This window comes from Bradyrhizobium erythrophlei (assembly GCF_900142985.1).
In the GTDB taxonomy this organism is placed as follows: domain Bacteria; phylum Pseudomonadota; class Alphaproteobacteria; order Rhizobiales; family Xanthobacteraceae; genus Bradyrhizobium; species Bradyrhizobium erythrophlei_B.
The window spans coordinates 5,440,482-5,664,261 of the sequence record NZ_LT670849.1; the positions used below are offsets into that span (position 1 = coordinate 5,440,482).

Here is a 223,780-nt window from a genome sequence, read left to right on the forward strand (position 1 = left end):
CGGCTCGTCAAACCTGACGCTTGCCGACTCCAATGAGGAAGCGGCCAACAGCCAGGCGCTGTCGACCCGCCAGTCGATCGCGGTCTCGGCGCTGGCGCTGGCCAACCAGTCGCAGCAGAGCGTGCTCCAGCTGCTCCGTTGATCGAAGCGCAGTCGGCGGAATAAAAAGGGCGGGGGCAAACTCCGCCGTTTTTGCTTGAATGCGCACGACTGCCGATCGGCTAGGCAATTGCCTATTCCGTAGTTTTGCGGTGCATTCTGCTGCCACCGCTAACCTTATTTTAAAGGCACTAACCTTATAAGACTTGGGCAGTTTTGCGTCCGCTTACTGTGTATCCCCGGTTCGGAGTGATGAATGTCCAACGCCGCCCAAGCCTATGCGCGTACCTCACAGACGACCGGGACGGTAAGGGAAATAGAGGCGCAGGCGTTGCTGATGGCTGCCAAGAAGCTGCGGGACGTGCAGGCGAACTGGACCGGTCCTGACGCCAAGCTGCACAAGGCGTTGCTGTTCAACCGCCGGCTCTGGACGATCTTCATGAGCGCGGTCGATTCGAACGACAATCCGAATTCCGTCGAGGTTCGTCAGAACATTGCCAACCTCTCGATCTTCGTCATGAATCAAACGGTCGAGATGCAATTGGCGCCGGATCCCCAAAAGCTGAAGCCGCTGATCGACATCAACTGCCAGATCGCGGCAGGCCTTGCGGGCAGGGTTTGAAGTGAACTCCAGGCGCTTCGTGGCGCCAGCTTGCTCAGGCTGACAAAGACGGCCTGTTCACACCCTCACGTCAGTGGCGAGCGGTCGCGGCGCCGAATCCTTGACATCCAGCGAGTGGAAATAGGTGCGGCGGCGCAGCGTCGCGTCATCCGGAAATTGCTGGACCACCTGGCCGGTCAGTGAATCGATGGACTGGAAAACGACCGATGCCGCGGCGGTGTCGAAGAACGCCTGGCGTGACAGATCATTCGAGCTCGGCAGATTGTTGCTGCTCGTCGTGCTCGCATCCGGCGCGGTGACGGTTTGACTTGGCGGCAGTTGCGTAGGCACGCCGCCGATCGCCGCGTTGCTGGCGACGGGCGGAAACGACGCTGGGACCGGTGCCCCCACCGGTCTGATGCTGAAATCCGTACTCATGGCAGCCTCCTGGCTCTCCTCGAGTCAAATCCCAACCCCTTATCTTCGGCAATTATGATCTCAACGTCTCAATGCATTGTTAGAGAACACGCTGAATGATGCGCTGACGCCGGCGCGGCAATTTGATGAAAAATGTTCGTATCGCAACAAGCTATTAGCGCTGCCGGGATAGCTCTGCAAATACCGTCAGCGCCCGCTGCATCTCGTCAACGACTGAATGCCATTCGCGTGCCTGGCTCTGTCTGAAAAGGCGAGCCGTCGGGTACCAAGGAGAATCTTCGCGATCGAGCAGCCAGCGCCAATCGGGAACGTATGGCAGAAAAATCCAGACCGGACGACCAAGGGCCCCGGTGAGGTGGGCGACGCTGGTGTCGACAGAGATCACGAGGTCAAGCTGTTCAATCAGCGCCGCGGTGTCGGCAAAGCTTTGAAGTTCGGCTCCGAGGTGAAGAATATCGTTTCTCTCGCGAAGAACCGCTTCATCGCTGGAACGGATATCCTTTTGAAGACTGACGAATTGCGCTTTAACGTCAAGCAGTGGCAACAGGGATACCAGTGGCATAGACCGGTTACGATCGTTGTTGTGGATTGGATTTCCTGACCAAACCAGGCCAATCCGCGGCAAATTTTGTGAATGAAGCCGCGTTCCCCAGTCGGTGGCGCGCGCGCCGACCGAAATGTACGGCACCTTCGACGGAATCGTGTCGAGAGTCGTGTCAAAGGCGAGTGGCAGACTGGTCAGGGGACAATGGAAATCGAAATCGGGTAGCGCCTCGCCTTTGGCGATACAGTGCGAGACGCCGCTTAGCCCGGAAAGAAGTTTTTTCAGCGGTCCGTCGACTTCCAGGACGATGCGGGCGCCACGCGCTGCCAGCAGGGGAACGTATCGGACAAACTGAAGTGCGTCGCCGAGACCTTGCTCATTATGCAGCAGCAGAACCTTGCCATCGATTGGCTCGGCACCAATCCACAGCGGCTGCCCGAAGGATCGATGTTTGACCTGAAGCGATTTGATCTTCCATCGCCACTCGTTTTCGACCCAGCCGGTTCTCAGGTCGCCGGCGCGAAGGCGATTAACGGCAATGTTCCAGTGTGTGTCGGCATGGTCGGGTTGCAACGCGAGGGCGTCCTCGTAGCACGATAGTGCTTCACCATACCGGCCCATTTCATCCAGGCAATTTCCGCGATTGCTGCGGGCTTCAGCGTAATCCGGTTTGAGCTCAATCGCACGGTCATAGTTCAAGAGCGCTTCATCAAAGCGCCCGAGATATTTCAATGCGTTGCCCTTGTTGTTGAATAGCTCCGCCAGATCGGGCGAAATCGAAAGGGCGCGATCAAGCGTTTCCAGGGCCTCTTCACATCGCCTTAGAAGAATGAGAGTAATGCCGCAGTTGTTGAGCGGCGCGGCGGAATTGGGGTCGATCCGGATTGCTTTGCGAAAATCCATCAAGGCCTCGTCGGCCCGCCACAGATCAAGCAGCGTCCGGCCCCGGTCGTTCAAGGCGTCGAAGTGGTCGGGATAAATCGCGAGCGCCTGGTCGAAGCTGATGCGAGCCTCCTCGAGCCTCATCAGGTGCCGCAAACAGACGCCCTTTTTGTAAAGGGCACTTGCCTGGGTTCGATTCGTTCCTGCCTCTGGGCGAGGGGGATCGATCTCCAGCGCACGATCGTAGGCAGGAATCGCTTCCTCGAATCGCCCCTGCCTCTGCAAGACATTCCCCAGCTTGATCCATGTGTCGGCGGATTCCGGCTTTAGCGACAGCGTCAGATCGAAACTCTTGAGCGCTTCGTCAAATCTGGACTGACGCTGCAGCATCGTTCCAAGATTTGAATGGTAGACTGCGTTATTCGGGTTTTTCCTGATCGCCTGGGTGATGAACTCTATTGCCTGGTCATGTTTGTTTGCCTTGGCAGAGATCAGGCCGAGCAAATGAAACGAATCCGCATGGTCGGGATCGCCTGCCAAAATTTCGTGGCAACATTTTTCGGCTTCGGAAAATTGGCCCGACTGCAGATACTGCAGTCCGGATCCGATGAGGGCCGCGGGCGATCGGTTCGATAATTTGTCGGTCTTTGCGGCAGCGCGGCGCTGTTGACGATTCATCGTGACACGGTTGCTCCAGAATCACGGCCGGATGTCCGACCACGCTCACGCCCTGTCAGAGCGAACGGCTGACCGCGAGCGGCCGCAGGTGCCGCGCGCCCGGATTCACGCGCTGGCCGCTAGCGCCATAAGTGCTCGGAATATTGCGGCGCTGAGCCTCGGCATTGACGCCGCGCACGATGCTCTCCGACACCGCATGCGCGGTGGCAAGCACCGTGAGATTGACCTGCAGCATGGCGCGAAAGGTGTCGTGATGACGGCGCAGCGTCGCCAGCAGATCCGGCGAATTTTTGGCAAGATATGGATGGCTTGATTTCAGACGGCTCACGACGCCGACATAGTGGCGGGAGAGCTCCGCCTTCTTCGGCTCGAAAACCATCGCCTCGCGAATTTTTCCGGCGCGCACCAGCTCGGTTTCGCGCTCGATGACGCCGAGCAGGGCGCTCATGGAATCCATCAGATCTTCGGCGAGCTTGCGCGCCTCACCCGGTGTCGAAACGGACGGGATCGCAGACGCCTGCTGCCGTGAAGAAGGCTGGGTCATGCCTGTTTTCCCTGGGTCTGGCCGGCGGTTTTGGCCTGCTGCATAATCAGCGTGCGGTAGACTTCCTTGGCGATGCCGACGCCGCCGGCCTGCGCGAAGGATTTCGAATATTGTTCGATCTGCATCGAGCGCCAGATGCCGGTGCCGACGGTGTTGCCGAACGGGCCTTCGCCCTTCAGTCCGCTGGTCATCTGCGAGAACATCGAGTTGAGAAACATTCCCTCGAAGTTCTGCGCCTGGGTCTGGGCCCTGGTTTTCACCTGCGGCGACACCTTGTCGAGCGCGGCCGCGAAGTCGTAATCGGGGCGGCCGTTATAGGTGGGCATCGCTGCCTTGCTGGAGGGGTTGTGGCTGCTCGTGATCGCGTTCGTCTGCATCACATCACCTCGATGTCGGCCTGAATGGCGCCGGCTGCCTTGATCGCCTGAAGAATGCCGATCAGGTCGCGCGGGCCGATGCCGAGGCCATTAAGGCCGTCGACGAGTTGCTGGAGCGAGACGCCGTCCTTCACCACGGCGAACTTCTTGCCGTCCTCCGACACCGTGACGTTCGAGCGCGGCGTCACCACCGTTCGGCCGCGCGAGAATGGAGCGGGCTGGCTGACTTGCGGGCTTTCCGAGATCGAGACGGTGAGGTTGCCTTGCGCCACCGCAACGGTCGCGACGCGGACATCGCGCCCCATCACGATGATGCCGCTGCGTTCGTCTATGATGATCTTGGCTCCGAGATCCGGTTCGACCTGCAACTGCTCGATCTCAGTCAGGAAGGCGACGACGTTGCCCTTGAATTCCGGCGGGATCTGCAATTGAACCGTCGAGGGATCGATCGGCTCGGCGGACTTGACGCCGAGGAAGTCGTTGACCGCGGCCGCGATGCGCTTGGCGGTGGTGAAATCGGCGTTGCGCAGCGCGAGCCGCACATTGGGCAGGCGGTTGAGAGCGAATTCGATCTCGCGTTCGATGATGGCGCCGTTGGCGATGCGGCCGACGGTCGGCACGCCGCGGGTGATGCTGGCGGCGGCGCCTTCGGCCTGGAAGCCATTGATGGTGACCGAGCCCTGCGCGACCGCATAGACGTTGCCGTCGGCGCCGAGCAGCGGGGTGACGAGGAGGGTGCCGCCTTGCAGGTTCTTGGAGTCGCCAAGCGCGGAAACCGTGACGTCCATCCGCGTTCCCTGGGTACCGAACGGCGGCAGGTTGCCGGTGACCATGACGGCGGCGACGTTACCGGTGCGGATGGTGGCGCCGCGGATGTTGACGCCCATGCGTTCCAGCATCGCTTGCAGCGACTGCTTGGTGAAGGGGATGTTGTTCAGCGTATCGCCAGTGCCGTTCAGGCCGACGACGAGGCCGTAACCGACGAGCTGGTTCTGCCGCACGCCCTCGATATTGGCGAGGTCCTTGATGCGCGAGGTGGCGCCGGCTGTCGTCGGCCATAGCTGAAGCGCAACCAGCGCTCCGCAGGCCACCCGCAGTACTTTTCCCCAATGCACGCCAGGCATCCTCTGCTCCCCGAGGGTCTCGAACTCCGGAAAGCGCCCGACACTCCCATGAAGAGCGTTTCCGAGATCAGCTATGCGAGCGCCGTGCCACGCCCTTCGCGACAACTAAGAATCTGATTTTGCTAGACGAAATTTTGATGGGGCCAGCGCGCGGCACGCCGCGGCCAAGGCGAAACTGCCGGTAGCGGCAGATTTTGCCGGGTGATTTACGTCGCGTTAACCATCGAGAGGCAATGCTGCGCGCTGCAATGGCGAGGACCATTCATGCGCATCATCGGACCGAACGGCACCACTCTGGGGTCCCAGACCAGTAACGTTCGGCGAACGAGCTCGGGCGAGTTTTCGTTGCCCGATACGGCCTCCGCCACCGAGACGCGTCCCGCGGTGACGCCCAAGGCCGCCGCTGGAATCGATACGCTCCTTGCCTTGCAGGGGATCGAGGAAGACCCGGTCGAGCGGCGCAAACGTTCGGTGCAGCGCGGCAGGCGCGCGCTCGATGTGCTGGACGATCTCAAGATCAGCCTGCTGTCGGGCAAGTTCGATACCGCAACTATCGGCCGCTTGCGTGACGCGGCCTCCAACCTGAAGTCTTCCTCGGGCGATCCCGGGCTCGATGCCGTGCTCTCCGAGATCGAGCTGCGCGTCGAGGTCGAACTCGCCAAGGCCGGACAGCACTAGCGTCCGGACAGCACTGGTTCACTGGCCTAGGCGGCCTTTGCGTGTCGCTGCGCGTCATAGCGGCGCTGCGCCGCCAGCACATCCTTCAGATTTCGCTCGGCCCAGTCGCGCAAGGGATCGACCGCGGTCGCGAGCGTCTTGCCGAGCGGCGTGATCGAATATTCCACCGTCACCGGCACGGTTGCGATCGCATGGCGCTTCACCAGGCCGTCGCGTTCCAGGCTCTTGAGAACCTGCGGGAGCATCTTCTGCGAAATGCCTTCAATGTCGCGGCGTAACTGATTGAAGCGCAGCGGTTCGTGGCGCAGCAGCAGCAGGATCAGCACCGCCCATTTGTCGCCGACCCGGTCGAGAATCTGGCGGGTCGGGCAATCGGCCGAATACGCATTTGCTTTCATCTCGCTTGAACTCCGCAGATCCGTTGGACGAGTTACTTCGGCGTGACCAGGTGATCTCAAAGTGCGTTCTTAACACCAGCGCTCCAAACGCTATCTAGTCACCGTTGGATACTACCGCATCCATCGGAAATCGAAAAATCGTAAGGAGACAAGCATGAAGATCGCCGTCACCGGCGCCTCCGGGCGCGCAGGGTCCGCCATAACCGCCGAATTGGCCCGTCGCGGCCACAGCGTCACCGCCATCGCGCGGAACCCGGACCGGATCGCCAAGCTCGCCAATGTCACGGCGGTCGCGGGCGACGCCAACGACCGGGCGGCGCTTGCAAAGCTCTGGTCCGGCCACGATGCCGCGGTAAGTTCCATTCATTTCACGGCCAGCGACGTCGAGACCCTGATCGGCGCGGCCAGCGATTCCGCCGTGCCCCGTTACCTCGTGGTCGGGGGAGCCGGTTCGCTCGAGGTCGCGCCCGGGGTGCGGCTGGTGACGACGCCCAACTTTCCGGCGCAATACAAGGCCGAAGCCGAGAAGGGGGCGGCCTTTCTGGACCGGTTGCAGCGCGAAAAGGAACTAAACTGGACCTTCCTGTCGCCGTCGGCGCTGTTCGAGCCCGGCAGCCGGACCGGCAAGTTCCGCCTGGGGGAGGACCAGCTTCTGGTCGATTCGGCCGGCAAAAGCTGGATCTCGTTCGAGGACTTTGCGGTCGCCATGGCCGACGAGATCGAGCGTCCGGCCCATGCCCGCAAGCGCTTTACCGTCGGTTATTAAGGAAGCGGATAAATTTGCCTGTGCAAGGGCTTGGCCGGGCCCCACGGCCGGCCAAGCAAATATTGTCTGTCGCAATAGGCCGCTATATAAGCGCCGCGCGAGGGGAACTATCCCCTCGCGCGGGGCCGCAAGGGAGCGGCGCCTTCAGGCGAAAGATGGGCTGGCCTTGGAAAAGTTGAAGAACTATCGACCGACTGAAAAAGAGCCTTTCATGAACGAGCGGCAGCGCGAGTATTTCCGCGTCAAGCTCCTGACCTGGAAGGACGAGATCCTGCGTGAATCGAAGATCACGTTGCAGACGCTCCAGGAGGAGAACGTCAATCATCCTGATCTCGCCGACCGCGCGTCATCTGAAACCGATCGCGCGATCGAACTGCGCGCCCGCGACCGCCAACGCAAGCTGATCTCCAAGATCGACGCCGCGTTGCAGCGCATCGAGGACAACACCTACGGCTATTGCGAAGAGACCGGCGAGCCGATCTCGCTGAAGCGGCTGGAAGCAAGGCCCATCGCGACGCTGTCGGTGGAAGCGCAGGAGCGCCACGAGAAGCGCGAGAAGGTCTATCGCGACGAGTAGGTCGCGTTTTTAATGAGCGAGCGCCGGCCGGCCTTGAGCACGGCCGCCACTGTGCCATCGAACCATGAGCGCCGATGCGGCGGTCGTGACGCCGGGGCGCGTCTGACGGTGGTCCAGCGCTGCGTCACGCTGAAAATCCCGTTGAGATAATCCCCTTGAAAAGCAATTGCCTCGCCGCATGTCTGAATGCGGCGAGGCAATGCGGTCACGTTGAAATCAGCTTGCAGGCGTTCTGCAAGCTGATCGCATTAGTCGGCCAGCGGGTCCGGACGCAGCTGGACGTGGAATACCCGCGGCTTGTCGTCCTTGCCATGTTCACTGTGGAAGTAGGCGCGCGTGCCAGTCGTGGTCCAGAGACCGCGGCCCTTCCAGCCGGCTTTCGGATCGTCGATCCGTCCGTCGGCGTTCTTGGCGAAGAAGCCGAGCGGGTAGGGGATGCGGATGTCGACGAACTTGCCGTCGACCAGGGCGAGCAGGGATTCGCTGCCGTTGGCCATCGCGATCGGCACGTCGTTGCCGAGGCCGAGCGTGTTGTGGACGTCAACCCAGATGTAATAGGCGTGGTTGGCGCTGCCCTTGGGATCGTCGACCGTCTTGAACTGCGGTCCGGGCATCCGGTAGAGGGTCCAGCCCTCATAGCACTGGGCACCGGTCGCAGCGTTTTCTCCCTTGAGCGGCTCCTTGCACTTCGCGCGGTCGAAGCTCGCCATCTGACCGCTGGAAAGCACGGTCCAGGCCACGCCCTTGGAGTCGAGGTCCACGCCGCGCGAGCCGTAGGTGCCGGGAGGCGACTGGAAGATCTCCGAGACGGCCGTGTGGGTCGGATCGCTGCCCGGAACCAGCCGCACCAGATAGGCCGGCTGGTCGATGCGCGAGAAGCCCGGGCCCATGGTCTGACCCCAGATCACGTCGCCCTTGACGCTCGGCATGACGCCGTAGAACGCGGCCTTCACGGCCTTGTCCTTGCCGGGTTCGATCGGCTTGTCGACGGCAACGAAAGGTTCGCGCTTGCCGGTGCCGGAGACGTTCGCCACGACCGGGGTCCAGCCCTGCGACTTCATCGCGTCGTGGGTTTCCTCGAACTTCTTGACGTCGAGCCAGCCCACGGCGCCGCTATAGGGCTGTCCCCAGCTGAACCAGAGCTTGTTGTCGGGCGTGAACACCAGGTGATGCGTGCCGAAACACGTATCGATCGTCGTCCACTTTTCGGTCTTGGGGTCGTACATCGAGACCTGACGGGGCGACTCGTTGAGCGGCGCGACCTGCGCCGAGGGCAGGTCGGAGCCTGCCTTGCAGCTTGCGGGGTTCGGCGCCTTGCGAATTCGCGCCGTGAACCACGGCCGTCCCTTCTCGTCCATCATCGGATTGTGGATCGAGGTGTGACCATCCCAGATCGCCTCGTCGCCCCAGAATACCGACGGGCCCATCGGATCGTCCGAGGCGCTCGGCGTCTGCGGATCGACGAAGGGTTCCTTGATGAAGGAGGTGGTGTGCTTGATCGGATCGAGCACCGGGATGTCGTCGGAGCTTTCTTCCGGCGAGCCGTAGATCTTGCCGTAGGCGTTCACGGTCGGATTGCGCTTGTCGGTCGAGACTTCGTCATGCAGGTACTCGGCCCGATGGGCCCACTCCCACGACGTGACGACGATGTTGCGCTCGACACCCTTCGGACGTTCGGGCTTCTCGAACGGAAGCTCGCCCGCCGCAATGCGGTCGGTCCAGTCGGCGAACATCTTGTAGGCGCGGGGCGGTCCAAGCCGGCCGAGCGTCAGGGCCATGTTGTTCATGGCCTGGCCCGACTGCACGCGGCGCTCCCACATCTCTTCGGAGTTCTTGAACTGGCCGAGTTCTTTCACATGGGGCGAACGAATGTTCTGGCTGCCGAGCGCGTGGCAGGACTGGCAGGAGTTCTTGATGCTGTCGATCCAGACATCCTGCGACTTCATGCTGGCCGGCATCCCGGTCGGTGACTTGTCCGAGCCCGGAAATTCGCTCGCCGGCGGAATCTTGAGCATCGAGTACCAGTACATGCCTGGATAGTACTCGGCGGCGGCGGCCTCATTCGGCGCAGCCTTGGCTTTCAGGTCGAGGGTCTTGCCGGGCGAGGCGTCCTGCTTGTCGGAATCGACGAGGCCATATCCGCGTACCCAGACTTTATATTTGGCAGAGGGAAGCTGCGGGATGAGGTATTGGCCGGCGTCGTTGGTGACGACCGACTTGGCGTATTTGGTCGGAAGATCGGTCGTCTCGGCGATCACCCAGACGCCGGCTTCCGGACCGTTGGGGCCGGTCACCTGGCCGCCGATCGCGTCGGCCTTGACCGACAATGCCTTCTTTTGCTGTGCATTGGCTGGGCCGCACCATGCCGTCACGAGTGCGGCGGTCGCGACCGCGGCAAGACAGGCATTAGAATGGCGACGAAAAGTCATTATTCGCTCCCGGTTAACAGCTGAACTTCAACGTCCAGCTTTTTCGACAATGTGAAATTTTGTCTTGTATTATAATAGCATCGGCTGAATGCAGATGGCTGTCAACGTGGCCGATATGCTTACGCGCTCACATCTTGGTTGAACGTGCGTTCGTTGGCGCGGCTTGCCAGTTGAATCTAGTTCGATCATACGAGCTTGGGATTCGGGGCGTGCTTGTCTTGTTAATCATCGGATTGGTAAATGGGAAATCGCCGCTTCTTTGATCGTCCGTCGGGATTGACGATCGCCGACATCGCCGCGCTGACGGGCACTGAGGCGAGCGGCGCTGCGATGTCGCATCGGATCACGGGCGTGGCGCCGGTCGATCTCGCGGGCCCATCCGATATTGCCTTTATCGACGCCAACAAATTCATCGACGGGCTGACGAAGACCCGCGCCGGCGCCTGCCTGATGCCGAAGCGCTTCGTCGAACACGCGCCAAAGGGGCTCATCGTTCTTGAGACGGAAAAGCCCTATCGCGCCTTCATCGCCGTGCACCGGAAGCTCTTTCCGCAATCGCTGCAACCGTCCTCGCTGTTTGAGGCCGACGGCATTTCTGAAGGCGCGATCGTCCATCCCACCGCGCGGCTCGAAAGCGATGTCACGGTCGACCCCGGTGCCGTCATCGGACCGCGCGCCGAAATCGGTGCGGGAAGCATCATCGCCGCCAATGCCGTCATCGGTCCCGATGTCACGATCGGCCGCGACTGCCGCATCGGCGCCGGCTGCTCGATTACGCATACGCTGATGGGCGACCGCGTCATCATCCATCCCGGCAGCCGCATCGGGCAGGACGGGTTCGGCTACACCGAGGATGCCGAGCAGCAGAAGATTCCGCAGACCGGCCGCGTCATCATCCAGAACGACGTCGAGATCGGCGCCAGTGTGACGATCGACCGTGGCGGTATTCGCGACACCGTGATCGGCGAGGCGAGCAAGATCGATAACCTTTGCCAGATCGGACACAACTGCCAGATCGGCAGGCATTGCGTGGTGGTGGCGCTGTCCGGCTTGAGCGGCAGCGTGACGCTCGAAGACTATGCGCTGCTCGGCGGGGCGGTGGGTCTCGCGCCGCACCTCACGGTTGGAAAGGGCGCTCGCCTAGCCGCGCGTTCCGGCGTCATCAGCGACATTCCGGCCGGCGAGACGTGGGGCGGCTATCCCGCCCGTCCGCGGCTTCAATGGATGCGCAAGGAGGCGGCGCTCGCGCGTCTCGCCGGTGCGGGCGACAAGAACCGCAAACACACGAAGGGCTCCGACTAGAGCTCGGATTCCGAGTGACTTCTAGCGCGGTACTTCGACGGCGCCGCAATTGTAGCGGTGCGCCAGCGCGCAATCTTCTTCCCGCGAAATGTCGATCAGCTTGTTGAGCAGGAGATAGCCGAGCACGAGCGCGAGCGTGAGTCCGGCAAAGACGATCACGAGCCCCCGGGTCGAAAGATACTGATTGGCATCAGTGGCGGGCTTCCCGGGCTCGGCCGGCAGAGCCGGCCGGGGACCTTCCTGTGTCATTATATTTCAAGCCTTTGCACGGCGAAGCCAACGTCGGGTGGACCGGATTCACATCCGCGTCCATCCCGCTATTATAGCAAAAATGATTCTCCGCCGCTCCCGCTTCGTTCATCTCTTGCCGGTCGGTCCGGGCCGGACGCTGCTCGTGCATGCGATCAGCCAGATGCGCCTGCCCGCCGACCGCGAAATCACGGCGCTTCTTGAATATTTTTCGCAAACGCGCCGCATGCCTGAGGATTGCGAGGCGCTGGTGGCGCTGCTCGCAAAACCCACCGACCAGCCGGCCGTGCTGCGCGAAGTGATCGAGCGCACCGTCCTTGAACTGAAGTCGCGCCAGATCCTCACCGAAATGACGGCCGAGGAGGAGCTCGCCGCGATCGGTGCCGAGCTTTCCGAAAAGCACGGGCGGGACCCCGCGGAAATGCTGGAGAGCTACCGGCGCAAATCGAAGGAAGGCGGCAGCGCCTATTGGGCGGTCGGTGCGTCCTATGGCGTGCAGGATTTCGGCGGCAAACGAAAACGCATCGATGCGCTGCTGTTCGGCGATTGCGATATCCAGATGGAAGCCGATTTTCTGCGCCAGGAGGCCGGACGCCGCGGCATCGACCTGCATGTGGCGGCGACGTTCCCCGACGACATCCGTCTTGCGGCCGAACACAGGCACGACCTGATTTTCGTCGGCGCCTTGCGCGCACGGCATCTGATCGTCGAAGATCTCGACAACGGGCTCAACCCGCATGCCGCCTACGTGGCGCACGCGACCGAGCTTCTGGCAAAGCTTCGCGAGGCGACGTCAGCGCCGATCCTGATCGACAATCTGCCCGAACCGACCGTCCAGCCGTTGGGCCTGGCGGAGCGTGGCGTGAAAGGTCACCGCACACGCTTCCGCCTGACCAATGTGGCGCTGGCCGAGCTCGCGCTCGGCTTTCCCGACGTCTACGTCGTCGATATCGCGGCGGCACTTGGCGCGGCCGGGTCCGAACGGCTGCTCGACGACGGCCAGGTCGGCTTCACCCATTTCGGTTCGCCCGGCTGGATGCTGCAACGCGCCGAAGGCGAAAAGGCCGCCGTTCACGGCATTTTCCCCGACACCGCACCGCTCGCACGTGCGCTCGGTGGCGACGCCTACGGCCGTGAGGCGGTGATTGCCGAAAAGCATGTCGATGCGCTCGTCACGGTGACGGGGATCGGCCGCAAGAAATGCGTGATCCTCGATCTCGACGGTACGCTGTGGCCGGGCGTGCTGGCGGAGACCGGCAGTCCGTTTGCGTGGACGCCGGAAATTTCCGGCCCGTTTTCCTTCATCGGGCTTTATTTCGGCCTGCATGAAGCACTCAAATCGCTCAAGAGGCGTGGTGTCGTGCTGGCTTGCGTTAGCAAGAATGACGAATCGACGGTGCGCGAACTCTGGAAATATCCGGACCACTACCCGAGGGATCGGCTGCTGACGCCGGATGATTTCGTCACCTGGCGCGTCAACTGGGACGACAAGGTCGGCAATATCCGTTCGATCGCGGAAGAACTCGGCTTTGCGCTCGATGCCTTTCTCTTCATCGACGACAATCCGGTCGAGCGCGATCGCGTCCGCCAGCGCCTGGCCGACGTCGAGGTCTGGGGCGAAGATCCCTTCAGCCTGCGCCGCCGTCTGCTGAATGATCCGCGCTTGCAGATTCCGGTGGTCACCGCGGAAGCCGCTACCCGGAGCGAACTCGTCAAGGCGCAGATCGTGCGGCAGCAATTGCGCAGCGAGGCGATGGGCGAGGCGGAGTATATCGCGCAGTTGCAGATCCGATGCGTCATCGAGCGCCTCGCGGCCTCATCGCCGAAGCTGCAACGCGTCGAAGAGTTGTTTCAACGCACCACGCAGTTCAACACAACGGGGCGAAAATTTTCCGTCAGCGAATTGGCCGCGCTGACCGCCGGTCCTGCCGCGCGGCTGTTTGCGATCGAGGTGGCGGACCGGCTCGGCGACTATGGCCTTGTGGGTGCGGCCGTTATTGTCGAAGGAGAGATCGCGGGTTTCGCCATCAGTTGCCGCGCGCTCGGTATGGGCATCGAGCATCGCTTCCTGCACCACATCCTCGATGAGATGCAGGGCAGCGACCGGTCATTGTCGGCGCGCATCATCGCAACGCCGCGTAACATGCCGGCGCGCAACATCTACCGCGATAACGGTTTTGCAGAGGTCGAGCCCGGGTTGTGGCGGTTCGAACAGAAGACGACGGCCGGCGCGGGACATGCGTCGGAGGCGGCGGAATAGACTTTTTTGTTTCGGAATATTGTTCGAAGCGGCGTGCGTAACACTGGGCAACATCGAGGAAGGTTTCATTAAGTCGGCTCAACTATCGCGAAAGATGGGTCGATTTCCAGCCGGGCACACCACATGAGCAACACCAAAGCAGAGCGTCGCAACATCATTCTCGGTGATCCCGTTCCGTGGTTCGGCCTGCCGGTCCTGACCGGCGGATCGTTCGACTTGCAAGCCAGCGCCGGCCGTTGGGTGGTGTTGAGCTTCGTCGGTTCGCTGGCCGATCCGCGCGCGATTGCGGAAGTCGGCGAGCTCATGCATCTGAGCACCTCGTTCAGCGAGGATCATCTGGTCGTCGCATGCGTCTACACCGGGCAGCCGAGCCAGACCGATCATCTCGCCGCGATCTCGAGCGCAACTTTGTCGTTTCTCGCCGATCCCGACGGCGCCGTCAGCCGGTCCTTCGGCGCCGAGGGAATGCCGCGCACCGTCATTCTTGATTCGATGCTGCGATCGATCGCCGATATCGCCTGGGATCACCCGCAGGGCCACGCGAACATGGTCCGCAATATCCTGCAAAGCCTGCCGGCGGTCGATGATTCCGCCGGCGTTCCGCTGTTCGCGCCGGCGCTGATGGTGCCGCGGGTTTTCAGCTTCGACATCTGCGATTTCCTGATCCGGTTCTATGAAACTCAAGGCGCCGTCGACTCCGGATTTCAGTTCGACATCGACGGCAAGAGTGTGACGCTGTCCAACTGGCGGCTGAAGCGGCGGAGCGACGCCGCGGTCGGCGTCCCCGAAGTGCGCGAACTGATCCGTGACCACATCGTGCGGCGGCTGATCGGTCCGATCGAGCAGTATTTCCAGTTCAAGGCGACGCGGATGGATCGCTATGTCGTCGCCTGCTACGACAGCGAGGTCGGCGCCCACTTCCACCGCCATCGCGACAACATCAACGCCGGCGCCCAGCACCGGCGCTTCGCGCTTTCGATCAACCTCAACAAGGATTTCGAAGGCGGCGATCTCCTGTTCCCGGAATTCGGCCGCAGGACCTATCGGCCGTCCGAAGGCGGCGCGCTGGTATTTTCCTGCGGCGCACTGCATCAGGTGACGCCGGTGACGAAAGGCAAGCGTTACGCCTTCCTGGCGTTCATGTACGGCGAGGAAGACGTCGCCAAACGTGAGGCCAACAACACCAGGCTGCATGCCGGCGAGCTGCAATATACCAGCGGGCGCGACCGTTTGTTCCCCGAGGAAGAACAGCCCGACGACCTGTCGTCGGTCGCCTAGAACTTCACACGCTTCAAGCATCAGAAAGCGGATCGCCCTGGCGCGGTCCGCTTTTTCCTTGTCCGCTTTAGGGCCTAAAACAGCTGCGGCCTTCGCCAGGGGAGCTGACGAAGGCCGCATTGAACATCTCACCGCGCCTAGGTTCGCGGTGCGATGTGGGAGCTCGCTAGTGGAGTGGATTTAACATTCGCTATTCGCTCTCCGCGAAATCGTAAGGCGAATGTCAAATCCTGAACTCCACCAGAAACTTCATATTTGCCAGTGGTCCTTTGATTCCAACATTCGCCAAAGTGACTGCTGCGATGGGATGCGAATGTTGGAATCGGACCACTAGTTAGAACGGCAACAGCACGTCCATGACCTGGCTGCCGTAGCGCGGCTGCTGGAGGTCGCTGATCTCGCCGTGACCGCCATAGGCGATGCGGGCCTGCGCGATCTTCGAGGAGTCGATGGTGTTGTCGCTCTGGATATCTTCGGGCCGCACGATGCCGGCCACGATCAGTTCGCGCTTTTCGTAGTTGACGCGGATTTCCTGCCTGCCTTCGACCACGAGGTTGCCGTTCGGCAGCACCTGCGTGACGATCGCCGCGACGTTGGTCTGCAAGGTCTCCTGGCGGACGATCGAACCCTTGCCGTCGGTGCCCGACTTTTCGTCCGCCGTCAGGAAGCGGCCAGGCAGCACCTTCTGAGCGGTCTGGCCGAGCAGGGCGGAGCCGAGGAAGGCGGTGATGCCGGAATCTTCCGTCGCGGTGCGGCTGCGCTGGGTCTCGTTGGCGAAGTTTGCCTGGTCGGTGATGTTGACGGTGACGGTCAGGAGGTCACCGATCTGATGGGCGCGCTGATCCTTGAAGAAGGAGCGCGAGCCGTTTCGCCACAGCGAATTGGGATTGTAGGACACGATTTCCGGCTTCGGCATCGGCATCTGCACCGGCTTGTAGCCCGGCTGGGTCGTCGGGTTCTCGATCGCCGAAAGCTTCGGCTCTTCGCCGATCTGGGAGAGGCGGTCGATGCCGGAGCAGCCGCCCGCGAAGCTGACGATCGTCAGCATGGTCCCGGTCAGCGCAATACGTCTGAACTTGTAAGCCAACATCTACTTTACTCTGCGTTTGAATTCGTCTGCGCGTTATTGCGGCGGGCGATGGATACAGGGGCGTCGGGTTCGGCGACCGAGGAAGTGGTGTCGGCGCTGGCAGTCCGCGGCATGGGAACGGAAATGGCGACCTGCCCGCGGCCGATCACCGTGCCGGCGACGGTACGCTTGGATTGCAGGTTGAGCACGGTGACCGTGTCGCCTTCGGTGCCGCCATCGACCGCCTTGCCGCGTACGGTGAGGTAAAGGCCGGCCGCTTCGTAGATCAGCGTCACGTTGTCGTCGCGTTGCACCAGGTCCGGCTTGCCGAGATCGGCAATTTTCAACGGCTGACCGGCGCGCAGGCCTTTGCGCATCTGCATGCCGACCGTGTGGCTGCGGGTTGCGGCGTCGCTGCCGACTTCGGCCTTCGGACGCCGCTCGATGACGACGTCGGAGGCTTTCAGCACGTCGCCGCGATCGACATTGCGGGTCAGCACGGCGGCTTCCAGCATTTCGATGGCGACGCCGGTGAAACGCAGCTTGGTGCGGGAGCCGGTGTTGTCGTTGGCGATCTCGAAGGAGACGTCGAAGCGTCCGCTGCGCGCCTCGTAGCGCACCGAGACCGGCTGCAACGCGCCGGTGTTCGAGGCGTCCAACCGGACGTCCTGCACGTCGCGGTCGAAGGTCAGATTGAGGTTGGCGGCGTCGCCAAGGCCGCTGCGGTGTTCGAGCGCGTGCGCGACCTGGGATTCGATGTCCTTGCCGTCGAGGATGCGCGCCAGCCGCGTGACGGAGACCGACTTGATGCCTTTGGTGTCGACGCCGATCACCTGATGCGCCTGGAGCACGTTGATGACCTGTGCGGTCGGCAGCGATCCGGTGGTGCCGAGATCGGGCGAACGGTAGATGGCGATCTGCGCCGCCGTTCCGGCGTTCTCGATCACGTCGCCGACCCGCACGATGTCGCTTTCCACCGTAACCTGCGCGCGCAGCACCGGCGTCGCGACGGTGTCGTCCTTGTCTTCGGCAATCGCGGCCGAAGACGCTGCGACGAGCAGGGCGGTAACGAGCAGCGGGCGGAACATCATCCTCTACTCCCTTAGCGGAACAGCGCCGTGGTCGACTGCATCATCTGGTCGGCGGCAGAGATCACCTTGGCGTTCATCTCGTAGGCGCGCTGGGCGGCGATCAGGTCGGACATTTCCGACACCACGTCGACATTGGCCTGTTCGAGGCTGCCCTGGTTGATGGTGCCGTAGCCTTCAAGGGTCGCGATGCCGTCCTGCGGCGTGCCGGAAGACGGCGTGTCGGTGAAGTTGTTGTTGCCGACCGGCATGAGGCCGGCCTTGTTGACGAAGCGGGTGAGCCCGATCTGTCCGATGATGGTGGAAGTCGTCGATCCCGGCTGGGTCACCGAGACCTGGCCCTGCGTGTTGATGGCGAGGCCCTGGGAATTCTGCGGGATCGTGATCGTCGGCTGCACCGGATTGCCTTGCGCGTTGACGATGCGGCCGGTGTTGTCCATCTGGAACGTGCCGTCGCGGGTGTACTGGAAGGTGCCATCGGGCATCAGGATCTTGAAGAAGCCTTCGCCGGTGATGGCGAGGTCGAGATCGTTGCCGGTCTGCGACAGCGTGCCTTGCGTCATCGAGCGCGGCGTGCCGACGGTCTTGACGCCGCCGCCGATGTCGATGCCGACCGGCAGGATGGTGCCCTGGGTCGAGGCCTGGGCGCCGACCCGGGCGACGTGCTGATAGATCAGGTCCTGGAACTCGGCGGTTTGCTTCTTGAAACCGGTGGTGCGCAGGTTGGCGATGTTGTTGGAGATGACCTGGACGCTCAGTTCCTGGGCCGCCATCCCGGTCGCGGCAGTATGAAGGGCTTGCATCGGTCGTCTCCTTAGGTCGGTACGTCAGCAAGTTGCTGGATGGCGGTTTTCTGCAAATCGCTCTGTTGCTGCATCAGAGTTGCGATCGAGGTGTAGGCGCGGGTGACTTCCATCATGCGGCTCATCTCGCCGACCGCATTGACGTTCGATTTCTCGAGGAAGCCCTGACGCACGGTCGACTTGGTGTCGGCTTGCGGCGCGCCGGCGGTGCCAGCGGCATAAAGATTGAGGCCTTCCTTCAGCATTTTCTGCGCGTCGGCAAAGCTGACGAGGCGCAGCGTGCCGCGGACGGAATCCGTGCGGCCGCTGCCTTCGACCACCGTGATGGTGCCGTCCGGCGTGATGTTGATGTCGTGGTCGGTCTGCTGGAAGACGATCGGGCCGCTGGCGCCGATCACCGGGTTGCCGGCGACCGTCACCAGCTGGCCCTGGGCGTTGATGTGCAGGTTGCCGTCGCGGGTGTAGCGCTCGCCGCCAGGGGTCTGTACGGTCAGGAAAGCCGAGCCGTCGATGGCGACGTCGAGCGGATTCTTGGTCGCGTCGAGCGGCCCCGTGCTCATGTCGCGGAAGGTGCCGCGGTCCTGGACAAAGCTGACGCGGCGGTCGCTGCCGACGAAGTTGTCTTCGTGGGCGGGCGTGTTGAGATATTCCTCAAACAGCGAACTGTCGGCCTTGAAACCGGACGTGTTGACGTTCGCGATATTGTTCGCAATCACATCGAGCTGACGCTCGAGCGCGGATTGCCGCGACAAGTTGATGAGAAGCGCATTCTCCATCGCCCAAATTCTCCCCTTAAACGATCCACAAGCTGCTCTCCCAAGCCGCGTGCCGATCTTTCAAACCGCTTTCCAGCTCTCCCAAGCCGTGGGCGGTTCGAGGAAGGTCAGAGCGAAAGCCGTGCCAATCTGAAAATTTGAATAAATTCAGACTGTTGGGTAATCGAGAGGATGTTTTGAGGGCGGCAATAAGGTCTTGTTGACCATGTTTGCCCGGCAACTTTTTCCCAGTAGCTGCGCAAAAGAAAGCTTCCGTTAACCATTATTACCTTAGCGTTCAAACAGAGCGCAGGACGTGCCGCGTGTATCGCGTCAGAGGTTCGCCTGTCGGCGTTGAATCCATTTTCGGGTCGGAGCGGGGCGGGCGATGGCGGACGACGAGAAGGACGGCGCAGCGGAAGCTGCAACGCCCGCGCCCAAGGGCAAACTCAAGCTGATCATTGCTGTCGTTGCCGTGCTCGCGATCGTGGGCGGCGGCTCGACCTGGTTCTTCTTCCTGCGAGGCCATGGCGAGGAAGGGCACGGCCACGGGCACGCGGAAGCGGCGCCGCCGGTGAAGCCGCCGGCTTACGTCGAAGTGCCGGACATGCTGGTGAACCTGATCGGGCTGCCCGGTGAGCGGGTGCAATACCTCAAGGCCAAGATCGTGCTCGAGGTCAAGGAAGAGAAGCAGGCCGAGGCGATCAAGCCGGCGCTGCCGCGGGTGACCGATATCTTCCAGACCTACCTGCGCGAATTGCGTCCCTCCGACCTCAGCGGTTCGGCGGGTCTGTTTCGCCTGAAGGAAGATCTGACGCGACGCGTCAACGCCGCGGTGGCCCCCAACCAGGTCAGCGCGGTGCTGTTCAAGGAAGTCGTCATTCAGTGACGGTGCGGGTCTAGACAGATGGCGGGCAACGATCCAGTCGACCAGGATGCAATAGCGGCGCAATGGGAAGCGTCGCTTGACTCCGCGGACCCGGCCAAAGACGCCGCTGAAGCGGCGTCCAACGAGCTCTCCGAAACCATGGCCCTGCAATGGGCGGCCATGGTCGAAGACGGCAGCCGCGACTTCGGAGGCGGCAAGAACGGCGGCGAACGGGTTCTGTCGCAGGAGGAAATCGACAACCTGCTCGGCTTCAATGTCGGGGAGGTCAATCTCGACGACAATTCCGGCATTCGCGCCATCATCGATTCGGCGATGGTGTCCTACGAGCGCCTGCCGATGCTGGAAATCGTCTTCGACCGCTTGGTGCGGCTGATGACGACCTCGTTGCGCAACTTCACCTCCGACAACGTCGAAGTCTCGCTCGACCGCATCACCTCGGTCCGCTTCGGCGATTACATGAATTCGATTCCCTTGCCGGCCGTGCTCTGCGTGTTCAAGGCCGAGGAGTGGGAGAATTTCGGCCTCGTCACCGTCGACTCCAGCCTGATCTACTCGATGATCGACGTCCTGCTCGGCGGCCGCCGCGGACAGACCTCGATGCGCATCGAGGGCCGTCCCTACACCACGATCGAGACCAACCTCGTCAAGCGGCTGGTTGAGGTGGTGATGGCCGATGCCGAACAGGCGTTCCGGCCGCTGTCGCCGGTCAAATTCACCATCGATCGTCTCGAGACCAATCCGCGTTTTGCCGCGATCAGCCGCCCCGCAAACGCCGCGATCCTGGTTCGGCTGCGCATCGACATGGAAGACCGCGGCGGCAACGTCGAATTGCTGCTGCCCTATGCGACCATCGAACCGATCCGCAACGTGCTGTTGCAGATGTTCATGGGCGAAAAATTCGGCCGCGACCCGATCTGGGAAGGCCATTTCGCCACCGAAGTGGCGCAGGCGCAGATTGCGGTCGATGCCGTGCTCTATGAGGCCGACATTCCGCTCAAGCAACTCATGAAGCTGAAGGTCGGCGACACCCTGCCTCTGGAAATGCGGGCCGATGCGCTGGTGGCCGTGCGCTGCGGCAACGTGACCCTCACCGAAGGACGGATGGGGCGGGTCGGCGACCGCGTCGCCATTCGCGTCGCCAAGCAATTGCGCAAGCCGAATACGACCTTTGCAATGTTCGAGAAAGCCGACGAGCAGACCAAGCTGATGGAGGCTCCATGAGTCATTTCCTGGGTGTAGTGATCGAGAGCCTGGTCGCGATTTTGCTTATGCTCACGATCGGCTACTGCATGTTGTTGAACAAGCGGCTCAAGCGGCTGAAGGCCGACGAGAGCTCGCTCAAGGCAACTATCGCCGAACTCATTACCGCAACCGAAATCGCCGAACGGGCGATCGGCGGCCTCAAGCACACCGTGCGCGACGTCAACGAAAACCTCGGCTCGCAACTGACGGCGGCAACCGAGATGTCGGCGCAACTGAAGCTGCAGCTCAGTGAATGCGACGGCGTCGTCCGCCGCCTGTCGAAGATCACGCTCGCCGCACGTCCCTCAACGAGCGCGGTGGCGCCGGAACCGGCGCCGGTTTCCACACCGGCTGCTGCGCCCGCGCCGGTATCGAACGCCAAAGCCGTTGCGGCAGCGGCCCAGGCATTTTCCGAACGTAGAAGGTCCAACGGGCTGGCTGCATGAAACCGTTTCGTAACATTCGCGTCCTTCCCGTTGTTCTGGTTGCGATCTTTGGCCTGGCGGTGTTGAAGATTGCGGGCCTCGTGCTCGACGGCGGATATGTGTTCGACTATCGGCCCGGCGCGACCAAGCCATCCTGGGCGCAGGAAACGATCAACTTTCCCGGCCGCCGCTACGTCGATGCGTCCGACATCACCGGTTCGGTCGAGAAGGAAAAAGAGAAACCCAAAGAGGAAGCCAAGCCTGAAGTTGCGAAGGCCGAGACGACCGCCGCGCCCGAACAGGTCCAGGGGGTGTCCGCTTCCGAACGCGCGATCCTCGAGCGGTTGCAGGCGCGCCGTCAGGAGCTCGAGGCGAGGGCGCGCGAGATCGATATTCGCGAGAGCCTGTTGAAGGCCGCCGAAAAGCGCGCCGAAGGCCGCGTCGAGGAGATGAAGGCGATCGAATCCCGCATCACCGGCGCCGCCGCGCAGAAGGCCGACGAGGATGCCGCGCGCTTCAAGGGCATCATCACGATGTATGAAGGCATGAAGCCAAAGGACGCCGCCAAGGTGTTCGACCGGCTGGAAATGCCGGTGCTGTTCGAGATCGCATCCCACATCGCCCCACGCAAGATGTCCGACATCATGGGCCAAATGCAGCCCGAAGTGGCCGAGCGGCTCACGGTCGAGATGGCGCGCCGGGCCGGTGGCGACAAGTCAGGTTCCGATGCCGAGCTGCCGAAGATCGAAGGCAAGATCGTTCCGCCGCAGAAGCCCAATTAGCCGGGATATTTAACAGAGCCTTAAATTGCCAATTCTAGACTCGAACCTGGGTTAGCAAGCCGTCTCGCTGCCCGTGGATGAACTGAAAGACGTATATCGGAATGGCGCGAATGGCTGCCGCTGGATTTGGGTCGCGACTGCGCGCCGCCGCGCAAGCCATTGCGCATGGTTTAGCGCGGTCCTCGCGTGCTGCCGCAGCTGTGATCCTTGGCGTGTTGGCGTGCCTTGCTTTTTCGTCGCCGGGCTATGCCGCGGAGCCGGTAAAGGCGGAAGCCGCGTTCTCGTCGGAAGGCGGTTATGCCCGGTTGGTCATCAAATTCGCCGAAGACGTCACCTCGGAAGTGGTGACAGCCGGTTCGATCATCGTCATCCGGTTCGAGCGTCCGGTCGACGTCGCTGTCGACGGGATGAGCGCCGGCGCTCCCGACTACGTCGGCTCGGCGCGACGCGATCCGGACGGTTCGGCCATTCGTCTTTCGTTGTCACGCAGGGTGACGGTCAATACGATGACCGCCGGCGAGCGGCTGTTCGTCGACCTGTTGCCCGACTCCTGGAAAGGCCCGCCGCCAAGCCTGCCTCAGGAGGTGGTTCGCGAGCTCTCCGAGCGCGCCCGCGCCGCCGAGCGCGAGCTGCGCCAGCAGCGCGCGATGTCGGAGGCGAAGAAGCGTCCGCCGGTGCGGGTTCGTACCTCGGTCCAGCCGACATTCGTGCGCTTTGTATTCGAAATGCCTGACGGGGTCGGCGTCTCTTCGGTGCTGAACGAGCAGAAGCTCAAGCTGTTATTCACCAAGGCGCTGACCTTCGATCTCGCGGACGCCAAGATCTCGCTGCCGCCCAATGTTTCCTCGATCACGCAGAAGATCGAAGGCGAAACGGCGACGGTAGAACTCGTCATGCTGGGTGACGTCGACGTTCACTCGTTCCGCGAGGACAAGAACTACGTCATCGACGTCGCCTACCAGCAGGCCGACAAGGCTGCGCAGGTATTGCCCCAGGGCGGGGATGCGTCGCACGCGGCGCCCTCGCGCGCTGAAAAGCCCGTGCTGCCTGCCGTCGCCAAAAACGCCGCACCCGAGAAGACTCCCGCACCCGAGAAGGCTGCGGCAGCAGAGACGGCCCCTGCGTCTGAGGCGCCGGTGCAGCCGCTTGCCGCGGCGCCGGCAGAGCCCATCGCCAAGATGCCCGCCGCGGCTGAAAACCCGCCGGCCTCCGAAAAGCCCATTGTGATGGAAAAACCGCCGGCCGCGCCGCCGGCGCAGCCTGTTGCCGAGATGCCGGCCGCGCCCGCGATTAAGGAAGCCGTTGCCGAGCCGAAGATGGCGGCCGTGCCGGAAGCGCCGATGCCCGCGCCGAAGCCGACTGAGGCGCCGGCGGCCGAAGCTCCGGTCAAAAAGCCGGCGCCGGCTGCGATGGCTGCGCCCACCGAAATGAAAGCGGAAGGCGCGCACGGCGACACGAGCGTCGTTCGCGACGGCACCGGGCTCCATCTGACGTTTTCACTGCCGCCGGGGACGCCGGCAGCGTTGTTCCGGCGCGCCGACACGCTGTGGCTGATGCTGGACTCGAAAAAGCCGATCGACGTCGAGCCGATCCGCGGGCAGGGCGGTGCGGCGGTCGCCGACATCAGCGTCGTGCCGCAGGAGCGGGGCCAGGCGATACGCTTCCGCCTCAACCGTCCGCAATTGCCCTCGCTTAGCGGCGAAGACCTCGCCACCGGCACCAACTGGACCGTCACCTTTGCCGATGCCGTGCAGTCGCCGTCGCAGGCGCTCTCGGCGATCCGGAACATTGCCGACCCCGCGCTTGCCAACGTCACGGTGCCGATGCCGGGCGCGGGCATGCTTCACCGCTTCACCGATCCGGACGCCGGCGACACGCTGTTCGTGGTGACGGCAAGGCCACCGGCGCGCGGTTTCATCAAGCGGCAGGATTTCGTCGAGCTATCGCTTCTGGAATCGATTCACGGCGTTGCGATCCGTCCGAACTCCGACGACGTGACGGCCGATGTCGGTCCCGACAAGGTCATCCTCGGCAAGCCCGGTGGCCTGACGCTGTCGCCGGCCGATAGCGGGGCCGAGCGCGCGCCGACCGCCGTGCGACCGATCTTCGATCTCGGCGAATGGCGCAAGAACCAGGACGCCAACTTCAATATGCGCGCCGATGCCTTGATCGAGGCGGCGGGCAACGCGGCTAGCGGCAATCTCGAACAGCGCACGGCGGCGCAGCTTGACCTCGCCCGCTTCTACATGGCGCGCGCGATGTATCCGGAAACCGTCGGCGTGCTCAATCTGGCCTTGGCCGACGCCAAGGTTGGCGCGGAAGATCCGGCCGTCCTGATCGTTCATGCGCTGGCGAATATCCTGATGGGGCGCCCGGAGCGGGGCTTGAAGGATCTCGCAAGCCCGGCGATCGGAACCAACTACGATTCCCAGCTCTGGAAGGCGATGATCAGCGCGCGTCAGGGCAAATGGGCGGACGCGCGCGAGAAATTCAAGAGTGCCGAATTCGCCATCACCTCGCTGCCGATCGACGTGCAGCGCATCGTGATCGCGGATGCGATGCGTGCATCCCTCGAGGTCAAGGACTATCCGGGCGCGGCCAAGCGCGCCAGCGAACTGGACGTGATCGGGGTTGCGCCGGAGCAGGCCGCTTCCGTCGGCGTGTTGCGCGGGCGGCTCGCCGAAGGTCTCGGCCACGAGAAGGATGCGCTGGACGAATTCAAGCGCGCGGCGCTTTCGCCGGATCGTCCGTCGGCGGCTGAAGCCAAGCTCTTGCAGATCGCGTTGCAGCAGAAGCGTAACGAAATCAGCCAGGACGATGCGCTGCGCGAGCTTGAGACGTTGTCGGTGATCTGGCGCGGCGACGCCATCGAGGTGCACACGCTCGAAATGCTGGCCAAGATCTATTCGGATATCGGGCGCTTTTCCGAATCCTTTGCCGCGGTGCGGGTCGCCAATCTGATGGCGCCCAATCTGGAAGTGGCCCGCCAGGGCCAGGATGCCGCGTCTGCGCTGTTTGCCCAGCTGTTTCTCGGTCCGAAAGGCGACGACCTTCCGCCGATCGATGCGCTCGCCATGTTCTATGAATATCGCGACCTGACGCCGATCGGCCGTCGCGGCGACGAGATGATCCGCCGTCTTGCCGACCGGCTGGTTGCCGTCGATCTGCTCGATCAGGCCGCCGAGCTTCTGCAATATCAGGTCGACAAGCGGCTCGAAGGCGCGGCCCGCGCGCAGGTCGCTGCCCGCCTCGCCATGGTCTATCTGACCGCCCGCAAGCCCGAGCGCGCCATCATCGCGCTGCGCTCGACCCGGATCGCCGATCTCTCCGGCGAATTGCGACAGCAGCGCCTGCTGCTGGAGGCGCGCGCGCAAAGCGACGTCGGGCGTCATGATCTTGCGCTCGACATCATTTCCAATGTCGGCGGCCGCGAGGCGATCCGGCTGCGTTCCGACATCTATTGGGCGGCGCGCAAATGGCGCGAGTCGGCCGAGCAGATCGAGCTTTATTATGCCGACCGCTGGCGCGACTTCAAACCGCTGACCGCCGCCGAGAAGAGCGACATCATCCGCGCGGTGGTCGGCTATGCGCTCGCCGAAGATACGATCGGGATTGCGCGCTTCCGTGAAAAATATCTGCCGCTGATGAGCGGGGGCGTGGACCGCACCGCCTTCGAGATCGCGAGCAAGCCGGTCGGCTCGACCGGGGCCGACTTCGCCGCGATCGCCAAGATGGCCGCGAGCGTCGATACGCTCGACGGGTTCCTGCGCGAGATGAAGACGCGTTACCCCGATGCGACCGCGCGCGCGATCATGCCGCCGGGCATGGCGAAAGCCGATCCGACGCCAACGGGATCGTTGCCGGCCATCGTCGGAACCAAGCAAGCGCAGGCCACGAAATAGCGCCTTCCAGCGGCCTCGATTTCCCTCGACAGATATTGGCGGAGGCGTCAGTTTCGCCTTTGCCGAGTGGGGAAGTCCGATGAGCAAGCTTGTTAAATCCGCAGCCGAACTGATTGCAATGGCGCGCGCCGAACTCAAGGCGCATGATTCCGATTGCCCGGACGGCATCGAAATCACGATCCTTCGCAATGAAGGCAGCTGGGAGTTTCGCACCTCGGCGGATCAGGCGACCATTGCGCGACCGGGTTATCCGGAATGCGTCGCGATGATCGTCCAGATCGGCGATCACCTCAGCAAGCAGTACGACGTCAAGGACTGAGCCGGCCGCCGCGATAGTAGGCCTAGCCGCCGCCGTAGCTCTGCACCAGGCTGCCCGCGACCAGCGACCAGCCGTCGACCAGCACGAAAAAGATCAGCTTGAAAGGCAGCGACACCACGACCGGCGGCAGCATCATCATGCCCATCGACATCAGCACCGAAGCCACCACGAGATCGATGATCAGGAAGGGCAGGAACAGAAGAAAGCCGATTTCGAACGCACGCTTCAATTCCGAGATCATGAAGGCCGGCACCAGAATGCGCAGCGACATTGCGTCCGGCGTTGCCGGCGGCGGTTCGCCCGACATGTCCATGAACAGCTTGACGTCCTTTTCGCGGACGTTCTTCAGCATGAAGCCGCGCAGCGGCACGGAAGCGCGCTGAAGCGCGTCCTCGACACTAATCTGGTTGGCGACCAGCGGTTTGATGCCGTCGTCGTAGGATTTTTGCAGGATCGGCCCCATCACGAAGGCGGTGAGGAACATCGCCAGTGCGAGGATGACGGAGTTCGGCGGCGCGGTCGCGGTGCCGAGCGCGGTGCGCAACAGCGACAGCACGACCACGATACGCGTGAACGACGTCATCATGATCAGGATCGACGGCGCGATCGACAGCACGGTGAGCAGTGCGATCAGCTGGATCGCGCGCTCGGTCACGCCGCCGCCGTTCTGGCCGCCGAGATTGATGCTGATGTCCTGCGCCCATGCGGGCACGGCCAGCAAGCCGGCGGTGAGAAGAGTACTTAAAAATAAAACTCTACGCGGACGGCCCGCCGGCCTCACGAAGGATTCTTCGGGCGGCCGAGCAGCGACGCCATCTCGTCTTCGAGATTGTCGAAGCCACTCTTGGGCGCGGGGCCTGCGGGTGCGGCCGGTGGTTGCTCGCTGCGGGGTATCGGGCGGGCGGCCGGCGGTTCCGGCGCAACCGGCGGCGCAACGGCGTCACCGCCCGGCCGTCGAAGCGCGGCCTCCAACCGTTGCGCCATCTCGGCAAGATTCTGGTCCGCAGAAGCCATCGGTGGCGGCATCGGCGGCGGTGAGGGCGGGGTTGCGGGACGCACTTCGCGCGGCGGCGCCTTCGGTGGCTCGACAGGCGGCGGCCGCACCGGGCGCGGCATCATCGGTTCGCTGCGCGGCATCGGCTCGCCGCGTGGCATCGGTTCGCCGCGCGGCATGCGAGGCGGGGCCGGCGGTACCACGGGTTCGGGACGGCCACCCATCGGTTCGGGCGAGAATCCGGCGAGCGGATCGGCGGGGCGTTCGGCGCGCTGCGGCCGGCGCGCTTCGTCGGCGAAGGCCGGGCGCTGGGGGCGCGGCGGCGGCTCGGGCATTTGCGGCTCGTGATCGAAAGGTTCGACGCGTGCGGCCTCACCATCGCCCCAGCCGGCGGCGTCCGGCAACGGCGCGATCCGGGTCTGCATGTCGGGGCTGGCAACGGCCGGCCGTGGCGGCAACTGATCGCGGCTGGGCGCAGCGCGCACGATATTGGGTTCGACGACGATGTCGGTCGGGCCGCCGATCATCAGCAGATGCTCGACATTGTCGCGCCGGACCAGCACAAGCCTGCGCCGTCCATCGACCGCAGCGGCATCGATCACGGCCAGGCGAGGCATCCTTCCGCGTTGGGTGTTGGCGCCAAGGCGATTCGAGGCGAATCGGCGGATCAGCCAGGCCACGACGCCGATCAGCGCCAGGACCACCACAAACGCGAAGAAAAAAGTAAGTGCCTGCATGCTTTGTCCCCGGCGAACCGTTATTGCCCCTCAAGGCCTGGCTGGCCAGAGGCAAACGGTCGAAGCAACCCACAACGCCCCGATTGAGCCCTCAAGTCCGGCTCAAGTTAATGTCCCACGGCAAAAGCTGCCGTCCCCCGCCAGCCTTAATAACCCATGAATCGGCTGGGCCAAAACGACTTCTCAGAATGCGGATGCGGATGATCCCCTTGGTTAACGCAGCATTCGTGGCGAAATTGCGCTCGAATCGATTTGGCACGCGCTGCATCCCGGCTCAAATGCGAAAGCGCGGCGCCGGTGCGATTTTAACCAGCCGTTAACCATACGCGCGGCAAATTCTGCCTACCTTCAGCGGCATCGGGCCGCGAGCCAAGGTGGAGCGCGGCGATGCCCATCAACGACCTTCCGGCGCTGTCGATGCTGCGTACCAAGATGCAGTGGCACCAGGAACGCCAGCGGGTGCTCGCCGAAAACGTTTCCAATTCCAATACGCCCAATTTCAAGCCACGCGACCTGGTCGAGCCCAAATTCGAAGCAGCCAGCGGCAAGGTCGACGGCGCCGCAGCCTCGCTGCCGATGGCGCGGACCGCCTCGAGCCACATCACCGCAGGCGACGCCGACCCGACCTTTGGCCAGAACCGCCGCGCCGGATTTCTGACCCGCCCGGCCGGCAACGCGGTCAACCTCGAAGACGAAATGCTCAAGACCTCCGCCAACCAGATGGATTACGCGGCGGTGACCTCGCTCTACTCCAAGAGCCTGCATCTTCTGAAAACAGCGATCGGCAAGGGCTAGCCGATGGTCGGGTCCGTATAACTACGGGGGAAGCGCATTATGGCAAGCGATGCAAACGACTTCGTCCGCTCGATGGGGATTGCGACCTCGGGCCTGCGCGCCCAGGCCGGCCGCATGCGGGTGATCTCGGAAAATATCGCCAACGCCGATTCGACGGCGCCGACCGCGGGCGGCGATCCCTACCGGCGCAAGGTGCCAACGTTTTCGTCGGCGCTCGACCGCGCGCTCGACGCCCAGGTGGTGACGCTCGGCAAGATCAGGCCGGATCGATCGGACTTTCACGTCAAATACGAGCCGAACAATCCGGCCGCGGACGCCGCCGGCAACGTCAAATATCCGAACGTCAATCCGATGGTCGAAATGACCGACATGCGGGAGGCGCAGCGATCCTACGAGGCCAATTTGAACATCATCAGCGCCACGCGCCGGATGATCCAACGCACGCTCGATATCTTGAAGACCTGACAGGAAGGCTTGACCGATGGCTTCACCCACGATTGCCGCCAATGCCTATGCTTCCGCCGCCCGCATGCTCGACAACGCATCGGCTGCCAAGCCGACGGATACCGGCGGGCTCTCTTTCGGCGACATGCTCAAGGAAGCCGTCGGCGGCGTGCTCGATGCCGGCCGCAAGTCCGATGCGCAGACGGTTGCGATGGCGTCAGGCAAGTCCAACGTGATGGACGTGGTGACGGCCGTGGCGGAGACCGATGTCGCGGTCTCGACGCTGGTGTCGGTGCGCGACAAGGTGATCGCAGCCTACGAAGACATCATGAAGATGGCGATTTGACGGGGGAGTGGCTAGTAGCGAATGGCGGCCAAGGGGAGCCATTCGCTGCTCGTTATTCGCTGACCATGTGGTTCGAGCAGTGAGAGCGTGAAATGACCGGTGCAGAAACTCTCGACGTGGCGCGCGATGCGATCTGGACGATCGTGGTGGTGTCCTCGCCGCTGATGGTGGTCGGGCTTGTGGTTGGCGTCGTGGTGTCGCTGTTCCAGGCGCTGACCCAGATTCAGGAACAGACGCTGATCTTCGTGCCGAAGATCCTGGCGATCTTTGTGACATTATTATTGGCGCTGCCATTCATGGCCGACTCGCTGCACAGCCACATGATGCGGATCTCGTCGCGAATCATAGGCGGCTGATGGCACTATGAGTTTAGATGCGCATCGATATCTCTCTTTTGCCGGTCCTGGCGGCATCCTTCATGCTGGTGTTCGCCCGCGTCGGCGCCATGGTGATGCTGCTGCCGGGACTGGGCGAATCCAATATTCCGGTGCGCATCAAGCTTGCGATCGCGCTTCTGCTCGCGCTGATCATCCTGCCGCTGCACCGTGCGGACTATCACGTCAATCTGGACGCGCTTCCGGCGCTTTTGGTTTTGATGATGTACGAGATCCTGATCGGGATCGTGCTCGGGGCCACCGCGCGGGTGACGCTGGCAGCCCTTCAGGTCGCGGGCTCCGTGATCGCCCAGCAACTCGGTCTTGGCTTTGTCACCTCGGTCGACCCGACGCAGGGCCAGCAAGGGGTGGTGATCGGCAACTTCCTCACGCTGCTCGGCGTGACCATGCTGTTTGCGACCGACAGCCATCATCTGGTGATCGCCGCCCTCAACGACAGCTATTCGATCTTTTCGCCGGGCGAAATAGTGCCGAGTGGCGATGTCGCAGCACTTGCCACCCGCGCGTTCGCTGCGGCGTTCAAGATCGGCATGCAACTGTCTGCGCCGTTTCTGGTTTTCGGCCTCGTCTTCAATATCGGCCTTGGCGTGCTCGCCCGGCTGATGCCGCAGATGCAGGTCTATTTCGTGGGCGTCCCACTATCGATCCTCGCGGGCTTTCTGATCTTTTCCGTCGTGCTGGCGGCGATGATGGGAAGCTTCCTCGACTACTTCGTCGCCGTCATGCACGACCTCATTCCGATCAGGTGAGCTGACGATGGCTGATGAGGATGATGGCGGCGAACGCTCAGAAGACCCCACGCAAAAACGTCTGGACGATGCATTAGAACGCGGCGACGTCGCCAAGAGCCAGGAGGTCAACACCTGGTTCATGATTGCCGGCGCCACCCTTGTTCTTTCGACCTTTGCCGGCTCGATCGGCGGCATCCAGACGCCGCTGAAGAACGTCATCGCCAATTCCTGGATGCTCCGCACCGATGGTCCAGCTCTTTTGCAACTGGCGCAACATCTCGAATATGCGGTGTTTGCCGCCATCGGCGTGCCGCTGTTGATGCTCGTGATCGCGGCGATCGCCGGCAACATGCTGCAACACCGCCTCGTATGGTCGGGCGAATCGCTCAAACCCAAACTCTCCAAGATTTCGCCGATGGAAGGCGCCAAGCGCGTCTTCGGCAAACAGGCGGTGGCCAATTTCGCCAAGGGCCTGTTCAAGGTCATCGCGTTAGGGGCGGTCATGACCGCGGTCCTGTGGCCGGAGCGGCACCGCCTCGAATCGATGCTGCGGTCCGATCCGATGTCGCTGTTCGGCGTGATCGTCGGTCTGACGGTGCACCTGATGGGCGCGGTGGTCGCCTTGCTCGCGGTGGTCGCGATCGCCGACTATTTCTTCCAGTACCGGCAATGGTACGAGCGGCAGAAGATGTCGCTGCGGGAGATGAAGGAGGAATTCAAGCAGTCCGAAGGCGATCCGCACATCAAGGGCCGCATCCGCCAGTTGCGGCAGGCGCGCATGAAGAAGCGCATGATGGCAGCAGTCCCCAAGGCCTCGGTCATCATCACCAACCCGACCCACTATTCGATCGCCCTGTCCTACGAGCGCGGCATGCAGGCGCCGGTATGCGTCGCCAAGGGTGTCGACCTGATCGCGCTCAAGATCAGGGAGATCGCGGGCAAGCACAGCATTCCGATCGTCGAGAACGTGCCGCTGGCGCGCGCACTCTACGCCACGGTCGAAATCGACGAGGAAATTCCGGTCGAGCACTATCACGCGGTCGCCGAGATCATCGGCTACGTCATGGGCCTCAAGCGGGGAGCGTCCGCCCGGCGGACGTGATGCGGTCCAGGGGGTTCCCGGTTGCCCCGGGCCAGGATCAACAGTCCGCTTAATAACTTGCGGATGGACTTGCGCTCATGGGTGCAATTCAGGCACTTCTGTGGCCAGCAAGCTAACGGTTCTCGTGCGGTTTCGGATTTGACATTCGCTGTGGAAGACTCGCGGAGCCACTGGAGCGAATGTCAAATCGACCGCACGAACGAATCTAGTGAATCTAGCGTAAAAATAAGCGCGTCCCACCCGTGTCGACAGGCTACTCTCCTTAACTGATGACCGCCGAACCTGACCACCATCCGCCGCTACCTCCGGCCGCCGCCCATGAGCCGGTACGCCGCGGCGGCAGCATCCTGCTGGTGCTCCTGGTGGCGGGCGCCATCGTGGCTTGCGCGGTCGCGCTGACCACGATCGGCCGCGCGCAGGCCCAGCCTTATATTCTCGGCCTGCTGGCGCTGCTCGCCATGGTCGGCCTGTTCAACCTGTTTGCCTTTGCCGCCGGCATCGTCCGATTTACCGACCGTTCGATCGATGACCCCGTCGTTCGCCGCATCGCCGATCTCGCCTATGACGGAATTGCCGTCACCGATCCCTCCGGCCACGTCGTTTATTCCAATGCCGCCTACCTGGCGTTGACCGGGGCGGCGACGCCGCAGGACGTTCGGCCGGTCGAGCGGGTATTCATCGGCAATCCCGATGTGTCGGAGGCGGTGTTTCGCCTGCTCAAGGCCGCGCGCGAGGGCAAGCGCCAGCAGGAAGAAGTCCGTCTCGCCGGCACCGACAGCGTCCACGGCCGGTGGCTTCGGATGCGGGTGCGTCCGCTCGGCCAGAGCAAGCGCGAGGCCAAATACGCGGTGTGGTCGATCGCCGACATCACCCGCGACCGCGAGCGGCAGGAGGACGTGTTCCAGGAATTGCAGCACGCGATCGAATATCTCGATCACGCGCCATGCGGCTTCTTCTCGGTCAACCCCGCCGGCGAGATCGCCTATGTCAATGCGACGCTCGCCAACTGGCTCGATTACGATCTCGCCGAGATCGGCTCGGGCGGGCTGAAGCTGACCGACATCGTGTCCGGCGATGGCGCCGCACTTCTGACCTCGATTGCGCCCGTACCTGGCGAGGTCACGACCGAAGTCTTCGACATCGACCTGCGCATGCGCACCGGCAAGACCATGCCGGCCCGGCTCTATCACAAGCTTGCCTTCGGCGCCGACGGTGCGCCCGGCGCCTCGCGCACGCTGGTGATCAGCCGCGCGCGCGACGAACGCGCCGACCCGCAGCGCGCCGCTGAAGTGCGCTTCATGCGCTTCTTCGACCATACGCCGATGGCGATCGCGACGGTCGATCGCTCCGGCGCCGTCGTCCGCGCCAATGCGCGCTTTGCCAAGCTGGCGCAGGGGCTGGCTCCCGACGGCTCCGCGGCCAAATCGATTTTCAGCGCGGTCAATGCGCGCGACCGCAACCTGCTGGTCGCGGCCATCACGCAAGCCTCGCAGGGGCAGGGCGACATCGCGCCGGTGGAAGTGATGCTCGGCGGCGCCAAGGAGCGCTGGGGACAGTTCTTCGTCACGTCTGTCGAGGAGGAAGAGCGCGAGGCGGAAGCCGCCATCGTCTACATGCTGGAGACCACCGAGCGCCGCGCGCTGGAGAACCAGATCAACCAGTCGCAGAAGATGGACATGGTCGGCCAGCTCGCCGGCGGCATCGCGCACGACTTCAACAACGTGCTCTCTGCGATCATGATGGCGAACGACTTCCTGCTGAACGCGCACAAGCCGACCGATCCGTCGTTCCAGGACATCATGCAGATCAAGCAGAACGCGACGCGGGCGGCGACGCTGGTGCGCCAGTTGCTCGCGTTCTCGCGCAAGCAGACGCTGCGGCCGCAGGTGCTCGATCTCGGCGATGCGCTGTCGGACCTCACCATGCTGCTGCGGCGGCTGATCGGCGAGAAGGTCAAGTTCGATCCGGTGCACGGCCGCGACCTGTGGCCGGTGAAGGTCGACGTCTCGCAATTCGAGCAGGTGATCGTCAACCTGGCGGTCAATGCGCGCGACGCCATGCCCGACGGCGGCAAGCTGACGATCCGGACCGCCAACGTCTCGGCGCAGGAGGCCGAAAGGCTCTCTTATAAAGGCATGCCGCCGGCGGAGTATGTCCGCATCGACGTCAGTGACACCGGCACCGGCATTCCCCCCGAGATCATCGACAAGATATTCGAGCCGTTTTTCTCGACCAAGGAGGTCGGCAAGGGCACGGGTCTCGGCTTGTCGACGGTGTATGGCATCGTCAAGCAGACCGGCGGCTTCGTCTATGTGGATTCGGAAGCGGGCAAGGGAACCTCGTTCCGCATCTTCCTGCCTCGGCATCACCCCGAGCAGGAAGCGGCGGTGGTGGAACCGGCCGCTGCCAACGGCGCGGCGAAGGATGCGCCCAGTGAGGCAAAACCGCGCACCGACCTGACCGGGCAGGGCACCATCCTGCTCGTCGAGGACGAAGAGGGCCTGCGTTCGCTCAACGCGCGGGGCTTGCGTTCGCGCGGCTACAGCGTGATCGAGGCCTCGAACGGTGTCGAGGCGCTCGAAGCGCTGGAGGAAAAAGACGGCGCGGTCGATCTCGTGGTATCGGACGTCGTGATGCCGGAAATGGACGGTCCGACGCTGCTGCGGGCGATGCGCGTGCACAATCCGGACCTGAAGATCATTTTCGTTTCGGGCTATGCGGAAGATGCGTTCGCCAAGAGTCTCGACGAGGACGAGAAATTCGAATTCCTGCCAAAACCCTTCACGCTGAGTCAGCTGGTGGGCAAGGTGAAGGAAACCATGACGCCGCAGTAAGGTTGCATGACGCCGCAGTAAGGTTGACAGTGAGTTGCAAGTATCGATCCCCGCGACGCCGCGCCGCAGCCTGTCCCCCTCGCTGCGGCTTCCCTTTTGAGCGACCTTGCACATCTAAAGGGCGCTTCCCCGAACGTGCGGCAAGATCCACGGGGAACAGAGGTTTTTGAGGAATATCGCCATGAATTTCAGGCATCGGGCTTTCGGTTTGGTACAGGCGCTCGCCGTCGTCTTGTCGCTGGCAATGCCGCTGGTCATCGTGGCCTCGTCGGCCGATGCGCGCGTCGGCGGCGGCTCGAGCTCGGGCTCGCGCGGTTCGCGGACGTTTTCGGCGCCGCCCTCGACCTCGACCGCGCCAAATACCGCCCAGCCCTTCAATCGCACCATCACCCAGCCGGGTAGCCCCGGTTTGAACACGCCTGCCGGTGGCGGCTTCTTCAACCGTCCGGGCATGGGCCTGTTCGGCGGGCTGGCTGCGGGCTTCCTCGGCGCCGGCCTGCTCGGCATGCTGTTTGGCGGCGGACTGTTCGGCGGCCTCGGCGGGTTTTCGTCGATCATCGGGCTGCTGTTGCAGATCGCGGTGATCGTGTTCCTGGTGCGCATGGCGATGGCGTGGTGGCAGCGCCGCCACGAGACGCAGGCGGCCTATGCCGGCAACGGACCGTCACCGCTCGGCGCGCAGGCGACGTACGGGTCGGGCATGAGCGGCTTTGGCTTGGGGTCAGGCAGCACGCCGGTTCAGATCCTGCCCGCGGACTATGAAACCTTCGAACGACTGCTCGGCGAAGTCCAGCAAGCCTGGTCGGACGAGGATGTCGCCCGCTATAGCTCGCTGGCGACGCCGGAAATGGTGTCGTACTTCGCCCACGATCTCCAGGAGAACAAGCAGCGCAACGTCGTCAACAAGGTCACCGGCACAAAGCTGCTTCAGGGTGATCTTGCCGAAGCCTGGCGCGAGGGTGAAACCGATTACGCCAGCGTTGCGATGCGCTATTCGGTGATCGACACCTACGTCGACCGCACCACCGGCCGCGTCGTCGAAGGCAACGGCCAGCCGGAGGAGGTCACGGAAGTGTGGACCTTCCTGCGCCCGCGCGGCGGCAACTGGGAACTATCGGCGATCCAGCAGAGCTCCTGATCGGCGGAAATCAGCGCGAGACGTCAAGACGCCGCAGGTCAAGACCTGCGGCGTCTTTTCATGTCTGGGTCGCTAGTGTGGCGACTCTGACGTTCCTTTCAGCTTTGCAGCGACCTCTTCAAAGGAACGTCAGAGTCTAAGCCACACTAGAAGCTTTTGATTTGCTAGTGTCCCTTTGGTTCTGACATTCGTAAAAGTGCCTGCCGCGAAATAATACGAATGTCAGAACCGGGACACTAGATAAGGAATAAAGTCGGCCTCGACGGGTTGTTGCGAGCAGGCTCAAGGCAATGGGCTGTCCGAAGCAGAGCTAAGCGAAACAAAAAGCCAAGTGAATCAAATGGGAGGATTTTGAATGTCGGGTTTTGCCAAAACCATTTCGCGTCTCGCGCTGGTCTCGTCGGTCGCACTGCTGGCGGGCGTTGCCGCGCAGCCGGCGCAGGCCCAATCGGCCAACACCACCTTCTTCGTCACCTCGGCCGGTCCCGGCAAGGGCGGGGACCTCGGCGGAATCGAGGGCGCTGACAAGCATTGTCAGATGTTGGCAACGGCCGCCGGCGCCACCGCCAAGACCTGGCACGCTTATCTCTCGACGCAGGCCGCCGACGGCAAGCCCGCCGTCAATGCGCGCGACCGCATCGGCAAGGGACCGTGGCAGAATTCAAAGGGCACCGTGATCGCCAAGGACGTTGCCGACCTGCACAGCGCGGCCAACAACCTCACCAAGCAGACCGCGCTCAGCGAAAAGGGCGAGGTGATCAACGGCCGCGGCGATACGCCGAACCGTCACGACGCCCTGACCGGATCGCAACCCGACGGCACCGCGTTCGCGGCCGGCGAAGACAAGACGTGCAAGAACTGGACGAGCTCGACCCAAGGTGCGGCGGTGGTCGGCCATACCGACCGCATCGGCCTGCGCGACGACGACGCCTCGAAGTCGTGGAACTCTTCGCATCCCTCGCGCGGTCCGGATGGCGGCTGTTCGCAAGCCGACTTCAAGAGCACCGGCGGCGACGGCCTGCTGTATTGTTTCGCGGCAAACTAAGCCGTTCGCTGAAATTGACGTTCGACCTCTCCCTGATGGGGAGAGGTCGATTTGTTTCCGGCGACGCGCCGGCGCAACTGGTACAGGTCGGCGAGGGAATTACTTCAGCGCCGAAGGCTGACATCGGATCGAACGTGATTATCCCTTGTTCGGACCAGAGATAGCGAAGGCTGCGCCCTGCGGATCGCGCGCCTGTACGATCCAGCTGCCACCCGGCACCTCCATCGGGCCGTTCAGGATGATGGCGCCGCTGTCTGTGATCCGCTTGGCGGCCGCCTTGATGTCGTCGACGGTGATGTAAAACAGCCATGCGGGCGGCTCGCCCGGTAGGTTCATCATGCCGCCGGCATGGACGCCGTTGATGTTGAACGTCTGGTAGGTTCCGCCGCCGCCCATGTCGACGGCAATCGCCTTCTCCCAGCCAAATAGGCCGGAGTAGAACGACCAGCCTGCTTGCCAGTCGCTCGTATAGAGTTCGTGCCAGCCGACCGCGCCCGGCGTTTCGGGCGAAAGATCCGCGGGCGGTTCGCCGGAGCCCTTGAAGATCATGAACATCGCGCCTTGCGGATCGGCGCACACCGCGAAGCGGCCAACCTCGGGGATGTCGTCCGGGCCATAATGCACCGCTCCACCGGCACCTTTCACGCGCACGGCCATGGCATCGACGTCGTTGACGTTGATGTAGCCGCGCCAGCTCGGACTCTGACCCTGCATTTCGGGCAATATCGGCATGAGCCCGCCGACACCGCGCCCGCCGACGTTGGCGATGCGGTAGTCCATGCCGGGCATGTCCATCGGCACGATCGACCAGGCTGCGGTGGCATGCTCGTAGAAGCGCTGCGCGGCGTCCAGCTCGGTGGTAGCCAGTTCATACCAAACGAAATCACCCTGCTTCATAGGCTTCTCCTTATGAGGGCATCGGCATTTTCATGTCATCAGTGTTTTGATGAGCGTCGTAGCGAGCCAGCTTTCGTATTCGTCGGATGACCAGCCACGCTCCAGCACGAGCATCCGATAGACGTCACGGCCCGTATACATCCACAAAATGTCGCGGACGCGACCAAGGCCGAGACGGCGGGCAGCCGGCACAAACTTGACCAATCGCCTGGCACGCGCCTCCTGGATCTTAAAGCGCACCGCCTCCAGCTCTGCTTCGATTGCCTTCAGATCAGACGACAACACCGAGACGCCGCGCATGAGACCGATCTCATCGCGCTCCCCATCCAGAATGACCCGCGAGATCGAGGCTGTAATTCGCAGAACCTCCCCGGGTTCCGTGGCTTTCTCCGCCCGCTGGGCAATTTCGGCATAGCGCGGATTGAAGAAGGCGCGCTCGACGACGGCTTTCAGAATGCCGGTTTTTGACTGGAACAGCGCATAGAGGGTCGGCGTTGAAACGCCCGCATCGGATGCAATTTCGCCGAGCGTGACCTGGTCCACGCCACGCGCGGTGAAAAGCTCCTTTGCGACGTCAAGGATACGCTGACGCGTGACCAAGGCGCGCTCGGCGCGAAGGCTCGTGTCGTAGCGCCTTCGGGAAGCCGGCTTGCCAGTCATATTGATTATAGTATGCTATATTTAATTTAGTGGCAAGGCTCCGCGCTTGGCGCGGGAAGACGGGGATGGAGATGAAAATTCATTGGATACGTTATCTGGGCGCCGGATTAAGCGCTCTCGTCATACTTTTCCTGGCGCTGGACGCCGGCATGAAGATTATCGGTGCGGCCGCTTCGGTCACGGCGACCGGCCAGTTGGGTTTCCGGCCTGATCTGGTCCCGATCCTCGGCTGGATACTGGCCATCGCGACAGTCTTGTACGCGGTACCCAAGACGAGTTCGTTGGGTGCGGTATTGCTGACCGGATATCTCGGTGGTGCAGTTGCCGTGCAGTTCCAGCACGGCGCGCCCCTTGCTACACACGTGCTGTTCGGAGTGTATCTCGGCACTCTCGCCTGGAGCGGACTATGGCTACGCTCCGAAGGTCTGCAAGCGGTCTTGCCTGTGAGTAGATGAGCGAAGCAACTTCGCTTCGGGACTATTTCGGCTCGATGCGCGTGACCCCGGAAGGTCCGTTGCCGCCGACGACCTGGAAGACGACCTCACCGTCTTTGGCAAAAACAAAATGGGGTTGCCTGACCGGTTCGGTCCAGATGCTTCCCGTCGGAAGCGCCTTCATGGCGCTCTCGTCGAACACTTCGCCGAAGCCGACATACAGCGTGCCGGACAGCACGGTGACGATACGCTCATCGGGATGAAAATGGGGCTGAACCTTGTGGTTGGCCGGAAAGCGGACGCGGTAGGCGTACATGCCGGGCTTTTTTTCGTCGCCGACGAGGTACGCCCGTCGAACTCCCGCCGGATCGCCTTCCCATTTGACGTCGTCCACCGCCAGGCGTGTGGCCGCAAGCGGCTCGGCTCGCGCGGGCGAGCCGCAAACGGCCAGCGCGAGCAAGATACATCCCGCCACGGGTACGATATTTGCCTTCATGTTTAGCCCCTAACCCTATTCAGTGAAGGATCAGCTTCTGCACCCGCCAATTGGCCGTTTCAGCGGCATAGATCAGATTTTCCGACGGGCAGGCGAGCGCATGCGCGCCTGAGAATTCCTTCAGCTCGCGTCCGGATTTGCCGATCACGCCCAGCACCTTGCCGTCGAGCGCGACCTTGAAGATGCGGCCCGGATAGGTCGATTCACCGACGAACATCACCTGCTTCGGTCCTGGCGTGATGCAGATCGAATTGGGCTGTCCGATCACTTGCGCCAGGCGCTCGCCGGTCGGCGTGTTGCCGTAGACGGCGCGCGTGGCCGCATCCGGCGGCACCGTGATCGAGAACATCCTCAAGAACTTGCCTTCGGTGTCGAACACCTGGATGCGGTGGTTGGAGCGGTCGCCGACATAAACATTGTCGTCGTTGTCGATGGCGATCGCGTGCGGCAGATGAAACTGGCCCGGCCCGGTGCCCGGCTCACCCCATGATTTCACCCATTGGCCGTGCGCGTCGAATTTGGCGACCCGCGAATTGATATAGCCGTCGCTGATGTAGATGTTGCCTTTGGAGTCCCAGGCGACGTCGGTCGGCTCGCGGAACATGCCGTCGATCGGCGGCAGCGGCGGATTGACGTGCTCCCAAGGCTGGGCGTTGTCGGCGGATTCCTTGCGGCGGCCGAACACCCACTGCACGCGGCCGGCCGGATTGAACTTCACGACCATGTCCGAGCCCTTGTCGATGGCCCAGATATTGTCGTCCTTGTCGATGCGCACGCTGTGGGCAAAGGCCCAGGCGTAGAGGCCCTTGCCGATCTCGCGGATGAATTCGCCCTCGGCGGTGAATTCGAGAAGCTGCGCCGCGGTCGGCCCATAGGCCGGACCACTGGCGCTGTTCGAACGCGTGAACACGAAGACGTGGCCCTTGGAGTTCACCGCCACGCCTGGCACCTCGCCGAAATTCATGCCGTCCAGCAGCTTCGGGAAATCCGCCACCGACTCGAAGGCAATCTGCGGGACGCCTTCCTGCGCCAGACCCGGTTGGAGAAGAAACGGCGTTGCCAGCAGCACCAAACCTGCGGTCAGTACCGAGCCAGCTGATATCAGCGCTTTCACGGAAAACTCCTCCCTGTTTATTTTTCGTTTTTCGATCGGCTTGGATTTTAGCCTAACACGATAGCCGCCCGCGAAAACGACGGTCGCTCTGCGTCCGTTGCAGACCTCACCACCTGATGCAGGCGAGCCTGTTTTCCTGTCGCGCGCGTAGAAAGCCGGTGATGCCGATTGCCGAGTCTTCCCGAAGAATAGCCACCGGTAACGGGTTATCCGGTCGTGCGAAATCGGATTGCGAGATGTCAAATTGCGCAATTTTGAAAGGCGCATCTGGCGAAATTCGACGGACGTCGCGCTATTCGATCGATCCCTCGATTGCCGCTTTACCCCATGAATGGTCATTGAAGTCGCAAGAAAGCGTCATCGCAGCGTCAACCGGCCGCGAATAGATTGCCGCAGCCTCAGTGAAGGCAATTCTCATCTTTGAATCAAGGAGAGGGGCGGACTCATGCGTGGTTTTCGTAATTGTTTCCTGTCAACGGCCGCGATCGCGGCGGCAATGCTCGCCGTCGGTGTTGCGGTTGCGCGTGCCGATGACGACGATGGGCGTTCTCACCGGCATGGTCACAAGCATGTGCTGCTAATCAGCGTCGACGGCATGCACGCGATCGATTTGCAGCGCTGGATCGAAAGCCACCCCGGCGGCAACTTCGCCAAGCTTGCCGACCACGGCGTCGTCTATCCCAACGCCCTGACCACCGCACCGTCGGACAGCTATCCCGGCATGCTGGCGCTGGTTACCGGCGGCACGGCGAAGACCGGCGGCCTGTTCTATGACGACAGCTACGACCGCACCGCCTATCCCTCCAAGTCCTTCTACACCAGCCAGAATCTTCCCGATCCGGGTTGCGTGGGTCCGGCCGGAACCGAGATCACCAACTTTGAGGCGCTCGACAAGAGCCTAGCCGACTTCCACGGCGGCGGCATCGTCGGTCAGGTCTATACGCAGCTCGATCCCGACAACATGCAGCGCAGGCTGGTCAACGGCGTATGCAAGCCGACCTTTCCTCACGAGTACGTCCGCACCAACACGGTCTTCGAAGTCATCAAGGCGGCAGGAAAACACACCGTCTGGTCCGACAAGCACCCGGCCTACGAAGACCTCGCGGGTCCGTCGGGCACCGGTCTCGACGAACTCTTTGCGCCGGAGATCAATGCGCAGGATACGCTCGACGCTGGCGCCAAGCCCGGCGACGACTACACCACGAGCTTCATTGGCGTGCGCACCTACGACACGCTGAAAGTGAACGCGGTGCTGAACTGGATCGATGGCAATAACGGCGCGGGAACCCAGCAGCAGACCGTGCCTGCGATCTTCGGCATGAACTTCCAGGCGGTCAGCGTCGGCCAGAAGCTCGCCAAGGCGGGCAACGCCGATAGCGACAAGTCGCTTGTTGGCGGCTATGCCGACGCCGTGGGGACACCCGGTAATGCGCTTACGCTGCAACTCCAGTTCGTGGATGACTCGCTCGGCAAATTCATCAACGAACTCAAGAAGCAGAATATCTACGACGAAACGCTGATCATCGTCAGCGCCAAGCATGGCCAGTCGCCGATCAACGTCAAGGATCGTGTCGCGATCTCCGACGCGCTCTACGCCAACACGCCCGGCTTCGGCACGCACGGCTTCGAGATCTGCGACGACACGGCGTATGTCTGGCTGTCACCGGAATTGCAACAGGCGACCAACCCCGCGACCGGCCATCCCTACTATGCCGACGCCAAGGCCTACATCGAGGCCCACGCGGCTCAGCTGCATATTACCAAGCTGCTCGACCGCGACGAACTGGCCCGGATCTACGAGGATCCGTTCCACAACAGCCGCGTGCCGGACTTCGTCGCGCTCACCGAGCATGGCGTCATCTGCACCGGCGGAAGCAAGCTCTCCGAACACGGCGGCTGGTCCAAGGACGATCGCAACGTGGCGCTGGTGATGTCCTCGCCGCGCATCAAGCACGCCAGGATCGTCGACGACGTCACCTTCACCACTCAGGTCGCGCCGACGATCCTCGACGCGCTCGGCCTCGACCCGCGCAGCCTTCAGTCGGTTCGCGAAGAAGGCACTCAGTCCCTGATGCGCGACTAAGGCCGCGGGGTCATCGCAGCGTCGACCCTTACAACCGAGAAAAACTGTCCCGCCGTGCGGCTCGCGCGGCGGGACAGTCGTTTTCAGCCGGCTCAACTTAGTTCATGCACACCCACTGCGTGCCGTGCATGCCGATCGCGCGGGCCGCGCCGTGAGCCAGATCGAGCGTAACCCCGTGCGTAAACGGTCCGCGGTCGTTGATGACCACCGTCACGGACCTCCCGTTATCGGGATTGGTAACCGTTACCTGCGATCCGAAAGGCAGCGTTCGGTGCGCGGCCGTATATCCTCCGCTATTGAAGGCCTGACCGCTCGCGGTTCGCCGTCCCGAGAAATAGTAAGTCGCGACCACATGCTGCCCGGAACAGGCGCCATGAGGTTTGGAGTGGGCGAAGAACCAGGCGAAACCTCGACTATGGGCCTGCGCTGACGATGCGATGAACAGCACTGCCGCCAAGCCAACGATGCGAAACGACGAACGCATGGTCGCCTCCTTATTCATGAACTAATCACGTCCGATGCAAACGCGAACACGCAAAGGACGACGATGGGATAAAGCCGGCAAACATTCCGGCGTTTTGAAGCGGCTGCAAAACCCGGACAACCCAAAACCGAGATTATGGCTACCAGTGCGGCGAGTTCCAGTTGTTCCAGATTTAACCTTTGGCGGCGGTATCAATCTTAACGCGAACATTGCGTTGCTACTCCCGGGCGCATGCTTACGATTGGCTTAGCCGGAAATTGCGGCCGGCAAACGTGGCATTGCGAGGTCGCTACGCGAACATATTCCGCGCGGCGGCCTCCGTTTTTGTTGGCATGATTTTGAATTATGCGGCCTTCTTCTTTGGACGAATTCAGAGGCTTCGATAACGAGCCCCGGCCTTCCTGGTCGGCGGTCTGGCACATCTGGACGATTACGATCCCGCGCCGCTCGATCAACGGATCGCTGGTCTGGGGCAGGGTATGGCGACGGCACGACGGCCGGTCCTGGATCTACAAGACCATTAGCGAAGCCGAGCAGCACTGATCGCTCTGATCGGCGCTCCGGCGAAAATTGCCCGGATTCTCTGCCCAGATAAATTCCCGAGGTTGCCGGATTGGGGTCGCATTGCGACCTAGGTCGAGTTTGAAGGTCACCGCTGGGTGGGGGCGCAACACCGGAGTTTCCATGTCCGGCCATTGGCGCTTTTTCGTAACGACTTCTCTCCTCTTCGCAGGTCTTTCGACCTTGCCTGCGTTTTCGAACCCCTTGACCGACTTGTTCAACGTCGCCCCGAAAGAGGCCGCCGCGCCAGCTCCTGTCCAAGAGGCGTGTGTGCCGCAACCGGGCAAACCAGTGGCCGGCAAGCACTGGGTCTATCGCGTCGATGGCCACCGGAAATGCTGGTTTCAGGCCGATGAAGCGACCGTTTCCGTGAGAAGGCAGATCCAACTTCACGCCGCGAAGCGGTCTGCCATCGTCGCCGGAGAAAATGAGGCCGCACCGCGGAAAAGGGAAGTTCTGGATGCAAGGGCTCAACTGCTGAGCGCGGCCCCGACAGGCGGGCCGCAGGCGACAGCGCCCGCGCCGCAAACGATAGATACAGCTTCCGTGCCTGCCAGTGAGGCGACGCCGCCGGTGCGCGAAGCGCCTACCGCCGCTTGGCCCACAACCGATCAGGTCACGCCAGACCGCGCGACGCGACCCTCGGTCGATGTGGAGACGCTTTTAGCCGCATCGACGCTTGACCAGGACACGCCTGCCTCCTCGATGCCTCCGCCAACACCGGACGCGCCTTCCGTCGCGAGCCTGGACGACTGGGGATTGATGGCAGCTCGCGTGGGGATGTTGCTCATCGTGCTGGGTTTCGCCTTCTTGTTTGGATCGCTGTTGGTCAGTCGATTCTTGGAGACGCCGATTCGTCCAGGGCTGCCGGATCTGTAATCGGTCATCCGGCGAACTTCATGTCCGTTGCGGGCTGCGTCCGTTGCATCCCCGAAGGCGGACATTGAATCGGACATGGCCTATGTCCAGTTTGGGCCCATAAGCGGACTTTTGCATGGCCCTTGTCGATTCTCTCGTTTGAGTTGTATTCTGGCAAGCACAGACGTCAATTGTGGGAAAGCAATGACCACCCGCGCAAGTCGGTCTCTGTTAATTTGCGCGATCCGCGCCATGGCACTGGTCAGTGTCGTACTGTTCCTCATCCTACCCGCAAGGGCTCAGCAATCCCAAAACTGGGACTGGTGTAACGATCGCGGTGGTAGCGCGTTGTCGTTGGATCGGCGGATTAGTGCGTGCTCCGCCATCATCGAATCAATTAGTGAGACACCCGAAGAGTTGGCTCGTGCTTATGGTAACCGCGGCGTTGCCTACCAAAACAAAGAAGACAACGACCGCGCAGCGCACGACTAGGAAGAATCGGTCCGCCTCGACCCAAGCAGCGCCTCGGGTCACCGCATTCGCGGCAACGCATACAGGCTCAAAAAAGACTATGATCATGCAATCGCCGAATTCAATGAAGCTATCAGCCTCGCCCCCAACGATGCACGTCCTCTCAGCAATCTCGGCGTAGTTTACCTTGAGAAGAAGGACTATAAGCGAGCAGAGGCCTACTTTTCGGAGGTTATACGGCTTGATCCGGCCTTCGCCGTGGCTTTGTATGGTCGGGGGCGCGCGTATCTCGCCGAACAGGACTCGCCAAATGCCATCGCCGATTTTAACGAAGCGGTCCGTTTGGAACCGAATTTCGTACAAGCGTACGCTGACCGGGGCTTGGCCTACGCTAAAAGAAAGCAATATGAAAGCGCGATAGACAACTACACCGAAGCGCTGTCGATGGAGCCGCCCGAGCGGCTCGCAGCATCAACCTTCAGCAATCGCTGTTGGGCGCGCTTCGTAGTTGGCCGCGATCCACAAGACACACTCGGCGATTGTACGAAAGCGATAAGTCTGAGGCCGGGCGACGCTTGGGCGCTCAATACCCGCGGGTTCACTTATCTCAAGCTTGGCGAGACCAGCCGCTCGATTGCGGACTTCGACGCTGCGGTGGCCCTTGACTCCAAGATGGCCATTTCCTGGTATGGACGCGGCCTGGCAAAACGTAAAGCCGGCGACGAACAGGCTGGCGACAAGGATATCGATATGGCGAAGATGATGCAGCCCGACATCGTAGAGGGAGCCGCTATCTACGACGTGCACTGATGCGAGAGTGGCGATCACAAGCGGGTATCAGCTGGATTTATTGCGTGTCGGCTTCGGGTCATTCGCCGAACTTGATCTTGAACACGGCGATGTCCGCTGCACCCCTGAAAGATGGGGTTATCGGCCGGCCCAGCTTGTGGATAGCTGAAGATTTTGGGTGCTGCGCTTCAGGCTGATGGTGAAACGAGGTCCGTGGTAACGGCCTCAAGCATCAGAAGGAGAAGCGCAGCATGGACCATTTTGCTGGATTGGACGTATCGGTCAAGGAGACAAGTGTCTGCATTGTGGATGACACGGGCAGGATCGCGAAGGAATTAAGGGTAGCAAGCGAGCCAGACGCTCTGCTGCGGGTTCTGGGGAACCCGGCCTACCGTTTCAAGCGGATCGGATTGGAGGCTGGGCCGCTGTCGCAATGGCTTTTCGGTGCGCTTGCCGAAGCAGGCTTGCCTGTCATCTGTGTCGAGACGCGGCACATGCGGGCGGTTCTGAAGGCGCAGATCAACAAGACGGATCGCAACGATGCGCGCGGTATGGCCCAGATGATGCGGGCGGGGCTTTATCGCCCGGTGCATGTGAAGACGCTACGCAGTCAGAAACTGCGAGTGCTGCTGACCCATCGCAAACTGCTGCAGTCCAAGGCCATCGCCGTCGATAACGACCTGCGAGGGACTTTGCGCAACTTCGGCCTCAAGGTGGGCGTGGTAGGAACGGTGAAGTTCGAGGCGCGCATCAAGGAGCTTGTCGAAAGCTTCCCGGATCTTGCTGAGTTAGTCGAACCGCTGCTGATTGTCCGGCGGACGCTTCGTGAGCAGATCGGCATTCTTCATCGTCGCTTGCTGGCTATCGTTCGGAATGATGATGTGTGCCGGCGCCTGATGACCATCCCGGGTGTTGGTCCCGTTGTGGCGCTGACCTATCGCGCGACTGTCGACGTGCCCGCCCGCTTCCGAAACTCCAAGGCGGTCGGGGCGGTGTTTGGGCTCACGCCTTCCAGGTATCAATCTGGCGAGATTGACCGACCCGGCGCCATATCAAGGTGCGGTGACGAGATGATGCGGGCAATGCTCTACGAAGCGGCTCATATCATGCTGGTGCGTTTGGCAAAGTGGTCCTGGCTCAAGGCCTGGGCCATGAAGATCGCCAGGCACCGCGGGATGAAGAAGGCGATCGTGGCGCTGGCGCGCCGGTTGGCGGTGATCATGCACCGCATCTGGGTTGACGGTACCGAGTTCCGATGGAGCCGGGAAGTTACAGCGGCGTGAGGACTAGCAGGATTAAACGCGATAGGAGGACACTCGAGCTCCACCGAGCGGTGGAATGATGTCCCTCACGGGACGATGGATGAGGTGAGTTCGTATGTCCGCTTGGACCCACTGTCTGTAAGACGGCAAGGCCGCCCCAAAGATTGTTCCGCCTCGTCTTCGAATCCCATACTGGAAGGGCCTTGGTGCCGATTCCGAAGAGAAGCACGAGCCCGTGGGCGACACCAACACCGCAAACATGGATAGTCTGAAAGTGCTTGACCCCTAACGGCCGATTAGAGAAGCAGACATCGCTAAATGATGAGCCCAGAGTAAGTGTCACTCGAACCCATCGCCGAGCACGCCTTGCTCGATATAGGCGCGGCGCTGTTCCTCGTCGTGGCTGATCACGATCGACAGGTTGTTCTCGCTGCGGGACAGGCCGTTGAGCCAGTCGAGTTCGGCCGTCATCAGCTCGGCGGGCTCCTTGATCCACGGCGCATCCTTCGGCCGGTTCAGGCGCACCGCGTCCATGTGCCAGGCGACATCGCCGGCCAGCAACAACTCCTTGCCCGATTGCAGCGTCACATAGACCATCTGCGAGCCCGGCGTGTGACCGGGCGCCTTGATCAGCACGGTGCCCGGCGCGAACGCCATATATCTGTTGTAGTCGATGATCTGAAGCCGTGACGTCACATCTGTCGTCGGCTTCAGTTCGGGAATCTGCGGCGCGTTGAGCAGCGTGTCGAGCTGCGCGCGCGTCAGGACGGCTTTTGGCGCCAGCTCGGCGAAGTGGCCGCTGCGGATGAGGCCGCCGACATGGTCGCCATGCTCATGGGTGACGATGATCGCCTTCGCCTTTTGTAAGGCTTTCTCGACGCGCGCCTGCGCTTCCGGGAAATAAGGCTCTTCGACGCCGCGGCCGAAGAAGCGATGGGTATCAAGGTCCATGCCGGTATCGACCATGACCGTGCCGTCGGCATAGACGATCTGGTATGCGGTGCGCGCCTGCACGCTGGGTTCGGCCGGCAGTCCCTTGACCGCGAAATTCTTCGTGCGCCGGCTTTCGGCGACCTTGATCACGTTGACGCGTAAGGGTCGCGGGCCCGGAATCATGCCGGCCATCTGGCGGACCTCGGTGAGGTCGGCGTGCCACGCTGGCGTGGCATCGGCAGCGAACGCCGTCTGCATGGCAAATACCGCGCATACTGCAAAAAGCCACGACGACGCGTTCAACAGTTTGCGCATGTTCGAAAGGTTTCCTGATGGCGGTCATGCTGGGGGGACCAGCAAGTCCCACCAAAGCATATCGTGCCGCCCGGAATCCAGATCGATTACGCCGCGACCGTCGCGGCTTCGTGCCCGGCGTCAGGGGCGTCGTCGCGTTCGAAATGCGCGGCCGCCGCAATCGCGCCGGGCAATGCCGTCACCGCCACGGGCCTCGCGAACAGAAAGCCCTGGCCCTTGGCGCAGCCTTCGCGCGCCAGGAAGTCCCATTGCGCTTCGGTCTCGATGCCTTCGGCCAGAACCGGCATGCGCAGGCTTTCGCCGAGCGCAAGCACGGTGCGGACGATCGCCGCCGCCGCCGCGTCGTTGGGCAGGCGTTTGACGAAGGTCTGGTCGAGCTTGATCTTGTCGAACGGGAAGGCGTGCAGCGTCGCCAGTGACGAGTAGCCGGTGCCGAAGTCGTCCATCGCCACCGAAATGCCCATGGCCTTCAGCTTGCGCAGGATGTGCAGCCCGCGGCTCTGGTCCGACATGATGGTCGATTCCGTGACCTCGACCTCAAGACGTTCCGGCGAAAGACCGGTCTCGATCAGGATGCCGTGGATCATCTCGGCGAGGTCGTCGCGGCCGAACTGGATCGGCGAGAGGTTGACGGCGATGTTGCCGGGAATCTTGCCTTCGGCGGCATCGCGACAGGCGGCGCGCAGCGCCCATTCGCCCATGTCGATGATCGCCTCGGTCTCTTCGGCGAGCGGAATGAATTCCGCCGGCGAAACCATGCCGAGTTTCGGGTGCTTCCATCGCATCAAGGCTTCGGCGCCGCAGATCCTGCCGTTGTTGAGCGACATCTGAAGCTGATAGTTCAGGAAGAGCTCCTGACGCTGCGCGGCATGCTCGAGATCGCGGGCGAGCGCGCGGCGCTTGCGGGCGCTGTCGTCCATTTCGCGGCTGTAGGCACAGATCGAGCCGCCCTGGCCGGTCTTGCCACGATACATCGCGAGCTTGGCATTGCTCAGGAGCTGGTCGCGCTCGGGCGTATCCGTCGGGAAAATCGAGTAGCCGATCGAGGCGGTCAGATTGACCGGATAGCCCTGGACCGTGAACGGGCTCGCGAAGGCCTTCGAGATGCGCATCGCAAAGGCATGGGCGTCCTGCGGGTGATTGGGCGATGTCTTGAGCGCCAGGAATTCATCGCCGCTCTGGCGCGCCAGGAATTCGCTGGATGAGAGCTGCTTGCGCATGCGCTCTGCAACGTCGATCAGCAGCAGATCGCCGGCACCGTGGCCATAGAGGTCGTTGATGTCCTTGAAGCCGTCGAGGTCGATCGAGAAGGCGGCAAGCTTTTGCGCCTTTTCGTGGGCCTCGGCGCTGTCGAACGCGAGACGTTCGTTGAAGGCGATGCGGTTCGGCAATCCCGTCATGGTGTCGTTGAACGACAATTGGTGAATGCGGTCGGCCGATTCCGTCCGCACGCGCTGATCGATGATGTAGGTCGAAAATCCGTTGCCCATGACCAGAAGCACCGCACCGACCACGGCGACGCTAAGGAAATGCGCAGGCAACAGGCCGGGGGGCAAGGTGATGGACGCATCCGGCACGACGGTGGCGGCGGCCACCAGCGAGTAATGCATCGCGCAGATCATGACGGCGAACGAGATCGCGGCGCCATGGCGGCACCAGCGGGTCACCGGGCGATTGGCGCGGTTGACGGCAACGATGCTTAAGCCCAGGCCAAGCACGACCGTCAGCGCCGCGCCCGAGAGGTTGAGGTCGAAACTGCCTTCGATATTCCAGCCCGCCAGCGCGACGGCATGCATGGCAAGAACGCCGACGCCCATGACGAGGCCGCCAATTTCCGGCGCGAGGGGAAAATGCCGGCTGCCGATCTCAAAAGCGATGAGGCAGGCTGTGATCGCAATCGCAAGAACCAGGCCGGTTGCGACCGGTTCGAAGGCGCTGACCATCAAAGGGTCGAGCGCCAGAATTGAAATAAAGGTCGAGGCCCACAACGCAACTCCGGTGCCGACGGAGGCCATGAACAGCCAGCCATGGCGGGTCGGGCCTTCGGTGGCGCGGGCGCGCGCGAAGTGGCGCATGCCGATCCAGGTGCCGAACAGGCATACGGCGCCTGCGATCAGGACCAGGACTTGATGATAGGCAAAGGCGTGAGCAGTGGTGTGGAGCATGACGGTTTTCCCTGGCCGGTACCCTAGGGCGGCTGGGTTAACTGGCGAAGGGTTTGCGTAGGGAATGGCGCGCACTTTGCGAAATAGCGTTGAAACTTTGTAAGAAACACCGACGGAACTCCGGTGTTGTTTCTGATAATCGCTTCAGGTGCGGGTCACTCTCGTTAACGACTCGCTAAGACAAACAGAAAGGCACGGTGATGCGGTATGATTTGTACTACTGGCCATCCATCCAGGGCCGCGGCGAATATGTCCGCCTGGCGCTGGAGGAAGCCGGCGCCGCCTACGTCGACGTGGCGCGCGAACGCGGCACGGCTGCGATGATGCGGATGATGGAGGAGGGGGCGACACCGCCATTCGCCCCGCCGTTCCTGAAAGCCGGCAAGCTCGTGATCGGGCAGACCGCCAGTATCCTGTTCTATCTTGGGCCACGCCATGGTCTGGCGCCAAAGACCGAGGCGGGCCGGCTGTGGGTGCATCAGCTTCAACTGACGGTGACGGATTTCGTGCTTGAGGTTCACGACACCCATCATCCGCTCGGCCCCTCGCTCTATTACGAGAACCAGAAGGTGGAGGCGAAAAAGCGCACCAGGGAATTCTGGAGCGAACGCGTGCCGAAATTTCTCGGCTATTTCGAGGGGCTCAAGGAAAAGAGCGGCGGCGCCTATGTGACCGGCCGCAAGCTCGCCTATATCGATCTGTCGCTGTTTCAAATCGTCGAGGGGCTGCGTTACGCTTTTCCGAAGCGGATGAAGGCCTTCGAGAAGGAAATTCCAGAACTTTGCGAACTCCATGATCGGATCGCCGCGCGGCCGAAGATCGCGGCCTATCTTGCGAGCGAGCGGCGGATTGCCTTCAACGAAGATGGCATCTTCCGCCGCTACAAGGAGCTGGATGACTGATCTTGGCTGCACTGACGGGGCGGTCGAATATCAGGAACAGCTCGTTTCCCACGACAGCGCCTGATTTTGAAAGTGAGCGATTTTGAACAGACGATCGCAGTGCGCATATGCTGTTTTGCTAATCACCGGAGGATTGCGTTATCCGGACCTAAGCCAACGCCATCGGGCATTATTGTGCTTGGTGGCGTTGTGCTTCCGCGGGAATCCTAATTGGTTCATTTTTCGAACGTGAGCAGAATTGAACAGCGTTGCGGTGGCGGCGGTTCCATCGGTGAGCCGATATGGACCTTTGATCGATCACGCGCGTTGAAGCCATGAGACCGGGGCGTCGAACGCGGAGCTTTGGTTATGAGCGTTATTCCACTTCACCTGCAAAGAAAGTTTGAGCAGCGCTCGGCCGCCAGATTTCTCGCGGCGGCCGCATCGGCCGTACCCAAAGGCAGTCAGCCGAGAGGTGCCCTCAACACCTTGCCGCGCCCCGTAAAAGCAAAGGAAAAACCCGCTGAGTTGAGCAAGCGGGCCCGAGAAGGCCTGTGAGTCAATGCGGAGTTTTGAAATGAAGCAAATACTCGGACTGAGTCTCGCTCTCCTGCTTTTTGGAAGCGGTATATGGGCGAATCTCGGCGGCGGCTCACTCTCCCAAAACAAAGGCGCGTGGGTGTCTTACGCCTTCCGATAGCGATTCCACTGTCTATCAGCCCTTTTGGATCAGCTTCGCTCATCGCAGGCGTGACCATGGCGGTCATCGCGGCAGTATGTCGACCCGGCGCTACAACCCGCTGGTCAATATTGCTCGTGTCCAGATTTTGAAATGATGCCCGCGCCAGTTGCTATCCTGCCTTCCCGGAACATTCGGCGTTGCAACGGATTGGCCCAGAGTTGCACATTTATAGGAGCACGCGATGATCAAGTACGCAGTAGCATTAGTGGCCGTGGTGAGCGTTTGCAGCGCAATTCCTGTTCGAGCGGAAGAAGTCGGAATCGGTGTAGGTCCTCGCGGCGTGACCGTGGGCGAGAGTCGTGGTGACCGTGATCGCGATCGTGACCACTTTCGGGATCGGGACCACCGAGGTCGCGACGAAACAGTGATTATCCGGAAGGACCGCGACCACGATCGAGACCGCGACCGTCGTCCGGTTGTTATCGACCGCGATTAATCAATGAATGCGAAACAGAAGCGGCCTTCCTTTGGGAGGCCGCTTCTGTTTGTCGTCGCAAAAAAGCCTTCGGCATCATCGGACCGGCCTGGTTGCACCCGGCCATCAACTTCACCACCAGCGTCTCCGCCCTGCGCCGCCCCAGCTTCCTCCCCATCGGCTCCTTCCTTGAAGCAGCCTGATGAGCATGAGAAGCAACACTGCGCCAATCGCGGCTGCAACGATTTCCGAGACGATGCCCGAACCGAGGTGGATCCCAAGTTGCGGAAATATCCAGCTCGCAATGAAGGCCCCTGCGATTCCCACGACGAGATCGCCGACCAGGCCCAGCCCTGTACCCTGGACGATCTGGCCCGCGAGCCAGCCAGCAGCGATGCCGACAACCAATATGACGAGAAGAGTTTCGCCTGATATGTTCATGTTTTGCGTCCTCATGATCGGACAACCCGGCGGCGGCGCCACCGCATGGGTCGATGGTAGGCCCTGAGCCCGGCGGAGGCTGTGCAAAATTGCTCAGAGGTTACTGGTTTGTGCGGCGTACCGTTCACTGGTACGTGTGCCGCTCATTCGTAAGTATCGATGGCTCTATGGAAGGCCTGTGCAATTTTGCTCAGCGCGGGCCGGCTGCGCCGGATAGGCTCTCATATCGGCCCCGCGAAGGACATTGATGACCCTGCAATTTCCGAATCACAGTCGAAGCTATGACCGGACCCGCCGGGCCGTACGTTTTTGGGGATATGACACCTCGATTGAATATTCGTTCTTTGTCACCGTCGACGCTCTTGAGCGGGTAGAACCGCATCTCACGCGTGACGAAGAAGGCTTTCTCGGTGCGTTCGATGCGCATCGGGATCTGATTTTTCAGACGGCCGCCAAGGTGCATTCGCGAGATCGAAAGAGCCGCTACGATTTGGTCGGCGCCGACTTCGGATAACCTTAAGGTGGAGTGGATTTGACATTCGCTACGCGCCCCGCCGCGAGTCCGTCAAGCTGAGGCGGCTGGCGCAAGGATCGAAAGGTTTTTTGAGCTTTTAACCGCGGTTATCTGGTTGCGACCGGGATTCTCGCCTCTTCCTCAGCTAGCAACCTCAAGAGCAATTGCCGTCGGGCGTCGTCCTTGGCCAGAGTGAGCTGCCGTCTGAGGATTTTCAGATTTTCGCGGTGCGTAAAGTCTTCCATGGCGTCCTCGCTTCAGGGGTCACTCGCTCAGGTTGGTGAATTCCGGCCGTGGCGAGCGAACCAGATCGATGCATGTACGGGATTGTATGCGATGCACGCCTACAAATCAGGCGGGAGCGTTACGGCACTCTCAGGCACCCGGATGGATACACATGGATATGGGATCAAATGTTCGAATAACGAGCCCCAGCGTACAAATAAGATATGACGCGGCGCGCCCGCGGCGGACGAAGATGCGTACTGCTGTTTCGCCGTGGCGCGATGATGGTGTCTACGCGCCTGCGTTACTCCCATCGGCGGGCGATCGACCTGCCGGCGAGATCGACCGCCGCAATCGGTCCGAAAGTACTACTTCGGGACGCCGTGCTTCCACTTGTCCCAGCGGGCAACGACGTCCTTGATGAACAGCGCGGACGCGACCCATAGATTGCTGATGGCAGGCACGAAACCGCCGGAGCCACCTTCGGGACCACACCCGCACAGCGAGTGCCAGGCCGACTCGCCGGGGTAGGGGCGGTCAAAGTTCGATGCGGTCCGCAGCACCGCAACGCGGTTGAGATCCACCAGTCCCGAGATCGCCCCGCGGGTCAGCGCCATGTACGTGGCGTTGTCCTCCTGTTGCGTGGTGCAATAGGTGCCCTTGCCGGCGGTCCACAGCGCGGTCCATGCCGTGGCCCGTTCGCCGAGCTGGATGCCGTGAAACCAGGTATCGCCAGCCATCGTGTCGCACTGAATGACGGTTGGCGGGGCCTTGGCCTTCGCCTCGGCATAGTGGCCTCGATAGGCTTGGGCCGTCGCGTTGTCGTTGACCGTGAGATCCACCTTGCTGGTCAGCGAGAGGATCTTCTGCAGCAAGGTCTCGTTCAACTGATACATCTCGCTGTGATATGGGGTCGGGATAGTGGGCAACGAGTTCCAGGGCTGTGTGGTCGTATCGGTCGGAAAGATCGCGAGATATCCATAGGGCCATGCCGGGGTGGTCGGATCGGCCTGGGTTCCTGGAATCTCGCGCGCGTCGATCTCCCATGAGATGCCGTAGTCGATGAGATAGCGCGCCCAGGCCGCCGAGCCCGTTGTCCCCTGGTGAGGATCGATCCCCGCGATGCCTGCGATCAGAAAGTATGTGCGGCGCAGGTCGAACTTGTTGCTGAGGATCAACGCCATGGTCGATGCGGCCACGTTGGCGTGACCCTCGCCGGCGACCATCTGGCACACATCGTCGGAGTTGCACATGACGTTGGGATAATCGGGCGAAAGGCCTCGAACCGGTATCGCTTCATTCAGTCCGAGATTCGCCGTGAAGGCCGATGCCTCGGAGCCCGGGAAGGGCGTGCCCCCGAACATATTGATGATCATGATCTTCACGGGTCGCCCGTCATCGTCGGCGAAGGCGGGACCGGTGAAGAGGGCGCCGACGAAGATGCCCGCGCCGGCGAGCAGGCATCGGGTTGTCGACAGGGCCGTTTCGATCATCCTGTGGCCATGCATGGAAGGTCCTCCCTCTGGTTACTGGTTGCCGATATTTGCGTGGCGATTGCGACGCCGCTCGCAAAGCATTTTTCATGCCGATGACATCAAGCGAGCGCGCCACGCAGCGGCGGATGCTGCCTGGCGAACAAGACAACGATCAGCGCAAGTAACTCGCGGTCTATGGTGGAAGATTCTCGCCAACCCGTGGCGGCGTGTTGCGCGCCATTTCGAGAATGACAGGCTACGAGGCCTGCGCGAAATCGCACAGCGATGCGCCACGGTCGATGAAGAAGGCGGCAAACTTGCGTCGTCGTCGCATCATGACGTGACGAATTCTTGAAGGCGCTTGCGCTGCCTTTGTTGGCGCGCCGGATTACCGGTTGCGGCCGTCGACCGGCGTCATCTTGAGTTTTGCGAGCTCGATGCCGTCGATGCAGGCGACGTTGAGCGCGACCACGGCGGTGCCGTCGGGCTTGCTGCCGCGCGCGAACACCTCGACGCCGCAATCGTTGCAGGACTGGTGACGGATCGCATGCTTGTTGAAGAGATATTCCGTCAGGTTGTCCTCACCGGCGCGCAACTGAAAGCGCTCGGGCGCGACAAAGGCGAAATGCAGGCCGCGCTTGGTGCAGATCGAGCAATTGCACGCGGTGACCATCGCAAGGTCGGTCGTGCATTCGAAGCGCACCAGGCCGCAATGGCAGCCGCCGGTCAGGGTTTTGTTTGCGGGCATCGTGCTCACCACACTCCAGGCACGAGACGATAGCGCACCCGTGCCGCATAGTCAGCATAGCCGGGCAGTCCCGTCGTCAGCGTATTTTCCTCGATCCCGGTGCGAATGGCGAAGATCACGGCGAAAACCGGCGACATCACGAGGCCCCACCACGATCCCAACAGAAGCGCAATGCCAATGAGGAACAGCACCGCACCGCTATACATCGGATGGCGGACAAAGGCGTAGGGCCCGGATGAAATGACGTGATGGCCACGTTCCGACTGCACCTTCACGACCGCCGCGGCAAACGCGTTTTCGCGGAACACCCACATGATGAAGAAGGAGGAGGCGATCAGCAGCGCGAGCCCCAGCACCTGCAAGGCCAGCGGCATCCCGCCGGGATGGAAGCGCTCGTCGAGCCCCATTGCAATCAGCCAGATCAGGATGGACGCGCCGAAAGCCCAGATGATTTTCTTGTCGGCGGCCGGCTGATCCTTCTGGATCGGCGCGCGCATGCGCTCGGCCAGCAGTTCCGGGCTGCTCTTGGCCAGCCATCCTCCGAACAGGAGGCCGGAGGCCAGCATAAATCCAAGAAAAACCCACGCGCCCGGCCAATGCAGTGTACCGGCGGGGACGAACAACAATACGGCAAAGACGATAAGCCAGACGAAGGTCTGGATCAGCCATTTTGCGATCATGCGGCGTCCTCCCTTTCAGGGGACAGCTAATGATCGCGCGGTGTTTCGGCAAATTTTCGCGCGCCGTAACCGGCGCGTGGAACCCGGCTCAGAGTTTCCTGACGCGCCTTCTAAAAGCCTTAGACGAGCTGGTCGACCCGCGTTCCCTGGCCCGGCGGGAGTGGGGCGGGAGCCGGCGGCAGGGTTTGGGTGGGATCGTTGTTTGAGCTGGTGTCGTTGTTTGAACCGGTGTCGGGCGTCACAACGGCCGCAGCGATCGCAGCGGGCTGCGTGTTGCTGTTCGTGTCGAGATAGTTGTAGGGCGGCGGCGCCGGGGTCGACGAAATGCTGGAAACGCTCATGGGATCTCAAATCCTGCTACACGCGGAATTAGCGCCCACTGTGAGGCCACAAAGCCCAAGGGCTGCTGAACCCAATCGCTAAAATGCAATCTATCTGGCGCGCACCAGCCCTATGGTGAACGCGTTGCTAGTGGCTGCCTATTGGTCCACCGAGCGCGAGATCGCGATCGCGGAGTCGGCCTTGGTGCGCGTGCAGTTCATGTCGAGACGTCGGAAGCGGATCGAGACGTCGTCGCCGCGGAAAATGCCCATCCGCGACAGGCAGCCTGAGACGCCCTTGTTCAACTCGTCCTTGGGCAGCGTGAAGACGATCGCGGCCGCGCCGGCGACGAAGGCGATGAATTCCAGTTTCGGCTTGCGGGTGAATCCCTTGATGTAGAGCTCGTTCGAGTATTTGCGGTTGGCGCAGCCGAGCGACATTTCCTTGGCCATCGGATGCGACAGATAGATCATGTTGGCGGCCGTGATGCCGACCTTCAGCCCGTCGATCTGCCCCTTGAGCTGGTTGGCGATGTCCTCGCAGCGGTCGGCCCGTGCTGGCGAAGCAGCGAAAGTGGACAATACCGCCATCATGGCGGCAAGCAGGATCGGTCGGCGCAAGTGTCGTCGTGATGTCATCGTGGCAGCCCCTTCTTCCCGGCATAGAAGCCTCAAGCCGGAGAAGAGTGCAAGATGGTCTGTCCCCTTCTTCATGCCCGCGCTTGTCGCGGGCATCCACGTCTTTCTTTGACCCTCAACCAAAAGACGTAGATGGCCGGGCATAGCCGTCCAAAGGACGGCGTCGCTTCCGCTCGCCTATGCCCGGCCATGACGGGTACCCGCCGTTCACCTTCAACCTTCACTTTGGCGCAAAAAGGCTTAGAACGGCTTTGACGATTGCCGGTTTAAGCACCGGCCCAACCACGCGAGCCCTCCCATGAACGCCCCTTCCGCCTTTCCCGACCCGCAAAAGCCCGTTCCGCCCTACAAGCACACGCCGCTGTTTCCGTTAGGCGCGGACACCACACCCTACAAGAAGGTCACGGCCGAGGGCGTCCGGGTCGAGAAAGTGCTCGGCAAGGACATGCTGGTGGTCTCGCGCGAGGCGCTGCGGGCGCTGTCGGAGGCAGCCTTCGGCGAGATCAATCACTATCTGCGCCCCGGCCATCTGAAGCAATTGCGCTCGATCCTCGACGACAAGGAAGCGAGCTCCAACGACAAGTTCGTGGCGCTGGACTTTTTGAAGAACGCCAACATCGCCGCCGGCGGCGTCTTGCCGATGTGCCAGGACACCGGCACCGCGATCATCATGGGCAAGAAGGGCTGCAACGTCATAACCGATGGCGAGGACGAGGCGGCGCTTTCGGAAGGCGCGCGCGATGCGTATTTGCGGCGAAACCTGCGCTACTCGCAGGTCGCGCCGCTGTCGATGTATGAGGAAAAGAACACCGCCAACAACATGCCGGCGCAGTGCGAGATCTACGCCGAAGGCGATGACGCCTACAAGTTCATGTTCATGGCCAAGGGCGGCGGTTCGGCCAACAAGAGCTTCCTGTTTCAGGCGACGCCTTCGGTGCTGACCAGAGACCGCCTGCTGGCATTCATGAAAGAAAAGATACTCACGCTGGGCACCGCGGCGTGCCCGCCTTATCACCTGGCGATCGTGATCGGCGGCACTTCGGCCGAACTCTGCATGAAGACGGTGAAGCTCGCATCCGCGCGCTATCTCGACGCGCTGCCCACGCAGGGTTCGCCGGACGGCAATGCCTTCCGCGATCTCGAGATGGAGCAGGAAATTCACAAGATGACGCAGAGCCTCGGAGTGGGTGCGCAGTTCGGCGGCAAGTACTTCTGCCATGATGTGCGCGTCATCCGCATGCCGCGTCATGGCGCCTCGTTGCCGATCGGGCTTGGCGTGTCGTGCTCGGCCGACCGCCAGGTGCTCGGCAAGATCACCAAGGACGGCGTGTATCTGGAGGAACTCGAGCACAACCCGGCGCAATATCTGCCGCAGGTCGAGCAGGCGCTCGGCGGCGAGGTGGTCAAGATCGACCTCGGCAAGCCGATGAAGGAAATTTTGGCGACGCTGTCGCAATACCCGGTCAAGACGCGGCTGTCGCTCAGCGGCACCATGATCGTGGCGCGCGACTCCGCGCACGCGAAATTGCGTGAGCGCCTGGAGAGGGGCGAGCCGCTGCCGGATTACTTCAAGAACCATCCGATCTATTACGCCGGTCCCGCCAAGACGCCGGAAGGCTATGCCTCCGGTGCGTTCGGGCCGACCACGGCGGGGCGGATGGATTCCTTTGTCGATCAGTTCCAGGCCGCCGGCGGCTCGATGGTGATGCTGGCCAAGGGCAACCGCGCGGTCGCGGTGCGCGAGGCCTGCAAGAAGCACGGCGGCTTCTATCTCGGCTCGATCGGTGGGGCTGCGGCAAACCTCGCCGAGCACTGCATCAAGAAGGTCGAGGTCGTCGAATATCCCGAGCTCGGCATGGAAGCGATCTGGCGCATCGAGGTCGTGGATTTCCCGGCCTTCATCATCATCGACGACAAAGGCAACGACTTCTTCAAGGAATTGAACCTGGGGTGAGGGGAACGGCTCCTGTCGCGGGCTCTGTCGATTCCTGCTCTCGTGCCAAGCGGCTCAAGGCGTATGCGGCGAGGCTCGCGCACAGCGCCGGCACTGCGGCTGCGACGAACACCGATTGACTGCTCATTTGCGCCGCCAGCATCATCCCGCCGACCAGCGGCCCGATGATCGATCCGACCCGGCCAATGCCGAGCGCCCAGCCGACGCCGGTCGAACGGATCGCCGTCGGATAGAGTGTCGCCGACAGCGCGTTGGACCCGCCCTGTCCGCCCACGACGCAGAAGCCGGCGCAGAAGATTGCGATGGTCGTAAGCGCGATCGAATGACCGGAAAAGCCGATCGCCGCCACCGCGACGGCTGCGACGCCATAGGTGAGCGCGAGCGCGCGGAACGAGAAACGATCGATAAACTTTCCGAGCGCGAAGGTCCCGACGATGCCGCCGACCTGCAACATCGATCCGATGATCGCGGCTACTGATACGGAAGCGCCGAGTTCGTTCAGCACGGTAGGAAGCCAGTTCGACAGCAGATGCAGGTCGAGCAGGCTCATGAAGAACAAGGCCCACAAGAACAGGGACGCCCATGCGCGACCGCCACCGAACAGATGCACGACCGGAATTCCGGGCAGCTTGATCTCTTGCACCACGAAGCGGGTGCCCGTGGGATGGCGAACGGATGGGGCGATCCGTGCCAGCAGCGCGGCGACGCCGTCGCTTGCCCGCCCGCTCAGCGCGAGAAAGCGGACGGACTCAGGGAGCCACACCGCCAGAAACAGAACAAGCAGCAGCGGCATCACGCCGCCGACGACGAAGACCGCGCGCCAGCCGAAGGCGGGGATCAAGGCGGCCGCGAGCAACCCGCCGGTTGCCGCGCCAACGACAAACCCGCAGAACATCGTCATCACCATGGTGGCTCTGCGGCGATGCGGGCTGAATTCCGATGTGAGAGCGACTGCGTTCGGCATCGCGCCGCCGAGACCAAGGCCGGTGAGGAACCGAATCGTCATGAGGCCTGGAACGTCGCTGGCGAAGATTGTCGCGAGCGTGCCGACGCCGAAGGCGGCGGTGCAAAGAATGATGATCCGTCTTCGTCCGATGCGGTCGGCGATGGGTCCGAACACCAGCGCCCCGATCATCAGTCCAAACAGGCCTGCGCCGAACACCGGCCCAAGCGCGCCGCGCGCCAGTTTCCAATCCTGCGCCACCGCCGGCGCGACGTAGCCGATCGCCTGGGTGTCGAACCCGTCGATAAAGAGCACGGCGGCGCAGGTGAGTAGCATCTGGATCTGGAAACGACCGACCGGCTGGCCGTCGATGAAGCTGGCGATGTCGATCGCGTCACGCGCGTCCGGCGTGGTGGCTGGATTCTCGGCCATCTTGTCCCCCCGGACGCTTTTATTTTTGTCAGGTTATGTCTGTGACTTAAAATCCAAAATCTTGTATTTGAGATTTAGGCCACTTTTCCGCACCCCGCAATCGCGGTCTGGCGGCAGTGGCGGGTGCGGCGCTCAGCCTTCACCGAAACAAGAACAACCGGAGGAACCGCCGATGATGAGGATTGACGCCTACACCCATTTCATTCCGAAACGTTTCTTCGACAAGATGATGGACGTCGCCGGCGACTACAGGGACATCGGCAAGCGCGTTCGTTCAATGAGGGCGCTCCACGACCTTGATTACCGCAAGAACATTATCGACGGTCACAAGGACTACGCGCAGATACTTTCCTACCCGCAGCCCACGATCGAGAGCTTCGCGAAGAGCCCGGCGCAGATCGACGAACTCATCCGGTTGATCAACGACGGATTCGCCGAGTTGTGCGCGAAGGAAAGCGATCATTTTCCCGGCTGGGTCGCGCAGATATGTCTCGATGCCGCCGACGCTGGTGTCGCTGAGGCCGAACGCGCCATCAAACAGCTCGGCGCGCTCGGCGTACAGATCTACACCAACGTCGCCGGCAAGCCGATCGATCTGCCGCAATACCGGCCGTTCTGGAAGAAGATGGAAGAGCTCGGCAAACCCATCTGGATTCACCCCGCGCGCGGCGCCAACATGCCTGACTATCTGTCCGAGAAGAAATCGCTCTACGAGATCTGGTGGACGTTCGGCTGGTCCTACGAGACCGCAGTCGCCATGTCGCGCCTGGTGTTTTCCAAGATTCTTGACGAGCATCCCGATCTCAAGATCATCACCCACCATTTCGGCGGTATCGTTCCGATGCTCGAGGGGCGTATCGGTCCGGGCTGGGATGTGCTCGGCGAGCGCACGTCGGATGAGGACTACGTTTCGCTGCGCAAGAGCCTCAAGAAACGCCCGCTCGATTATTTCAAGCAGAATTTCTACACGGACACTGCCGTGTTCGGCGGCGTTGCGGCCACGAAATGCGGCCTCGAATTCTATCCGCGTAACAAGGTCCTGTTCGCCTCCGACTGTCCGTTCGATCCCGAGGGGGGATCGATGTATCCGCGCGTGACGCTGGACATCTTTGAATCGCTGGACCTTTCGAAGACCGATCGCGAGATGATCTACTACAAGAATCTCGAAGCGATCACCGGTCGCAAACTGGTCAAGTCGTAGAGCGTGCCACTCGACTAGTCGCCGGAGGAGCCCGAAATGACCCGATCAGGATCTTCCTCGATCGGAGGTGGCCACCTTCCACACTCGAAGCTTCGGGCTATGCCGCCTGGACAGGCTCCGTTAGCCGCGCCTGGACGTGCGGCAGTGGTCCAGGTCCGATCGGAACGGCGGTATTCGCTGAAACCGCGATTCAAAGGCATCGTCCTGTGCTTGCTGATATGATGGCTGTGGTGTGCCGCGGCTTCGACCGGCGTGATCGTGGCGGCCACCACCAGCGTGCAGACGACGAGCGTCAAAAGCCGGGTCGGGGTTTTTCTCATGCGTTCGTCCCATTTGCGCAACGACATCGGGTCGCTCAGTTGTGATACACCGTGTCGCAACACACATTCCTGTTGCGGCCGATATAAATTTCTTTTTAGTCTCGGAACCCGAGGCAGGTGGCGGGCGAATAGATCATGATCGAATGGTTTGACGATCTGAAGATCGGCATGCGCTTCAAAAGCGAGACCAAGACGGTCTCGAAAGAAGAGATCCTGCGCTTTGCCAGCGAATACGATCCGCAGCCGTTTCACCTTGATGATGAGGCGGCCAAGCACACCATTCTGGGAGGACTTGCTGCCTCCGGCTGGCACACCGCCGCGATCTCGATGCGGCTCGCGATCACCGCAAAGCCCTTCGGCCCGCATCCGCTGTTTGGCGCCGGGGTGGATGAGTTGCGCTGGATGCTGCCGGTGCGGCCGGGCGACACGCTGCACCTCGAAGGCGAAGTGGTGGAATTGACCCCGTCGAAGTCGAAGCGGATCGGCGTCGCCCGCGTCAAATGGACCGCCTACAACCAGAACGGCGAGGCGGTCTACACCTTCAATCCGATCGCGATCGTGCCGCGCCGGCCGGCGTGAGTGAGCGATGAACGCGCTCGCTCGGCTCGGCTGAAGCGCGTGCTCCCTAGACCATGACGGCTCCCCCGGCGACATCCAGAATCGTTCCCGTGATCCACGCCGTGCGGTTGGAGGCGAGGTAAAGGGCAGCCTCGGCAACGTCGTCGGGATCGCCAAGACGAGACAGCGGATGTTGCTCGGCCATCGCAAGCTGCTGGGCGCGGGGTATGCGTGTGCGGTTGCGTTCCGTAAGGATCGTTTCAGGTGCGATACAATTCGCGCGTATGCCGAACGGTCCGACCTGCATGGCGAGCGCCTGGGTCAAAAGACTTAAGGCTGCCTTCGCTGCGGCATAAGGCATCGGCGATCCCGGGTGAGGGCGACGGCCGGCGGCGGATGAGATGGTGATGATCGCACCATGCCGGCGCGCTTTCATTCCCGGCACGACGCTCTTCAGTGTGAGAAACGTGGCCGTGAGATTTCCATCGACCGACGCGTATCCTCGAGCGCGGCCGGCGGGGTAAAGCTGCCTCCGGCGTTGGCCACCAGGATGTCGATCGGGCCAAGTTCGCGTTCCACATGAGCACGAACCGCTTCAATGGCGGCGAAGTCCGTAACGTCGCCCGTCGTCACAATGGCTTGCCCGCCGGCCTCCTTGATTGCGTTCGCGACGTCAGCGAGCGCCCTTTCGGCGACCAGGGCGCCAGCGGCAGAAAACCGCTTTGCGATGGCGGCGCCGATACCGCGAGAACTTCCGGTGACAAGCGCGACCCGACCCCGCAATTCAGACATAGCGTGCAACCGCCATGCAGATTACAGTGATCGCAAGCAGGCCGGCGGCGAAACGCTGGGCGATCGCGATTTTCTGCTGCGCCGAGTTTTCGTCGAGCCTTGCGCGGCGCACGGCCGCCAATGTTCGAAAGCCGACCACGACCTGGAGAATAACTGCGATCAGCGCAGCGACGATCCCGATCATCAACACCTGCTCGAAAGCCCCGAAGTTTCCGCCGTGCATTCCCGAGATAGGCTCCGGTCAGAATCGCAACCGCTGCGGCCCCGGCCTGGGGCGCCACAAGGCGTGCGCCACCGAGCCCCGCGAGGCGCGCCATCGTGAATGTAGAGCCTGCCCAGAATACGGAGGACAGCACATGCACAGCGAGCGTGATTGCGATAAGCCAAGCCAAGGATTTCTTCTCCGTTAAATTAAGTTTACAGTATGTAAAATGAAAAAGTCAAACCAAAAGCGTGGCTATCGGAGTGCGGTCCGCGAGGAAGCCGCATCGGAAAATCGGGCCCGTGTCCTGGCGGCGGCCATCGAGCTGCTTGGCGGGCCAGACATCTCTGCGACCAGCATGGATGCCATTGCGAAGTCCGCGGGCGTGACGCGGCTGACGGTCTATAACCAGTTCGGCTCGCGCGGTGCCTTGCTGGAGGAAGTGTTTGACGAGCTGGCGCGGAGAGGCGGCCTGGTGCGAATCCCGGAAGCGATGACCATGTCCGACACGCACGCGGCGCTGGCGCGGTTGATCGAGATTTTCTGCGACTTCTGGCAATCGGATCCGGCAGTCGATCGATTGAATCGGACGGCCTCGATGGACGAGGAGTTCGCCGCAGCGCTTGCAGCGCGGCATGAAAGAAGGCGCCTGGCGCTTTCGGCTTTGGTGCAGCGGCTGGAGAACGCCGGCCAGTTGACACCGGAAAATTCGCTGGCGCTGACCGATACACTCTTTGCGCTCACGTCGCCGGAGCTTTATCGGCTGCTGTCCTCCGGCCGAAGGAAGACGTCAGCGACATCTGCGCTGGTCAAGAGGCTTTGCAACGCGGCGGTGGGTGAGTTCCTGTCTCAACCTGCGCCTCAGGCGTCGGCGGCACCCTCGGGGAAGCCGGACCGGTAACAGCCCGCCACATTTGCCGGGTTGCGCCGCTGTCCCTCCATGCAATGATATCCGGGCATGCGAATCAGGAACCCGCAAACATGAGTGCAGACAGCGACAGTCGGATCGCGTGGCATAGGGTTCAACTGAAGAAGAACCGCGAGGCGCTGAAAGCGCTGGAAACCTCGCGCTTCACCACGGGCGAGATCGCCGGACGCCGGCGAGGATCGCAATCCATCGACGACCTCAAGGCCAAGATCGCGGAGTCGGAGCGCTGCATCGCGGTGCATGACCGGGGAAGCCGGCGGCCGATGGCGACCGATTTTGGCAGCCTCAGGGGCACGAACTGGAGCGCCTGGAATACGCGCGGCAACGATCGCTGACCTGGCGACCGCTGATGCCGCCTTAACTCGCCCGCTCCACGAGATGCGCGCGAGAGGGCGCAGGGTCGAACGGGTCGGCGAAATACTGCGTCTCGTGAGCGACCCGTCCGTCGCGAAATTCCATGATGCTCACCGTGTAGGATGGCTTGCCGTCATAGCTGAGCACGAATTCGGTGATCCAGAGATCCCCGCCGCCGAGGATTCGCCGGACCGTGAACCGCTTCTGGTTGGGTTGGGCAATCCGGCTCTGTTCGATGTTGCGCCGGCCGCGGATCAACTCGCCCGATTGGGGATAGCTAAGGACGGCGTCTTCCCGGTAGATCTCGTGTTCGGCATCGAAATCGTTGGCGTCTGACGCCGCCCAATGGCGCTCCAGCGCCGAGCGAATGGTTCGATCATCCATCTCGATCTCCCACTACTAGTGGAATGTTAGAACCGGATCACTAGTAAACCGGAGGCACTTAACGCCTTGCCATATGTCAATTGCAAGATCTCAGCCCCCGATGACGGGCCGGTCTTCCGTTTGACGGCTTGCAAAATAACCTGATTTCGCGAACCATTGCCGCGACGATGAAGTCGGCGATGGAGTGATCCCGTGCGTAAACATCTACTGGCCGCGTTGAGCCTGACGGCGCTTGTCTCGGGACCCGCGGCCGCAAGCGCTGAAGAACTCACAGGGACGCTCGCGAAGGTCAAGGAGCTCGGCTACATCACCATCGGGCACCGCGAGGCGTCGGTGCCGTTCTCCTACGTCGACGACAAGCAGCAGCCGGTCGGTTTCGCCATCGACATCTGCCACAAGATCGTCGACGCGGTGAAACGCGAATTGAAGCTCGAAAAGCTCGAGACGAGATACGTGCTGGTGACGTCGCCCTCCCGCATTCCGTTGATGGCCAATGGCACGATCGACCTCGAATGCGGCAACACCACCAATAACGTCGAGCGGCAAAAGCAGGTCTGGTACACCAACACGCATTTTCTGACCGCGAGCCGTTATCTCTCGAAGGTCGAATCGCACCTTCGCTCGATCGAGGACCTCAAGGGCAAGACGGTCGTCGCCCCCGCCGGTTCGACCAACATCAAGCAGGCGCTCGAATTCAACAACCGCCTCAATCTCGGCATGACGATCATCCCGGTCCAGGACCAGGGCGAGGCGTTTCTGATGGTCGAGACCGGGAGGGCCGCCGCCTTTGTCCAGGACGACATCGTGCTCGCGGGCCTGATCGCGATCTCGAAGGACCCGAAGGCCTACGAGATATCGGAAGGCGCGTTCTCGACGCCGGAGCCGTATGGCATCATGTTGCGCAAGGACGACATGGCGTTCAAGGCGCTCGCCGATGCGACGACGTCCGCGCTCTACAAGAGCCCGGAAGGCCCGGCGCTGTATGCACGGTGGTTCACGCAACCCATCCCGCCGAAGAACGTCAATCTCAACATCCCGATGAGCCCGGCGATGAAGAAGGCCTTCGAAAAGCCGACGGACTCGCCGGACCCCGCGACCTACTGATCGGCGCGCCCATTTAAGCAGCCTGGTTGCGCGGAGAGCGGAGGAGGACCATGCGCGGGCTGTGGCGTGACCTGAACATCCGGCTGAATTCCGCCAAGCCGTCGACGGAAGTGTCGCCTGAGTTCCAGCACGCGCTGATGCGGCAGATCCTGAAGACGGAGCTCGCGCGGACCACTGGCGTGATCGGCTTCACGCTCGTCCTGGCTTCGACGTCATCGGCGCTTTTCTTCGTCTCGCCGGCTGAGGTCGAACACATCTGGCATGGCCGCCTCTATCCCCTCTACATCTGGGCGGTGATCGGGCCCTTCATCGCGTTCGAGTTCGGGATCCTTTATCTCGTCAAACGGCGGATCGCGCTGGACCAGGATATACCGGTGCTGCGCCGCTATATCGGGACCTTCATCGAAACCAGCCTGCCGACCCTGCTGCTGGCGATCCATATCGACCGGATGGGCGCGACCGAGGCGCTCGGCTTCGCCGCGCCGCTGGTCTATTTCCTCTTCATCGTTCTTTCGACATTGCGGCTCGACTTCTGGCTGCCGGTTTTCACCGGGCTTGTCGCAGCGGTCGAGCTGTTCGCGATGGCAATGCTGTACCATCCCGCTCTGCCGCGCGACGTCGTCTATCACCTGCTGCGCAGCCTCGTGATCCTCATTTGCGGCCTGCTTGCCGGTGCGGTTGCGCTCAGGGTGCGGCGTCAGTTCGAGGCGAGCATCGCGGCGGCGAGCGCGCGGGACCGGGTCACCAACCTGTTCGGTCAGCACGTGTCGCCGCCGGTGGTCGAGCGCTTGCTGCGGGAGGGCGCGGCGACAACGAGCGAGTTGCGCCGGGTCGTCGTGATGTTCGTTGATTTTCGAAGCTTCACAGTGCAGGCGCAACAGCGCTCGCCGCGAGAAGTGGTCGAGCGGCTCGATCGCGCTTTTGCGGTGCTGGTCGAAATCCTCGATCGGCACGGCGGGATCGTGAACAAGTTTCTCGGCGACGGCCTGCTCGCTTTGTTCGGTGCGCCGATCGCCCATGATGACGCCGTGCGGCAGGCGGTCGACGCGGCGCGCGACATGCTGGCCGCGATGGAACGCGATAACGCGGCCGGCGACTGGGCGCTGCGGATCGGTATCGGGGTGCATGTCGGCGAGGTGGTTGCCGGCACCATCGGTTCGCCGCGCCGCAAGGAGTACACCGTCATCGGCGATGCGGTGAACCTCGCTTCGCGGCTCGAAGCCCTCAACAAGGAGCTTGGCACCCAATGTTTGATATCGGCTGCGGTATACGATGCGCTCGGCGAGACGGGGCGCGATGCCGTACCGCTCGGGGAGATGAAGGTGCGGGGATATGAGCGGCCGGTCGCGGTCTGGCGGCTGGGCTGAACGTTCGCCCTTTCCCGTCGCCCGCATGAATAGCTCGCTTTGCCATTCGCTCTCGTGATAATTCAGCCCCAAATGCCTTACCGACCCAGGAGAACAAAAAAATGAAATTCAAACTGTTGCTGCTCGCAAAACCGTTGCTGTTTGCAAGTGTCGTGGGCGCCGCCCTTTGCACGTCAGCCGCTGGGGCCACTGAACTGAAACTGCTGACCGCTGGCGCGTTCAAGTCGACGGTCGTGGCGCTGCTGCCCGACTATGAGAAGGCAAGCGGCAACAAGGTCACGGTCGACAACGACACCGCCGGCGCGCTGATGAAGCGGATCGAGGCTGGAGAGACTTTCGATGTGGTCGTGATGACCCCCGATGGCGTCGACAAGCTCACCGCCGAGGGCAAGGTGGCTGCCGGCAGCCGCACGAACTTGGCGCGTGTCGGCGTCGGCGTGATGGTGAAGGAGGGCGCCGCCAAGCCCGACATCTCGACGGTCGAAGCGTTCAAGAAGGCCGTGCTCGATGCAAAATCCATCAGCTTCATCGATCCCGCCAGTGGCGGCTCCAGCGGCATCTATGTCGAGAAGCTGCTCGAGCGCCTCGGCATCGCCGATCAGGTCAAGCCGAAGGAAAAGCTCAAGCAGGGCGGCTATGTCGCCGACTATATCGAGTCCGGCCAGGCCGAGCTTGGCATTCACCAGATCAGCGAAATCCTGCCGCACGGCGGCGTCACGCTGGTCGGACCGCTGCCGAAGGAAATTCAGAACTACACGGTCTACGCCGCCGGCATCGGCGCCGGAGCCAAGGACAGCGCCGCCGCCAAAGCCCTGATCGCTGCGTTGATGGGCCCGTCGGCGCAAGCCTTGTTCAAAACGAAGGGCATGGAGCCGGGCGCGGAGTAGGACGGGACGAGGTTTGGTGTTTCGCGGCGTGAAGGGAGGACGAAGTGGATACAATCCTGAAAGCGGCACGGTGTCTGTTTGCGATCGTGGGGTTCGCATTGCTGTATGGCACGCCAGCCGTAGCTGAAAACGATCAAGTCCGTTTCTACAATTCGCCGGCTGCGGCCGCCGCAAAGTTGCCGTTCAGTCAAGCCGTGCGGGTCGGAAACATATTGTATTTGTCGGGTGTCATCGGCGTATTGCCGGACAAAATGGAGCTGGCTCCGGGCGGAATCGAAGGCGAGACGACCCGGATGATGGAGAACATCGGCACTACCTTGAAAGCGAACGGTCTGGCTTTCGATGATGTGTTCAAATGCACGGCGATGCTTGCAGACATGTCCAAATGGGGCGCGTTCAACAAGATCTACGTCACGTATTTCAAGCCGGAGCATTTGCCGGCCCGGTCTGCGCTTGGCGCTAACGGATTGGCTCTGGGTGCCCAGGTGGAGTTGGAATGCTGGGCATTTGCCCGCAATTGAGCGCGTCAGCCGACTGACACGCCGGCCTTGGCGCGGCTGATGCCGAGCGTGAGGATACGATGCAGCAGGCCCGGATAATCCAGGCCGTCGTGCTTCGCCGCCATCGCGAACTCCTGGCTCTTGGCGATTTCCGGATTGGGGTTGGCCTCGATGAAATACAGCGTGCCGTCGGCCGCGAGACGAAAGTCGATGCGCGCATATCCGTCGAGGCCGAGCGTCCGGTAGATGCGCTTGGCTATCCGCTGAATGCGGGCGCGTAGCTCCGGCGCCAGGTTTTTGGCCGGTCCGTCCGCAATTCCGACGCGTTCCTGATAATCGGTATCGTGCTTGACCTTTTCGGTGGCGATCGCCTGGCCACCCATGGTGCCGAATTTCAATTCCCAGACCGGCAGCACACGCAGCCGGTTGTTGCCGAGCACGGGGACATATAGCTCGCGTCCATCGATGAATTGCTCGGCGATGGCGGCGGTTCCGACCCGCTCGTGGATAAAGGCGACGCGCTCGGCGAGCTTCTCGTCGGTATCGACGATGGAGGCTTGCGAGATGCCGCGCGATCCGTCCTCGTTCAGGCTCTTGACGATCAGCGGCAGCGCCAGCCGCGCCGGCCGTTTCACCTTGTGGCGCATCGGGAACACGGCGAAGGCGGGCACCGCGATCCGGCGATAGTGCACCAGCGCCTTCGACAGATCCTTGCCGCGTGCCAGGATCAGGCCGCGCGGGTTGCACCCGGTGTAGGGGATCTTCATCAGTTCGAGAAAGCTCGGGATGTGCTGGTCGTATACCGGCTCGTGGTGAAACTGCTCCAGCAAATTGAAGACGACGTGCGGCTTGAAGCTTTCGATTTCGACGCGCACCGGTTTGATTTCTTCCTGCACGCCGAGCGGGCGAACGTCATGGCCGGCCACACGGAGCGTGCTGACGATGTCGTATTCCGTCTTCCATTCGTTGATTTCGCGCGCGGTGTATCCGTCGGTCGAGTCCGGGGGCATGAAGTCGGGATGCATGAGCACGAGGACGCGCAGGCGTCTCATAGTGCAATCCATTTCCGCCGCGACGGACCGAACAGCGCGTGCATGGTCTTGGCGGTCAACAGGACGGTGAAGTCAGCCACAAGCCTCCGATCCGAGCCGACGGCACGCAGATCGAGCTCGCGGCAGCGGAAGATCATGTCGTCAAGCACGGCGTCGAGTGTAAGCTGATTCTCGCCGGTCCACCGCGCCACTAGTTGCCTGATATGGGCGCGGTGCCGCCGGATGAAGGACGAGGCCGGTTGCCCGCGGCGATGCCGCGGATCGGCGGAAAACAGCTTCATGAGGTCGCGGTCGTAGGTCTTCGGCGGCGTGAAGGCGTAGAACGCCTGCTTTTTCTGATAGTGCTCGCCGAGCGTCTGGCTGAGCTCATGCAGCGGATCGACGCGCTCCCGCGTCGTGGACACCAGCCGCTTCCCGGCGATCTCCTCCATCAGTTCGTCGACATATTCGAGCTTCTTCAGCGCCGGCCAGCCGGCATAGCGCGTGCGCCAGTTCGAGCGCGGCCGCAGCCACACCGCGAAGGTTTCCGCGAAATCCTCGTCCGGATGGCTCTGCGCGTACCAGAGCCGCAGATGCTGGACATATTGCCGGGAGGCCGGATTGGGCTTGTAGTAACGCGGGTAGCGCCTGGAGGAAGGGCCGAACAACTTCTGCCAGCGGCGGCGGCGCTGCAATTGATAGCCGTGCTGGATGGCATGGCCCGCCTCATGGCGGAGAATGGCCATGCACTCCGACCAGGTGCCGCCCTCGACATCGAGCATCATCTTCTTCTCGAGCTTCATCAGGCGGGGATGAACGAGATAGAAGGGGATCGCGATGCCGGGCACGTTGCCCGGACTGAACCACTCGCTCGAGATCCAGGCGTGCGGCCGCAGCCGGATGCCCTTCTCTTCGAGCTCCTCATAGAGGGTGTTCAGACAGTCCTCGAGCCAGGTGCCCTCGATGCCGACCCTCAGGCTGGAGAGCCGGCGCTTGAGCAACTGCTCGTCCGACAGCTTTTCCCAGGGGTATTTCTTCCGGCGGGGCATCGGCTTCTAATAGATCATAAAACGCGGTGGCCGATGGTGTCACAGGAGGCCGGCCGCTGGCAACACGCCGGGCGGGGCTGCGGTGCGGGCTGTTGCGAGCAGCTCCAGGCCGGTTTCTGATTTTCCGAAACCGAACCTGATTGCGAGTCCCTGCAACTCGCTTCGCGTTGCATCGCGTAGGGGAAACGCACGCGCCTTACGCCCGCGTCCCCGTGAACGGAAAGCTGCCCATCGGGCCGATGCCCATTTCGCCGGAAATGCTGTCGCCGGAAACTTTTCCGGTGAATTCGAGCGTCAGCGGCATCGGGCTCGTAATCGACACTTTCCAGGAGAGGTCGTCGCCATTGGCCGTGCCGTCGAAGATTTCGGCGGAATTGCCCTCGGCTGCTTGCGTGCCGGTCAGCGTGCCGCCCGCGCTTTTGAGGCTCAGCGTCGCCTCGCGATCGCCCATCGGCGTCGACATCGTGATGTTCCAGTTTCCGTCCACGGCCATTGGCGCGTCTCCCCATGATTTCTCGGCTAAATCTGGTTGCTGGATATAGCCCATCTCGTCGCCGATGCCCAACGGCACAAGCTGGGGACGCGTCGAGTCAAGGGAGACGAAGGGCCTGACATTTGCATGGAATCGTCCTAGAACCCTTCCTCCCTCGTTGCGGTTGTCACATCGTCATGCCTGAAATTTCGTCGAAGAAGCCCTACCGTATCGGCCGTTCCCCTACTGGATTAGGCCTCTTCGCCACCCGGCGGATCAAGAAGGGCACCAAAATCATCCGTTATTTTGGGCCGCTGTTGGATTCCAAGAAGAAAAAAGACGACGCGATCGAGAACAAATATCTGTTCGAGCTCACGAACCGCTGGACCATCGACGGTTCGATCCGCGAGAACGTCGCGCGTTATATCAACCACGCCTGCAAGCCGAATGCGGAAAGCGATGTCCGTCCGCGCAAGCGCAAGGTTTTCATCCGCGCGATCAAGAACATCGAGCCGGGCGACGAGATTAACTACGACTACGGCACCGATTATTTCAAAGCCTATCTGAAGCCGATCGGCTGCAAATGCGTCGCATGCGAGAAAAAGCGCAAGAAGAAGCGCGCGGAAGCGCGGGCCGAACGGTTGCGGCTGAAGGCCAAGGAACAGAAGAAGGCCGAGCGCAAGGCGAAGAAAGAGGCCGAGAAGCGAGCCGCCAAGCGCGCCAAGGCCAAAAAGAAAACCAAAGCCGAGCTGATGCCGGACCGCAAGCGCAAGCTCGATAGCAAGTCCAAGACACCGAGCGTGCGTCTCAAGACCGGTAGCCGGCCGGTCAAGCGCAAGGTCGCCGGTGGCACGCGTGCAGTTGTCGCAGTCTCGGCCCGGCGCAGCCGGCCCAAATCTTTAACGTCGAAGTCGGCAACATCGAAGGCAGTAACGTCGAAGCCTGTGGCGTCCAGAACAATCGCGCAAGCGCCGGCATCCATCGCCGCCAATGAGATCGCCCCGGCAAGCGAGGCCTCAGCCGTTTTCACGGCGCCGGTTCCTGCAACGCCGGTCGCGGAAGCCCAGCAGGCTTCCGCTTAAACCGCGCAAGGCCTCGTCTCAGGCGGCCACCAGATCGCTGCTCCGGCGCAAGCCGATGAATTGCAGTTCGGCGAGCGCGCCGACGACAATCGCCTGCGATGCAACCAGCGCTTCGCCGAGCAGGTTTGGCGTCACAGCGCCGCTGAACAAAAGCGCGATGCTCGCAAGCGTCCAGGCGGCGTTGCCCACCACGACGATCCCGACCAGCATTCTGGGCATCGTCTCGCGCAGGCCGAGCCAGCCGACAAAGGCCGCGTAGGCGACCAGAAACAGACCGCTCTCGCGCAGCAGCGCCTCCGGCAGATTGCAGAGCGGCGCAAGCACACCGGCACCCAAGCTGAACATCGCAGCACCCGCGCCGCTGAAAATGGCATCGGCCTGAAGGGCGCGGCGCAGGAAGAGGGACGGGATCATCATCGTGGTTCTCCTTGGTTAAGGCGGGAGATGGATCAGCGCGCTTGTAGGCAACGTCATCTCCTCTGACCGCCACGATGGCCGCGATCGCGAGGCCGATCCATTACGTCGCAGGTAATGGAAGCGCTGAATTCCGCGTGATAGCCTTCGGGGATGAATTCGTATCCAGCGACAATGAGCGCCGCGCGTGCCGAGCCCGTCCATATCGGCGAACATTTGCGCCAGTGGCGGCTGCGGCGGCACTTGAGCCAGCTCGACCTGGCTGGCGACGCTGAGATTTCGACGCGGCATTTGAGCTTCGTGGAAACAGGACGCGCGACGCCATCGCGCGACATGGTGCTCAAACTGGCGGAGCGGCTCAACGTGCCCTTGCGTGAACGCAACGTGTTGCTGGTGGCGGCCGGATTTGCTCCCGCGTTTCCGCAGCGCGCGCTCGACGATCCCGCGCTGAAATCGGCGCGCGAGGCAATCGACTTGATGCTGCGCGCGCACGAGCCGAATCCCGCGCTGGCCTACGACCGGCACTGGAATCTGGTCTCGGCGAACCGCATGGTGCTGCCGATCTTGGCCGGCGTGTCGCAGCATTTGTTGACGCCGCCCGTCAATATCATGCGGCTGGCGTTTCACCCCGAGGCGCTGGCGCCCCGCACCGTCAACGTCGCCGAGTGGTGCGGGCATCTTCTGGATCGAGTGCGCCAGCAATGCGAAGTGACTGCCGATCCCGGCCTGATCAAGCTCTATGACGAGCTGAAGGCCTATCCGATCCCTGCGCGCTCAGTGCCGCTGTCGCCCGACAGTGTTGCCATTCCCTTCAAGCTACGGCTCGGCGGCGACGTTTTGAGCTTCATGTCGGCGACGATGATCTTCGGCACGCCGGTCGACGTGACGTTGTCGGAGTTGGCGCTGGAGGCGATGTTCCCGGCGGATGAATTCACGGCAGAACGCATGCGGGGTTTGGCAGCAGGGTTGCAATAGACAGCTTGTGAAGCGCCTTATCGCGGCCTATCTCTGGGGAACTTTTTAACTGAGGGAGCGCCCCCATGAGCACCTTGAAACCCGTCCGTTTGGACATCGTTTCCGACGTCGTCTGTCCCTGGTGCTACATCGGCAAACGCCGGATCGAAAAGGCGCTCTCGCTCGTCACCGACATTCCGGTCGAGGTGCATTGGCGGCCGTTTTTCTTGAATCCCTGGGTGCCGCGCGAGGGCATCAGCCGCGAGGATTATCTCACCACCAAGTTCGGGTCAGTGGAGGCCTATAAAGGCATTGCCGGCCGTGTCGTCACGGCTGCGGGCGAAGAGGGGCTGAGCTACCGCCCTGACATGGTGAAGCGGCAGCCGAACACGATCGACTGCCATCGCCTGATTCACTGGGCCGAAGCCAAGGGCAAGGCGGCCGAGATGAAGCAGCGGCTGATGGAGCTCTATTTCCGCGACGGCGGCGATCTCACCGATGTCAACGTGCTGGTGCGGGCGGCGGCCGATGTCGGGCTTGATGCCGAAGAAACGCGCCGGCGGCTTGCAACCGACGAAGACGTCGCGCTGATTTCGGCGCAGGCCGAGGAAGCCGCGAGCAAAGGCATTTCCGGCGTGCCGACCTTCGTGTTCGCGCAGAAATATGCGGTGTCGGGCGCGCAACCGCCGGAGCAGCTCGCGGCCGCGCTTCGTCAGGTGTCGGCGGAAGTGAACGCGCAGGCGGCAGAGTAGGCTATCGATTGCGAAGACGATGCACGGCGCGGCGCGCGGCCTCGCGCAGGCGATGCCGCGTCTTCAGCGCCGCGACGATGGCGTAGACCACCGGATCGTTGCGCCGTAGCGGGATCACCACGTCGCCCATCTTCAGACGGCCGCGCCAGATCGGGTTGATCATGGGATGATCGGCGCTCGCGGTGGAGTCGGCGGTTGCGATCACCGCCTCGTCGCAGAGATGCCGCGTCAGGTCGAGCGTGAGCTGGACGCCCGGCGAGTATTTCGAGAACGCCTCGTCGATGCCGAGCTTGAAATAGAAGGCGCGGTCGAGATGCCGAAGCACAACGGCGGCGGCGACAGGCCGCTCGCCGGCATGCATGGTGACGATTTCGCACTGGCCGTTTTCGGCGAGGCCCTGCGTCGCGTTCCGGATGAAGTCGAGATCACCGCCGTTCTGGACCAGCGCGGTGCCGCGTTTGCCCTTCCAGCCGCTGGCCTCTAACGCGAGAAATACTTCGACCGCGCTGCGGATCTCCTCGGGCTTTCGCGCAATCGAGAACCGCACTGCGCCATGCTCGGCGAGGCGATTGCGTTGACGCCGCAATTCCTTGAGCTTTTTGGCGCTCAGCGCATCTCTCAGCACGTCGTCCGCCGCGCGCCTTGCGTCGAGGCAGGCGCGCAGATGCGAGTGCAGCACGATCGGCTGCAATGCCTGTTGCCGCAGCGCTTGCGTCAAGGCTTTCATCGCCGCGCCGTTGAGCGAAACGTCGCGCAGCACCAGCGCATGCGCGCCGGCGCGCCGCGCCTCGTCCATCAAGGTTTTCGCAGCATTCTCGGCGTCCGTGCGATCGAGAAGCGGCGTGCAGAGTGTTCCGTAGGGGCTCGCACTTGCCAACGCGGGCAGCGGGATCTTGCAAGCGCGCCACAGCGAGACCACCGGCAACAGGCCGATCAGCCGCGCGCCTTCGTCCGGCTGCTGCTCAAGACCTGGTTGAGGTCCGGTCGGCGCCAGTTTGTTCGGCGAAGGCTCCGACCAGGCACTGAGCGCGGAGACGCCGGTGCGGCCATGCGCGGACGCATTCACCGCCAGTTCCCATGCCGGCAGGTAGTAACCGTTTGGTTCAATAGCGCGCTCGGTTAGCCGACGCCACGCCGCAACCGGAACGGAAGTCAGCGGCGCGAAGCTGTCGCATCGCAAATCGGAAGGGGACATTGGCGCGAGCCGGTCCGGCCCATCCTTGGCCGGTGGGCGAGACACATCGGCGATGTCAGCCAGCTCCGGCACGTCCCGCGGTTTCCCCGTTGCAATATGACGCCGACATGTTGTCGGCGCTTCCCCGTCCTGAAGGCGCAACGCTATCGGATAGTTCGGAAAATGCCGTTGGCGAGGAGATTCAATTTGATCTTTATCGTTAACCGGTCATTGACGCCGCCGCCCGCGGCCTGAAGCGACGAGGCCGCGTCAGATCTTCCGACGGTTCGTATTGCTCGGGATGAGTTTCCTGGCGCGCGTCCGAGGCGACGTCAGCGATCCGTATTCGCCGAGCCTTCCGAGCCTTGCCCGGTCATATGATTACATTTTCGTGATCCTGGAATGTTCGCGGTCCTGAATCAGTCCTTGTCGACGGGCAGGCATCGACAAAATGCAAACGCCGGGACGGAACAGATCAGGACGCCAATGACCGAGAAAACAGGGACCGACAATTTTGAACATTTCGCACTGAGTGACAACTCAGAGCGATTGGGGGGGTGACATGGGAATCCAGACACAGCACCGCGAGCAGGTGCGGCAGAAGATCATTCAGAGCGCGCTGCAACTCTTCAACCGCCACGGTTTCACCGCGGCTTCCATCGACGACATCATGGCCGGCGCCGGAATGACGCGCGGCGGCTTTTACAGCTATTTCCAGAGCAAGAGCGAGCTTTACGCCGAGGCGATCAGTTGCTTCGTCACCGAAAAGCAGGGTGTCATCGCAAACTCCGAGAAAGCATCCGATCGCGCGGTCACGCTGCTGCGCGATTATCTCTCGCATCAGAATCTGGAAGATCTCGAGGCGAGCTGTCCACTGATCGGCCTGCCCAACGACGTCTCGCGAACCGACCAATCGGTGCGGGAAGCCCAGGAGGCGGCGCTGCGGATGATGGTCGAGACCTTCGAGAAGGGCATGAGCCCCAACGGGCAGCCTTCGCGGCAGGTGGCGCTTTCGCTCACCGCGCTCTGCCTCGGCGGCATGGTGCTCGCGCGCGCGATCGAGGATCGCAAGCTTGCCGACGAGTTGCGCGAGGCCACCATGACGGTGGCGCTGGGGCTCGGCCATTGGGGCTGAGCTTCACGTTCAAGCCGCGCGTTCAGATCGGCTGATAGGACTCGGCGGCGCAGTTGTCCTCGGGTAGCGCGCGTCGCCGGTCGATGATGACGCCGCTGTTGATCGAAATGCGGTAGGTCTCCTCGCCCAGCGGCTTGCCTGTGGCCGAGGTGAGGTCGGCCTTGACGCAGGCCGACCAGCCGAGCCCGCGAAGTTCGTGGCGCGCATCGGAAACCTGCACGTTCTGCGGAGAGGACTGGGCGACGAAGACCTGGTCCAGCTTTTCGCGCACCATGCGCCGGACGTCGGGTGGCTGCTCGAGCGGCGGCGGGTCGGCGGCCTTGGCGCGCATGAATTCCGGCAGCGGCAGCGGCGTCCGGCTGTCGGCGAGGCCGCAGCCTGAAAGCACCAACGCCATACCTGTCATGGTGATGATGAAAGAGATCGTCCGCCGCCGCATCGGTCGATCTTACCCCGATTGCGACAGCGCCGCGCTTGAAAATCGCGTGTGACGCACTTTATCATGTGCGGGGGCTAGTCGGGACACTGGGGACGGGTTTTGAAATGCTGCAACGTTTAGCAATGATCGCGGGTGTGGTTGCTTTGGCCCTGATGCTGAACGGCTGTACCAAATGCGGCCCGATCTGGGATGACTGGTTTCCGTCGCAGAAATCCTGCAAATCCGACCACCTCTAGTGTGGCGGCTCTGACGTTCCTTTCAGTTTCGCTGCGACCTCAAAGCGCCCGCCGCGGTAGGGTACGAATGTCAGAACACCAGTGCGACCCTGACGCCATCTCTGCGTGCTTGGCGCAGGCCTCCGAGCGGTGATATGTTGGCGGTTCGGAAAGATTAAGGAGTTTTCCATGAGGGCTGTACGCCTCGCGGCCGTGATCATGTTGCTGGCTTCGCCGGCTTTTGCGCAAATTCCGAAGCTGAATTTGCTCCAGGACAAGCCCGGCAAGTCCGACGACGAGAAGGCGGCCGAAGCCGCGCAGGAGAAGGCCTACAAGGACTCCTTGAAGAAGATCCCGGACCAGAAGGCGCCCGCCGATCCCTGGGGCACGGTGCGCTCGGATGCGCCAGCCGCGTCACCTTCCAAGTCGGCCTCAAGCTCCAAATCGAAGGCGAAGAGCACCGCCGGCGGCAGCACGTCCGCGAACTAGAACGTTGCTTTCAGTTTCGCGTTGATCCTTTCAGGATCGCTCGGCGGAAGGTTGACGCTTTTTGGTGGCGGGCTTCGGCTTGCTCTCGAGCGAATTCGCCACGAGGCAAATCCGGAAAACCGGTTCCTTCCGCTCGTCCAGAAGCTCCATTTCCCACTGCGTGTTCTGGCCGAGCTTGCGGCAGATGCCGCCGACCATATCGGCGCAGGAACGGGTCATCTCCTGCCAGGCCGCGTTGCGGTCGGCGAGTTCAATGCCCTTTTCGGATGCCCCGGAATAGCGACCGTTTCGGATACGAAAGAAATAGCGCGGCATAATACAGACCTACAAATAACCGCACGCCGGGCCCCTGGCGACCCCTTCCAAATGCGGTCATTTGACGCCCAATCCGGCTGTCGATCAATTCCGGTAGGTTACGGGCCCGCGCCGTTTAGACTTTATTCGCTTTCGGTAATGCGGATCAGCCCGTCGCCGGTCACCTGAGGGCCTTTTGCCGAATCAAGGACATAGCCGAGGCTGATCAGCTTCGACAGGTGGTGCGGCGGCACCGTCGGATTGTCGGCAGCGATCGCGATTTCGATCAGCGAGGCGAATTCTTCCGGCGTCAGAAGCTTGGGGGCGTGTACGGTCATTCGTCAGCTCGCGATCAACGTAAGGCGCGCGGCCGGTCCCCTTACGCAACGGAATTCGAAAGCGCAGGCCGCCTCTGATCATAGCATTTATTTCAAGGAATTGCTGGCCTTTCGGCGTGTGCGGAAAGGCGAATTTGCTCCAATTGCCGGAAAGCGGCCGCAATTATTCATGCTATGGTATCGGTCAGGCGGGGCCGTCGACCGAGTTGACAACAAGCCGACGACCCCTGCCGCGCAATTAAAATTGTGACCCCTTAGGCCAGCTCTACGCGACGTCTGAGCTAACGCCAGATTGCGACCGCATGCGCTGCTCAAAAAGTGCCTGCCGCGGGATGGGATGACTACGGTCGTGAATGAACGGCCCTGATGCGATTGATTTGCCCCGCGCCGCCGGACGGACCAAGCACGCCGAAACGGCAACATGGCAGCGATGTTGTCCGGGCCGAGCAGGTGCGTAAGGCAGGTGTAAGCTCGCTCGGCTACCGTCCTCACCGTCCGCCTCGGAGAATGCCCCCCAAGACGGATCATATTGGCCCTGCCGCGTTCTCAGCGCGGTGGGGCTTTTTAATTGTCGAGCCGGCGGTGAATGGGGGCGCTGAAAAGCGCAGCGCCGCCCAAGCGGAGTATGATCGCTTGGCGGCGCCGGCTTGGTCACCGAGGCCCCTGAAATCCCCCCGGTCTTCCATTGAGTCTGCGCAGGCCCCCGGTTGGTTCATCCTCCTTTTGGCGGAGGAACGTGCCTGGCGGACGCGGGCGCTGAAACCAGGCTGAAGACTTGAACGTACCTGTCCGGATGGCGCGGTATCGAAGTTCGCTCATGCGCTTCGATGTCAGGCCATCAGGGCCCCGCTGCGATCCCAGCGCGTCGCGGTGGGGCTTTTGTCTGCGATGGGAAACATTGAGGGGCCGAATCGGAGGGCGCGCTGCACGCGCCGACCCGCTCTGTGAGCGAGCTCACACCCGTTCGAGGCGGTATCTGCTAGTTGCCCTCGTTGGAGGGCAAATCATGAAACGTCCAAATTTCAGCGATTCACGTCGTCAGCCGGTACCGGCCAGTTCACGCGAGGCCATGGGCGGGAAAGAAGGCAATGAGCGCGACGGCGTTGCCGAAAATGCCCAGCGGGTTCCAATTCCGATGATGCTGATCATCGGCGCGCTGATGGGCGGAAGCAGGGACTAGTGGAGCGGATCTAGCGTCGTCCGCGCGCTTGAGCAGTTTCATCGAGGACTTCAGCATCTGTGAACCAGCACACAGACTCACTGGAAGCCGCCGCGTAGGAATGCGCCCGATGGTGCCCGGTAGTCCCCCTCAAGCATCCGGCAACCATCGGCGGCTCCGCCGTTCCAACCCGGCGGAGCCGTTTTTCGTTGTGGGGGGGTGCCGAGGTGAACCTCGCGCTATGTTCATCGACATATGATAGGTAACATATGGGGGCTGCGCCGCGTACGGCAGCCAACGAGGAAGGCAAGGGCGCCAATCATGAGACTTCCAACGATAGATGACGTCGGCGGTCAGCCGGCATCGGCCGGGCAGCCAAGGAGCCCAACAGCGAGCGCGGCGCGCGCGGCGGTGCGCTCAAGGGACACGCCGATCGAATTCCCATGCCGATGATGCTGATTTTCTCGGCGCTGATGGATGCCAGCCGGAGCTGAAAAAAGCCTGGAGCCTGATCTGGGCAGCACCCGCCACAGCCGAGCGTTGTAAGGCCGGTGTAAGCCGGCTCGGCTAGGCTTCAGTCTATCCGTTATTCAAGGTCCTCCATCCCTTCCAAGAACGGATAAGCCCTGCCGCGTCCAGTGCGCGGCAGGGCTTTGTCTTCGTGACAAAGTTGCGTTCATGTTCGGCGAGTACTCCGCAAGGGAAATACTGATGTGGATTGGCGGCACGCTGGTTGCCGTCATGATCGTCATTTTCGGCGTGATCCTGGTGGTCGATACGTATCTGGCTTTCCGCGACCCGAGCGATCCGCTTGGAGCAGCAGCGCAGCCCGTCCCAGGAGCAGGAAGCCACGGAGAAAAAGTAGCGGAAAAGAAGTAGGCGGCGTCCCGCTGCCCCTAACCACGGCGCGCGCGGCAGCGACTGGACAAAAGCGACGTAAGGCGCGTGTAAGCTCGGTCAGTTACGGCTCGGCGCGTCTGTCACGATACGCGTCCTGATCCCCATCGTGGCGGATAGCCCTGCCGGGTTCTCAGCCCGGCAGGGCTTTTCGATGCGACCGCCTTGGCGAGGCGGCCCTATTGCTTTTCCTTGGAGGTTATGGTGGTCGAGCCGCAGTGATCGCAGCGGAAGACGTTGATCCGTGGCCTCTGCTCGATCTTCGGCAAGGTCGTATAACGCGACATCCGGCCCCCGCATTCGGTGCAAATCGGCGCGAGGATTTTTTCCTTTTCTTTCTTCGCCATGTCTCGATGAAAGCATCATCAGCTATGTTGCTAACATTTCCTAATATGAACGGGAAAAAGTGGCAATAACGGATAACGACGCAGCAGGCCGATCAGGGCACCGCGGTACCCGCTTTCGGCTGGCAACCAGATCGATTTCACGAATGAAGAGGCCGCCCTTGTGAGGCGGCGCTTCAAGGGAGAATGATAACTCGCCGCCGCCGCCGTCGCGAGATGTGCTCTCGCAGGCCGTAACCGACGCCGAAACCCGCTGCAAAGATACCCACGAACAAGAACAATATTGCGAGCATGACCTTGGCTAAGGCAGTTTTTGTGCCATGCACACTAAACGCCGTTATTGTCAGTTTTGTTTCCCCGCGCGATCAGAAAACGGCCGGCAGGCCAAGATACCGGGCAAACAGGACACCGGGGCAAATGCGGCCTTGCGCGGCCCATACCTGTCCCGCACGGGACATTCGTTCAAACAAATTAGGACACCGAAACTTACCTGTTGGATCATCCGTATCTGGCCGGATGGCCCCGGGGTCCCCAAAACGCCGAGGGCCGTCGGGCCCTGCCGTGATTTCTCACCACGGCGGGGCTTCTATATTCGGCACTGCTGAAACGCACCCGAGGCGGCCCTCAACGCAGATCGGCCGGGCCTCGGCATCGTTGCGTTTCCGGATCGCGGGTGCGGCCACGCCCGCATCCTCCGAGAACCTCGCTGGAGGCACCCGCTGGCGGTGAGACGGCGTGCGCCGCATGTCCGTGGATCCCGTTGTGGGTCTGATCGAACGGGCCATAGAGAGACATCGGACTGGCGCCTGCCGCGTGCGGCAACGACAACGGTCCCAACAGCACAACGAAGAAGACAACGACGCTGCGCACGGACATCTCCCCTGAAGGGACAATAGAACTGTTGCGATTCAACTGAAGCAGCGTCCCTTACTCATCAGCTGGCGACGTTCCGGCTAGCGACGTTCCACAACGTTGATGAGGGTTGCGACCAGGATCAACGCGAGCGTCACCACCATCCAGTTCTGCATCGGCATGCCGATAAGCGTGACTTGTTGCGTGAGCCAGCTGTCCATGAGGCCAGTCTTAGACGGCCGACCTGACATGGTCCTTACGAACCGGGACACAGCTAACGTTGGACTGGTGGCGCTTTTACTCGTCGGCGACGGCAGACCGCAGCGTCTCCGGATCGACCGTGCGACCGTCCATGTCGCGGATCAAAACCTCATCCCGCGCGGTCGGCGCCAACTCATCGAAGAGTTTGAGCGCGTCCGCCGAGGTGGGGGTGACGATGGTCAGCGATCCGGCTTTGACTTGATAAGGCAATTTGCAGCGTCCCGGACCTAAGCTAGATGTGCCGGGAAAAAGTGGCAATGAGCAGGTTGAGCCGTTTTCAAATTTTCCGAAACGACCTCACAGCCAAATTACGCCACCGAGGGCTCTACTCTTTTGGCAGTGGGGCCTCTTTGCGATCCCAGGGCCGCTTGCCGTTGGCATCCCGATCCCAGGCGCGTTGGGTTGGACTGCTGTCGAACTCCGCCTTGGATTTGGCTCGATCGGCTCTGATCTGATCGCGCAATGAAGGAGCCTCATCCGAGGCCGGGGCGGCTTGCCCTTGGGTCGATAGGAGAACGATCGCCAAGGCCGCCAAAAACGCGTTTTTTCTTCAAACACGTTAATCAGTATTCGGGTGCGGAGTCGATGTTTGCTTTTGCAGATTGGGCTGCCGGCGTCGGAAACAGGCCGGTACCTCAGTCCGCAGGCGGCGAGATTGAGGGGGCCACGTCCCAGTCTCGAGTGAGAATTTCGCCAACATCCAATTCAGACCGCGGACGGTCACCTCGGCGGTCGTAACCCCGGCGAGTTGGCCCATTCGTCGATGTGGGAAGCGGTGTCGGCCTGTCGGGCTCTTTTGAGCAGAGCGTCTTGCTCGGGACCAGGTCGAAGCCTCTTGGCCTTCGCTTTCAGTTCTTCGGCGAATGAGGCGAGGCGATCTTTGAGGGAAGTGGTCTGTTTGAATCGGCGACGCTGCATGACACAACCTCGTGCTTACGGGTCCTAACCGTAGGGCTTGCACTTACGATCCTAGTGTCCCGATTCCGAAGTTCGTTGCATTTTTCGGAGCCACGTTTCGAACTTCGGAATCGAAAGGACACTAGCTAATTTATTAATCCAGTGTGGCTTCAGACGCCCGCATGACGAGCTCGCGGCACAAATGATGCGGACTTCTGAACCGCCACAGTAGTATGCGGACGAGCGTCTTTCAGTTCCGAAGTGCACACAAAAAACGAAATTGCGACATTGTTCACCGCAAACCGGGCAGTGGCGTCGGGAGCAGGCCAGTATCCGTGTCCTGATCAGAACAACCCGGGAAGGCAGATTAGGACAGTGATATGGACGGTATTTCACCGGCTACCCTGTTCTGTGGAAAACTCTACTCTGGCTCTTGCCGGAGGAGGGATTTCAGAACGGACCAATTTTTTTTTAAACCGGCAGGGGGTCGCCGTAAGGTGGCCCCTTTTGATTCCACAGGCGGGTAAATGAAAGAGGCCGCCTCATTGCGGCGGCCTCATTCGTGCCATCATGTCGGTGCGCGCAACCCCGGCGATGAAAGCCACTCATTGATGTGCGCGGCGGTATCGAGTTGACGAAGCTTTTCCAGAAGCCTGTCTCGCACCGAGCCAGGTCCAACTTGACCCGCCGCAGTTTCAAGTCGCTTCTTTTCCTCTGTGAGGCGTTCGTACAGCGTCGGAGATTTGTTGAGAAACCAGGTCATATTTGCTCCTTCCAATGTTGGGCGGGAGCTTCAGGACTCTCTGTCACCGATGTGAGCCAGAAGGCAGCGCGGTGATGGATCAACAGGGCGCTTCTTGTGTTCCGAAGTCCAGCTAATTCGCATTCGCGCTGCTAAACGTTTTCGAATGAGGCCGCCGCTGCCTTACTCGAAATGAATGAGGCCGCCTCAGTGTGGGCGGCCTTACTTGTTCTTTGCGTCCCGGAACATCCAAGCGCAGTAGACCCCGAAGCATACGAGGGCCAAGCCTCCAAAAGAGGCGACTTCCATGAAGCGCGGGAAGCCCGCAATACCCCAAACGATGACTGCGCCAGCCGTAGCTAGCGCATCGATCCAACCGATATTGTGCGCGTGTTTTAGCAACTGTCGATCTGCTCGTTAGGTCGTCCAATTCTAATTAGGCCACTGTTAAATTCAAACTAGGCCACTAGCGTCGGGAAACAGGCCAGCACCCGCCGCACGATGTCCAGTGGGCGGCCTTACGGTTCCTGAAGCGCTTTGACGATCCGGATGAGACCGGCGTCAATCTGCGCAATCTGTTTTTGTAGACTCTCGATTGCCTCTGGCGATTCCAATGTACCGACCACAGCACCGCAACCGGCGCACTGTAAGACGGACACCGCACGTAACTCTCTTAGAAGGGTAACGTGACCTCGCTCAAAACCGTGACCTTCGCATTTCGCGCATGCGGATATTGCCATACCGGATTTCTAGCACCGGTCCCCAAATGCGGCCACTAACGGAAACGTAAGGGGATCACTGACCAAAAATCCCGCCGGAAAGGGGCCGGTACCCGGCCCCACAGTGCTGTCCTGGTTCGGACAATTGCGACAGCGAATTAGGACACCCACCCCTTAAACAAGACGTTGCCCAAGCGGATTAATGATCCGCCGGGCAACGGCTCGATAGACACTGATCCTGAAATTCCATCAGCGATCGCATTGTATACAACAGCACGTAAACGCCTAGCAAATGATCAGGATAATATCGGCGTGCATTGATAATTGCCGCGAGTTTTTTTGTGTGGGGTGCGCTGAGACCCGCGCCCGCGGTGCCGGCCCCTCCAGGAGATGCTGACCAAATATCAGGCATCCTTGGAATGAAGCAGCCCGGCGAAGAGGAAGAAGAATGAAAGAGGCCGCCAACTGAGGCGGCCTTACCTGTCATGTTGTGGACGGCTCGATGTCCGGGGCCTTCGGGCTCAGATCACGCGCCACGCCCAGTTCGTCAACTTTCGATTTAACGTCAGCGGCTTTATCCATGAGAGCGGCGGACATTTTGGGATCACTGGTTGCTTTAGCAATCCCAAACAGAATCGCCGCTTGACGCACGAAGTACTGTTTTCCGATCACATGGTTCCCCTTGGTGTCCCAGCGCCGCATATTCCACGCGGAAGTCGGGCATTCGTTCCTAGCTGAATGTATAAAAGTGGACTCAGTGGCCCCGGGGCAACAATCCGGATTAGGACACCGCTAACTCTAAACCAGGACGCCAGGGGTCAAATACGGACCGCACCGGCCCCTACTGTGCTGTCCTAATTAGGGCGATTATCCCGGACTTGACAGACGCGGTTAGACATGGCAATATCCTCCTACACAAGAGGATCGACCATGGCCCGCGCCAAACAGCCAAAGCCCGTCCACCAAATGACCGTCGCCCAATTCGAGGCGTCTTTCCCGGACGAAAATGCCTGCATTTCCTATCTGGTCGCGCGGCGCTGGCCGGAAGGCGTCATTTGCCCACGTTGCGGCAATCCCAAAGTCTATCCGCTCGCTTCCGGTCATCACTGGCAATGCGAGCAATGCGCCGTTGACGGCTATCGCTTCTCCCATATCGCCGGGACGATCTTTGAGAACACGAACAAGCCGCTCCGCGACTGGTTTCACGTCACCCACAAAATGCTGACGAGCAAGAAGGGCGTTAGCGCCCTCCAGATCATGCGCGAGATGGGTTTCGGCTCTTACAAAACCGCTTGGTATATGTGCCATCGCATCCGCACGGCGCTTGTCGAGGATTCGGACAAGCTCGGCGGCATCGTTGAGGTTGACGAAACCTTCGTCGGCGGTCTCGCCAAAAACAAGCACAAGGATAAGCGGGGCGGCGGCCACGGCACGGGCGGCGGCGGCTCTGGCAAAACCCCTGTCGTCGGCGCGGTCAGCCGTAAAGGCAATGTCGTGGCCCGCGTTATCGCGAACGTTCAAGCCGCAACATTGGAAGGCTTCGTTCATGAAGCCGTTTCCAACAAGGTTAGCTTGCTCTGCACGGATCAGTGGGTTGGCTACAGAGGTCTCGACAAAACCTACCCACACGCGACCGTTGACCACGCTAAGGGGCAATACGTCGTGGGGGCCGTTCATACCCAAACGATTGAAGGCTTCTGGAGCATCTTCAAGCGCGGGATCGTCGGCTCTTTCCACAAGGTAAGCCGCAAGTACATGCCACTTTACGTTGCGGAGTTCCAATTCCGATACAATAATCGCTTTAACGAAGACATCTTCGGAACGGCGATCAGCGGATGCTAAAAAATGGGCGGCGAGGAATCCGAACAGAAACATTCCAATCCAGAACAGCCCGGAGGGACCGCGCCAATTGTAGTGAACGGCAAATATGAGAAATACAAACGCTATGCTCGCGAAAAGATAGCCGAATATTTTCGTTACTTTTGGACCTGGATTCAGAGATTTGGCGAACCCCTTACAGTCGTCACCCTGCTTTTGTTCGGCGCAACCGTGGGACTGTATATTGCTACTCGCGATTTGGTGCACGATGCCGAAAACACCGCTGAGCGGCAATTGCGCGCCTATGTCGGGCTTAAGCGCGACAACAATACTGTGATCAAGGGCGTTTGCCCTGACTGCGATCTCAGCAGGCCGGTTCCAGCTGAGGGTGTTGAAACCAGAAATAATTTTCAGATTTTGATCAAAAACTTTGGTCAGACACCCGCGTATACTGCGGACGTGTGCCCCGGATTCATCGGAGTAACCCTTGGCGCTAACCTTTCCAATGCTGACGCCGAGGAGGTCTTTCAGCCGTGTAGTGGCAGTGGCAAAGGACTGATACGCGTCTCCACGATATGGCCCGGAGATGAGCGAAATATCGCCGTCCAAATGTCCAAGCATATGGTGGAAATGCTTAGGGGTGTCCGCGAACGAAAGAACGACGGCTACCTGATCGCAAAAATAAGGTACGTCGATATTTTCGACAAATCCCACGGGTCGTTCATTTGTTACATGGCGAGCTGGGACGCCAATAGCAGTATGCACATTGTTGGCTGCGACACCGGCCCACGGAAAGACTATTAGCAAAAACGCAACCGCCCAAAGAAAGCGTGCGCCGCCCTGTCGCAGCCATGAATAGAATCCGCGCCTACTTCTGTCAAGTAGGGGATAATCGCCCTAATTAGGACACCCGCAAAGGCAGATTAGGGCACTGAAACATTGGGTCGTTTCCCGTCGTACTTCATTGGATGGGGGTAGAGATTTTCCGGGTCTGACACCCGTCAACGGCCCTGCTTGCTCGTACCCCTGGTAAGCGGGGCCGTTTGCATTCTGGGGGGCAAGACGAAGGGCGTCCTTGGAATGTGAAATGAAAGAGGCCGCCTCAGTGGGCGCCCTTACTTTCCTTCTTCCGGAGTGCGCCTCCTAGCTCCTGGAAACCACATACCCGTTTTGGTTTTGTTGTAGATGCACGCAAGTATTAACAGTGCCACCAGGGCGGCGATTGTCGGTTTCCAAATCAATCTATCAAGGCTCGGCGCAAGTCCCAGAACAGAAGCGGGGACGCAGACTATCCACCAAATGGTCTGTAACCATATTGGAAGCTGATATTTCGGCTCTACCATGAGTAGCTATTTGAATGTCGTCGCCCGATGTTGTCCAGACAGGTGCAGTTTCACATTTTGAAATTAGGACACCGCTAACTTTAAACTAGGACACCGAGGGTCAAATACGGACAGTACCCGCCCCACAAAAAGAACATATTGCGAACATGGAACAAATGGTGTACATTTGCTTCCACACTGATTCAGACCGCACCGTTTGTCCCGCTCGCGAATCCTCGCCATAAGGAGCACCCTCAATGTCCGTCTCTGCCCTGCGTATCGTCGAAGGATCCTCCATGGATAAGAGTAAGGCCCTGTCCGCTGCGCTGTCCCAGATCGAGCGTCAGTTCGGCAAGGGCTCGGTGATGAAGCTGGGCAAGAACGACCGCTCGATGGATATCGAGACGATCTCGTCAGGCTCGCTGGGCTTGGACATTGCGCTCGGCGTCGGCGGCCTGCCGAGGGGGCGGGTGGTTGAAATCTACGGGCCGGAATCCTCCGGCAAAACCACGCTGGCGCTGCACACGGTGGCCGAGGGACAGAAAAAGGGCGGGATCTGCGCCTTCATCGATGCCGAACACGCGCTCGACCCGGTCTATGCGCGCAAGCTCGGGGTCAATATCGACGAACTCCTGATCTCGCAGCCCGACACTGGCGAACAGGCGCTCGAAATCTGCGACACGCTGGTGCGCTCCGGCGCGGTCGATGTGCTGGTGGTCGATTCGGTCGCGGCGCTGGTGCCGAAGGCCGAACTCGAAGGCGAGATGGGCGACGCGCTGCCGGGTCTTCAGGCCCGCTTGATGAGCCAGGCGCTGCGCAAGCTCACCGCCTCGATCAACAAGTCCAACACCATGGTGATCTTCATCAACCAGATCCGCATGAAGATCGGCGTGATGTACGGCTCGCCGGAAACCACGACCGGCGGCAATGCGCTGAAATTCTACGCCTCCGTCCGCCTCGACATCCGCCGCATCGGCGCGATCAAGGAGCGCGACGAAGTCGTGGGCAACACCACCCGCGTCAAGGTGGTGAAGAACAAGCTGGCGCCGCCCTTCAAGCAGGTCGAATTCGACATCATGTACGGCGAGGGCGTTTCCAAGATGGGCGAAATCCTCGACCTCGGTGTCAAGGCCGGCATCGTCGAGAAATCCGGCGCCTGGTTCTCGTATGACAGCCAGCGCCTGGGGCAGGGTCGCGAAAATTCGAAAGCGTTCCTCAAGGCCAATCCCGACATCACCAGCAAGATCGAAGTCGCGATCCGCCAGAACTCAGGGCTGATCGCCGAGCAGATCCTGGCCGGCACGCCCGAGCGCGACGCCGACGGCGAGGAGCCGGCGGAAGAGTAACCACTCTCGCTCGTGTCCCGGATGCGGTGCAGCGTCCTTCACGGTGCACCGCTGATCCGGGACCCACACTGATCAAGTAACCGGTATATCCGAGGCGTGAGGGACCAGTGCCCGCGTCTTCGTTTGTTTACATTCTTGCGAGCAAGCGGAATGGGACGCTGTATGTCGGCGTGACAAACGATCTTGGGCGTCGAGTGTCAGAGCATAAGGCCAAGCTGGTTCCTGGCTTTACACGCGAATACGGCGTCAATCTCCTCGTCTAAAACCTTCGATTCGATTCTTCAAGCCCGCGCTCGCGAGCATTCGTTGAAGCGCTGGCGTCGTGCGTGGAAGGTTGCCTTGATCGAGAAGCTTAACGCAGATTGGCGGGATTTATCCGCGGAGTTGAATGCCTAAGACGCATCGTTCCCCGGACGCAGCGCAGCGCTCTCTCGGCGATGCGAAGCATCGTCCGGTGCGCTGCTGATCCGGGGCCCACGGGTCGCCAACGAAAGATGGGTCCCGGCTCTGCGGCGCAACGTTCCGCTGCGCCGCGTCCGGGACACGGATACCTGCTTTACTCCGCCGCTTCGGCGTAGTCGCTGATCGGCGGGCAGGAACAGACCAGGTTGCGGTCGCCATAGACGTTGTCGATCCGTCCCACCGGGCACCAATACTTGTCGGTCCGCGAGGTGCCGGCCGGGAAGCAGCCTTCGCTACGGCTATAGGCGCGAGCCCACGCATCGTCGGCGATGTCGTGCACGGTATGCGGCGCGTGACGCAGCGGCGAGGCCTCGACTGTGAAGCGGCCGCTCTCGATCTCGGCGACTTCCTTGCGGATCGCGATCATCGCGTCGCAGAAGCGATCGAGCTCCGCTTTGGATTCGGATTCCGTCGGCTCGATCATCAGCGTGCCCGGCACCGGGAAGCTCATGGTCGGCGCGTGGAAGCCATAGTCGATCAGGCGCTTGGCGATATCGTCGACGGTGACGCCGGCCGAATTCTTCAAGGGCCTCGGATCGATGATGCATTCATGCGCGACGCGGCCCTTGGCGTTGCGGTACAGCACCGGGAAATGGCTCTCCAGCCGTGCGGCGATATAGTTGGCGTTGAGGATCGCGATCTCCGTGGCGCGCGTCAGGCCTTCGCCGCCCATCATCAGGATGTAGATGTAGGAGATGGTGAGGATCGAGGCTGAGCCGTAAGGCGCGGCCGATACCGGGCCGACGGCGCTCTTGCCGTTGTTGGAATGACCCGGCAGGAAAGGTTTGAGATGTGCCTTCACGCCGATCGGCCCCATGCCGGGACCGCCGCCGCCATGCGGGATGCAGAAGGTCTTGTGCAGGTTGAGATGGCTGACATCGGCGCCGTATTCGCCAGGCCGGGCGAGGCCGACCTGCGCATTCAGATTGGCGCCGTCGAGATAAACCTGTCCGCCATGAGCGTGCACGATGTCGCAGATCTCGCGCACATGTTCCTCGAACACGCCGTGCGTCGAGGGATAGGTGATCATCACGGCCGCGAGATTCTTGGCATGCTGCCCGGCCTTGGCGCGCAAATCCGCAACGTCGACGTCGCCGCGCGCGTCGCACGCCACCACGACCACCTCCATGCCCGCCATATGCGCCGACGCCGGATTGGTGCCGTGGGCGGACGAAGGGATCAGGCAGATGTTGCGATGCGCCTCACCCTGTGAGGCATGATAGCCGCGGATCGCGAGCAGCCCGGCATATTCGCCTTGCGCGCCCGAATTCGGCTGCAACGAGATCGCGTCATAGCCGGTGATGTCGCACAGCCATTTTTCAAGACGTGCGAACAGCGCGTGATAGCCTTCCGCCTGCTCACTTGGCGAAAACGGATGCAACGAACCGAACTCCGCCCAGGTCAGCGGCATCATCTCGGTGGTCGCATTCAGCTTCATGGTGCAGGAGCCGAGCGGAATCATCGCGCGATCCAGCGCCAGGTCGCGGTCCGAGAGCTTGCGCATGTAGCGCAACAGCTCTGTCTCCGAGCGGTGGGCGTGGAATACGGGATGGGTGAGGAAGGCGCTTTCGCGCTTCAACGCCGCCGGCAATGCGTCAATGGCCGTCTTTTCGATCTCGGCATAGCTGAGCTTGCCGCCAAAGGCACGCCAGACCGCCTCGACCGTCTCCGCCGTCGTGGTCTCATCCAGTGCGATGCCGAGCGCGCCGTCACCGATGCGCAGATTGACTTTCTCGGACCTTGCCCGCGCAACGATCTCGTTTTGCTTGCCGCCGGCATCAACCGACACCGTATCGAAGAACGCGTCCGACCGCGGCGCAAAGCCGAGCTTGCGCAGGCCGGCCGCCAGCGTAGCAGTGCGGCGATGCACGGAGCGCGCGATATGCGTCAACCCCTCGGGGCCGTGATAGACCGCATACATCGAGGCGATGATCGCGAGCAGCACCTGCGCCGTGCAGATGTTGGAGGTCGCCTTCTCGCGGCGAATATGCTGCTCGCGGGTTTGCAGCGCGAGTCTATACGCAGGTTGGCCGCGCGAATCGACCGACAGCCCGACGAGCCGTCCGGGCAATGACCGCTTGAGCGCGTCACGCACCGCCATATAGGCCGCGTGCGGGCCGCCATAACCCATCGGCACGCCAAAGCGCTGCGCCGAGCCGATTGCGATGTCGGCGCCGAGTTCGCTAGGGGAGGCGAGCAGCGTCAGCGCCAGCAGATCGGCGGCGACAACCGCAAGCGCGCCCTTGGTATGAAGCGCCGCAATCGCTGGGCGAAGATCGCGCACCGCGCCCGAGCTGCCCGGATATTGCAACAGACCGCCGAACACATCAGCGCCCTCGAGCTGGGTCAGGGGATCGCCGACGACGAGCGTCCAGCCCAACGGCTCGGCGCGGGTTCGCAGCACGGCCAGCGTCTGCGGATGCACGTCGGCATCGACGAAGAACGACTTGGTCTTGGCTTGGGATGCGCGCTCCGTGAGCGCCATCGCCTCGGCCGCCGCGGTGGCTTCATCGAGCAGCGAGGCGTTGGCGACATCGAGCCCGGTGAGGTCAGAGATCATGGTCTGGAAGTTGAACAAGGCTTCCAGCCGGCCCTGGCTGATTTCGGGCTGGTACGGCGTATAGGCCGTGTACCAGGCCGGGTTTTCCAGGATGTTGCGCTGGATCACGGCCGGAAGGATCGTGCCGGAATAGCCCTGGCCGATCAGCGAGGTGAACACCTGATTTTTCGAGGCGAGCTCGCGCATGTGGGCCAGCGCCTCGGTCTCGCTCAACGCGCGGCCGAGATCGAGCGGGGCTTTCTGGCGGATCGAACCGGGTAGCGTCTCCGCCATCAGCGACGAGAGGCTTGGGCTGCCGACGGTCTTGAGCATCGCGGCGACGTCGCGTGGGGAAGGGCCGATGTGGCGGCGCGCGAAAGTCGTGGCGGGCTCGGTCAGCGGTTTGATGGGCGCGGTCATTGGCGTTTCCTTCCGCTTTTCCTTCGCAATCAAGCGATGTGTTTCTGGTAGGCGGCTTCATCCATCAGGCCACCGAGTTCGCTGCGATCCGATATCTTCAGCTTGAAGAACCAGGCCTTGCCCGCGGCGTCCGAATTGACCAGCGCCGGCTCGCCTGCGAGCTCGCTGTTGACTTCCAGCACCTCGCCCGAAATCGGCGCGTAGACGTCGGAAGCGGCCTTGACGGATTCGACGACGGCGGCGGCCTCGGCCTTTTTCAGCGTGCGGCCGACTTTCGGCAGTTCGACGAACACGACATCGCCCAATTGCGATTGCGCGTAGTCCGTCACGCCGATGGTGGCGACGTCGCCTTCGATGCGGAGCCACTCGTGGTCGTCGGTGTAGAGCGTGGTCGTCGTCATGAAAAATCCCTCAGCGTTTATAGGTGTTGGGAACAAACGGCATCGGCGCTGTGCGCAGGGCGAGGCGCTGGCCGCGCACTTCCGCGAAGACGACGGTGTCGGGAGCCGCCAGCGACGACGGCACATATCCCATCGCGACCGGCGCATTGAGGCTCGGTCCGAAACCGCCGGAGGTCACGCTGCCGATCGGCGACGATGACGTCTCATCGGCAAACAGCGCTACGCCTTCGCGCACCGGCGCGCGCCCCTCAGGCCTGAGACCGACGCGGCGGCGCGGGGCGCCTTGCTCGAACTGGCCCAGGATGGCGTTGGCGCCGGGAAATCCGCCCGGCCGCGCGCCGCCCTTGCGGCGGCTCTTTTGGACCGACCATTCCAGCGCGCCTTCGACCGGCGTCGTCGCGGGATCGAGGTCGTGGCCGTAGAGACAAAGCCCGGCCTCCAGTCTCAAACTATCGCGCGCGCCAAGCCCGATCGGCAGCACGGCGTCGTCGGCGAGCAATTCTTTGGCGAAACCTTCGGCGGCGTCGGCCGGTACCGAAATCTCAAAACCGTCTTCGCCGGTATAGCCGGAGCGGGAGACGAAGCAGTCAAGGCCGGCCAGACGCCTAGGGCCAGCGTCCATGAATTTCATCGTGGCGATTTCGGCGTCGAATCGTTTGAGCACCGATTCGGCTTTGGGCCCCTGCAGCGCGATCAGCGCGCGGCTCCGCAGCGGCTCGACGGTGCAGACATCCGAGAGATGTTCCTTCAGATGCGCCTCGTCCTCGGCCTTGCAGGCGGCATTGACGACCAGAAACAGGTGGTCGCCAAAATTCGCCACCATGAGGTCGTCGAGGATGCCGCCGGCCTCATTGGTGAACAGCGCATAGCGTTGCCGCCCCGCAGGCAGCGCCAGAATGTCCTGCGGCACCAGCCATTCCAGCGCGCGGGCGGCGTCCTCGACCCGGCCGGATTTCGGCCGAAGTACGATCTGGCCCATGTGCGACACATCGAACAGGCCACAGCTGGCGCGCGTGTGCAGGTGTTCCTTGAGGACGCCTGTTCCATACTGCACCGGCATGTCATAGCCGGCGAATGGAACCATCTTGCCGCCGCGCGACAGATGCAGCGCGTGCAAGGGCGTTTGCTTCAAGGGGGGCGGGGAGGCGGAAACTTCAGCGGCAAGCATCACGGAGCCCTCGCGGATTTGCCGAGGGCTGATTCCCTCCAAATCCGAAAAGCCCCATCTGTCGCTGTGCCTGAGAGTATTATCCCGTCGGCGGGCACGTCCGGGTCAGACCCGAGTGCCTCTTTCCAGATGTATCGATGTCACGAGGGTCCTTTTGCCTGAGAGTTTCCGGGGCGGTTGCTCCTTCGGCGCCGGCTCCTTCAGCCGATCTCTCCCGACGTGACGTGTCGGATAAATAAGCGAAAAGCAGAGCCCCGCCAAGCCCGTCAACGCGATGAACAAGCCGCTATCAACGTTAAATCCGAGGCACTGGCAGCGACAAATAACAGGCAATAACTGCAACCCTCTGATGCCGTTGCAAGTTTCTGGACAGCGCTTGGCCCCTTGTCTAAAAGCGTCTCGGCACAGCCTTTGGGCAGTTTGGCGATTGGACGTTTAATGAGCGGCGTTAACGAAATCAGGTCGACTTTTCTCAAGTTTTTTGCCGATAACGGCCACGAAATCGTGTCGTCGTCGCCGCTCGTGCCGCGCAACGACCCGACCCTGATGTTCACCAATGCCGGCATGGTGCAATTCAAGAACGTCTTCACCGGCGTCGAGAAGCGGGCCTATCAGCGCGCCACGACCTCGCAGAAATGCGTGCGCGCCGGCGGCAAGCACAACGACCTCGACAATGTCGGCTATACCGCGCGCCACCTCACCTTCTTCGAGATGCTCGGCAACTTCTCGTTCGGCGATTACTTCAAGGAACGCGCGATCGAACTCGCCTGGACGCTGATCACCAAGGAGTTCGGGCTCAAGAAGGACAAGCTGCTCGTCACCGTCTATCACAACGACGACGCCGCGGCCGGGTTCTGGAAGAAGATCGCGGGCTTCACCGATGATCGCATTATCCGCATCGCGACCTCGGACAATTTCTGGGCGATGGGCGACACCGGCCCCTGCGGGCCGTGTTCCGAAATTTTCATCGACCGCGGCGAGCACATCTGGGGCGGTCCTCCGGGCAGCCCGGAAGAGGATGGCGACCGCTTCCTCGAATTCTGGAACCTCGTGTTCATGCAGTTCGAGCAGGTGACGCCGGAACAGCGCGTCGACCTGCCGCGCCCCTCGATCGACACCGGCATGGGGCTCGAGCGCATGGCCTCGGTGCTGCAAGGCGTCGAAAGCGTGTTCGAGACGGATATGTTCCGTCACCTGATCGAAGCAACGAGCGCCGCGCTCGGACAGGGGCCGGGCAAGGACAATATCGCGTCGTACCGGGTGATCGCCGACCACTTGCGCGCCTCGTCGTTTTTGATCTCCGACGGCGTGCTGCCCTCGAACGAAGGCCGCGGCTATGTGCTGCGCCGGATCATGCGCCGCGCGATGCGGCATGGGCAATTGCTGGGCGCGCGCGAGCCGTTGATGCATCGCCTGGTCTGGGCGCTGGTGCGCGAAATGGGCCAGGCCTATCCCGAACTGGTCCGCGCCGAGACGCTGATCGAGGAAACTTTGCGGCTGGAAGAGACGCGCTTCCGCAAGACGCTCGACCGCGGCCTTGCGATTCTCGACGAGAAGAGCGTAGGTCTCAAGAAAGGCGACATGTTCGACGGCGATACGGCGTTTACGCTGTACGATACCTACGGCTTCCCGCTCGACCTGACGCAGGATGCGCTGAAGTCGCGCGGCATCAGCGTCGATCAGGCGTCGTTCACCGATGCGATGGACCGCCAGCGTGCCAAGGCACGCGCGTCATGGGTGGGAAGCGGCGACACCGCGAGCGAAGCGGTGTGGTTTCCGCTGCGCGAAAAACTCGGCGCCACCGAATTCCTCGGCTACGAGACCGAAACCGCCGAAGGCGTGGTCGGCGCGCTGGTGAAAGATGGCGCGGCGGTCGATCAGCTCAAGCTAGGCGAGAGTGGCGCGATCGTGCTGAACCAGACGCCGTTCTACGGCGAATCCGGCGGCCAGGTCGGCGATATCGGCGTCATGCTAGGTGAGGGCGTCCGCTTCCGCGTCACGGACACGCAGAAGAAGGCCGGCGATCTCTTCATCCACCTCGGCACCGTCGAGCAGGGCACGCTAAAGGCCGGTACGGCGTTGCAGCTCGATGTCGACCATGCCAGGCGTTCGTCGATCCGCGCGCATCATTCTGCGACGCACCTCCTGCATGAGGCGCTGCGCCAGGTTCTGGGAGATCACATCGCCCAGCGCGGCTCGCTGGTTGCGCCGGATCGGCTTCGCTTCGACTTCGTGCATCCTAAGCCGATCACGCCGGAAGAACTCGCCCGCGTTGAAGACATCGCCAACGAGGTGGTGCTGGAAAACGACGAGGTCACCACGCGCCTGATGGGCGTCGACGAGGCGCGCGAAGCCGGTGCGCGGGCGCTGTTCGGCGAGAAATACGGCGACGAGGTCCGCGTGGTCTCGATGGGCAAGACCGCACGCGAGCATGGCACGAACGCGCTCGGCTGGTCGGTCGAGTTGTGCGGCGGCACGCATGTCAAGCGCACCGGCGACATCGGCCTGATCTCTGTGACCTCCGAAAGCGCGGTGGCGTCGGGCGTGCGCCGCATCGAGGCCTTGACCGGTAACTACGCGCGCAAGCATGCCAATGACGCGATTGCGCTGGCAAAGACAGCGGCGAACGAACTGCGTACTTCAGTCGATGATGTGCCCGCGCGCATTGCCGCGCTGATGGAAGAGCGCAAGAAGCTTGAACGGGATTTGTCGGATGCGCGCAAGAAGTTGGCGATGGGCGGCGGCGCGTCCGCTTCGAACGGGGCAAGCGCTGCCGGTGTGCGCGAAGTCGGCGATGTCAAGCTGATGGCGCGCGCGGTCGAAGGTATCGAAATGAAGGATCTCAAGAGCCTCGCCGATGACGGCAAGAAGCAATTGGGCTCCGGCGTCGTCGCGATTGTCGGCGTCACCGATGACGGCAAGGCCGGCGTGGTCGTCGGCGTCACCGCCGATCTCACCGCGCGCTACAACGCGGTCGATCTCGTGCGCGTCGCCTCCGAGGCGCTCGGCGGCAAGGGCGGCGGCGGCCGGCCCGACATGGCGCAGGCCGGCGGTCCCGATGGAGCCAAGGCTGACGCGGCGCTCGCCGCGATCGAAAAGGCGATGGCGGGAGCATAACCCGCCATGCTGACGATCAGGCGCGCCGAACCCGCCGATGCTCAAGTCATCGGCGCCGTGTTCGACGCGGCCGTGCGCGAGGGATGGAAATATCTCGGCGAACTTGCAGCGCGGCCGATGTTTCCGCCGGAAGAGTGGGACGACGAAGTCGCCAAGCATGCGCCGCCCAATGCGCTTCTGGTCGCGACGAATGAAACCAATCGCGTGATCGGCTTCGTTGCCGTGCATCCCGCTGAGGGCGAGATGTACCTTTTGTTCGTACACCCGGACCATGCCGGCCGCGGCGTTGCCAGGGCGTTGCTGGATGCGGCGCACGAGGTGCTGCGGTCGGCCGGCTGTCGCGAAGTCTTTCTCTACACCCACGAGCAGAACGCGCGCGCGATCGCGGTCTACGAGGCCGCTGGCTATCGGCGCGACGGTACGGTGCGCGAGCTGGAGTTTCGCGGTGTCCACCAGCGCGAACCGAGACTGGTAAAGGTCTTGAACTGACAAGCCCGGGAATTGCGGCCTGACAGCTAGTCCTTCACCACACGCACCGCGCCGCGTGAGGCGCTGGTGGTCAGCGCCGCGTAAGCCTTTAACGCGGTTGAAACCTTGCGGGCGCGCTTGGCCGGCTTCCAGGCGTTCTTGCCCTTGGCCTGCATCGCTTCGCGGCGGCGCTTCAGCTCAGTTTCGTCGACGGCGAGGTTGATCGAACGGGCGGGAATGTCGATCTCGATCCGGTCGCCATCCTGCACCAGGCCGATCAGGCCGCCTTCGGCTGCTTCCGGCGAGACATGGCCGATCGAGAGGCCGGACGAACCGCCGGAGAAGCGGCCGTCGGTGACGAGCGCGCAAGCCTTGCCGAGGCCCTTCGATTTCAGATAGCTCGTCGGATACAGCATCTCCTGCATGCCGGGGCCGCCGCGCGGACCTTCATAGATGATGACGACGACGTCGCCTTCCCTGATCTTGCCGGTCAGGATCGCTTCCACCGCGGCGTCCTGGCTTTCCAGCACGCGGGCGGGGCCTGAGAACTTCAGGATGCTGGCATCGACGCCGGCGGTCTTCACGATGCAGCCGTCGAGTGCGAGATTGCCTGATAGCACCGCAAGCCCGCCGTCGCGCGAGTAAGCATGCTCGGCGCTGCGGATGCAGCCGGTGGTGCGATCAAGGTCCAGCTCCTCGAAGCGGCGATCCTGGCTGAAGGCCTCTTGAGTGGGTACGCCGCCGGGAGCCGCCAAATAGAACTTACGGACGCTTTCGCTTTTGGTGCGCGTGATGTCCCAGCGTTCCAGTGCCGCGGCGAGCGACATCGAATGCACGCTCGGCAGGTCGGAATGCAGCAGGCCGGCCTTTTCGAGCTCGCCCATGATCGCCATCACGCCGCCGGCGCGATGCACGTCCTCCAGATGCACGTCAGCCACGGAAGGGGCGACCTTGCAGAGCACCGGCACTTTCCGCGACAGGCGGTCGATGTCCTTCATGGTGAAGGGCACTTCGCCCTCATAAGCGGCGGCGAGCAGGTGCAGCACCGTGTTTGTCGAGCCGCCCATCGCGATATCGAGGCTCATGGCGTTTTCGAACGCCTTGAAGTTCGCGACATTGCGCGGCAGCACGCTGTCATCGTCCTGTTCATAATGACGCCGCGCCAGATCGACGATCAGGTGGCCGGCCTCGACGAACAATCCCCTGCGGTCGGCATGGGTCGCCAGCACCGAGCCGTTGCCGGGCAGCGACAAGCCCAGCGCCTCGGTGAGGCAATTCATCGAATTGGCCGTGAACATGCCCGAGCACGAGCCACAGGTCGGGCAGGCCGAGCGCTCGATCACCTCGACGTCGGCGTCGCTGACCTTGTCGTCGGCGGCCGCCACCATGGCGTCGATCAGATCGACCGATCTGACCTTGCCCTTGATGTTGACCTTGCCCGACTCCATCGGCCCGCCGGAGACGAACACGGTCGGAATGTTCAGCCGCAGCGCTGCCATCAGCATGCCGGGCGTGATCTTGTCGCAGTTGGAAATGCAGACGAGCGCGTCGGCGCAATGCGCATTGACCATGTATTCGACGCTGTCGGCGATCAGTTCGCGCGAGGGCAGGCTGTAGAGCATGCCGTCATGGCCCATGGCGATGCCGTCATCGACCGCGATGGTGTTGAATTCCTTGGCGACGCCGCCGGCGGTCTCGATCTCGCGCGCCACCAGTTGCCCGAGGTCTTTCAGATGCACGTGACCGGGGACGAACTGCGTGAAGGAATTGGCGATCGCGATGATCGGCTTGCCGAAGTCTTCGTTCTTCATTCCCGTGGCGCGCCACAGGCCGCGCGCGCCGGCCATGTTGCGGCCGTGGGTGGTGGTGCGGGAACGATAGGCAGGCATGGATTCCTCCTGAAAGCCGAGACCCGCTCTTAAGGGCGGGCTGTATCCAAAACGATCAGGCGCGGCTTACCGAAAAGCCGCGCCTGGTTCGACCCTTAATTTTGCGGTTCAGCGATGCCGGCCGGGCAATGGCTGAGGCTCGGTGGCTTCATCCTTCGAGACGCTCGCGTCCCGCGAGCTCCTCAGGATGAGGTCGAGAATTTCTTAACCCTCATGGTGAGGAGCGCGGCACTGCCGCGCGTCTCGAACCATGAGGCCGAGGGTCTGAGTTTACGCCTTCTTCAGGAACACGTAGTCGGCCGAGTAGGGCGCCGACTTGAAGCTGCCGGCCTTGTCGCAAGCACCGTCGAGCTTGCCGCCCTTGGTGTTGACCCGCTGCACGGTGGTGACGCCGGTCAGCACGCCGCTGCCGCGCGAGGCGGTTACCTGAAGCTTCAGCCAGGGGATGTCGTCGGCGGTGGCGCCCGGCGCGTTGCCGACGACCTTGCCGACCACGGCGCTGCCGTCGATGTGCTCCCAGTTCGGCCCGGCATAGTGCCGGCCGATGGTCTTGCCGTCGACCAGAAGAGTGGCGATCGGTTCGCGGAACGCCCAGGCGAGCTTGCCGTCGGCGCCGGCCTTGCACTCATAGACCTGCGCGCCCTCGGCATGCACCGTGAGTACCACGGTCTCTCCCGGCGCCGCGATGGCGTCGGGAAGCGGTGTTTGTGCCTTCGCGCTCATTGCTGCTCCCAGAACGAATGACAGCGCCAAAACGGTCCGCCCGATGAACGGCATATCGTTACTCCAGTTGTGCAGAGGGTCCATACTTCGTCATTGCGAGGAGTGAAACGACGATTGCTTCCGTCTTCGCAGCTCTCGCCAAGCCGGCCGCCGGCAATCTACGCATCCTTTTTCATCAGGTAAAATAGAGTTTGGTGATCGCAGCGATAGGATTATCTGATGATCGACGTCACACTGCCGCAGCTTCTCGAAAAGCACGCCTGCCACGTCATTCCGGGATGCGCCGCAAGGCGCCGGCCCGGAATCCATGGCACGGCACGAATAGGGGGAGCAATGGATTCCGGGCTCGCGCTCGCGCGCGCCCCGGAATGACGGGAGGATTGTGTTACGCCATCGCCTTGGTGAGGTTTTCCGCGACCTTGTCGAGGAAACCAGTGGTAGAGAGCCAGCGCTGGTCGGCGCCGACCAGGAGCGCGAGGTCCTTGGTCATGAAGCCGGCCTCGACCGTGTCGACGCAGACCTTCTCCAGCGTGGAAGCGAACTTCGCTAGCTCGGCGTTGTTGTCGAGCTTGGCGCGATGCGACAGGCCGCGGGTCCAGGCGAAGATCGAGGCGATCGAGTTGGTCGAGGTCTCCTTGCCCTTCTGGTGCTCGCGATAGTGGCGGGTCACGGTGCCGTGCGCGGCTTCGGCTTCCACCGTCTTGCCGTCGGGGGTGAGCAGCACCGAGGTCATCAGGCCGAGGGAGCCGTAGCCCTGCGCCACGGTGTCCGACTGCACGTCGCCGTCGTAGTTCTTGCAGGCCCAGACGTAGCCGCCGGACCATTTCAGGGCCGAGGCGACCATATCGTCGATCAGGCGGTGCTCGTAGGTCAGGCCCTTGGCGTCGAATTCCTTCTTGAATTCGCGATCGAAGATTTCCTGGAAGATATCCTTGAAGCGGCCGTCATAGACCTTGAGGATCGTGTTCTTGGTCGAGAGGTAGACCGGGTAGTTGCGCATCAGGCCGTAGTTGAAGGAAGCGCGGGCGAAATCGATGATGGAATCGTCGAGATTGTACATCTCCATCGCAACGCCGGGACCCGGCGTCTTGAACACTTCCTTCTCGATCACGGTGCCGTCTTCGCCGACGAACTTCAGGGTCAGCACGCCCTTGCCAGGGAAGCGGATGTCGGTGGCGCGATACTGGTCGCCATAGGCATGACGGCCGATGATGATCGGCTTGGTCCAGCCCGGCACCAGCCGCGGCACGTTCTTGCAGATGATCGGTTCGCGGAAGATGCAGCCGCCGAGAATGTTGCGGATGGTGCCGTTGGGGGACTTCCACATTTGCTTGAGGCCGAATTCCTTCACCCGCGCTTCGTCCGGGGTGATGGTGGCGCATTTGACGCCGACGCCGACCTTCTTGATGGCGTTTGCGGCATCGATCGTGACCTGGTCGTCGGTCTTGTCGCGGTATTCCATCCCCAGGTCGAAATACATCAGGTCGATATCGAGGAAGGGGTGAATCAACTTGTCCTTGATGTACTGCCAGATGATCCGGGTCATCTCGTCGCCATCGAGTTCGACGACGGGGTTGGTCACCTTGATTTTTGCCATGGGGAGACGGGCCTTTTTTGAAAGAGCGCCTTGGAAAGCGGCGCGGAAACCGGATTGATCGCAGGGCTATAGCACCGCCCGTGCGCCTGCGAAAGCCGAGCCGCTATGCAGTTTCAGCCCATCTTTTGGCTCTTTCTTTTCCCTCCCCCTTGCGAGCCGGGGTAGGGGCGTGTCCCGGGCGCACTGCGCCGTGTAACGACGCTGTGCAGAACCGGGACCCATTCCAAAAGCTGGATCCCGGATCTGCGAAGCGGTACTACGCACCGCATCGCGTCCGGGACACGCAACCACCTCAGAACGCCGCCTGCGTGGCGGTGCCGGCCACCACGTACCAGGTGACGAACAGGCCCGAGAGGAGGGCGCCGGGCAGGCTCGATCCGGTCCGCCGCCACGTGAAGGTGGCAATGATGGCCACGACCGCCAGCAGCGGCACGAACTGGATCGCCACGATCGTCGACAGCGGCACGAAACTGGGGTCGGGGATCGGGTTGAACAGTTTCCCGGACAGCCACAGCGTGAGGTACTGCGCACCGACCAGCACAATGAAGCCGAGCGTCAGTGCCAGAATATTGGTCAGATAAAGCGCGCCGCGCGAGGCGCCGAGGCTTGAGAAATTACGGTGCAGGACGTGCAGCGCGATCACGAAAAACGCCGTGATCGGCAGGAGATAGATCAGGAAGATCATAAACTGCTTTGCGCTCATCAGTTTCAACGCGACGATCCAGAAGCGGAAGTCGATCTTGAAGAGCCAATCGCAGAGCCAGAGCGCGGCATAACCGGCGGCGACCGTGGCCAGCGCGATCAGGATCGAGGGGCCGATAATCCCGCTGCGGCTGGCGCGTTTCGGCGCGAAGCGCATCAGCGCCCACGCGATTAGCCCGTTGATGATCACCCAGACCAGGATCTGGTTGGTGATGCCTTGCGGCAGGAAGCGCGACGGCGCGACGAAGGTGCCGCCGAGCGCAAAGGCCGGATAATAAGTCAGCGCCGGGATGAAGGCCGACAGCAGCAAGGCGCCAACCCAGCGGCCACCTCTCGCCGTCTCAAGCGGTGTCGAGCCGTCGGCGGCTTGAGGCAGCCTCAAATGTGAAAACATCGGCGCCTCGAGCAGTCCGTCAAACACCCCGAGCAGCAGGGCGACAAAGCCGATCAGCGCGATCAGCGTGCCGAGTTCCTTCCGGAACCAGATCTGGTTGTCGGCCGGCAGAGGCGTGCCGCCCTTCAAGGTTCGCGCAAACCAGTCGAGGCTGTAGCCGATCGCTTCTTTCGAAATATGCTCGGCCGGGTGGGTAATGTCAGGCGTGTACAGCACGCGCGCCGTTCCCTGCGCCTTGTCGCCATACTCCTTGCCGGGTTCGACCGCGCCCGACGCGCCAAACAACGCCTGGAGTTTCGGGCTTTGCGTGACGTCGGCAGCCTTTTCGACGCCCCACATCAGAACCGGGAATTCCTCGTACTTGGCGAAGATCAGCGCGGCGTTGCGCGGCCAGGATGCCGTGCCTTCGGCGGCAAAGGGTTTGCCGGTGGAGGAGCCCTCCAGCACCATCGACTTGTAGTCGTTCGGCATCGCGCTCGCTGCCGCCAGCACTGTCCAGCCGCCCATCGAGTGCCCTTCGAGGCCGATGTTGTCCTTGTCGACGAATTCGAGGCTGCGCAGGTAAGCGAGACCATCCGGGCCGCCAAAGCCGTTGGCGAAAGCAGGAGGATCGCTATAGCCGTGGCCGGTCTGGTCGAGCGCCAGCACGACATAGCCGCGGCGGGCGAATTCGATCGCAAAGCCGTCCTGGGTTTCGCGCGAATTGATGTAGCCGTGGACCGCGAGAATGCCGGGGGCTGGAATCTGCGCCGTCGCATTCGGCGGCACGTAGAGCAGGGCGCTCATGGTGTTGCCCTTGGCGCCGGTGAACCTGATATCACGGACCTGAATGCCGCCGGAGGTCTGCGTCACCCAGGCGAACGCCCCGCCGGCCAAAATCAAAACGAGTCCGATAATCGCCAGAGTCCATCTGCGATGCATGGCGTCCCTCCCTGTGTCGTCCCGTGTCGCGCCGATCGTTGATGTGTCGGGCGCGTTTTGATTTCGAGAGAAAGCCTATCCGAAAGCAAATGGCGCGCAAGCGAAGGCTGCTACATTCCAGAACGCAATTCAGACACGAAGTAGAATCGCCAGTCTGAAAATTTCGCCAAGCGGAATGTGCGTTGCGATCGAACGGTCTTCGCGACGCGTGCAAAGGCTGCGCTTTCGGCGGCCAGACCTGGAGCCGGGTGAATCTGTCCGTTAGCGCGAGGCCGGCAGAGGCTTGGTTGCGAACCAGATGACGTGGTGGGCGCCGCTGCGCTTGGTCGTTGCGCGCAAGCCAACTTCATTCACCTCGAAATCAGCCGTGCCAAGCCGTTTCGAAAACGCGGTATTTGGCCCGGATGACCAGACCGCAAGGATACCGCCCGGCCGCAGCGCGCGGCGGATCGATTGCAGTCCCTTGAGGTCGTAGAGTGCGTCATTGGCCTTGCGGATCAATGCTTCCGGGCCGTTATCGACATCGAGTAGAATGGCGTCGAACGCCGACGGCGACGCTTTGATCATTTCGACCACATCGGCTTCGCGAATGACAGCGCGTGGATCGTTCAGGCTATCGCCAAAGATATCGGCCATTGGCCCACGCGCCCATACGATCACGGCGGGGACGAGTTCGGCGACAGTAATCCGTGCTTGCGCGCCCAACACCGCGAGCGCGGCGCGCAATGTAAAGCCCATGCCCAGTCCGCCGATCAACAGATGCGGGCGCTTGACGCCGTCGATCCTTCGACAGGCGAGCGTCGCGAGCGCCTCCTCCGATCCGCTGAGACGACTGTTCATCAACTCGTTCTGACCGAGCATCATTGAGAACTCGGCGCCCCTTCGCATCAAGCGAAGTTCGACGTCGGTACCGGGCACTCGGGTCGTATCGATCTGCAACCACGGAATCATGCGATGCTTCTACGCTGTTTGATACGGTCATGCGAGGTCCGCTATGGGTCATTACCCGACATGCCGATGCAGCCGGACTCGCTGCGGCCGTCGATCAAGCCCGCGTGAAACTGCGAACCTTCAGCGATCGGCCGCGACTGCTCGAAGCTCGCATCTTATTTGCACGACTTCCTCTCCTCACAATGACATCAAGCAATTGGTCATCACTTGACAGGATTTTGCACTCCGCAAGTGATTTGCCCGTCGTGCCATCGTGTCGCAGACGTTTGCCTTGTGGCGTCGGGCAAATCAGAAGCATTTTTCCGCGCGTCCCGTGCTCTCAAGGAGAGGGGCGTTTCGCGATCGTCACTGAACGTTGGGCGCGGGATTGCGATGGACGCTTTGGCGCGCGAAAGACGAACGCGTGGAAAGCGGACGGCCAAGCCGTGTGGTCCTGATATCTCGACGCTGATATCAAGCTGGCGACAATGCTTCCGCATTGCGCTGGTGATGGTGACAAAAAGCCCGATCGCCAGGGAGAGCGCGGAATAGGCCGTCAAAACCGTCGCGCAGGGAATGCCGGAATGTTCGGCGTACCTGTGGTGACTAACTTGTGTGCTTTCACCTTTCGCACACAAGGCTGCGGGTGCGGAAAACACCCGGCATTCCTTGCGCCCTCTCATGTCAGAGGGACTTGTTCTTCAAAACCCGGGCCGCGGGGAGGCGACGCATGTGCGAAATTGTCTTGGATTATCAAGGCATCCGTCATAACGAAGGCGACTTGAGCCACATCTCAATTTAAAGACGAAGCCCTGATGTCCGGTACCGACAGAACCAAACCCAGCCTCGAACTCGCCGGCCCCATCGTCATTTTGGTCGAGCCGCAGCTTGGCGAGAACATCGGCATGGCCGCGCGCGCGATGGGCAATTTTGCGCTTGATCGGCTTCGCATCGTCAACCCGCGCGACGGCTGGCCGAACGTGGCAGCCCAACGCGCCGCGGCCGGCGCCGACCATATCCTTGAGCACGTCGAACTGTTCGAAACCGTCGAGGCGGCGGTAGCTGACTGCACGCTGCTGTTCGCCACCACCGCCCGCGCCCATGACCAGGCCAAGCCCGTGGTCGGGCCGGAAGCGGCGGCGGCCGAAATGGTCGGCCAGATCAACGCCGGCGGCACGGTCGGCATTCTCTTCGGCCGCGAGCGCTGGGGGCTGACGAACGAGGAGGTCGGGCTTTCCAACCGCATCGTGACGTTCCCGGTCAATCCCGGCTTTGCCTCGCTCAACCTGGCGCAGGCGGTGCTTCTGATCAGCTATGAATGGTTCAAGCTCTCGACCGCGGGCACCTTGCCGTTTGCGATGACGGAGCGTTCCGAACCGGCGTCGCAATATCAGATCCAGGCCTTCTTCGATAATCTCGTCCGCGAACTCGACAAGGTCGAATTCCTGCGACCCGCCGAAAAGCGCGACACCATGCTGGTCAACCTGCGTAACATCTTCACCCGGATGGAGCCGACCAAGCAGGACATGCACACGCTGCACGGCGTAGTGATGGCGATCGCCGAGGGACGAAAGGGACCGGCCAAGGGCGGCGTGCTCGATGGCGAACAGGCGACGCGCTTGCGCGCGCTGCTCGCCGAGCAGGGCGGTGCGACATCCGATGGCAGCAGCACCGTGCGCGGGCTGGCGCGGCTGTTGCGGCGCAATCCGACCGATGCCGAGCGCATTCTGTGGCAGTCGCTGACCCGCGATCGCCGCTTTGCGGGACAGTTCAAGCGGCAGACGCCGGTCGGCCGCCAGATCCCGGATTTCGTTTCCTTCGTGCACCGGATCGCGATCGAACTGACGAACCCGGGCGAGTCCGACGCCATCATCAAGGACCGCAGCGGACGGCGGGCCTGGCTCGAGGCTCGGGATTACCGGGTGCTGGATATGGCGGTCGCCGACGTCGAGCGCGATCTGGACGCCGAACTGGATCGGCTCTCACAGCTCCTCTGAGTACCGTTTTGACGCTGCCAGCGAATTTCTGCACCGTTGCCAGGATTAAGCGGGCCGGACTAGGGTTTCTGTCCAAGTAAGAATAAACATCAGGGAGAGCCTCATCATGCGTCGCGTTCAACTTGCCGCACTTGTTGCCGCATTTGCATCACTTGCCGTCTTCGCTACTGCGCCCGCGATGGCGCAGTCGGTCCAGACCGAAAAGAACATGTCGATGGGCCTGTCGCTCGCGATCATCCAGGGCGCGATCGAGCAGTGCACCAAGGATGGCTACAAGGTCTCGGTCACCATCGTCGACAAGGGCGGCAACGTCGCCGCTCAAATCCGCGGCGACGGCACCGCGCCGCACACCATGGAATTCAGCCGGCTGAAGGCCTACACGGCCCGCACGCGCAACCAGACCTCGCTCCAGACCATGAAGATGCTCGAGGACCCGGCCAACGCCTTCATCCGCCAGATTCCAGGCGTGGTCGGCGTCGGTGGCGGCGTGCCCATCCGCGCCGGCAACGAGGTGATCGGCGGCGTCGGCGTTTCCGGTGCGCCCGGCGGCGAAAAAGACGAAGTCTGCGCCAATGCAGGGTTAGCCAAGGTCGCGGACGCGCTGAAATAAGATTCAAAAATAAAATTAGGGACTGGAGACGACCAATGAAGAAGTCGCAGCTCGCGACGGGGCGCGCCCTGTCGCCAACCGTTCTGGCCTTGGGCAGCCTCGCGCTGTTTTGCCTTGCCACGATCGTGAACGCACAAACACCGCCCGCCGGCACGCTTCAGGTGCCGGCCAAGACGCTAACGACGCCGACCGACGTTAGTCCGCAGCTTGCGAAGATCATCGGCGCGCCGCTGCGCTCGAACTGGGACATTCATCCCAAGACCGGCGAGGAGTGGAAGCCGGTGGCGGATGCCGGCGCCGAGGCGCTGATGAAGAATGTGCCGGGGATGATGGAGCGGCTGAAGGTCAAGGTCGAGAAGACCACGATCGACGGCGTGCGCGCCTTCATCGTGACGCCGGAGACCATCGCGCCGGAAAACACCAACCGCCAGCTCATCCACATGCATGGCGGCTGTTACGTGCTCAACCCGCGCGAGGCCAGCCTGCCGGAAGCGCTGTTCATGGCCGGCTTCGGGCATATCAAGGTGGTTTCGGTCGAATACCGCATGCCGCCCGAGGCGTATTTTCCGGCCGCGCTCGACGACGGCATCACCGTCTACAAGGCGCTGATGAAAACCACGCCGGCGAAGAACATGGCGTTCTTCGGCACCTCGGCGGGGGGCGCGCTGGTGCTCGAAATGGGGTTGAAGGCCAAAGAACTCGGCCTGCCGATGCCCGGTGCGATCGCCTCGGGCACGCCGATGTCGGATGTGACGAAAGTCGGCGATACCTTCCAGACCAACGCCATGGTCGACAACGTGCTGGTCTCGCCCGACGGCTTCTGCGATGCCGGCACCATCGTCTATGCCGCCGGCCATGACCTGAAAGATCCGCTGTTGTCGCCGGTCTATGGCGACATGCACGGCTTTCCGCCGACCATCCTCACCAGCGGGACTCGTGATCTTCTGTTGAGCAACACGGTTCGTGTTCACCGCAAGCTGCGGCAGGCGGGCGTCGAAGCAGCCCTTCAGGTCTATGAGGGGATGGCGCACGCGCACTACATCCGCGATGACACAGCGTCGGAGTCAAAGGAAGTGTTCGAGGAAATCGCGACCTTCTTCGACAAGCACCTCGGCAAGTAGCACGAGGCACGAAGACGAGAACAGGGCGGTCGACGCCGCCCGTTCTCTTAGACGGCGGCTAACTCTTCGCCGGCGCTCATCCCGCGCTTGGGTTTTTTCGACTTCGATGGCACGAACAGCGAGCCGGCCGCGAGACCGGCCGTGTCGGCGACGCCAGGATCGCGCGTCACCATGGCTGCAACGATGGCGCCATCCATCAACAGCCCGAGCTGGTGCGCCAGCACGGCGGGTTCAGATGCGCCCATCTCGCCGGCGAGTTTTTCGATATAGCCGAGAACGACCTTCTTGTGCCGCATCGCGATAGCGCGAAGCTGCTTCTGATCCTTGTCGTGTTCGCCGACCGCATTGATGAAAGGACAGCCGTAGAAACGCTCCTGACGGAACCAATCCTTCAGCGCCGGAAAAATCCGCGTCAGCTTTTCCTGCGGGCTGCCGCCGCCGGCTTCGATCGCGCCGATGAACCATTCGCGCCACTGCTTGCCTTCGGTCTCCAGCACGACGTGCACGAGGTTGTTCTTCGAGCCGAACAGTTTGTAGAGCGTGGTCTTGGCAGTTCCGGCCTCGTTGATGATGGCGTCGATGCCGGTGGCGTTGATGCCGTTCTTGCAGAACAGATACGTCGCCGCGTTCAACAATCGCCCGCGCGCGGATTCATCGTCGCTCGCCTCGTGAGGCGCTGGCGCCGAACGCTTCTTCGAAGATGGCTTTCCCATGGCGTCACTTAATCCGACTGGCTTGTTCCTATCAAGTCGCATCTTGCCTGCGCGCAAATTGATCGGTGCAAACGCGCAAATGCATCGCGATTGAGCACGAGGCTACTGATCGGTTTTCGGGCAGCCTTGGCTAAGCGGCTAAGCGGCTTCGTCTTTTTTTCTGGGGGAATTCTGGCACGGTTCATGCAGGAAACAGACCGTTCGGTATCCTCGCTCCTAGGGAGAAACTAAATGACCGCGGTCGCTCAGAAAACAGCGCTCACCGGCTGCCTCGCGCCCATCGACAAGCAAGGCCTGGAACAACTCATCGCCAACGGCAAAGCCAACCCGAAGGTCATCAAGACCTTGAAATGCAAGACGGTGGCCGAAGGCAAGTTCCGCCACGCCAACTACATCCGCAACCTCGCACCATACATTGTCGACGAGCCGCCGGGCCTGCTTGGCGACGACACCGCTCCCAATCCGTCGGAAGCCTCGCTCGCCGCGCTCGGTTCGTGTCTTGCCGTCGGACTTCACGCCAACGCCGTGCACCGCGGCTGGACCGTCAACAAGCTCGAACTCGAGCTCGAGGGTGATCTCAATATCACGGCGGTCTGGGGCACCGGCGACGTCAGTGAGAAGCCCGTTGGGTTCACCGACGTCCGCGTCAAGGTCGACATGGAATGCGAAGGCGTTCCGAAGAGCGAGATCGATGCGCTCGTCGCCCACGTCAAGAAGTGGTCGCCGGTCGCCAACACCTTCACCCGCCCCGTCAATCTCGAGGTCAACGCGTCCTGAGATTGAACGAAAACCTGAAGAGAGGCGGAGGGTGTGATGGGTTCAGTGGCTCTAAACCGGCACGTGATCGGCGACGAAGTCTCCTTGGCATCGATAGCCGAGCAGGTCGCCACCATTGCCCGCAAGAACCTTGCGCCCATGGCGCCCGCCATCGACGCCGGCACGGTCTATCCCGACGAATTGCTGCATCGTCTTGGCGATGTCGGCGCGTGGGGAAGCCATCTGCCGAAGAATGGCGCAGCCGATCTGCGCTGCGCCATTCATTCGATCGCAGCGCTCGGTGAAGTCTGTGGCGCCACCGCCTTCATGGCGTGGTGCCAGAATACGCTGGTCTGGTACGTCGCGAATTCCACCAATCCGAAACTGGTGGCGAAATTCGGCGACAAGTTTTCAACCGGCCAGATCCTTGGCGGCACCGGGTTGTCCAATCCGATGAAGAGCTTCTTCGGAATCGAGAAGCTGAAATTGAAGGGGCGGAAGGTCGACGGCGGCTACATCGTCAAGGGCGCGCTGCCCTGGGTCTCTAACCTCGGGCCCAACCATTTCTTTGGCACCATTTTCGAGCGCGAGGACGAGCCTGGCGGCATCGTGATGTTCCTCGCCGACTGCTCGGATCCGGCGGTCAGCTTGCAGCCGTGCAAGCCGTTCCTCGCCATGGACGGCACCGGTACCTACGGCGTGCAGTTTCGCGATGTCTTCGTGCCCGACGATCTCATCCTGGCTGATACCGCCGGACCGTTCGTGAAGAAAATTCGTGCCGGATTCATTCTGCTGCAAGCGGGTATGGCGACCGGTCTCATCCGCGATTGCATCAACATCATGAACGAGGTCGATCCGCCGCTCGGCCACGTCAATCGCTACCTGCCGCAGCAGCCGGTGAATTTCGCAGAATTGCTCGCCGAGCTCGAAGCCGAAACGATGACGCTCGCCGCCGATCCCTACAACGAAGAGGAAAGCTACTGGCGCAAGGTCGTCGCGCTTCGCCTACGTCTGGGTGAGGCCAGCGTCGCGGCGGCGCATGCGGCGATGCTCCACTGCGGCGCGCGCGGCTACCTGAAAAGTCATCGCGCCCAGCGCCGGCTCCGCGAAGCCTATTTCGTCGCCATCGTGACGCCCGCCACCAAGCAATTGCGGAAGATGCTGGCGGACATGTGAGGTTTTTCGACCCCGACCAAACTTGAACCACAAACAGGAGAGGCTGCCATGACGGACGTTCTGATTTCTGCCAGCGAACTCGCCGAATTCATCGCAAAGGAGCCGTGTGTCATCATCGACACCCGTAATCCCGATGCGTATGCCGCGGGGCATCTGCCCAATGCGGTGAACGTGCATGAGATCTTCACGTATCTCGCAACGTCGACGCCCGAAGGCATGCACGAACTGAAGACGAAATTCGCCGACGCATTCGGCAAGGCCGGGCTCTCCGGCAAGGAAACCGCCGTCATCTACGAACAGTCCATGAATTCCGGCTTCGGCCAGTCCTGCCGCGGTTATTACCTGCTCACCATGCTCGGCTATCCGAAGGTCAAGGTGGTGCACGGCGGATACGATGCCTGGGCCGCGGCGGGATTGCCGACCACGACCGCGGTGCCGTCGCCGAAGTCTGCGTCGTTCTCGATCGTCCCGGAAGCAGGCGACATCCTGATCGACGCCAAGACCATGCTTGCCGCCGTCGGCAAGCATGGCATTGCACTGCTTGATGTGCGCGACATCGACGAGTGGATCGGCGAAAGTTCGTCGCCTTACGGCAAGGACTTCTGCCCGCGCAAGGGCCGGATTCCTGGCGCTGTCTGGCTCGAATGGTATCGCATGATGAAGCCGACGGCTGAAGGGCCGCGCTTCAAGTCGAAGAACGAAATCCTCGCCGAATGCGCCACCGTCGGCATCACCCAGAGCACGCCGGTCTACCTTTACTGCTTCAAGGGCGCGCGGGCGTCGAACACGTTCCTGGCACTGAAGAACGCCGGCGTGAAGGATGTGCGGATGTATTTTGGCTCATGGAACGAATGGTCTCGCGATCCGTCGCTGCCGATCGAGGAAGGTCTCCCCATCGAGGCGAAGCTGACCGAAAAAGCGGCATAAAACCTGCATGAATTTTCATCGCCCGGTCGCATCAGCGGCCGGGCGGTGAACTTGCTGGTGTGGCGGGATGCCGCACCACAGACGCGTGAGGGAATGCAGGGCATGCCGACCTTTGACGATCCGTTCGATGCCGACCGTGAACTTTCGCGGGCCGGTTGCGCCTGCGGCCAGCATCGTTACGAGGCCGAGCATGCACAGGCAACGCTTGCGATGCGTTGCGAGCCAGTGGCCGGCGAAGACAAGCGTTATGAAGGCGTCGTTGCGTCGGCAGTGATGCGGGCAATGTTTCCGAGAGATGCCGCGCGCCGCGCTTTCCTGAAGTCGGTCGGCGCTTCGACGGCGCTTGCCGCGATCTCGCAATTCTTTCCGTTGAAGACGGCGACCGAAGCTTTCGCCGACGCTGGGCTGCCCGAGAAGAAAGACCTCAAGGTCGGCTTCATCCCGATCACTTGCGCGACGCCGATCATCATGGGGGCGCCGCTCGGCTTCTATGCCAAGCATGGGCTCAACGTCGAAGTGGTGAAGACCGCCGGCTGGGCGGTGGTGCGCGACAAGACCATCAACAAGGAATACGACGCCTCGCACATGCTGGCGCCGATGCCGATTGCGATTTCGCTCGGCCTCGGGGCGCAGGCGATCCCGTTCGCGGTGCCCGCGATCGAGAACATCAACGGGCAGGGCATTACCCTTGCGATGAAGCACCGGGATCGCCGCGATCCGAAGGAATGGAAGGGCATGAAGTTCGCCATTCCCTTCGATTACTCGATGCACAACTACCTGCTGCGTTATTATCTTGCCGAACACGGCCTCGACCCCGATACCGACGTGCAGCTTCGCTCGGTGCCGCCGCCGGAAATGGTCGCCAACCTGCGTGCCGACAATATCGACGGGTTCCTCGCGCCCGACAACATCTGCCAGCGCGCGATCTATGACGGCGTCGGCTTCATGCACATTTTGTCGAAGGAGATCTGGGACGGCCATCCCTGTTGCTCCTTCGCGGCGAGCCGTGAGTTCATCACGACGGCGCCGAACAGTTTTGCGGCGCTGACGCGGGCCATTCTTGACGCAACCGCCTATGCCTCCAAAGCGGAGAACCGCAGGCAGATTGCGGAGGCAATCGCGCCGGCCAACTACATCAACGCGCCGGTCACCGTGCTGGAGCAGGTACTGACCGGGACCTATGCCGACGGCTTAGGGGGCATCAAGACCGATCCCAAGCGCGTCGATTTCGATCCCTTCCCCTGGCAGTCCTTTGCGGTCTGGATGCTGACGCAGATGAAGCGCTGGGGCCAGATCAAGGGCGATGTCGACTACAAAGCCATCGCCGAGCAAGTTTATCTGGCAACCGGCACGCGCAAGACGATGGCGGAGATGGGCTTTGCCGCGCCGGAAGCCGCGTACAAATCCTTTGTCGTGATGGGCAAGACCTTCGATCCGGCGAAGCCCGACGACTATCTCAACAGCTTCAAGATCAGGAAGTCGTCGTGACGGGCATGACGTCTTCACTGACCTTCCGCGCGGCCGTCATCTCGATTGCGCTGTTTTTGGCATTTATCGGCGTCTGGCACCTCGCCACGCGAAGCAGTAGCGCGGTGGCCAGCATGAGCCCGGAATATGCCAAGCTGATGGGCGCGACCGCGACGCAAGGCAAATCCGCGATGCCGGGTCCGCTCGATGTCGGCGCCAAGCTGTGGGAGCACCTGAAGCGGCCGTTCTACGACAACGGCCCGAACGACAAGGGGCTCGGCATCCAGCTCGGCTATTCGATTGCCCGCGTCGGCCTCGGTTATCTGCTGGCCGTTATCGTTGCCATTCCCCTGGGCTTCCTGATCGGCATGTCGCCCTTGATCAGCCGCGCGCTCGATCCGTTTATCCAGGTGTTAAAGCCGATCTCGCCGCTCGCCTGGATGCCGCTCGCGCTCTACACCATCAAGGATTCCGGCCTGTCGGCGATCTTCGTGATCTTCATCTGCTCGGTCTGGCCGATGCTGCTCAATACCGCCTTCGGCGTCGCCGCCGTGCGCAAGGAGTGGATCAATGTGGCGCGCACGCTGGAAGTCGGCGCGCTGCGGCGCGCCTTCACCGTGATCCTGCCCGCGGCCGCGCCGACCATCCTCACCGGCATGCGGATTTCGATCGGCATTGCCTGGCTCGTAATCGTGGCGGCCGAAATGCTGGTCGGCGGCACCGGCATCGGCTACTTCGTGTGGAACGAGTGGAACAACCTTTCGATCACTAATGTCATCATCGCCATCCTGCTGATCGGGCTGGTCGGCATGTTGCTCGATCAAATCCTCGCGCGCTTCACCCGCATGGTGACGTTCCCGGAATGACGCCATGACCGACAAATTCATTTCGATCGAAGCGATCGCCAAGCGATATCCGGGTGCAGCGGGCGGCGAGGTCGCGGTCTTCGAAAATCTCTGGCTGTCTGTGCCGCGCGGCGAATTCGCCTGTGTGATCGGCCATTCCGGCTGTGGCAAGACCACCGTGCTCAATATTCTCGCCGGGCTCGATACGCCGAGCGAAGGCGTGGTGATCGTGGACGGCGAGGCCATTCAAGGTACCAGCCTCGATCGCGCCGTGATCTTTCAAAGCCACGCGCTGCTGCCGTGGCGCACCGTGCTCGGCAACGTCGCCTATGCCGTGACCTCGAAATGGCGCGACTGGGATCGTGCGAAAGTAAAGGCGCACGCGCAGAAGTTCATCGATCTCGTCGGCCTCACTGGCGCCGAGCACAAGCGTCCGTCCGAATTGTCCGGCGGCATGAAACAGCGCGTCGGCATCGCGCGCGCGCTTTCGATCACGCCGAAGATCATGCTGATGGACGAGCCGTTCTCGGCGCTGGATGCCTTGACGCGCGGCACCTTGCAGGACGAGGTCCGCCGCATTTGCCTGGAGACGGGGCAGACCGCGTTCATGATCACGCATGACGTCGATGAAGCGATCTATCTCGCGGACAGGATTTTCCTGATGACCAACGGGCCGGGCGCGGTGCTCGCCGAGATCGTCGAAAATCCATTACCAAAGGACCGCGGCCGCATCGATCTGCACCGTCATCCCTATTACTACGCGCTGCGTAACCACATCGTTGATTTTCTGGTCAGCCGGAGCAAGAGCTTTGCGGCTGAGACGCCCGATCACGATCCGCGCCATGTGCCGGTGGTGAAGATCGGCAAGCCGGAGTTGGCAATTGCCGCTGTTTCCGGCGGGCCATCGGATGTGCAGAAATCATGGACGGGGACTTCCGGCTAAAGCCGGCGATCACGAAGGGAGTGAAACATGAAACGGACCGATCTCACCGAGAAACTGCTCGACATCAAGCGCGAGAAGGGCTGGACCTGGAAATACATCTGCGAAAAGGTCGGCGGCTATTCGGAGGTGCTGATCGTTGGCGCGATCCTCGGCCAGATGAAGCTGACCAAGCCGCAGGCAGCGAATGCCGGCGAGTTGTTCGGGCTTTCCAAGTCGGAGACCGCGATGCTCAACGAGGTGCCGATGCGCGGCATGCCGATGCCGCCGACCGACCCCTTGATCTACCGCTTCTTTGAGCTTGTGATGGTCAACGGTCCCGCCTGGAAGGCGCTGATCGAGGAAGAATATGGCGACGGCATCATGTCGGCGATCGATTTCGACATGGTGATGGAGCGGCTGCCCAATCCGAAGGGGGACCGCGTCAAGATCACGATGTCGGGCAAATTCCTGCCTTACAAGTATTACGGCGCCAGCGGCAACGTGCCGGAATATGGTTTCAAGGAGGGATGACGAACCTCATGGTGAGGAGCGCGCTGTGCCCGAGCAGACCGGGCGAATGCGAGGTCGTTCGCGAATGGCGCCACACCTAAATCGCGCGTCTTCGGACGATACTTCGCATCGCCGGGAGAACCATGGGCCGCAAACCTCATCCTTCGAGATGCGGCCAACGGGTCCGTGCGAAGCACGGCCCGATGATAAACTCCGACGCCGCTCGTCAGGATGAGGACCGGCCTGTTAATCAAACGCCCGCCTTCACCTGGGCGACGGCCTGCGCCATCAATTCGGTCATCTGCGCACGAATGGCGTCTTCCGTGACGCCGTTTGCCGACAGATCGGCGGTTACTCTGGCCACCACGGCCTTGTCGCCGCCTTCGGCAAAGACGCCCGCCACGGCCTCCTTGGCATAGGCGATTGCCGCATCGCCGGACATGCCGAGCTCTCCGGCGGCCCACAGGCCGAGCAGGCGGTTGCGCCGCGCCTCCGCCTTGAATTTCAGCTCCTCGTCGAGGGCGAATTTCCTCTCAAAGCCTTCTTCGCGTTTGTCGAAGGTGGTCATGGCGAAAGTTCCTCCTCGGGCGGCCATTTGACGGCGGCGCAGTCTCGTTGCGGTGGGGCGGTCCGATACCTAAATAATACTGTGAATTCAGCGGGTCACGAGCGTCAAACCGTCACGCTTTTGGACGGTAAAACTAGGGCCCGGTGGGCCGGATCGATTGTACTGGATAGGCCAATCGGATAGGGTCGATTCCAGGCTCGGTTCTCGTTCTGTTTCGTAAGTAACCTGGCCTTCACGGCAGCTCCGTCGTGGGTCGTCCCTCTTGGCATCCGGAGCACACCAAATTCATGGATTTCAACAACACACGGTACATCCCAATGAGCCGTCGACGCCGCATTTATGAAGGCAAGGCCAAGGTTCTTTATGAGGGTCCGGAGCCGGGAACCCTGATCCAGCACTTCAAGGACGATGCGACCGCGTTCAACAAGCAGAAACACCAGGTGATCGAGGGCAAGGGCGTCCTCAACAACCGGATTTCGGAGTACCTGTTCCAGCACCTCAACGACATCGGGGTGCCGACCCACTTCATCCGCCGTCTCAACATGCGCGAACAATTGATTCGCGAGGTTGAGATCGTGCCGCTCGAGGTCGTGGTGCGGAATGTCGCGGCCGGCTCGCTGTCGCAGCGGCTCGGCATCGAGGAAGGCACGCAGCTGCCGCGCTCGATCATCGAGTTCTATTACAAGAACGACCAGCTCAACGATCCCATGGTCTCCGAGGAGCACATCACGGCGTTCGGCTGGGCCACGCCGCAGGAGATCGACGACATCATGGCGCTCGCGATCCGCGTCAACGATTTCCTCACCGGGCTGTTTCTCGGCATCGGCATTCGTCTGGTCGATTTCAAGATGGAATGCGGAAGGCTGTTCGAGAACGAAATGATGCGGATCATCGTCGCCGACGAGATCTCGCCGGACTCGTGCCGGCTGTGGGACATCAAATCGAACGAGAAGCTTGACAAGGATCGCTTCCGCAGGGACCTCGGCGGGCTCCTCGAAGCCTATACGGAAGTTGCCAAGCGGCTCGGCATCCTGATGGAGAACGAGCGCCCGGCGGGCTCAGGCCCGGTGCTGGTCAAGGGGTGAGGGCAATCTCGTGAAGGCACGCGTCACCGTCACGCTGAAGACCGGCATTCTCGATCCGCAAGGCAAGGCCATCGAAGGCGCGCTGAAATCGCTCGGCGTCGACGGCATTGCCAGCGTTCGCCAGGGCAAGGTGTTCGACATCGAGCTTTCGGGCGCCGACAAGGCGAAGGCCGAAGCGGCGTTGAAGGACGCCGCCGACAAGCTGCTCGCCAACACCGTGATCGAGAATTATGCTATCGAGGTTAAGGCTTAGGGACAGGCAAGATGGCCGACGTCACTCCGGAACTGATGTTTGAAGTGTGGAAGTCGGTGCAAGCGCGCCTTACTCAGGTTGATGGCAAGCTCGACGAACTGAAGCAGGAGATGCAGGCATCACGGACTGCTCAGAATGGCATTCGCCAGGAAATCACCAGCGTCTTCGAGGAAATTTCGGGTGTCCATAAAACCCTGATTCGCCACGAGGACCGTCTGGATCGTATCGAACGCCGTCTCGAACTGCACGACGCTCCGAGCATATGAGGTTCGCAATTCGCAACTGGGCCAGCGTATTTCTGACAAGCTTAGCTGCTGGGATTTCTTCAGCTGACGCGGCGCCGGCAGCGGTCGATGGTTGGCGTTATGTCGAGGGCCCGAACCAATTGCATGTTTATGTATGTGAGCGATCCGATTGCGCGGTGGGGTCGAGGGTCTTCTTCCGCTTTAATACCCTCAGTTCGGCGGTCTTTCCAGGGATCTTACGTAAGCAAGAGGCCGCGGCGTCAGACATATTGGGAGAACCAAGCAAGGTATTTTCGCCGTTTGCAATTGATCTCTCGACGGGACAGATGCATGGCGTTGCTAAGTTGATGGACGGCTCAAAAGCTTACTACTCTTTTGGCGATGTCGACGGTTCTAATTGGCGCGCGTCGCTAAGCAGTTCGTCCCGCGACGAAACAGCTAGCCAGGTCAATCTGGAAAAATTTGAAGCTGTGCTAAAGAGCGTTCGAAATTAGGTCTGGAATGAAATCCGCCGTTCTCGTTTTTCCCGGAATCAATCGCGAGCGCGACATGGCGCGCGCACTGAAACTCGCATCCGGCAACGAAACCGCGATGGTCTGGCATGCCGAGACCTCGTTGCCCGGGGGCACCGATCTCGTCGTGGTGCCCGGTGGGTTTTCCTACGGCGATTACTTACGCTGCGGCGCGATCGCGGCGCGCTCGCCTGTGATGGATGCGGTGCGCGATTTCGCGGCCAAAGGCGGCCTCGTGCTTGGCGTCTGCAACGGCTTTCAGATTCTGTGCGAAGCCGGACTCTTGCCCGGCGTGCTCATGCGCAACGCGCGGCTGAAATTCATCTGCAAGGATGTGCATCTGCGGATCGAGCGCTCCGATACGCCTTTCACGCGCGGTTACAATGCGGGTCAGGTCATCCGCGTGCCGGTCGCGCATGGCGAGGGCAATTACGAAGCCGATGAAGAAACGCTCAAGCGCCTCGAAGGCGAGGGGCGGGTGCTCTATCGCTATTGTTCGGCGGATGGCGTGGTCGACGAACATGCCAATATCAACGGCGCGGCGCATTCGATCGCCGGCATCGTCAGCGAGCGCGGCAATGTGCTCGGCATGATGCCGCATCCTGAAAACCATGTCGAAGACATCATGGGCTGCACCGACGGTCGCGGTCTGTTTGCGGGCCTCGTCGCTCACATGGACCGGGCGGCCTGATCGTCTGATGCGTAGCAACGAACCGAAAATCACCCCCGAGCTCGTCGCCAGTCACGGTCTCAAGCCGGACGAATACGAGCGTATCCTGAAACTGATCGGCCGCGAGCCGACGTTCACCGAACTCGGCATCTTCTCGGCGATGTGGAACGAGCACTGCTCGTACAAATCCTCGCGCATCCATCTGCGGGGACTGCCGACGAAAGCGCCCTGGGTGATCCAGGGGCCCGGCGAGAATGCCGGCGTCATCGATATCGGCGACGGCCACGCGGTCGTGTTCAAGATGGAGAGCCACAACCACCCGAGCTACATCGAGCCCTATCAGGGCGCAACCACCGGCGTCGGCGGCATCCTGCGCGACGTCTTCACCATGGGCGCGCGCCCCATTGCCTGTCTCAACGCGTTGTCCTTCGGTGCGCCGGAACATCCGAAGACGCGGCATCTGGTGTCGGGCGTGGTTGCCGGCGTCGGCGGCTACGGCAACTCGTTCGGCGTGCCAACCGTCGGCGGACAAGTGCGTTTCCACACCCGCTACGACGGCAACATCCTCGTCAATGCGATGGCGGTTGGCTTGGCCTCTGCCGACAAGATTTTCTATGCAGCCGCATCCGGCGTGAACATGCCGATCGTCTATCTCGGCTCCAAGACCGGGCGCGACGGCATTCACGGCGCCTCGATGGCGTCAGCCGAGTTCGACGATGATTCCGCCGAGAAGCGTCCGACCGTGCAGGTCGGCGATCCCTTCGCCGAAAAGCTGCTGCTGGAGGCGTGCCTTGAAATCATGGCCGCCGATTGCGTGATCGCGATCCAGGACATGGGCGCGGCCGGGCTGACATGCTCCGCGGTCGAGATGGGCGCCAAAGGCGATCTCGGCGTTGACCTAAATCTCGATGCCGTGCCGACGCGCGAGACCGGCATGAGTGCCTACGAGATGATGCTCTCGGAAAGCCAGGAGCGCATGCTCATGGTGCTCAAGCCCGAGAAGGAAAAAGAGGCCGAAGCGATCTTCCGCAAATGGGGGCTCGATTTTGCCGTCGTCGGTTACACCACGCCAAGCAAGCGATTCCGCGTCAAGCATGGCGGCGACGTCATGGCCGACCTGCCGATCAAGGAACTCGGCGACGAGGCTCCGCTCTATGACCGTCCGCATGTCGCGCAACCGGCGAGGGCCGTGATTGCCGCGCGCGAGGTCGAGCCGCCGATCGGCCTCGCAGAGGCGCTGCAAAAGCTGATCGCAACGCCCGAGCTTTGCTCGAAGCGCTGGGTATGGGAGCAGTACGACCACGTCATCCTCGGCAATACCGTGCAGCGGCCGGGCGGCGATGCCGCGGTTGTGCGCGTCGAGGACGGCCCGAAAGGGCTCGCACTCACCGTCGACGTCACGCCGCGCTATTGCGAGGCCGATCCGTATCAAGGCGGTATGCAGGCCGTTGCCGAAGCCTGGCGCAACATCACAGCCGTTGGCGGACGTCCGCTCGCGATCACCGACAATCTCAATTTCGGAAATCCAGAGCGGCCGGAGATCATGGGCCAGTTCGTCGGCTGCCTGAAGGGCATTTCAGAGGCCTGCCGCGTGCTCGACTTCCCCGTCGTGTCGGGCAACGTCTCGCTCTACAACGAAACCAATGGCCGCGGCATCCTGCCGACGCCCTCGATCGGCGGCGTCGGCGTGCTCGACGATTTCACCAAGTCCGCGTCTCTGGCCTTCAAGGCCGGAGGAGAGGCGATCCTGTTGATCGGCGAGACCCAGGGCTGGCTCGGCCAGTCGGTTTATTTGCGCGACATCTGCGGCCGCGAAGAGGGCGCGCCACCGCCGGTCGATCTCGCAGCCGAAAAGCGCAATGGCGATGTGGTGCGCGGCATGATCCGGGCGGGCACCGCGACCGCGGCACATGATATTTCCGACGGGGGCCTATTGGTTGCGCTCGCTGAAATGGCGATTGCAAGCGGCATCGGCGCGCAACTGTTGGCCGCACCGGCCTCGACCGTGCCACACGCGTTCTGGTTCGGCGAGGACCAGGCGCGCTATGTCGTCACCGTCCCGGCCGAACAGGCAGGCCTCGTTCTCGCCAAAATGAGGGGTGCTGGCGTGCATTGTTCGCGGATCGGCACCACCGGCGGTGATGCGATCGCGATCGCCGGCGAGGACGCTCTTTCAGTGGCTTCGCTGAAGGACGGATTTGAGAGCTGGTTTCCGGCCTATATGGCGGGCAAAGCCTGACGCGGCTTTTCGTTTTGCTCTAGAGCACATGCCTTGCGCCGGGAATCCGGCGCAAGGCGAGCGTCGCCAGCCAGCTGATCGCAAGCGTGAGCACGAACACGATCAAGGCTTTCAGGATTGCCGTTTCCTCCTGGAGAGGCGCCAGCGTAACGCCGTAGAGCGCATATTGCAGCCACAGCAGCGGCACGTAGTGGATCAGGAAAATCCCGAACGAGTTTTCGCGCAACGGATCGAGAATGCTTCTGCCGCGGCTGTCGAACCTCAGGAACAGCGCGAGCAGGTTGATGGTCTGCGATGCGCTGAATGAGGCAAAGAAGAACGAGTGAGCCGCGTTCCACCATCCCGGAGGATCGTTGGGATCGGCGAGGTATTCGCGCTTGTAGAAGATGAGCCCGATCAGGCCGGCATAGGTCACGACCGTGGCGACGAGCCAAGCCGGCCAGCGCCGCGCCAGTTCACCTTCGTCCGATAGAAGACTGCGATCGCCGTGGACAGCGCCGATGCCCGCGCCCGTGAAAAAATATAGCAGGTAGAGCAGAATCCGGTCGGCTTGAACGGCGAGCGGTCCGAGCGTGAGCCATCGCCCGATGCCGAGATAGAATTCGAACGGCGCGTAGACGATCACGGATGCGGCAAGAAACATCCAGAAGGCATAGAAGGGATTCTCAAGCCTCGCGGTCGAGATCTGTCCAAGGGCTTCGACGAAGCCGGGTGCGATGCTGAAGACCGCGGCCGCGCACATGTCGAAGATGAACAACACCGCGAGAAACCAGATCGGGCCGCTCTCCCATGGGCCGACCGTGATCGTCTTCCACCAGAAGGCGAGGAAGCCCGCGCCCGGGCCGGCGTTTCGAAGCTCGATCGCATAATAGGCCATCGGCATCAGGATGACCGCGCCGATGGCGAACGGCAGAGCCAGGCGCAGCAGGCGTCCGCGCAGGAAATCGCCCACGCCCTTTCGCTTCAGGCTCGACCACACGAACAGTCCCGACAGCAGAAACATTGCCGCCATGAAGTAGCTGTCGTTAAAAGTCACGAACCCATCAAAGGGCAGAAACGACTGTTTGTCGGTGTGGCCGTAATAAGTGTAGGGGATGACGGAATGATGCATCAGCACCATGACAATGATGCAGCTCCGCGCGCGGTCGAAGGCGAGATTGCGCGTGCCCAGGACTGGCTTGGTTTCGACCGGTCTGGTCTCTGTGGCTTCCGTGGCGGGTAAAACGACGCTCATGCACATTCCGGCATGTTGATGCCTGCCGATGTTGCCGCGCCGACCGCGATTCAACAAGCGTCGTCAGCCGCAATCCGGTCGGATTCCAGCGCATGGAATAACCGGCAGGCGAGGGCCGTGGCCTGGGAAATCCCCGGTCATGGCGCCGTGAAGGCGGGAAGGAACTTTCCGGAAAGGCTCGAAGTAAGGCCTACGCTACTCCTCGATCTTGACCTTGTCCGGATAGAAGGCGAGGTGGCCGGAAATCTCGGTCATGGCCGGAAACGGAGTTTCATAAGTCCAGATCGCGTCGGCGATGGTCTTGCCGTCGGCGACGATGCTGAAATAGTTCGCATCGCCCTTGTAGGGACAATGCGTCGTCCGTTCGCTGCGCTTCAGCAGCGCCATGTTGGCGTCCTTGCGCGGCAGGTAGTTCACCGCCGGATAACTCGCTTCCTTCAGCGACAATGCGTCGCTGGATTCGGCGATCACAACGCCGCCTGCGGAAACCCGCACGCGCCGCGGATTGGCCGTGATCGTGATCGGATGGTCGGGGCCTGGCAATTTCATGATCTTCTGCCTTTTCGGCCCGCGAAAACCGCCGGGCCTTCCTGTGATCCTCGGCCGAATATAGTGCGAGAAGGCGTGACCCAGAAGGCCATTCGCGCTAAGTTGAAGCGCTCCAGCCGGCCGACCGGGGGCCGCGTGCCGCGCTCAAGGACAAGGAGAAATCTGGAATGCCGATGGACGCCCACGATATCGAATCGATGATCAAGGCCGCGATTCCCGATGCCGAAGTGACGATCCGGGATCTTGCCGGCGACGGCGATCACTACGCGGCCACCGTGATTTCCGAATCCTTTCGGGGCAAGTCCCGCGTTCAGCAGCATCAGCTCGTCTATCAATCGCTTCGGGGCCAGATGGGCGGGGTGCTCCACGCGCTCGCCTTGCAGACCGGCGTCCCGGAATAACCCGGCCGGTCGGCTAGTGGAGTGGATTTGACATTCGCTACCCTGTCGCCCGGAATGCGCAATGCGAATGTCAAATCCAAAACTCCACTAGAAACCTATATTTGCTAGTGGTCCTTTGATTCTAACATTTGCAAAAGTGCCAGCCAGACCGGGATGCAAATGTTAGAATCGGACCACTAGCGGCAATAAGGAGCAAGCAGGGGCGCCATGGCGTCGGATACCGAGCGCGGGGCGCTGTATCGTCCCATTGTGCCGAACCAGCATAGCCGGGTCACCTACGCCGAATTGCTGTTCGACCTGGTTTTCGTGTTTGCGGTCACGCAGGTGTCGCACACGCTGCTTGGGCATTTCACCCCGATCGGCGCGCTACAAACCACCTTGCTGCTGCTCAGCGTTTGGTGGGTGTGGGTCTTCACTTCCTGGATCACCAACTGGCTCGACCCCGAGCTCACACCCGTCCGCATACTTCTGTTTCTTCTGATGCTGGGCGGGCTCGTGCTGTCGACCTCGATCCCGAAGGCCTTCGATTCGCGCGGCCTGTGGTTTGCGATCGCCTATGCGACCATGCAGGTCGGCCGCACCATCTTCTTGCTGCTGTCGACGTCGCCAGCCCAGACTGGCGCCCGGATGAACGCCATCCGCATCCTGGTCTGGCTGTCAACCTCGGGCATCTTCTGGATCGCCGGTGGTCTCGCGGAGGGAGAACCGCGGCTGGTGTTGTGGGCGATCGCGCTCGCCATCGAATACGTCTCGCCCGCGGTGCGGTTCTGGATTCCGAAATACGGCGCCTCGTCGGTGACGGACTGGTATGTCGAGGGCGGCCATATTGCCGAGCGCTGCGCCGGCTTCATCATCATCGCACTTGGCGAGTCCATCGTCGTCACCGGCGCGACCTTTGCCGATCTGAAATGGACCTCTGAAGTCGTCGTGGCATTCCTGTCGGCTTTCGTGGCGGCGCTCGCGATGTGGTGGATCTATTTCCACAAGGGCGCGGAGGCCGGCTCTGAGCTGATCTCGAATTCGAGCGAACCGGGGCGGCTGGCGAGGCTTGCCTACACCTATCTGCATCTGCCGATCGTCGCCGGCATCATTCTGTCGGCGGTCGCTGACGACGTCGTGCTCCAGCATCCGGCCGGTCATTCCGATGCGAGGGTGATTGTCAGCGCCGTCGGCGGGCCGATGCTGTTTTTGATCGGCGCGATCCTGTTCAAGCTCGCCGTCCGCGGCTGGCTTCAGCTGTCGCACGGCGTCGGCATTGTCGCGCTCGGTGTGCTCGGCTGGTACGGCGCAGAGCTATCGCCATTGATGCTCTCGATCGCCACCACGGTCCTGATGGGGATCGTCGCGGTCTGGGAATCGCTCTCGCTACGGTCGCGGCCGGACAACCCTCAATCGGAAGCTTCCAGCGCGTGAACCGAAAACAGGCCCGCTTCATCGGTCCAGGATTGCAGCAGCGACCAGCCTGAGACCCGCGCAAGCAGGGCGAAACGGTCGATCGAGTATTTATAGCTGTTCTCGGTATGGATGCTCTCGCCGGGGCGGAACGAGAACTTCTGGCCGAGCACTTCGGCCGTCAGCGCCTTCTTGCTGATCAGGTGCATCTCGATGCGATGGCGGTCGCGGTTATAGACCGCGCGATGAATGAAGGCGCCGACGTCGAAGTCACCGCCGAGTTCGCGGTTGATCCGGTGCAGCACATTGAGATTGAACCGCGCGGTGACGCCGGCGGTGTCGTTATAGGCGTCGTAGAGCGTCCGTTCGTCCTTTTCCAGATCGACGCCGATCACCATGCGGGCGCCTTTGCCCAGGATGGTGCGCGCGCTCTTGAGGAATTTGCAGGCTTCGCCCGGTTCGAAATTGCCAAGCGTCGAGCCCGGAAAAAAGCCGACCTTCGGCATGTCGCGCACCGCTTCCGGAAGCTCGAAGGCGGCGGTGAAGTCCGCAGTGACGGGATGAATGGCAAGGCCCGGATAATCGGCGCGCAAGGCTTGCGCCTGCGCATTGAGAAATTCGCCGGAGATATCGACGGGCACGTAGGCCCCTAGCCGGCATTCGCCGAGCAAAAGCCGCACCTTGGTGGTCGAGCCGGCTCCGAATTCGACCAGTGCTGCCCCGTCCGGAACGATGGACGAGATGGCCCGGCTGCGGTTGCGCAGGATCGAGAGCTCGGTGCGGGTCGGATAGTATTCGGGCAGCACGGTGATCTGTTCGAACAACTCGGAGCCCGTCGCATCGTAGAAATATTTCGGCGACAGCCGTTTCGGCGCGCGCGACAAATCGTGGATGACGTCGCGCGCGAATACCGACGTCGGTTCGTCGAAACGGTGAGCTTTAGCCAAAGCGGGGGTGTGCACGTTCATGACAATCTCCCGGACGCGCTCTTTGGCGCGGTTGAATTTCTAAGATTCCTAGTCGGCGTAGTCAGCGAGCCTTAGGCCAGTGAACTGCCAGCGGTGGTGTGGGTAGAAGAAGTTGCGATAGGTGACACGGCTATGACCGTCGGGTGTCGCCAGCGACGAGCCGCGCAGCACCAGCTGGTTAACCATGAACTTGCCGTTGTACTCTCCGAGCGCGCCCTCGATGGCGCGGTAGCCCGGATAGGGCGAGTAGGCGCTGCGGGTCCATTGCCAGACGATGCCGAAGGCGTCGTTGAGAAGGCCGGCGCGCGCGGCGACTTCCCATTCCATTTCGGTCGGCAGGTGCTGGCCGCGCCAGCGCGCAAACGCATCGGCCTCGTAGTAGCTGATATGACTGACCGGGCTTGCCGGATCGACCGGCTTGAGACCCGCCAGCGTCATGATGTGCCATTGACCGTCGATCTCGCGCCAGTGGCCGGGCGCCTGCCACTGTTCGTTTGTCGCTGCGGCGAAGCCGTCCATCAGCCAGAGCGTCGGCGTGGTGTAGCCGCCGTCGGCCATGAAGGCGATCCAGTCGGCATTGGTGACGAGGTTGCGCGCAAGACGGACCGGGCCGACCAACGCGCGATGCACCGGCTTTTCATTATCGAAATGAAAGCTGTCGCCGGCGTGCCCGATTGAATGGATGCCTTCGGTGAGCTCGATCCAGTCTTCGCCCGAGCCGCCTGCGGCGGGGAATTGCCAGGACGGATCATAGGCTGGCGGAATCGGGTTCTGCGCAAAGGCGTGCAGGATGTCCGTGTACATCAATTCCTGATGCTGCTGCTCGTGGTTGAGGCCGACCTCGACTAGCGGCGCCATCGCGGAAAGCTTTTCCTCGCCCGCTTCGCGGAAGAATTTCACGACCGCCGCATCGACGTGACGGCGGTAGGCGGTGATTTCGTCGGCGGAGGGACGGGTGAGGTCGCCGCGCCGGGCGCGGGCATGCCGGGGACCGGCGCTGACATAATAGGAATTGAACAGGAAGGCGTAGTCGGGATGGTAGGGCTTGTATCCGCTACAGTGCTCGCCGAGCAGAAACTGCTCGAAAAACCAGGTGGTGTGGGCGCGATGCCATTTGGCCGGGCTCGCGTCTGGCATGGACTGGATCAGCTGGTCCTCGGGGCTGAGCGGTGCGGCGCGACGTTCTGTCTCGTTTCGCACCGCCAAAAAGGCGTCGATCAGCTCGTCTGCGAGGCCGGTTTTTTCCGAAAATAACGACGGGCGAGAGGCGGCAATGGCGGATACGGTTTTCGTCACTGGGGTCTCCGGGTCGCAAAAGAAGAACGTCGGCCTCGAAGGGCGGTTCCTCGAGAACAGCCTGTCCTAGATAGGAGTTCCTTTCAGGGAAAAAAGCCTCCCCGGGGTCGAACCAGGTACGAACGGGCTGTGTCATCCGTTACCCCCCAAGGGCGGGCCGAGCCGGTCCCGCATGGCAGCTCCGACCGCCAAATTGCTTTGGATGCACAAGCGTTTGGGGTACATATATGGGAGTCGCGGAGGGCCAGCCGGCACGTCGCTGCGAGGCCCGATTCCGAAGTGGGTGTGTCACCCACCCCAAAGGGAAGAGAATATGAGCATCGAGCAATTCATCGACAACGAAGTGAAGTCGAACGACGTCGTGCTGTTCATGAAGGGCACGCCGCAGTTTCCGCAGTGTGGTTTCTCCGGCCAGGTCGTGCAGATCCTCGATCACATCGGGGTCGGCTATAAGGGCCTCAACGTTCTTGAGTCCGCCGATCTGCGCAACGGCATCAAGACCTACTCCAACTGGCCGACCATTCCGCAGCTCTATGTGAAGGGCGAATTCGTCGGCGGCTGCGACATCATCCGCGAGATGTTCCAGGCCGGTGAATTGCAGCAACTCTTCACCGACAAGGGCGTGGCGGTCACAACCGCCGCCTGATGCCTTCGGTCGCGCGCCAGATCGGTGGCGTGCGGTTTGAAGTCGTCGTTGCCGACATCACGACCCTGCGTGTCGAGACAATCGTCAACGCCGCCAACACGTCCTTGCTTGGCGGCGGTGGGGTCGATGGCGCGATCCATCGGGCCGCAGGGCCCGAGCTCCTGGCGGAATGCCGCACGCTGGGCGGCTGCGCCACGGGCGACGCCAAAATCACCAAGGGCTACCGCCTGCCGGCCAAGCACGTGATCCATGCCGTGGGTCCGGTCTGGAACGGCGGCCAGCGCGGCGAGGATGAATTGCTCGCCTCCTGCTATACCCGCGCCATCGCGCTTTGCCGCGAAAACAACCTGACATCGATTGCGTTTCCAGCGATCTCGACCGGCGTCTACCGCTTTCCGGCCGACCGCGCGGCGCATATCGCGGTGTCGAGCACTGTCGAGGCCTTGAAGGCGGCGCCCGCCATCACCCGCGTGATCTTCTGCTGCTTCTCCAAAGACAGCGCCGCCCTGCACGAACAGGCGCTGGTGTCCCGGTTCTGACATTCGTATGACGACGCGGCGGGTTCTTTTACGAATGTCATAACCAAAGGGACACCAGCAAATATAGTTTTGCGGTGCGGTTTTGGATTTGGCATTCGCTCTGAGAACTCGCGGTAGGACTGAAGCGAATGCCAAATCCACCGCACCGGCCGGGTTCGGCGAGCCTTGTCCGGATTGAGCCGGACGCTACACTGCGGCCGAGATTTGACGTCCCAGCCAATCGGTGAATGCGATGATCGGTCCGCAAAGGACGAACGGCCTAGTGGCCCGGCTTGCGGCTGCGCTGACGCTCCTGTTTTTCGCGACCGGTCTCAGCCCATCCCGCGCTGAATTCCCAACCTTGGTCGCGTCTGGTTTTTCGGTCAGAGGCCTCGAACGCGTCCGCGACTACCTGCGCAACGAGGTCGCAACCGGCAAGATTCCGGGCGCCGTGCTTCTGATCCAGCGGCACGGTCAGCGGATTCTGCTCGAAAGCTTTGGGGTCAAGGACGCCGAAAGCCGGCGTCCGATGACGGATGATTCGATCTTCCGGCTGTATTCGATGTCGAAGCCGGTCACATCGGTGGCCGCGATGATGCTGGTCGACGACGGCAAGATCTCGCTCGACGATCCCCTGTCGAAATTCATTCCGGTGTTTGCCGGCACCAAAGTCGCGGTCGAAAAACACGACGAGAATGGCAAAGTGGTTCTGGCCACCGAACCTGCGGCGCGCCCGATCACAATTCTCGATCTCCTGCGTCAGACTTCCGGCATCACTTACGGCTTTTACGGCGATAACCCCGTTCGGCAACTCTATGCGAAGAGCAATCTGTTTGATGGCGACGTCGACAATGCGGAGCTCGCCGAGCGGCTGGCGAAATTGCCGCTGGCCGAACAGCCGGGTACGCTGTGGGACTATGGCCACTCGACCGACGTCCTCGGTCGCGTCATCGAGGTCGTCTCCGGAAAATCGCTTTATGCGTTCGAAAAGGAGCGGCTGCTCGATCCTCTCGGGATGATCGATACGGCGTTCAGGGTCGACGATTCCAGGCGCTCGCGTGTCGCCGAGCCGCTGCCCGGCGATGTTCCGCTGAGCACCGTCAAAGGCCTCGGCGATCCGGTCCAGCGGCGGCGCTGGCAATCCGGTGGCGGAGGGATGGTCGGTACTGCCGATGACTACGCGCGCTTCGCGCAGATGCTGCTCAACGGCGGTCAACTCGACGGCAGGCGATATCTCAAGCCCGAAACGGTTTCCCTGATGACATCGGACCTGGTGCCGCCGGAATCCGGGATCGCCCGCGATTACTATTATTTCCCGAGTGGCGACAGTGGTTTCGGTTTGGGCTTCGCCGTCCGGGTGGTCGAGAACCCGCTGCTGCCGACGGGGGAATATCGCTGGGATGGCGCCGGCGGCACGTTCTTCTTCGTCGATCCCAAAGACGATATGTTTGCGGTCTGCATGCTGGCGTCGCCATCGCAGCGCCAGCGTATTCAGATCGAATTGAAGAAGCTGATCTACCAGGCGCTCGAGAAACAAGGCCCGTGATGACCGTGCAGGAAACCGTCAAGACAGGCAGCGAGGCGTTTCCGCCTGTCAAATTGGCGGTTGGAATCCTTCTTGTCGTCTATCTGGCGCTGGTGATCGGCTTTGCCTGGAATCCGAACCCGCTGGCGCAAGTCCTGGCGGCGATCGGCATTCTCGCCGCCTTGATCCATGCGGTTGTGTTTTACGGGTGGAGGGATGGGTTCGCGCTGTTTGCGATCTGCATCGCCATCACTTTTGCCATGGAGAATCTTGGCTCACTGACAGGTTTTCCGTTTGGCCATTATCACTTCGAGGTCGGCGCGAACCTTCCGCATGTCGGCGTTATCCCGGTCATCGTCGGACCGCTGTGGTTCGGCATGGGGTATTTTTCCTGGCATGTCGCGGCCGTCCTGCTCGGCGTACCGGCGCGCCCGCGCGGGAGGCTCGAACGTTTCGCGTTGCCGCTTGTCGCAGCCTTCGTGATGACGCAGTGGGACGTGGTGATGGAGCCAGCGGAATCCACCATCGCCAAGGCCTGGATCTGGCACGATGGCGGCGCCCATTTTGGCGTGCCGCTGTCGAACTATGCCGGCTGGCTGTTGACGTCGTGGCTGTTCTTCCAGGCCTTCGCCATTTATCTCGGCCGCCGGCCGGGCTTGCCGGGGCCCGCGCAGACGCGATCATTACGGCTGATCGCGATCGCGTTTTACTTAAGTTCAGGCCTCACACACGTCACGCCGTGGCTGATCGGCCAGAGCGGCGAGGTGGTGGATGCTGCCGGCCAGCTTTGGCGCGTCAGCGATCTGCGCGGGGCCACCGTCGTCTCCATGGTATGCACGATGTTCGCCACGTCGATGCTGGCGGCCTTGCGGCTTGTTAACAAACCGGCCGAAAGCTGAGGCGGCTTACGCCTTCCGGACGATTTCGCGTACGTGGGCGATCGTTTCCTCGATCATGGCTGAGGTGACGTCGAGATGTGTGCACGCACGGATGCGGCCATCCATCACCGCGATCTGCACCCCGCGCTTGTTTAGCGCGGCAATCATGTCGTTGGCGCTGATGCCGGCGCCATCCGGCTTGAAGAACACGAGATTGGTTTCGGGCTCCTGCACCTCGACGCCCTGGATCTGCGCCAGCCCCCGCGCCAGCGCGCGAGCATTGGCGTGATCTTCCGCAAGCCGGTCGACGTGATGATCGAGTGCGTAAGTGCAGGCAGCGGCGCACATGCCGGACTGCCGCATCGAGCCGCCGAGGCGCTGCTTCCAGCGCCATACCTGATCGATGAAGTCGCGCGTGCCGGCAAGCACCGCGCCGATCGGCGCGCCTAGGCCTTTCGAGAAGTCGATCCAGGCCGAATCCCAGCCCGCGGTCATGTCGCGCGCGCTGATGCCGGTGGCGACCGTGGCATTCAATAGCCGCGCGCCGTCCATGTGGGTCGCCATGCCGTTGGCCTTGGCGATTTTGACGACCTCGTCGAGATCGGCCTTTTTCCAGATCGTGCCGCCGCCGATATTGGCGGTCTGCTCGGCGCTGACCAGCGTCTGCGGTGGCTGATAACGCGTGCGCGGGTGCAGCGCCGCGCGGAAGGTTTCGGCTGTGAACTTGCCGTCGGCGCCTTGCAGAGGCGTGATCTGGAATCCGCCGAGGGCTGCATGCGCGCCGCCTTCGCGCGCGATGAGGTGAGCCGAGACGTGGGCGAGGATCTCATCGCCCGGCCGGCAATAGACCAGCGTTGCCGTGACATTGCACATGGTGCCGGACGGCAGGAACACGGCCGCTTCTTTTCCCATCAGTTCGGCAACGCGGTCGCAGAGCAGATTGGTGGAGGGATCGTCGCCGACCTGTTCGTCACCGACTTCGGCGCGCGCCATCGCTTCGCGCATCGCCGGCGTCGGCCGGGTTTGGGTGTCCGACAACAGGTTGATGCGGACCGGGGGTGCCTTGCGATCACGGCGGACGGGGGTATAGGCCATTGACTATCTCCGTTTCGCGTCATGGCCAGGCATAGCCGTTCGAAGAACGGCGTCGCTTCCGCTCGCCTATGCCCGGCCATCCACGTCTTGTTTTGCGGCGACCATAAAGGCGTGGATGCCCGGCACAAGGCCAGCGCATGACGAAAATTCGCGGACGTGACCAAGCAAAAGGCCCCGGCAAAACCGGGGCCTTGATTTTCACGTCATATGCAAAGACAGGTCTGTTAGCGCGAATAGAATTCGACGATCAGATGCGGCTCCATCTGCACCGCGAAAGGCACGTCGGCGAGCGCGGGCACGCGGACGAACTTCGCGGTCATCTTGCCATGATCGACTTCGAGATAATCCGGCACGTCGCGCTCGGGAAGCTGGCTTGCCTCAAGCACATGCGTCAGCTGCTTCGAGGATTCCTTGACCTCGATGAGGTCGCCGACCTTCAGCTTGTAGCTGGAGATATTGACCTTGCGGCCGTTCACCTTGACGTGGCCGTGATTGATGAACTGGCGGGCGGCAAACATCGTGGCGACGAACTTGGCGCGGAACACGACGCTGTCGAGACGACGCTCGAGCAGGCCGATCAGGTTTTCACCGGTGTCGCCCTTCATCCGGCCGGCTTCGACGTAGACGCCGTGGAACTGGCGCTCGCTGATATTGGCGTAATAGCCCTTCAGCTTCTGCTTGGCGCGGAGCTGCACGCCGAAGTCGGAGAGCTTGCCCTTGCGGCGCTGGCCGTGCTGGCCGGGGCCGTATTCGCGGCGATTCACGGGGCTCTTCGGGCGGCCCCAGATATTCTGGCCCATACGGCGGTCGATCTTGTATTTCGCCTCACTACGCTTTGTCATCGCGTCCTCTTTCTCTAAAGCAGTTGGTTTGAGGAAACGCGCCCTCCTGTGCAGCCGGAATTTCCGTACTGCCGACAGGTCCGAACCCTTAAAGCTGGTAAAGAGTGGACCGCGGGTCGCGAAACGCATCGCGGGCCGAAAACGGCCCGCGAGCAGGGCGGTTTCTAGGCAGAAACGGCCCTGCTGTCAATGCGAACGGGCCGTTTCATGGACCCGCTTGGTGAGCGCCGCAGGCCAGTATTTCGGCGGAAATCTCGGTATTCAGCACCTGTTCCAGCCGATTCAGCGCCCGCGCGGCGGCCACGGCATCGGTAACCCGATGGTCCCAGCGCAGACTGACGTCGATCCGGTTGTCCGGCCCGACCACGCCATAGCTGATGAGGAAGGGGTTCGGGCTGATCGCCCGCAGGTCGCCGGGCCCGTAAGCCGCGACCGAGGTCACCCCGAAGGTCCCGAAATTATTGGCGCACATCCGCCCGAAATTCTGGCCTAGATACCAGCTCAGGCGGCGGAGCGGCAGCGGCAGGCGGCTCGCCCTCAGGATCTTGCGGAAAGTCGGAATGTCCTCGATCGGCGCATTCTTGGCGCGGCGGATCTGCGCATCGATCTCGGCCAGCGAACGGCTTTCCAGATCAGGCACCTTTTCAGGCAGGATGAACTCCTCGCCGCACTCGGTCCGCGCCACCGCGACCATCGCCACGCTGCGCGGCAGTTCGAAGAAATGTGGCCACGGCAGCTTGACGTAGAGCGTACGCAGCACCGGCTCGTCCTGTGCCACGATCGCAAACGCCTTGACGAAGACGGCGGCCCAGCCAGGCGGCGATTTCGCCTTGGCGCGCGCCGCCATCAGCGGGCCGACATCGAGCGGGCGCGAGAACGAAATCGCCGGCACGCGCATCGATGCGTGCATGAAGTCGATCAGAAAACGGCGCGGCAATGAGATTTTTCGCTTCGTTCCGCGCATCGCTCCTCTCGGTTTTCGCCCCTTTGAGATCTGACTGGTCGATTTAGCACGAAGCACGCGCCGTGAGACCCGAGCTTTCAGCCAGCGACTTTATGGGACGGTACATGAACCGGGGATAAATATCTGAAAAATATATGGAAATATGAACGCTCGTCTTACGCCGGCACGCGGCCGCCGAAAAACGGCGTCAGCGCCGCGCTCAACCGGCGCGGCCGTCCCGACGTGAACATCATTTTGGCGTCTGCGGCGTCCGGCGCGCCGCGTCCCTCGGGAAGCAGGCTTGTCACCCGCCGCGCGATCGCAGGCGCCGGATCGATCCAGTCGACCGGCCAGGGCGCCAGCTCATTCAGCCGGTCCAGCAGCAGCGGATAGTGGGTACAGGCGAGCACAATCGTGTCGGTGCGGGCGTCTTCGCCGGCGCCGACAAAGCACGGCTCGAGTTCAGCCCGGATCGCTTCATCGCTGACCTCGCCACCGCTCAGCGCCGTCTCGGCCAGTGCCGCAAGCTCCGCCGATCCGACCAGCGTGACCTCGCAGCCTTGCGCGAAATCGCGGATCAGCGCCTGGGTGTATTCGCGTTTCACGGTCGCCTTGGTACCGAGTACCGACACGCGCTTGGTTTTCGAAGCCGCGCAGGCCGGTTTGATCGCCGGCACGGTGCCGACGAAGGGTACAGTATACGCCGCGCGCAAATGGGCCATGACCGAGACGGACATCGTGTTGCAGGCGATCACCACGAGATCGGGACGGTGCTCCACGATCAAGTCGCCGATCAGCGGCATCACGCGGGCAATGATCTCTTCCTCGCTATGGTGGCCATAGGGAAAAAAAGCGTCATCTGCCACGTATAGATAATGAGCGTCGTGGCGCGCGCGCACGATCTCGCGCAACACGGTGAGGCCGCCAAGGCCTGAATCGAACACAAGAATGGTCGGACGTTCCCCCATGGCGTTCATCCTAGCCGATCCGGCGTTACCTTTCAGTTGCCTTTTAGAGGGAGGACAGAGGCCAGGGGCGGGAATAATTCCCGCTTTGCATGAGTTCTAAGAAAGCGCCCCCAAAACGGGCGCGACGAACCATCGTTTTAATGTAATCAGTCCGACCCATTGGACGCGAATTCGAAACCTTTCGGGACAGCAATGATACGAAATACGACTTCGAGCTGGGGCAGTGTCGCGCGCGCCTTTCACTGGATTATTGGCCTCACCATTCTCGGCATGCTGGCGTACGGCTGGTGGATGAACCACATCCCGGCACGGCCGGATCGTTTCTTCTACCGTTCGATCCATGCCGATGTCGGCTACATCCTGCTGGTCTTGATCGCGCTTCGCCTGATCTGGCGCGCGATCAATCCGACGCCGGCTTTGCCAAAGGATACGCCGCCCTGGCAGCGGGCCGCCGCGGCCATCAGTCATGGCGCGCTCTATCTCGCCACCTTTGTCGTGATCGGTCTTGGCTGGGCGCATTCGGGCGCGCGGCCGCAGGGGGACTACGGCAGCTTCTTCGGCCTGTTCCACGTGCCTCAGTTCACCTCGCCCGACAAGGCGACGGCGGATGCCTTTGAGGACCGGCACATCTTTGCTGCCTATGTGTTGCTGGCGCTGATCGTCCTTCATACGGCGGCGGCGGCCTGGCATCACTTCATCAAGCGAGACCGTATCGCCGCGCGGATGGTGGATGGCCAGCCGGGCTGAGCGTGAGCGTGTTCAGGCCCGCAGATTCAGGCTTGGCCGAACACGCGCTTGAAGATCGTGTCGACGTGCTTGAGGTGATAGCCAAGATCGAATTGCTCCTCGATCTCGGCATCGCTGAGATATTCTTTAACGTCGGCATCTTTCTTTAGCAGCGACAGGAAGTCGCCTTCGCCGCGCCACACCGGCATCGCGTTGCGCTGCACGAGCTTGTAGGCGTCCTCTCGGCTCGCGCCCTTTTGCGTCAGCGCGATCAGCAAGCGTTGTGAGTGGACAAGCCCACCCAGGCGGTCGAGATTCTTCTGCATGTTCTCCGGATAGACCAGGAGCTTGTTGACGAGGCCCGCCAGACGGTTGAGCGCGAAGTCGAGCGTGACGGTCGCGTCGGGTCCGATCATGCGCTCGGCGGAGGAATGGGAGATGTCGCGCTCGTGCCAGAGCACGACATTTTCCAGCGCCGGCGTCACATAGGCACGCACCATGCGCGCCAGGCCTGCGAGATTTTCCGACAGCACCGGGTTGCGCTTGTGCGGCATCGACGACGAACCCTTTTGCCCTTCGGAGAAGAACTCTTCGGCTTCCAGCACCTCGGTGCGCTGCAAGTGGCGGATTTCGGTCGCCAGGCGTTCGACGGAGGAGGCGATGACGCCGAGCGTCGCAAAATACATCGCGTGGCGGTCGCGCGGGATCACCTGCGTCGAGATCGGCTCCGGCCGCAGCCCCATTGCTTTTGCGACGTGCTCTTCCACCCGCGGATCGATCTGGGCAAAGGTGCCGACGGCGCCCGAGATCGCACAGGTCGCGACCTCGTGGCGGGCGGCGATCAAGCGCTCGCGGGCGCGCGAGAATTCGGCATAGGCATAGGCGAGCTTCAATCCGAAGGTCACGGGCTCAGCGTGGATGCCGTGGGAGCGGCCGATGGTTGGCGTCATCTTGTGCTCGAAGGCGCGCTTCTTCAGCGCGGCAAGCACCTTGTCGACATCGGCGATCAGCAAATCGGCCGCGCGCGTGAGCTGCACGTTGAGGCAAGTGTCGAGCACGTCCGACGAGGTCATGCCCTGGTGGACGAAGCGCGCCTCCGGGCCGACGATTTCGGCCAGATGCGTGAGGAAGGCGATGACATCGTGCCTGGTCTCGCGCTCGATCTCGTCGATCCGCCCCACGTCGAAGGTCGCGTTCTTGGCCTTGGCCCAGATGGTTTTCGCGGCTTCCTTCGGGATAACGCCCAATTCCGCCAGCGCATCAGCCGCATGGGCTTCGATCTCGAACCAGATCTTGAAGCGGGTCTGGGGCTCCCAGATCGCGGCCATTTCCGGGCGGGTATAGCGGGGGATCATTGGCGACTCTGAGCCTTTTGAGGGGGTTAGGGGCGCTTTAGCAGAGCAGGCGGGGGGTTACAAACCACCACCTGCAGGGGGCTCACCGAGCCTGTGGATGCAACCCTGCCATCACATAATATTGAATGACAGATATTGAAATCTGTCAGCGAGATGGTGTATATAGCTCGTGACGCCTACTACAGGGTCCCCCGGCGAGGCCGCTCCAAACGGCGAGCCGGGGCCAGTTTCTAAGGACTAAAGCCATGACATTCGAAATCTTACACCTGACGACCCAAATCCAGCGTTGGCTGAACCGGCGGATTGCACAGCACCTCGCCGAACAGGCCGAGCGCCTCGCCCGCTAACCGCTGGGATCGCCTGCCCATATATAGGTTAGGCTGACGCAAGCAGGAGTGCGCCGATGAACGAGAATGTGGTCTTGACCCCGGAACGCATTCTGGAAGTCACGGAAGACGTTCTGCGCCGCTATGGCCTTGCCAAAGCCACTGTCGTTGACGTTGCCCGTGCGCTCGATGTGAGTCACGGCAGCGTCTACCGCCATTTCCCGAGCAAGGCTTCGCTGCGCGAGGCCGTTGCCAAACGCTGGCTCGAGCGCGTTTCGACGCCGCTTGCCAAAATCGCCGAAAGCGCCGGCCCTGCGCCGGCCAAATTCGAAAGCTGGTTGCGCGCGTTGTTTGCCGCGAAGCAGAAACGCTATCTCGAAGACCCCGAGATGTTTGCGACCTACCTGACGCTGGCGCGCGAAGCCTGCAAGACGGTCAACGGCCACAAGACCTGCCTGACCGGCCAGCTTGAACTGATCCTCGCTGATGGCGTCAAGCAGGGCGCTTTCGAGATTGCCGATACCAAAGCCACCGCACAGGCGATTTTCGACGCCTCGACCCGTTTCCACCACCCGGCCCATTCCGACGAATGGAAAGATCCGCAACTGCCGGCGCGGATCGACGCCTTGATCGCGCTGCTGCGGCGGGGCATCGAGGTGTGCAAGCGCTAGGGCTCTTTTGCCATTGTCGTTTCCCTTGGCGGCAGATTTGCCGACCGCCAGCCCCCTGTAGTTTGATATCCCTCAAAGCGGAGACGTCGCCGGTCGTCATGACTGGTGGGGGAGGCAACGCGTGCGGCTGGCACTTCTTGCGGACATTCACGCCAACCGGCAGGCCTTCGCTGCTTGTCTCGAGGCGGCGCGCGCACGCGGCGCCGAGCGTTTCGTTTTCCTCGGTGACTATGTCGGCTATGGCGCCGATCCCGAATGGACGGTCGAGGCCGTCATGGGTTTCGTTGGCGACGGGGCGCTCGCGGTACGCGGCAACCACGACACCGCCATCGGCTCGCCGGCGGAAACCATGAATGCCGAGGCGCAGGCCGCGATCGAATGGACACGCGGCCGATTGAGCGCGCCCGAGCGGAAATTTCTGGCAGAACTGCCGCTGACACGCCAAGAGGACGATCGCCTCTACGTCCATTCCGAGGCGAGCGCGCCTGCCAAATGGCGTTACGTCCGCTCCAGCGCCGATGCCGGGCGAAGCCTTATTGCCACAGATGCACACATCACCTTTTGCGGCCACATTCACCGGCCCGCGCTTTATTCGATGTCGGCGACGGGAAAGATGACGAGCTTTGTGCCGATTTCGGGCGTCGGCGTGCAGTTGCTGACGGGCCGGCGCTGGCTTGCGGTCTTGGGCTCGGTCGGCCAGCCGCGCGACGGCGATCCCGCAGCCTCGTTTGCGATGTTCGATACGGTCTCTCGCGAAATCACCTGGTGCCGCGCCCCCTATGACATCGAAACGGCGGCGCAGCGCATTCGCGACAACGGCCTGCCGCCAGTGCTCGCCGATCGTCTCTTTGTCGGGAGGTAGCGCGAATGGCGAAGTTCCTGGTCGAGTCCGGCGCCATTATCGACGGCTTTACGCTCGGTGAGTGCGTTCACCGCGGCGGCATGGCGACGCTGTGGAGTGTGACCCGCGACGACATCGCCGCTCCCTTGTTGATGAAGATTCCACGGATCTCGGAAGGCGAAGATCCCGCCGCCATCGTCTCCTTCGAGATGGAGCAGATGATCCTGCCGAAACTAGAGGGAGTCCACGTGCCGCATTGTTACGCGGCCGGTGACTTTGCGCGGCATGCCTATGTCGTCGTCAAGCGCATTCCGAGCCAGACGCTCTACCGCCGGCTTGGCGAGTTGCCACTGCCATACGAAGAAGCGCGCCTGATCGCGCTGAAAATCGCGGATGCCTTGTGCGACCTGCACCGGCAGAACGTCATTCATCACGACATCAAGCCCTCCAGCATCATGTTTCGCCCGACGGGCGAGGCGGTACTGATCGACTTCGGCCTGTCGCATCACAACCAGTTACCGGACCTGTTGCAGGAGGAGTTCCGCGTGCCCTATGGCACCGCGCCCTACATGGCGCCGGAGCGGCTGCTCGGTGTACGCGACGATCCGCGCAGCGACCTGTTTTCACTCGGCGTGCTGCTGTATTTTTTCACCACCGGCGTGCGGCCGTTCGGCGAGAGCGAGACGATGGCCGGGATGCGGCGGCGGTTGTGGCGCGATCCCTATCCGCCGCGCCAGCTGCGGGCCGACTATCCACCGTGGTTGCAGGAAATCGTGCTGCGCTGCATCGAGATCGATCCGGTGTGGCGATATCCGACCGCCTCGCAACTGGCGTTTGAACTCGCCCATCCCGACCAGATCAAGTTGACCGCGCGCTCCGAGCGCTTGAAGCGCGATCCGCTCTCGACCGTCTGGCGCCGTCGCTTCAACGGTAATCCGATCGAGCCGCGGAGCAAGCCGGCCGTGGCGGCGCAGCTCGCCGCAAGCCCGATCGTTGCGGTTGCGATCGACACCGACGGATCGAACGAACTGAACGACGCGCTACGCGTCGCCGCCGAGCGAATCCTCAAGACCTCGCCGTCGGCGCGGCTTGCCTGCCTGAATGTGTTGAAGCTCGCCCGCGTCACGATCGACCGCACCCTCGATGACGAGGGCAACAACAAGCATGTCGGCCGGTTGGTCACGCTGAAGCATTGGGCCGCGCCGCTGAAGCTGGATGAGAGCCGCTTGACCGCGCATGTGCTGGAGGCCGTCGATCCGGCGGGCGCGATCCTGGAATTTGCCGACGCCAACCATGTCGATCACATCGTGATCGGCGCGCGGCAAAGTTCGTTTGCGCGCACGCTGCTCGGCAGCACCTCGGCCAAGGTCGCGACCGAAGCGCCTTGTACGGTGACGGTGGTGAGGTTGCCGTCACGTGCGATGGAGGCGGGCGAGCGGAAAGAAACGCCCGACGATCGGTCGATGCCGGTGATCTAGATTGCTTCGACGCGCGCGATCGCCGCCGCCTGGCGGATCGCGGAGATATTGGCCTTGTAGGCTTCCTTGGTGCCGCCCTTGAACACGGCCGAGCCCGCTACGAATGCATTGGCGCCGGCAGCGGCCAGTTCGCCGGAATTATCAGCGCCCACGCCGCCATCGACTTCGATGTCGATCGGACGGCCCGCCGTCATCGCGCGCAAGTCCTGCACCTTGGCAATGGTTGCGGGAATGAAAGCCTGTCCGCCGAAGCCGGGATTGACCGACATCAGCAACACGAGATCGATGCTGTCGAGCACATATTCAATCGCCGAAATGGGTGTCGCTGGATTGAGCGAGACGCCGGCCTTCTTGCCGAGTGCGCGGATCGCCTGCAGCGAACGATGCAAGTGCGGACCGGCCTCGGCATGCACCGTGATGTGGTCGCATCCGGCTTTGGCAAAGGCTTCGAGATAGGGATCGCAAGGCGAGATCATCAGGTGCGCGTCGAAGATCTTCTTGCTGTGCGGGCGCATCGCCTTGATGACATCGGGCCCATAGGAAATGTTGGGCACGAAGTGACCGTCCATCACATCGAGATGGATCCAGTCGGCGCCAGCGGCATCGACGGCCCGTACCTCCTCGCCAAGTTTCGAAAAGTCCGACGCCAGGATCGATGGCGCAATGACGAGGGGGCGGGGAACGAAGGAAGCGGACATCGGCGCTGTCTTCCGATAGCTGTTTGGAGTCGCGTCAAACGCGCGCTCTTTTTCGCCTAACACGCGGGCGTCTTGCCGGCAATGCAGGGGGAGGAACCGGAAAAATCTGCCGCGAAGCGGCACCAATTGCCGATCAAAGGGTGCGTTAACGAACAGCGAAGACTATCATTTCATTGGCTTTTTTACCATGGCACGACGCTTGCTGACCGATACCGGAGGGCGTGACGCGCCCATTTGGAGCTTGTGCCATGTTGCCTGCCATCGGTGCCGCCTCGGCGGCGGTCGACGCCATCCAGTCCTTGACGTCGCCGCAACCGTCATCGTCGTCCCAATCGTCCGGCTTCGCCTCGATTCTGGCAGACGCCGAAGACAGCGCGGCCGCTCTGTCTTCAGGTTCCGCTGCTGGCGGATTCGGCAGCAGCCAGACTGCGTCGGGCAACACCAACGCGCTGCTCGACGCGCAGAGCCTGTCATCGGCCGATTTCGCTGATGCGCTGGATTCCGGCTCGTCTTCATCCAACTCATCGCAGCAAAGCCAGTCGGCCTCGTCGACGTATAACGCGATCAACCAGTTGACGCATTCCACGGCTGTGCCGCTTGGCCTCTCGATCAGCGCCTGACGGCTGAAATTCAGTTTCCGAAACGATCCCGCCAGGCCGGCAACGCGCCGGGCAGTGGCAGGGCTGCGGCGGCATGGACGCCGCGGGCAATCGCGCGCGCCACGACGTTGGCCGCGACCATGCCGAGCTCGGTGAGACCGATCAGCGGATCGATCGTACGCTCGCCCGTCGCTGCCGCAAACAGCACGTCGCCATCCATCGGGGCATGCACGGGATAGATCGCGCGGGCAAACCCCGTCTGCGCAATCATCGCCAGCCGCTTGGCCTGGGTCTTGGTGAGTGCGGCATCGGTGACGACCACGGCGAGGGTCGTGTTCTCGACGGCGGTTGCCGCAGGTCCGCCCTTGATGCGCATTGTCAGCATGTCCGGCGTAAACGTTTCAGGCAAACCGCGTCCGCCATATTCGCCGTCAACTTCAAAAGGCGCGGCCCAGAACCACGGTCCGTCGCCGACCGTGACGGTGCCGAGCGCATTGACCACGACGAGTGCGGCGACCTTCACGCCATCCGAGGTTTGGGCGGAAGCCGAACCGAGCCCGCCTTTGAGGTTTGCGGTCAAGGCGCCGAGGCCGGCGCCAACGCTGCCGAGCGTAAAGCTCGTTGCGGCTGAGGCCGCCGCGGCGTAGCCGAGATCGCGGTAGGGCGCAAAGCGGCCCCAGTCCTTGTTGCCGCCGTTGAGCAGATCAAAGCAGATCGCGCCGGGCACGATCGGAATCACGGCGCCGCGAACATTGAGGCCGCGGCCCTGTTCGGTAAGCCAGGCCTGCACGCCGCCGCCGGCCTCGAGCCCGAAGGCCGAACCACCGGACAGCGCAATCGCGTCGATCCGCTCCACGGTGTTGGCGAGGTCGAGCAGGGCGCCTTCACGGGTGCCGGGGCCGCCGCCGCGCACGTCCATCGCGGCGACCATTGGCTGGTTGAAGACAACAGCCGTGACGCCGGAGGCGAGGGTCATGTCGCCGGCGTGGCCGACGCGAACGCCCGCGATATCGGTAAGAAGATTGTTCATCGGGACACTAGCTCTTCAACGCCAGGCGGATCATGCGCGCCAGATCGGATTTCCGATAGGGCTTTGCGAGCAGAAGCACGCCGGTATCGAGGCGACCATGATGCACGATGGCGTTTTCGGTATAGCCTGACGTGAACAGCGTCTTCAATCCCGGACGCCGCACGATCGCGGTATCGACGAGCTGGCGGCCATTCATCGAACCGGGCATGATGACGTCGGTAAAGAGAAGATCGATATGTTTGGGGCCATCGATGATATCGAGGGCCTCGGAGGCCCGGCTGGCCTCGAGCGTCTTGTAGCCCAGGCTTTGGATCTGGGTGATGACGTAGCGACGGACCAGCGTGTCGTCTTCAACGACGAGGATCGTCTCGTGGCCACCTTCGATGCTCATCGAAGCGAGCGATTCCACAGGTGTATCCGACAGTCCGGTGGCGCGCGGCAGGTAGATTTTCACCGTGGTGCCGTGGCCGACCTCGCTGTAAATCTTGATGTGGCCATTCGACTGCTTGACGAAGCCGAACACCATGCTCAGGCCGAGACCCGTTCCCTTGCCGACTTCCTTGGTGGTGAAGAAAGGGTCGAACACCCGCTCCAGATTTTCGGGCGAGATGCCGCTACCGGTGTCGCTCACGGCGAGCATGACATAGTTGCCGACCGACACGTCCCTGTTCATCGCGACATAGCCGTCGTCAAGATGGACATTACTGGTCTCGACCACGAGCGTGCCGCCGGACGGCATGGCGTCACGGGCGTTCAGCGAGAGATTCAGGATGGCCGTGGTGAGCTGGTTCGGATCGACCAGCGCAGGCCATGAATCCTGCGCGAGTTGCGGGTTGATCTGGATCTGCTCGCCGAGCGTCGGCCGCAACAGCTTGATGGTGTCGACAACCAGCGTGTTGACGTCGATCTCACGCGGTTGCAGCGGCTGCCTGCGTGCAAAAGCCAGCAAGTGTTTCGTGAGACTGGCACCGCGTTCGGCCGCATCGTCGATCATTCTGGCGATCGCCGACATCTGAGGGTCGTTGGCCACGGCGTCGGAGAGAATGCCGATCGTGCCGGTGATGACGGTCAAAATGTTGTTGAAGTCGTGAGCGACGCCTCCGGTCAATTGACCGACGGCGTCCATTTTCTGCACCTGGCGCAGCTGAGCTTCGGCGGCCTGCTTTTCGGTGAGATCGCGGCCGACGAAGAAATGGCGGCGAACGGGTTCCGACCAAGTTCCCATCCAGCTCAGGTTCACCGCATGCCCATCCTTGTGGAGATAGCGGGTTTCGAAGTTGCGCATCAGGTGACCGCGCCGGGCCGAACGCATCTCCTGCCGCGTGCTGTCGAGGTCGTCGGGATGGATAAACTCGGTCGCGCTGTGCCCGACCATTTCGTCCGGCCTTATTCCCAGGATCGCCATCGAGCTCGGGCTGACCTGGACGAACGTTCCCTTGGTGTCGGTGACCAGGATGAGGTCCTGCGAGGTCTCGAAGATGCGTTGCCGCTCCTCGATCTCCTGGGTCAGCGCCGCCTGGGTACGCTGGCTCTCGGTGATATCGCGTGCGATCTTCGAAGCGCCGATGATCTCGCCTGAAATAGAATGCAGGGGCGAGATCGAAAGCGAAACGGTCACGAGCTTGCCGTCGCGGGTCTTTCGCGTGGTCTCGTGATGAGCGATGGTCTCGCCCCGGCCGACGCGCGCGAGAATGTCGCGCAGCTCCGCAAGCAATTCAGGCGGAGCGATAAGGTCGACGTGCTCGCCGATGGCCTCGACCGCCGTATATCCAAACAGCCGTTCGGCGGCGGGATTCCAGCCGGTGATGGTGCCGTCGAGCGCTTGGGTGATGATGGCGTCGTTGGAGGACTCCACCACGGCGCTGAACAGCTTTTCGCGCTCGCCATGGCGCCGTTGCTCGGAGGCGCTCTCGCGACGCAAGGCATAGAGCAGGCGCGACAGCCGGGCCTGCAGGTTGATGTTTTGCAGCAGCAGCACCGCCAGCACGAAGCAGGCGGCGAACAGCCCATAGACACGGCCGATATAGAAGCCGAAGTCGAACCGCCCGGCGTTGAGCAAAGCCGAGGACGCGATGTCGAGCAGCCAGGCGTACAGCACCACCATGATCCAGACGTCGAGCACCGAATGTGGCCTTCGCAGCCATAGAACGACCAGGGCTGCAAAGTTCAGGAGCAAAACGCCCAGGGCCGTGCCATAAAGCGCCGGCCGATAGGCCGCGCTATAGAGCGCCGGACTGTTTCCCTTGGCGTCAAGCAGTGCCGGCAGCAGGTTGTGCAGCTCCGTCACCGCGTAAACTGCCAGTGCCATAGCGGCAAAGACCGCAATGATGCTCCAGACGATTGCTTCCGTGACCGACCCCTTGATTTCGCGGCCACCGCCTTTGCCCTTGTAGGCGGCGTAGCCGAGCACGAAGAGCGGGAAGCCGCCGTGCCAGACCATGTAAAGCCAGGCGGTGGTCTGTTGCCCTGCGTTAAACAGGCCGGTGGGGGTGAGCAGATTCGGGAAGGTGAGGGCGTGAACGACCGCCGCAACTGCGGTGAATAGATATCCGCAGGCAAGCACCAGGAGGGCCCGCGTCCGCAGCAGCGAAAATTGGGAGAGCAGAAGGACCGTGGTGATCAGATCGTTGATCGCCAGCGCCGATTGGTAGCTGGCGACAAATGCCGGAACCGGCGGCAGCTGCACCCGCGAGAAAGGAAGGGTGACCCCAAAGAAAATCGTCGAGACGATGACGACGCCAAGGGCAATGGTGCGGTCGCGAGAGGTGGCAGGCAGCGTCGAAAGAAAAATATTGCGGTCGTCGCCTGCTTCCACCTTGGTCTCCTGCCCCTCTTCTAGTGGTCCAATTCTAACATTCGCGTCCCTTCTCAGCGACCGCTTTTGCGAATCTTAGAATTAGAAGGACCACCAGCAAATATAAGTTTCTCGTGGAGTTTTGGATTAGACATTCGCTTGACGAGCGCACGGCCAGGTGGGTAGCGAATGTCAAATCCACTCCACCAGCGGCTTGTACTTGATGGGACTCGTGCCCATCCGCCGCGTCGCCCCGCCAGCGCAACGCAGTAGCTGGTCTCATATTGTCCCTATTGCCGTTCGGAGGGAATGCCCGCCGGGACTTTTCCGTGCAGGCCGGGCAAGACCTGTGAGCTCGACAGGCTGCCATTGACCACGGCCAGCAGTTCGGACGGCTTGAACGGCTTTTGCAGGCTTGAAACCGCACCTAACCGTGTCGCCATGTGCAGGAAGTCCGGCGCATGTTCCGACGCGAGACTGAACTGCTGTCCGGAAATCACGATCACAGGCATGTCCGGCCGCGACTGATGCACTTGCTTCATCGTTTCAAAACCGTCCATGCCGGGCATGAAGATATCGACGATCAAGAGGTCGAAGCCCTGCTTTTCGATGAGTTGCAGGCCGGTGCGACTGTTGTCGACGGCCTCGACCGTATGGCTAGCGCGCTCAAGCAGGATCTTCATCGTCGTAAGAACCGCCCGGTCGTCATCGATGACGAGAATGCTCGCCATGACTTCCTCTTCGATGGACTTCTCCAAAGGAATTCGTCCGTTCAACCGAAGGGTTACATGAATTTTGATTCAGGCCAAGGTCGATATGGCCGCCAAGGCCCTGATTGGTTGACGGCAACTTACTGCGCCGCCGAAAATTGCGGATCAGGCCGGCTCGTGGGGATATGCCTTAACCGTGGAACTCAATTCTGGCTCCTGGTCTGCCCGAACGAAAACGCCCCGGCGAACCGGGGCGTCAGGGCAAGTTGCGGACGACGGGCCGTTCGAGCCCATCAAATGACGCTTATGAACCTTTGGGGTTGATCTCGCTGTAGCCGCCCTTGGAATCCCACTTATAGACCACGTAGTCGATCTGCTTGATGTCGCCCTTGGCGTCGAATTCGAGCTTGCCGATCACCGTGTCCCAGGAACCGGCCTTGATCACATCCATGACCTTCTTCGGGTCGATCGTGCCGGCCTTGGCTACCGCCTGTGTCCACACCTGCATCGCGGCGTAGGTGTAGAGGGTGTAGCCTTCGGGATCGATGTTATTCGCCTTGAACTTCTCGACGATCGCTTTCGCGGTCGGCTTGTTGCGCGGGTCGGGACCGAAGGTGAACAACGTTCCTTCGCCGGCCGGTCCGGTGATGGACGCGAACTCCTTGTCGGCGAGCGCGTCGCCCGCCATCAGCACGGTCTGCATGCCCTGGTCGCGCATCTGGCGCACGATCAGGCCGGATTCCTGATGGTAGCCGCCGACATAGACCAGATCGATGTTCTCGCGCTTCATGCGTGAGACGATCGCGGTGAAGTCCTTGTCGCCCTTGTTGTAGGACTCGAACATCTTTTCGGTGAAGCCTGCCTTGTTGAGCGCCTTCTTGGTCTCGTCGGCAAGGCCTTTGCCGTAGGTGGTCTTGTCGTTGAGGATGGCGACGTTCTTGCCTTTGTAGAACTTCGCGATGTAGTCCGCCGCGACCAGGCCCTGCTGATCATCGCGGCCGCAGACGCGCGCGACGTTCCAGAGCTTGCGTTCGGTGAACAGCGGATTGGTCGAGGCCGGCGTAATCTGCAACACGTTGCCGTCGGCGTAGGCTTCAGAGGCCGGGATCGACGACGACGAGCAGTAGTGGCCCATCACGAAAGGGATCTTGGCGCTGGCGAATTTTTCGGCGACCGAGCGAGCCTGCTTCGGATCGCAGGCGTCGTCGCCGACTTCCAGCACCAGTTTCTTGCCAAGCACGCCGCCGGCGGCATTGAGGTCCTTCACGGCCTGGTCGGCGCCATTCTTCATCTGCCGGCCGAAGGCGGATTCGCCGCCGGTCATCGGGCCCGCCACGGCGACGGTAACGTCTTGCGCAAACGCTGCCGTCGACAGCGCCAGCGTAGCGCCGATTGCCAGGCCAAAAAGCTTGATTGATTTCATGAGAGATCCTCTCGGGTCGTTCGCCAGGGATTGTAGCGGCATTGTCGGCTGATTTTACGGCGAAGTCATCGGGAAATTTGAGCAGCCGGGACGTCGATTTGCCCTGTTTGCATGCCGCTGGTTGCCACTGGTTAATGCCGTCCGCCTTCGAGATAGGCGGCGCGGATTTCCGGGCGCTGCAACAGTTCCGCGCCTGTTCCCCGAAGCGTAATCAGGCCGTTGACCATGACATAAGCGCGATGGGCGAGTTTCAGCGCGTGGTTGGCGTTCTGTTCGACGATCAGAACGGTGAGGCCGTCCTGCCGGTTGAGGGTGCGGATCGCATCGAAAATCTGGCGGGTGATCAGCGGCGCTAGCCCAAGCGACGGCTCGTCGAGCAGAAGCAGGCGTGGGCGGCTCATCAGCGCGCGTCCGATCGCCAGCATCTGTTGTTCGCCGCCGGAAAGCGTACCGCCGCGCTGGGTCAACCGTTCCTGCAGTCGCGGAAACAGCGCCAGCACGCGGTCGAGGCCGTCCCTACGTTCAGCCTCGCTGCAATCGGTGGCATCGGCCCCCATTTGCAGGTTTTCCGCCACACTCATCCGCGGAAAGATGCGGCGTCCTTCGGGCGACTGTGCGATGCGCAGCCGCGCGATCTCATGGGTGGGAACGCCCGTGATATCGCGGCCGTCGAACAGGATCTGGCCGGTGCGCGCCTTCGGCCGCCCGAAGATCGTCATCATCAGCGTCGACTTGCCAGCGCCGTTGGCGCCGATCAGGGCGACGATTTCGCCAGGCGCAATGTCGAGGTCGACGCCCTTGAGCGCTTCGATCTTGCCATAGGCGGCGCGAAGGTCGCGGATCGCGAGCAGGGGCGAGACAGACGTTGCGGTCATGGGCTGCTCTCCATGACGGCGGCGGCTTCCTGTTCGTCGGCGCCGAGATAGGCCGCGATCACCTTCGGATTGTCGCGGACATCCCGCGGCGCGCCTTCGGCGATCTTCACGCCGTAATCCATCACCACGATGTGGTCGGAGATTTCCATGACAACCGACATGTCATGCTCGATCAAAAGGATCGAGGTGCCCTGGTCGCGGATCGAGAGCAACAACTCGCTCAAGCCGGCACTTTCGCGCGCATTCAAGCCGGCGGCCGGCTCATCGAGGCATAGCAATGCCGGCCCGGTGCACATCGCACGCGCGATCTCGAGACGGCGCTGATCGCCGTAAGGCAGATTGCCGGCAGCGTCGTCCGCTCGCTCCAAGAGATCGATCCGCTCCAGCCACTGCTTGGCCTGATCGATCGCGTGGGTTTCGGCGGCCCGGTAGGACGGCGCGCCGATCAGGCCGAGAAAGGTAAAGCCCGAGGCCAGCATCAGCGCATTGTGCTGGGCCACCATCAGGTTTTCGAGCGCGGTCATGCCGGGAAACAGGCGGATGTTCTGAAAGGTGCGCGCGACCTTCGCCTGCTTGGAGATCCGGAAATCGTTCAGCCGCTCGAGGGCGAAGTTGCGGCCGTCATCATGCGTGAGGCGGATGGCGCCCGAGGTCGGCTTGTAGAATCCGGTGGTGCAATTGAAAACGGTGGTCTTGCCGGCGCCGTTCGGTCCGATCAGCGCGGTGATCTTGTGACGCTGCGCGGAGAACGAGAGATCGTTGACGGCGACCACGCCGCCAAAGCGCATGGTCAGGCCTTCGACCTCGAGGATGGTTTCGCCGCTCATCCCCGTCCTTCCCTGGCCAGTTCGGAGGAGATCGCCGTGCTTTGCCGCAGGAAAACCGTCGGCGCGCGATGGCCGATCAGGCCGCGCGGCCGCCAGATCATCAGAAGCACCATCGCCAGACCGAACACCAGCATGCGGTATTGATCGAACCCGCGAAACAGCTCAAACCCGCCGATCAGCGTCAGCGCCGCAAGCGCCACCCCAAGCTGCGAGCCCATGCCGCCGAGCACGACGATGGCGAGCACCAGCGCGGATTCCTGGAAGGTGAAGGACTCCGGACTGATGAAGCCTTGCCTCGTGGCGAAGAAGGCGCCGGCAAAGCCGCCGAACATCGCGCCGGTCGCAAACGCCGTGAGCTTGGTCGTGGTGATGTTGATGCCGAGCGCGCGGCAAGCGACTTCATCTTCGCGCAAAGCTTCCCAGGCGCGACCAATCGGCAAACGCCGCAAGCGGATCGTCACCCAGTTGGTGAGAAGGGCCAGCGCAAGGATCAGGTAGAACAGAAACACGATGCGCTGGGTCGGCGAGAACTCGAAGCCAAGCCGTGCCGCCAGACCATCCTCGCCTGCGGTCAACGGGATGCCGAACAGCGTCGGCCTCGGGATCGGAGAAATGCCGTTGGGGCCGCCGGTCAGGCTTTGCCAGTTGATGATGACAAGGCGGATGATTTCGCCGAACGCCAGCGTCACGATGGCGAGATAGTCGCCGCGCAGCCGCAAGACCGGAAAGCCGAGCAGGACGCCCCAGCATGCGGCGAGAACGCCGGCGAGCGGCAGGCAGATCCAGAACGACAGCCCGAAATTGGTGGCGAGCAGCGCGTAGGAATAGGCGCCGACGGCGTAGAAGGCGACGTAGCCGAGGTCGAGCAGGCCGGCGAGGCCGACCACGACGTTCAGGCCCCAGCCGAGCATCACATAGGTGAGGACCTGGATTCCGGTGTCGATGACATAGCGCTGGTCGTAGAAAACGATCGGCACCGCCAGCGCGAAGAGCAGAAGTAAGGGCGGGAGCGCGCGTCCGGCGGTTGCGAGCGCGCGTTGCATGGTGGGCGGAAGGCTCCGCGTGGTTCCGACCGGTCCCCACCACTGCCGCAACAGTTCAACGACGATGCTGCCGACGAAGACGATGGCGACGATGGAAGCGAGATCGTCGAACCGCGTCCAGTAGATCAGTTGCCCCGTGGGGCCTGCTTCGGTGCGGATGCCGATCATCAGCGAGAACAGCACCAGTGCGACGAGGGCGCTGATGAAGGATTTCTTGAGGATGAAGACGATGCCTTCGCGGCGCGAGGCTTGCGTGAGGTCGGTTGCGGCACCCGTCACGCGGTTATCCCTTAGACTTTTTCGACTTCGGGGCGACCGAGCAGGCCGGTCGGCAGGAAGATCAGAACCACGATCAGGATCGAGAACGCGGCGACGTCTTTATATTCGACCGAGAAATAGGCCGACCACATGGTCTCAATGAGGCCGATCAGAAGTCCGCCGAGCATCGCGCCGGGCAGCGAGCCGATGCCGCCGAGGACAGCCGCGGTGAACGCCTTGATGCCTGCGACAAAGCCCATGAAGAAATCGACGAGGCCATAGTAGATCAGGTACATCATGCCGGCGACGGCGGCGAGTGCCGCGCCAATCACGAACGTCATCGAGATGGTGCGATCGACGTCGACACCGAGAAGTGCCGCCATGGTCTGATCCTGCTCGCAGGCGCGCATGTCGCGGCCAAGCCGGGTGCGCGACACCAGCCAGGTGAAGATCGCCAGCAGTACAACGGTGGTGAGGACGACGATGATCTGCGCATTGGACAGGCGCACCACGAACCCGTCGCGCTCGAGCAGGCTGTAGCCGCCGGTGATGATCGGCGGCACCGGCTTGACGCGTGCGCCTTGCGAAATCTGCGAGTAGTTGATCAGCACGAACGACATGCCGATCGCCGACAGCATCGGCGCAAGGCGGAAGGAATGCCGCAGCGGCCGATAGGCAATACGCTCCACCGTCCAGCCATAGAGCGCGGTAACCGCCATCGACACCAGCAGCACGATCAGAAGCACCAGCGGTATCGCGGTCAGTCCCATCGAGATCAGGATCAGGAAGGTGATCAGGGCGATGAAGCCTCCGATCATGAAGATGTCGCCATGGGCGAAATTGATCATGCCGACGATGCCATAGACCATGGTGTAGCCGATGGCGATCAGGCCGTAGATCGAACCTAGAACGATGCCGTTGATCAATTGCTGGGCGAAATATTCCATGCGCTGCCGATCGTTGGCGCATTTTCCGGCAAAATGGAACGAGGTTTGCCGCTTTCGAAAATGGCGCTTTTTTCTCCTGACACAGCGAAAGGCTCCGGCAGCCGGACGTCGCGTCACTTTCGTTTTCTAACAGCGGGAACTTGAGGCGGCAACAGCACTCAAACACGACTTAAGGCCTTGTACAGAGGAAGTTTTCGTGTTGGGCACCGGGGAACCAAGGCCGATAAAACATGCGCCGGAACAGAGAGTTTCCACGCAACCAAGTCGGGGTTCCCCGGTTGTCTCCTTTGCGACTTGAACAAGGGAGATCGCAATGTCCAATCCAAACCAGAATCCCGGCCAGCAGAACCAGAAACCCGGGCAGAAGCCGGGTCAGCAGCAGGGCGGTGGTCAGAAGCCCGGACAGCAGCAGCAGGATCCGAACCGCCAGGGCCAAGAGCGCCCGGACCGGGATCGCTAACTTGTCAGGTTCGAGCTCGATCCATTTCCGGATCTAGCTCAAGCAAATGTCAGCCCCGGAGAAAGGTCTCGCCAGAATGGCGGGGCCTTTTTTCTTTTGTGACTCCGCGCTCGCGATGTTTGCACCGCAATAGCCCATGTTTTGCGTCGTCTGGACCTGCCGTGGAACCTCAACTAGGTTCCCCCTCCCAAGCGGCGACGCAATGAGAACCGGCTCTGGCCAGTCCCAGGCGGAACGACCGCATGACCTCAGGAGGAAAGCCGATGACCGTCACCCGCCGGGATGTACTTGCGACCGCTGGCGCTGCCGCCGCGACGCTGGCCGTTACGAAGAGTGCCAACGCCCAGTCTTTCGAATTCAAGCCGAACCAGCGCTATCCCGACACCTCGGTCGAAATCCTCGATCCGAGCTTTGCCAAGTACCGGATCTTCTCGAGCACCCTTGAGCAAGTGGCGACCGGCATGCGCTGGGCCGAAGGGCCGGTGTGGTTCGGCGACGGCAACTATCTGCTCGTCAGCGACATCCCGAACAACCGCATCATGCGCTACGACCAGTCTACCGGAAACTGGGGCGTGTTTCGCCAGCCGTCGAATTTCGCCAACGGCAATGCGCGCGACCGCCAGGGCCGCCTGATCACCTGCGAACATCTGACGCGCCGCGTCACGCGCACGGAATATGACGGCAAGATCACCGTGCTTGCCGATAACTTCAACGGCAAGCGTCTCAACTCGCCGAACGACATCGTCTGCAAATCCGACGGCTCGATCTGGTTCACCGATCCGCCGTTCGGCATCGGCGGCGATTGGGAAGGCGACAAGCAAACGTCGGAACTGCCGCACTCGGTCTATCGCATTTCGCCCGACGGCAAGCTCGGTCTGGTGACCGCGGATCTCTTGGGGCCGAACGGGCTTTGCTTCTCGCCGGATGAGAAGAAGCTCTACATCATCGAGTCACGGGCGCAGCCGAACCGGCTGGTTTGGTCATTCGATGTCGGCGCCGACGGCTCGTTGTCGAACAAGACCAAGTTTATCGATGGTGGGGCGACCGCGCTTGACGGAATGCGGGCCGACACCGAGGGCAATCTCTGGTGCGGTTGGGGCTCTACCGGCGCGCCCAACAGCAAGGGCGAAGAGCTCGACGGCGTGAAAGTATTCAACCCGGAAGGCAAGGCGATCGGTTTCATTCGCTTGCCGGAGCGCTGTCCCAATCTGGCATTTGGCGGTCCCAAAAAGAACCGCCTGTTCATGGCGAGTTGCCATTCGCTTTACGCGCTCTACGTCGAAGCACACGGCGCGGTCTAATAGCTCGTCATTGCGAGGAGCGTAAGCGACGAAGAAATCCAGAATCTGTCCAAGAACTGGATTGTTTCGCATTCGCTCGCAATGACGGCTTTTCTTGATGGGGCTGTTGGCGGACGGGTTAAGGTAAACAAAGGGTTTAAATTGCCGATCGCAGTTTAACGGCGTTACTTCCCGAACAAGCGAGGCGCCAAAAGGCGCGCGGAAAAACGGGAAGCGACATGTCGAAAAACTGGCGTATCAGTTCGATCAGCGGCGTTGTTCTCGCCGGCTATTTCATTCCGACCTGGGCCGCGATTGCCTGGCGGATAGTTGATTCTCCGGTGCGCGGCCTGTTCGAGCGGCCGAGCGTGTCGGTCGCGCTCTATGCGACCGATCATCTGCAACTGCCGACCATGACCGCCGTACGCTTTGCTTGGCTGTTGGCGCTCGGCCGGCTGACCGTCGTTGCCTTCCTTGCGCTGTTTGTTGTCCTCTTCGTCCGCGGCATCTTCCGCCGGCAGAGCGGAGGAGGCGAGGCGCTCGCGATCGCACTCACCATCGGCAGCGTGCTCAGCTTTGGCACCATGCTGATGGCCTCGCAGGTCGGCGAAATCGAGGCGCTGCGGCTGCACGCCTCCGAGTTGCTGGTGATGATCGGCACCGGCATCGTGATGCTGTTCGACACGCCGGCGCAGACGCAGACGGTCGAGGTGCCGGCCGATCTACCCGCTCAAGAGGCCAAGCTCAGCTATAATGGCTGAGGCTTCCTTTACCGCATGATTGGCGGCGGGTACGCCGCAATAGATCGCCTGCTGCAACAGAATTTCCTTGATGTCGTCGGGCGTGAAGCCGCCCTCGGCCAACGCCGCACGCACATGCAGGCGAAACTCGTCCCATTGGCCGAGCGCCACCATGGTGCCGATCACGAGCACGCGCCGCGTGCGATGATCGAAATGCGGCCGGGTCCAGATGTCACCCCAGGCATAGCGGGTGATCAGATCGATGAAGTCGGCGTTGAAGGCGTTTTTACCCTTGATCGATTTGTCGACCCAGGCATCGCCGAGCACCTTGCGGCGCTGTGCCATGCCGTCGTCGCGGCGTTTCTCGTCGTTCATTGATGTCCCTCCGGCACGTCGTTCCGGGGCGCCTCGGAGAGGCGAACCCGGAACCTCGAGATTCTCAGATGTGCAATTGCACATCATAGTTCGCGCGTATGCGCGCCCCGGAATGACAACTAGCGTTGCGTCAAAAAGCCGACCACCGCATCCGTGAACGCGTGCGATTGTTCGAGGTTGGATATATGCGCTGCGTCCAGGATCGTCATCGAGGCGCCTTGAATGTTGCCGCGAATGAATTCGTTGGCGGCGACCGGCGTCGAAGTGTCATGACGGCCGGCGATCACGAGCGTCGGGCTCTTGATCCTCGGCAGCAAGGCGCGCTGGTCGAGGGTGGAGAGCGTCTCGGCGCAGGCGAGGTAGCCGGCGACAGGCGTTGCGAGCAGCATGGCTTTCAGATTTTGCGTCGCCTGTGGCTCGCGCTCGCGGAAGTCGGCGGTCAACCAGGCCGAGATCACCGTGTCGGCAATCGCGGGAATGCCGCCTTCCTTGATCAGCTTGATGCGGCTCTGCCAGTTGGTCGGGTCGGGGAAATAGCTCGACGTATTGGCAAGAATGATCCTGTTGAATCGTTCGGGCGCGTTGGCGCCTAGCCATTGTCCGACCATGCCGCCGATCGAGAGCCCGCACCAATGCGTCTTCTGGATGTTGAGATCGTCGAGGATGGCGATCACGTCGCGGCCCAGGCGTTCCATGGAGTAGGGGCCCGCCGGTACGCCCGACTTGCCGTGGCCGCGCCGGTCGTAGCGGATCACGCGAAAGACCTGCGTGAGCGCCTTCATTTGCGGCTCCCACATCGCCATCGTTGTGCCCAGCGAGTTCGACAGCATCAATGTCGGGCCGCCGTCGCGACCCTCCACCGATACATTGAGCAGGCACCCGTCGGCGTCGATCATCGGCATGGAATTTCTCCACTCTTCTTTGTTAGTCGTCTTGTTTGTCTTCAAGCGAAGCGAGCAGGCGGTCGATCAGGGTCTGCGAGACGCCCTGGTAGGCCATCGGCTCGAGCAGTTCTGCGATCCTCTCTGCATCGAGATGTGCGGTGATCTTTGGGTCATTCTCCAGCACCGAACGCAGACTCGCCTTCTCGGCGACCGCCTTCTTGCTCGCAGCTTCCACCAGATGATGCGCGTCCTGCTTGCCGACCTTTTCGGCCAGCGCGAACGCAACCGCTTCCGCCATGATCAGCCCGCCGGTCGCATCGAGATTGGCACGCATGCGCACGGTGTCGACTTCGAGGCCCTCGGCGATGTCGACAATGGCACTGAGCGCGCCCGAGGTGACGAGCAGCAGGCTCGGCAGGGTCGGCCACTCCGCGTGCCACGGCCCGGCGCTACGTTCGTGATCGCCGACTTGTGCGGCAAAGATCGTTGCCGCCAGGTTCGGCGCCATGGTCGCGGCGGCAATCGCGCTCGCAGCGGCGACGGGGTTGCGCTTATGCGGCATGGTGGAGGAGCCGCCGCGGCCCTCGCCTGACGGTTCGAAGGCTTCGGCGACGTCGGTCTGCATCATCAATTGAACGTCGCGCGCGATCTTGCCGCAGGTGCCGGCGATGATCGCGAACACGGAGGCTGTCTCGGCGATACGGTCACGGTGGGAGTGCCAGGGCGCTTCCGGCAGCGGCAATTGAAGAATGTCGGAAAGTTTTTCGGCGACGATCCAGCCCTGATTGCCAAGGGCTGCAAGCGTGCCAGCCGCGCCGCCGAACTGAAGCGCGAGCGCATGATCTTTCAGATGCAGCAAGCGGCCGCGCGAGCGATGCAGGCTCGCGGCATATTCGGCGAGCTTCAGGCCGAACGGCATCGGCAGCGCATGTTGCAACCAGGTGCGCGCCACGACCGCGGTGTTGCGGTGTTGTCGCGCAAGCCGCGCAAAGCCGGTCACGGCGCGGTCGATGTCGGACAGCAGCGCGTCGATGCCGGCGCGCAGGGTCAGCATGGTCGCGGTATCGATCACGTCCTGGCTGGTCGCGCCCCAATGCACGAAGCGGGCGGCGTCCTTGTCGGTCCTGGCGACCTCTGCCGTGAGCGCCTTGACGAGAGGAATAGCCAGATTGCCGGACCGCGTGGCGGCTTCGGCGAGCGATGCGAGATCGAAGGCATCTGCCTTGCAGGCCTTGGCAATGGCCTCCGCAGTGCCCGCCGGAACGATGCCGGCTGCGCTCTCGCTCTGCGCCAGCGCTGCCTCGAAATCGAGCATGAATTGCAGGTAAGCGCGGTCGTCGCACAACGCGCGCATGGCGGCGCTTGAGAGCATGGGCGCAAGCAGCGGTGAGAGCGAGGTACTCATCGGGGCGGACCTAACCACCGTTGCAGCCCGGTGCCAATAATAAAAGCCAGTCGAGTGGATTTGACATTCGCTACCCATCCAGCCGCAGGCTCGTCAAGCGAATGTCAAATCCAAAACTCCACTAGAAACCCATATTTGCTAGTGGTCCTTCGATTCTAACATTCGCAAAGTGGCCGCTGAGAAGGGATGCGAATGCTAGAATCGGACCGCTAGCGCAACCCAGCTAGGCGGCCGACTCAGCCAGTCGCGCTCTTCCTTTTCGCGCTTTCGTGCATTAGTTCATGGGTGAGTGTTTGGACTGAACGGAGACGCACATGGCCATGACGATGCACGGGGAGGTCCAGCTTCCCGCTTCACGCGAGGCGGTCTGGGCCAAGCTGAACGACCCCGAGGTGCTCAAGGCCTGCATCCCCGGTTGCGAGGAATTGGAACGGACCGAGGACAACGGCTTTCGCGCGGCGGCGAAAATGAAGGTCGGCCCGGTGTCGGCGCGCTTCAAGGGCCGCGTGGCGCTGAGCGATCTCGATCCGCCGAACGGCTACAAGATCTCCGGCGAGGGCGAGGGCGGGGTGGCCGGCTTCGCCAAGGGCGGCGCGACGGTGGCGCTGGCCGACAAGGATGGCGGTACGCTCCTGACCTATAATGTCGAGGCGCAGATTGGCGGCAAGCTCGCCCAGCTCGGGCAGCGCCTGGTCAACGGTGCGGCCAAGAAACTGGCGGACGAGTTTTTCGCGAATTTCGCCAAGGCGGTGGAAGGCTGACTTTCGGGTCCCGCCCGAAGAAGGCCGTGTAAAGCCAAGCCATGCGGTCATGAGGTTGCTCATCGCCGCCACGGCCCATATTATGACCCCGAAACACCTGAAATCACTGCGCCGCCGGGCAGCGTCGGCGCGGACATAGAGAGCCCGGAATGGCGAAAATCTCCCTGATCGTGAACGGAAATCCCGTCAACGCGAATGTCGATCCCCGTACCCTGCTCGTGCAGCTCCTGCGCGAGAATCTGCGGTTGACCGGCACCCATGTTGGCTGTGACACCTCGCAATGCGGCGCCTGCGTCGTGCATCTGGACGGCAGGGCGGTCAAGTCCTGCACCACGCTGGCCGTGATGGCCGACGGCCACGAGGTCAGAACCATCGAAGGGTTGGCCGCCGACGGTGGGCCCCTGCATCCGATGCAGGAAGCCTTCCGCGAGCACCACGGCCTGCAATGCGGCTTCTGCACCCCCGGCATGATCATGACCGCGATCGATATCGTTCACCGCAAGGGCCACGATCTCTCCGATCACACGATCCGCGAAGAGCTCGAAGGCAATCTGTGCCGTTGCACCGGCTATCAAAACATCGTGCAGTCGATTGCGGCCGGCGCCAAGGCGATGGCCAAATCCGATCTCGCGTAAACGCATCACGGCGACCTAAGGACCTCAGGGACTTCCGATGTACGAATTCAAATATCATCGTCCGGGCACCGTGCGGCAGGCGGCAAACCTGCTGGTCAAGAATGAGGACGCCAAGGTGATCGCCGGCGGCCACACGCTGTTGCCGGTCATGAAGCAGCGCCTCGCAAGCCCGCCGCATCTGGTCGATCTCTCCCATATCGAGGGTCTCGACGGCATCGAGATGAAGGGCCGCTCGCTCGTCATCGGCGCCACCGCGACCCATTACACGGTCGCGAATTCGGCCGTGGTCGGCGAGGCAATCCCGGCGCTTGCCGAGCTCGCCGGCATGATCGGGGATCCGGCGGTGCGTCATCGCGGCACCATTGGCGGCTCGCTCGCCAACAACGATCCGACCGCCGATTATCCGGCCGCCGTTCTGGCGCTGGGCGCGACTGTCGTCACCAACAAGCGCCGCCTCAAGGCGGAGGAATTCTTTCAAGGGATGTTCTCGACCGCGCTTGAGAGCGACGAGATCATCACCAAGGTGATGTTCCCGCTGCCCAAGAAGGCGGCTTACGTCAAATTCCGCAACCAGGCCTCGCGTTACGCGCTGGTCGGTGTGTTCGTCGCCAGGCGCCCGTCGGATGTACGGGTCGCGGTCACCGGCGCGGGCTCCGATGGCGTATTCCGCCTGACCGCCTTTGAGGAAGCGCTGAAGAAGCGTTTTTCGGCGAAAGCGCTCGACGGTCTGACCGTGCCGCCGGATGGTCTCAACAGCGACCTGCACGGCAGCGCCGAATATCGCGCGCATCTGATTGCGGTGATGGCGCGTCGCGCGGTCGAGGCGGCGACCGCAAAGTCCTGAGATCGTTGATTCTCGCTACAGCAAGGCTGGCTCGTCCATGACCGCATCGGCGTTACCCCAATCCGTCGACGCCATGATGGAGCTGTTGTCCTCGCGCGGCTATATCGCTGAGCGTTCACTCGCGACCGTCGCCTATCTTTCGCTCCGCATGGGGCGGCCGTTGTTTCTCGAAGGTGAGGCCGGTGTCGGCAAGACCGAGATCGCCAAGGTGCTGTCGGCAGGCCTCGGACGCAAGCTGATCCGCCTGCAATGCTATGAGGGCCTCGATGCGGCCTCCGCCGTCTACGAGTGGAACAGTGCCGCGCAGATGATCGCGATTCGTCTGGCGGAAGCTGCCGGCGATACCGATCGCGAGCAGCTCTCGGGCGATATCTTCGCCGAACGTTTTCTGATCAAGCGGCCGCTGTTGCAGGCGCTCGAACCTGAGGTCGCGGGCGCGCCGGTGCTCTTGATCGACGAACTCGACCGCGCCGACGAGGCGTTCGAGGCTTACCTGCTGGAAATCCTGTCGGACTTCCAGATCACGATCCCCGAATTCGGCACGGTGAAGGCGCCGCAGCCGCCGATCGTGATCATCACCTCGAACCGCACCCGCGAAATCCATGACGCGCTGAAGCGGCGCTGTCTTTATCATTGGGTCGATTATCCGTCTGCTGAGCGGGAGCTTGCGATCGTCAAATCTCGCTTGCCCGGCATCTCGGCGAAACTGTCGCAGCAGGTCGTGCGCTTCGTGCAGGCGCTGCGGCATCAGGATTTCTACAAATCGCCCGGCGTTGCCGAGACGCTCGATTGGGCGCATGCGCTCACCGAGCTCGATGCGCGCTCGCTGACGCCGCAAGCAATCGGCGACAGTTTGGGGGCGCTGCTCAAATACCAGGACGACATCGCGCGCCTTCAGGGCGAGACGCTACAAAACGTTTTGAAAGAGGCGACGAGCGAGACCTGATCGCGCGTTGAATGACGAGGTCACCGATGGCCGCCGATCACCAAATCCCCACCGGCCGGACCGCCGATAACATCGTCGGTTTTGCACGCGCCTTGCGGGCGGCGGGCATCCCGGTCGGGCCGGGGGCCGTGATCGACGCCATGAACGCGGTCCAGCTCGTCGATATCGGCAATCGCGCCGACGTGTTCACGACGCTGGAAGCCATCTTCGTCAAGCGCCACGAGCACGCGCTGATTTTTGCGCAAGCCTTCGATCTGTTCTTCCGCGCCGCCGACGAATGGAAGCAGATGCTGGACTCGGTGCCGCTGCCGGACCAGCCGAGGAAGAAGCCGCAAGCAGGCTCACGCCGCGTTCAGGAGGCGTTTTCCCAGACGCAGATGACCGAGACGCCGCGGGCGCAGGCCGAGGAGCTGCGGCTTTCGGTGTCCGACAAGGAAATCCTGCAAAAGAAGGATTTCGCGCAGATGACCGCCGCCGAAATCGCCGAAGTCACGCGCGCCATCGCCAACATGAAGCTGCCGCAGGCGGAGCTGCGCACCCGCCGCTACCGGCCGGACGCGCGCGGGCTCAAGCTCGATATGCGGCGTACCCTGCGCGGATCGCTCCGCACCGGCGGCGATATTATTGACATTCGCAAGCTCGGGCGGATCGAGAAGCCGGCGCCGATCGTGGCGTTGCTCGATATCTCGGGTTCGATGAGCGAATATACCCGCTTGTTCCTGCATTTCCTGCATGCCATTACCGATGCGCGCAAGCGCGTGTCGGTATTTCTGTTCGGCACGCGCCTGACCAATGTGACGCGCGCGCTCCGCGCACGGGACCCCGACGAGGCGCTGGCGAGCTGCTCCTCGGCAGTGGAAGACTGGGCCGGGGGGACGCGGATCGCGACCTCGCTGCATACCTTCAACAAGCTCTGGGGCCGCCGCGTGCTCGGCCAGGGCGCGATCGTGCTGTTGATTTCTGACGGGTTGGAGCGCGAGGCCGATACCCGTCTTGCCTTTGAAATGGACAGGCTGCATCGTTCCTGCCGCCGCCTGATATGGTTAAACCCGCTGCTGCGGTATGGTGGCTTTGAACCCAAGGCGCAGGGCATCAAAATGATGCTGCCGCACGTTGACGAATTCCGCCCGGTGCATAACTTGAAGTCCATCGAAGGGTTGATCGAGGCGCTATCGGCGATGCCACAGCTGCATCACCGCAGCCTGACGCGGTCAGCTGCTTGAACAAGAACAATCGGTGAGGCTCCCATGCTCGATCGTGACGAAGATATTCTGAAAGCCGCTGAAGACTGGCAGAAGGCTGGCCACGGCGTGGCGCTCGCCACCGTCGTCGAGACCTGGGGTTCAGCGCCGCGGCCGGCGGGCTCCAACCTCGTGATCAATGATGACGGCACGTTCTTAGGGTCGGTCTCCGGGGGCTGCGTCGAAGGCGCCGTCGTCACCGAGGCGCTCGACGTGATCGCCAGCGGCGAACCGAAGATGTTGGAGTTTGGCGTCGCCGACGAGACCGCCTGGAATGTCGGACTGTCCTGCGGCGGCACCATTCGCGTGTTCGTCGAGAAAGTCGGTTAGGTAATGAAGCTCGCGACGCTGAAGGAATTGAACACCGAGCGCGCCGCGCGGCGGCCGGTGATCGTCGTGACCGACACATCCAATGGCGAGCAGCGCCTGGTCAAGGCCGCGGACTTTGCCCGCGATCCCTTGGAGGCCGAGTTGTCCAAGCAGTTGCGCATGGGCAAGAGCGCCAATGTCGAGGTCGGCGGCAAGAAGTGGTTTCTCAACGTCTATGCGCCGACCGCGCGCATGGTGATCGTCGGCGCGGTCCATATCAGCCAGGCCTTGGCGCCGCTCGCCCGCTCGCTCGGTTATGATGTCACGGTGGTCGATCCGCGCACGGCGTTCGCGAGCCCGGAACGTTTCCCCGACGTGCCGCTCGTTGCCGAATGGCCCGACGTCGCGTTGCCGCCCTTGAATGTCGATCATTACACGGCATTTGTCGCGGTGACGCACGATCCCAAGATCGACGATCCGGCGCTCCTGCATGCCTTCGCGCGCGACTGCTTTTATATCGGCGCGCTTGGCTCACGAAAGACGCATGCCAAGCGCGGCGAGCGGCTAAAGGCGCTCGGCGCGACCGATGCCGACATCGCCCGCATCCATGCGCCGATCGGGCTTGCGATCGGCGCCGTCTCGCCGTCCGAGATCGCGGTGTCGATCATGGCCGAGATCACCGCGAGCCTGCGGATGCCCAAAGAAAAAAAAGCCGCAGCATGAAATTCGGCCCTGCCAGTCCAGCGGACGCGCTCGGTGGCGTCACCGTTCATACCCTGCGTCAGGGTCCGCTGGTGCTCAAGAAGGGCACTACGATTGGGCCGGCCGAAGTCGCGGCGCTGAACAAGGCGGGCGTGAGGGAGGTCGTCGTCGTACGGCTCGAGGACGGCGACGTCTCCGAGGACGTCGCGGCTGCCAGTATCGCGAAGGCGATTGCCGGCGAGGGCATTCACGTCGAGCGCGCCTTCACCGGCCGCGCCAATCTGTTCGCCGCCAAGGCCGGCGTGCTGGTGGTGGACCGTGCCGCGGTCGATCGCATCAACGGCGTCGACGAAGCGATCACCTTTGCCACCCTCTCTGCCTTCAAGCCGGTGGTCGAAGGTGAAATGATCGCAACCGTGAAATTGATCCCGTTCGGGGTCGAAGCGAAGTTGTGCGATGCCGCGGTCGAGGCCGCCAAAGGCGGCGCGTTGCGGGTTGCGCCTTACGTGATCAAGCGCGTCGGCGTGATTTCGACCCTGCTGCCGGGGCTTTCGCCGAAGGTCGTCGACAAGACGCTGAAGGTAACGGCGGAACGGCTTGCACCGGCAGGCGCAACCATCATGGCCGAGCGCCGTGTGCCGCATGACGAGACGGCGCTGAAGGCCGCCATGAAGGAATTGCTCGGTCTTGGCGCCGAGCTCGTGATCGTATTCGGCGCTTCCGCAATCGCCGATCGCCGGGACGTGATTCCATCCGCGCTTTCCGGCATCGGTGGCGCGATCGAGCATTTCGGCATGCCAGTCGATCCGGGCAATCTCCTGCTGATCGGCAAGGCCGGCAACACGCCGGTGCTCGGCGCGCCCGGCTGCGCGCGCTCGCCGGTCGAAAACGGTTTTGACTGGGTGCTGATGCGTCTGCTTGCGGGCCTCAAGGTGACCCGCGCCGAATTGATGGGGATGGGCGTTGGCGGTCTGTTGATGGAAATTGTGACGCGGCCGCAGCCGCGCGCGAGCCTCGAGGTTGACGACAATCGCGATGTCAGTGCGGTCGTGCTAGCCGCCGGCCGCTCGACCCGCATGGGCGGTCCCAACAAGTTGCTGGCCGAACTCGATGGCCAGAAGCTGGTCCGGATCGTGACCGAACAGGTGCTGGCTTCGAAAGCCAAAAACGTCATCGTGGTCACCGGCCATCAGGCCGATCTGGTCGAGAAGGCGCTCACCGGGCTCGACGTCAAATTCGTCCGCAATCCTGATTTTGCGCACGGCCTTGCAAGTTCGGTGAGAGCCGGCATCTCGGCGGTGCCGAAGCAGGCCGACGGCGCGGTCATTTGTCTCGGCGACATGCCGATGATCTCGGCCGGTCTCATTGACCGCCTGATTGATTCGTTCGCGCCGGATCGCGGCCATTTGATCGCGGTCCCCGTCAGCGACGGCCGCCGCGGCAATCCGGTGCTGTGGTCGCGCCGCTTCTTTAATGAATTGATGACGCTCGACGGCGATGTCGGCGCCCGTCATCTGATTGCGAAGCATAACGAAGCGGTGGCTGAGGTCCCGGTCCAGGGCGACGGCGCGTTTCTCGATATCGATACGCCGCAGGCGCTGGAGGCCGCGCGTAGTGCTTGATGTTCACGCGCCGTCCAACAATTTTTTGATCACTGATTTCCGTTCACCAAGTTGAAACGTCCTCTCTCTTAAGTTTCGGCCCGCTGAGGTTTGGGAGGGGGTCTTGATCGTTTCGACAGCCGTCGCGCGGCGGCGCGCGCTATTCGTTCTCACATTCACGTTGCTCGTCTGCGCCTCCCGCCTGATCACGGAAAGCCGTGCCGCGGGCGCTTTTGCGGTCGGCAAATGCGGCGCCTACGGCCAGGCCTACGATTATCCGGCTGAAGGGGCGGCGCGTGCCGCCGCGCTCAAGCAATGCAATGGCGACTGCAAGGCGATCACCATGAAGCATGCTTGTGCCGCGCTTTCCGTCGACATGGCCAATCCCTGTGGCGCGCATGGCTATGCGGTCAAACCGCACATTTCGGGTTCTCTCAACGAGGCGACCCGCGAATGCTACAAATATGGCGGCAAGGAATGCGTGATCCGCGCCTGGGCCTGTGACGCCAAAGGATAATGCGACCACTGATGATGCGATAGCCGCGCGCGCAAATCCTTGCCCTAATGGTTCGGAGTTTTCGGACGCCCCGCGGATCCGAAATGCCGTTCGTTGGAGTCCTCCATGCAATTCGACACCAAGATCGCGGTCGTGATTCGGACCGATCTCGAACCGTGGCAAAAACTCAACGTTGCCGCGTTTCTGGCCTCCGGCATCGCCGCGGCGTTTCCGGAATGCATCGGCGAACCCTATGCCGATGGCTCCGGCACGCCGTATTTGTCACTGATCGGTCAGCCGATCCTGATCTATGGCGCGGATCGTGCGGCGTTGTCGCGCGCGCTTGAACGATCGCTGGCGCGCAATGTGCGGCCTGCGGTCTATACCGAGGAGATGTTCAAGACTTCGCACGATGCCGCCAACCGTGAGGCGGTGAGGGCGGTCGCGCGGGCCGATCTCAACCTGGTCGGCCTCGCCATGCGCGCGGATCGCAAGCTGATCGACAAGATCGTCGATGGCCTGAAGTTTCACAGCTGACATCCAAGTCTCTCTAATTTTGTAACAAATTCAGTATCTTATAATTTCTTTTTGACACTGACTGACTAGTCAGTCATATTCTTGGGATGCCCCGCTCACCCGCAAAAATGCGACCGCTCAAAAAAGAGACGGTCCCCTCAGGCGCTCCCGCCGGGCGCGCCGAGCGCGCCGCCGACCGGCGGCAGGCGATCATCGAAGCCGCGTTCGAAACCTTCATCGAGCAGGGCTTTGCTGCGACGCGCCTCGACGACGTTGCCAAGCGCGCCGGTGTGGCCAAAGGAACGATCTATCTTCATTTCAAAGACAAGCAGGCGCTGTTTGAGGAACTGGTCCGCAGCGCGATCGTGCCGCTGGCGTCCAGGCTGATGGCGCCGCCGCCCGCAACCGGTTCGATCCGTGCGGTGCTGGAAAACTTCGCCGGCAATTTTGTCCGGGAAGTCACGACGACCCGGCGAGGCGCGCTGGTGCGGCTGGTGATCGCGGAAGGGCCACGCTTTCCCGCGATCGCGGATTTCTACTATCGCGAAGTCGTGTCGCGAGGAATGGCCGGGATGCGCGCGCTGATTGAACTCGGCATTGCCAGAGGTGAGATCCGCGAGTCCGGCCTGAAGGATTTTCCGCAGATCGTGGTGGCGCCGGCGATGGTTGCCGTGATCTGGCAGGGATTGTTTGGACAGTTCGCGCCGCTCGACGCGGTCGCCATGCTTCGTGTCCATCTCGATCTGATTTTTGGTGAACGGAGGGCGGCATGAACGCATCCCGCACCGCACAGCGAACGCTCGCGGCAATTGCGCTGCTAAGCTTGCTCGCCGGATGCAATCCGCCTCGCGATCCCGGCTATCAGGGCTGGGTCGAGGCCGACATGATTTTCGTCAGCCCCGACGAGTCCGGGCGCGTCACCAAACTCAACGTCCGCGAAGGCGACGAGGTCAAGAGCGGAAATCGCCTGTACTCGATCGACGACGATCTCCAGCAGGCGAATCTCAATCAGAACAAGGCAACGCTCGCTAACGCCCAGCAGAGTTACGATCGCGCCTCGTCGCTGAGCAGAACAGGGTCGGGGACGCAGGCCACGCTGGACTCGGCCGTCTCCGCACTGCGCGTCGCCGAAGCCCAGGTTGCGACCTCCGAGACGCGTCTTTCGCGCCGCATCGGCTATGCACCGATCTCTGGCACGGTGCAGCAAATCTATTTTCGCGAGGGCGAGACCGTACCTGCGCAGCGGCCCGTGCTGTCGATCATGCCGCCCGGCAACATGAAGCTTCGCTTCTACGTCTCAGAGGTCGATTTGCCCAAGCTTGCGATCGGGGACGAGGTGCGGGTGACGTGCGACAACTGCTCGGCGGATCTTACGGCCCGAATCTATTTTCTCTCCACGGCGGCGGAATATACCCCGCCGGTCATCTATAGCCTCGATGAGCGCAACAAGCTGGTCTATCTCGTGCAGGCGCGCCCCTCCCGCCCGGACGCTCTCAGGGTTGGGCAGCCGATCAGCGTATCCTTAAGTGCAAAGACGCCGGTGGCGGACAAGCGGTGACCGCGATGACGGCATCTTCCGACATCGCAATCGAGGTTCGCGGACTTTCAAAGTCCTTCGAAGGCCGCGAGGTGGTGCACGACCTCAGCATGCAGGTCAAGCGCGGTTCGATCTACGGATTCCTCGGACCGAACGGCAGCGGCAAGACCACGACCATCCGCATGCTCTGCGGCTTGCTCACGCCAGACGCCGGCGAGGGCACCTGTCTCGGCTATGACATCCGGCACGATGCCGACAAGATCAAGCGCCGTGTCGGTTACATGACGCAGCGATTTTCGCTGTATCAGGACCTGTCGGTGCGGGAAAATCTCGAATTCGTGGGCCGGCTCTTCGGCGTGCCGGATCCGCCGGCTGCCGCGCGCGCGATGATCAAGCGCCTTGGCCTGAGCGGCCGCGAAGAACAGCTCGCAGGCGAATTGTCCGGCGGCTGGAAGCAGCGCCTCGCGCTCGGCGCCTGCACCTTGCCGGGTCCTCAACTCCTGTTGCTGGACGAACCGACCGCCGGCGTCGATCCAAAGGCGCGTCGCGATTTCTGGAACGAGATTCATGCGCTCGCGGCCCAAGGTCTCACGGTTCTGGTCTCCACCCATTACATGGACGAGGCGGAACGTTGCCACGAGATCGCTTACATCGCCTATGGCCACTTGCTGACCCACGGCACGGTTGAGGAAGTCATCGCGAAGTCGGCGTTGTCGACCTACACGGTGACCGGCGAAGGCATTCACGCCGTTCAGGACGAACTCGCAGGCCAGCCCGGGGTCGACATGATCGCGCCATTCGGCACGAGCCTGCACGTGTCGGGACGAGATCGCGCAGCGCTTGATGCCAGCATCGCGCCCTGGCGCGAGCGAAAGGAGTTGCATTGGCAAGCCAGCGAGCCATCGCTGGAGGACGTGTTCATCGAGCTGATGACGCGATCAAAGGATAACTTCCAATGAGTGCGACCGACGCAGCACGAGGTCCGGAAATTCCAGAGCCACGTTTCGGCTTCTGGCGGCGCTGCTACGCGATGACGGTGAAGGAGTTCATTCAGCTCCGGCGCGACCGCGTCTCCTTTGCGATGATCGTGATGCTTCCGGTGATGCAGCTTTTGCTGTTCGGTTACGCCATCAATACCACGCCGCATAATCTGCCGACCGCGGTGCTGTTGCAGGAAGACAGCGATCTCGGCCGCTCGATCCTGAAAGCGCTTGAGAACACCGCTTATTTTCACTTCGTGCGCGAGGTGCACGATGTCACTGAATTCGACGATCTCCTGACCTCCGGCAAGGTCTTGTTCGGCGTGGAAATCCCCCGCGGTTTCGAGCGCGCAGTGCGGCGAGGGGATTATCCGGCGCTACTGGTCGCGGCCGACGCTACCGATCCGGTGGCGGCGAGTTCGGCGCTGTCGTCGCTCGGCGTCCTGGTCCAGACGGCGCTTTCGCATGATCTCTACACTGGCGATCCGCCGACGATGCCGTTCGAGATCAGGGCGCATGCGCGCTATAATCCGGCGGCCTCGTCGCGGCTGAATATTGTTCCGGGCCTGGTCGGTACCATCCTCACCATGACCATGCTGATTTTCACCGCGCTATCGGTGACGCGCGAAGTCGAGCGAGGCACGATGGAAAGCCTGCTGTCGATGCCGATCACCCCGGTCGAGGTGATGCTGGGCAAGATCGTGCCGTATGTGCTGGTCGGATTCCTCCAGGCGTTCCTCATTATCGGCATCGGCGTGTTTCTGTTCGGCGTACCGGTGCGCGGCAGCCTGACCATGCTGGCGTTGCTCTCGACGCTGTTCATCACGACCAATCTTGCCATCGGCTATACTTTCTCGACGATCGCGCAAAACCAGCTCCAGGCCATGCAGATGTCGATCATGTTCTTTCTGCCGAGCATTCTGTTGTCCGGCTTCATGTTTCCGTTTCTGGGCATGCCGGTCTGGGCGCAATATGTCGGAGAAGGCCTGCCGCTCACGCATTATTTGCGAATCGTCCGCGCCATCATGCTGAAGGGTGCGGCACTGCCGAACCTGGAATACGACACCGTCGTGCTGGTTCTGTTGATGCTGCTTGCGATGACGGTCGCGGTGTTGCGTTTCCGCCGCACGCTGGACTGATGCGGAAGCCCTATGTCTGCTGAGCAGAGAGATTTTCGACGCGGACGTCGTCGCGGTCTTCGATAATCTCGGCAATCCATCGCCGATGACAATGGGTGTGGTCGCGCTCATAGCAGAGGATGCAGACCGGGCCTGATTTCGTCACCAGCGCCGAGAGCTCGTCGAGCTCTTCCTTGGCCTGTGCCGTCTTGAGGTGCTTTGCGTAGATCTTCTGCAAGGTGTCGTATTGACCGGACCGGGCGGCGAGACGGCCTTCCTTCGGGGTGCCGAGCCCGCGCAGATGCACATAGGCGATGCCGCGTTCGTCGAGACCGGCTGCCAGCTGGCTCTTTGAAAAACCGGGGCGGCGTGAGGAAGCCACCGCGCGCACGTCGACCAGCAGTTTCACGCCGGCCTGCTCGAGTTCATCGAGCACGGATTTGGCCGGCGTCTGTTCATAACCGATGGTGAAGAGCGTTTTGCGCCGGGCCATCTTGGATCAGCTCACGCGGGCGATCAGTTCCATCGCGCCATGGGGTGCACGTATTTTCCCTTCATGGATCACATAGGCGAAGACGTCGCGCGGCGTCTTCTTGAGCTTCGTGTCGTCAACGCGCGGGAGATCGTCGGGTTCGCCGCCTTCGGCCCACAATTGAAAGCGCTTGGCCCAGGCATCGAGCTGCTTCGGCGGATAACAGGTCTTGATTTCGTCATCGCCCTTTTGCAGGCGCGCATAGACGAAGTCGCTCGCGACGTCGGCAATCGCCGGATATTTGCCGTGTTCGGCAAACACGACAGGTGTCTCGAATTTCCGGATCAGCGCCACGAAAGCCGGCGTGCAAAAACTGTCGTGACGGACTTCGACCACATGCCGCAGGCGCGTCCCCTCCAGTTCGCGCGGCAAAAGCTCGAGGAATTTGCCAAAGTCCGCCTCGTCGAACTTCTTGGTCGGCGCGAACTGCCAGAGCACGGGCCCGAGGCGGTCGCCGAGTTCAAGCACGCCGGAGTCGTAAAAGCGTTTGACGGAGTCGCCGGCCTCGGCCAGTACGCGGCGGTTGGTGGCAAAGCGCGGGCCCTTCAGCGAGAACACAAAGCCGTCCGGCACCTCGCGCGCCCATTTGCGAAAGCTCTCCGGCTTCTGCGAACCATAATAGGTGCCGTTGATCTCGATCGAGGTGAGTTTTGAGGCCGCGTATTGCAGCTCCTTCGCCTGCGTGAGTTTTTCCGGGTAAAACACCCCGCGCCAGGGTTCGAAGGTCCAGCCGCCGATGCCGATGAAGATGCGGCCGGATTTGGCTGAGGATTTGGAGGCGGGGGCTTTGCTCACGACGTTTCCTGCCTTTTTTGCCGTTTCCTAGTGGAGTGGATTTTGACATTCGTTACCCGCCTGGCCGCGAGTCCCTAGGGCGAATGTCGAATCCAAAACTCCACTAGATACCTATATTTGCTAGAGGTCCTTTGATTCTAACATTCGCAAAAGTGCCCACTGCGAAGGGATGCGAATGTTAGAATCGGACCACTAGAAATCGGCCGGGAGCCTATTCAAAGACGTTAACCTTTGCCAGTCGCACCGGCCCCTTGCGGAACGCCGGATCGTACCTATCTAGCTCCTAACGGCGATGTTGATGCTTCCCCCCGAGCTCCATCGCTGCGACGACCACGAAATAGCTGGGCTGCGCCGGATGTACGCGCGCCACCTGTTCGTGGTCGTTGGCATTTTTGGGGATGTTTTGGCGCCTACGGCCGCGTTCCCGACCGTTTCCTTGGCATCCCAGCGGTTGATCGGTTATACGCTGGCGTCATGAACGACGCTTCGCAAATCATGACCGGGAACCCGCCCCAAGCGGCTGGATTACCTCAGCTTTCTGTCGTCATCCCGACCTTCAACGAGCGGGACAATGTAATCACATTGTTCCGGCGGCTGGAACAGACGCTGGCCGGCATTCCTTTTGAAGCGGTTTTTGTCGATGACAATTCGCCCGACGGCACCTGGCAGGTGCTGCGTGCGCTGTCGCGGGAGGATGGCCGAGTACGCTGCATCCGGCGGATCGGACGGCGCGGTCTTTCCGGCGCCTGCATCGAAGGCATTCTCGCATCCAGCGCGCCGTGCGCGGCCGTGATCGATGCCGACTTGCAGCATGACGAAACACAGTTGCCGAAGATGCTCGCGCTGTTGCAAAGCGGTGAGTTCGACCTCGTGGTCGGCAGCCGCTACATCGAAGGCGGCAGCGCCGAAAGCTTCAACAGCCAGCGGGCTGGCGCAAGTGCGCTCGCTACCGAAGTGGCCAAGCGCGCGCTGCGGGTCCAGATCGCCGATCCCATGAGCGGCTTCTTCATGATCCGCCGCGAGCGCTTCGAAGAACTCGCGCCGCAACTGTCGACGCAAGGCTTCAAGATCCTGCTCGACGTGGTGGCAACCGCTCACGGCACGTTGCGTACCAAGGAAATTCCGTATTCGTTCGGCTCGCGGCTGCATGGCGAGAGCAAGCTCGATTCCATGGTGGCGCTGGATTTCCTCGGGCTGGTGCTCGCGAAGCTGACCCACGACGTCGTGTCGCTGCGGTTTCTGCTGTTTGCCATGGTCGGTTCGCTCGGCGTGCTCGTGCATTTCATTGCGCTCTATGCGGGTCTGAAAATTATCCGTTTTCCATTTGCTGAAGCGCAGGCTTTTGGCGCGTTGTGCGCCATGACCAGCAACTTCATCCTCAACAACTTCCTGACCTACCGCGATCAGCGGCTGAAGGGCTTTGCGATTCTGCGCGGCCTGTTGCTGTTCTACGTCGTTTGCAGTGTCGGGCTGCTCGCCAATGTTGGCGTTGCATTTTCCGTCTACAATCAGCAGCCGATCTGGTGGCTGGCAGGTGCAGCCGGCGCGCTGATGGGCGTGGTCTGGAACTACGCGATGTCCGGACTGTTCGTCTGGCGCAAGCGATAACCGGTCGATGAGTCCGACTGACGCTCGGTTAGTCCGTAACACCGCGCTGACCGTCGTCGCGCTGGTGCTGCTGCGGCTGGTCGGCGCGGCCTGGACGCCAATCACCTTCGACGAGGCCTATTACTGGATCTGGGCCAAAAACCTCGCTTTCAGCTATTACGATCATCCGCCGGCAGTCGCCCTTGTCATCCGCCTCGGCATCATGATTGCCGGCGATAACGAACTCGGCATTCGGCTGGTGTCGATCCTGCTCGCGCTGCCGATGAGCTATGCGGTCTATCGCGCGGCCGAGATTCTGTTCGGCGGCACGCGCGTCGCGGTCAACGCGGCCCTTCTTCTCAACGCCACCCTGATGGCCGCGGTCGGCACGCTGATCGTGACGCCGGATTCGCCGCTGCTGGTGGCGTCAAGTTTCGTGCTGTTCTTTCTCGCCAAGGTGCTCGAAAGCGGGCGCGGTGCGTGGTGGCTTGCGGTCGGCGCGGCGGTGGGCCTGGCGTTGTTGTCGAAATACACCGCAATGTTTTTCGGGCCCGCGATCCTGATCTGGCTGATCAGCGTCCCCAAACTTCGGCGCTGGTTCTTGTCGCTTTGGCTTTATCTCGGCGGGCTGGTCGCGCTTGCCATATTTTCTCCTGTCATCATCTGGAACGCGGATCACCACTGGGTTTCCTTCATTAAGCAACTCGGCCGTTCGCAGATCGATCACTTCCGGCTTTCGTTCATCGCCGAACTGATTCCGACCCAGATTGTGTTTGCGACCCCGCTGGTCTTCATCCTCGGTGCGATGGGGCTTTATGGGCTGGTGCGGCGTGAGGGCGGGGCGCTGGCCTCGCGCGTGCTGATCGGCGCGATGTTCTGGGTCATCACGGTCTATTTCCTGTGGCACGCGCTGCACGCCCGCGTCGAGGCGAACTGGTTTGCGCCGGTCTATCCGGCCTTTGCGATTGCGGCGGCGGTGGCGGCCGACCCGGCGCGATGGGAAAAATTTCCGCGGCGTCTTGCGAATTTCTGCCTGCGCTGGGCTGCGCCGGTCGGCGTCGTGATGTTTGCGGCGCTGATGGTGCAGGCCAACACCGGTTGGCTTTCCGGCTATCGCCGCGATGCCACGGTGCGCAGCATTGGCGTCGGCTGGACGGCGCTGGCTGCCGAGATCGAGGCGACGCGCGCACGTGTCGGCACCTCTTGCGTGCTCGCGCCGGACTACGGCACTGCGAGCTGGCTCACCTTTTATCTGCCAAAAGACACCTGCGTGGTGCAGCCGACACAACGCATTCGCTGGGTGAATATGCCCGAACCCGATCCGGCGAAGCTCTCCGGCAAGCTTCTGTGGGTCGACGAAGTGCGGGTGTCGCCTCAGCCTTACGTGACCGACACCTTCGCCAGGATCGAGCGCGTCGGCGAGTTCAGGCGAATGCGCGGGCCGCTGGTGATCGAGACCTACGCCCTTGATCTCGTCGATGGCGCCAAGCGAGCCGTGCTCGACAATTCGCCGCCGCCCGAATTGCAATAGAAAGCCCGCGCGATTACGTGGTCGAATGTGGCAAATTCGTGGACGCGGAATTGCGAAGAACCACGGCCATTTACGGGCTTTTCCGTCGCAAATTCGTACCAATTCGGGACTGCCCAAGAACTGCCGTGCACTTAATCCCCATTTAACTAAAACTTGCCTTAATGCCGTCCCGCGCCTCTGCGAGATGCTGCCAATGAATTCGGCGGATGATCGCACTGGCCGCCGTTCGAAGGTGCCCGCGCCGTGCACCATCTCGAACGGCGGTTTTGGGGGAGATGAGGTGAAACCAGTCCGGATGCAAGGCGAATGAGTACCAGTGTAGTTGCGTGTTACGAATTCGCGGCACCCTCTCTTAAACGACCAGCCCGCAAATTGACCCGGCAAGGTCTGTTCATTGCGACAGCAGTGATCAGCCTGGTGGCCGGGTGCGGCTGGACGGTCTACGCCAATATCTTTGCAGCGAGCCCGTATCCGGAGCTCGGCAGCTCCAATTACGATGCGCCGGTCGCACGCCGGTTTGCCAACATCAGCATTCGACCCGTGGCCCGGACGGAACCGCCGGTCCTCGTCACCGCGCCGGAAACCGTAGCGGCCGAACCGACCCTGTCTTTCCTAGAACGTTTCGCAGCCGCCTCGCCCGAAGGCGTCGCACCGGCGCCGGTGCCTGAAGAGGCAACCAGGATCGCGGTCGCGCCGAAGCCCGAGCCGCTCAAGCTTGCCGAAGCGCCCAAGATCAAGATGGAGCCCGCCAAGAGCTCCGACAAGAGCGCTGAGAAAAAGGACGCGAAGGTTCAGCTCGCCTCTGCTTCGCCGACGGCGCAAGCCGATGAGGCGCCGAAGAGCGGTTCGAAATTCCACGACATGGCGCAACGTGCCAAGAACGCAATCCTTTCGCTCACGTCAGGTGATCGGCAATCGATGACCGAGAAGCTGTGGGGCAAGGAAGGTTCGCGCAATCCGGTCCTGGCCTATGCTTCCGCCGACGCCGGCAGCGTGACCGGCAGCATTACGCCGCGCGAACAGAATCCGATGCTTGGCGGTTCGCCGCCCTACGATCGCGATACCGCCGTCTACGACATCACCGCGCACATGGTGTATCTGCCCGACGGCACCAAGCTCGAGGCGCATTCCGGCCTCGGCTCCAGCCTTGACGATCCGCATTCCTCGCGCATCCGCATGCGCGGCGTGACGCCGCCGCACATCTATACGCTCAAGCCCCGCGAAGCGCTGTTCCACGGTGTAGCGGCGCTGCGGCTGACGCCGGTCGGCGGCGAGGAGGCGATCTACGGCCGTGAAGGTCTGCTGGCGCACACTTACATGCTCGGACCGAACGGCGATTCCAACGGCTGCGTGTCCTTCCGCGACTACAACGCCTTCCTGAACGCCTATCGCAACCAGGGTATCCGCAAGCTCGCAGTTCTCGCGCGGGTGGAGTGAGCGGGCGCGGCGGGCCTGAAGTCTCTTTCGGCCCGCGCCGCGCCAAGATAGTCTCGCTCAATGTCTTCTGATTTTCAGCCGACACTTGTCGGTCCCACCGTCACGGTCAGGCCGATTGCGCCATCCGACTGGACGGAGCTTTATGCTGTTGGCTCCGACCCGAAGATCTGGGAAGTGCATCCAGCCTCACAGCGCTATACCGAGCCGGAATTTCGGGAATACTTCGACGGCGCGGTGAGCTCGAAGATGGCCTTCGTGTTTGTCGATCGCGCCACTGTCCGGCTCATCGGGTCGAGCCGCTACTACGGTTATGAGCCGGAAATCGGCGAGGTCGAGATCGGCTGGACGTTTCTCGCCCGCAGTCACTGGGGCGGCGCGACGAACCGCGAGGTGAAGCGCCTGATGCTCGACCACGCCTTCACGTTCCTCGATACCGTGGTGTTCTGGGTCGGCCACGAGAATTGGCGCTCGCAAGGCGCGATGACCAAAATCGGCGGCGTCAAGCGCGAAGGCCTGTTCGTGCGTGAGCTCGCCGGCAGTCACCAGCATTATATTTTCGAGATCACCAAACGCCGCTATCAGGATGGCGGCGTGCGCTAGTGCGGTGAATTTGAAGTTCCTATCAGTGTCGCGGCGAATTCGTCTTAGGAACTTCAAATTCAAAGCCGCACCAGAAACCATTATTTGCTAGAGCTCCTTTGATTCCGAGGTTCGCATCAGAAGCCGCCGCGATATCATGCGAACCTCGGAATCGGAGCTCTGGTGACGTGAACCGGCGACGACAACGTCGAATCCGGCACAATGTCGCGAGCGCGGGGAAGAGGGATCAATGTCCGCCGAAGAGAAGACCGTTCGATCGCCGTGGCTCACCGTATGGCTCAGCCCGCGCCGTACGATCGAACGCCTGGTCGCGGCGAGGCCGACCTATTTCGTCTGGCTTTTGGCCATCCTGGGCACGTTTGCGAGCCTCTACAGCCAGAGTTCGGTCATCTACGGCGTCAGCTATCTTTTGAATTGGCAGCTCGTGCTGAGCATTCTGGTGTTTGGCGCGCTCGTCGGCATCATCTGGCTCTATCTCGCAGGCCTCATGCTGAGCTGGATCGGCCGCCTGCTTGGCGGGCAGGCGAGTGCCTCGCACATGCGCACCGTGTTTGCGTGGAGCACATTACCGACCATCCTCGGATTTGCCGTCATCGTGACGGTCGGCGCGGTCGCCGGCCGCGGCGGCGCGCTCGACAGTGTTCCGTTGCTCGTAGCGGTTTTTTCGCTGTGGTCGCTGGTCGTCTTCCTCTTGATGCTGGGGCGGGTCCAGGGCTTCGGTTTCTTTCGCACCATCCTGACCTATCTCCTCAACACGGTGCTTGGACTGGTGATCGCGTTCTTCATCCGCGGCTTCCTCTACCAGCCCTTCAACATCCCGTCGTCATCGATGCGACCGACGCTCGTTGTTGGCGATTATGTCTTTGTTTCGAAATTCACTTACGGCTACAGCCGTTATTCCTTCCCGTTTTCGGAGCGGCTGCCTTCGGGGCGGCTCTTTGCGGCACCGCCTGCGCCGGGCGACGTCGTCGTGTTTCGCGCTCCCAAAGACGCGGTCGACTATGTGAAGCGCGTCGTGGGATTGCCTGGCGACCGGATTCAGATGAAGCAGGGCGCGCTTTTCATCAACGGCGCGGCGGTCAAGCGCGAGCAACTGGCCGATTCCGAAGCGCAGCAGGACGCCTGCGGCAGCGGGGCACAAGGTCGTGTCAAACGCTGGCGCGAGACGTTACCGAACGGCGCAAGCTACGAGACGCTCGATTGTGTCGACGACAGCCCCCTGGACAACACCGGTGTCTTCACCGTGCCGGGCGGAAGCTTCTTTGCGCTTGGCGACAACCGGGACAACTCGACGGACAGTCGCATCCTTTCGCAAGTGGGCTACATTCCCTTTGAAAACCTGATCGGCCGCGTCAGCTTGATCTTCTTCTCGCGCACGGAAGACGAGAGCGCATCGCCGCATGTTCGCATCGAGCGGATCGGTGAAGTCGTGCGCTGACCGGCGGCCGCACGCGCAAACGTGCAGGGAACCGCGACACGCATCGCCGGTTATTTGTTTGCAGTCTCTCTCTGAAGGAGATCCGAATGAAGCGCGTGTTGCTGCTGGTTTCCATGTTGCTGCCGTTGTCGGCCGCGCTCGCGGCTAACGGGCGGGTGCCGGAGTTGAACGTCAAGGCGATCTGCAAGACCAGAGACGTCGACGCCAAATTGTTCCGGTCGACCACCGGGCAGAGCGTCGATGAATGCGTGCATGACGAGGAGAACGCCAAACAGCAGCTCAATTCGCTGTGGTCAACCACCGCAGCTCCGATCCGCAACCGCTGCGAAAGCGAGGGCCATTCGCTCGGCACCACGAGCTACCTCGATCTCGTCGTCTGTATCCAGATGGCCGAGGAGTTGAAGGACGACATCAAGCCGGTGCCGAAAAAGAAGGCCTCGAAGGAGTGAGGCGTCGCTGTCCGTCGCTCTCGGCCTATTACCTGGCATGTAATTGAGCCAATTCGGCCTGTGATTATTCTCCTGACTGTCAGCGCCAAAGCGCATCTGCCACCGACAGACACAGACAGAAACAGGAGAACACTATGCAAGCCGTCTTTACCAAAAAGGAGCCGCCGAAGTGGCTTCTCGATATGTGGAAAGAGATCGACGACAAGACGTTCGGAAAAGGCTTTGACTGCTTCACGGAAGATGCCGTCTGCAATCTTGGCGTCGCCGACTGGAAAGGCCGCGAAGCAATCCGCGCCAACCTCAAGGCGTTCATCGACACCGGGTTCACGGCGCTGCATCACGTCACCGAATACTGGGACGCGGGAACGCTGAAAGTGTTCCGCGGCACCGTTGACATGACGCCTGATGACCGATCGCGGCCAACGGTCCATCCGACCATGATCCACTTCTTCTACATGGACGAGAAGGACAACACCAAGGTGCGTCGCTGGGTCGGCGCGGTTGGGCCGGTCGCCTTCGGTTGATCGCCGCTCGATCGTTTAGCGATCAATGAATGCCGCGGGTTTCGGAAATCATCCTGATCCGCGGCATTTCCTTACGCAACGGTAGAGCAGGGACGCCTTCGAGCGCGTAAGATATCGCGAAAGTCCGCCGATCAAGGGATCACCGACCATGAAAGCGACAGCGAGTGATATCAGGACCGCCAGCCCCGCGGGCATCCTGCTGCGCCAATGGCGGGATGTGCGCGGCAAGACGCAGCTCGACCTGTCGTTCGATGCCGGCGTTTCGCAGAAGCACATCAGCTTTGTCGAAAGCGGCCGGAGCATCCCCAGCCGCCAGATGCTGCTCGATCTGGCCCAGGCGCTCGATGTGCCGCTACGGGAACGAAACGAACTGCTGGTCGCCGCTGGCTACGCGCCGGTCTATTCCGGTGATGCGCTGGAAGCGCCGGTCATGAACAGCATCGCCAAGGCACTGCAACGCATGCTGCGCCAGCACGAGCCGTTTCCGGCGCTCGTCATCGACCGGCACTGGAACGTGGTGATGACCAATGAGGCCGCGCCCGCGCTGTTCAACTGCTTCGTCGATCTCGCGGCCTGGCCGCAGCCCCGCAATCTCCTGCACCTGATGTTCGACCCAAGGGGTCTGCGCCCCTTCGTTGCCAACTGGCCGGAGACGGCAAGGGGACTGTTGGCGCGTGTCTATCGCGAGGCGCTTGGGCACGTCATCGACGACAAGACGAAGGCGTTGCTTGCGGCGCTGTCGCAATATCCCGGCGTCAAGGCCGAATGGCGTGCGCCGTCGCCGGGCAGCGTGCTGCCGATGATCCCGCTTTCGCTTGTGAAAGGCGGCGTCACGTTGAACTACTTCTCGCTGATCACGACTGTCGGTACGCCGCAGACGGTCACGGCGGAGGAACTGCGGCTCGAATGCATGTTCCCCGCCGACGACAAGACCGAAACCGAGCATGCGCGATTTTTAAAGGCGCACGCTGCGCGAGGGCCGGCGCATTGACGAAATAGGCGAGCGGCCGACGACCGCCTGGAATTCTTCTTTACGAATGTCAAACAGCCTCGGCGACTCTTCGCCGTCATTCCGGGATGCGCCGAAGGCGCGGGCCCGGAATCCATGGCGCCGCCAGAACGCGAGGAGGGATGGATTCTCAGGTGCGCAATGGCGCACCGTAGCTCGCGCTAATGCGCGCCCCGGAATGACGAGGTTAAACGACAGACACGTCTCGGCATTCCCGCGGCGCAATCGCGCCCGAGGCGTTGAGATTGCCCTCAACAGAAGAGGGCGCAGGGAATGCCGGGTGTTCGCCACACCCGCAGCCTCGCACGCAATGAAAAAAGCGTACGAGTAATTCACCACAGGTGCGCCGAGACATCCCGGCATTCCCTGCGCGACGGTTTTAACGGCTTATCTCGTGCTCTCCCCGGTGATCGGGCTTTCTTGCCACCGTCCCCAGCGCAACGCGTGAGCGTTGTCGCCGCGTTGACCTCAGCGTCGAGAGGTCAGGACCACACGACTTCGCCGTCCGTCATCGTGCCGTTCGTCGTGCGGCACCATGAACGTCCATCGCATCCCGCACCTGGCAAATCGTGACGACCGCGAAGCGCCCCTCTCATCGGGCACGGGACGGCGCGAAGTTCTAAAGATGATTTGCCCGACGGGCAGAGCGAAATATTTTTCGATCGAGGAGTGGACAGTAGAATCAGCGTTGATTGGGCTGGCGAAAATCGTTTTTTGCGCAATGCTTCGCGCCATCCCTCACCGAGTGAAAGAAGCAGCGAATGTCAGCCTATGTGATCTTTGACGTCGAGATCAGCGATATGGCGAAATATCAGGAGTTCATGGCAGGGGTGAAGCCTGCGCTGGAAAAAGCAGGCGCCAGATATCTGGTCCGCGGCGGCCAGCATAAGGTGCACGAAGGCGACTGGTCGCCGCGCCGGATCGTTCTGTTGGAATTTCCTTCGACCGAGGCATTTGAATCATTTTACCACGGCGATACCTATCGCAGCCTCAAGTCGATCCGCGATGCGTGCAGCTCCGCGCGACTGGTAAGTGTTGAAGGATTGTAGATCGCCAATACTCGTCGGGACTACTCTGGTTCCGCAAGCCCGTCGCGGAGCTGATCGATCTTGCCCTCGAAGTCTGGCGTATCGTCATTCGCCGGTGACTTCAGCAAGGTCCGCAGCCGTTCGCCGATTTCGTCGCAAATGGCGCGGGTTTGCGTATCGTCGATCACGGGGCTGTCCATGGCCAAACCATCAGGCAATTGAACAAAACGAGACCGTTGCCTTTGGCTATCTGTGCGCGCGCTTTGAACAGCGGGTCACAAGGACCTTTGGCTATCCGCTACATGCGCCGTCATTCATAACGGCGGGCAACGGCCTCGCCAATAAAAAGTCCGGAGCCGGCTCTTTGGTTCCGGTCGAAACATGAAATCCGCCATTGCTACGCAGGCGTCGCCGTGCGCAACGCATAACAGCCTCATCTCACACGAAAAAAGGACGCGGTTTGCACCGCGCCCTTTGCTATTTGAGTGCAACTCTGCGGCCATGGCCCGTCGTTTAGTGTCCGTCGTGGCCGCGACCGCCGCCACCGGTCGGTCCGCCGCGCGGAGCGGCGTTGATGTGCGGCGCGCCGCCGCTGGCACGCGGCATCGCAGGCGCCGCGCGCTGCATCGGGGCCTGCGCACGCGCATTCACCGGCGAACTGCGGCCGACCGTCGGTTGTGCGACATGCTGCATTGGGCGCGCGTTGGAAAAGCGCGGCGCTTCATGGGCTCTCACAGCAGGCGGCTGCATCCGCGCATTGGAACGGAAGGCGCCGTTCTCGCGACCCATACGCTCGCGGCCCGCGCGTGCCTGAACCGCAGCCTCGCGTCCACGTACCTCTCGGCCCTTGGCCTCTCTTGCGCCACGGAACTGAGCAGCGTTCCGCTCGCGCGTCGTTCGGTCTGTCACGCCGGCGCGCGGTCCGCGTCCCTCGTTGATCGCGGCGTTGCGCGTTGCCGCGCGGCCGATGCGGGCCGCCGAGCGGTCGATCGTCATCCGCCTCGCGAAGCGCTCATGGGATGTCCAGTAGCTGGTCCAGTAGGCCCGGCGATGATACCAGGGCCGTCCCGAATAGTAGCTCGACCAATACGAACTTAATACGAAGGGTACGACGGGCACGTCGATCTGATCGACATAATCGGGGAGATAGACATAACTGTTGCGGTAGAGGTATTCGAGATATTGCGACGATACCCAGCCGCGGTCGTCGGACCAGCTGACATCGCACCAGGCGTTGCCGCTCAGACATCCGTGGATGTTGACACGGGCGCCGCCGGGAATGCGATCGACCAGCGGAAAGCCGGGGCCGGGACCGGCCCGCAAGCCCGCCGATTGGGTCATGATGCCGGGTGCTGCGAGCGCCACCGTCGGCACGAGCAGCATGGCTGCCGTCAGGATTGCTTTTAGTTTCATGGCACGTTCCTCCTCTGACAGCCGAACGTTCGACGGGTGCTAGCGTTCCGGGCGAGATTGTCGCATGAGCGGAAATATCGGAACTCGCGCGGACGGTCGTTCATTCACCGTTCATGTGCATGCTCGATTTCCGCGAGAAGTACATGAAGGGCGCGCTCGGCATCGCGGTGACAAGCGCGAATAATTGCCCGCACTAGAGCCTATTTGGTTTTGATTGAATCAAAACCGGGCTCTGGATTTCTGTTTGACGCGTTTTTCTTCACGCGAACCGGTATCCACCCGTCTCCACCACGGCTTCGCCGGGCCACCAGCTCACTCGGCCGCCGAAGCTTTGGCGAAGGCGGCTTCGCTCGAAAACGCTCTAACCGTAGTGGCAATGCTATCTCGGGAGCCGATGAATCGTTCAAAACAAAAACCCCGGCATCGCTGCCGGGGTTTTTCGCCGTAGCGTCTGAGCGATAGCTTGGAAGACTTTCAACAGGCGAACACAGCGCCGCCGACGTTGGGGCGGGGGCGCTGAGGTCGAGACAGCTACCGCTTGTGGACTGCATAGGTCAGGTGAGTCACCCGCTGCGTCGGCTCCGCGCGGATCGGCTCCAGCGCCACGCGGCCCGCGTCCACGCCCTCGAACAGGCGGATTCCGGAGCCGAACAGCACGGGTGAGAGCGCGATCCCGAACTCGTCGATCAGGCCGGCGTTCACGTATTCCAGGATCGTTGCGCCGCCACCGGCGATGCGGACGTCCCGGTGGCCGGCAGCCTCGCGGGCCCGATCGAGCGCGGTCTTTATGCCGTCGTTGACGAAGTGGAAAATGGTCCCGCCCGGCCTCTCCCAGGGGTCGCGCTTCTCGTGCGTCACGACGAAGACCGGCGTATGGAACGGAGCCTCCTCCGGCCACATCCGCTCGCCGGCGTCGAACATGCGCTTGCCCATGACGCTCGCGCCGGTGCGCTCGAACGTCTCCCGCATGACGTCGTTGTCGCGCCCCTCCTCGCCACCCTCGCCGAGCTTCAGGGTCTCCCGGAAGAACCGCGTCGGGAATATCCACTGCTGCAGTTCCATCCATTGCTGCCCCATCAAGTCCTTGCTGGACTCGGGCGCGATAAACCCGTCCAGCGACATCGACACTTTGAAGAACACCTTTCCGGCCATCAGTCCTCTCCCTTCCGAACGATCTCGGTGACGTAGGCAGCCAGTTTGCTCAGGGTCTGCTGGCCGCCCTCGATCACGTGGTACTTCTCGACCAGCTCGTCGCGCATCTCTTTGGTGGGGAACACCGTGTGCATCTCAACCCGGGTCGCCGCGCCATCGGGCGTGAAGGTGAGGACCGACTCGAAGGCGTTCGGGTCGCCGCGCCGTTCACCGTGCAGCAGCGCGATCCGTTCCGGCGGCGAAATCTCAGTCCAGCAGATCCACTCCTGGTAGTCCGTTCCATCCGGTCCGTGCATCACGAAGTCCCACACGCCGCCGGCGCGGAACTCAAACGCCCGCGTGGTGGTGGTGAACCCCGTGGGTCCCCACCATCGCGACAGGTGCCGGACTTCGGTGAACGCCTCGAACACCAGCTCCCGTGGGGCGCTAATGATCCGCGAGATCACGATCTCGCGGTCGGCCGTCGCCGACTGCGCGTCCCATCCTTTTACTGCCATCGGTCACTTCTCCTTCCTTGCCTTCTTGAGGTCCTGCACGTACGCGTCCAGCCGGTTGAAGCTCTCGTTCCAGAACCGTTCGAACCCGCCGGTCCACTCGTGGACCGCCCGCAACTCGTAGGCGTCAAGGCTGTACAGGCGCTGCTTGCCTGCCTTGCGGTCCCGCACCAGCCCGACTTCGCGGAGCACCCGCAGGTGTTTGGACGTCCCCGGCTGGGTCATCCCTAGCTCTTCGGCCAACTCGGTCACCGGCAGCTCACCCGTCCGCAGCAGGACCAGGATCTCCCGGCGCTGCGGCTCGGCGATCGCGTTGAAGATATCCGACGTGGTCGCTGCTCGTGCCATGCGCTCATCATATACCGATATCGGAATATGTAAAGCCGGAGCAATCAGGCGGGTCACAAACAAAAACCCCGGCATCGCTGCCGGGGTTTTGCATTTTGTAGATCGCTGATGCGAATGGATCAGAAGTCCATGCCGCCCATGCCGCCGCCCGGAGGCATTGCGGGGCCGCCAGCGTTCTTCTTCGGCACTTCGGCGACCATGGCCTCGGTCGTGATCAGGAGCGCGGCTACGGAGGCAGCGTTCTGGATCGCGGCGCGGACCACCTTGGTCGGGTCGATGATGCCCTTGGTGACCAGGTTGCCGTATTCGCCGGTCTGGCTGTCGAAGCCGAACGCATACTGATCCTTTTCGAGGATCTTGCCGACGATGACGGAGCCGTCCTCGCCCGCGTTGATCGCGATCTGGCGAGCCGGCCAGGACAGCGCCTTGCGCACGATCTCGACGCCGGTCCTCTGGTCGTCGTTTGCGGTCTTGATGCGCTTGAGCTGCTCGGAAGCGCGCAGCAGGGCGACGCCGCCGCCCGGTACGATGCCTTCTTCAACAGCCGCACGGGTCGCATGCATCGCGTCATCCACGCGATCCTTGCGCTCCTTCACCTCGACCTCGGTCGCGCCACCGACGCGGATCACCGCGACGCCGCCGGCGAGCTTGGCTAGACGCTCCTGGAGCTTCTCACGGTCGTAGTCCGAGGTGGTTTCCTCAATCTGCGCCTTGATCTGGTTCACGCGCGCCTCGATGTCGACCTTCTTGCCGGCGCCGTTGACGATCGTGGTGTTTTCCTTGTCGATCATCACCTTCTTGGCGCGGCCAAGCATGTTCAGGGTGACGTTCTCGAGCTTGATGCCGAGGTCTTCCGAGATCGCCTGGCCGCCGGTCAGGATCGCGATGTCCTGCAGCATGGCCTTGCGGCGATCGCCGAAGCCCGGAGCCTTGACGGCCGCGACCTTCAGGCCGCCACGCAGACGGTTGACGACGAGGGTGGCGAGAGCTTCGCCTTCGACGTCTTCCGCGACGATGACGAGCGGCTTGCCGGTCTGCACCACGGCTTCGAGCAGCGGGAGCAGCTCGTTGAGCGAGGACAGCTTCTTCTCGTTGATCAGGATGTAGGCATCGTCCATCTCAACGCGCATCTTGTCGGCGTTGGTGACGAAGTAGGGCGAGATGTAGCCGCGGTCGAACTGCATGCCTTCGACGACATCGAGTTCGGTTTCCAGCGACTTGGCTTCCTCGACCGTGATCACGCCCTCGTTGCCGACCTTCTTCATGGCGTCGGAGAGGAACTTGCCGATCTCGGCGTCGCCGTTGGCCGAGATAGTGCCGACCTGGGCGATTTCCTCGTTCGAGGTGACCTTCTTGGAGTTCTTGACGAGGTCCGCAACGACGGCTTCGACCGCGAGGTCGATACCGCGCTTCAGATCCATCGGGTTCATGCCGGCGGCAACCGACTTGGCGCCTTCGCGAACGATCGCAGCGGCAAGAACCGTTGCGGTGGTGGTGCCGTCGCCGGCCGCGTCAGCGGACTTGGAGGCGACTTCGCGCACCATCTGGGCGCCCATGTTCTCGAACTTGTCCTCAAGCTCGATTTCCTTGGCGACAGTGACGCCGTCCTTGGTGATGCGGGGCGCGCCGAACGACTTGTCGAGCACGACGTTGCGGCCCTTCGGGCCGAGCGTCACCTTGACGGCGTTGGCGAGGATATCGACGCCGCGCAGCATGCGGTCGCGGGCGTCGACGCCGAATTTTACTTCTTTGGCTGACATTGATTGTTTCCTTGGAATCTAGGGAAGGGGAACGACGCTTAAGCGGCTTTCTTCTTGCTGGCGGGGACGTCGGTCAGGACGCCCATGATGTCGCTCTCCTTCATGATCAGGAGATCTTCGCCATCGATCTTGACCTCGGTGCCCGACCACTTGCCGAACAGGACGCGGTCGCCGACCTTGATGTCGATCGGGATCAGCTTGCCGGCTTCGTCGCGGCCGCCGGGGCCGACAGCGGTGACTTCACCCTGGGAGGGCTTTTCCTTGGCCGTGTCGGGAATGATGATGCCGCCTGCGGTCTTCTCTTCGGCGTCGATGCGCTTGACCACGACGCGGTCGTGAAGCGGACGGAATTTCATGCAGTCCTCCTAAGTTTCTGAAGATGTTTGCGAATTTTGCAAAATTGGCAATCGCCGCCGACGAGTGCCAGCGGGCAAAATGGAGATAGTCCAGAGCGTTAAGGGAGACAAGAGGCGATAGCAGAAAAATTGGCACTCAAATAGGGCACGTGCCAGTTTTCGCGCTCATCGTTAACGCGACCGGGTTCGGGCCGCGCCGCGCTATTAGCAGCCTCTCTAAGTGGCTGCTAATGCAGACTTTTTCAACACATCGTTAAACATTTAAGCTTGTGATGGGTTGTTCGCGTGCGTCACATTTCTCTGATGTGAGTGCATCTCGACTCAAGGTGGCGGCCTGCCATCCGGGCTCACGCCACCGCGGCCAGTGCACTCTCGCAAATGGAGGGTTGGCATGGTCTCGCGGGTTGGCGTTTCCGAAGACTTCCGGAAACAAGTGCTGGGTTACGGGCTGACGACGGCGGAAATTCTCTATCGGATGCCGGATCATCCATCGCTGCTACAGAGCTACGTCTGGCAGAACTACGACCTGTTTCCGAAATTTCCGGCGCTGAGCGACTTCCTCCATTTCTGGCAAACCAAGCTCGAGGGGCCGCTTTATTCGGTTCGCGTCGCCCACTCCAAGCTGATCAAGCCCGCCGAACTTCGCGCCGTCGACGGCGTGTTCCGCCTGCATTGATTGGGAATGCGTGGCCACGGCGTTCCCCGGACGCTGCGCAGCGCGCTAGCGGTGGGCTGCTGATCCGGGGCCCATCTAACTAGGTTCCGGCTCTGCGGAGCGGCACTGACGCGCCGCACCGCGTCCGGGACACGAGATGGCAGGTTGCGCTTCGCTAAACCATCTTACGAAGCTGTGATACGCTTCGCTTTCCTGATTTGTCGGGAAGGGAGCAATCATGGCCAAAAAGAAATCGAAGAAGCCGGCCGCGCGCGCGACCGCCAAATCGCGTGCAGCGGCGAAGACATCGGCGCGCAAGAAATCGTCAACTCGAAAGGTTGTCGCCAAGTCGAACGCCAAGTCGAACGCGCGGCGAAAATTGAAGAGCAAGGGCAGGGCGGCGGCGCCGGTCAAGCGCGCGCGACCGAAGCAGCATGTCGCCATCAGCCATCACCGCGACGAGGACTTCAAATCCGACGGGCTGCGCGCCTATGCGCAATATCGCGACCTCGGCGTGGTCGAAGCCAGCGGTGGCGTGGCGCGGGCGCATGTCATCCGCCTGATCGGCCCGTGCGATCCGAACGAAGTGTCAAAGCTGCACTTCCACGACGTCGATTTCCAGATGGTCTACGTGCTCAAGGGTTGGGTGAAGACCTACATGGAAGGTGTTGGCGAAACGACGTTCCAGATCGGCAGCTCCTGGACCCAGCCGCCGCGCATCAAGCACCTGATCATGGACTATTCCGACGACGTCGAATTGCTGGAAGTGATCCTGCCGGCCGACTTCAAGACCGTCGAACTGGCGGCGTGATTCCTCGCTTGCGCGTTTGAACCGGTCGACGGCGTCCTGCGACGAACAGCGGAAGGAAGCCAGCGTGCGCCGTGCACGGCCTGGTTTATCGATGGGGCGCTCTTGAAAATTTCATCCACGATCCTCGCCGTTGCGGTTGGCCTGAACTGCGCGGCCGCCATGGCACAGCAACAACAATCGCCGCCTCCCGATCTTGGCCTGCACGAGATCGCGGATTCCGACATGGATCGTTACATCGCCAAGTCCAACGGCGTTGTCGGCCTCCTGAACGCTTCGCTACGCGGCAAGGAATCCTGGAACAGATATCTCAGCTGGGTCGACGTGAAGCGCGGCCCGACCGGCAAGGAGCGCATCATCTACGGCCTGTACTCGGTCGGATCGTCGGCCAAGGACGCGATAGAGAAGGCGCGCAAGGCGGCGGGCGACAAGCCGGCGATCCCTGCACTCGACGATGCAACCAGGCAGCTCGCCTCGGCCTTCGAAGCGCTGATTCCGATCCTGAACGAAGCGGAAGCCTATTACGATCGCAAGGATTACCTTTCCGACAACATGGCAGGAGGCAAGGCGCTGCACGAAAAAATGGTTCCGGCGGTAACGGCGTTTCTCGCGGCACGCGCCACGACCGACGCACTGCAGGAGCAGTTCAAGGACATGCTCGACCGCGAGCAGCTGGCGAAGATCGAAAAGGCCGAAGGCAGGAGCGTGCGCTGGCAGGTGCGAAACACCATGACGCTGGCGAAGAAGGCGGTCGACTTGATGCCGTCGAACCCGAAAGGCGGCGCCGACCTCCAGCAGTTCGATGCGGCGCTTGCGACTCTCGGCAACGCGGTGCGCGACTTCGATACGGCGGTCCGTGAGTCCGGAAAATCAACGTCGATCGACTCGTATCCGCGCGACATTCTCGGCAAATTGCGCGAGATGCGCGACAACATCGCCAAGGGCCGCGCCGACAACATGACGTATTCGATGGACTATAATGGCGTCATCCAGCGCTATAACATGATGGTGACGCTGTCGAACGCGTTCCATTGACCGCGTAACGCTGTCACGTCAGCACGCCGACGATTGCGCCCATCAGGCAGGTCGTCAGCGTGCCCGAGACGATCGATTTGAGCCCGAGCGAGTTGATCTCGGCGCGGCGCTCGGGCGCCATGACGCCGAGGCCGCCGACCATGATGCCAAGGCTGCCGAAATTGGCGAAGCCGCACATCGCATAGAGCATGATCAGGCGCGAGCGCGGGTCGAGCGTGCCGGCCGGCAATTTCGAGAAGTCGACATAGGCGATGAGTTCGTTGAGCACGGTCTTCGTGCCCATGAGACTGCCGGCAGGCACGGCTTGCGGCCACGGCAGTCCCATCAGCCAGCATACCGGCGCCATGATATAGCCGAGCAGGCGTTGCAGCGTGATCGCGCCGCCGAGTTCGGGCAGAAGGGCGAGAATGCTGTTTGCCAGATGGACCAGCGCCACCAGTACGATCAGCATCGCGATGATGTTGATCAGGAGTTCGATTCCGGACGTCGTGCCCTTGACGATCGCGTCCATCGTCGACGTCGCGTGCAGGTCGGGATCTTCGGTGAGGCGCGGATCGCCCGCCGTGCCACCGGTTTTCACGTCGCGCGTTTCCGGCACCATGATCAGGCTGACCAGGATGGCGGCGGGCGCGCCCATGACCGAGGCGATCACGAAGTGCCCGGCAGCATCCGGAATCAACGGCGAGAGCAGCGTGGCGTAGAGCACCAGCACGGTGCCGGCGATGCCGGCCATGCCCCCGGTCATCACCAGGAATAATTCGCTGCGGGTGAGCTGGGCGATATACGGGCGGATGAACAGCGGCGCTTCCACCATGCCGAGGAAGATATTGGCGGCGGTGGAGAGACCGACCGCGCCGCCGATCCCAAGCGTGCGTTCGAGCGCGACAGCCATACCGCGGACGATCGGCGGCAGGACGCGCCAGTAGAACAGCAGCGTGGTCAGGACGCTCATCAACAGCACGATCGGCAGCGCCTGAAACGCCAGGATGAAATCGGCGCCCGGCGATTTCAGATCGAACGGCAGCGCGCCGCCGCCGAGATAGCCGAACACGAACGACGTGCCCGCGCGCGAGGCGGAAGCGATGGCGCCGACCGCATCGTTGATCGCGCCGAACAGGTGGGCCACGAAGGGCAGCTTGATCAGAACGACCGCGGTCGCAAAGGTAACCACGAGGCCAACGATCGCCTGCCGCAGCGACACGCTACGGCGATTCTCGCCAAGCACCCAGGCGAGCGCGAGCAGCGCGACCACGCCGAACGCCGATTGCAGTTGCAGCATGTGTCCCCCAAGTCCCAGCCGCCCTCATGGTGAGGAGGCGCGAATGCGCCGTCTCGAACCATGAGGCCCCATCCTTCGAGACGCCGCTTGCGTGGCTCCTCAGGATGAGGGAAGCGAGCAACCCCACCAAATATGGCAGCGTTGCGCTTTGTGGTGCAATGCCATGCAAGGCTTGTTCCCAGCCGGAAGTTGACTTTGGCGCCGCCAGCGGCCACCGATAGCCGTCATGTCTACGATTTCGCCGGTAAGTGCCGGGACACTTCTCCGACTTCCCTCATTCCTTTTCTTCCTGCTGTCGCGAAGCCTGACGCGATTTGCTAGCCAGATCGGCGCGGTGGCGATCGGCTGGCAGATCTATGACCTTACCGGCAGCGCCTTCGATCTCGGCATGGTCGGGCTGGTGCAGTTCCTGCCCACCGCGCTCCTGGTGTTCGTCGCGGGCCAAACCGCCGACCGGTTCGAGCGCAAGCGCGTGGTGCAGTTGTGTCAGCTCGCGGAGGCCGCCACCGCGCTGTTCCTGTGCTGGGGCTCCTATGGCGGCTGGCTCACCGAGGTGCACATCTTCATCGCGACCTTCGTGCTCGGCATGGCGGGCGCGTTCGAAAGCCCGACGATTTCGGCGCTGCTGCCGCTGATCGCGCCGCAGGGCTCGCTGCAACGCGCGACCGCGTTGTCGAGTGCGGCGGCTCAGGTCGCGACCATCACGGGTCCCGCGCTCGGCGGGATCGCTTACGCGTTCGCGCCAGGTTTGCCCTACGGCATCATGCTGGCGTTCTGGCTTCTCTCCGCGCTGTTGACCGGCGGCATCCGGACCACCGAGCCGGAGCCGGCCAAGGACGCTGCGACGGCCGATGATGTCTTTGCCGGCGTTCGTTTCATCAGAAACAATCCCGCCATTCTCGGCACCATATCGCTCGACCTGTTTGCGGTGCTGTTCGGCGGCGTGACCGCGCTGTTGCCGATCTATGCGCGCGATATCCTCAATGCCGGTCCGTCCGGCCTCGGCATCCTGCGCGCGGCGCCCGCCGTTGGCGCGCTGCTGATGACCACGATTCTGGCGCGCCACGCCATCGACCGCCGCGTCGGCATGCGCATGTTCCAGTCGGTGATCGTGTTCGGCGTTGCGACCGTCGTATTCGCACTGTCGCACTGGATCTGGCTGTCGGTGCTGGCGCTCGCCGTTCTCGGTGCGGCCGATACCATCAGCGTCGTGATCCGCTTCTCGCTGGTGCAACTGGCGACGCCGAACGAAATGCGCGGCCGCGTCGGCGCCGTGAACTTCCTGTTCATCAACGCCTCGAACTATCTCGGCCAGTTCGAGAGCGGCGTGGCCGCGGCGCTGCTCGGTACGGTGGCGTCCGCCGTGCTCGGCGGCGTTGCCACGGTTGCGATTGCGCTGATCTGGATGAGGCTGTTCCCGTCGCTGCGCGATGTCGAACGGCTGGAGTAGGGGCGCGACTTACTTCCGCACGCGCCACACGGCGATCTTGTCGTTCGGATCGAGATGCAGCCGCTCGAGGAAGTCGGGCGGGTCGCCGCGGGCGAGCCGCGCCTCCAGTCCTTCCGGCGCGAGCTTGATGATGTTCGCGTCGGGCGTTGCCGAACAGGTGACGACGTAGTCGACGTGGCGATCCGATAATATCTGCCGCGCCGCGGGCGGCGGCGCCAGCATCAATCTGATCAGGGCGGTCATGCCGTCGTTGTTGCGGTGATAGGGGCCTGCAAAAACCTCGTGATTGGTCTCGACGAGAATCGCGGGTCCGAGATCGACCGGCGCCATCACGCGTCCCTTCGGAAGCTCTTTCAGCGAGGCGACGTCCGACAGGGTCTGACACGGCGACAGGCCGCCGATGGGCTCGGGCTTGAAGATCACATCCATCAGCGGCTTGGCCGACAGCCCCGCGAGGGCAAGGCTGAACGGTGAGACGATGGCGGATAAGATCACCAGGTTTCGCACCGAAGCAAATTTCGGCCACAGCACCGCGAGGCTGGCGGCAAAGAGCGGCGCGGCCACCATCGAGGCGGCGGCGGCGCCCCGCATCTGGAACAGACTGAATCCGATCAGCGCGGCGAGCGGGGCGATGCCGACGCTCCAGCGAAACCGTTCAGAAGCAGCCGAGCGGATCAGCGCGAGGACGGCGAAGCCCAGCGTCAGAACCGGAAACACGTAGTAGCCTGGAACTTTCTCCGGAAACAGTTGCAGCATCCGGGGCAATGAGATCGCTTCGGCGATATTATTGACCCACAACGTGATGACGATCGGGTCGAGATGCGCGAAGGGCGGCGCGATGCATCCTGAGAACAACACGAGGAACGCGCCGATCAGAACGGTTGCCAACGCCGCTGCGCTGACGATACGCATCAGGAGCGTCCGGAAATAGCGATCGATGCCGACCATCAGCAGAAGACTGATACCGCCGCCGGCGGTCAACAGCACGACCGGGGCGCCGAAGGCGTCGCACGCCTGGGTGGTCCACGACGACGAGGGCAGCAATGCCGGCGCGAGCAACAGCGAAGATGCCGCAAGCCCCGCGCCAAAGGCGCCGGCCTGCCGCGCGACCGGCGCGCCACGCCATACAAAAAGGCCGAACACCGCAACGCCGACGGCCCCGATGGCCGGCAGCATCTCGATCCCGATCGCAAGCGACAGTGATCCGGTCAATCCACACAGCGCGGCCTTGACGACGTTGCTCTCGATCTGCGCCGCCAACAGGATCATGGCGAGCAACAAATCGATCTGCGCGTTGTGATGATCGATCGCGCCTGGCCGGAAATGGACCAGGGCCGGGAGGCAAAGCACGGCCAGCACCACCGCCGGGATCACCGGGATAAAACTGTTGGTCATTTGCCTGGCGATGGCGGCGACCAGCGCGAGAGCAACGGCAAATAACAGCGCGGGCCAGACATAGAGTGTCACGGCTTCGGTGCTGTGCATTCCCACCAGCGGCTTCAGCAGCAGGATCAACGCGGCCAACGGCGCATCGATCAGCCGCGACCAGTGCATCGACGTGCCGCCCGGCGGATCCATGCGATGCTGGAACAGGTCGAACCAGCCCTGGCCGCCGATGAGGTCGCGGACCTCGACGAGCCGCATGGCGTCATCCGTGGACAGCGCATCGAACACGCCGCCCTTGATCGCGGGCAGCGCGAGCCAGACCGATCCGGCCAGGAAGAGCAACGCGATCCAGAAGTCTGGATGCAGGCCGCCTTGTTCCTTTGGCGGCGCGTGGGCTGAGGTCAAGCTGAGGTCCGACATGGTTTCCGTATCGCTAACACCGGCCGAAGGCTAGTGATCGCGGTCACGTCGGGCAGCGACCTGGTAAGAGGGCTAGCCCCGTCCCACGAACGGCATCTTGCTTGCCATGACTGTCATGAACAGGACGTTAGCATCGAGCGGCAGGCCGGCCATATAGGCGACCGCATCGCCGACGGCCTTCGAGTCCATGCGCGGTTCCGGCATCTTGCGGCCGTCCGGCTGCAACACACCGTCAACCATACGGTCGGTCATGGGGGTTGCGGCATTGCCGATGTCGATCTGGCCGACCGCGATGTCGTAGGCGCGGCCGTCGAGATTGGTTGCCTTGGTCAGGCCGGTGATGGCGTGCTTGGTGGACGTATAGGGCGCCGAGAACGGCCGCGGCGCATGCGCCGAAATCGAACCGTTGTTGATGATGCGGCCGCCGCGCGGGGTCTGGTCCTTCATGATGCGGAAGGCGTGCTGCGTGCAAAGGAATGCGGCGGTGAGGTTGGTGTCGACCACCGCCTGCCACTGCGCAAGCGTCAGATCCTCAAACGGCATCGCCGGCGTTCCCATGCCGGCATTGTTGAAGAGCAGATCAAGCCGGCCATGGGTCTCCATCACCTTGGCGAACAGGGCGGCGATCGAGCCGGCGTCGGTCATGTCGGCGGGGACGACGAGGGCCTTGCCGGCGGGGCCGAGGCTCTGGGTTTCCTCGAGCTTCTCCTTGCGCCGTCCGGCGAGCGCGACCGTGAAGCCGGCATGCATCAACGCCAGCGAAGCGGCGCGGCCGACGCCGGTGCCGGCTCCGGTGACGATGGCGATCTTGTTTTTCTCGGTCATTGTTTCCTGCCTTTATAGGTTCGGTGTTTTTTAGGTCTTCGGTGTTTCGGTCTTGTAGGGTGGCCGCGGGATATTCTGGTGCGCGGCGCGTAACGCAGCCGACCAGCGCGAACGCAAATCATGGAAGTAGGGCTCGCCCGCTTCGATGCGGTGGTTGAGGTCGGCGTCGCAGACGTCGGTGCGCACCACCAGAACGTCGATCGGAAGACCGACGCCGAGATTGGAGCGCATGGTCGAATCCATCGAGATCAGGCTGGTCTTCAGCGCCTCATACAGTTCGACGTCATAATGCATGGCGCGGTCGAGCACCGGCTTGCCGTATTTGTGCTCGCCGATTTGCAGGTAAGGCGTGTCGGTGGTGCATTCGATGAAGTTGCCGGCCGGATAGACCATGAACAGCCGCATCCGCGAGCCCTTGATCTGGCCGCCGAACAGGAACGATACGTCGAAGCTGATATCTTCCGATTTTAGTGCGGTGCCCTCGGTGGCGTGAACCGCGCGGATCGCCCGCCCGATGCGCTGCGCCGCCTGGAACATGGTCGGCGCGTTGAGCAGCGTCTCGACCTCGCCGGTCTCGGGATCTTCCATGCCCTCGGTCAGGGTCGACAGCACGGACTGGCTGATCGCTAGATTGCCGGCGCTGGCCACCGCCATGATGCGCTCGCCAGGCTTGGAGAAGATGTGCAGCTTGCGGAAGGTCGAGACGTTGTCGAGCCCGGCATTGGTCCGGGTGTCGGCGATCATGACCAGCCCGTCCTTTACCAGCACCCCGCAGCAATAGGTCATTTCACGTCCCCGACGCCGCTCAAACGCGCGTTTGCGGCGCGAAACTATCCAATTTCGCGCGCGCATCCAACCCCATTCGGAGAGCCGAAATTGGGGCTGTTTACCTTGCGGCGTAGGCGCGCCGCATCGGTTTCAGCGCCACCAGCGCCAGGATGCCGGTCAGTGCATCCATCGCGATGATGATCGCAAACACCGGCAGCCAGCTCCCGGTCTGCTCGCGCAACAGCGCGGCGAGCGGACCTCCAAGGATCGAGCCGACGCCCTGGGCGATATACAGCAGGCCGTAGTTGGTCGTCGCATGCTTTGCGCCGAAGGTGTCGGTCAGGGTCGATGGAAACAGCGAGAAGATTTCGCCCCAGCCGAAGAACACGACGCCGGACAACAGAACGAAGACCAGCGTGTTGTCGCGGAACAGGACCATCAGCGTGACGGAGGCGGCTTCCATCAGGAAGGCGATGGCCATGGTGTTTTCGCGGCCGATCCGGTCCGACACCCAGCCGAAGAACGGACGGGTCAGTCCGTTGGTGATGCGGTCGATGTTGAGCGCGAGCGGTAGCGCCGCCATGCCGAACACGGTGACGCCGGCGACGCCGAAGTCGCGCGAAAAAGCGCCGAACTGCGAGATGATCATCAACCCGCCGGTCGACATCATCGTCATCATGACGAACATCAGCCAGAACACGTTGCTGCGCAGCATCTGATCCGGCGGTGTTCCGACTCTCGTGACCTGCACCGTCGGCTGAGGCAACACGTCATCGTCGGTCGGCAAGCGCAGCGCCAGCGCGGCAACGGCGCCGACCACGCCCAGAATGATGCCGAACACGATCAGCGTGTGCTGGTAGCCGCTGCCGTTGATCATGTTGTAGATCGGAGTGTTCGTTAGTAGCGCGCCGAAGCCATAGCCCGCGGCGACGACGCCGGTGGCAAAGCCGCGCCGGTCCGGAAACCATCGCACCATGAGGCCGACGACGCCGACATAAACGATGCCGGTGCCGATGCCGCAGAACAGGCCGTAGGTGAAATAGAGCCCGGTGAGGCTCGTGACATAGCCGGCGGTGATCCACCCCAGGCCGGACAGCAGGCAGCCGGTGGCGATCAAGAGCCGGGCGCCAAACCGGTCGATCAAATAGCCCTGGAGCGGCGACAGGAACGTCTGCAACACGATCAGGATCGTGAAGGTGACCTGAAGCGCCGAGAGCTGGACGCCAAGGCTATCCTGAAGCGGCTTGGTGAAGAACGCCCAGCCGTATTGCGGGCTCGAGATCGACATCATCGCGATCAGCCCCAGCACGAGCTGGATCCAGCGCGTGGACGTCGTCGATTGAGCCGATGATACCCCGTTGACGGTAGCCATCCTTCCCCCCTTGCGTTTCTCGCCCCAGTTTGTGGCATACGTTGTACCACGCGATACCTCCGGCGCAACGCCGGCCGCATGGTCCGATCGTATGAGGAATAAAATCGCGCGACGCGGGTTTAGCGCGTCGCGGCGACGGGTTGCTGCGGGGAACAGGCCGGCTTTTATGGCGACAGGGTCGCCAGATAGGCCGCAATCGCCAACATATCGTCCTGGCTGAGCTTGGCCACGACCGGCTGCATCAGTTCGGCGTTGGCGCCGCTGCGGGTGCCAATCTTGATGTCGTTGAGCTGGCGAAACACGTACATCGGCGAGCGGCCGGTGAGGTGCGGCACCTCACTGATGCCTTTCAGATCGGGTCCGTGGCAGGTAGCGCAGGGCTGCGTCTGGCCGCTACCGCCCTTCACGAGCGCCTCGCCGCGCGCGACGCTGCCGACAGGTACGTTGGCGACAAAGCCGAAGCGGGAGTCGCGCAGGTGGGCGCGCTCTGGCGCCTGCGGCAATTCGATGATGCGGCTGCCGATCGGCTCGCTGCCATCGATGGGAAACCGCATGCCGCCGACACGCAACTCCGTCTTCGGCACGGTGTCGGTTTCGACCACCTTGTTCCAGGCGGGGCGGGGCAGGGCGGCATAATACTTGGCCGCCTCGCGCACCTCGTCGTCGGTCACGGCCTTGGCGATCGGGAACATCGAGCCTGCGCGCGCGCCCTTGCGGTGGCCGTCCTTGAAGTCCGCCATTTGCCTGACGATGTAGGCCTCCGGCAGGCCGGCGAGATCGGAGGATTCCGGATGGCCGCCGCCGGTGGTGACGTGACACTTCGAGCACGCCTTCACGGCCGGCGGGCGTCCGTTGGCGACAACCGACGGCATCGGCGGATGGTCGTCCGGAAACCAGTCGGGCGGTGCGAAATCGTTCTCGACCTGCGCTTGCGTATATTTCCGGCTGCTGCCCGGCAGGCTCTTTTCTTCTTTGGCGTCGAAATCGGCGATCGGCGGATTGGCCGGATAGGCCCAGTCCGGAAGAGGTGTGGCGGCGCTGCCCGGCGTTGCCGAAGGCGCCGCCGACTGCGCCAGCGCGCCCGCCGCAGCCAGACCCATGACCATTAGTGCTCCCGCAAATACGAGCTTCATTTCATCCCCGCCGGCTGTTCGTGATGCCTGTTGTTATGATTGTGATTGCCATTGGCTTTGGCGGCCGGCCTGGTCGACCTTGACAGCCACGGTGAGCGTCTCCGTGCCGCCGCCGTAGCGGGTGCCGCGAACGGGCGCAGCGCCGAGATAGTCGAGGCCGATCGCGACGCGGGCATGGGCGTCGGTGGCGCAGATCGCGTTCGCGGGATCGAAGGCGACCCAGCCCAAAGCCGGCACGAAGGCTTCGGCCCAGGCGTGTCCGGCCTGCTGGTTGACCATGTTGTCGGAGCGCAGGAAATGCCCGGAAATGAAGCGGGCGGGCACGCCGACCGAGCGCGCGCAGGCGATGAAGATGTGCGCATAGTCCTGGCAGACGCCGCGTTTCAGGCCAAAGGCCTCCGCCGCCGAGGTCCCGCTATTGGTGGGATCTTCGTCGAAGGTCATGTGGTCGTTGATCTGGAGCATCAGCGCGTGCAGGAAACCGAGCACGTCCTTTTCCGACTCCGAACGCAGTTCACGCGAAAAGGCTTCCATCGCCGGATTGACCCGCGTCAGCGAGGTGGCGCGCAGGAACAGGCTCGGCGGAAAGCGCTCGTCGGTGCCGCGCAGCACGCCGCCGGTGTCGTGGGTTTCGATCAGGCCTTCGACCGTGATGGTGAGATCGGAGATCGCAGCCTCGGTGAGCACGTGGATGACGTTGCCGAAGGCGTCCTGGCCCATGTGAAGGCGGGAGTCCGAGGAAACGTCGATCTGCCATTCGACCACATATTGCCCGTCATGGCTGCGCGGCGTCATCCGCAGGATCTGCGTGATTCCGGTCGCCGCCGGCTCGTAGCGATAGGTCGTGGAATGGGCGATGCGCAGGCGCATGTGTGATTGACGCTCGACTGTTTTCGCGAAGTCATGCCCGGCCTCGTGCCGGGCATCCACGTCTTATGTTCGTCCGGCGACAAACAAGACGTGGATGGCCGGGACAAGCCCGGCCATGACGGAATTCGCTGGGATCACATTACCATTATATCAAATACTGTTTGGTGATGATTTCACCAAGCCTTGAATTGTCGGCGATGAATTCCTGAATGAATTCATGCACGCCGTGCTGGAAAATGTCGTCCATATTGCTGTGTTCCAGCCGGTTGCGGACGCCGCGGGCGTGGCGTTGCGACGCGCCCTGGCGGCCATAGGCGACCCCGATCTGGTCGAGATTGCGCGCGAGGTTGCCGTAACAACTGGCCAGCGACCGCGGCAGTGAATCGTTGAGGATCAGGAGGTCAGCGATCAGCCAGGGTTTCAGCGTTTCGCGGTAGACCCAGTGATAGGCCGTTGTCGCCGATACCGAGCGCAGGATCGAGGTCCACTGATAGTAGTCGAGCGGGCCGCCGACGTGCTCTTCCTCAGGCAGGAGCACATGGTATTTCACGTCGAGAATGCGCGCGGTGTTGTCGGCACGTTCGAGATGCACGCCGAGCCGCGAGAACCAGTAGGCGTCGTTGCGCAGCATGGTCCGGTAGGCCGAGCCATCGAAGCGCAGCGAGGTCTCCTGCACGAAACGCAGGAAACGCGCCAGCTCCTCGCGGGTCTTGGCGCCCTTGGCCCAGACTTCCTGCAACTCGATCCAGGCCGAGTTGATGGTGTCCCACATTTCGCCGGTCAGCGCCGTGCGCACCGAGCGTGAATTCAGCCGCGCCGCCTCGATGCAGTTCTTGATCGAGGAAGGGTTGTTGGTGTCGAACGACAGATAGTCGACGACGTTGTGCTCGTTGGCTTCCTTGTGGACCTTGTAGAAGTTCTGGCTGACGCCGGCGGTGAGCAGCGCCGACTCCCATTCATTGGTCTTGCCGATATAGGCGGCCGGCAGCGCCGTGACGCGCAACGTCGCGTCGATCGTGCGCGCGATATATTCGGCCCGTTCGACGTAGCGGGCGAGCCAGTAAAGATTTTCAGCGGTGCGCGACAGCATGAATCATTCGTCCAATATCCACGTGTCCTTGGTGCCCCCGCCCTGGCTCGAATTGACGACGAGCGAACCTTCCTTCAGCGCGACCCGCGTCAGTCCGCCCGGGACAATGGTGGTGCGCTGGCTTCCGGTGAGCACGAAGGGGCGCAAATCGACGTGGCGCGGCGCAAGGCCCGCTGTGGTGCAGGTCGGACAGGTCGAGAGCGCGAGCGTCGGCTGGGCGATGAAACCCTCCGGCTCGCGCTTGAGCTTGTCGCGGAACGCTTCGATGGTGGCCTTGGTCGCGGCCGGCCCGATCAGCATGCCGTAGCCGCCGGAGCCGTGAACTTCCTTCACCACGAGCTGATCCAGATTGTCGAGCACGTAAGCGAGGTCTTTCGGCTCCCGGCAACGCCAGGTCTGCACGTTCTTCAGGATCGGCTCTTCGCTGAGATAGAATTTCACGATGTCCGGCATGTAGGAATAGATCGCCTTGTCGTCGGAGATGCCGGTGCCGACCGCATTCGCAAGCGTGATATTGCCGGCGGCATAGGCCGACATCAGGCCGGGCACGCCCAGCGCGGAATCAGGACGGAAGGTGAGGGGATCGAGGAAGTCGTCGTCGAGGCGGCGGTAAATCACATCGACCCGTTTAAGGCCTTCGGTCGTGCGCATGAACACCACATCGTCCTTGACGATGAGGTCGCGGCCTTCGACCAGTTCGATGCCGAGTTTGTCGGCGAGGAAGGAATGTTCGTAATAGGCGGAGTTGTAGACGCCGGGCGTCATCAGCGCGACCGTCGGTTCAGCGGACGCGCTCAACGGCGCCACCGAACGCAACGCCGATAACAATTCGTCCGGATATTTTTCCACGGGCGCAATGCGGTGACGCGCAAACAGGTCCGGAAACAGCCGCATCATGATTTCGCGGTTTTCCAGCATGTAAGACACGCCGGACGGCGTGCGCGCATTGTCTTCCAGCACGATGAAATTTTCAGCGTCGGTGCGGATGATATCGATGCCGGCAACGTGGACGTAGATGTCGTGCGGCACGTCCTGGCCGTTCATCTCGGGGCGGAACACCGGGTTCTGGAAGATCAGATCTTCCGGCACGATGTTGGCGCGCAGGATGTCGCGGCCGTGATAGATGTCGCGCAGGAACATGTTCAGCGCCTTGACGCGCTGCTTCAGTCCCCTTTCAAGGAGCGCCCATTCCTTGGCCGACATGATTCTGGGAATGACGTCGAACGGGATCAGCCGCTCCTGGGCTTCGGCGTCGCCGTACACCGCGAACGTAATACCGATCCGGCGAAACAGCAGCTCGGCCTCTTGCCGGCGATATTCGAGAGCGTCCGGCGGCGTCTCTTTCAGCCAGCGGGACAGTTCCTGATAGGCCGGGCGAATGGCTTCGCCCAAGCCGTTCATTTCATCGAAGGCAACTGCCATGAATCGCGGACCGCCCCTCAAGCCACCAGTCACGCTACAGTGCATGACTTCACAGGATGGTAGCAAGGGTCGCGCCAGCGCGATATGGATTGATACGGGCTGATCCCGACCATTTGCCGTGGACAGCGGGGCGGACTGCTGAAAAAACAGCTTGCGACTGCTCATTTCCGCAGCAAAATTCGCCCCAACATCAAGGCCTTGGCCGGGAAAGTAATTTCGGTCAGAGAGCCCGCGCGAAGGAGAGATAATGAGTGAGATCGTCACGGCCGGAATCCTGGTGATCGGCGACGAGATCCTGTCCGGCCGGACCAAGGACAAGAACATCGGCTTCATCGCCGAGTACCTCACCAACATCGGCATCGACCTCAAGGAAGTGCGGGTGGTTGCCGATGAGGAGGCGGAGATCATCGCGGCGCTGGATGCGCTGCGGCATCGCTACACCTACGTCTTTACCACCGGCGGCATCGGGCCGACCCACGACGACATCACCGCCGACAGCATCGCAAAGGCGTTCGGCGTCGGCATCGACCATCATCCGGAGGTGGTGGCGCGGTTTCGCGAGCGCTGGGGTGAGGCCGATCTCAACGAGGCGCGGCTGCGCATGGCGCGCATTCCCGACGGCGCCGAACTGATCCAGAGCGCGACCATCCTGGCGCCGGGTTTCAAGATCGGCAATGTGATCGTGATGGCCGGCGTGCCGACCATCATGCAGGCGATGATGGATATCGTGGCGCCGAAACTCAAATCCGGCGTGCGGATGCTGTCGGAGAGCGTGCGCGCCAATGCGCGCGAAGGCGACGTCGGCGGCCCCTTGCGCGCGATCGCACTGGCCCATCCCGACACCGTCATCGGCAGCTACCCGTTCATGGACGAGGACAACAAACCCAACACCAATCTCGTGGTGCGTTCGCGCGACCCGGAAAAGCTTGCGGCGGCGATGGGCGCGGTCAAGGAAATGCTGGCTGGATTGAACGTAAGCCGCTAGTGGTCCGATTCTAACATTCGCATCCTTGCTGCATGAGCTTTGAGGGGACTGAGGAGATCAAAATGGCGGAACATCCGGAACTGAGTGCACAGGAACGGGCGGGCAAGGCCTTTCCGGTGTCATGGGATCAGTTTCACCGGGATTGCCGGGCGTTGACGTGGCGGCTCAACGAGGTCGGGCCGTTTCATGCCGTCATTGCGATCACCCGCGGCGGCTTGGTGCCGGCGGCGATTGTGGCGCGCGAGCTCGGGGTGCGCGTGATCGATACGGTCTGCATTGCGAGTTACGATCACAACAAGCAGGGCGACCTGAATGTGCTCAAAGGCGTTTCGCCCGATACGGCAAAGCTTGGCGGCGGCACCGGCAAGGGGCTTCTGATCGTCGACGACCTCGTCGATACCGGCAAGACCGGCCGCATGGTGCGCGATCTGCTGCCGGATGCGCATTTCGCCACCGTCTACGCCAAGCCCAAGGGACGCCCGCTGGTCGACACCTTCATTACCGAGGTGTCGCAGGACACCTGGATCTTCTTTCCCTGGGACACCGCGCTGTCGTTCCAGCCGCCGATCCGCGACGGCGCGGCGTGAGGGCTCCGTCGTCGTTCCGGGATGCGCCGCCAGGCGCAGACCCGGAATCCATTTATCCGCATTGACGCGGCACGATGGATTCCGGGCTCTCGCTTCGCGAGCCCCGGAATGACGGCAGCGTAGTTGGGTACGTCCATGCCCCTGCAAAACCGCGTGCTGCCGACCGGCGAGATCGTCGCTCACCCGGCGCGCGGGATGTTCACGGGCAATCGCGGCATCATCCATAACCCTGAAACCAAAACGCTGCTCAGGAAGCGCTGGTCGACCGACGCCTGGCTCACCTGCGTGCTGGAATTTCGTGGCCGGCGGCGCAAGGTGATGGAACGCCGAAGCTGGACCGAGCTGTTCTTTCTCGATGAGGCCACGGCCTTCGCGGCGGGGCACCGGCCTTGTTTCTATTGCCGGCGGGACGACGCCGTCAGTTTCCGCGCCGCCTGGGAGAAAGGCAATCGGACCGGCGAGGTGCTCGCGCCCGAGATGGATGCCGTCTTGCATCGCGAGCGTTTCGCTTCAGCCAGGAAGCTGCACCCGTTGCCGAAGGCGATCGGCAAACTGCCCGACGGCACGATGGTGCAGGCGGGTGAAGAGAGTTTTCTGATCGCCGGGGGAAAGCCGCTAGCTTGGTCGCCGTCCGGCTATCGCGCGGTGAAGGGCCGCATCGGTGATGCAAAGCTCCTGACGCCGCCTTCGATCGTGCGCGCGTTTACGGCCGGTTACCGGCCGGTGCTGCATGGGAGTGCGGGGGCTATCGGTTAGCGGCCGTGTCCCGGGCGCACCGCGGCGTGCAACGACGCGGTGCAGAACCGGGACCCCTGGACGCAATAGGTCCGGCATCTGCAGCGCAATACTCCGTATCGCACCGCGCGCGGGACAGGAGAGCTCACCCCAGCCTCTCGCGCGCCAGCTTCGCGCCGGCGCCGAGCGCCATCAGCTTGGCTTCGGCGATGTCGCGTCGCATCGGCGCCATGCCGCAATTGGTGGTCGGGATGATGTCGCTCTTGGCGACATGCTTCGAGACAGCCTCGATGGTGGCGACGACGTCCCCAGCGGTCTCGACCGTGTCGCTCGCAACGTCGATCACGCCGGCCTGAACCTCTTGCCCTTCAGCAACGCAAGCAGCTCGAGCGGCACCTTCGAATTGCGGCATTCGATCGCGACCTGCTGGATCGGGCTCTTGGCGATGACGGGGAAAATATCCTCGTACTGCCGCCACTCCTTGCCGAGCGTGTCCTTCCAGTCGGTGTTGGCCTTGATGCCATAGCCGTAGCAGATGTGGACGGCGGTGGCGCAGGTCAGACCTTCGGCGGCGCGCACCAGCGCTTTGATGCCCCAGTCGTTGACCTCGTCCATGTAGACGTTGAAGGCGGGTTCGTCGAACTGGATGAGATCGATGCCGTCGGCCTGCAAGGCCTTGGCTTCCTCGTTGAGCAATTCGGCAAAGGCGAACGCCATCTTGACGCGGTCGCCGTAATATTTGTCGGCGATAGTGTCGATGATGGTCATCGGGCCGGGCAGGGTGAACTTCACCTTGTGTGCGGTGTGGGTGCGGGCGACGCGGGCCTCATCGGCGTGGACGCGGCCCTTGAGCTTGAGCGGCGCGACGACCTGCGGCACCATCGCCTTGTAGCGATCTTTTCGGATTCCCATCTCGACCTTGTGGGCGAAGTCGATGCCGTCGACCTTTTCCAGAAAACCGTGCACGAAATGCTGACGTGCCTGCTCGCCTTCGGTGACGATGTCGATGCCGGCGTCTTCCTGAAGTTTTATCGCAAGCACCGTCGCATCGCGCTTGGCGCGGGCAAGCTCGTCGCCCTGCGACCGCCACGGCGCCCACAGCTTGTTCGGCTCGGCCAGCCATTCGGGCTTGGGCAGGGAGCCGGCAATCGTGGTCGGAAACAGCATGTTGGGCGTATCCTCTAACGTTTAGGGTTTGTTGGGCCTCTCAATGCCATGTCCTGATGCCGAGGTACATGGGTAATCCGGATATGGCATGCGACCAAAGCAGGGGGTAGGATCGCGCTGTGACGCCATCATACGGAATTTCGCATGATCGATCTCTATTACGCGCCGACGCCGAACGGCTGGAAAATCTCGATCATGCTGGAAGAGCTCGGCATTCCCTACACGGTCAAGCCGGTCAACATTCGCGCTGGCGATCAGTTCAAGCCGGAGTTTCTGGCGATCAGCCCGAACAACCGAATCCCTGCGATCGTCGATCTCAAGCCGGCCGATGGCGGCGGACCGTTTTCGGTGTTCGAGACCGGCGCGATCCTGATCTATCTCGCCGATAAATTCGGCCGCTTCCTGCCGACGGAATTGCGTGCGCGCTCGGTCGTGATCCAATGGGTGATGTGGCAGACGAGCGGGCTCGGGCCGATGCTCGGCCAGCATGGGCATTTCGCGCTCTATGCGCCGGAAAAGATTCCGTACGCGATCGAGCGCTACCGCGACGAGGCGGCGCGGCTGTATCACGTGCTCGACGTGCAGTTGGGCAAGACCGGCGCCTATGTCGCCGGCCACGACTACACGATCGCCGACATCGCCTGTTTTCCCTGGACCATGACCCACAAGGCGCAAGGCTTCACGCTCGACGATTATCCAAACGTCAAGCGCTGGTACGCTGACATTCGCGCGCGGCCGCAGGTGCAGGCGGGATTGGCTATCGGCAAATTCGTCAAGGAGCCGTTCGACGAGGAAGCGCGCAGGAACATGTTCGGCCAGCGCGCCAAGGAGATGACGGGGAAGACGTGAAGCGTGTCCCGGGCGTGACTAGCGGCGCCGTAAGCGCGTTTACGCGCGTCTTGGACGCGCTATGGCGACGCGGTGCTGAACCGGGACCCAGGATCAATGATCTGAGATAGTATGGGTCCCGCATCTGCGGCGCAGCGCTTGGGCGCCGCACCGCGCGCGGGACAGGAGATCAAAATATAAGGAAAAACACCATGATCGAATTCTTCTTCGATTGTTCGAGCCCCTGGACCTATCTCGCCTTTCACAACATCCAGCCGCTGGCGCGGGAATTCGACGAGGAAATCTCGTGGCGGCCGATCCTGGTGGGCGGCATCTTCAACACCATCAATCCGAGCGTCTACGCCAAACGCGAAAATCCCGTGCCGGCGAAGCTCGCTTACGAGAAGAAGGATGTGGCGGACTGGGCACGTGTCGCAGGCCTTAAGATCACGATGCGGCCGACGGTGTTTCCGGTAAACAGCGTCAAGGCGATGCGCGGTTGTCTATGGCTGGACAAGGACATGCTGCCGTTCGCGCGCACCGCGTTCCAGGTCTATTGGGGCGAGGACAAGGACATCTCAAAGGACGACGTGCTGGCGGAAGTCTGTCAGCGCTGCGGCATCGACGCGAAAGCGTTCTTTGCCGGCATCGGCGAGCAGGCGATCAAGGATCAGCTCAAGGCCAATACCGACGAGGTGATGGCGCGCGGCGGTTTCGGCTCGCCGACGATCTTCCTCGACAAGACCGACATGTATTTCGGCAATGACCGCCTGCCGTTGATCCGCGAGGCGCTGGCGCGGCGAAAAGCGACCGCGGCGTAGCTTATGATTTCGGCGGGCAGGGCCAGGGACGTTGCGCCCCGCGCAGCGTCTCGAACGCCTTCGCCATCGCAAGCACGCCGAGGTCGTCGAAGCGGCGGCCGATAATCTGCACGCCGATCGGAAAGCCTTCCGCATCATAGCCGCCGTTGATGGAGATCGCGGGATTCTCCGCCATGTTCCAGGGCACCGTGTAGGCGATGTGCTCGAACGGCCGGGCCGGATCGTTCAGGGGCGAGGCCAGTTCGGCGGCGAATTTCACGACCGGCGACACCGGCGAGATCAGATAGTCGATATCGGCGAACAGGGGTGCGGCGGCGGCGCGCATCGCCATCGTCGTGTTGAATCCCCGGATGACGTCGACGCCGGATAGTTTTGCGCCAGCTTCCGCCCAGTTCAGAATATAGGGCAGCGTCTTGCCGCGTTCTGCCGCTGGGAGCTTTGAAAGATCGTCCCACAGCCGCGCGCGCCAGAAATTGTCGAGGCCATCGAGCATTTCGCGGGTCATGAAACCCTTGACCTCGTGGACCACGGCGCCTGCGCCTTCGAAGGCTTTCGCCGCCTTGACCGCGACGTCGCGCACGTCTTTCTCCAGCGCCTGGCCGACGCCGGGATCGAGCAGCAGACCGATGCGCAACTTGCGTGCGGGCTTGTCGAGCGTCTTCCAGTGGATGTCGTTGGGCGGCAGGCTCATGCCGTCGCGGCGGTCAGGCTTCGCCAGCACGCTCATCATCAGCGCGGCGTCGTCGACCGTGCGCGTCATCGGACCGGCGACGCGGCCGACATAGGGCGGATCGATCGGGACGCGCCCGAGGCTCGGCTTCAGTGCGACGAGGCCGCACCAGCAGGCCGGCAGCCGCACCGAGCCGCCGATGTCGGTTCCAAGATGCAACGGGCCGTAACCGGCAGCACCGGCAGCAGCAGCGCCTGCGCTCGAGCCGCCGGGGTTCTGACGGAGATCCCAGGGATTGCGGGTAAGGGGATGAAAGGAGGACAAGCCGGACGACAGCATGCCGAAATCCGGCATCGTGGTCTTGGAGAAGATGATCGCGCCGGCTTCGCGCAAGCGAGCTGCCGGCGGCGCGTCGGCTTCGGCCGCGACAAGCCTGGTCGTTGTCGTGCCGAGCGGCACGGCTACGCCTTTGGTGGCGATATTGTCCTTGATGGTGACGGGAACGCCGTCGAGCGGCTTGCTTGATTCGCCGCTTTGCCAGCGCTCGGTCGAGGCTTTGGCGGCGTCGCGCGCGCCGTCGGGATCGAAGGCATAGAGCGCCTTGATGTGGGGCTCCCAGCGCGCGATATGCGCCAGTACCTCCTCGAGCACTTCGCTCGGCGTAAATTGCTGTGCACGAAAGCCTGCGATCATGTCGACGGCGCTGAGATCGTGCAGGGCCGTAACGGCGTCGGAAGTCTCTTCCTCGCTCATGGCCGCTCCTTTTTAAACGTTAACTGGTGGCGGGCAGGCGGGTTTCGACGATGCGCGAAAAAACGCTGGCGCCGATCGGCAAGATCTTGTCGTCGAGCGTGTAGCCTGGATTATGCACCGGCACCGAGCCGTCATGGCCGAGCCAGAAATAGGCGCCGGGGACGGCGTGCAGCATGTCGGCGAAATCCTCGCTGCCCATCTTCGGCTTCGAGCGCGTGATGACCTTTGACGGTTCGACCACGGTGCGGGCGACGTCCGCCACCACCTTGCAGTGCTCTTCCTGGTTGACCAGCACGCTGAAAATATCGCGGATATCGACCGATATCTCGACGGCGAACGCCGCCGCCACGCCCGCGCAGACGCTGCGCATCCGCTCGCGGATCAACGCGCGCACGTCGTCCGAAAAAGCGCGCACGGTGCCGGCAAGTTTGGCTTCGCCGGGGATCACATTATAGGCGGAGCCCGCGTGAATTTGCGTGATCGAGAGCACAGCCGGTTCGTTCGGCGAGACGTTGCGGCTGACGATGGTCTGCAACGCCTGCCCAAGCGTCATCGCAATCACGACCGGGTCTTTCGAGCGCTCGGGCATCGCGCCATGCGCGCCATAGCCGTTGATGGTGATGTCGAAGAAATCCGCCCCGGCCATCGCAGGCCCCGGCAGCACCGCAAGCTCGCCGTGATTGAGATCCGGCGCGTTGTGCAGGCCGTAAATTTCGTCGCACGGGAATTTCTCGAACAGGCCGTCCTTGATCATGGCGCGGGCGCCGCCGAGACCTTCCTCGGCGGGCTGGAAGATAAAGTGCACGGTGCCATCGAAATTGCGGGTCTCGGCGAGATAGCGCGCGGTGCCGAGCAGGATCGTGGTGTGGCCATCATGGCCGCAGCCGTGGAAACGGCCGGGAATGGTCGAGCGCCATTTCAGATTGGTGTTCTCCTCCATCGGCAGTGCATCCATGTCGGCACGCAGGCCGATGCGTCTGGTGCCGCTGCCTTTGCCCCTGAGCACGCCGACGACGCCGGTGCCGCCAAGCCCGCGATGAACCTCGACCCCCCACTGGGCGAGTTTCTCGGCAACGATGCCGGAGGTGCGGACTTCCTCAAAGCCGATTTCGGGATGGGCGTGCAGGTCTCGCCTGATGGCGGTGAGTTCGTCGGCGAAGGCATCGATGCGGTCGATCGTGGGCATTGGGTTATCCGATGGCGGTGAAGTGAGCTTTTGAAGAAAGCGGCGCTACGAATGCCGGGCCGTTTGGTTTGAGGCGGACGCCTGGACGCAAGTTCGTCCAGGGCAGGGAGGCGGGGTCCGCCGGCATGGCGCCGGGCGCAGCGCAGATCAAGAGTTTTTCGGCGATCGGCTCGAAGTCGGCGCGGAAGTGCACGGAGCTCTTGTTCACAAGGATCGCCTGTTCGGTCGGTTCGATCCCGACATAGCGAAACATCGACTGATCCGCCAGCTGGGCTTTGTGCGAACTCACGACGACACGAATGCCGTCGATGCGCAGGCAAGCCGACGGCCCCATGTCCATGTCGCGGCCACCGAAGTAAGGACCGGGCGCCACGAATTTTCCGTTCGACAGGGTTTCGACGGTAAACGTTTCTTCGAACGGCGCATCGCCGCGAATACCGGACTTGCCGCCGAGCGACAGTTTGACCGGAGCACCGACGCCCGCCTGATGCGCGGCCTTGGCGGAGGCGGGGTCATAGATTGCGCCGATTGCCGCGCGCGTGGCCTTGTTGCGGACCAGCGCCCGCAACATGCCGGTTGTGTCGGAATCGCCGCCGGCGCCGGGATTGTCCTGGGTGTCGGCGATGATGACGGGCTTTCGCGCCGTCTTCGAAAGTTGCATCGCGAGCTCCACGCCTTCGTCAGGCGTATAGATACGGCCGTCGAAATCGCGCTCGTGGCTTTCGATGATGGCCGCCAACCGATCGACCGCGGCTTGCGCGTCCGTCTTTGTCTTGCCGTAAGCGAACACGCTCGGTCCGCAACCGGCGAAATCGGCGGCGGGAAACCCTGGGCAGAAGGACAGTGTCGGAACAGTAGCGCTCTCCATCGCGGCGAGCTTTTCGTAGATCCCTTTGGTCGGAAAGTCCGTGGTGCATTGCCAGCTGATCGGAATCAGAAACGGCAATTGCCGGAATGCCTTTTCGAAGCGCGCCTTCTCGCGCAACAGCAACGCGAGATGGCGCGCGGCGGCGCGGCCGGTATCGGCCATGTCGACATGCGGGTACGTGCGATAGGCGATCAGCGCGTCGGCATGGTGCACCATCTGGGGCGTGACATTGGCGTGCAGATCGAGGCTCACGACCAGCGGCAGCTGGTCGCCGATCACTTCGCGGACACGGCGCAGGATTTCGCCTTCGCCGTCGTCGAAATGTTCGCTCACCATCGCGCCGTGCAGGTCGAGATACACCGCGTCGAACGGGCCGGCGCTGGCGATGCCATCGACGATGACCCTGGCGATCCGCTCATAGGCGTCTTTCGTCACATGGGCGCAGGGGCTCGCAGCGGCGAAGATCGTCGGCACCAATTCCCAACCGTGATTTTGCGCATCGCCGATAAAGCCGGCCAGGCCCACATTGATGTTGCGCATGACCTTGAGGACGTCGGCCCCCGTTGTCATCGCGGGCCAGCCTCCGCCATGGACGAAGTCAGCGTAGGCCGCCTTCGTCGGCGCGAAGGTGTTGGTCTCGTGCAGAAAGCCGCCGACGGCGATACGAGGCATATAATGGTCTCGGCCAGGGTCGATCGTGACGTTAGACCCAAGCCGTCGACAGCCGCAAGGCGAAGGGAGCACGCCTATCATGCAGGCGTGCCAGGCCAGCCCATCACCACTCTCTAATATTGTTCGGTCCGGTTCTCGCCGATCGACATGGCGCAAATCCGCGACAGGTGTACATAAGGCAGGCCGGTTTCTGCCGCCCAGGCATTGAACTGCACCTGCACCCTGGCGAGATCGCCCTTGGACTTTACTTCCTGGGCGATATCGAGTCCGGCGTCGCGCAGGCAGGCCACCACGTCCTGGGAGGTTACAAAGCCGTCCCAGCCGACAAAGCGCAAGAACATCTGGCCTGTGTTGCCGCCGAGGCGGCTGCCGCGTTTGGCCAGCAGATCGAGCAGGCCGACCTGGTCGGAGGAGGGCCAGTTCGCGAGGAACTGGCCGAAGCCGCCGTGGTCTTTGGCAATCTCCTGCACAAAGGCGGCGTTCTCGCGCACCGATGTGATCTTGGCGCCGTTACGGACGATACGTGCATCGGACAACAGCGCGTCCCAGAAATCGTCCGGCTGAAACACCAGCTTGGCGGGCTTGAAGCCAAGGAACGCCTTCTCGAAGTCCGGCCATTTATTATCGATCACACTCCAGGCAAAGCCCGCCGAAAACACCCGCTGGGTCATCTCCGCCAGAAGCCGGTCATCGGCCATTTTGGCCAACGCCTTCATGTTGGGCTTTGCCGGCAACAGTTTTTCAAGCGCCGCCGCGCCGCCCTTGCGCTTTTCCGCCTGCGCGCGAATGGCTTTGAACGGGATGAGGCCAGTCTTGGTCGCCGCCTTCGCCATCGGACTGGCTCCTTATGTCAAGGTGGCCAAAAGGCCCGCCATCAGGCGGCCGCGTTCGGCGAGGCTGTCGACTTCAATGTGCTCGTTGAGCGTGTGCGCATCGGCGCCGCGGACGCCCAATCCGTCGAGCGTCGGAATTCCCATCGCGCCGGTGAAATTGCCGTCGGAGCCGCCGCCGGCGCTGACGTGCGGAAGCTCGAGCCCCATCGAAGCCGCAACGCCGCGCGCCTTTTCGTAAAGCGCAAGCGTGCCGGCATCCGCCTCCCATACCGGGCGGGTCACACCGCGTGTCACCTTGAACGTCACGTCGTTGGAGGTGCCGGAGAGCGCCAGCATGCGCTCGACGCCACGGTCGAGATCGGCCTGGCGCTTGGCCATGCTCAGCGCTTCGCCGGTACAGGTGGTGGCGACGCAATTGACCCACTGGCCGCCGCGCACGATACCGACGGAAAAAGTGCAATCCTCGCTCGTCATGCCGTCGATGATCAGGATCTGCCGCGCCATTTCGCGAATGGCCGAACGGCCGGAGGCGAGTGTTGCGCCGGCGTGGCTCGGGCGTCCCGTGGCTTCCAGGTTGAACCGCGCAATGGCATAACGCCCGGTGACGACGCCATTGTTCGGCCGGCCGGGCTCGGGCACCAGCACATATTTATTACGCTTCGCTTCGGCCTCGATGAGTTCGCGCGTCGAGGGGGTGCCGACTTCCTCGTCCGGCGTGAACAGCACCGTGACTGGGAGCTGTGTCGCGATGCCTGCGCGCGCCAGTTGCCTTATTGCTTCCAGCGTCAGGTAATTGCCGCCCTTCATGTCGAAGATGCCCGGCCCGTAGCATTTATTGCCCTCGCGCCGCCATTTCAGCTGGTCGATCGTGCCGATCGGATGGACCGTGTCGAGATGGCCGGCGATCAGGATGCCGGGCTCACCTTGCTTCGGATGCGGGAATTTCGCCCGCACGCAGCCGCCAAATCCCTGCCGTCCGGCGCCCCGCTCTATCGACGCGCCCATGATCGCCATTTCGCGCGCCGCGAGATCGAGCATGCGCTCGACGGCGGCCGCGTCCCAGGTCGGGCTTTCGCATTCGACCCAGGTCCGCAGGCCGGCAAGCATCGCTTCCGAATCGAAGGGAAGGTTGGTGGGATTCATCGAAGGCTCCCGTCTTCAAAGGGATGGTTCGACAGATAAAGGCGTGGCCCGGCTTTGTGGCGGGGCCGTCTGCGCGAAGGTTCGATGACGGCTTTGTAAAGTCAAGCTGCCACAGGGCCCGCGCCACCCGGCTTTTGGCGGACGCAGGACGAAGAGATCACTGCCGCAGCGATGATGTGCGGCCCCAGATCGAAGCAAGCCGAACTTACGGTCGAAGCCTCAAACGAAAATTCGCACCGTGCGCGCGACTGTCACGCATTCTTCGCAGACGCATGTTTTATGTTCGTCGACAGTGTTGACAACATAGGTTGCCAACATGGAAAGCGGTGCAAACATCGCGTCGATGCCAACAAAAAAATTTTCGGAGTTTGAATCCGTATGAACTGATTGCTGCTTGAGGGTGACTGCAAACGCTTTCACAGCAAAAATAACTTTCCCTCTCGCGGTTTAGCAGACAACGCGATGAGGAATGTGTTGCGCCGAAGCTTTTGTTCGGCACGCGACGGGTATGTGAGAACACGCGAACCGGAAAGGTTTGACGTGAATCTTACATATGCCCGTCATTGATGCTGCCTATCTGTCCCCGCGCTTCCACTACTCCTTCTGAAGCTCTGGGGAAAAGATGAAAAATCTGAAGCTAAAGTCCGCTCTGTTGTCTTCCGCCGCGGCAATTGCCGTCGCCGCTACCTTTGCGACGTCAGGTTCGATCGCCGGCAATCTCGCGAACGAACTCTCTGCTGTTGAAAACCTGGTCAACGACGTCACCTCCAACGCCAAGAAGGCGGGGGGCACCAATCCGAACTCACTGAAGACCAAGACGCCGATCAAGCATCTGGTCATCGTCTTCGACGAAAACCGTTCATTCGATCATTATTTCGGCACGTATCCGAACGCGATCAACCCGGAAGGTGAGCCCGTTTTCGAGCCCGCCAGGAATACGCCGCGCGACACTAACAACCTGCTGTCGAGCCCGGCGCTGCTCGACAGCAATCCGAACCTGAACGCCACCAACGGCGCGGGCGCTGTCAATCCGTTCCGGCTTGATCGCACACAGGCGGACTCGGCCGACCAGAGCCACAACTACACCAAAGAGCAACTGGCGTTTGACGGCGGCAAGAACGATCTCTTCCCGCTCGACGTGGGCAAGGGGTCCGCTGGCGGCGCTGGCGCGTTCGGCACCACCGGCCAGGTGATGGGCTATTTCGACGGCAACACCGTCACGGCTCTCTGGAACTACGCCCAGAACTTCGCGATGAGCGACAACGCCTATACCGACACCTACGGTCCGTCGACCCCCGGTTTGCTCAACATGTGGGCCGGCCAGACCAATGGCGCGGTTTTCACGGCCCCGGCCGGTGCGAAATTCTTTGATGGCACGGCCGTTCCTCCCGTGGGGTCGGCGGCTTTCACCACCGCCATTTTGGCTGAAGGCGATGCGGTCCCGAGCCCCGATGGCAGCCTGACGTTGATCCAGGACATCGATCCGACCTTCGACGTCTGCTCTGGACCCGCCACCAACCTGACCGTGGGGATGACCAGCAAGAACGTTGGCGATCTGCTCAACGCCGCTAACATTCCGTGGGGTTCGTTCGTCGGTGGTTTCAACCTGCAAACCATCAACGCAAACGGCAGCACAGGCTGCAAGTTCGGTAATCCCGGCCAGACCGGCGGTCGCAGCAACATCAGCTCCGTTACTGGCAGGACGGTTTCTGACTACGTTCAGCACCACATCTGGTTCCAGTACTTCCAGTCGACGGCCAACCCGAACCACCTCCGTCCGACCTCGCCCAAGGCGATCGGCCACACCGTGGTCCCGGGTACCAACAAGGTCGACCCGGCCAACCACGCCTACGACCTCGAAGACTTCTTTGCGGCCGTCGGCTCGGGCAATTTCCCGGCCGTATCCTTCATCAAGCAGTCGGCGTTCCAGGACGGTCACCCTGGCAACTCCAATGCGCTCGATGAACAGGCGGGATTGGTCAATCTGATCAATTTCCTGCAAGAGCAGCCGGACTGGGAATCGACCGCTGTCATTTTCACCTACGATGACTCGGACGGTCAGTACGACCACGTTGCTCCGGCCATCAAGAGTGCGTCGTTCTCGGCGGCCGATGCGGCGAACGGCACCGGCAACTGCGGCGTCCCCGGCACCGCTGAGCCGACCGGCCTCAGCGGCCAGCAGGTCGCCGGACGTTGCGGTCCCGGCTTCCGTATCCCCTTCCTGGTGATCTCGCCTTTCGCCCAGAAGAACCACGTCAGCCACACGCAGATCACGCAGGCTTCGGTGACCCAGTTCATCGAGGACAACTGGCTCAACGGTGAGCGTCTCGGTGGTGGCTCGTTCGACGCCACGACCGGTTCGATCATGGACATGTTCGACTTCACACAGAAAAAATCGGTGAAGCTGATCCTCGATCCGACCTCAGGCACCGTCGACAGCAAATCGAAGGTCAACAACTGAGCTAAGTTATTAGACTCAATCGCACAATCGTGCGGTCATAGGCGCCGGCCTCACCGCCGGCGCCACCTTCAAAGACCCTGGTCGACATGTCAGTCGGCCGGGGCCGTAGGCGTTTTGACGTGAAACCTACACATACATGTCATTGAGCTTTTCTATCGGTCTCCCCCGCACGGCTCAAAATTTGTTTTGAGAGGCAATGGGGAGAAAGAATATATGAAACTGAAATCCGCTCTGCTGTCGTCGGCTGCGCTGATTGCAGTCGCCGCTGCTTTCACGTCCACCGGTTCGGTTGCCGGTGACAAACTTGCCGACCAGCTCGCGCCGGTCCAGGACCTGATCAATTCGGTCGAGAACAACTCAAAGAAGTCGTCGGGAGTCGATCCGAATTCGCTGAAGACCAAGACCCCGATCAAGCATCTCGTGGTCATTTTCAACGAGAACATTTCATTCGATCATTATTTCGGCACTTATCCGAATGCCATGAACGTCGAAGGTGAGCCGATTTTCGAGCCGGCCAAGAACACGCCGCGCGACATCAATAACATCGATACCGAGGCGCTGCTGTTCAACAACCCGAACTTCACGAACGTGCTCAACAGCCCGAACCAGTCGAACCCGTTCCGTCTGGATCGCTCGCAGGCTGTCAGCGGCGACCAGGGCCATGCGTACACGCCCGAGCAGCAAGCCTATGACGCCGGCAAGATGGACCTGTTCCCGCTGAACGTGGGTACCGGCACCAAGGGCGGCGCTGGCGCCTTCGGCACTGCGGCGCTCGTGATGGGCTATTTCGATGGCAACACCGTCACCGCCTACTGGAACTACGCCCAGAACTACGCGATGAGCGACAACTCCTGGTCCGACGACTATGGTCCGTCGACGCCCGGCGCGCTCAACATGTTTGGTGGCAATACCAACGGCGCTGTGGTCCCGGCGGGCTTGACTGCCAGCACCATTCCAGACGGCCAGGGCGGCTTGACGCTGATCAACGATACCGATCCCACTGGTGACACCTGCTCGAGCAAGACGTCGCAGGTCTCCATCAACGCTCCGAACATCGGCGATCTGCTCAACGCGGCCAAAATTCCGTGGGGCTCTTTCATGGGCGGTTTCAACCTGCAACTCATGAACAACAACGGCACCTCGGGCTGCGGGCGCACCACGACCGGCCTCAGCGGCAACACCGCCGACTACATCCCGCATCACGCCTGGTTCCAGTACTATGCGTCGACCGCCAACCCGACCCATGCCCGTCCCGCGTCTCTCAAGGAGATCGGACATGACGGCCCGGCCAATCATGCGTATGACCTGGAAGACTTCACCCAGGCGGTCGGCTCCGGCAATTACCCGGCGGTATCCTTCATCAAACTGCCGGCCTACCAGGACGGTCACGGCGGTTACTCCAATCCGCTCGATGAACAGACCGGTGTTGTCAACCTGATCAACTTCCTTCAAGAGCAGGAAGATTGGGATTCCACCGCGGTCATCATCGCCTATGACGACTCCGACGGCTGGTACGACCACGCGTTCGTCGCGCCGATCCATGGCTCGTTCTCTGCGGCTACGACGAGCGTCAGGACTTCGACGACCCCGATCGACGTCGATCAGCTGGACGGCTCTGGTAACTGCGGTACCCCGGGCGTCACGCCGAAGCCGCTCGGCGTCAACGGCCAGGCGGTGGATGGCCGCTGCGGTCCGGGCACCCGCCAGCCGTTCCTGGTGATTTCGCCCTACGCCAAGAAGAACTATGTCAGCCACGTGTTGATCACGCAGGCCTCGATCCCGCAATTCATCGAGGACAACTGGCTGAACGGCAAGCGTCTCGGCAAAGGCTCGTTCGATGCCACGACCGGTTCGATCAACGACATGTTCGACTTCTCGCAGAAGAAATCCACAAAGTTGATCCTCGATCCGATGGAAGGCACTGTGATCACCAAGGTCACGAGCAAGAACTGAGCTAAGCTCTTCCAGTCAATCGCACAATCGTGCGGTTTGGCGGCGCCGGCCTTTTTGGCCGGCGTCGTCCTGCGTTCGACCGAGCGCTTTTGCAGTCAAACCTACACATAGCTGTCACCGACGTTCCCTATCTGTCTCTGCCGCACGGCTCAAAATCGTTTTGAGAGGCACGAGGGAAAAAAAGTGAAAAGGCTGAAGCTCAACTCCGCCCTGCTATCGACGGCTGCCCTGATCGCCGCCGCCGCCACCGTCACGTCAACCGGCTCTGTTGCCGGCAACAGCCTCGCGAGCCAGCTCGCGCCGGTGGTCAGCCTGATCGACGACGTGGTCAACAACAAGACCTCCGCGACATCAGCGGATTCCCTCAGGACCAAGACCCCGATCAAGCACCTCGTGGTCGTCTTCAACGAGAACCGCTCGTTTGATCACTATTTCGGTACCTATCCGAATGCCATCAACCCGGAAGGGGAGCCGCTCTTCGAGCCCGCCAAGAACACGCCTCGCGATATCAACAATCTTCTGACCAGCCCGGCGCTGCTCGACAACAATCCCAACCTGAACCCGGCCAACGGCACCGGCGCCGTCAACCCGTTCCGCCTCGATCGCACGCAGGCCAACACCGCTGACCAGAACCATGGCTATACGGCCGAGCAGCAGGCCTTCGACGGCGGCAAACTAGACCTTTTCCCGCTCCGCACCGGTGCGGCAACCTCGGGCGGTGCCGGCGCCTTCGGCACCAAAGGCCAGGTGATGGGTTTCTTTGACGGCAACACCGTCACGGCGCTCTGGAACTACGCGCAGAATTTCGCCATGAGCGACAACTCCTGGAGCGATACTTTCGGTCCGTCGACCCCCGGCGCGCTCGAAATGTTCTCAGGGCAAACCAACGGCGCGACGTTCCCGGTCCTTCCTCCGGTCGTTCCCGCCGGATTGCCCGGCGCGGGTGGTCCCGTACCGACTACGGAGCCCGCGCTGGGCAACCTGCTGGCATTGGCCGGAGCCGCGACCTTTGATGGCCAGAGCGGCCTGACGTTGATAGGCGATATCGATCCGGCCGGCGACACCTGTTCGAGCACGTTGATCGCGACCCGGATGACAGCTAAGAACATCGGCGATCTCCTCAACGCCGCCAATATCCCCTGGGGATCGTTCGTCGGTGGCTTCAACCTGCAAACCATCAACGACAACGGCTCTACCGGCTGCAAGCGCAGCAGCATTTCGTCCGTCACGGGCGGTTCGCACGGCGATTATGTGCCGCATCACATCTGGTTCCAGTACTTCGCATCGACGTCCAATCCCACGCATGCGCGTCCGACGTCGACCAAGGCGATCGGCTACACCAACGTGCCGGGCACCAAGAAGGTCGATCCCGCCAACCATGCCTACGACCTCGAGGACTTCTTTACCGCCGTGGGCTCCGGCAACTACCCGGCGGTTTCGCTCGTCAAGATGCAATCGTTCCAGGACGATCACCCCGGCAACTCCAATCCGCTCGATGCCCAGGCGGGCCTGGTCAATCTGATCAACTTCCTTCAGGAGCAGCCGGACTGGGACTCCACCGCCGTGATCCTGGCCTATGACGACTCCGACGGCTGGTACGACCACGCCTTCATCGCGCCGACGACGCAGGGTTCATTCTCGATTGCCGATGCATTGAACGGCGCCGGCAACTGCGGCACCCCCGGCGTCACGCCTGAACCCAACGGTCTGCTCGGACTGCCGGTGGCGGGACGTTGCGGCCCGGGCATGCGCCAGCCGTTCATGGTGATCTCGCCCTACGCCAAGAAGAACTATGTCAGCCACACCTTCATCACGCAGGCCTCGATCCCGCAATTCATCGAGGACAACTGGCTGAAAGGTGAGCGTCTCGGCAGTGGCTCTTTCGACGCCACCACCGGTTCGATCATGGACATGTTCGACTTCACCCAGAAGCCGACCCGCAAGCTGATCCTCGACCCGACTTTCGGCACGGTGGACAGCAAGACCAGGTGAGCCGATTGAAAATGCACCATCGCACCATTGTGTGGTCCCTCGGCGTCGGCCTTCTGGCCGGCGCCGTCTTCGCTGCCGAGCCACAAACGCAGCCCGGCGAAAATCCAAATCCGGTTCGCCTCATCCGCCGCCAGGCCCAGCCGCTTTCCGCGATGGCGCGTCTGGGCCGCGACATCTTTTTCGACACCAACCTGTCGTCGTCGGGCAAGCTCGCTTGCGCGTCCTGTCACAGCCCGGACCATGCCTATGGTCCGCCGACCGACGCTCCCGTGATGCTGGGTGGTCCGGACCTGAAGCTGCAAGGCATGCGCGCGGTGCCGTCGCTGACCTATCTCGAGAAGCAGCCTGAATTCAGCATCGGTCCCGACGATCCGATGAACGAAAACGTCGATCTGGCGCAGCTCGCCGAAGCCGGCAAGACCGCCGACCGCGCCCAGAAGAACGCGACCAGCACCGCGCAAACCGCCAACATCGTGCCGCAGGGCGGCCTGTTCTGGGACGGCCGCGCCGATACACTTCAGATCCAGGCCAACGGCCCCATGCTCGATCCGCGGGAAATGGACGGCGGCAGCGTCGAGATCATCGCCGAAAAACTGCGTAACGCGCCGTACGCGAAGAAGTTTGCGGCGTTGTTCGGCGAACGCATCTTCAAGGACACCAAGCTACTGGTCGCCGAGGCGACCTTTGCGGTTGGCCGCTATCAGTTCGAGGAGCCGAGCTTTCATCCCTACGACAGCAAGTACGACTACTGGCTGGAAGGCAAGGCCCGGCTGACCGAGGCCGAATTGCGCGGCCTCAAGCTGTTCAACGATCCGGAAAAGGCCAACTGCGCCGGCTGCCACACCTCGCAGCCAAGCCGCGACGGCTATCCGCCGGCCTTTACCGACACGCAGTATGAGGCGCTCGCCGCGCCGCGCAATCTTGCGCTGTCCGACACAAAGGACGCCAACTTCTTCGATCTCGGGGTTTGCGGGCCTGTGCGCAAGGATATTGCCGACCAGACCCAGTTCTGCGGCATGTTCAAGACGCCGACGTTGCGCAATACCGCGGTGCGCAAGGTGTTCTTCCACAACGGCGTGTTCCACACGCTGCAAGAGGTGATGGACTTCTATAACTTCCGCGACACCAATCCGGAGAAGGTTTATCCGCTCAGTGCCGACGGCAAGGTGCAGAAGTACAACGATATCCCCGCGCAATTTCACGCCAATGTCGACGTCGCCGATCCGCCGTTCGACCGCAAGCTCGGCGGAACGCCGGCAATGACGGCACAGGACGAGGCCGACATCATCGCGTTCCTGCAAACGCTGAACGACGGTTACAAGCCGGCGCCGTGAGGCGCGCCGCTCAATGCCGCCGCAGCAGCGGAATCATGCTGAAAGATAGAATGACGCAGGCGAGCGTAATCACGAGCAGTCCCGCTGCATAATCTCCGGAACGTCCGATCGCGTATCCCATCAGCACCGGGGAGATGGCGCCGACGATGTTGGCAAGACCGGCGTAGATGCCAAATCCCATGGCCGTGACTTTCGGCGGGATCACCTCGGTTCCCATCGCAAACAGCGTTGGCACGGTGGTGCCCCAGGCGCCGGCACTGAGGGCCACCAGCACGGCGGAGACAACCGGGTTTTCGACGATGCTCGCGGCATAAACCAGAAGACCGGTTGCGGCCAGGCCCAGCATGCAAAGCCATGCCTTGATGCGCCATTTGTCCCCAAGCCAGCCACCGAGAAAATATCCGCCGATCATCAGCAGAAAAGGTAGCGAGGAGAAAAAACTGGATTGTTTGATATCGAAATGACGTGCGGTCTGGAGATAGGCGGGAAGCCAGCTGTTCAGGCCCCAGAGAAAAATCATGGCGCCGCAATCATAGAGCGCAAGGAGCCAAAACAGCTTGTTGCGAACGAGGATTCGGATCGCCTCGCGAATTGGAAGATCGTCGGTCGCGATCGACTTCGGGTCGGGCTTTTCCTTGTCGCGCACCAGGAACCACACGATCGGCAGCACGACGAGAATATTGAGACCTGCCAGCACATAAAAAGAGCCCCGCCAGCCGTATGCCGCGACCAGCATGATGATCAGCGGAAAGCCGACCATCGACCCGATCGGCGCGCCGATGCTCCAGACCGCCGTCGCCCGCCCGCGTTCCTCGGCTGGAAACCACTGCTTGACGGCGACATTCGCCGAACCGAATTGCGGACCTTCGGTCAGGCCGATCATGATCCGGCCAGCCAACATCATGGCGTAGGACGTTGACCCGCCCATAATGGCCATCACAACGCCCAGGATCAGCGCAATCGCCGACAGCGTGCGCCTCGGTCCAAAGAGGTCTGATGTGACGCTCAGAATCAGCGCCGAAAACCCGTAAGCGAAGACAAAGCCGGTCATCAGCAGACCGAGCATCGTCGGATTGTCCCCGACGCCGATCGATTGCTTGAAATCGGCGTTGGTGAAGAGGACCGCGATGTTGATGCGGTCAAAGAAAGCGGTGGCGACGGCGACGAGCAGGATGATCACCACCATCCAGCGATAGACACCAGTTCGCGCGATCTGGCCGGTTTCCGACACAGCTGGCGCGCCGGTCGTCAAACTCGAATCCGCCATCGGAAATCCCCTGCAAAGAATCCCAAGCGCCATCTGCTTGACGCTAAATGTCAGATTGTAATACAACTTTTTGAGAGATGTCGACCGGGGTAATCGTGTCGATCCGGCGCGCCATGGGGGTATCTCGCGATGCACGTCGCCTATAATGATCTTCGAGAATTCATTTCGATGGTCGACGGGATGGGGGCACTGCGCCGCATCGACGGCGCGGGCGTGTTGCATGAAATCGGAGGGATCACCGAAGTCGCCGCCGGCGCGCCGCACTGTCCGGCGTTGTTGTTCGATCGGATAGCCGGCTTCGAACCCGGATTTCGCATTTTCACCAACGCCACGACAAGCGTCCAACGTGCCGCGCTTGCGCTCGGCATCGATCCTCATCTGCCGGCGATCGAAATTCTCAAAATATGGAAGACGCGGAGATCGGACATGAAGCCGCTGCCGCCCCGCAAGGCAGGCTCGGCTCCCGTCCTGGAAAATTCATTCACGGGCGAGGCGGTTGATTTGGGCCGTCTGCCGGCGCCGCATTGGCACCGGGAGGACGGAGGCCCCTATATCGGATCGGGCGCATTGGTGGTGACGCGCGACCCCGACAGCGGATGGGTCAACGCCTCGATCTACCGGGTCCAGGTTCACTCGAAAAACCGCGTGACCATCCAGTTCGACCATGCCGGTCGTCATGGGTCGATGATTTCGAAGAAATACTGGGAGCAGGGCAAACCTTGTCCGGTCGCGATTGTTTGCGGCCAGGACCCCGCATTGTTCGTCGCCGGTTTTGAATATCTGCCGGAAGGCTCTTCGGAGTACGATTTTGCCGGCGCGATCCGCGGCGCGCCCATCGACGTGGTCGATGCGCCGCAAACCGGTCTTCCCGTGCCTGCTCGCGCGGAGATCATTCTGGAAGGCAATCTCCTGCCGTTCCCCGACACCCGCCTGCCGGAGGGGCCTTTTGGCGAATTCACCGGCTACTACGCGGCCGACACGAAGCCGGCGCCGGTGATGGAGGTCACCGGCATTCACCATCGGACCGACCCGATCCTCTTGGGTTCGCCGCCGATGAAGCCCCCGCGATTTCATTTCGGCCTTCCGTTTCGGGCGGCATCGATGTGGTCCAACATGGAGGCCTCGGGCGTGACGGATGTCGTCGGCGTGTGGCAACACGTTGCGCAGTTGATGACGGTGGTGGCGGTGCGGCAGCGCTACGCTGGCCATGCCAAGCGCGCGGCGCTGATCGCTGCGGCAAACAGCTATATGGGCCGCCTGATCGTGGTGGTCGACGACGATGTCGATCCCTCCAATCTTGCCGACGTGATGTGGGCGGTCACGACGCGCTCCGAACCGTCCGAGAACGTCGACATTATCAGAGACGCATGGAGCTCGGCGCTCGATCCGCGCCTTTCGCCGGAAGCCCGCCAGGCCGGCCGAACGTCGCATTCGAAGATGATCATTGACGCCTGCAAACCTTTTGAGCACCTCGCCACCTATCCGCGGACCAGCGCGTTGTCGCAAGCCGAGGTGACGGCCATCAAGGCCGCCTGGGGTGAGGCGATAGCCTGAGCGCCATCGAGGCGGAATCTTCGCGCGCGACTATCCACGCAATGGCAGCGGCTGATCGGCGAGCATGCCCTTGACGACGACCTCGCGCGCCTTGGCGGCATCGATCGCGTGGGCCGCGAGCAGATCGGCGCAATCGGCGACGATCTGGTCGGCGTCCTGCATCAGCTTCAGTTCCTTGTAGCGGTCGTGGCGTTTCAACCCCATGCTCATCCCGACCAGTTCGAGCAGGTTGACGATGCGGAACGGCACGTCGCGCTCATGCGCGCAGAGCTCGCGATGTTCGGAATGATAGACGGTGACGAGTGCGTCGATGCCGGCCTCGCGCGCCGCCTGAAATTCGTTCCGCGTCAGCTCGCGCTTGAACTCGGGCAGCACGCTGAGATTGACGCCTTGCAAGCCAAGCGCCGGCTGTTTCAGGTCGACAAGCGTGATGCCGGGAACGGCGATGAGGATCTTTTCCGCCGCCTCCATGATGCCGGCGACGCCGGGATGGCGGTGTAATGCAACGCACATCGGCACAGCCTGATTGAGATGAGGCGCAAGCCGGTCGAGCCGCTCGCTGAGGAAGCGCATGAACGGCGTCATCTCGAACGGGCGCGCGCCGCGCTGGCGTTCGAGTGCGGGCAGGGTGGTCTCGGTATATTGCACGTAGCAACTCGGGCACCACGAAATCACCTGGCCTGATTTCGATTGCGACAGCTTCTCGATGCTGTTCGTTCCCATGCGCCCGGACATTTCGAGATCGCCGGGGCGCATCTGCACCACGCCGCAGCAATGGCTCGGTCCGCCCATCACCTGATAGCGAACGCCGAGCGTATCCATGATGTCGAGCGCGAGCAGCGCGATGTGCGGTGTCTTGAGCACGTTGCAGCCGGTATAGAACACGAAGTCCGGCGGCTCGCTCGGTACGATGGCCGCGGCCGTTTTCTGGCCGAGGCGCTCCAGCACCTCGTCGTTCAGCTGAAGCTGCGAGAGCATCGAAACATCACGCCCGAGGTCACGGTATTTCTCCAGACCCTGGCGTCGCCGCGTTGGCAGATCGTGGTTGGCTTTCGCCATCGCGACGCGCGTCATTGCGAGCAGAAAGCGCGGATTGACGCCCTCGTCGCACGCCCTGATGCATTCGCCCGAGAGCGTGCAGGCCTGCGCCCATTTTCGCGACGCTTCGGTTCCCTCGCCATCGCTGAGAATGTCGAGGATGCCGCTGATGACGTCTTGAGGCGCGGCATCGGCGATGCCGGCGGGCTTCACGCTCGGGCAGGCCTCGACGCATTTGCCGCAGCGGGTGCAGGCATCGACCATCTCGTCGACGCGCATCTCGATCGCAGCTTCAAAGGAGAGATTGGTGGACATGGGGCTTGCTTCCCGCCGGTTCGCCCGGCCCGTCGTTTGAGTCCGCTTGACGGCAAGCCTAGCGGAGGCGGGCGGGCGCGCAACCCAAATTCAAGCCGTTCGACGGCAGCGGACGCAGCCCTGACAATTCAAAAACACTGTGCGGTCGGCACACGGAACGGTTGTGTCGCGGTTCCCGCACATCACGGAAAAACCGGCCCATCTAAAGAAGACGTGACTGAATTGTGAGGGGCCCGTCCTCCAATCGGGTGACGCGAGGGCGCCTCGCGCCGTGACATCAAGCAGTCGAAGCAGCGAAGCCGCAAGATGTTCGCATCATCAACATGCGGCGCTCAGTTCCAGTATTCGGGTGTTTTGATGAGATGGGTCGTCGTCCTTGCAATCTGGTTGGCGCTGTCGCTTCCGGTCAGCCTCATGACGGGACGTTATTTGCGATGGAGGAATGAGGAATGAGCGGCGTGATTATCAGATCGCGAATTTCGAAAGTCGTTGCCTTCGCACTGCTGGCGAGCTCCGCGGCTATCGGCCCCTCGCCGGCCTTCGCGCAGAAGAGCGATGGCGAAGCCTGCAAGGCCGCCTTCATGACCAAGTGCCTGGCCGATTGCAACCGGCGGGCGGGGCGGCAGTGCGACTGGTTTTGCGGGCGCCGCTCGACTTACGCGTGCTAGTGGCTATTCGTTTTTCCTGACGAGCTCTTAGCTAGGAAAAACTGGTGCGGGCGGCGGGACTCGAACCCGCACGACGTTGCCATCGAGGGATTTTAAGTCCCTTGCGTCTACCAATTCCGCCACGTCCGCATTGTTGAAATCCCTTAGCTTTTTGCCGCAGAGCAAGCAA

General features: G+C 62.1%; 222 protein-coding genes, 1 tRNA gene, 4 pseudogenes and 1 riboswitch (1 of these 228 running past the window's edge). Of the genes and pseudogenes, 124 read left to right on the top strand and 103 right to left on the bottom strand.

All coding sequences use genetic code 11. The features are described from left to right. Together BUA38_RS25835 and flaF are read left to right on the top strand one after the other, a co-directional pair. Positions 1–142 carry the 3' portion of a flagellin gene (locus tag BUA38_RS25835; RefSeq protein WP_072822366.1) on the top strand. The gene continues 1,103 nt to the left of window position 1, outside the view, so 142 of the gene's 1,245 nt are visible here — the last part of the coding sequence; the start codon falls outside the window, past its left edge; its stop codon occupies positions 140–142. Between the two features lie 213 nt (positions 143–355). Next, positions 356–721, top strand: a complete 366-nt coding sequence (gene flaF / locus BUA38_RS25840; RefSeq protein WP_072822368.1) for a flagellar biosynthesis regulator FlaF — start codon at positions 356–358, stop codon at positions 719–721. Positions 722–778: 57 nt separating this feature from the next. Here flaF and BUA38_RS25845 read toward each other — a convergent pair whose 3' ends face one another. From BUA38_RS25845 to BUA38_RS25865, 5 genes are all read right to left on the bottom strand, one after another. Beyond that, positions 779–1,138 (bottom strand): hypothetical protein, encoded by a 360-nt coding sequence (locus BUA38_RS25845; protein ID WP_072822370.1) that lies wholly within the window; start codon positions 1,136–1,138, stop codon positions 779–781. 154 nt (positions 1,139–1,292) lie between these two features. Beyond that, complete coding sequence (locus BUA38_RS25850; protein WP_072822372.1) at positions 1,293–3,242, bottom strand: tetratricopeptide repeat protein; 1,950 nt, start codon at positions 3,240–3,242, stop codon at positions 1,293–1,295. Between the two features lie 55 nt (positions 3,243–3,297). Continuing rightward, a complete protein-coding gene (locus tag BUA38_RS25855; protein WP_072822375.1) occupies positions 3,298–3,786 on the bottom strand; it encodes a hypothetical protein in 489 nt (162 codons plus the stop codon). Next, positions 3,783–4,163 (bottom strand): flagellar assembly peptidoglycan hydrolase FlgJ, encoded by a 381-nt coding sequence (flgJ, locus tag BUA38_RS25860; RefSeq protein ID WP_072822377.1) that lies wholly within the window; start codon positions 4,161–4,163, stop codon positions 3,783–3,785. Before flgJ ends, BUA38_RS25855 begins: the two co-directional genes overlap by 4 nt. Next, positions 4,163–5,287, bottom strand: coding sequence for a flagellar basal body P-ring protein FlgI (locus BUA38_RS25865; RefSeq protein ID WP_072822379.1), 1,125 nt, complete (start codon positions 5,285–5,287; stop codon positions 4,163–4,165). The genes flgJ and BUA38_RS25865 overlap by 1 nt, the downstream gene beginning before the upstream one ends. Before the next feature lie 264 nt (positions 5,288–5,551). Here BUA38_RS25865 and BUA38_RS25870 point away from each other — a divergent pair, with 264 nt between their 5' ends. Further along, the gene (locus BUA38_RS25870) at positions 5,552–5,965 is read left to right on the top strand and encodes a flagellar assembly protein FliX (protein WP_072822381.1); all 414 of its coding nucleotides are present in this window, start codon (positions 5,552–5,554) and stop codon (positions 5,963–5,965) included. 26 nt (positions 5,966–5,991) lie between these two features. Here the strand turns inward: BUA38_RS25870 and BUA38_RS25875 are convergent, their stop codons facing one another. After that, a complete protein-coding gene (locus tag BUA38_RS25875) occupies positions 5,992–6,363 on the bottom strand; it encodes a winged helix-turn-helix transcriptional regulator (RefSeq protein WP_072822383.1) in 372 nt (123 codons plus the stop codon). Between the two features lie 154 nt (positions 6,364–6,517). Here BUA38_RS25875 and BUA38_RS25880 point away from each other — a divergent pair, with 154 nt between their 5' ends. Together BUA38_RS25880 and dksA are read left to right on the top strand one after the other, a co-directional pair. Beyond that, complete coding sequence (locus BUA38_RS25880) at positions 6,518–7,129, top strand: NAD(P)-dependent oxidoreductase (protein WP_072822385.1); 612 nt, start codon at positions 6,518–6,520, stop codon at positions 7,127–7,129. Between the two features lie 211 nt (positions 7,130–7,340). Further along, complete coding sequence (gene dksA, locus BUA38_RS25885; protein ID WP_172806093.1) at positions 7,341–7,706, top strand: RNA polymerase-binding protein DksA; 366 nt, start codon at positions 7,341–7,343, stop codon at positions 7,704–7,706. A gap of 248 nt (positions 7,707–7,954) precedes the next feature. On the opposite strand, the gene BUA38_RS25895 is transcribed toward dksA, so the two are convergent. Then, on the bottom strand, positions 7,955–10,135 hold the full coding sequence (locus BUA38_RS25895) for a carboxypeptidase-like regulatory domain-containing protein (protein WP_072822391.1): 2,181 nt from the start codon (positions 10,133–10,135) through the stop codon (positions 7,955–7,957). 240 nt (positions 10,136–10,375) lie between these two features. Here BUA38_RS25895 and lpxD point away from each other — a divergent pair, with 240 nt between their 5' ends. Continuing rightward, complete coding sequence (lpxD, locus tag BUA38_RS25900; RefSeq protein ID WP_072822393.1) at positions 10,376–11,437, top strand: UDP-3-O-(3-hydroxymyristoyl)glucosamine N-acyltransferase; 1,062 nt, start codon at positions 10,376–10,378, stop codon at positions 11,435–11,437. A 21-nt stretch (positions 11,438–11,458) separates the two neighbouring features. Here lpxD and BUA38_RS25905 read toward each other — a convergent pair whose 3' ends face one another. Further along, on the bottom strand, positions 11,459–11,686 hold the full coding sequence (locus BUA38_RS25905; protein ID WP_072822395.1) for a hypothetical protein: 228 nt from the start codon (positions 11,684–11,686) through the stop codon (positions 11,459–11,461). Positions 11,687–11,768: 82 nt separating this feature from the next. Between BUA38_RS25905 and BUA38_RS25910 the strand changes: the two genes are divergently transcribed. Beyond that, complete coding sequence (locus BUA38_RS25910; RefSeq protein ID WP_072822397.1) at positions 11,769–13,946, top strand: HAD-IIIC family phosphatase; 2,178 nt, start codon at positions 11,769–11,771, stop codon at positions 13,944–13,946. Between the two features lie 123 nt (positions 13,947–14,069). Next, positions 14,070–15,224, top strand: a complete 1,155-nt coding sequence (locus BUA38_RS25915) for a 2OG-Fe(II) oxygenase (protein WP_072822399.1) — start codon at positions 14,070–14,072, stop codon at positions 15,222–15,224. Positions 15,225–15,558: 334 nt separating this feature from the next. Here the strand turns inward: BUA38_RS25915 and flgH are convergent, their stop codons facing one another. Genes flgH through flgF form a run of 4 tightly spaced genes read right to left on the bottom strand, consistent with a single transcriptional unit; the run spans position 15,559 to position 18,960 of the window. Then, positions 15,559–16,314, bottom strand: coding sequence for a flagellar basal body L-ring protein FlgH (gene flgH / locus BUA38_RS25920; protein ID WP_072822401.1), 756 nt, complete (start codon positions 16,312–16,314; stop codon positions 15,559–15,561). 5 nt (positions 16,315–16,319) lie between these two features. Further along, entirely contained in the window at positions 16,320–17,384 is a 1,065-nt protein-coding gene (gene flgA, locus BUA38_RS25925) for a flagellar basal body P-ring formation chaperone FlgA (RefSeq protein WP_072822403.1), read from the bottom strand. A gap of 11 nt (positions 17,385–17,395) precedes the next feature. Beyond that, entirely contained in the window at positions 17,396–18,184 is a 789-nt protein-coding gene (flgG, locus tag BUA38_RS25930; RefSeq protein ID WP_072822405.1) for a flagellar basal-body rod protein FlgG, read from the bottom strand. An 11-nt stretch (positions 18,185–18,195) separates the two neighbouring features. Beyond that, the gene (gene flgF / locus BUA38_RS25935) at positions 18,196–18,960 is read right to left on the bottom strand and encodes a flagellar basal-body rod protein FlgF (RefSeq protein WP_072822407.1); all 765 of its coding nucleotides are present in this window, start codon (positions 18,958–18,960) and stop codon (positions 18,196–18,198) included. Positions 18,961–19,327: 367 nt separating this feature from the next. Between flgF and fliL the strand changes: the two genes are divergently transcribed. From fliL to BUA38_RS25965, 6 genes are all read left to right on the top strand, one after another. Further along, on the top strand, positions 19,328–19,828 hold the full coding sequence (gene fliL, locus BUA38_RS25940; protein WP_072822409.1) for a flagellar basal body-associated protein FliL: 501 nt from the start codon (positions 19,328–19,330) through the stop codon (positions 19,826–19,828). An 18-nt stretch (positions 19,829–19,846) separates the two neighbouring features. After that, complete coding sequence (gene fliM / locus BUA38_RS25945; RefSeq protein ID WP_072822411.1) at positions 19,847–21,049, top strand: flagellar motor switch protein FliM; 1,203 nt, start codon at positions 19,847–19,849, stop codon at positions 21,047–21,049. Continuing rightward, entirely contained in the window at positions 21,046–21,516 is a 471-nt protein-coding gene (locus BUA38_RS25950; protein WP_072822413.1) for a DUF6468 domain-containing protein, read from the top strand. Before fliM ends, BUA38_RS25950 begins: the two co-directional genes overlap by 4 nt. After that, the gene (locus tag BUA38_RS25955; protein ID WP_072822415.1) at positions 21,513–22,277 is read left to right on the top strand and encodes a MotE family protein; all 765 of its coding nucleotides are present in this window, start codon (positions 21,513–21,515) and stop codon (positions 22,275–22,277) included. The genes BUA38_RS25950 and BUA38_RS25955 overlap by 4 nt, the downstream gene beginning before the upstream one ends. A 101-nt stretch (positions 22,278–22,378) precedes the next feature. After that, positions 22,379–26,179, top strand: a complete 3,801-nt coding sequence (locus tag BUA38_RS25960) for a hypothetical protein (protein WP_072822417.1) — start codon at positions 22,379–22,381, stop codon at positions 26,177–26,179. A 79-nt stretch (positions 26,180–26,258) separates the two neighbouring features. Then, complete coding sequence (locus BUA38_RS25965; protein ID WP_072822419.1) at positions 26,259–26,498, top strand: hypothetical protein; 240 nt, start codon at positions 26,259–26,261, stop codon at positions 26,496–26,498. Positions 26,499–26,520: 22 nt separating this feature from the next. Here BUA38_RS25965 and fliP read toward each other — a convergent pair whose 3' ends face one another. After that, the gene (gene fliP / locus BUA38_RS25970; RefSeq protein ID WP_072822421.1) at positions 26,521–27,279 is read right to left on the bottom strand and encodes a flagellar type III secretion system pore protein FliP; all 759 of its coding nucleotides are present in this window, start codon (positions 27,277–27,279) and stop codon (positions 26,521–26,523) included. Next, positions 27,276–28,229: a flagellar biosynthetic protein FliO gene (locus BUA38_RS25975; protein WP_072822423.1), complete on the bottom strand. Its 954-nt coding sequence runs from the start codon at positions 28,227–28,229 to the stop codon at positions 27,276–27,278. Before BUA38_RS25975 ends, fliP begins: the two co-directional genes overlap by 4 nt. Positions 28,230–28,616: 387 nt before the next feature. Between BUA38_RS25975 and flgB the strand changes: the two genes are divergently transcribed. From flgB to BUA38_RS26020, 9 genes are all read left to right on the top strand, one after another. Continuing rightward, positions 28,617–29,024 (top strand): flagellar basal body rod protein FlgB, encoded by a 408-nt coding sequence (flgB, locus tag BUA38_RS25980; protein ID WP_072822425.1) that lies wholly within the window; start codon positions 28,617–28,619, stop codon positions 29,022–29,024. Between the two features lie 39 nt (positions 29,025–29,063). Then, positions 29,064–29,489, top strand: a complete 426-nt coding sequence (gene flgC, locus BUA38_RS25985) for a flagellar basal body rod protein FlgC (protein WP_072822426.1) — start codon at positions 29,064–29,066, stop codon at positions 29,487–29,489. 16 nt (positions 29,490–29,505) lie between these two features. Further along, on the top strand, positions 29,506–29,814 hold the full coding sequence (fliE, locus tag BUA38_RS25990; RefSeq protein WP_072822428.1) for a flagellar hook-basal body complex protein FliE: 309 nt from the start codon (positions 29,506–29,508) through the stop codon (positions 29,812–29,814). Between the two features lie 92 nt (positions 29,815–29,906). Further along, positions 29,907–30,170: a flagellar biosynthesis protein FliQ gene (gene fliQ, locus BUA38_RS25995; RefSeq protein ID WP_027540419.1), complete on the top strand. Its 264-nt coding sequence runs from the start codon at positions 29,907–29,909 to the stop codon at positions 30,168–30,170. Positions 30,171–30,187: 17 nt separating this feature from the next. After that, the gene (fliR, locus tag BUA38_RS26000) at positions 30,188–30,958 is read left to right on the top strand and encodes a flagellar biosynthetic protein FliR (protein ID WP_072822430.1); all 771 of its coding nucleotides are present in this window, start codon (positions 30,188–30,190) and stop codon (positions 30,956–30,958) included. 7 nt (positions 30,959–30,965) lie between these two features. Beyond that, complete coding sequence (gene flhB / locus BUA38_RS26005) at positions 30,966–32,042, top strand: flagellar biosynthesis protein FlhB (RefSeq protein ID WP_072822431.1); 1,077 nt, start codon at positions 30,966–30,968, stop codon at positions 32,040–32,042. Positions 32,043–32,311: 269 nt separating this feature from the next. Next, on the top strand, positions 32,312–34,876 hold the full coding sequence (cckA, locus tag BUA38_RS26010) for a cell cycle histidine kinase CckA (RefSeq protein WP_072822433.1): 2,565 nt from the start codon (positions 32,312–32,314) through the stop codon (positions 34,874–34,876). A 181-nt stretch (positions 34,877–35,057) separates the two neighbouring features. Next, the gene (locus BUA38_RS26015; protein ID WP_072822435.1) at positions 35,058–36,014 is read left to right on the top strand and encodes a Tim44 domain-containing protein; all 957 of its coding nucleotides are present in this window, start codon (positions 35,058–35,060) and stop codon (positions 36,012–36,014) included. Between the two features lie 355 nt (positions 36,015–36,369). Continuing rightward, on the top strand, positions 36,370–37,059 hold the full coding sequence (locus BUA38_RS26020; protein WP_072822437.1) for a lectin: 690 nt from the start codon (positions 36,370–36,372) through the stop codon (positions 37,057–37,059). 138 nt (positions 37,060–37,197) lie between these two features. On the opposite strand, the gene BUA38_RS26025 is transcribed toward BUA38_RS26020, so the two are convergent. After that, positions 37,198–37,956: a VOC family protein gene (locus BUA38_RS26025; RefSeq protein WP_072822439.1), complete on the bottom strand. Its 759-nt coding sequence runs from the start codon at positions 37,954–37,956 to the stop codon at positions 37,198–37,200. Between the two features lie 30 nt (positions 37,957–37,986). Then, positions 37,987–38,556 carry a TetR/AcrR family transcriptional regulator gene (locus BUA38_RS26030; RefSeq protein ID WP_172806094.1) on the bottom strand — a complete coding sequence of 190 codons (570 nt, stop codon included), beginning with the start codon at positions 38,554–38,556 and terminating at the stop codon, positions 37,987–37,989. 125 nt (positions 38,557–38,681) lie between these two features. Between BUA38_RS26030 and BUA38_RS26035 the strand changes: the two genes are divergently transcribed. After that, positions 38,682–39,071 carry a DoxX family protein gene (locus BUA38_RS26035; protein ID WP_156898726.1) on the top strand — a complete coding sequence of 130 codons (390 nt, stop codon included), beginning with the start codon at positions 38,682–38,684 and terminating at the stop codon, positions 39,069–39,071. 22 nt (positions 39,072–39,093) lie between these two features. Here BUA38_RS26035 and BUA38_RS26040 read toward each other — a convergent pair whose 3' ends face one another. Together BUA38_RS26040 and BUA38_RS26045 are read right to left on the bottom strand one after the other, a co-directional pair. After that, positions 39,094–39,510, bottom strand: a complete 417-nt coding sequence (locus tag BUA38_RS26040) for a cupin domain-containing protein (RefSeq protein ID WP_156898727.1) — start codon at positions 39,508–39,510, stop codon at positions 39,094–39,096. Between the two features lie 55 nt (positions 39,511–39,565). Then, positions 39,566–40,660, bottom strand: coding sequence for a peptidyl-alpha-hydroxyglycine alpha-amidating lyase family protein (locus BUA38_RS26045; RefSeq protein ID WP_244553051.1), 1,095 nt, complete (start codon positions 40,658–40,660; stop codon positions 39,566–39,568). Positions 40,661–41,105: 445 nt separating this feature from the next. Between BUA38_RS26045 and BUA38_RS26050 the strand changes: the two genes are divergently transcribed. Next, on the top strand, positions 41,106–42,743 hold the full coding sequence (locus tag BUA38_RS26050; protein ID WP_072822444.1) for an alkaline phosphatase family protein: 1,638 nt from the start codon (positions 41,106–41,108) through the stop codon (positions 42,741–42,743). A gap of 97 nt (positions 42,744–42,840) precedes the next feature. Here BUA38_RS26050 and BUA38_RS26055 read toward each other — a convergent pair whose 3' ends face one another. Continuing rightward, complete coding sequence (locus tag BUA38_RS26055; protein WP_072826443.1) at positions 42,841–43,227, bottom strand: septal ring lytic transglycosylase RlpA family protein; 387 nt, start codon at positions 43,225–43,227, stop codon at positions 42,841–42,843. 360 nt (positions 43,228–43,587) lie between these two features. Between BUA38_RS26055 and BUA38_RS26060 the strand changes: the two genes are divergently transcribed. The 5 genes and pseudogenes from BUA38_RS26060 to BUA38_RS26080 all read left to right on the top strand — a co-directional run bounded on the left by BUA38_RS26060 (position 43,588) and on the right by BUA38_RS26080 (position 47,189). Then, complete coding sequence (locus tag BUA38_RS26060) at positions 43,588–43,770, top strand: hypothetical protein (RefSeq protein WP_244553052.1); 183 nt, start codon at positions 43,588–43,590, stop codon at positions 43,768–43,770. A 141-nt stretch (positions 43,771–43,911) separates the two neighbouring features. Beyond that, positions 43,912–44,667 carry a hypothetical protein gene (locus tag BUA38_RS26065; RefSeq protein WP_072822447.1) on the top strand — a complete coding sequence of 252 codons (756 nt, stop codon included), beginning with the start codon at positions 43,912–43,914 and terminating at the stop codon, positions 44,665–44,667. Between the two features lie 489 nt (positions 44,668–45,156). Beyond that, positions 45,157–45,357: pseudogene (locus BUA38_RS38835) on the top strand (tetratricopeptide repeat protein); the annotation flags it as partial. 18 nt (positions 45,358–45,375) lie between these two features. Further along, the gene (locus tag BUA38_RS38640) at positions 45,376–45,927 is read left to right on the top strand and encodes a tetratricopeptide repeat protein (RefSeq protein WP_072822451.1); all 552 of its coding nucleotides are present in this window, start codon (positions 45,376–45,378) and stop codon (positions 45,925–45,927) included. Between the two features lie 230 nt (positions 45,928–46,157). Beyond that, entirely contained in the window at positions 46,158–47,189 is a 1,032-nt protein-coding gene (locus BUA38_RS26080; RefSeq protein ID WP_072819215.1) for an IS110 family transposase, read from the top strand. A 318-nt stretch (positions 47,190–47,507) separates the two neighbouring features. Here the strand turns inward: BUA38_RS26080 and BUA38_RS26085 are convergent, their stop codons facing one another. Together BUA38_RS26085 and BUA38_RS26090 are read right to left on the bottom strand one after the other, a co-directional pair. Then, on the bottom strand, positions 47,508–48,416 hold the full coding sequence (locus BUA38_RS26085; protein WP_072822453.1) for an MBL fold metallo-hydrolase: 909 nt from the start codon (positions 48,414–48,416) through the stop codon (positions 47,508–47,510). Between the two features lie 86 nt (positions 48,417–48,502). Beyond that, entirely contained in the window at positions 48,503–50,581 is a 2,079-nt protein-coding gene (locus BUA38_RS26090; protein WP_072822455.1) for a putative bifunctional diguanylate cyclase/phosphodiesterase, read from the bottom strand. 200 nt (positions 50,582–50,781) lie between these two features. Between BUA38_RS26090 and BUA38_RS26095 the strand changes: the two genes are divergently transcribed. Further along, the gene (locus BUA38_RS26095) at positions 50,782–51,483 is read left to right on the top strand and encodes a glutathione S-transferase (RefSeq protein WP_072822457.1); all 702 of its coding nucleotides are present in this window, start codon (positions 50,782–50,784) and stop codon (positions 51,481–51,483) included. Positions 51,484–51,831: 348 nt separating this feature from the next. After that, positions 51,832–52,020, top strand: coding sequence for a hypothetical protein (locus BUA38_RS37670; RefSeq protein ID WP_172806095.1), 189 nt, complete (start codon positions 51,832–51,834; stop codon positions 52,018–52,020). 731 nt (positions 52,021–52,751) lie between these two features. Here BUA38_RS37670 and BUA38_RS26100 read toward each other — a convergent pair. Then, on the bottom strand, positions 52,752–53,075 hold the full coding sequence (locus tag BUA38_RS26100; RefSeq protein ID WP_338076290.1) for a GlsB/YeaQ/YmgE family stress response membrane protein: 324 nt from the start codon (positions 53,073–53,075) through the stop codon (positions 52,752–52,754). 232 nt (positions 53,076–53,307) lie between these two features. Here BUA38_RS26100 and BUA38_RS26105 point away from each other — a divergent pair, with 232 nt between their 5' ends. Next, a complete protein-coding gene (locus BUA38_RS26105) occupies positions 53,308–53,574 on the top strand; it encodes a DUF1488 domain-containing protein (RefSeq protein ID WP_072822459.1) in 267 nt (88 codons plus the stop codon). 593 nt (positions 53,575–54,167) lie between these two features. Here the strand turns inward: BUA38_RS26105 and BUA38_RS26110 are convergent. From BUA38_RS26110 to BUA38_RS26130, 5 genes are all read right to left on the bottom strand, one after another. Continuing rightward, complete coding sequence (locus BUA38_RS26110; protein WP_156898730.1) at positions 54,168–55,307, bottom strand: purine-nucleoside phosphorylase; 1,140 nt, start codon at positions 55,305–55,307, stop codon at positions 54,168–54,170. A 355-nt stretch (positions 55,308–55,662) separates the two neighbouring features. Then, positions 55,663–56,022: a GFA family protein gene (locus tag BUA38_RS26115; RefSeq protein ID WP_072826445.1), complete on the bottom strand. Its 360-nt coding sequence runs from the start codon at positions 56,020–56,022 to the stop codon at positions 55,663–55,665. A 5-nt stretch (positions 56,023–56,027) separates the two neighbouring features. After that, positions 56,028–56,702 carry a methyltransferase family protein gene (locus tag BUA38_RS26120; protein ID WP_072822463.1) on the bottom strand — a complete coding sequence of 225 codons (675 nt, stop codon included), beginning with the start codon at positions 56,700–56,702 and terminating at the stop codon, positions 56,028–56,030. Positions 56,703–56,821: 119 nt separating this feature from the next. Beyond that, entirely contained in the window at positions 56,822–57,043 is a 222-nt protein-coding gene (locus BUA38_RS26125; protein WP_072822465.1) for a hypothetical protein, read from the bottom strand. A gap of 138 nt (positions 57,044–57,181) precedes the next feature. Then, a complete protein-coding gene (locus BUA38_RS26130) occupies positions 57,182–57,661 on the bottom strand; it encodes a hypothetical protein (RefSeq protein WP_072822467.1) in 480 nt (159 codons plus the stop codon). A 298-nt stretch (positions 57,662–57,959) separates the two neighbouring features. On the opposite strand from BUA38_RS26130, the gene BUA38_RS26135 reads away from it, so the two are divergent. Further along, complete coding sequence (locus tag BUA38_RS26135) at positions 57,960–59,615, top strand: fumarate hydratase (RefSeq protein WP_072822469.1); 1,656 nt, start codon at positions 57,960–57,962, stop codon at positions 59,613–59,615. Here BUA38_RS26135 and BUA38_RS26140 read toward each other — a convergent pair. Further along, positions 59,593–60,990, bottom strand: coding sequence for an MFS transporter (locus tag BUA38_RS26140; protein WP_072822471.1), 1,398 nt, complete (start codon positions 60,988–60,990; stop codon positions 59,593–59,595). The two genes, BUA38_RS26135 and BUA38_RS26140, sit on opposite strands and share 23 nt — an antisense overlap. 172 nt (positions 60,991–61,162) lie before the next feature. On the opposite strand from BUA38_RS26140, the gene BUA38_RS26145 reads away from it, so the two are divergent. Beyond that, complete coding sequence (locus BUA38_RS26145; RefSeq protein WP_072822473.1) at positions 61,163–62,191, top strand: amidohydrolase family protein; 1,029 nt, start codon at positions 61,163–61,165, stop codon at positions 62,189–62,191. Positions 62,192–62,205: 14 nt separating this feature from the next. Here the strand turns inward: BUA38_RS26145 and BUA38_RS26150 are convergent, their stop codons facing one another. Beyond that, positions 62,206–62,511 (bottom strand): hypothetical protein, encoded by a 306-nt coding sequence (locus tag BUA38_RS26150; protein WP_156898731.1) that lies wholly within the window; start codon positions 62,509–62,511, stop codon positions 62,206–62,208. Positions 62,512–62,646: 135 nt separating this feature from the next. On the opposite strand from BUA38_RS26150, the gene BUA38_RS26155 reads away from it, so the two are divergent. Continuing rightward, positions 62,647–63,090 carry a MaoC family dehydratase gene (locus BUA38_RS26155; protein ID WP_072822477.1) on the top strand — a complete coding sequence of 148 codons (444 nt, stop codon included), beginning with the start codon at positions 62,647–62,649 and terminating at the stop codon, positions 63,088–63,090. 46 nt (positions 63,091–63,136) lie between these two features. Here the strand turns inward: BUA38_RS26155 and BUA38_RS38645 are convergent, their stop codons facing one another. The 3 genes from BUA38_RS38645 to BUA38_RS38260 are packed head-to-tail and all read right to left on the bottom strand — an operon-like array spanning position 63,137 to position 64,084. Then, positions 63,137–63,505 carry an SDR family NAD(P)-dependent oxidoreductase gene (locus tag BUA38_RS38645; protein WP_338076366.1) on the bottom strand — a complete coding sequence of 123 codons (369 nt, stop codon included), beginning with the start codon at positions 63,503–63,505 and terminating at the stop codon, positions 63,137–63,139. A gap of 17 nt (positions 63,506–63,522) precedes the next feature. Next, positions 63,523–63,861 carry an SDR family NAD(P)-dependent oxidoreductase gene (locus tag BUA38_RS38650; RefSeq protein ID WP_197685876.1) on the bottom strand — a complete coding sequence of 113 codons (339 nt, stop codon included), beginning with the start codon at positions 63,859–63,861 and terminating at the stop codon, positions 63,523–63,525. Next, a complete protein-coding gene (locus BUA38_RS38260; protein ID WP_244553053.1) occupies positions 63,854–64,084 on the bottom strand; it encodes a hypothetical protein in 231 nt (76 codons plus the stop codon). The genes BUA38_RS38650 and BUA38_RS38260 overlap by 8 nt, the downstream gene beginning before the upstream one ends. Positions 64,085–64,292: 208 nt before the next feature. Here BUA38_RS38260 and BUA38_RS26170 point away from each other — a divergent pair, with 208 nt between their 5' ends. Beyond that, positions 64,293–64,964, top strand: a complete 672-nt coding sequence (locus BUA38_RS26170) for a TetR/AcrR family transcriptional regulator (protein WP_072822479.1) — start codon at positions 64,293–64,295, stop codon at positions 64,962–64,964. 80 nt (positions 64,965–65,044) lie between these two features. Further along, positions 65,045–65,326 (top strand): hypothetical protein, encoded by a 282-nt coding sequence (locus BUA38_RS26175; protein ID WP_072826446.1) that lies wholly within the window; start codon positions 65,045–65,047, stop codon positions 65,324–65,326. A 22-nt stretch (positions 65,327–65,348) separates the two neighbouring features. Here BUA38_RS26175 and BUA38_RS26180 read toward each other — a convergent pair whose 3' ends face one another. Continuing rightward, positions 65,349–65,729, bottom strand: coding sequence for a nuclear transport factor 2 family protein (locus BUA38_RS26180; protein WP_072822481.1), 381 nt, complete (start codon positions 65,727–65,729; stop codon positions 65,349–65,351). Between the two features lie 192 nt (positions 65,730–65,921). On the opposite strand from BUA38_RS26180, the gene BUA38_RS26185 reads away from it, so the two are divergent. The 4 genes from BUA38_RS26185 (at position 65,922) to BUA38_RS26200 (ending at position 69,608) form a co-directional block, all read left to right on the top strand. Further along, complete coding sequence (locus BUA38_RS26185; protein ID WP_072822483.1) at positions 65,922–66,833, top strand: amino acid ABC transporter substrate-binding protein; 912 nt, start codon at positions 65,922–65,924, stop codon at positions 66,831–66,833. Positions 66,834–66,883: 50 nt separating this feature from the next. Beyond that, positions 66,884–68,200, top strand: coding sequence for an adenylate/guanylate cyclase domain-containing protein (locus tag BUA38_RS26190; protein WP_072822485.1), 1,317 nt, complete (start codon positions 66,884–66,886; stop codon positions 68,198–68,200). Between the two features lie 101 nt (positions 68,201–68,301). Next, positions 68,302–69,087, top strand: coding sequence for a molybdate ABC transporter substrate-binding protein (modA, locus tag BUA38_RS26195; protein WP_072822487.1), 786 nt, complete (start codon positions 68,302–68,304; stop codon positions 69,085–69,087). 44 nt (positions 69,088–69,131) lie between these two features. Further along, on the top strand, positions 69,132–69,608 hold the full coding sequence (locus tag BUA38_RS26200; protein ID WP_244553054.1) for a RidA family protein: 477 nt from the start codon (positions 69,132–69,134) through the stop codon (positions 69,606–69,608). Positions 69,609–69,613: 5 nt separating this feature from the next. On the opposite strand, the gene BUA38_RS26205 is transcribed toward BUA38_RS26200, so the two are convergent. From BUA38_RS26205 to BUA38_RS26215, 3 genes are all read right to left on the bottom strand, one after another. Continuing rightward, a complete protein-coding gene (locus tag BUA38_RS26205; RefSeq protein WP_072822489.1) occupies positions 69,614–70,639 on the bottom strand; it encodes a D-alanine--D-alanine ligase family protein in 1,026 nt (341 codons plus the stop codon). Then, positions 70,636–71,667, bottom strand: coding sequence for a putative zinc-binding metallopeptidase (locus BUA38_RS26210; protein WP_072822491.1), 1,032 nt, complete (start codon positions 71,665–71,667; stop codon positions 70,636–70,638). The genes BUA38_RS26205 and BUA38_RS26210 overlap by 4 nt, the downstream gene beginning before the upstream one ends. Positions 71,668–71,863: 196 nt before the next feature. Continuing rightward, entirely contained in the window at positions 71,864–72,160 is a 297-nt protein-coding gene (locus BUA38_RS26215) for a hypothetical protein (RefSeq protein WP_072822493.1), read from the bottom strand. Positions 72,161–72,336: 176 nt separating this feature from the next. On the opposite strand from BUA38_RS26215, the pseudogene BUA38_RS38265 reads away from it, so the two are divergent. Next, positions 72,337–72,877 (top strand): annotated as a pseudogene (locus BUA38_RS38265) (SET domain-containing protein); the annotation flags it as partial. Between the two features lie 362 nt (positions 72,878–73,239). Here the strand turns inward: BUA38_RS38265 and BUA38_RS26225 are convergent. Next, entirely contained in the window at positions 73,240–73,638 is a 399-nt protein-coding gene (locus tag BUA38_RS26225) for a hypothetical protein (protein WP_072822495.1), read from the bottom strand. Positions 73,639–73,788: 150 nt separating this feature from the next. On the opposite strand from BUA38_RS26225, the gene BUA38_RS26230 reads away from it, so the two are divergent. Beyond that, a complete protein-coding gene (locus BUA38_RS26230; RefSeq protein ID WP_072822497.1) occupies positions 73,789–74,610 on the top strand; it encodes a helix-turn-helix domain-containing protein in 822 nt (273 codons plus the stop codon). Between the two features lie 65 nt (positions 74,611–74,675). Beyond that, positions 74,676–75,341: a DsbA family oxidoreductase gene (locus tag BUA38_RS26235; RefSeq protein WP_072822499.1), complete on the top strand. Its 666-nt coding sequence runs from the start codon at positions 74,676–74,678 to the stop codon at positions 75,339–75,341. Between the two features lies 1 nt (position 75,342). Here BUA38_RS26235 and BUA38_RS26240 read toward each other — a convergent pair whose 3' ends face one another. Next, positions 75,343–76,536 (bottom strand): GNAT family N-acetyltransferase, encoded by a 1,194-nt coding sequence (locus tag BUA38_RS26240; RefSeq protein ID WP_083588088.1) that lies wholly within the window; start codon positions 76,534–76,536, stop codon positions 75,343–75,345. Positions 76,537–77,077: 541 nt separating this feature from the next. Between BUA38_RS26240 and BUA38_RS26245 the strand changes: the two genes are divergently transcribed. After that, complete coding sequence (locus BUA38_RS26245) at positions 77,078–77,650, top strand: TetR/AcrR family transcriptional regulator (protein WP_072822501.1); 573 nt, start codon at positions 77,078–77,080, stop codon at positions 77,648–77,650. A 22-nt stretch (positions 77,651–77,672) separates the two neighbouring features. Here BUA38_RS26245 and BUA38_RS26250 read toward each other — a convergent pair whose 3' ends face one another. Continuing rightward, positions 77,673–78,089, bottom strand: coding sequence for a hypothetical protein (locus BUA38_RS26250; protein WP_072822503.1), 417 nt, complete (start codon positions 78,087–78,089; stop codon positions 77,673–77,675). Between the two features lie 404 nt (positions 78,090–78,493). Between BUA38_RS26250 and BUA38_RS26260 the strand changes: the two genes are divergently transcribed. Continuing rightward, positions 78,494–78,793, top strand: a complete 300-nt coding sequence (locus BUA38_RS26260; RefSeq protein WP_072822507.1) for a hypothetical protein — start codon at positions 78,494–78,496, stop codon at positions 78,791–78,793. A gap of 30 nt (positions 78,794–78,823) precedes the next feature. On the opposite strand, the gene BUA38_RS26265 is transcribed toward BUA38_RS26260, so the two are convergent. Together BUA38_RS26265 and BUA38_RS26270 are read right to left on the bottom strand one after the other, a co-directional pair. Continuing rightward, positions 78,824–79,108 carry a DUF6894 family protein gene (locus tag BUA38_RS26265; RefSeq protein WP_072822509.1) on the bottom strand — a complete coding sequence of 95 codons (285 nt, stop codon included), beginning with the start codon at positions 79,106–79,108 and terminating at the stop codon, positions 78,824–78,826. A 122-nt stretch (positions 79,109–79,230) separates the two neighbouring features. Continuing rightward, positions 79,231–79,425: a hypothetical protein gene (locus tag BUA38_RS26270; RefSeq protein WP_072822511.1), complete on the bottom strand. Its 195-nt coding sequence runs from the start codon at positions 79,423–79,425 to the stop codon at positions 79,231–79,233. 1,006 nt (positions 79,426–80,431) lie between these two features. Between BUA38_RS26270 and BUA38_RS37095 the strand changes: the two genes are divergently transcribed. Both BUA38_RS37095 and BUA38_RS37100 read left to right on the top strand, forming a co-directional pair. After that, a complete protein-coding gene (locus BUA38_RS37095) occupies positions 80,432–80,605 on the top strand; it encodes a hypothetical protein (RefSeq protein ID WP_156898733.1) in 174 nt (57 codons plus the stop codon). A 690-nt stretch (positions 80,606–81,295) separates the two neighbouring features. After that, positions 81,296–81,463: a hypothetical protein gene (locus BUA38_RS37100; RefSeq protein WP_156898734.1), complete on the top strand. Its 168-nt coding sequence runs from the start codon at positions 81,296–81,298 to the stop codon at positions 81,461–81,463. A 986-nt stretch (positions 81,464–82,449) separates the two neighbouring features. Here the strand turns inward: BUA38_RS37100 and BUA38_RS26275 are convergent. From BUA38_RS26275 to BUA38_RS26305, 4 genes are all read right to left on the bottom strand, one after another. Continuing rightward, positions 82,450–82,695 carry a hypothetical protein gene (locus tag BUA38_RS26275; RefSeq protein ID WP_156898735.1) on the bottom strand — a complete coding sequence of 82 codons (246 nt, stop codon included), beginning with the start codon at positions 82,693–82,695 and terminating at the stop codon, positions 82,450–82,452. A 279-nt stretch (positions 82,696–82,974) separates the two neighbouring features. Then, positions 82,975–83,148: a hypothetical protein gene (locus BUA38_RS37105; protein ID WP_156898736.1), complete on the bottom strand. Its 174-nt coding sequence runs from the start codon at positions 83,146–83,148 to the stop codon at positions 82,975–82,977. Between the two features lie 1,255 nt (positions 83,149–84,403). Further along, positions 84,404–84,598 carry a hypothetical protein gene (locus BUA38_RS26290; protein ID WP_072822520.1) on the bottom strand — a complete coding sequence of 65 codons (195 nt, stop codon included), beginning with the start codon at positions 84,596–84,598 and terminating at the stop codon, positions 84,404–84,406. A gap of 1,181 nt (positions 84,599–85,779) precedes the next feature. Next, a complete protein-coding gene (locus BUA38_RS26305; protein WP_072826449.1) occupies positions 85,780–85,968 on the bottom strand; it encodes a hypothetical protein in 189 nt (62 codons plus the stop codon). A 258-nt stretch (positions 85,969–86,226) separates the two neighbouring features. On the opposite strand from BUA38_RS26305, the gene BUA38_RS26310 reads away from it, so the two are divergent. The 4 genes and pseudogenes from BUA38_RS26310 to BUA38_RS26325 all read left to right on the top strand — a co-directional run bounded on the left by BUA38_RS26310 (position 86,227) and on the right by BUA38_RS26325 (position 90,178). Further along, complete coding sequence (locus tag BUA38_RS26310) at positions 86,227–87,138, top strand: IS1595 family transposase (protein WP_072822526.1); 912 nt, start codon at positions 86,227–86,229, stop codon at positions 87,136–87,138. A 3-nt stretch (positions 87,139–87,141) separates the two neighbouring features. Further along, complete coding sequence (locus BUA38_RS26315) at positions 87,142–87,918, top strand: hypothetical protein (protein WP_072822527.1); 777 nt, start codon at positions 87,142–87,144, stop codon at positions 87,916–87,918. 775 nt (positions 87,919–88,693) lie between these two features. Continuing rightward, the gene (gene recA, locus BUA38_RS26320; RefSeq protein WP_072822529.1) at positions 88,694–89,782 is read left to right on the top strand and encodes a recombinase RecA; all 1,089 of its coding nucleotides are present in this window, start codon (positions 88,694–88,696) and stop codon (positions 89,780–89,782) included. Between the two features lie 107 nt (positions 89,783–89,889). Beyond that, positions 89,890–90,178: pseudogene (locus BUA38_RS26325) on the top strand (GIY-YIG nuclease family protein). A 160-nt stretch (positions 90,179–90,338) separates the two neighbouring features. Here the strand turns inward: BUA38_RS26325 and gcvP are convergent. The 3 genes from gcvP to gcvT are packed head-to-tail and all read right to left on the bottom strand — an operon-like array spanning position 90,339 to position 94,772. Beyond that, positions 90,339–93,203, bottom strand: a complete 2,865-nt coding sequence (gene gcvP / locus BUA38_RS26330; protein ID WP_072826450.1) for an aminomethyl-transferring glycine dehydrogenase — start codon at positions 93,201–93,203, stop codon at positions 90,339–90,341. 29 nt (positions 93,204–93,232) lie between these two features. After that, positions 93,233–93,604 carry a glycine cleavage system protein GcvH gene (gene gcvH, locus BUA38_RS26335; RefSeq protein WP_072822531.1) on the bottom strand — a complete coding sequence of 124 codons (372 nt, stop codon included), beginning with the start codon at positions 93,602–93,604 and terminating at the stop codon, positions 93,233–93,235. Positions 93,605–93,614: 10 nt separating this feature from the next. Beyond that, positions 93,615–94,772, bottom strand: a complete 1,158-nt coding sequence (gene gcvT / locus BUA38_RS26340) for a glycine cleavage system aminomethyltransferase GcvT (RefSeq protein WP_072822533.1) — start codon at positions 94,770–94,772, stop codon at positions 93,615–93,617. Positions 94,773–94,908: 136 nt separating this feature from the next. After that, a riboswitch (glycine riboswitch) is annotated at positions 94,909–94,999 on the bottom strand. 211 nt (positions 95,000–95,210) lie between these two features. Between gcvT and alaS the strand changes: the two genes are divergently transcribed. Next, positions 95,211–97,889, top strand: a complete 2,679-nt coding sequence (alaS, locus tag BUA38_RS26345; RefSeq protein ID WP_072822535.1) for an alanine--tRNA ligase — start codon at positions 95,211–95,213, stop codon at positions 97,887–97,889. Positions 97,890–97,895: 6 nt separating this feature from the next. Beyond that, a complete protein-coding gene (locus tag BUA38_RS26350; protein WP_072822537.1) occupies positions 97,896–98,378 on the top strand; it encodes a GNAT family N-acetyltransferase in 483 nt (160 codons plus the stop codon). 26 nt (positions 98,379–98,404) lie between these two features. Here the strand turns inward: BUA38_RS26350 and ilvD are convergent, their stop codons facing one another. Together ilvD and BUA38_RS26360 are read right to left on the bottom strand one after the other, a co-directional pair. Beyond that, positions 98,405–100,246, bottom strand: coding sequence for a dihydroxy-acid dehydratase (gene ilvD, locus BUA38_RS26355; RefSeq protein WP_072822539.1), 1,842 nt, complete (start codon positions 100,244–100,246; stop codon positions 98,405–98,407). 270 nt (positions 100,247–100,516) lie between these two features. After that, positions 100,517–100,969 carry a DUF3455 domain-containing protein gene (locus BUA38_RS26360; protein ID WP_244553055.1) on the bottom strand — a complete coding sequence of 151 codons (453 nt, stop codon included), beginning with the start codon at positions 100,967–100,969 and terminating at the stop codon, positions 100,517–100,519. 219 nt (positions 100,970–101,188) lie between these two features. On the opposite strand from BUA38_RS26360, the gene BUA38_RS37110 reads away from it, so the two are divergent. Continuing rightward, positions 101,189–101,341: a hypothetical protein gene (locus tag BUA38_RS37110; RefSeq protein WP_156898737.1), complete on the top strand. Its 153-nt coding sequence runs from the start codon at positions 101,189–101,191 to the stop codon at positions 101,339–101,341. Between the two features lie 13 nt (positions 101,342–101,354). Here the strand turns inward: BUA38_RS37110 and BUA38_RS26365 are convergent, their stop codons facing one another. The 3 genes from BUA38_RS26365 to BUA38_RS26375 all read right to left on the bottom strand — a co-directional run bounded on the left by BUA38_RS26365 (position 101,355) and on the right by BUA38_RS26375 (position 105,534). Then, positions 101,355–102,566: an NADP-dependent isocitrate dehydrogenase gene (locus BUA38_RS26365; protein ID WP_072822541.1), complete on the bottom strand. Its 1,212-nt coding sequence runs from the start codon at positions 102,564–102,566 to the stop codon at positions 101,355–101,357. Positions 102,567–102,858: 292 nt separating this feature from the next. Next, positions 102,859–104,583, bottom strand: a complete 1,725-nt coding sequence (locus BUA38_RS26370; RefSeq protein WP_072822543.1) for an alpha/beta hydrolase family protein — start codon at positions 104,581–104,583, stop codon at positions 102,859–102,861. Positions 104,584–104,844: 261 nt separating this feature from the next. After that, positions 104,845–105,534 carry a spermidine synthase gene (locus BUA38_RS26375; protein ID WP_072822545.1) on the bottom strand — a complete coding sequence of 230 codons (690 nt, stop codon included), beginning with the start codon at positions 105,532–105,534 and terminating at the stop codon, positions 104,845–104,847. A 794-nt stretch (positions 105,535–106,328) separates the two neighbouring features. On the opposite strand from BUA38_RS26375, the gene BUA38_RS26380 reads away from it, so the two are divergent. From BUA38_RS26380 to BUA38_RS26390, 3 genes are all read left to right on the top strand, one after another. Further along, positions 106,329–107,510, top strand: a complete 1,182-nt coding sequence (locus BUA38_RS26380) for a TrmJ/YjtD family RNA methyltransferase (protein WP_072822547.1) — start codon at positions 106,329–106,331, stop codon at positions 107,508–107,510. A gap of 106 nt (positions 107,511–107,616) precedes the next feature. Then, entirely contained in the window at positions 107,617–108,120 is a 504-nt protein-coding gene (locus tag BUA38_RS26385; protein ID WP_072822549.1) for a GlcG/HbpS family heme-binding protein, read from the top strand. A 35-nt stretch (positions 108,121–108,155) separates the two neighbouring features. Beyond that, positions 108,156–109,241: an alpha/beta hydrolase fold domain-containing protein gene (locus BUA38_RS26390; protein WP_072822551.1), complete on the top strand. Its 1,086-nt coding sequence runs from the start codon at positions 108,156–108,158 to the stop codon at positions 109,239–109,241. 47 nt (positions 109,242–109,288) lie between these two features. Here BUA38_RS26390 and BUA38_RS26395 read toward each other — a convergent pair whose 3' ends face one another. Next, positions 109,289–109,954: a TetR/AcrR family transcriptional regulator gene (locus BUA38_RS26395; protein WP_072822553.1), complete on the bottom strand. Its 666-nt coding sequence runs from the start codon at positions 109,952–109,954 to the stop codon at positions 109,289–109,291. Positions 109,955–110,185: 231 nt separating this feature from the next. Here BUA38_RS26395 and BUA38_RS26400 point away from each other — a divergent pair, with 231 nt between their 5' ends. From BUA38_RS26400 to cynS, 7 genes are all read left to right on the top strand, one after another. Then, positions 110,186–110,731 (top strand): OsmC family protein, encoded by a 546-nt coding sequence (locus tag BUA38_RS26400; protein ID WP_072822555.1) that lies wholly within the window; start codon positions 110,186–110,188, stop codon positions 110,729–110,731. A gap of 36 nt (positions 110,732–110,767) precedes the next feature. Continuing rightward, the gene (locus BUA38_RS26405) at positions 110,768–111,886 is read left to right on the top strand and encodes an acyl-CoA dehydrogenase family protein (protein WP_072822557.1); all 1,119 of its coding nucleotides are present in this window, start codon (positions 110,768–110,770) and stop codon (positions 111,884–111,886) included. A 48-nt stretch (positions 111,887–111,934) separates the two neighbouring features. Next, positions 111,935–112,813, top strand: a complete 879-nt coding sequence (locus tag BUA38_RS26410; protein ID WP_072822558.1) for a sulfurtransferase — start codon at positions 111,935–111,937, stop codon at positions 112,811–112,813. A 102-nt stretch (positions 112,814–112,915) separates the two neighbouring features. Then, complete coding sequence (locus BUA38_RS26415) at positions 112,916–114,301, top strand: CmpA/NrtA family ABC transporter substrate-binding protein (RefSeq protein ID WP_072826452.1); 1,386 nt, start codon at positions 112,916–112,918, stop codon at positions 114,299–114,301. 5 nt (positions 114,302–114,306) lie between these two features. Beyond that, entirely contained in the window at positions 114,307–115,146 is an 840-nt protein-coding gene (gene ntrB / locus BUA38_RS26420; protein WP_072822560.1) for a nitrate ABC transporter permease, read from the top strand. Positions 115,147–115,150: 4 nt separating this feature from the next. Beyond that, a complete protein-coding gene (locus tag BUA38_RS26425; protein WP_072822562.1) occupies positions 115,151–116,068 on the top strand; it encodes an ABC transporter ATP-binding protein in 918 nt (305 codons plus the stop codon). Between the two features lie 27 nt (positions 116,069–116,095). Then, entirely contained in the window at positions 116,096–116,578 is a 483-nt protein-coding gene (gene cynS / locus BUA38_RS26430; protein WP_072822563.1) for a cyanase, read from the top strand. A 229-nt stretch (positions 116,579–116,807) separates the two neighbouring features. Here cynS and BUA38_RS26435 read toward each other — a convergent pair whose 3' ends face one another. Continuing rightward, positions 116,808–117,125, bottom strand: a complete 318-nt coding sequence (locus BUA38_RS26435) for a DUF1476 domain-containing protein (RefSeq protein ID WP_072822565.1) — start codon at positions 117,123–117,125, stop codon at positions 116,808–116,810. A 317-nt stretch (positions 117,126–117,442) separates the two neighbouring features. Here BUA38_RS26435 and purC point away from each other — a divergent pair, with 317 nt between their 5' ends. The 6 genes from purC to purL are packed head-to-tail and all read left to right on the top strand — an operon-like array spanning position 117,443 to position 122,129. Then, the gene (purC, locus tag BUA38_RS26440) at positions 117,443–118,210 is read left to right on the top strand and encodes a phosphoribosylaminoimidazolesuccinocarboxamide synthase (protein ID WP_156898738.1); all 768 of its coding nucleotides are present in this window, start codon (positions 117,443–117,445) and stop codon (positions 118,208–118,210) included. 10 nt (positions 118,211–118,220) lie between these two features. Next, positions 118,221–118,463: a phosphoribosylformylglycinamidine synthase subunit PurS gene (gene purS / locus BUA38_RS26445; RefSeq protein WP_072822569.1), complete on the top strand. Its 243-nt coding sequence runs from the start codon at positions 118,221–118,223 to the stop codon at positions 118,461–118,463. A gap of 11 nt (positions 118,464–118,474) precedes the next feature. Further along, positions 118,475–118,729: a hypothetical protein gene (locus BUA38_RS26450; RefSeq protein ID WP_072822571.1), complete on the top strand. Its 255-nt coding sequence runs from the start codon at positions 118,475–118,477 to the stop codon at positions 118,727–118,729. Beyond that, entirely contained in the window at positions 118,726–119,202 is a 477-nt protein-coding gene (locus tag BUA38_RS37115) for a hypothetical protein (RefSeq protein WP_156898739.1), read from the top strand. The genes BUA38_RS26450 and BUA38_RS37115 overlap by 4 nt, the downstream gene beginning before the upstream one ends. A gap of 7 nt (positions 119,203–119,209) precedes the next feature. Beyond that, positions 119,210–119,911: a phosphoribosylformylglycinamidine synthase subunit PurQ gene (gene purQ, locus BUA38_RS26455; RefSeq protein ID WP_072822573.1), complete on the top strand. Its 702-nt coding sequence runs from the start codon at positions 119,210–119,212 to the stop codon at positions 119,909–119,911. Between the two features lie 7 nt (positions 119,912–119,918). After that, positions 119,919–122,129, top strand: coding sequence for a phosphoribosylformylglycinamidine synthase subunit PurL (purL, locus tag BUA38_RS26460; protein ID WP_072826453.1), 2,211 nt, complete (start codon positions 119,919–119,921; stop codon positions 122,127–122,129). Positions 122,130–122,148: 19 nt separating this feature from the next. Here purL and BUA38_RS26465 read toward each other — a convergent pair whose 3' ends face one another. Together BUA38_RS26465 and BUA38_RS26470 are read right to left on the bottom strand one after the other, a co-directional pair. Further along, complete coding sequence (locus BUA38_RS26465) at positions 122,149–123,363, bottom strand: acyltransferase family protein (protein ID WP_072826454.1); 1,215 nt, start codon at positions 123,361–123,363, stop codon at positions 122,149–122,151. Positions 123,364–123,558: 195 nt separating this feature from the next. Further along, complete coding sequence (locus tag BUA38_RS26470) at positions 123,559–123,912, bottom strand: DUF427 domain-containing protein (protein ID WP_072822575.1); 354 nt, start codon at positions 123,910–123,912, stop codon at positions 123,559–123,561. A 167-nt stretch (positions 123,913–124,079) separates the two neighbouring features. On the opposite strand from BUA38_RS26470, the gene BUA38_RS26475 reads away from it, so the two are divergent. Both BUA38_RS26475 and BUA38_RS26480 read left to right on the top strand, forming a co-directional pair. Continuing rightward, complete coding sequence (locus BUA38_RS26475; protein WP_072822577.1) at positions 124,080–124,313, top strand: BolA family protein; 234 nt, start codon at positions 124,080–124,082, stop codon at positions 124,311–124,313. A 207-nt stretch (positions 124,314–124,520) separates the two neighbouring features. Beyond that, positions 124,521–125,726 (top strand): low temperature requirement protein A, encoded by a 1,206-nt coding sequence (locus BUA38_RS26480; RefSeq protein WP_072822579.1) that lies wholly within the window; start codon positions 124,521–124,523, stop codon positions 125,724–125,726. Here BUA38_RS26480 and egtD read toward each other — a convergent pair. Beyond that, entirely contained in the window at positions 125,702–126,673 is a 972-nt protein-coding gene (egtD, locus tag BUA38_RS26485) for an L-histidine N(alpha)-methyltransferase (RefSeq protein ID WP_072822581.1), read from the bottom strand. The two genes, BUA38_RS26480 and egtD, sit on opposite strands and share 25 nt — an antisense overlap. 48 nt (positions 126,674–126,721) lie before the next feature. Further along, on the bottom strand, positions 126,722–127,969 hold the full coding sequence (gene egtB / locus BUA38_RS26490; protein ID WP_072822583.1) for an ergothioneine biosynthesis protein EgtB: 1,248 nt from the start codon (positions 127,967–127,969) through the stop codon (positions 126,722–126,724). A 313-nt stretch (positions 127,970–128,282) separates the two neighbouring features. On the opposite strand from egtB, the gene grxD reads away from it, so the two are divergent. From grxD to BUA38_RS26510, 4 genes are all read left to right on the top strand, one after another. Further along, positions 128,283–128,615, top strand: a complete 333-nt coding sequence (gene grxD, locus BUA38_RS26495; RefSeq protein ID WP_072822585.1) for a Grx4 family monothiol glutaredoxin — start codon at positions 128,283–128,285, stop codon at positions 128,613–128,615. Further along, positions 128,615–129,154, top strand: a complete 540-nt coding sequence (locus tag BUA38_RS26500) for an O-acetyl-ADP-ribose deacetylase (protein ID WP_072822586.1) — start codon at positions 128,615–128,617, stop codon at positions 129,152–129,154. The genes grxD and BUA38_RS26500 overlap by 1 nt, the downstream gene beginning before the upstream one ends. A 232-nt stretch (positions 129,155–129,386) precedes the next feature. After that, entirely contained in the window at positions 129,387–130,679 is a 1,293-nt protein-coding gene (locus BUA38_RS26505; RefSeq protein WP_072822588.1) for a serine hydrolase domain-containing protein, read from the top strand. After that, positions 130,679–131,557 (top strand): carotenoid biosynthesis protein, encoded by an 879-nt coding sequence (locus BUA38_RS26510; RefSeq protein WP_072822590.1) that lies wholly within the window; start codon positions 130,679–130,681, stop codon positions 131,555–131,557. The genes BUA38_RS26505 and BUA38_RS26510 overlap by 1 nt, the downstream gene beginning before the upstream one ends. A 6-nt stretch (positions 131,558–131,563) precedes the next feature. Here BUA38_RS26510 and BUA38_RS26515 read toward each other — a convergent pair whose 3' ends face one another. The 4 genes from BUA38_RS26515 to murI all read right to left on the bottom strand — a co-directional run bounded on the left by BUA38_RS26515 (position 131,564) and on the right by murI (position 135,384). Beyond that, positions 131,564–132,631 (bottom strand): threonine aldolase family protein, encoded by a 1,068-nt coding sequence (locus BUA38_RS26515; protein ID WP_072822592.1) that lies wholly within the window; start codon positions 132,629–132,631, stop codon positions 131,564–131,566. 224 nt (positions 132,632–132,855) lie between these two features. Continuing rightward, positions 132,856–133,473: a 30S ribosomal protein S4 gene (rpsD, locus tag BUA38_RS26520; RefSeq protein WP_072822594.1), complete on the bottom strand. Its 618-nt coding sequence runs from the start codon at positions 133,471–133,473 to the stop codon at positions 132,856–132,858. 205 nt (positions 133,474–133,678) lie between these two features. Continuing rightward, entirely contained in the window at positions 133,679–134,437 is a 759-nt protein-coding gene (locus tag BUA38_RS26525; RefSeq protein WP_072822596.1) for an acyltransferase, read from the bottom strand. Between the two features lie 155 nt (positions 134,438–134,592). Continuing rightward, positions 134,593–135,384 carry a glutamate racemase gene (murI, locus tag BUA38_RS26530; RefSeq protein WP_072826455.1) on the bottom strand — a complete coding sequence of 264 codons (792 nt, stop codon included), beginning with the start codon at positions 135,382–135,384 and terminating at the stop codon, positions 134,593–134,595. Between the two features lie 192 nt (positions 135,385–135,576). Between murI and BUA38_RS26535 the strand changes: the two genes are divergently transcribed. Beyond that, positions 135,577–136,131 (top strand): cytochrome b, encoded by a 555-nt coding sequence (locus BUA38_RS26535; RefSeq protein WP_072822598.1) that lies wholly within the window; start codon positions 135,577–135,579, stop codon positions 136,129–136,131. Positions 136,132–136,157: 26 nt separating this feature from the next. Here BUA38_RS26535 and purB read toward each other — a convergent pair whose 3' ends face one another. Then, positions 136,158–137,465 carry an adenylosuccinate lyase gene (gene purB / locus BUA38_RS26540; protein WP_072822600.1) on the bottom strand — a complete coding sequence of 436 codons (1,308 nt, stop codon included), beginning with the start codon at positions 137,463–137,465 and terminating at the stop codon, positions 136,158–136,160. Positions 137,466–137,868: 403 nt separating this feature from the next. Here purB and BUA38_RS26545 point away from each other — a divergent pair, with 403 nt between their 5' ends. From BUA38_RS26545 to BUA38_RS26555, 3 genes are all read left to right on the top strand, one after another. Then, positions 137,869–138,462, top strand: a complete 594-nt coding sequence (locus tag BUA38_RS26545; RefSeq protein ID WP_072822601.1) for a TetR family transcriptional regulator — start codon at positions 137,869–137,871, stop codon at positions 138,460–138,462. Between the two features lie 121 nt (positions 138,463–138,583). Continuing rightward, the gene (locus BUA38_RS26550) at positions 138,584–139,324 is read left to right on the top strand and encodes a metallophosphoesterase family protein (RefSeq protein ID WP_072822603.1); all 741 of its coding nucleotides are present in this window, start codon (positions 138,584–138,586) and stop codon (positions 139,322–139,324) included. Positions 139,325–139,329: 5 nt separating this feature from the next. Beyond that, entirely contained in the window at positions 139,330–140,781 is a 1,452-nt protein-coding gene (locus BUA38_RS26555) for a serine/threonine protein kinase (protein WP_072822604.1), read from the top strand. Here BUA38_RS26555 and rpe read toward each other — a convergent pair. After that, complete coding sequence (gene rpe, locus BUA38_RS26560) at positions 140,778–141,479, bottom strand: ribulose-phosphate 3-epimerase (RefSeq protein WP_072822605.1); 702 nt, start codon at positions 141,477–141,479, stop codon at positions 140,778–140,780. The two genes, BUA38_RS26555 and rpe, sit on opposite strands and share 4 nt — an antisense overlap. A 248-nt stretch (positions 141,480–141,727) precedes the next feature. Here rpe and BUA38_RS26565 point away from each other — a divergent pair, with 248 nt between their 5' ends. Then, entirely contained in the window at positions 141,728–142,099 is a 372-nt protein-coding gene (locus tag BUA38_RS26565) for a hypothetical protein (protein WP_072822607.1), read from the top strand. A 10-nt stretch (positions 142,100–142,109) separates the two neighbouring features. On the opposite strand, the gene BUA38_RS26570 is transcribed toward BUA38_RS26565, so the two are convergent. The 8 genes from BUA38_RS26570 to BUA38_RS26605 all read right to left on the bottom strand — a co-directional run bounded on the left by BUA38_RS26570 (position 142,110) and on the right by BUA38_RS26605 (position 151,985). Next, entirely contained in the window at positions 142,110–143,108 is a 999-nt protein-coding gene (locus tag BUA38_RS26570) for a P1 family peptidase (RefSeq protein ID WP_072822608.1), read from the bottom strand. Between the two features lie 7 nt (positions 143,109–143,115). Further along, positions 143,116–145,923, bottom strand: coding sequence for a PAS domain S-box protein (locus BUA38_RS26575; protein WP_083587778.1), 2,808 nt, complete (start codon positions 145,921–145,923; stop codon positions 143,116–143,118). 269 nt (positions 145,924–146,192) lie between these two features. Next, positions 146,193–146,633: a response regulator gene (locus tag BUA38_RS26580; protein ID WP_072826456.1), complete on the bottom strand. Its 441-nt coding sequence runs from the start codon at positions 146,631–146,633 to the stop codon at positions 146,193–146,195. A gap of 283 nt (positions 146,634–146,916) precedes the next feature. After that, on the bottom strand, positions 146,917–148,035 hold the full coding sequence (locus BUA38_RS26585; protein WP_072822612.1) for a branched-chain amino acid ABC transporter substrate-binding protein: 1,119 nt from the start codon (positions 148,033–148,035) through the stop codon (positions 146,917–146,919). A 131-nt stretch (positions 148,036–148,166) separates the two neighbouring features. Further along, positions 148,167–148,910, bottom strand: a complete 744-nt coding sequence (locus BUA38_RS26590) for an ABC transporter ATP-binding protein (RefSeq protein ID WP_072822613.1) — start codon at positions 148,908–148,910, stop codon at positions 148,167–148,169. Continuing rightward, complete coding sequence (locus tag BUA38_RS26595) at positions 148,907–149,737, bottom strand: ABC transporter ATP-binding protein (RefSeq protein WP_072822615.1); 831 nt, start codon at positions 149,735–149,737, stop codon at positions 148,907–148,909. Before BUA38_RS26595 ends, BUA38_RS26590 begins: the two co-directional genes overlap by 4 nt. Next, entirely contained in the window at positions 149,734–151,059 is a 1,326-nt protein-coding gene (gene livM / locus BUA38_RS26600) for a high-affinity branched-chain amino acid ABC transporter permease LivM (protein WP_072822617.1), read from the bottom strand. Before livM ends, BUA38_RS26595 begins: the two co-directional genes overlap by 4 nt. Before the next feature lie 11 nt (positions 151,060–151,070). Continuing rightward, entirely contained in the window at positions 151,071–151,985 is a 915-nt protein-coding gene (locus BUA38_RS26605; RefSeq protein ID WP_072822619.1) for an ABC transporter permease subunit, read from the bottom strand. A gap of 313 nt (positions 151,986–152,298) precedes the next feature. Here BUA38_RS26605 and BUA38_RS37675 point away from each other — a divergent pair, with 313 nt between their 5' ends. The 3 genes from BUA38_RS37675 (at position 152,299) to BUA38_RS26615 (ending at position 154,486) form a co-directional block, all read left to right on the top strand. Further along, positions 152,299–152,445, top strand: coding sequence for a hypothetical protein (locus BUA38_RS37675; protein ID WP_172806096.1), 147 nt, complete (start codon positions 152,299–152,301; stop codon positions 152,443–152,445). 263 nt (positions 152,446–152,708) lie between these two features. Beyond that, entirely contained in the window at positions 152,709–153,746 is a 1,038-nt protein-coding gene (locus BUA38_RS26610; RefSeq protein WP_072822621.1) for an SMP-30/gluconolactonase/LRE family protein, read from the top strand. Between the two features lie 218 nt (positions 153,747–153,964). Next, positions 153,965–154,486 carry a hypothetical protein gene (locus BUA38_RS26615; RefSeq protein ID WP_072822623.1) on the top strand — a complete coding sequence of 174 codons (522 nt, stop codon included), beginning with the start codon at positions 153,965–153,967 and terminating at the stop codon, positions 154,484–154,486. Here the strand turns inward: BUA38_RS26615 and BUA38_RS26620 are convergent. The 3 genes from BUA38_RS26620 to BUA38_RS26630 form a co-directional block, all read right to left on the bottom strand. Further along, the gene (locus BUA38_RS26620; protein WP_072822625.1) at positions 154,448–154,840 is read right to left on the bottom strand and encodes a carboxymuconolactone decarboxylase family protein; all 393 of its coding nucleotides are present in this window, start codon (positions 154,838–154,840) and stop codon (positions 154,448–154,450) included. The two genes, BUA38_RS26615 and BUA38_RS26620, sit on opposite strands and share 39 nt — an antisense overlap. Positions 154,841–154,959: 119 nt before the next feature. Then, on the bottom strand, positions 154,960–155,742 hold the full coding sequence (gene pcaD / locus BUA38_RS26625) for a 3-oxoadipate enol-lactonase (protein ID WP_072822627.1): 783 nt from the start codon (positions 155,740–155,742) through the stop codon (positions 154,960–154,962). 22 nt (positions 155,743–155,764) lie between these two features. Next, the gene (locus BUA38_RS26630; protein ID WP_072822629.1) at positions 155,765–157,129 is read right to left on the bottom strand and encodes a 3-carboxy-cis,cis-muconate cycloisomerase; all 1,365 of its coding nucleotides are present in this window, start codon (positions 157,127–157,129) and stop codon (positions 155,765–155,767) included. Positions 157,130–157,443: 314 nt separating this feature from the next. Here BUA38_RS26630 and BUA38_RS26635 point away from each other — a divergent pair, with 314 nt between their 5' ends. The 14 genes from BUA38_RS26635 to BUA38_RS26700 all read left to right on the top strand — a co-directional run bounded on the left by BUA38_RS26635 (position 157,444) and on the right by BUA38_RS26700 (position 168,836). After that, positions 157,444–157,890: a CoxG family protein gene (locus BUA38_RS26635; RefSeq protein WP_072822631.1), complete on the top strand. Its 447-nt coding sequence runs from the start codon at positions 157,444–157,446 to the stop codon at positions 157,888–157,890. Between the two features lie 149 nt (positions 157,891–158,039). Further along, the gene (locus tag BUA38_RS26640; protein WP_072822633.1) at positions 158,040–158,525 is read left to right on the top strand and encodes a (2Fe-2S)-binding protein; all 486 of its coding nucleotides are present in this window, start codon (positions 158,040–158,042) and stop codon (positions 158,523–158,525) included. A 37-nt stretch (positions 158,526–158,562) separates the two neighbouring features. Beyond that, positions 158,563–159,369 carry an FAD binding domain-containing protein gene (locus BUA38_RS26645; RefSeq protein ID WP_072822635.1) on the top strand — a complete coding sequence of 269 codons (807 nt, stop codon included), beginning with the start codon at positions 158,563–158,565 and terminating at the stop codon, positions 159,367–159,369. A 37-nt stretch (positions 159,370–159,406) separates the two neighbouring features. Continuing rightward, on the top strand, positions 159,407–160,315 hold the full coding sequence (locus tag BUA38_RS26650) for an AAA family ATPase (RefSeq protein ID WP_072822637.1): 909 nt from the start codon (positions 159,407–159,409) through the stop codon (positions 160,313–160,315). 26 nt (positions 160,316–160,341) lie between these two features. Further along, positions 160,342–161,538 carry a vWA domain-containing protein gene (locus BUA38_RS26655; protein WP_072822639.1) on the top strand — a complete coding sequence of 399 codons (1,197 nt, stop codon included), beginning with the start codon at positions 160,342–160,344 and terminating at the stop codon, positions 161,536–161,538. Between the two features lie 24 nt (positions 161,539–161,562). After that, entirely contained in the window at positions 161,563–161,886 is a 324-nt protein-coding gene (locus tag BUA38_RS26660; protein ID WP_072822641.1) for an XdhC family protein, read from the top strand. Between the two features lie 3 nt (positions 161,887–161,889). Next, positions 161,890–162,588 carry an XdhC family protein gene (locus BUA38_RS26665; RefSeq protein ID WP_072822643.1) on the top strand — a complete coding sequence of 233 codons (699 nt, stop codon included), beginning with the start codon at positions 161,890–161,892 and terminating at the stop codon, positions 162,586–162,588. Next, positions 162,585–164,189 carry an NTP transferase domain-containing protein gene (locus BUA38_RS26670; RefSeq protein WP_072822645.1) on the top strand — a complete coding sequence of 535 codons (1,605 nt, stop codon included), beginning with the start codon at positions 162,585–162,587 and terminating at the stop codon, positions 164,187–164,189. The genes BUA38_RS26665 and BUA38_RS26670 overlap by 4 nt, the downstream gene beginning before the upstream one ends. 106 nt (positions 164,190–164,295) lie before the next feature. After that, the gene (locus BUA38_RS26675; RefSeq protein WP_072826457.1) at positions 164,296–164,685 is read left to right on the top strand and encodes a DUF4189 domain-containing protein; all 390 of its coding nucleotides are present in this window, start codon (positions 164,296–164,298) and stop codon (positions 164,683–164,685) included. 105 nt (positions 164,686–164,790) lie between these two features. Then, the gene (locus tag BUA38_RS26680; RefSeq protein ID WP_072822646.1) at positions 164,791–165,201 is read left to right on the top strand and encodes a DUF2000 family protein; all 411 of its coding nucleotides are present in this window, start codon (positions 164,791–164,793) and stop codon (positions 165,199–165,201) included. A 107-nt stretch (positions 165,202–165,308) separates the two neighbouring features. After that, positions 165,309–165,953, top strand: coding sequence for a TetR/AcrR family transcriptional regulator (locus tag BUA38_RS26685; protein WP_072822648.1), 645 nt, complete (start codon positions 165,309–165,311; stop codon positions 165,951–165,953). Continuing rightward, complete coding sequence (locus tag BUA38_RS26690; RefSeq protein WP_072822649.1) at positions 165,950–166,738, top strand: HlyD family secretion protein; 789 nt, start codon at positions 165,950–165,952, stop codon at positions 166,736–166,738. Before BUA38_RS26685 ends, BUA38_RS26690 begins: the two co-directional genes overlap by 4 nt. A 5-nt stretch (positions 166,739–166,743) precedes the next feature. Then, positions 166,744–167,676, top strand: coding sequence for an ABC transporter ATP-binding protein (locus tag BUA38_RS26695; protein ID WP_072826458.1), 933 nt, complete (start codon positions 166,744–166,746; stop codon positions 167,674–167,676). Then, a complete protein-coding gene (locus tag BUA38_RS26700) occupies positions 167,673–168,836 on the top strand; it encodes an ABC transporter permease (RefSeq protein WP_072822651.1) in 1,164 nt (387 codons plus the stop codon). The genes BUA38_RS26695 and BUA38_RS26700 overlap by 4 nt, the downstream gene beginning before the upstream one ends. Before the next feature lie 10 nt (positions 168,837–168,846). On the opposite strand, the gene BUA38_RS26705 is transcribed toward BUA38_RS26700, so the two are convergent. After that, the gene (locus BUA38_RS26705) at positions 168,847–169,308 is read right to left on the bottom strand and encodes a DUF488 family protein (protein ID WP_072822653.1); all 462 of its coding nucleotides are present in this window, start codon (positions 169,306–169,308) and stop codon (positions 168,847–168,849) included. Positions 169,309–169,314: 6 nt separating this feature from the next. Further along, positions 169,315–170,142, bottom strand: a complete 828-nt coding sequence (locus tag BUA38_RS26710; protein ID WP_072822655.1) for a DUF72 domain-containing protein — start codon at positions 170,140–170,142, stop codon at positions 169,315–169,317. A gap of 474 nt (positions 170,143–170,616) precedes the next feature. Between BUA38_RS26710 and BUA38_RS26720 the strand changes: the two genes are divergently transcribed. The 9 genes from BUA38_RS26720 (at position 170,617) to BUA38_RS26765 (ending at position 179,766) form a co-directional block, all read left to right on the top strand. Continuing rightward, on the top strand, positions 170,617–171,750 hold the full coding sequence (locus BUA38_RS26720) for a glycosyltransferase (protein WP_072822658.1): 1,134 nt from the start codon (positions 170,617–170,619) through the stop codon (positions 171,748–171,750). Between the two features lie 7 nt (positions 171,751–171,757). Further along, positions 171,758–173,260 carry a glycosyltransferase family 39 protein gene (locus BUA38_RS26725; protein WP_072822660.1) on the top strand — a complete coding sequence of 501 codons (1,503 nt, stop codon included), beginning with the start codon at positions 171,758–171,760 and terminating at the stop codon, positions 173,258–173,260. A gap of 306 nt (positions 173,261–173,566) precedes the next feature. Further along, positions 173,567–174,697, top strand: coding sequence for a DUF2778 domain-containing protein (locus BUA38_RS26730; protein WP_083587780.1), 1,131 nt, complete (start codon positions 173,567–173,569; stop codon positions 174,695–174,697). Positions 174,698–174,757: 60 nt separating this feature from the next. Continuing rightward, on the top strand, positions 174,758–175,297 hold the full coding sequence (locus tag BUA38_RS26735) for a GNAT family N-acetyltransferase (protein WP_072822664.1): 540 nt from the start codon (positions 174,758–174,760) through the stop codon (positions 175,295–175,297). Positions 175,298–175,526: 229 nt separating this feature from the next. Beyond that, complete coding sequence (gene lepB / locus BUA38_RS38535) at positions 175,527–176,735, top strand: signal peptidase I (RefSeq protein WP_072822666.1); 1,209 nt, start codon at positions 175,527–175,529, stop codon at positions 176,733–176,735. Positions 176,736–176,821: 86 nt separating this feature from the next. Next, positions 176,822–177,184 (top strand): hypothetical protein, encoded by a 363-nt coding sequence (locus BUA38_RS26745; protein ID WP_072822668.1) that lies wholly within the window; start codon positions 176,822–176,824, stop codon positions 177,182–177,184. A 134-nt stretch (positions 177,185–177,318) separates the two neighbouring features. Beyond that, positions 177,319–177,708, top strand: a complete 390-nt coding sequence (locus BUA38_RS26750; protein WP_072822670.1) for a nuclear transport factor 2 family protein — start codon at positions 177,319–177,321, stop codon at positions 177,706–177,708. 148 nt (positions 177,709–177,856) lie between these two features. Then, entirely contained in the window at positions 177,857–178,699 is an 843-nt protein-coding gene (locus BUA38_RS26755; RefSeq protein WP_072822672.1) for a helix-turn-helix domain-containing protein, read from the top strand. 779 nt (positions 178,700–179,478) lie between these two features. Continuing rightward, positions 179,479–179,766, top strand: coding sequence for a DUF1330 domain-containing protein (locus BUA38_RS26765; protein ID WP_072822674.1), 288 nt, complete (start codon positions 179,479–179,481; stop codon positions 179,764–179,766). 20 nt (positions 179,767–179,786) lie between these two features. On the opposite strand, the gene BUA38_RS37120 is transcribed toward BUA38_RS26765, so the two are convergent. The 7 genes from BUA38_RS37120 to BUA38_RS26795 all read right to left on the bottom strand — a co-directional run bounded on the left by BUA38_RS37120 (position 179,787) and on the right by BUA38_RS26795 (position 185,268). Then, positions 179,787–179,945 (bottom strand): hypothetical protein, encoded by a 159-nt coding sequence (locus BUA38_RS37120; protein ID WP_156898741.1) that lies wholly within the window; start codon positions 179,943–179,945, stop codon positions 179,787–179,789. A 313-nt stretch (positions 179,946–180,258) separates the two neighbouring features. Continuing rightward, positions 180,259–181,158, bottom strand: a complete 900-nt coding sequence (locus BUA38_RS26770) for an SH3 domain-containing protein (RefSeq protein WP_072822675.1) — start codon at positions 181,156–181,158, stop codon at positions 180,259–180,261. A gap of 531 nt (positions 181,159–181,689) precedes the next feature. Next, on the bottom strand, positions 181,690–182,310 hold the full coding sequence (locus BUA38_RS26775; RefSeq protein ID WP_072822677.1) for a dihydrofolate reductase family protein: 621 nt from the start codon (positions 182,308–182,310) through the stop codon (positions 181,690–181,692). Continuing rightward, positions 182,310–182,807 (bottom strand): SRPBCC family protein, encoded by a 498-nt coding sequence (locus tag BUA38_RS26780; RefSeq protein ID WP_072822679.1) that lies wholly within the window; start codon positions 182,805–182,807, stop codon positions 182,310–182,312. Before BUA38_RS26780 ends, BUA38_RS26775 begins: the two co-directional genes overlap by 1 nt. 3 nt (positions 182,808–182,810) lie before the next feature. Further along, a complete protein-coding gene (locus BUA38_RS26785; protein ID WP_197685877.1) occupies positions 182,811–183,209 on the bottom strand; it encodes an ArsR/SmtB family transcription factor in 399 nt (132 codons plus the stop codon). Positions 183,210–183,271: 62 nt separating this feature from the next. Further along, a complete protein-coding gene (groL, locus tag BUA38_RS26790; RefSeq protein ID WP_072822681.1) occupies positions 183,272–184,912 on the bottom strand; it encodes a chaperonin GroEL in 1,641 nt (546 codons plus the stop codon). A gap of 38 nt (positions 184,913–184,950) precedes the next feature. Beyond that, the gene (locus BUA38_RS26795; protein ID WP_072822683.1) at positions 184,951–185,268 is read right to left on the bottom strand and encodes a co-chaperone GroES; all 318 of its coding nucleotides are present in this window, start codon (positions 185,266–185,268) and stop codon (positions 184,951–184,953) included. A 391-nt stretch (positions 185,269–185,659) separates the two neighbouring features. On the opposite strand from BUA38_RS26795, the gene BUA38_RS26800 reads away from it, so the two are divergent. The 3 genes from BUA38_RS26800 (at position 185,660) to BUA38_RS26810 (ending at position 187,766) form a co-directional block, all read left to right on the top strand. After that, a complete protein-coding gene (locus BUA38_RS26800) occupies positions 185,660–185,944 on the top strand; it encodes an usg protein (RefSeq protein WP_072822685.1) in 285 nt (94 codons plus the stop codon). A gap of 217 nt (positions 185,945–186,161) precedes the next feature. Further along, complete coding sequence (locus tag BUA38_RS26805; RefSeq protein WP_072822687.1) at positions 186,162–186,734, top strand: cupin domain-containing protein; 573 nt, start codon at positions 186,162–186,164, stop codon at positions 186,732–186,734. A gap of 102 nt (positions 186,735–186,836) precedes the next feature. Next, positions 186,837–187,766, top strand: a complete 930-nt coding sequence (locus BUA38_RS26810; protein ID WP_083587781.1) for a YiiG family protein — start codon at positions 186,837–186,839, stop codon at positions 187,764–187,766. Between the two features lie 13 nt (positions 187,767–187,779). On the opposite strand, the gene BUA38_RS26815 is transcribed toward BUA38_RS26810, so the two are convergent. Continuing rightward, positions 187,780–189,045: a NupC/NupG family nucleoside CNT transporter gene (locus tag BUA38_RS26815; RefSeq protein ID WP_072822689.1), complete on the bottom strand. Its 1,266-nt coding sequence runs from the start codon at positions 189,043–189,045 to the stop codon at positions 187,780–187,782. Positions 189,046–189,271: 226 nt separating this feature from the next. Here BUA38_RS26815 and BUA38_RS26820 point away from each other — a divergent pair, with 226 nt between their 5' ends. After that, the gene (locus BUA38_RS26820; RefSeq protein WP_072822691.1) at positions 189,272–190,495 is read left to right on the top strand and encodes an MFS transporter; all 1,224 of its coding nucleotides are present in this window, start codon (positions 189,272–189,274) and stop codon (positions 190,493–190,495) included. A 9-nt stretch (positions 190,496–190,504) separates the two neighbouring features. Here the strand turns inward: BUA38_RS26820 and BUA38_RS26825 are convergent, their stop codons facing one another. The 8 genes from BUA38_RS26825 to BUA38_RS26860 form a co-directional block, all read right to left on the bottom strand. Next, entirely contained in the window at positions 190,505–192,301 is a 1,797-nt protein-coding gene (locus tag BUA38_RS26825) for a hypothetical protein (protein ID WP_072822693.1), read from the bottom strand. Positions 192,302–192,373: 72 nt separating this feature from the next. After that, positions 192,374–193,126 carry an SDR family oxidoreductase gene (locus tag BUA38_RS26830; RefSeq protein WP_072822695.1) on the bottom strand — a complete coding sequence of 251 codons (753 nt, stop codon included), beginning with the start codon at positions 193,124–193,126 and terminating at the stop codon, positions 192,374–192,376. A gap of 30 nt (positions 193,127–193,156) precedes the next feature. Next, the gene (locus BUA38_RS26835; protein WP_072822697.1) at positions 193,157–193,912 is read right to left on the bottom strand and encodes a proteasome-type protease; all 756 of its coding nucleotides are present in this window, start codon (positions 193,910–193,912) and stop codon (positions 193,157–193,159) included. 100 nt (positions 193,913–194,012) lie between these two features. Then, on the bottom strand, positions 194,013–195,266 hold the full coding sequence (gene oxlT, locus BUA38_RS26840; protein WP_072822699.1) for an oxalate/formate MFS antiporter: 1,254 nt from the start codon (positions 195,264–195,266) through the stop codon (positions 194,013–194,015). Between the two features lie 164 nt (positions 195,267–195,430). Continuing rightward, positions 195,431–196,399, bottom strand: a complete 969-nt coding sequence (locus tag BUA38_RS26845) for a c-type cytochrome (RefSeq protein ID WP_072822701.1) — start codon at positions 196,397–196,399, stop codon at positions 195,431–195,433. A 33-nt stretch (positions 196,400–196,432) separates the two neighbouring features. Next, a complete protein-coding gene (locus BUA38_RS26850) occupies positions 196,433–197,269 on the bottom strand; it encodes a transglutaminase family protein (RefSeq protein ID WP_072822703.1) in 837 nt (278 codons plus the stop codon). Between the two features lie 145 nt (positions 197,270–197,414). After that, positions 197,415–198,359 carry an alpha-E domain-containing protein gene (locus BUA38_RS26855; RefSeq protein WP_072822704.1) on the bottom strand — a complete coding sequence of 315 codons (945 nt, stop codon included), beginning with the start codon at positions 198,357–198,359 and terminating at the stop codon, positions 197,415–197,417. 3 nt (positions 198,360–198,362) lie between these two features. Beyond that, positions 198,363–199,781 (bottom strand): circularly permuted type 2 ATP-grasp protein, encoded by a 1,419-nt coding sequence (locus BUA38_RS26860; RefSeq protein ID WP_072822706.1) that lies wholly within the window; start codon positions 199,779–199,781, stop codon positions 198,363–198,365. Between the two features lie 247 nt (positions 199,782–200,028). On the opposite strand from BUA38_RS26860, the gene BUA38_RS26865 reads away from it, so the two are divergent. From BUA38_RS26865 to BUA38_RS26875, 3 genes are all read left to right on the top strand, one after another. Further along, positions 200,029–200,766 carry a competence/damage-inducible protein A gene (locus BUA38_RS26865; RefSeq protein ID WP_072822708.1) on the top strand — a complete coding sequence of 246 codons (738 nt, stop codon included), beginning with the start codon at positions 200,029–200,031 and terminating at the stop codon, positions 200,764–200,766. A 62-nt stretch (positions 200,767–200,828) separates the two neighbouring features. Next, positions 200,829–201,353 carry a xanthine phosphoribosyltransferase gene (gpt, locus tag BUA38_RS26870; protein ID WP_072826461.1) on the top strand — a complete coding sequence of 175 codons (525 nt, stop codon included), beginning with the start codon at positions 200,829–200,831 and terminating at the stop codon, positions 201,351–201,353. Positions 201,354–201,488: 135 nt separating this feature from the next. Continuing rightward, positions 201,489–202,109: a hypothetical protein gene (locus BUA38_RS26875; protein ID WP_072822710.1), complete on the top strand. Its 621-nt coding sequence runs from the start codon at positions 201,489–201,491 to the stop codon at positions 202,107–202,109. Between the two features lie 124 nt (positions 202,110–202,233). On the opposite strand, the pseudogene BUA38_RS26880 reads toward BUA38_RS26875, so the two are convergent. Then, positions 202,234–203,255, bottom strand: a pseudogene (locus BUA38_RS26880) (methionine synthase). Positions 203,256–203,399: 144 nt separating this feature from the next. On the opposite strand from BUA38_RS26880, the gene BUA38_RS26885 reads away from it, so the two are divergent. Both BUA38_RS26885 and BUA38_RS26890 read left to right on the top strand, forming a co-directional pair. After that, complete coding sequence (locus tag BUA38_RS26885; RefSeq protein ID WP_072822711.1) at positions 203,400–204,104, top strand: glutathione S-transferase N-terminal domain-containing protein; 705 nt, start codon at positions 203,400–203,402, stop codon at positions 204,102–204,104. Between the two features lie 191 nt (positions 204,105–204,295). Next, positions 204,296–204,904 carry a 2-hydroxychromene-2-carboxylate isomerase gene (locus BUA38_RS26890; RefSeq protein ID WP_072822713.1) on the top strand — a complete coding sequence of 203 codons (609 nt, stop codon included), beginning with the start codon at positions 204,296–204,298 and terminating at the stop codon, positions 204,902–204,904. A 1-nt stretch (position 204,905) separates the two neighbouring features. On the opposite strand, the gene BUA38_RS26895 is transcribed toward BUA38_RS26890, so the two are convergent. From BUA38_RS26895 to BUA38_RS26915, 5 genes are all read right to left on the bottom strand, one after another. After that, positions 204,906–206,327 (bottom strand): amidase, encoded by a 1,422-nt coding sequence (locus tag BUA38_RS26895; protein ID WP_072822715.1) that lies wholly within the window; start codon positions 206,325–206,327, stop codon positions 204,906–204,908. A 19-nt stretch (positions 206,328–206,346) separates the two neighbouring features. Then, positions 206,347–207,513, bottom strand: coding sequence for a M20 aminoacylase family protein (locus BUA38_RS26900; protein WP_072822717.1), 1,167 nt, complete (start codon positions 207,511–207,513; stop codon positions 206,347–206,349). A gap of 4 nt (positions 207,514–207,517) precedes the next feature. After that, positions 207,518–209,053: a M81 family metallopeptidase gene (locus BUA38_RS26905; protein ID WP_072822719.1), complete on the bottom strand. Its 1,536-nt coding sequence runs from the start codon at positions 209,051–209,053 to the stop codon at positions 207,518–207,520. A gap of 113 nt (positions 209,054–209,166) precedes the next feature. After that, positions 209,167–209,886, bottom strand: a complete 720-nt coding sequence (locus tag BUA38_RS26910; protein WP_072822721.1) for a DNA-3-methyladenine glycosylase I — start codon at positions 209,884–209,886, stop codon at positions 209,167–209,169. Between the two features lie 12 nt (positions 209,887–209,898). Beyond that, positions 209,899–211,029 (bottom strand): M20/M25/M40 family metallo-hydrolase, encoded by a 1,131-nt coding sequence (locus BUA38_RS26915; protein WP_072822723.1) that lies wholly within the window; start codon positions 211,027–211,029, stop codon positions 209,899–209,901. 622 nt (positions 211,030–211,651) lie between these two features. Here BUA38_RS26915 and BUA38_RS26925 point away from each other — a divergent pair. The 4 genes from BUA38_RS26925 to BUA38_RS26940 all read left to right on the top strand — a co-directional run bounded on the left by BUA38_RS26925 (position 211,652) and on the right by BUA38_RS26940 (position 218,769). Beyond that, positions 211,652–213,490, top strand: a complete 1,839-nt coding sequence (locus BUA38_RS26925) for a phospholipase C (RefSeq protein ID WP_083587783.1) — start codon at positions 211,652–211,654, stop codon at positions 213,488–213,490. Positions 213,491–213,703: 213 nt separating this feature from the next. Beyond that, positions 213,704–215,443, top strand: coding sequence for a phospholipase C (locus tag BUA38_RS26930; RefSeq protein ID WP_083587784.1), 1,740 nt, complete (start codon positions 213,704–213,706; stop codon positions 215,441–215,443). 324 nt (positions 215,444–215,767) lie between these two features. Next, entirely contained in the window at positions 215,768–217,435 is a 1,668-nt protein-coding gene (locus tag BUA38_RS26935; protein WP_425304987.1) for a phospholipase C, read from the top strand. Beyond that, the gene (locus BUA38_RS26940; protein ID WP_244553058.1) at positions 217,432–218,769 is read left to right on the top strand and encodes a cytochrome-c peroxidase; all 1,338 of its coding nucleotides are present in this window, start codon (positions 217,432–217,434) and stop codon (positions 218,767–218,769) included. The genes BUA38_RS26935 and BUA38_RS26940 overlap by 4 nt, the downstream gene beginning before the upstream one ends. Before the next feature lie 10 nt (positions 218,770–218,779). Here the strand turns inward: BUA38_RS26940 and BUA38_RS26945 are convergent, their stop codons facing one another. After that, on the bottom strand, positions 218,780–220,036 hold the full coding sequence (locus BUA38_RS26945; RefSeq protein WP_172806097.1) for an MFS transporter: 1,257 nt from the start codon (positions 220,034–220,036) through the stop codon (positions 218,780–218,782). A gap of 129 nt (positions 220,037–220,165) precedes the next feature. Between BUA38_RS26945 and BUA38_RS26950 the strand changes: the two genes are divergently transcribed. Further along, complete coding sequence (locus BUA38_RS26950) at positions 220,166–221,590, top strand: UbiD family decarboxylase (protein ID WP_072822729.1); 1,425 nt, start codon at positions 220,166–220,168, stop codon at positions 221,588–221,590. A 30-nt stretch (positions 221,591–221,620) separates the two neighbouring features. Here BUA38_RS26950 and BUA38_RS26955 read toward each other — a convergent pair whose 3' ends face one another. Further along, on the bottom strand, positions 221,621–222,943 hold the full coding sequence (locus BUA38_RS26955; RefSeq protein ID WP_072822730.1) for a (Fe-S)-binding protein: 1,323 nt from the start codon (positions 222,941–222,943) through the stop codon (positions 221,621–221,623). A 449-nt stretch (positions 222,944–223,392) separates the two neighbouring features. Here BUA38_RS26955 and BUA38_RS26960 point away from each other — a divergent pair, with 449 nt between their 5' ends. Next, complete coding sequence (locus tag BUA38_RS26960; RefSeq protein WP_072822732.1) at positions 223,393–223,611, top strand: hypothetical protein; 219 nt, start codon at positions 223,393–223,395, stop codon at positions 223,609–223,611. A 42-nt stretch (positions 223,612–223,653) separates the two neighbouring features. Here BUA38_RS26960 and BUA38_RS26965 read toward each other — a convergent pair. Continuing rightward, positions 223,654–223,740, bottom strand: a tRNA-Leu gene (locus BUA38_RS26965). Positions 223,741–223,780: the final 40 nt, after the last annotated feature.

Excerpts from the sequence above, each read along its gene's own strand:
- flaF (WP_072822368.1), top strand. The coding sequence starts at position 356 with ATGTCCAACGCCGCCCAAGCCTATGCGCGTACCTCACAGACGACCGGG.
- BUA38_RS25845 (WP_072822370.1), bottom strand. The coding sequence starts at position 1,138 with ATGAGTACGGATTTCAGCATCAGACCGGTGGGGGCACCGGTCCCAGCG.
- BUA38_RS25850 (WP_072822372.1), bottom strand. The coding sequence starts at position 3,242 with ATGAATCGTCAACAGCGCCGCGCTGCCGCAAAGACCGACAAATTATCG.
- BUA38_RS25855 (WP_072822375.1), bottom strand. The coding sequence starts at position 3,786 with ATGACCCAGCCTTCTTCACGGCAGCAGGCGTCTGCGATCCCGTCCGTT.
- flgJ (WP_072822377.1), bottom strand. The coding sequence starts at position 4,163 with ATGCAGACGAACGCGATCACGAGCAGCCACAACCCCTCCAGCAAGGCA.
- BUA38_RS25865 (WP_072822379.1), bottom strand. The coding sequence starts at position 5,287 with ATGCCTGGCGTGCATTGGGGAAAAGTACTGCGGGTGGCCTGCGGAGCG.
- BUA38_RS25870 (WP_072822381.1), top strand. The coding sequence starts at position 5,552 with ATGCGCATCATCGGACCGAACGGCACCACTCTGGGGTCCCAGACCAGT.
- BUA38_RS25875 (WP_072822383.1), bottom strand. The coding sequence starts at position 6,363 with ATGAAAGCAAATGCGTATTCGGCCGATTGCCCGACCCGCCAGATTCTC.
- BUA38_RS25880 (WP_072822385.1), top strand. The coding sequence starts at position 6,518 with ATGAAGATCGCCGTCACCGGCGCCTCCGGGCGCGCAGGGTCCGCCATA.
- dksA (WP_172806093.1), top strand. The coding sequence starts at position 7,341 with ATGAACGAGCGGCAGCGCGAGTATTTCCGCGTCAAGCTCCTGACCTGG.
- BUA38_RS25895 (WP_072822391.1), bottom strand. The coding sequence starts at position 10,135 with ATGACTTTTCGTCGCCATTCTAATGCCTGTCTTGCCGCGGTCGCGACC.
- lpxD (WP_072822393.1), top strand. The coding sequence starts at position 10,376 with ATGGGAAATCGCCGCTTCTTTGATCGTCCGTCGGGATTGACGATCGCC.
- BUA38_RS25905 (WP_072822395.1), bottom strand. The coding sequence starts at position 11,686 with ATGACACAGGAAGGTCCCCGGCCGGCTCTGCCGGCCGAGCCCGGGAAG.
- BUA38_RS25910 (WP_072822397.1), top strand. The coding sequence starts at position 11,769 with ATGATTCTCCGCCGCTCCCGCTTCGTTCATCTCTTGCCGGTCGGTCCG.
- BUA38_RS25915 (WP_072822399.1), top strand. The coding sequence starts at position 14,070 with ATGAGCAACACCAAAGCAGAGCGTCGCAACATCATTCTCGGTGATCCC.
- flgH (WP_072822401.1), bottom strand. The coding sequence starts at position 16,314 with ATGTTGGCTTACAAGTTCAGACGTATTGCGCTGACCGGGACCATGCTG.
- flgA (WP_072822403.1), bottom strand. The coding sequence starts at position 17,384 with ATGATGTTCCGCCCGCTGCTCGTTACCGCCCTGCTCGTCGCAGCGTCT.
- flgG (WP_072822405.1), bottom strand. The coding sequence starts at position 18,184 with ATGCAAGCCCTTCATACTGCCGCGACCGGGATGGCGGCCCAGGAACTG.
- flgF (WP_072822407.1), bottom strand. The coding sequence starts at position 18,960 with ATGGAGAATGCGCTTCTCATCAACTTGTCGCGGCAATCCGCGCTCGAG.
- fliL (WP_072822409.1), top strand. The coding sequence starts at position 19,328 with ATGGCGGACGACGAGAAGGACGGCGCAGCGGAAGCTGCAACGCCCGCG.
- fliM (WP_072822411.1), top strand. The coding sequence starts at position 19,847 with ATGGCGGGCAACGATCCAGTCGACCAGGATGCAATAGCGGCGCAATGG.
- BUA38_RS25950 (WP_072822413.1), top strand. The coding sequence starts at position 21,046 with ATGAGTCATTTCCTGGGTGTAGTGATCGAGAGCCTGGTCGCGATTTTG.
- BUA38_RS25955 (WP_072822415.1), top strand. The coding sequence starts at position 21,513 with ATGAAACCGTTTCGTAACATTCGCGTCCTTCCCGTTGTTCTGGTTGCG.
- BUA38_RS25960 (WP_072822417.1), top strand. The coding sequence starts at position 22,379 with ATGGCGCGAATGGCTGCCGCTGGATTTGGGTCGCGACTGCGCGCCGCC.
- BUA38_RS25965 (WP_072822419.1), top strand. The coding sequence starts at position 26,259 with ATGAGCAAGCTTGTTAAATCCGCAGCCGAACTGATTGCAATGGCGCGC.
- BUA38_RS25975 (WP_072822423.1), bottom strand. The coding sequence starts at position 28,229 with ATGCAGGCACTTACTTTTTTCTTCGCGTTTGTGGTGGTCCTGGCGCTG.
- flgB (WP_072822425.1), top strand. The coding sequence starts at position 28,617 with ATGCCCATCAACGACCTTCCGGCGCTGTCGATGCTGCGTACCAAGATG.
- flgC (WP_072822426.1), top strand. The coding sequence starts at position 29,064 with ATGGCAAGCGATGCAAACGACTTCGTCCGCTCGATGGGGATTGCGACC.
- fliE (WP_072822428.1), top strand. The coding sequence starts at position 29,506 with ATGGCTTCACCCACGATTGCCGCCAATGCCTATGCTTCCGCCGCCCGC.
- fliQ (WP_027540419.1), top strand. The coding sequence starts at position 29,907 with ATGACCGGTGCAGAAACTCTCGACGTGGCGCGCGATGCGATCTGGACG.
- fliR (WP_072822430.1), top strand. The coding sequence starts at position 30,188 with ATGCGCATCGATATCTCTCTTTTGCCGGTCCTGGCGGCATCCTTCATG.
- flhB (WP_072822431.1), top strand. The coding sequence starts at position 30,966 with ATGGCTGATGAGGATGATGGCGGCGAACGCTCAGAAGACCCCACGCAA.
- cckA (WP_072822433.1), top strand. The coding sequence starts at position 32,312 with ATGACCGCCGAACCTGACCACCATCCGCCGCTACCTCCGGCCGCCGCC.
- BUA38_RS26015 (WP_072822435.1), top strand. The coding sequence starts at position 35,058 with ATGAATTTCAGGCATCGGGCTTTCGGTTTGGTACAGGCGCTCGCCGTC.
- BUA38_RS26020 (WP_072822437.1), top strand. The coding sequence starts at position 36,370 with ATGTCGGGTTTTGCCAAAACCATTTCGCGTCTCGCGCTGGTCTCGTCG.
- BUA38_RS26025 (WP_072822439.1), bottom strand. The coding sequence starts at position 37,956 with ATGAAGCAGGGTGATTTCGTTTGGTATGAACTGGCTACCACCGAGCTG.
- BUA38_RS26035 (WP_156898726.1), top strand. The coding sequence starts at position 38,682 with ATGGAGATGAAAATTCATTGGATACGTTATCTGGGCGCCGGATTAAGC.
- BUA38_RS26050 (WP_072822444.1), top strand. The coding sequence starts at position 41,106 with ATGCGTGGTTTTCGTAATTGTTTCCTGTCAACGGCCGCGATCGCGGCG.
- BUA38_RS26055 (WP_072826443.1), bottom strand. The coding sequence starts at position 43,227 with ATGCGTTCGTCGTTTCGCATCGTTGGCTTGGCGGCAGTGCTGTTCATC.
- BUA38_RS26065 (WP_072822447.1), top strand. The coding sequence starts at position 43,912 with ATGTCCGGCCATTGGCGCTTTTTCGTAACGACTTCTCTCCTCTTCGCA.
- BUA38_RS26080 (WP_072819215.1), top strand. The coding sequence starts at position 46,158 with ATGGACCATTTTGCTGGATTGGACGTATCGGTCAAGGAGACAAGTGTC.
- BUA38_RS26085 (WP_072822453.1), bottom strand. The coding sequence starts at position 48,416 with ATGCGCAAACTGTTGAACGCGTCGTCGTGGCTTTTTGCAGTATGCGCG.
- BUA38_RS26090 (WP_072822455.1), bottom strand. The coding sequence starts at position 50,581 with ATGCTCCACACCACTGCTCACGCCTTTGCCTATCATCAAGTCCTGGTC.
- BUA38_RS26095 (WP_072822457.1), top strand. The coding sequence starts at position 50,782 with ATGCGGTATGATTTGTACTACTGGCCATCCATCCAGGGCCGCGGCGAA.
- BUA38_RS37670 (WP_172806095.1), top strand. The coding sequence starts at position 51,832 with ATGAGCGTTATTCCACTTCACCTGCAAAGAAAGTTTGAGCAGCGCTCG.
- BUA38_RS26100 (WP_338076290.1), bottom strand. The coding sequence starts at position 53,075 with ATGAGGACGCAAAACATGAACATATCAGGCGAAACTCTTCTCGTCATA.
- BUA38_RS26105 (WP_072822459.1), top strand. The coding sequence starts at position 53,308 with ATGACCCTGCAATTTCCGAATCACAGTCGAAGCTATGACCGGACCCGC.
- BUA38_RS26110 (WP_156898730.1), bottom strand. The coding sequence starts at position 55,307 with ATGCATGGCCACAGGATGATCGAAACGGCCCTGTCGACAACCCGATGC.
- BUA38_RS26115 (WP_072826445.1), bottom strand. The coding sequence starts at position 56,022 with ATGCCCGCAAACAAAACCCTGACCGGCGGCTGCCATTGCGGCCTGGTG.
- BUA38_RS26120 (WP_072822463.1), bottom strand. The coding sequence starts at position 56,702 with ATGATCGCAAAATGGCTGATCCAGACCTTCGTCTGGCTTATCGTCTTT.
- BUA38_RS26125 (WP_072822465.1), bottom strand. The coding sequence starts at position 57,043 with ATGAGCGTTTCCAGCATTTCGTCGACCCCGGCGCCGCCGCCCTACAAC.
- BUA38_RS26130 (WP_072822467.1), bottom strand. The coding sequence starts at position 57,661 with ATGACATCACGACGACACTTGCGCCGACCGATCCTGCTTGCCGCCATG.
- BUA38_RS26135 (WP_072822469.1), top strand. The coding sequence starts at position 57,960 with ATGAACGCCCCTTCCGCCTTTCCCGACCCGCAAAAGCCCGTTCCGCCC.
- BUA38_RS26140 (WP_072822471.1), bottom strand. The coding sequence starts at position 60,990 with ATGGCCGAGAATCCAGCCACCACGCCGGACGCGCGTGACGCGATCGAC.
- BUA38_RS26145 (WP_072822473.1), top strand. The coding sequence starts at position 61,163 with ATGATGAGGATTGACGCCTACACCCATTTCATTCCGAAACGTTTCTTC.
- BUA38_RS26150 (WP_156898731.1), bottom strand. The coding sequence starts at position 62,511 with ATGAGAAAAACCCCGACCCGGCTTTTGACGCTCGTCGTCTGCACGCTG.
- BUA38_RS26155 (WP_072822477.1), top strand. The coding sequence starts at position 62,647 with ATGATCGAATGGTTTGACGATCTGAAGATCGGCATGCGCTTCAAAAGC.
- BUA38_RS38645 (WP_338076366.1), bottom strand. The coding sequence starts at position 63,505 with ATGAAAGCGCGCCGGCATGGTGCGATCATCACCATCTCATCCGCCGCC.
- BUA38_RS38650 (WP_197685876.1), bottom strand. The coding sequence starts at position 63,861 with ATGTCTGAATTGCGGGGTCGGGTCGCGCTTGTCACCGGAAGTTCTCGC.
- BUA38_RS38260 (WP_244553053.1), bottom strand. The coding sequence starts at position 64,084 with ATGCACGGCGGAAACTTCGGGGCTTTCGAGCAGGTGTTGATGATCGGG.
- BUA38_RS26170 (WP_072822479.1), top strand. The coding sequence starts at position 64,293 with ATGAAAAAGTCAAACCAAAAGCGTGGCTATCGGAGTGCGGTCCGCGAG.
- BUA38_RS26175 (WP_072826446.1), top strand. The coding sequence starts at position 65,045 with ATGAGTGCAGACAGCGACAGTCGGATCGCGTGGCATAGGGTTCAACTG.
- BUA38_RS26180 (WP_072822481.1), bottom strand. The coding sequence starts at position 65,729 with ATGGATGATCGAACCATTCGCTCGGCGCTGGAGCGCCATTGGGCGGCG.
- BUA38_RS26190 (WP_072822485.1), top strand. The coding sequence starts at position 66,884 with ATGCGCGGGCTGTGGCGTGACCTGAACATCCGGCTGAATTCCGCCAAG.
- modA (WP_072822487.1), top strand. The coding sequence starts at position 68,302 with ATGAAATTCAAACTGTTGCTGCTCGCAAAACCGTTGCTGTTTGCAAGT.
- BUA38_RS26205 (WP_072822489.1), bottom strand. The coding sequence starts at position 70,639 with ATGAGACGCCTGCGCGTCCTCGTGCTCATGCATCCCGACTTCATGCCC.
- BUA38_RS26210 (WP_072822491.1), bottom strand. The coding sequence starts at position 71,667 with ATGCCCCGCCGGAAGAAATACCCCTGGGAAAAGCTGTCGGACGAGCAG.
- BUA38_RS26215 (WP_072822493.1), bottom strand. The coding sequence starts at position 72,160 with ATGGCCGTGGACGGAAACTGGAACATCACGATGTCGACGCCGATGGGC.
- BUA38_RS26225 (WP_072822495.1), bottom strand. The coding sequence starts at position 73,638 with ATGATGATCCCGTCCCTCTTCCTGCGCCGCGCCCTTCAGGCCGATGCC.
- BUA38_RS26230 (WP_072822497.1), top strand. The coding sequence starts at position 73,789 with ATGAATTCGTATCCAGCGACAATGAGCGCCGCGCGTGCCGAGCCCGTC.
- BUA38_RS26235 (WP_072822499.1), top strand. The coding sequence starts at position 74,676 with ATGAGCACCTTGAAACCCGTCCGTTTGGACATCGTTTCCGACGTCGTC.
- BUA38_RS26240 (WP_083588088.1), bottom strand. The coding sequence starts at position 76,536 with ATGTCCCCTTCCGATTTGCGATGCGACAGCTTCGCGCCGCTGACTTCC.
- BUA38_RS26245 (WP_072822501.1), top strand. The coding sequence starts at position 77,078 with ATGGGAATCCAGACACAGCACCGCGAGCAGGTGCGGCAGAAGATCATT.
- BUA38_RS26250 (WP_072822503.1), bottom strand. The coding sequence starts at position 78,089 with ATGCGGCGGCGGACGATCTCTTTCATCATCACCATGACAGGTATGGCG.
- BUA38_RS26260 (WP_072822507.1), top strand. The coding sequence starts at position 78,494 with ATGAGGGCTGTACGCCTCGCGGCCGTGATCATGTTGCTGGCTTCGCCG.
- BUA38_RS26265 (WP_072822509.1), bottom strand. The coding sequence starts at position 79,108 with ATGCCGCGCTATTTCTTTCGTATCCGAAACGGTCGCTATTCCGGGGCA.
- BUA38_RS26270 (WP_072822511.1), bottom strand. The coding sequence starts at position 79,425 with ATGACCGTACACGCCCCCAAGCTTCTGACGCCGGAAGAATTCGCCTCG.
- BUA38_RS37095 (WP_156898733.1), top strand. The coding sequence starts at position 80,432 with ATGAAACGTCCAAATTTCAGCGATTCACGTCGTCAGCCGGTACCGGCC.
- BUA38_RS37100 (WP_156898734.1), top strand. The coding sequence starts at position 81,296 with ATGTGGATTGGCGGCACGCTGGTTGCCGTCATGATCGTCATTTTCGGC.
- BUA38_RS26290 (WP_072822520.1), bottom strand. The coding sequence starts at position 84,598 with ATGACCTGGTTTCTCAACAAATCTCCGACGCTGTACGAACGCCTCACA.
- BUA38_RS26310 (WP_072822526.1), top strand. The coding sequence starts at position 86,227 with ATGGCCCGCGCCAAACAGCCAAAGCCCGTCCACCAAATGACCGTCGCC.
- BUA38_RS26315 (WP_072822527.1), top strand. The coding sequence starts at position 87,142 with ATGGGCGGCGAGGAATCCGAACAGAAACATTCCAATCCAGAACAGCCC.
- recA (WP_072822529.1), top strand. The coding sequence starts at position 88,694 with ATGTCCGTCTCTGCCCTGCGTATCGTCGAAGGATCCTCCATGGATAAG.
- gcvP (WP_072826450.1), bottom strand. The coding sequence starts at position 93,203 with ATGACCGCGCCCATCAAACCGCTGACCGAGCCCGCCACGACTTTCGCG.
- gcvH (WP_072822531.1), bottom strand. The coding sequence starts at position 93,604 with ATGACGACGACCACGCTCTACACCGACGACCACGAGTGGCTCCGCATC.
- gcvT (WP_072822533.1), bottom strand. The coding sequence starts at position 94,772 with ATGCTTGCCGCTGAAGTTTCCGCCTCCCCGCCCCCCTTGAAGCAAACG.
- alaS (WP_072822535.1), top strand. The coding sequence starts at position 95,211 with ATGAGCGGCGTTAACGAAATCAGGTCGACTTTTCTCAAGTTTTTTGCC.
- BUA38_RS26350 (WP_072822537.1), top strand. The coding sequence starts at position 97,896 with ATGCTGACGATCAGGCGCGCCGAACCCGCCGATGCTCAAGTCATCGGC.
- ilvD (WP_072822539.1), bottom strand. The coding sequence starts at position 100,246 with ATGCCTGCCTATCGTTCCCGCACCACCACCCACGGCCGCAACATGGCC.
- BUA38_RS26360 (WP_244553055.1), bottom strand. The coding sequence starts at position 100,969 with ATGAGCGCGAAGGCACAAACACCGCTTCCCGACGCCATCGCGGCGCCG.
- BUA38_RS37110 (WP_156898737.1), top strand. The coding sequence starts at position 101,189 with ATGATCGACGTCACACTGCCGCAGCTTCTCGAAAAGCACGCCTGCCAC.
- BUA38_RS26365 (WP_072822541.1), bottom strand. The coding sequence starts at position 102,566 with ATGGCAAAAATCAAGGTGACCAACCCCGTCGTCGAACTCGATGGCGAC.
- BUA38_RS26370 (WP_072822543.1), bottom strand. The coding sequence starts at position 104,583 with ATGCATCGCAGATGGACTCTGGCGATTATCGGACTCGTTTTGATTTTG.
- BUA38_RS26375 (WP_072822545.1), bottom strand. The coding sequence starts at position 105,534 with ATGATTCCGTGGTTGCAGATCGATACGACCCGAGTGCCCGGTACCGAC.
- BUA38_RS26380 (WP_072822547.1), top strand. The coding sequence starts at position 106,329 with ATGTCCGGTACCGACAGAACCAAACCCAGCCTCGAACTCGCCGGCCCC.
- BUA38_RS26385 (WP_072822549.1), top strand. The coding sequence starts at position 107,617 with ATGCGTCGCGTTCAACTTGCCGCACTTGTTGCCGCATTTGCATCACTT.
- BUA38_RS26390 (WP_072822551.1), top strand. The coding sequence starts at position 108,156 with ATGAAGAAGTCGCAGCTCGCGACGGGGCGCGCCCTGTCGCCAACCGTT.
- BUA38_RS26395 (WP_072822553.1), bottom strand. The coding sequence starts at position 109,954 with ATGGGAAAGCCATCTTCGAAGAAGCGTTCGGCGCCAGCGCCTCACGAG.
- BUA38_RS26400 (WP_072822555.1), top strand. The coding sequence starts at position 110,186 with ATGACCGCGGTCGCTCAGAAAACAGCGCTCACCGGCTGCCTCGCGCCC.
- BUA38_RS26405 (WP_072822557.1), top strand. The coding sequence starts at position 110,768 with ATGGGTTCAGTGGCTCTAAACCGGCACGTGATCGGCGACGAAGTCTCC.
- BUA38_RS26410 (WP_072822558.1), top strand. The coding sequence starts at position 111,935 with ATGACGGACGTTCTGATTTCTGCCAGCGAACTCGCCGAATTCATCGCA.
- BUA38_RS26415 (WP_072826452.1), top strand. The coding sequence starts at position 112,916 with ATGCCGACCTTTGACGATCCGTTCGATGCCGACCGTGAACTTTCGCGG.
- ntrB (WP_072822560.1), top strand. The coding sequence starts at position 114,307 with ATGACGTCTTCACTGACCTTCCGCGCGGCCGTCATCTCGATTGCGCTG.
- BUA38_RS26425 (WP_072822562.1), top strand. The coding sequence starts at position 115,151 with ATGACCGACAAATTCATTTCGATCGAAGCGATCGCCAAGCGATATCCG.
- cynS (WP_072822563.1), top strand. The coding sequence starts at position 116,096 with ATGAAACGGACCGATCTCACCGAGAAACTGCTCGACATCAAGCGCGAG.
- BUA38_RS26435 (WP_072822565.1), bottom strand. The coding sequence starts at position 117,125 with ATGACCACCTTCGACAAACGCGAAGAAGGCTTTGAGAGGAAATTCGCC.
- purC (WP_156898738.1), top strand. The coding sequence starts at position 117,443 with ATGAGCCGTCGACGCCGCATTTATGAAGGCAAGGCCAAGGTTCTTTAT.
- BUA38_RS26450 (WP_072822571.1), top strand. The coding sequence starts at position 118,475 with ATGGCCGACGTCACTCCGGAACTGATGTTTGAAGTGTGGAAGTCGGTG.
- BUA38_RS37115 (WP_156898739.1), top strand. The coding sequence starts at position 118,726 with ATGAGGTTCGCAATTCGCAACTGGGCCAGCGTATTTCTGACAAGCTTA.
- purQ (WP_072822573.1), top strand. The coding sequence starts at position 119,210 with ATGAAATCCGCCGTTCTCGTTTTTCCCGGAATCAATCGCGAGCGCGAC.
- purL (WP_072826453.1), top strand. The coding sequence starts at position 119,919 with ATGCGTAGCAACGAACCGAAAATCACCCCCGAGCTCGTCGCCAGTCAC.
- BUA38_RS26465 (WP_072826454.1), bottom strand. The coding sequence starts at position 123,363 with ATGAGCGTCGTTTTACCCGCCACGGAAGCCACAGAGACCAGACCGGTC.
- BUA38_RS26470 (WP_072822575.1), bottom strand. The coding sequence starts at position 123,912 with ATGAAATTGCCAGGCCCCGACCATCCGATCACGATCACGGCCAATCCG.
- BUA38_RS26475 (WP_072822577.1), top strand. The coding sequence starts at position 124,080 with ATGCCGATGGACGCCCACGATATCGAATCGATGATCAAGGCCGCGATT.
- BUA38_RS26480 (WP_072822579.1), top strand. The coding sequence starts at position 124,521 with ATGGCGTCGGATACCGAGCGCGGGGCGCTGTATCGTCCCATTGTGCCG.
- egtD (WP_072822581.1), bottom strand. The coding sequence starts at position 126,673 with ATGAACGTGCACACCCCCGCTTTGGCTAAAGCTCACCGTTTCGACGAA.
- grxD (WP_072822585.1), top strand. The coding sequence starts at position 128,283 with ATGAGCATCGAGCAATTCATCGACAACGAAGTGAAGTCGAACGACGTC.
- BUA38_RS26500 (WP_072822586.1), top strand. The coding sequence starts at position 128,615 with ATGCCTTCGGTCGCGCGCCAGATCGGTGGCGTGCGGTTTGAAGTCGTC.
- BUA38_RS26505 (WP_072822588.1), top strand. The coding sequence starts at position 129,387 with ATGATCGGTCCGCAAAGGACGAACGGCCTAGTGGCCCGGCTTGCGGCT.
- BUA38_RS26510 (WP_072822590.1), top strand. The coding sequence starts at position 130,679 with ATGACCGTGCAGGAAACCGTCAAGACAGGCAGCGAGGCGTTTCCGCCT.
- BUA38_RS26515 (WP_072822592.1), bottom strand. The coding sequence starts at position 132,631 with ATGGCCTATACCCCCGTCCGCCGTGATCGCAAGGCACCCCCGGTCCGC.
- rpsD (WP_072822594.1), bottom strand. The coding sequence starts at position 133,473 with ATGACAAAGCGTAGTGAGGCGAAATACAAGATCGACCGCCGTATGGGC.
- BUA38_RS26525 (WP_072822596.1), bottom strand. The coding sequence starts at position 134,437 with ATGCGCGGAACGAAGCGAAAAATCTCATTGCCGCGCCGTTTTCTGATC.
- murI (WP_072826455.1), bottom strand. The coding sequence starts at position 135,384 with ATGGGGGAACGTCCGACCATTCTTGTGTTCGATTCAGGCCTTGGCGGC.
- BUA38_RS26535 (WP_072822598.1), top strand. The coding sequence starts at position 135,577 with ATGATACGAAATACGACTTCGAGCTGGGGCAGTGTCGCGCGCGCCTTT.
- purB (WP_072822600.1), bottom strand. The coding sequence starts at position 137,465 with ATGATCCCCCGCTATACCCGCCCGGAAATGGCCGCGATCTGGGAGCCC.
- BUA38_RS26545 (WP_072822601.1), top strand. The coding sequence starts at position 137,869 with ATGAACGAGAATGTGGTCTTGACCCCGGAACGCATTCTGGAAGTCACG.
- BUA38_RS26555 (WP_072822604.1), top strand. The coding sequence starts at position 139,330 with ATGGCGAAGTTCCTGGTCGAGTCCGGCGCCATTATCGACGGCTTTACG.
- rpe (WP_072822605.1), bottom strand. The coding sequence starts at position 141,479 with ATGTCCGCTTCCTTCGTTCCCCGCCCCCTCGTCATTGCGCCATCGATC.
- BUA38_RS26565 (WP_072822607.1), top strand. The coding sequence starts at position 141,728 with ATGTTGCCTGCCATCGGTGCCGCCTCGGCGGCGGTCGACGCCATCCAG.
- BUA38_RS26570 (WP_072822608.1), bottom strand. The coding sequence starts at position 143,108 with ATGAACAATCTTCTTACCGATATCGCGGGCGTTCGCGTCGGCCACGCC.
- BUA38_RS26580 (WP_072826456.1), bottom strand. The coding sequence starts at position 146,633 with ATGGCGAGCATTCTCGTCATCGATGACGACCGGGCGGTTCTTACGACG.
- BUA38_RS26585 (WP_072822612.1), bottom strand. The coding sequence starts at position 148,035 with ATGAAATCAATCAAGCTTTTTGGCCTGGCAATCGGCGCTACGCTGGCG.
- BUA38_RS26590 (WP_072822613.1), bottom strand. The coding sequence starts at position 148,910 with ATGACCGCAACGTCTGTCTCGCCCCTGCTCGCGATCCGCGACCTTCGC.
- BUA38_RS26595 (WP_072822615.1), bottom strand. The coding sequence starts at position 149,737 with ATGAGCGGCGAAACCATCCTCGAGGTCGAAGGCCTGACCATGCGCTTT.
- BUA38_RS26605 (WP_072822619.1), bottom strand. The coding sequence starts at position 151,985 with ATGGAATATTTCGCCCAGCAATTGATCAACGGCATCGTTCTAGGTTCG.
- BUA38_RS37675 (WP_172806096.1), top strand. The coding sequence starts at position 152,299 with ATGTCCAATCCAAACCAGAATCCCGGCCAGCAGAACCAGAAACCCGGG.
- BUA38_RS26610 (WP_072822621.1), top strand. The coding sequence starts at position 152,709 with ATGACCGTCACCCGCCGGGATGTACTTGCGACCGCTGGCGCTGCCGCC.
- BUA38_RS26615 (WP_072822623.1), top strand. The coding sequence starts at position 153,965 with ATGTCGAAAAACTGGCGTATCAGTTCGATCAGCGGCGTTGTTCTCGCC.
- BUA38_RS26620 (WP_072822625.1), bottom strand. The coding sequence starts at position 154,840 with ATGAACGACGAGAAACGCCGCGACGACGGCATGGCACAGCGCCGCAAG.
- pcaD (WP_072822627.1), bottom strand. The coding sequence starts at position 155,742 with ATGCCGATGATCGACGCCGACGGGTGCCTGCTCAATGTATCGGTGGAG.
- BUA38_RS26630 (WP_072822629.1), bottom strand. The coding sequence starts at position 157,129 with ATGAGTACCTCGCTCTCACCGCTGCTTGCGCCCATGCTCTCAAGCGCC.
- BUA38_RS26635 (WP_072822631.1), top strand. The coding sequence starts at position 157,444 with ATGGCCATGACGATGCACGGGGAGGTCCAGCTTCCCGCTTCACGCGAG.
- BUA38_RS26640 (WP_072822633.1), top strand. The coding sequence starts at position 158,040 with ATGGCGAAAATCTCCCTGATCGTGAACGGAAATCCCGTCAACGCGAAT.
- BUA38_RS26645 (WP_072822635.1), top strand. The coding sequence starts at position 158,563 with ATGTACGAATTCAAATATCATCGTCCGGGCACCGTGCGGCAGGCGGCA.
- BUA38_RS26650 (WP_072822637.1), top strand. The coding sequence starts at position 159,407 with ATGACCGCATCGGCGTTACCCCAATCCGTCGACGCCATGATGGAGCTG.
- BUA38_RS26655 (WP_072822639.1), top strand. The coding sequence starts at position 160,342 with ATGGCCGCCGATCACCAAATCCCCACCGGCCGGACCGCCGATAACATC.
- BUA38_RS26660 (WP_072822641.1), top strand. The coding sequence starts at position 161,563 with ATGCTCGATCGTGACGAAGATATTCTGAAAGCCGCTGAAGACTGGCAG.
- BUA38_RS26665 (WP_072822643.1), top strand. The coding sequence starts at position 161,890 with ATGAAGCTCGCGACGCTGAAGGAATTGAACACCGAGCGCGCCGCGCGG.
- BUA38_RS26670 (WP_072822645.1), top strand. The coding sequence starts at position 162,585 with ATGAAATTCGGCCCTGCCAGTCCAGCGGACGCGCTCGGTGGCGTCACC.
- BUA38_RS26680 (WP_072822646.1), top strand. The coding sequence starts at position 164,791 with ATGCAATTCGACACCAAGATCGCGGTCGTGATTCGGACCGATCTCGAA.
- BUA38_RS26685 (WP_072822648.1), top strand. The coding sequence starts at position 165,309 with ATGCGACCGCTCAAAAAAGAGACGGTCCCCTCAGGCGCTCCCGCCGGG.
- BUA38_RS26690 (WP_072822649.1), top strand. The coding sequence starts at position 165,950 with ATGAACGCATCCCGCACCGCACAGCGAACGCTCGCGGCAATTGCGCTG.
- BUA38_RS26695 (WP_072826458.1), top strand. The coding sequence starts at position 166,744 with ATGACGGCATCTTCCGACATCGCAATCGAGGTTCGCGGACTTTCAAAG.
- BUA38_RS26700 (WP_072822651.1), top strand. The coding sequence starts at position 167,673 with ATGAGTGCGACCGACGCAGCACGAGGTCCGGAAATTCCAGAGCCACGT.
- BUA38_RS26705 (WP_072822653.1), bottom strand. The coding sequence starts at position 169,308 with ATGGCCCGGCGCAAAACGCTCTTCACCATCGGTTATGAACAGACGCCG.
- BUA38_RS26720 (WP_072822658.1), top strand. The coding sequence starts at position 170,617 with ATGAACGACGCTTCGCAAATCATGACCGGGAACCCGCCCCAAGCGGCT.
- BUA38_RS26725 (WP_072822660.1), top strand. The coding sequence starts at position 171,758 with ATGAGTCCGACTGACGCTCGGTTAGTCCGTAACACCGCGCTGACCGTC.
- BUA38_RS26730 (WP_083587780.1), top strand. The coding sequence starts at position 173,567 with ATGAGTACCAGTGTAGTTGCGTGTTACGAATTCGCGGCACCCTCTCTT.
- BUA38_RS26735 (WP_072822664.1), top strand. The coding sequence starts at position 174,758 with ATGTCTTCTGATTTTCAGCCGACACTTGTCGGTCCCACCGTCACGGTC.
- lepB (WP_072822666.1), top strand. The coding sequence starts at position 175,527 with ATGTCCGCCGAAGAGAAGACCGTTCGATCGCCGTGGCTCACCGTATGG.
- BUA38_RS26745 (WP_072822668.1), top strand. The coding sequence starts at position 176,822 with ATGAAGCGCGTGTTGCTGCTGGTTTCCATGTTGCTGCCGTTGTCGGCC.
- BUA38_RS26750 (WP_072822670.1), top strand. The coding sequence starts at position 177,319 with ATGCAAGCCGTCTTTACCAAAAAGGAGCCGCCGAAGTGGCTTCTCGAT.
- BUA38_RS26755 (WP_072822672.1), top strand. The coding sequence starts at position 177,857 with ATGAAAGCGACAGCGAGTGATATCAGGACCGCCAGCCCCGCGGGCATC.
- BUA38_RS26765 (WP_072822674.1), top strand. The coding sequence starts at position 179,479 with ATGTCAGCCTATGTGATCTTTGACGTCGAGATCAGCGATATGGCGAAA.
- BUA38_RS37120 (WP_156898741.1), bottom strand. The coding sequence starts at position 179,945 with ATGGACAGCCCCGTGATCGACGATACGCAAACCCGCGCCATTTGCGAC.
- BUA38_RS26770 (WP_072822675.1), bottom strand. The coding sequence starts at position 181,158 with ATGAAACTAAAAGCAATCCTGACGGCAGCCATGCTGCTCGTGCCGACG.
- BUA38_RS26775 (WP_072822677.1), bottom strand. The coding sequence starts at position 182,310 with ATGGCCGGAAAGGTGTTCTTCAAAGTGTCGATGTCGCTGGACGGGTTT.
- BUA38_RS26780 (WP_072822679.1), bottom strand. The coding sequence starts at position 182,807 with ATGGCAGTAAAAGGATGGGACGCGCAGTCGGCGACGGCCGACCGCGAG.
- groL (WP_072822681.1), bottom strand. The coding sequence starts at position 184,912 with ATGTCAGCCAAAGAAGTAAAATTCGGCGTCGACGCCCGCGACCGCATG.
- BUA38_RS26795 (WP_072822683.1), bottom strand. The coding sequence starts at position 185,268 with ATGAAATTCCGTCCGCTTCACGACCGCGTCGTGGTCAAGCGCATCGAC.
- BUA38_RS26800 (WP_072822685.1), top strand. The coding sequence starts at position 185,660 with ATGGTCTCGCGGGTTGGCGTTTCCGAAGACTTCCGGAAACAAGTGCTG.
- BUA38_RS26805 (WP_072822687.1), top strand. The coding sequence starts at position 186,162 with ATGGCCAAAAAGAAATCGAAGAAGCCGGCCGCGCGCGCGACCGCCAAA.
- BUA38_RS26815 (WP_072822689.1), bottom strand. The coding sequence starts at position 189,045 with ATGCTGCAACTGCAATCGGCGTTCGGCGTGGTCGCGCTGCTCGCGCTC.
- BUA38_RS26820 (WP_072822691.1), top strand. The coding sequence starts at position 189,272 with ATGTCTACGATTTCGCCGGTAAGTGCCGGGACACTTCTCCGACTTCCC.
- BUA38_RS26825 (WP_072822693.1), bottom strand. The coding sequence starts at position 192,301 with ATGTCGGACCTCAGCTTGACCTCAGCCCACGCGCCGCCAAAGGAACAA.
- BUA38_RS26830 (WP_072822695.1), bottom strand. The coding sequence starts at position 193,126 with ATGACCGAGAAAAACAAGATCGCCATCGTCACCGGAGCCGGCACCGGC.
- BUA38_RS26835 (WP_072822697.1), bottom strand. The coding sequence starts at position 193,912 with ATGACCTATTGCTGCGGGGTGCTGGTAAAGGACGGGCTGGTCATGATC.
- oxlT (WP_072822699.1), bottom strand. The coding sequence starts at position 195,266 with ATGGCTACCGTCAACGGGGTATCATCGGCTCAATCGACGACGTCCACG.
- BUA38_RS26845 (WP_072822701.1), bottom strand. The coding sequence starts at position 196,399 with ATGAAGCTCGTATTTGCGGGAGCACTAATGGTCATGGGTCTGGCTGCG.
- BUA38_RS26850 (WP_072822703.1), bottom strand. The coding sequence starts at position 197,269 with ATGCGCCTGCGCATCGCCCATTCCACGACCTATCGCTACGAGCCGGCG.
- BUA38_RS26855 (WP_072822704.1), bottom strand. The coding sequence starts at position 198,359 with ATGCTGTCGCGCACCGCTGAAAATCTTTACTGGCTCGCCCGCTACGTC.
- BUA38_RS26860 (WP_072822706.1), bottom strand. The coding sequence starts at position 199,781 with ATGGCAGTTGCCTTCGATGAAATGAACGGCTTGGGCGAAGCCATTCGC.
- BUA38_RS26865 (WP_072822708.1), top strand. The coding sequence starts at position 200,029 with ATGAGTGAGATCGTCACGGCCGGAATCCTGGTGATCGGCGACGAGATC.
- gpt (WP_072826461.1), top strand. The coding sequence starts at position 200,829 with ATGGCGGAACATCCGGAACTGAGTGCACAGGAACGGGCGGGCAAGGCC.
- BUA38_RS26875 (WP_072822710.1), top strand. The coding sequence starts at position 201,489 with ATGCCCCTGCAAAACCGCGTGCTGCCGACCGGCGAGATCGTCGCTCAC.
- BUA38_RS26885 (WP_072822711.1), top strand. The coding sequence starts at position 203,400 with ATGATCGATCTCTATTACGCGCCGACGCCGAACGGCTGGAAAATCTCG.
- BUA38_RS26890 (WP_072822713.1), top strand. The coding sequence starts at position 204,296 with ATGATCGAATTCTTCTTCGATTGTTCGAGCCCCTGGACCTATCTCGCC.
- BUA38_RS26895 (WP_072822715.1), bottom strand. The coding sequence starts at position 206,327 with ATGAGCGAGGAAGAGACTTCCGACGCCGTTACGGCCCTGCACGATCTC.
- BUA38_RS26900 (WP_072822717.1), bottom strand. The coding sequence starts at position 207,513 with ATGCCCACGATCGACCGCATCGATGCCTTCGCCGACGAACTCACCGCC.
- BUA38_RS26905 (WP_072822719.1), bottom strand. The coding sequence starts at position 209,053 with ATGCCTCGTATCGCCGTCGGCGGCTTTCTGCACGAGACCAACACCTTC.
- BUA38_RS26910 (WP_072822721.1), bottom strand. The coding sequence starts at position 209,886 with ATGGCGAAGGCGGCGACCAAGACTGGCCTCATCCCGTTCAAAGCCATT.
- BUA38_RS26915 (WP_072822723.1), bottom strand. The coding sequence starts at position 211,029 with ATGAATCCCACCAACCTTCCCTTCGATTCGGAAGCGATGCTTGCCGGC.
- BUA38_RS26925 (WP_083587783.1), top strand. The coding sequence starts at position 211,652 with ATGAAAAATCTGAAGCTAAAGTCCGCTCTGTTGTCTTCCGCCGCGGCA.
- BUA38_RS26930 (WP_083587784.1), top strand. The coding sequence starts at position 213,704 with ATGAAACTGAAATCCGCTCTGCTGTCGTCGGCTGCGCTGATTGCAGTC.
- BUA38_RS26945 (WP_172806097.1), bottom strand. The coding sequence starts at position 220,036 with ATGGCGGATTCGAGTTTGACGACCGGCGCGCCAGCTGTGTCGGAAACC.
- BUA38_RS26950 (WP_072822729.1), top strand. The coding sequence starts at position 220,166 with ATGCACGTCGCCTATAATGATCTTCGAGAATTCATTTCGATGGTCGAC.
- BUA38_RS26955 (WP_072822730.1), bottom strand. The coding sequence starts at position 222,943 with ATGTCCACCAATCTCTCCTTTGAAGCTGCGATCGAGATGCGCGTCGAC.
- BUA38_RS26960 (WP_072822732.1), top strand. The coding sequence starts at position 223,393 with ATGAGCGGCGTGATTATCAGATCGCGAATTTCGAAAGTCGTTGCCTTC.